Raw genomic sequence first — 225,316 nt, 5'->3', positions numbered from 1 at the left:
CCTGTTTGGTCATTCTTTTAGACATACAAAATACTCCCTTCATAATAGGTGAGAATTTTTATTATTTCTCTGTCTACTATAAAGGGAGCATATCATTCATAGACTGTCTTTTTTACAAATATTTAACGTTTATAGCTCAAATCTTCACCATTTGTTTCAATAACCTTTTTATACCAATCAAAGGAATCTTTCTTAGATCGCTTCATTGATCCGTTTCCTTCGTTGTCACGGTCCACATGAATCATACCATAACGCTTCTTCATTTCACCTGTTGTGAAAGAAACAATATCAATGATTCCCCATGGCGTATACCCCATTAATTCTACTCCATCGTAATTAACAGCCTCTTCTAACGCCGCGATATGGGAACGTAAATAACTGATACGTGCCTCATCATGGATAGAACCATCTTCTTCAATATGGTCAATAGCACCAAAGCCATTTTCGACAATAAACATTGGTAATTGATAACGGTCATAGAAGCGGTTCAAGGTGTATCGCAAACCAGTCGGGTCAATCGCCCAGCCCCAGTCACTGGATTTGATATATGGGTTTTCGACACCATGCGGCAAGCCGCCATTTGTCACATCAGAAGCATCACTGGCCACTTCACCACTTTTTACAGTAGTAGACATATAATAACTAAAGCCTAGATAATCTACGATACCTTTGCGCAGAATCTCATCATCGCCATCTTCCATTACAATGTTGTAACCTTTACGTTCAAATTCTTTTAACGCATAGCTTGGATAGTAGCCGCGTACTTGTACATCTGGGAAGAAGTAACGATCACGCATATACTCCTCTGACAGCATCACATCTTCTGGATTAGAAGAGTAAGGATAAATTGGCACATGGGAGACCATGTTTCCTATTTGAAGATCCGGTTTCATCTCTTTTCCTTTGATAACTGCTAAGGCACTAGCTACTAATTCATGGTGAGCGGTTTGATACATTACTTCTTTAGCGTCTTCCCCTTCTTCTACTAGTACACCAGAATTGGTCCACAAGAAGAGTGGATTACGAACATCCATCTTATTATTGATTTCATTAAATGTCATCCAGTATTTCACTTTATCTTTATAGCGATCAAAACAAACTTCAGCAAATTTAACAAAACAATCTACAACCTTACGGCTGCGAAAACCGCCATACTCGCGTGCCAAATGTAACGGCATTTCAAAGTGTGACAGCGTAATGACTGGTTCAATACCATGTTTCAACAACTCATCGAAGACATTGTCATAGAATTGAAGACCTTCCTCATTTGGTTCTGTTTCATCACCTTTAGGAAAAATACGGCTCCAGCCGATCGATGTTCTTAGGCATTTTAAACCCATTTCCGCAAATAACGCAATATCTTCTTTATAGCGGTGATAGAAATCAATTGCTTCATGGTTTGGATAAAACTCATCCGGTTCAATTGTATCTGTGATTCTTCTTGCCACACCATGCGCACCTGCCGTCAGCACATCTACCACACTAGGTCCTTTACCGCCGGCATTCCAGCCACCCTCAAATTGGTGGGCAGCTAAGGCACCGCCCCATAAGAAATCTTTCGGTAATTTACTCATATTTGACATCCTCCTTTGATTTAACACGGCACTACCCGTTTGTAAGTTTTCTTCACCTTACTTGACCATCGTAAATAGTTTCTCGCCTGCTTTGCTATCACTGATTTCTTCAAACGCTACTTCTTCAAATCCCGCCATATCCGTTACAATAATTGGTGTGACAGTTTGCAGTCCATGTTCTATAATCAGTTCTCGGTTAAATTCTAATAACACGTCACCTTGTTTCACTGCTTGACCGTCCGTTACCTTCACATCAAAAGGTTCACCTTTTAGGCCGACAGTATCTAAGCCAACATGGATTAATAATTCTAAACCAGTGTCTGTACGCAAACCAATTGCATGTTTCGTCTGAGCAATCATTACCACAGTACTGTCTGCTGGTGCATATAAGATATTTTCGGTTGGATCAATGGCAATCCCTTTCCCCATCGCCCCTGAACTAAATACTTCATCAGCCACATCTGCAAGCGGAACAACTTTACCGGTTAATGGTGACTTGATCTCTTCTTCATTTACAACAGCTGTTTCTGTTGCTTGTGCAGCTTCTTCCGTACCAGTTTCACCTTGTTCAGCTGCTAATTCCTTACTGCCTTGCTTTGCTGTATCTTCTCCATAACCAAAAATTTGAACAAGAATAATCGGTAAAACAATCGCAATCGCAGAACCAATCAATACACCCCAAATAGAGGAAGGATAGTCTGTCATATTAATGGCATTTACTGTTGTAATCGCACTAGGTAAACCAGCGTATGCGAAATAAAATGGGCTAAAGAAACTGGCCGTAATCGCACCGATCGCACCTGATATACATCCATAAATAAATGGTTTCTTAAACCGGAGCGTAACACCGTAGATAGCCGGTTCGGTAATACCAAAGATACCGGTGATCCCAGCTGATGCACTAACCTTACGTGTTTCACTGTTCTTCGCCTTAATAAGCACACCGAATACAGCACCTACTTGGGCAATAACGGCAATCGTTTGATAGGCTTGGAAGGAATCCATGCCATACTGTTCAAAGTTGGCAAGAACCATTGGTGTAACCCCCCAATGGACACCAAAGATAACTAGCACTTGCCAGAACCCGCCAATAATAGCTCCCGCTAATGCCGGGAAAACTTCGGCCAAATAATTATAGCCATTAGCAATTCCGTTTGCACCCCATGTTGTGATTGGTCCAATCAGTAATAATACTAGCGGCACCATAATGAGGATACTGAAAAACGGTACAAATAATGGACGAACTACCTCATGAATTTTCTTATTCAAAAATTTCTCTACATAAGATAAGATCCACACTAGGAATAATGGTGGCAGCACTGATGATGTGTAAGTTGTTTCTGATAAGGCAATACCTAAGAATGTGAAGGTTTCGCCATCAGCAATTCGTTCTGCTATTGCTGTCCAATCCGGTGTTACCAATGCTGCTGTAGCAGCAACGGCAATATAAGTGTTAACTTTAAAATGTTTAGACGCCGTAATCGCGATGAATATCGGCAAGAAGGTAAACGGTGCCCAAGACATAAAGTTTAATACTTCAAATGTTCCTGTTTGTTCAAAAGCTGGAAAAGCCAATTTAATCAAAATCAGTATACCTTGCAAAATACCGGCAGCAGCTAAGATATAAACAAACGGCGCAAAAACCGCAGACATCGTTGCAATCACACGATTTAAAATAGTTCCTTTATTGTCACTTTCTTGGTCAGAAGCATCTACATTTACATTACTGATAAAGGCTTCATACACTTCACCAACATGCTGGCCAATTACGACTTGGAATTGACCACTATTCTCTACTACTGTAATAACACCAGGAAGGCTGGAAACTTTCTCTTTTGCCTTTGGATCTGTATTTTTCAACACAAGACGCAAACGTGTGGCACATCTCGTGGCATTTTCAATATTATCTTCTCCGCCAACTGCCTCCAAAATGTCATCAGCTAGTTTGTTATAATCCCTCACTTTACTTGCCATTTGTTCGTTCTCCCTTCAGGATTTTATACCTACATTATAATTGTATAGGTATAATTAGTCAATGCCTATATAATATTATTGTATTCAATTAATTTTGTAACTAAACAAGGAAATATGGTATACTTTGAGTCAGATAAGAACAGAATGAGAGGTATGAGTCATGCTTAAGTATCAGCAAGTAGCCAATCAAATTGAACTTTATATTGAACAGCATCAGCTACAGCAAGGTACCAAACTGCCTGTATTAGAATCATTGATGGATGAATTTTCTGCCAGCAAAAGCACGATTATCAAGGCATTAGATCTGTTGGAGAAAAAAGGGCTTATCTTTCAAGTTCGGGGGAGCGGGATCTTTGTTAGAAGAAAAAGCCGGATGGGGTATATCAACTTACTATCCAATCAAGGTTTTAAAAAAGATCTTGAAGAGTTCGACATTACATCAGAGATGCTCCAGCTAGACGTCGTAAAACCAACACAAGAAGTGGCAGACAATTTGCAGATTGACTATGATCAAGGTGTCTATTATGTCAAACGGATTCGTTATATTAACGGTCAGACATTGTGTGTAGAAGAATCTTACTATGATAAATCTGTGGTCACTTATTTAAATAAACAAATTGTGACAGAATCTATCTTCCATTATGTAACGGAGGGGTTAGGGCTAAATATTGGTTTTTCAGAAATGTATATCAAGACGGGAAAATTAACGGAAGAAGAAGCCAATTATTTGCACTTGAAGCAAGGTGATCCCAAGCTCGTTATGGAGAGCATCTTTTTTCTGTCAAATGGCAAGCCGTTTGATTTTTCGAAGGTCACTTATAATTATGAGCAGTCACAATTCTTTTTATTGGGTAGCGGAATATAATCAAATCTTGCCCCATATACGAAAAAGACAGCTCCCATCCTCGTTAAGATGGAAACTGTCTTTCGTCATTTCACCCTTATAATAATGGATATTATTTCACTTTTTCCAAAGATGGAGCTCGTACTGAGAATTGCTTACTCTTTTTTCCATCTAAGTAAAGGGCTTCTTTTATAATGAACAATAGAAACACTTATTCGTTCTCGCTCCTTTTGTTTGCCAAATCACTCGATTATGTGTGTGTATTCTATTATCTATCTAAATAACATCATTATATAATGGGGCACCAGGTCCGATGGGAATGATCTTTAACCGGTCGGTTTCTTTTACAAAAATACTTTTATATTCTTGTTCGCCATCTGTTGACTTAAAAATTATCACTCGTTTACTTTGGTTGTCTTCCACAATCTCTTGTTCTAACCTATCCAGATCAATATGCTCAGCTAATGTTTCATATTCAGGAAAATCCTGAGAAACTTCACTTGACTGCTGATCTGATTCTTCGTCAGGAGACTCTTTTGCCACTTCATTAGAGTCCATTATCTCCTGATCTGTTGATGTCTCTTGCTCTGTTCCTGTAGATGCCACATGTTCTACTGAAACTTCCTTTGCTGCCTGTTCTGTTTGATCGCTTGCCCCACCCCCCGCCAAAATAGCAGCTAATGTGGTTACTGTGATAAAATATTTCATCTGAATTTCCCCTTTCTTCTATTTCTATTTGTTATATTACCCTGCTTCTCTAACATTCCGCTGAGAAGAAAATGAGAATTTGATGAGATTGTGGAAACCTAACAATACTTAAACAATCATCCCATCATTTATATCTCTATGCAAACATAACAAAACCACCCTCTATCTTTATAAAGACAAGGATGGAAATGAACAAAGTGCAATCACCGAGCCAGAGTTTCCTGACTCTATATTTATTTATTTCTTTTGATCTTGTTCTGTTCGGGACGCCTTGACAACTTTCCATGACTCATTTAAATACTTGACTAATCGATACGGCTTTGTCACTACTCTAGCAGGAAAATGAATCAGGAAATCCCCTTTTCCCTCTTTTAATTCGCGGCGAATTTGTCCAGGCTTTGATACAGCTTTATAATATGATTCTTTCAAGAATTCTTTCTTTACATCAAGACGCAATTTCACCACATGATGACACTGCTCGCATTCAATCTTACTAATCTTCTCGTTAAGATAACTAATTTGATGCAAAGTATGGTCCATGCATTGTGTACAGAACAATTCTGTTTCCATTTCAGAACGCTTCATACTAAATAAGCCTCCTCTATTATTGGCACCGTTGATATTTATTCCGGTGCATCCGTCCGTAATTCCTCCACTTTAAGGCTTTGAAATTCCCAAAAGTGCAGTAGAGGGATAGCAGACGCTAATACCCCGAGAAGTGTCAGCGAGGGATGAGAAAACCCAAGTTGATAGCAGTCTCGCTTTATTTTTTATCTATCTATATTATACAACAAAACACGTGATAATATAATAATGAAAGAAAAACTCTCTTCTACTAACCATAAGATTGGAAGCAACTATACGCAGCAGTAATGTTGTGACCATCCACCGGGACAAGAAACAAGGGACAAAACCATAAAACTGGCCCGCCCCCGACTCTTTTCTCACAAACGAACGCTTATCTGAACCGTTTGCTTTCCTTTTAACATCCGAACCTAACAGTCTTTCATCTCAGATTCATGGATAAATAATATTAATTATGAATCCCTTTACCCAGCCATGAGGCACCGGCCTCATAAATAGATTCTGAAACAGATGGATGGGCATGGATCATCGTAGCTAATTCATCCACAGTCCCTTCCAGATGAATAAAGGCAGCTGGCTCGCCAATCATTTCTGTTACATGTGGACCAACTAATGTGGCACCTAGTATTTCCCCATATTTCGGATCAGCTAATAATTTTACAAAACCGCTGCTCTCCGCAGAAGCAAGTGCTTTGCCATTACTGCTCAAGTTCACGGTTTCTGCTTTATACTGCATCCCCTTCTCCTTTAATTGTTGTTCAGACAACCCAACACTAGCTATTTCAGGATTGGTATAAACACAACGTGGTACTGTCCGGTAATCAATCTTCTGCTTCTCTCCAGCAATATGACCTGCTGCAATCAATCCCTCTGCACTAGACACATGCGCCAGCTGATAGCCTCCTATAACATCACCAATCGCATAGATAGATGGAACATTTGTCTGCATATAGTCGTTCACATCGATAAAGCCCTTATTCATGGAAAGATGGAGTTTCTCAACCGCAGCAGTATTTGGTTTTCTTCCAACCGATAATAACACTGCCTCAGCAGACAGTTTCTCAAGTTCCCCATTGGCTTGTTTGATCGTCGTCATTATCTTTTGACTATTATTTGTAAACTGAGTTACCTGTGCACTGGTATAAATCTTAACTCCTTTTGCCACCAGCTCTTTTGCTAAATGCTTAGATACTTCTGGATCTTCTGTAGTAATGATACGATCAAACATCTCAATAACTTTGACATCTACACCTAGACTGGCAAAAATACAAGCAAATTCTACTCCAATAATTCCTCCACCAACAATGACGATCGAATCAGGAATTTCTTGCAAATCAAAAATAGTATCACTCGTATAATACTCAATCGAATCTATACCTTCTATTGGCGGAACAACTGGTGTAGAGCCTGTCGCAATTATAATATGTTCTGCCTCGATTGTTTGTTCTTCCTGTTCAGAGCGTACTGTAATAATTGTTTCAGAAACTACCTCACCCACACCGTGCAGCACATCAATTTTTCCCTTTTTCATTAAGAACTCTATTCCGTTCCTTAATTGTTGCGTGACGCCATTCTTCCGTTCCATCATCTTCGCAAAGGAAAAAGTTAATTCCCCTGTTTCAATGCCCCATTCACGTGCCGCTTTGATATTCTCAATTACTTCTGCATGTCTTAGTAATGTCTTAGAAGGAATACACCCCCTATTCAGACAAGTACCGCCGAGAAAATCTGCCTCAATGATTGCTACTTTTTTGCCGGATTTGCTCGCTCGAATAGCAGATACATAACCACCAGGACCACTTCCAATAATCGCTATATCATATTTCTTCACTATAATCGACCCCTTAGACTAATAATTCAAATGGTTGTTCTAATACAGATTTCAAGTCGGTAATAAAGGCAGCTGCTGGCGCACCATTAATGATACGGTGATCAAACGATAGACTCAATCCCATCATAGGACGCAATTGTATGTCGCCATATACTCCTACAGGCTTCTCATTAATACGTCCTACCCCTAAAATGGCTGATTCCGGCTGATTAATAATTGGATTAAAGGTATCTACTGCATACATACCTAGATTACTGATCGTAAACGTCCCGCCAGACATAGAGGCTGGTTTTAACTGACCTTCACGCGCTTGCTTAGCAAGTGTCTTACTATCTGCTGTTAAAGCGGCTAAACCTTTCTGATCTGCCTGATGAATCACAGGTACGAGCAGACCATTATCAACAGCAACAGCTAAGCCAATATTGATTTGGTCATGGAAAACAATTTCATTACCCTCTAAAGAGGCATTAATGATCGGATGCTTTCCTAATGTATGTGCTACGGCCTTTACAATGATTTCGGTAAAGGAGACACGATATCCCGTTTGTTTTTCAATAATAGGTAAGAGCGATTGACGCATAGCGATCACTTCTGACATATCTATTTCTGTATGGATCGTAACATGTGGCACAGTTTGGGCACTCTCTTGCATACGTTGAGCTACTACTTTGGCGATTCCTTCCAGCTTGACTCGTTTTGTCTCTGTCGTTTCAAGTGTTTCTGTTTGTCCAGTCTCCAAATCTTTTCTATATATTTTCCCATGTGGTCCTGAACCTTCTATCGAAGTTAGTTCAAGCCCTTGATCATTCGCTATTTTCTTTGCAAGCGGTGTCGCTTTAGGTGTCTGTTGTTTGGCTTTTTCTACATCAGTGGCATGTATTCGTCCAGATGGACCAGAGCCAGTTATCACAGTTAAATCCATATCTGCCTCACTTGCCAATCTGCGAGCAGCTGGCGTAGCCCGTACTTTTTGCCCTGCCTCCACTGATTTGACTGGCATTTCGTCCTGCTCAACAATCTCCTCTTGCTGAGATTCGGAAGTGCCAGCAGTTGATGGATCTGCATCTGCGTCACCTGGCGGTGTATCTGGGACTTGCTCACCGGATTCGCCAATATATCCTATTACATGATTCACCGGCACTTCGGCATCTTCTTGATAATAGCGCTTTAATAAAATGCCTTCTTCATAAGCTTCCACTTCAATATTGATTTTGTCAGTCATAATTTCAAATAACGCCTCACCTACTTCAACCGCATCTCCTTCTTCTTTAAACCATTGAAGCAGGGTTCCAACTTCCATCGTACTGCTCAATTTCGGCATAAAAATTGCTTTAGCCAATTAACTCTCCTCCTTTCCTGTAAACCTCATTAGCCTATTTTTTTATTTAATGTCTCTTTGACTGCTTTGATAATATCCTCTGTTTGAGGTACGGCTGCTTTCTCTAGTTCTGGATTATACGGAATTGGAACTTCCTTTCCACCCAGACGTTTGATCGGTGCATCCAAATAATCGAATGCTTCACTCTCTGCTATAGAACTGGCAATCTCTCCGCCATAACCACCGCGCTTAACTGCCTCATGAACAACAATTAAACGGCTCGTCTTTTTCACAGACGAAATAATAGTCTCTAAATCTAACGGTACCAGTGTACGCGGATCAATTACTTCAACCTCAATTCCTTCTTCTGCTAATTTTCCGGCTGCTTCTAAGGCTTTATGCACCATAATGGCTGTTGCCACAATCGTTACATCTGTTCCCTCTCGTTTCACATCTGCTTTCCCTAATGGGATAGAATAAGGTTCTTCAGGAACCTCCCCTTTCGTTTTATACAGTAATTTATGTTCATAAAAAATAACGGGGTTATTATCTTCAATAGCTGCTTTAAGCAAGCCTTTAACATCATAGGCCGTGGCTGGCTGAACCACCTTCAGGCCGGGGACATGTGCTACCCATGCCTCTAAGCTTTGCGAATGCTGTGCAGCTGCCCCTGTTCCAGATCCTGATGGAGTGCGCAATACCATTGGCACTTGTGCCTTACCGCCATACATATAGCGTAATTTAGCTGCCTGATTGACAATTTGATCCATCGCAATCGTAATAAAATCAGAAAATTGCAATTCCAAAATAGGCCTCATTCCGGTTAATGCACTGCCGATGGCTGCTCCTGCAATACCTGATTCAGAAATAGGTGTATTACGTATCCGCTCTGGGCCAAATTCCTCAATCATTCCTCTTGTTACCCCAAAGGCACCACCATAAACTCCTATATCTTCACCTAAGATAAAGACATCATTATCTTCCTGCATCACTTGTGTCATTGCTTCTCTAACTGCTTCTAAATAAGTTATTTCGCGCATCTGTAATCCTCCCTATCGTCATCGATTCCATATCTACAACCCTCGCTTCAAACAGTAAGAAAAGCTTAGAACAAAATTGAATCGAGAGTCACCACCTATTTTTTCACTATTTATCAGCCAGCAGGGCCAAAACTTCCAGCTGATCAAAATCTGTCTTTATGCATAAATATCTTCCATTAATGTATCCAAACTTGGTTCAGGACTGTTCTTCGCATATTCCACTGAATCTTCGATCTCCCGCTTTGCTTCATCGCGCAGTTGACGGGCTTTCGCCTCCGTTAAAATCCCTTCTGCTATTAACTGTTCTTTTAATCTTGCGATAGGGTCTTTGTCACGCCATTCTTTCTCTTCTTCACGTGTTCGATATTTTTTGGCGTCACTCTTGGAATGACCTTTCCAGCGATAGGTTTTAGCTTCAATCAATGTAGGACCATTTCCACCACGCGCATGTTTAACGGCTTCATCCACCGTATTCATCACTTCCATGATATCGTTTCCATCAATTGATAAACCGGGAATACCATAAGAGGATGCTCTATCAGCTATATGTTCAATATTCACCATCTCTTTGACAGATCCTGACATACCATATTGATTATTCTCACAGATAAACACGACTGGCAAATTCCATACAGACGCCAAGTTAACCGCTTCATGAAAACTTCCTTCATTGGAGGCACCATCACCAAAGAAACAAAGTACCACATATCCTTTATTTTTCATGTTGGAAGTAAGAGCAGCCCCTACAGCTAGCGGGATACCTCCGCCAACAATTCCATTAGCTCCTAAGTTGCCTTTATCTACATCAGCAATATGCATGGAACCTCCCTTGCCTTTACAATAACCAGTTGTACGGCCAAAGAGCTCTGCCATCATTCCATTTACTTCTGCTCCCTTTGCAATACAATGTCCATGACCACGATGGGTGCTGGTAATCATATCTCGTTCTTCCAAGACTGCACATGCACCTGCAGCAGAGGCTTCTTGCCCAACCGCCAGGTGAGTAGTACCATGGATCATTCCTTTAGCAAAGAATTCATCTACTTTCTCTTCAAAAAAACGAATCGACCACATTTGTTTGTACAGCATGACTAATTTCTCTTCTGTTATCATCTCTGGGACCTTTAAATTCACTATTTTTCAGCCTCCTATTTACATTTGTTCTTATATGTTACCTTTGTAAGTAGTGTATAATCTTTTGGTTGCTACGTCAAGTTAATTCTTATGATCACTTGAAACTTCTTGAATAATTTTTGATCTATAGTACACTTAACCTTAGAAGATTTTTATCATAATCATTTGTAATAGGATAGTTTATTTGAAAGGATGGGAAAATTGCTGAGTTGGGAAGAAAGACGTTCATTAGTGAAGATAGCTAACCTTTATTATAGTGATGGCTGGACGCAGGAACAGATTGCTAAGAAGCTTGGCGTGTCAAGACCTGTCATCTCCAAATCATTGCAGAAAGCACGCGAACACAAGATTATTGAAATTTTCATTAAAGATGAAACAGTACATACCGTCAACTTAGAAAAAAAACTGGAAGATAGGTTTGGATTAGAAGACGTTGTTGTCGTACCTATCTCTGGACAGACACCAGATATAGTGAAACGATCTGTTGCACAAGCAGGTGCATACTACCTCTCAAAGAATATTAAACACGCTACCAAGATTGGGATTTCATGGGGGACGACTATGTCTGCCCTTGTTCAGGAATACCCATACGAAATGAAGGAGAATGTCACGATTTTCCCCTTAGAAGGAGGTATGGGCCGAAAACAAGTGGAAATCCACTCGAATCAATTAGCTTATGAACTAGCCAAAAAGGTAGGCGGAACGTGTTCTTACCTCTATGCGCCCGCAATGACGGAAACAACTGAATTACGTGAACGCTTAATGAAAATGAATGATATCAAAGAAGTCCTGCAAGAGGCTACTACAGTTGATATTGCCCTAGTCGGAATGTCTAATCCTTATGTCCAGTCAACATTAGAGGAGATCGGCTACTTAAACCAGAATGACTTGGAACAGCTTCGTCAATTAGGGATTGTCGGGGATATGGGATTTCGTTTCTTTGACCGTAACGGCAATCATGTGGATAGTTCTTTCCATAAAAAAGTAATTGGCATTTCACTGGAACAATTACGCAATATAAAAAAGGTAATTGGCGTAGTGTCTGGCTCACACAAGGCAGAAAGTGTCTTGGCAGCCCTGCAGGGTGATTATATTAATGTATTAGTGCTGGATGAACAGACAGCTACTGAATTGCTGCATGACAGCGACTGAATTTAGGAATAGATTGGATACTGGGGATAGTGGATCATAAAGTCTCTTCAGCAATTATAGGGATAAAGGTGAAAAGTACTTTGATGTTAATGCTGTCCTATTTCCCCGGATAGAATGCTTAAAGGAAGTAATCTGAAAATAAATCGGGGTTACCTGATCCTTATTTTTATGTTCATTCTTACTGCGTCAAAAAGGGACTGTTGCACAATGGAAATTATATGGTGCAACAGTCCCTCCTTTTAAGTGAATGACTTATTCTTTTCAAATAGTCAAGCCGTCAAAATAACCATTCCTGTTAACCCCTCTATGCCTACCCGACCTCTTCAAGTTCCAAAGTGGACTTTTCATCAAATGTTGAGAATAGTCTTAGCTGTTGAGGTTTTAAGAAGTTGTTCTTTTAAATCGGCTTCAGCAGCTAGAATCATAGTATGAACAGGTTGGAATAACCTTGGTATTAAAAGGCGGCTTATGTGGGCTTGAAAAGATAAGATGACCCTGGCATCTTATTGTAGATAGCTAAAAAAAGTTGTCTTATGTTCGTTCCCATCACTAGCAATAATCAAAAGAATTGCCCATCATACAAAAAAAGCTGTTACAATATGCAGCAACAGCTTTTTTTGATTAATGCTTCTGTACGAATACGATATTATTTACTTTCAAACTTAATTATCTTGCCTTCTTCCAAGATTGGCAGGGTGGCACCCTCTACTTCTAAATTACCTGGAAGATCTGTACCATCATCTTCAAATTTAATGGTACAATGTCCAAGGGCATGCAGTGTTTCATTCACTTTATTTCCTACTTTTTTAACAGTATATACTTGTTCACCCAAATACACTTTATCCCCGACATGTACCTCTCCATGCCAATTATTTTCTTGATGTACAGCAGCTATATCTTTTAACTCGGCAGGTACATTCTCGTGGAATATAATCAACATTCCTGCCTCCAACATTTCTTGACAGCTTGCCCCGATTTCAACTATTTTTGATTGATAAATTACAGACATGTGTGCCCACTCCCTTATTTGTTTCCATTATAGTGTGTGTTCAAAAAGGACGATAAAAAAGATCAAGAAGTTCAAGGCGGCGTAGTCTTTGAACAAACGATCTTGCACGCCGGAAAGGAGATCTTCTTTTCCAAGGAACGGAACGTATGCTTTTAATACGTGAGTAGCGGACTTGCACAGGAAGTGTTGACTTCTGCGTTACCCACACGATGTGGGTGATCTTAGTAGAAGTTCCTCTACTGCCAACTCCGACATTCGATGTGTCATTTTTATTGGGCTTTTTGAACAACCTCTTATATAAAGTATCCTTTTACGAATATAAGCCAAAACTACATATATAAGCAATTACTACAGCAATCGGTCCCGTAAATTGACGGGAAATAAGCACAGCAGGCACCCCTACCTCAATTGTCTCAGGTTTCGCTTCTCCCAAGGTCAGTCCTACTGGAACAAAGTCACATCCAGCTTGCGGATTGATGGCAAATAATGCGGGCAATGCTAAACTAGGCGGAATATTTCCCCGGCCAATCTCTACCCCAACTAAGACACCAACAACCTGAGAAATAACGGCTCCTGGTCCTAAAACTGGAGATAAGATAGGAATAGCACAAATGATAGATACAATCAGCAATCCGACAATATTGCCTGCTAATGGAGAAATGACATTCGCAATTAAATCACCAATTCCAGTATAAGTGATAATACCGATCAAACAACTGACAAACGCCATAAACGGCAGAATATTCTTAATAACTTGTTCCACAGTTTCCCGGCCAGCCTGATAAAAGATATTGACAACGCCACCCATGAAACGGCCGATCCGCTCTAGGATATTTGCCTTCTTCTTTGTCTTGCCTTGATTCATTTCTGCAACTTTTTGCCGTGCTTCTGTTTTCAGCTCTTGAGCTGATTTCCCTTCTGTCGCTGTTGCAGCAGTACTTGTTGGGGCTTCGCCTTCTGCAAATTCAATATTTTTTTCTTTTACCCCCGAAACAAAATTATGTTCCTTGATAAATTGCATAAGCGGACCAGATGGTGGTGTAGCAGTTAAATTAATCGTTAATACATTCATCTTCGGATAAACACCGCACCTTGCTGTTCCTCCGCAGTCAATAACAGCACAAACCATCTCGTCATTCTCTACCTTTGATGTAAAACCATCAATCGCTGTTGCACCAGTCATCTCAGCAATCTTCTCCGCTACAGGGTGAATTCCTCCACCTGTTACAGAAACAACATATTTCTTCTTATCTGTTGGATGAATCACTAATGGACCGCCCCAGCCATTTGGACCTTTTGATACTTTTACCGCTTTATATTCACTCATCCTGTTTCACCTCCTAATTGTTGTGCTTACGCATTCGCTTCACGACGTTTAATCATGCGCTTCGTTATATATTCTGTAACAAGCCCTCGAAGTAAAATAACAATGATACCCACTAAGAAAAATCGCATAGCCAAAGGGCCTAACGATAATCCTAACTCTGTAATACCGGCTGCCACTCCCATATAAACAAATAATTCTGCTGGATTGGCATGTGGGAATAATCCGGTAATCGGATGAACAAAGGATACCGCTGAATCATAGAATGCCGGCTTCTGTTCTTCAGGTAAGAATTTCCCAAATGTATAAGCCATTGGATTAGTCAAGAAAAACACAGCTAATACAGGGAAAATAGAATAACGTAACACACTAAATTTGGTAGTCTTTTGCGCTAACTTAAAAATTCGTTCCTCACCAACCATTCTAATAACAGCGTTTACAAAGGTAATCAACACGAGTAACGTTGGAACAATACCAGTAAACAACCCCATAAAGGTTTCTCCGCCTTCATTGAACATCCCAATAAAACCTTCTGCCAATTTTACTAAAAAGTCCATTAATTACGCCTCCTTATGCTCTAGTAAATTCTTTTCCATTTGTGCTTGAATATTCTCGATGGCTGCTTTTATCGAAAGCGAAACATCGTCGAACTGATTTGGTTCAATATCTTGGATATACCTGTCCTTTAATTCATGAAACTCTGTAAACTTAGCAAATACGGTGACCCCTTTCATCACTTTGCTGTCGATGATTTTCCCTGACTCATCCGCAACGATAATCACTACATTGCCAATTCCTAATTTTCGTTTCATAGAACCAGTCCCCAAGTATCCCGAGGATCTATCACTCATTTTCCTTACTGTTTTCTGATAATGCTTAACCTGTCCCCATGACAAATATAATTGCAGTATCCAAATCCCAACAAAAACAGCAATCAACACACCCCACATTTTACCGTCTCCCTTTCTCCATTATTTTGAACATTCCAGTAATGAACGCTGGACTGGCATGCTTCCTAGGCGACAGATGATTAAGATGATGATAAATCAATGATTTGAGCGGCTGTTTCTTCATCTGTAATGAGAACATCGACTAATTTCCCTTTTAAGGCTGCATGAATAGCGGTTACCTTCTCTGCTCCGCCAGCTACTCCGATTACGGAAGGTATTTGCTTTAATTTATCGAGATTTAATGAGATAACCCGTTTATTCCATTCATGATTAGCAGTATGTCCATGTTCATTGATAAAGTTATAGCAGATATCGCCAATCGCATCCCCGAAATCGCCTTCCTCTTGATCAAAATAGGTTTTTACCATCGTTGAATGCGCTGGGGAGCCACCAATACCTACGATGGCAATATCTGCCCGACTTCCCATATCAAAAATCTTGCGTATCTCCGATTGATTGATAATAATCTCTTTTGCTTCACTCGAATCCACCATTACCGGAGCATGTAGCAACCGATAGCCTGTACTTAAATTCATAGCAAACTGAGCGACAATATGATTAGAATGAATATCCATCCGTTCGTTGCCAGAGCCGCCGACAAGCGGGACAAAAAGCACCTCCGGAAACTTACGATTTGATTCTGTCAGCTTGACTACTTCATTAAGTGTAGTACCAGAAGACACTCCAATGATTTCCTTCCCCTTAATTAAACGCAGCAAATACTTGCTGGTTGCCGCACCCAGCTTCTGCTTTAATATGTCGCTATCCACCGAAGGAATAATAATTACTTCCCGTAACCCGTATTGCTTCTCCAGTGTATCCTCCATCTCCATAAAAGGATGGCTGTCCTGATCATTTATCGTAATTTCTACTATCCCAAGTTCTCTCGCCTTTGTGAGATATTTAGAAATTAACGATCTGCTTACACCAAATACCTTAGCAATTTCAGATTGAGTGGCCTCTTCTTCATAATAAAGTTTTGCTATTTTAGCTAATAAACGTCTATCTTCTAAACTTGCCATCATGATCATCCTATATTATAGTTTGTTATATTTATTCCTTACCTTGTGTCGGAAACAAATGATCTTGCAGTGAACGTAATTTCCAAACCGTGGTTGTTGGATCTAGTTCTATATCATCTTCTGTTAAAAATTGGCCTTCCTTAATGTGCCTTTTGGCTACGACATTCCCGCTAATCAAACCGATTGGGATATGACCATTTTGTTCCATCTCTTGATGTGTTTCCAATACTCCTCTCACACAATACCCTCCAATACCATCCAATCGCTCTCCTGCTGCGATATCTTTTTTGGCAACAGTAACTGTTTCGGAAATTGGCGCTCCTAGGGGATGAATCGATGTTTCATGGTTCATCACTGCATTAGCAATTGTTATAGGTGTTTCTAAACTTGCTAAGTGATACGGCCGATAGAGTGTATAATGATTCCCATGACTTTGGTCCACTTTCAATAAGTAGCGTAATTCTTCATCCACAGGCTCTAATTCACTCTTTACAATAACGAATACACCTGGCGCCAAACCATTCACATAGTCTACAACCCCTAATTGATTCAAGACACCCCCATTTTCTTTCAAGTTCAATTTATCTGCCACATTGTCCAAGTTGGCGTCTATTCCATGCATGCCTACTTTGTCTGGAATCAAACCAATAGCATTGCTTAAAAGATTCATTTCGGCCATTGTCTTTGTGCCATCTTGGAAGGCCGCCAGCATATGAGCACTCATCTTCTTCTGTTTTGCTTCTGCTGCACAGGTATCAGGGTTAGCTGTTGGGATTAGTGGATTGTTTTTCCCTTTACCTGCCACCACTACTTCTAATCCCATCGTTTTTGCAAAGTCATATAATTCTACAATAGCTGCTGGTTCATCTCCCGCCGAACCGGTATAAACTAAACCTGCTGAATCAAACAAAGAGTGCATAGCTGAACCGATTGTAATATCTACTTCCACATTAAGCAGCACGAGATGTTTTTTGGACCGCAAGGCTTCTAAGGAAATATTTGCCCCAACCTCAGGAACTCCTGTTGCGTCTACGATCACCTCTACCAAATCAGATTGAATAACTTCACGATAATCAGAAGACACTACCGTCTTCACAGCATTTTTTTCTACAGATTGATAAAAATCCCTTGCCCGTTCTGCATTATCTTTATTCACATCACAAATTCCTCCTACTACCATACCGGGAATACGTGAAATTTGAGCAATCAGACCATACCCCATTTGACCCGCACCGATAATTCCTACTTTGATTGGTGCATGTTCTTTTTCCCTTACTAATAATTGGCGATAAACAGACATATTAAAATCCTCCTAGATTGATATATTTTGATACTTTTTGCTTCAATCAGCGACTTGTAACATTTGTTACGGGTTTTATCATTTGTTAACGTTTGTCGATATTATATAAATTAAGCGTTTTCAAGTCAAGCTTTTTTTAAAATTTATTTCCTACATGAAATAAGCCAATTTAAAAAAACGATTGATCATGCAGCTTTGATTCTTTTCTCATGTTTGAAGATCATTTAAATATTTTTTTCTTTCCATCTCATCAGAAAAAACACCTCTCTTGCATTTGCGGAAAGGGGTTTCTACTGCTTTTTGATCGATGGTTTTTATTTTTATTGGCATCAATAGTTATTGTGATTTACTTCACATTTATTCGTGGCAAAGATGGGACTAAATGATATCCTTAAGGACAGACTCCAATCATTCTTATGTTAAAGCAGCGTTGGTGCGAACCATAAAAAAATCTCTCTGGCAGACAGTTTGCCAAACCAAAGAGAGTTTCTGTTAAATACGTGTTAAGAAATATGTGCAATCACTTGATCGATCACACCATCCGTTCCAACCCCTGTGATAAACGGCACACCATCAATCGTAGGAATATCTGTTTCAAGTTTGTTAACACCTACGAGTACGATGACATCTGGATTCACCTCTTCTACATTTGTTTCATAAATATTCTCGGCTACAATTTCTGCCGTTACACCCTTAGCAGCCAATCCTGATTGCAATATATCGACAACCTTATTCATTTTATTCTGCGAAGTACCTGTAGCTACTAATACCTTAGCCATGCTTATCTCTCCCTTTATCTTAAGTTAAATATGTTCTTCCGCCATCTATTAACATAACCTGTGCTTGCATATAACGCGAAGCCTCGCTCGCTAAAAAATTAATCGCATTTGTTGTATCCTCTAATGTACCTAGTTGTTTAATGGGAATTTTTTGCCGCAGTTCTTCTCTGGCTTCTTCTGTGGGGTACAGCACATCCAGCATTTCTGTTGCAATCACCCTGGGTGCCACAAGATTGATATGAATACCCTGATCACTAAATTGATCAGCAACAGCCCGCATCAAACCAAATGCGCCGCCCTTGGAAGTTGCATAATGGATACCTCCACCCGAACCGGTGATTGCAGAACCTGATCCAACAATTACAATATTTCCACCGCCATTTCTGATCATTTCTGGTATTACTGCTTTTAAACTATAAAATAAACCCGTCAGATTAACATCCAGAGTAAAACACCACTGCTTATATGTGATATCCTCCAGTCGCTGCTGTGAGGTCACCCCTGCTGAAACGATCAAGATATCAATTCGACCATACATGTCAATGGTCTTTGCCGCTACCTTCTCTGTATCTGTCCATGAGGTCACATTTTGCTGGATAAAGGTTGCTGAATACCCCTGAGCTTGCCATTGTTCCATTAATTGCTTGCCAACAGCTTCATTAATATCTGTGAAAACCACTTTATCTCCTTTTTTTAAGCGATCCTCTGCTGCCGCCTTTCCAATTCCAGCCGCACCGCCGACAATCAATACTACCGATGGTTCTGCCACCATACACCTTCCCTCCTGTCATGATAATGTTTCTCCATTGTCAAAGGTAATTACTTGTCCATTTAAGAAACTGGCTGGATTATAACACATTTGGTATATCATCTGACTCACTTGCTGTACCCCATTTGTTTCCTTCCAGCACCTAGGTGATACACTAATGACATTTGAGCGAATCTGCCGTTCGCTACATTCTCTTGACAAGCTTTTGCTAAATGACTCTAAAGCACTTTTATGACTGGCATAATTAACAGCACCCGATTCACCACTGACTGCCATGGTAGAGGATAAATGAATACACTGTCCTCGCTCAGAAAGATAGGGAACTAACGCCTTCACCAACAAAAAAGGAAAGTGCAAATTGATCAGCAAAGACTCTTGCCACTGAACTAACGACGTCTCTAACAGAGATTTATCTGTCACTTGTTCTAAGTTATTAACCATTGCTTCTAGTCTCACATCATGCTGGTCTAGCCAAGCAGCAATCGAAGCCGCCTCATCCTCCAGCAAATCAAATGTAAGCAATGATTCCTGCCGTTGACCTGACTTATATTGGCATAACTTTCCCTGCCCTTTTAACCGATCAGTAAACTCAAGCATATAAACACTTTGAAACGATTGGGTAAGGGCTTCCGCTATACAATGATTGGCATCAAATAATAATATGTTCATTAGATTACCTGCTTTCATCTGGAACAATCAATACTTTTAGTACCTCTTTGGTTGTATCATGTGCTAGTTCAATCGCTTCTCCTAATCTAGATAATGGGAAGCGATGTGTCACCATCTTCTCCATATCAATCACACCTTTTTTTAATAATTCTAAAGCAGTTGTATAGTTATAAGGTGTAGAAGAGTAAGCACCAACAATAGAAATCTCATCTTCAAAAAAGCGATAGGCAGGAATAGTTGTGTCCATTTTGGCAAATGGGGCAAAGACTAACACCGTACCTCCACGGGCCACACAATGCATTGCTTGCTCTAATAAATGGCTGACTCCTGCTGAAATAATCACAATGTCTGCTCCGTGACCATTTGTCAGTTCAGCTACCTTTTCCAATACATCTGTTTCATTTGCATGAATAGTGTGGCTGGCTCCTACTTCCTTTGCCTTCTCCAATCGATAAGGATTAACATCACTGACTATTACCTGATCTGCTAAAAAATGATTAGCCAGCTGCACTTGGAGACAGCCGATTTGTCCAGAGCCGAGGATTAATACCTGATCACCAGGTTTCATCGAGATAAGATCAAACCCATGTAAACAACAGGCCAATGGTTCAACCATCGCCCCTGCCTCGTCACTTATATCATCCGGTAATTTACCCATTGTATGTTTTACATGTAATGCCGGCACACGAATATACTCAGAGAAACCGCCTGGATCGACATTGGTTGCTTTGAACTGAGGACAAAGTGAATAATGTCCCCGCTTACAATACGTGCAGGTAAAACAAGGCACATGATGAGCCACAAATATCCGATCTCCCACATGAAATTCGGTAACACCAGCACCTACCTCAATAATTTCTCCTGCAATCTCATGACCTAATGTAATTGGCGGTTGGACGGTTTTGTCAATGGCCTTATGAATATCTGTGCCGCAGAGCCCACACACATTCATCTTAATTAAGACTTCTCCTTCTTCTATCACAAATTTTTCCATAGGTTCCATTTCAAAGTGCCCTCTATCATAATAGACGCTTTTTTTCATTTTCTCCTTCACCTCTTTACACTAGAGACTTTCCTTTCTACGAAACTTTTTTCCTTTAGATTTTCAAACAAACCTTCATATTCTTCTATATCACTGGAAACCCAATAACGGCCGCCAACTATTTTATTTGTTCCCAAGCGGATATACAGCTTTCCCACCTTATCATACACCCTTAGTTGAACAAATGATAAATCTTTCCAATAGAATGTATGTGTAACAAAAAAGGCATGTACGACGATTTTTTCATCATCTAATTTAATCCAGCTTGGTGTATGGATGCCTATGATACTAAAAAATAATAAAATCGCACTTCCATACACTAATAATTGAGCAAATGCTGGCTGCTCACCAGAAAGTAATAAATATATACCCCAGATGAACAGCCCAGCCATAACCAATACAGGCAGAAGAACTGTCATTATAAATGAAGTGGTATCATATTGATAATGCTTCATCATACACACCTGCTTTCTTTTTTTAAAATTCAGCCTGCCCATTTATGGAAATAGACAGGCTGGCTTGTTATTCTAATCCTAAAATATCCATTATCTTTTCAATGTCTTGATCAATACCAATTCCCGATAAAAAGGAAACCGTTTGAATAACCGGTGTATCTCCTGTTCCGCTGACTGGAGTGGTCGTTACAATCAGATCAAAATCAGCTGCCTTGGAAGGTGCCTCTGCTGCTTTACATTGATCCACATGCACTTTATGACCTTTGTTCCCTAAGACTTCCTCTATTTTCTTCGCTACTACTGTTGACGTTGCAATAGCTGTACCACATGCTACTAAAATTCTTTTCATATTCATTTCCACCTTTCTTTATTTTAATGTTTTTTTATCTATTCCTAATTCATCTGCATACTGCTTCTTAATATCATTGCGCACCCAATACCACAACAGGGCGTATATAATACCAAAGACAATAGCAGTAATAAATAATGGACTGCTTGGATCCAGTAGATTATACAAAATGAATACAAGGATGTGTGAACCAACATCAATACCTGAAATTAAGCTGGAGGAAGCTGGCATATCAAAACCAACCGTTTCTCCCATCCTTGTGGTTAATTCTGCAATATTAGTAGCAATAAATAATACAATCATAACTGTCACAATCGCATTAATTAACCCTCGGATAATATTCCCTCTAGAAGCAGCTACTGCCCAAACTACGGTAAATGGCAATACAGCTAGATCAGCAAACGGTAGCATTTCATTCCAAGGTAAGATAACCGCCAAGATTAGCGTGATCGGCACCATCAATAGAGCTACTGCCATATTAGCAGGGTTACCAATTACAACAGCTGCGTCTAATCCAATATATACTTCTTTCCCTGGAAAACGCTTCGTGACAAAGTCCCTTGTTCCTTCTGAAATAGGAATCAACCCTTCCATTAACAAGGACACCATTCTAGGTAATAGAATAAGTACGGCAGACATTTGAATACCAAGTGTTAAAATACCTTGCAAATTGTATTCCCCTAAGATCCCGATTAAAATCCCCAATACAAGCCCCATTACTAATGGTTCTCCAAACACACCAAACCGTTTACGAAGTGTCTCAGGGTCAGCATGCAATTTATTTAAACCAGGAATCTTATCCTGCACTTTATTTAATGCATAAGTAATCGGAGCAAAATTCACTGTCTCCGAGTGTGCCAATGACACTCCCTTCAAACCAAAATGGTGCTCTACGGCAGGTGCTGTCCAATCCGCCAGCTTCAAGGTAATCCCTGTTACAACAAGACCAATCGCAATCGATAAGAAGACATTATTTGTTGCAATATAAACTAAAGAAGTCGAAAAAATTAAGTGCCAGAAATTCCAGATATCTACGTTAATCGTCTTCGTCCAATTTAATGCCACAAGAATAAGATTAAAGATAATAATAACAGGAATCATCACTGGTGCTAAAGATGTACCAAATGAGATTGCTGCCCCTACAGGCCAGCCCACATCTAAAATTGATAAATTCAAGTTAAATCGCTCGACCATTGCCTCTGTTGCTGGACTTAACGATGTGGTCAGCAAATTGATGACGAGGTTAATACCAACAAAACCAATCCCTATTGTGATACCGGCTCGAAAAGATTTATTAAAACCTTGTTTCAGAAGCAGACCAAAGATAATCATAATAATAGGTAACATAACAGATGGGCCTAAATCTAAAATAAAATCAATTGCCGATTGAAACATTGCTCTCACCCTTTATCGTATTATTTTTCATGATAAGACTACACATTTTGTTCTTGACTAAATCTTTGAATAATGGTTAGTACTTCTTTTGCATTATCTGCTTGCTGAATACCTTGAAGTAATTGTTTATTCTGGATCAAACCTGTAATCACTTGTAAGACTCCTAATTGGCGATCAGGCTTTTGAATAGCCAGCATAAAAATGATACTTGCCTCTACTGTCTGATCATGCATACCCATATGAGTAAAGGTGACCGGCTGATCCAGAACAGCTACACCAATTGACTCCTTATTTACATGAATAGAATCTGTATGCGGAATAGCTACTCCTGCCTGCTCTGTCTGCAATCCTGTTGGATATATTTCTTCCCGTTCACTCAAAGCTCGTAAATAGGAATCTTTCACATACCCTAATCGATGCATACGATCAAACATTTGTTGAAACAGCTTTTCTTGCGATGAGACATCAAGAAAAAAGATAAGCTCTTCTTGAAAGAAAGCGTCGAAATTCATAACTTACATTCCTCCATCCTAATATAAAACGAGACTGCCATCAGTTAGGGTTATCTTTATTTCCCACCGTTGGATAGCGAGATTAATTAGGGTATCGGCGCCCGTTCTCACTCATTTGACATTCTTACCAATCGAAGCGCGACTTACGGGCGTTTCACCTGAATCAAATGGTTCCCTATTTTTTTCTCCCTGCTTAGTCAATTGTTGGATTAACTCCTGTAACTGCTGCTGAGAAGTGGCGGCAATTACTTGATTAATTTGCTGACTGTCTTGTGCTATATCTGTTAACTGCAATAAGGCGCGCAAATGCTGCTCACGGTCTAAGGCAGATAACAGAACAATAAGATAAGCCTTTTTATTTGCAGAGAATTTCACTCCTTGTTTTATGATCAAGAAACTCATACCTACTTTTAGAGCACCATGTGCAGGGTCGGTATGAGGAATAACCGTTTTCTCCCCAATAAATAAATATTCACTTGCAAAGTTATAGTCCTGAATAACCGCTTCCGCATATGCCGGTTGAATGATTTGATTGTCAATTAACGGCCGTGCTGCTGTCCAAATAGCCTCTTGCCAATCTTTGACTTGGTTTACAAATTGAACTTGATTCTCCCCCATCATTTGAGCCAAATCTAGTTTATCTGGATGCCATGAGCGTTTGGGTTTAGTGTCAGCCCCTTGCAGATAATCGGTTAATTCTTTTTTCAATTTCTCCCGATCATAAATAGCTGCATTTTTTTCAATAATGGCGATCATTGCTTCCACTTCTAAGCTCTGTGGTGTATAACCATACAAATCATTGATTACGATGTTCTGGAGTTTCTGCCATTCCGTGCTAGTCGGAAACTTGTTAATAATATACTGACGTTTGACTGTTTCCAACGGTACATTGGTAAAAACAATGTGATAATCCTGGCTATATTCATAGAATTCTCGAAGTGATACGGCACCAAGAAAGATGAAATCGGGAAATAAATGCTCTAATGTGTTCATCAACATTCGAGAAATGGATGTCCCATGCGGACAAACAACAATTGCCTTAATTTTCTCAGTGATGTTATCTCCTTGTTTTGATAACCATCCACCTAGCAAAATACTAAAGTAAATGATTTCGTTTTCCGGGATGGAATGGTCGAATAGTTTCGCAAAAGGAGTCAGTGTTTCTTTTACCAAATAATGCAACTCTTTAAAATCCTTACTAATCGACGTATCCACCTGGTTCAATTCACTTAAGCGATACTTAATGCGGTAATATGCCGGTGTTGCATGCAATAATAATTTGCTGATTAACTGTTCCTTATCCTGTAACACAACACAGGCTTTACGTTCAAAATTAATTAAGAATTGCTTAATCGTTTCTTTAATTTGAGGCAGCACATCCTCATCCACATACTTAGAAGAATGTAATGTAGTGGAGAGCAGATGAAGTGCGATATATAACCGTTCATCTGTTGAAATGCTTTTATAGTCTGTGAACAGCTCTTCAGTAGCTAGATATTCTTTTGTATCTGCAATTTCTTCATAGCGCAGATGAAAATGTTCAATCGAATGACCTAACCGCACACGTTGCAAAATGCACGCAATAATATAAGGCATAATGGCCATTCTATCATCAGTAAATTTTAACTGCAGCCTGTTTTCTACCTTCATCAAGCGCTCGGCAAAATCAGTAATATCCTCCTCCTTTATTTGACCATATTGGCGCATAAACTCATCCCCGTTTTTCCTATCCATACATTCTCGAACAATCGTTATCAACAGCTTGCGAATCGTATATTCATCACCCGTCACTATATAACCGTCTGCCCTGTTATACATATAGTTAACCTCAAACGACTGAGCATATTCTTTCACTCTCTTTAGATCCTTTAAAATAGTATTTTTACTGACCTTTAATGAAGAAGAGAAATGCACCAATGATAATTCTTCCTCAGAAGTCAGCGTCATTAAAAGGATAAGTAAAATTCTTTGCTCTTCAGTAAAGAAATCCCTTTCTGATTCTGCCAGTTTAGATTCATATTGCTGTTGAATAAATAATTTATCAGGGATGAGGAAAAGCCCTTGTTTATTCCTTTTAATTGTTGGAAACCCTTTCATTTTTAAATATTCATTAATTTTGCTTAGCGAATAAGTCAGCTGTCGTTTAGAAATTTGTAGTGTAGTTGTCAATTCCATGCTCGTAATAAAAGGATTACTCAACAATGTTTGCAAAATAAGACGACTTCTTGTATCTAGTTGCATAGAATATTCTCCTTTGCTTATTTATAATGTATCATAACTTTTGTTCCTTATTAACACATTTTCACCACAAGTTTTTGTATCATTATTGTACATGAATGTGCTCTAATAAAAAAGTTATAAAATGGCATTAAAAATAGGGTTTAACCTAATTTTCAACACTATATTAACAGAGAGAAACCACTATATTCCTTATGTATTATTACGGAACATTTGTAAAAATCAATAAATGGAATTATCTAACATACAAAAAGCTGTGGTAAAATGCAAAAATTGCATTTTACCACAGCTTCATCCTACTCTATCATTCTATTACTTTAACTGCTGAACGGCCGCCCGTTCAATTTCCAAGCCAGCTTTATAGCGTTCCATAAATTTCTCGAATCCTGCTACATCATCAGGATCTGGAGAGATCGTATGAACTTCTTGACGATCAAATACTTTATTTTGCAAATATGCTTCCAATGTTTCCTGTTCTTCTTTATGAATCATATAAGAACCTAACAAGGCGATCCCCCATGCCCCTCCTTCTCCAGCCGTTTCCATTACAGAGGTTGGCACATTACAAGCCGCTGCCAGAATATGCTGGGCCACCCCTTCTGTTTTGAAGATACCTCCATGCCCTAACATCTCATCTAATGCAACCTTCTCTTCTTTGAACAAAATATCCAAACCAATCTTCATGGCACCAAATGCTGTCATAAGATGGGTCCGCATAAAATTGGCTAAGTTAAAGCTGCTTTCTGAACTGCGGACAAATAATGGGCGTCCTTCTTCAAAGTGAGTGACATGTTCGCCAGAAAGGTAACCATAGGATAACAACCCACCGCCATCAGCGTCGGCATGAAGTGCTTGATGGAACAATGTCTGATATAAAGTATCACTATCCAGATCTTTCATCCCTGCTGCCTTCGCAAATTCACCAAATAAACCAACCCAGGCATTCAAGTCAGATGTACAATTATTAGAATGAGCCATGGCAACTAAACTCCCTGACGGTGTAGTCACTAAATCAATCTCTGGATGGACCTTTGACAACTCTTGTTCCAATACTACCATAGCAAAGGCAGATGTACCTGCTGAAACATTTCCCGTTCGCTGAGCAACACTATTGGTAGCTACCATACCAGTTCCTGCATCCCCTTCTGGCGGGCAGAATGGAATACCTGCCTGCAGCTCACCACTCACATCCAATAATTTAGCACCTTCTTCTGTTAATACTCCTGCCTCTTGTCCAGCTACCATCACTTCCGGAATAATCTCATTCAATTTCCAAGGCAGACGTTTAGGGGCAATTAACTCATTAAACTTATCAATAAACTGCTGATTAAAACTTTTGGTATGTAGATCAATTGGAAATACACCAGATGCCTCTCCTACACCCAACACCTTTTTACCGGTAAGCTTCCAATGTACATATCCTGCTAAGGTCGTCATAAAGTGAATATCTTCCACATGATTCTCCTGCTGTAAGATTGCTTGATATAAATGAGCAATGCTAAAACGCTGTGGAATATTGTAATTAAATTGTTCCGTTAATTCGGTCGCTGCTTGTTCGGTAATATTATTTCTCCATGTACGAAATGGCACAAGCAGCTGATCCTGCTGATCAAACACAAGATAACCATGCATCATGCCGCTAAAACCGATTGCTCCTATTTTTTTCAATGGAAGTCCGTATTTTTCTTTTACTTCTGCAGCCATGTTGCGATAACTATCCTGAACACCTTTCCACACCTCATCGATACTATAGGTCCATATATTGTTGACATAGCTGTTCTCCCACTCATGACTTCCCGTAGCAATGGATTGGTTATCAGCTCCAATTAAAACGGCTTTAATCCGGGTAGACCCCAGTTCGATCCCTAAGACTGTATTACCATCCTGAATCACTTGTTTGATTTGGTTGTCCATCATCCTATCCTCCATCAAAATATAATTAATTACGTTGCAAACTGTCTATTCTACGCCTTTTTCAATCAGTTGTGTTATCAAGTATATGTTGTAGTTGCAAATAAGGCGGCCTTCATCCACCTCTCCTATACGCACACACCTCCAACTGAAACCCTTTACAAAATTTATACGAACAAATATGAAGAAACAATCGAAATACATATAAAAATATGATTTCTAATCCATAGTCATCATAACATTTTAAGCTAATTAACGTCAAATCCAAAAATGTCCGTACATGTTAAGAGAGTTCAAATTTTTTTCACTTTTCTATGATTATAGTGTACCATATGAGGCTTTTCCAATTGTCTGTTTTCTAGTATTAACGTTATAATAGAATAGTTGATGATAAAACTAGGCAGAAAGGCAGGGAATCCGTATGACTGATCAATTATCACTCCCTCCTAAGACATGCACCATCGAAAGACTGGTGACCCTTCCAGCAGATGTGGAGAAAGTCTTAGCAGGAAAAAAGACAGCAACTCGACGAAATGGACGTTATGCAGACATTGGTGAAATTATGACCTTAGAAAATAAGCAATTTGTTATAGATAATGTATACCAGCAAAAACTTGGCGAACTGACAGATGATCACGCACGCACAGAAGGATTCGACAGCTTAGAAGACTATAAGGAAGCTATTCTATCTCTCCATCCAGGTATGCCATGGCTGCCAACGATGAGAGTCTGGGTGCATGAGTTTCGTGCTCTTTCTCCCCAACAGGAAACCTCCATTTAATTGGAGGTTTTCTTTGTTTCTTTCTACTACTTTTACATCCGAAGCAGCCATCCATTTTTATCATAAAACAAGAGGTCTAATTGTTTCCTTTATGATACAGTTTTAGTTTTAAATGAATCTTTCTATCTAACAATCTGTTTTTTCACAAAAATGGAACCCAAAAGGAATTGAAAACGTATATAATAGTATAGTAAGACTTCTTTCAGTGAGGATTTTCTATCCCCTGCTGGCGGGCAGAGACTCTTATCAAGTGTGCTAGTCTGATCTGATTCTACATATCGTTGTTCTTTATCTATAATAGAAGAACAAACTTCAGGGTTAATCACACTATGATAAAATAAAGTATAAGGAGGGATTTTATGACATTATTTGGTTATGCTATGCAAGATTTGTATTTGTGGGTACTGATCATTGCAGCCATTCTAACCGTTATCACTTTATTATTTGGGGACTTATTAGATGGTATTTTTGAAGCTATTCCTTTCTTACACCCTGTACTGGTTCTCTCCTTCTTCACTTTCTTTTCAGCAATTGGCTACTGCCTCGAATGGCTGACGAACTGGACAAGTGTATGGATTCTCTTGATTGCGGCAGTTGCCGGGGTAATTTTTGTCACCTTATTACACTTATTCATACTGGTGCCGATTCGTTCAGCTGAGGGGTCTTGGGGATATTCAGAAGAGTCATTAGTGGGGAGTACCGGAATAATCACTGTATCCGTTCCAATCAATGGTTATGGAGAAGTGATGATCCAATGGAAGAGCGGGGTTATTTCCAAGCCAGCTGTCAGTTATGATAATGAAGAGATCCCACAAGACGAACGTGTCTTGGTGATCGAGATTAAAGACGGGGTCTTGCATGTCAGTCCTTATCAACCGTGACACTAGTAAAGGAAGCATCCGCCAACTCTCTATCATATGATAACTAGTTGGCGTTGCAATAAATAAAATTTAAAGGAGGATACATAATGTCAGAACTTTGGATTGTCATTATTGTGGCTGCAGCGGTTCTCTTAGCCTTGTTGGGAGTATTTGTGACCAAATACCGTACAGCAGGCCCAGATGAAGCCCTTATTGTCACAGGAAGTTATTTAGGAGGAAAAAATGTTCATGTGGATGAGGCTGGAAACAAGATCAAAATCATCCGTGGGGGCGGTACCTTTGTTATGCCGGTTTTTCAACAGGCCGAACCGCTCAGTCTACTATCTAGTAAACTGGAAGTAACTACGCCAGAAGTATACACGGAACAGGGTGTTCCCGTGCAAGCTGATGGGACTGCTATTATTAAAATCGGCGGATCGATAAGCGAAATTGCCACAGCTGCTGAACAATTCCTTGGTAAATCCAAACAAGACCGTGAAATGGAGGCAAAAGAGGTACTGGAAGGACATCTTCGCTCCATCCTTGGCTCCATGACAGTCGAAGAAATTTATAAAAATCGCGACAAGTTTTCTCAAGAAGTACAGCGAGTTGCTTCTAATGATTTAGCGAAAATGGGACTAATTATTGTTTCTTTCACCATCAAAGATGTTCGCGATAGCAATGGATACTTAGAATCACTTGGTAAACCTAGAATTGCTCAAGTAAAGCGTGACGCCGATATTGCTACTGCAGAAGCAGAAAAGGAAACACGTATCAAACGTGCCGAAGCAGCAAAAGATGCCAAACGCGCCGAATTGGAGCGAGCAACTGAGATTGCCGAGGCTGAAAAAGAGAATCAATTAAAGACATCTGAGTACCGCCGTGAGCAAGACAGTGCAAAAGCTCGTGCTGACCAAGCCTATGATTTTGAAACGGCTCGATCTAAGCAAGAAGTAACTGAGCAAGAGATGCAAATCCAGATTATTGAGCGTCAAAAACAAATTGAACTAGAAGAAAAAGAAATATTACGTCGAGAAAAACAATACGACTCAGAAGTGAAAAAGAAGGCAGATGCCGACAGATATGCTGTTGAGCAAGCAGCGGTAGCGGATAAAGCCAGAGAAATGGCAACAGCAGATGCCAACCAATATCGCATCGAAACAGCTGCTCGTGCAGAGGCTGAAAAAATACGTGTAGATGGTTTAGCCAAAGCAGACGCAGAACGTGCACAAGGGGAATCAGAAGCAGAAGTTATCCGCCTGAAAGGTCTTGCCGAAGCAGAAGCAAAAGAAAAAGTTGCACTTGCCTTCGAAAAATACGGAGAAGCTGCCATGCTAGATATGATTATCAAGATGCTTCCTGCATATGCTAAAGAAGTGGCTAGTCCATTAGCTAATATTGACAAGATTACAGTTGTTGATACAGGAGGCAGCGGATCAAATGGCGGTGCCAATAAGGTTTCCAGCTATGCTACTAACTTAATATCAACTCTTCAAGAAAGCCTGAAAGAAACATCTGGCATTGATATCAAGGAGTTACTGCAAGGTGCCTCCAAAAACAATGCAAGTGATGAACCAAAACAAAGCTTCCCAGCAGATATCGACTTAGATACTGTTAAAGAAGCTATCCAAAAAAACGACTCAGCTGACTAAAAAAACTAAAAACAGGAAGCGCCTATTTAATAGGTCTTCCTGTTTTGTTTTATCCGCTAGCTGGTCTGATACCTAATAATGAATCACAGCTGCCTCTCATGGGCGTCGGCATCAACCTTTGTTTGTTCGATCGTACCAAATGGATGATGCGGCGGGGCGTAAATACTATATAATTTCAATGGCTGTTCCCCAATGTTGATCACATTATGCCACGCCCCTGCTGGAACAAAGATGGCATAATCCTCGCAAACGAACTGTTGGAAAGGTAAATGATCCTGACGATCGCCCATTAACACCAATCCTTGCCCCTGTTCTAAGCGCAAAAATTGATCTGTATCTGGATGAATCTCCAAACCGATATCATCACCTGCAGCAATACACATCAATGTTACTTGCAAATATTCTCCTGTCCAGATTGCCGTTCGATAGGTCTGATTTCGCTTTGCTGCTTCTGCAATATTGACAATATAGGGACGCTTCCCTTGATCAGCTGTGTATTGCCCAGCTTGCTTGTTAGAAGAAGAGAATCCTGATAAATTATACAATGCCATCCTCCTTTCTGTCTTTTATTCAGGTGCAGCTGTTTGTAAAATATCTGGATTGCTTTAGGTGTGGAAAAAAGCTGAATCGCTCTAACAAACGCTGTCTTCCCGATAAATTTCGTTCCAATCTTCGATAAAGAATCTCAAAACTCCCACTGATAGTCAGCCTTGTGTAAACCTGCTGTATATCTTATGCGTTCGCCTATGAAAATGTTATTCCCATCTGTTCACCGCAAGCTGCCATGATACACGTCATGCATATCAATTTAATTGAATTGGCAGATGAGCTGCAAGAATACAAGTGAATTTCTTCCAGTTTTTGAAGCACCTCAACCACTTACCAGCGTCCGTTTATATGTTGGAAAATCTATATGCCGCCATCGCTAGCCCTTTATTCGAACAACTTGGGATTCAACTAATAGAAACAGATGAGCTGACCACTATTAACGAATTTCTTGAAAATATGGCGGACGATTTTTTTTAGAAGAAGATAGGGAAGAGTGCCGAATGTGGCACTCTTCCCTGTTTGAACACGCACTTTCATTATTTCCCTGGATAAATCATAATTTTGATACTAGTATCTTTCTGTGTTCTGGCCATTTCGACCGCTTCTTTAATATCATTCAAGCTGTATTTATGAGTAATCACATCTTCCAGTTGAAGGTCGTTATTGCCAATCGCTTGAATCGCCGTTGGATAACTGTTTGCATAACGAAACATACCATAGATATCATATTCAGAATCGACTATATGTGTAATATCAATCGGCACTTCTGATACTGCCGGCAGCCCAACTAATACAATTCTTCCGCCTCGCTTAGTAATAGTCAGCACATCTTGCACGGCCCGACCATTACCAGAAGTCTCCACTGCAATATCGATACCGCTGCCTGTAGTCAGTTGATCTACTTCTTCACGAATATTGTCTTGTGTTGGATCGAATACTTTCGTTGCTCCTAACTTCATCGCCAATTCTCGGCGGAAAGGGACGACATCCGAACAATAGATCTCGGTTACTCCAAAGATTTTCGCTGCTTTAATTGCCAGCAAACCGATTGGTCCCAGACCTGTAATCAGCATTTTGTCATTAGGGTGCACCTTGCCACGCTGCATACCGTGAATGCCTACAGATAACGGTTCAATTAATGCCCCTTCCTCATAGCTCATTTGATCTGGTATCTTAAAGGCAAAATCACTGCGGATCGTTACATATTCAGCCCAAGCTCCATCTACTGGCGGAGTTGCCATAAACTGAACTTCCGGGCATAAATTATATCTGCCGGTTTTACAATATTCACATGTTCCGCATGTTACACCAGGCTCTACTGCTACACGATCTCCTGCTTCTAAATTTTTCACTTTGCTGCCTACTTCTACGATATCTCCAGCCAATTCATGACCCAGAATAATCGGTTTCTCTACAACATACCTGCCAATTTTCCCGTGTTCATAATAATGGACATCTGAACCACAAACTCCGATACAATGCACTTTAATTAACACTTCGTCTTCTTTTGGCTTTGGGACGGCTATTTCCTTTACTTCGATATCTAACGGTTTGTTTAGAATTGCAGCTTTCATCGTTGTCATGCTGATCCACCTCTTTTTATGTAATATTTTTAGCTGGCAAATGGAAGCCTTAGACCTTGCTATTCGAAACAGCAACTGTCTGACTCTAAATTTGCAAGCGGTTAACAATATTATAGCATATTACTTAGTTTATCTGATAAACAAACTTTATATCCCTTTTGTTAGCTCTGTACTATTTCTCCTATCTTACAGATGGTTTTCCAATTGCGAACCGTAGCTGGTACTTCCAGCTTATTCAATTGATTTGCCAGTTTCGCATTGCGGATACTGTTATTAAACAACAAGTAAATATCTCTGCCTTTTACTGCACCGCATTCTTGTTCATTCGTATAACGCAAGAATTGCTCGGTAACGGCTGGGTTAAGTTCCTTTGCCAGCATAGCCACATGAAGGCATTGTCCTTGTGCAGTTGCAGCAGCGTCAGCTATCTTCTGTTCTGAAAATGGAAGACCTTCCATTAATACTTGCCATTCTTCGGCGTTTCTTAATACAACACTAGTACGAATGTGAAAGTCTGACCAAATCTTATCTTCTATTTGTTTCTGTAAACTATCTTCCGGCTGTTCGGATTGAAATATCACATTCCCGCTCTGAATATATGTCTTCACATTAGTTAAGCCTGATAAGGTCAATGCATCTCTCAATTCGACCATCTTTATTTTGTTATGCCCGCCTACATTGATTCCGCGTAACAAAGCTATATAAGTTGTCATTATCCCTTTCCCTTCATTTTTCCAATCGAATATGAAATTAGCAGTTCTAGTATAACATACTATCAATCTATTTTTGAGAACGGATACATAATTAAGTAAATAAAAGGGGCAAAACAAGTAACACACAGATTTTTAGCACGCCTTTCGGCAATGGGGCAAAAAACAGCAGTTTGTATCATACAAACTGCTGCTTGAACCACTTATCTAGTTTTTGCTACCTGCTTTTTTCTCTTATAAAGAAATATACCTGCCCCAGCCAGCAAGATTATAAATCCAATCAAAAGATAGTTAAACAAGGCCGTTGCTGTATTAGGAAGATAATTTCCACTCTCTGCGTCCTGATTTACACCCGAGTTATTATTTGTTTTATTACCATCACCTGCACTGACATCAACATTCTCTTCCTTTACGTTATCTGGATCAGTATCTTCTTTTTCTCCGTCTCCGTTGCCTGGATCAGTATCTTCTTTTTCTCCGTCTCCGTTGCCTGGATCAGTATCTTCTTTTTCTCCGTCTCCATTGCCTGGATCAGTATCTTCTTTTTCTCCGTCTCCGTTGCCTGGATCAGTATCTTCTTTTTCTCCGTCTCCATTGCCTGGATCAGTATCTTCTTTTTCTCCGTCTCCATTGCCTGGATCAGTATCTTCTTTTTCACCATCGCCTGGAATTTCTTCTTCTGGATCCTCTTCGTTTTCCCCTGTTGCGACAAACACTCCATAAGTAGAAAATTGTTCTACCGTTATGATAATTTTTCCGTCATTTACTTCGCTGTCTACCTGCTCCCAGCTATTATTCTTTACATTAAAATAATAGATTGCTGGTGACTCCGCTTCTTCTTCGACAGGCATAGTTAAGCTAAAGCCTTCCTCACTGGTAAATGACTCACCATCTGGATAAGTAAAATGGAAGGTATACACTGGTCCTGCTGCCGCTAAATCAGTCAGCTGCTCCAGCCCTTCTACAGGCTCTGTCACCTGCAATGTTGTTCCAGCAGGTAAATCGGCTGGCAGCTGCAATTCTACACCTGTTTCCTGTCCATCTGCCAATATTTTAATCAGACTATTTGCGCTGACTGGTGCGGGATCATCTTCTAAGTGAAGTTCCACTACTGGCTCTGGATCAGGTGTCGGTGCCTCAGCGGATACCCCCAGCCCATAAGAGACTGTCTTCAATAAATTTTTATCCTGATCATCTCCTGCTAAGTCCCAAATCATCGCGCCTTTCAAGCCTTGTTCCTTAATAAAATTAACCTTATACCCTAAAGATTCTACATTATCATAAGAAATAAATTCCCCCTGCTTCTCATTATAGAGATAAGGTACCTTTGATGTATTATCAAAGAAATAATTGTAGCCATCTTGATTAATCAATGACTTAATCACATGATAATTAACCGTTCCGCCTTCAATACCTTGCTGTTCCCATCCCGGCGCACATTCTTGATAAGCACCGTTCTCCATCGCCATCTTACCATCTTGGTCAGGATTACACCCAGCCCATGAATGTCCATAAAAAGGTACACCTAGTAAAAGCTTGTCTCTTGGCACATCACCATAAACTTCTATTGTGCTGGCTACTCCAAATGTCCAGCCTCTTAATTCCGTCTCCAAGGGATCACCATATAACGGGGCGTTATGTCCGGTTAGTCCTGACCAAGTTCCATTAATGTCATATGCCATAATCGCCATATAATCAACAATCTCAGCGATTTTCCCCAGTTCATTGTTCTCTGCATATGCCCAAGTAGCCGCACCTGCAATCGTCAGCAAGTATTCTTTCTCATCCTCTTGTTCTGCTTGGTCAAATGCATCACGCACAGCCTGTAACAGCAAGGTATGATTTTGCTTATCACTAGGATCACGATGATTATTTGGCATACCTCCAGCCACTGGATATTCCCAATCTAAATCCAAACCATCTAAATGAAAAGTTCGAACAAAATCAACTGCTGATTCGGCAAAAACCTGTCGTGTCTCCTCACTGCTCGCTACTAATGATAGATTATTAGATAGTGTCCAACCGCCAACAGAAATTAATGTTTTCAAATCACTATTTTGACTTTTTAGTGCTTCCAACTTCGGCAGTTCCACCAAATCCACTTCTGGATCATAGAGAACGATTGTACCATTTTCTATCTCTTTATCTTCGTTTCCTTGTAAATCTTTACATGCCCATGTCTTCTTTTCTCCATCTGGGATTTCTTCGTTATCTGGATTCCCATGGATACCATCCCAGCATACATCAGCAAATGCATAATTAATATGTGTTAATTGATCCACACCAACATTTGATGGCGGATTCCATGAACTATAGTATCCTAAGACAACCTTGTTCTCATCCGATTGCGCCTGCACAACTTTTGATTCCATCATATCCGGAAAAAACAACGATACAACAAGCCATAAACTAAAACAACCAGCAACAAACCCCTTAATTGAAATCGCTTTCAAAAAATATCCTCCTTATTTTCTTTTTGACACCCTATGTATAGTAGACATTGGTATACACAGCAAGTTGTTTAGATGTCTATACATTATCTTATGACTTCCTACATAAATTGTCAATATTATTAGAGTATTGTAATATTTTCGTAATATAAAACCTTGTAATCTCCCTATTCATCATAAAAAACAGGTTATTTCCCACAACGAAGAGGTATATACCAGATTGATTAGAAAATTCCCTGTCCAGTGTATACCTTATCTCTTATTTATTGATTACTAGCTAGTAACTCAAATATCGCTTTTCTTTAACCGAAGATTATAATCTGTAATAGACTGCATTAATAATTTTGTATTAAAACTCGGCCAATACTGCTTAACAAACATTAATTCTGCTTTCGATGCCTGCCACAATAGAAAGTTACTGACTCGCAAATCACCGCCTGTGCGAATAATCAAGTCTGGGTCTGTTATATCTCTGGTGAATAAATACTCGCTAAAAGATTCTTCAGTAAAATAGTCATTGTCTTCACCTGAACTCTCGGCTATCAATCGTTTAGCCGCTTGAAGAATATCCTTTCTTCCTCCATAATTTAAAGCAATATTGACAGACATTCCCTGATTGTCAGCCGTCCTTGCCTCTACACTCTTTAGTGCAGCTGTAATCTCAGCAGGTAATCGTTCGATCTCCCCAAGGAATGTAATTCTAATATTATCTCGTTGATATGTCTCCACTATTTTATGATTGAAAACTTCTAAAGGCAGCTCTTTGGTCAAATAGTTTACCTCTTTTGCTGGTCTTCTCCAGTTTTCTGAGGAAAAAGCATACAATGTTAGATTATTCACACCTATTTCATGACAGTCTCTGATAATATTCCGAAGTGCCAGCATCCCAGCATAGTGACCAATTGATCTCGGAAACCGTCTTTTTTGTGCCCATCTTCCATTGCCGTCCATTATAATACCAATATGTGAAGGAATTGTGCCACACGCTTTCTCCCCTGTTACATGTTGAGATGAAAGGTAAAACGCACTATGTACCAGCATTTTATAAATGGAAAAAGTTAGTTTATAAAACATTTTTTTCTCCCTTTATGCTTTTTTTTGATTACTTGTAAACATCCACTCATCTTCTACATCGATACAGGCAATTCCATATAAAGCAGCAAATAGATATCCTGTTTCTTGTTGGAGTTCTCTCTATTTTTTGGTAATAAGTATATAGTATCATATTTTACATCTTAAATGTTTGTAATTATCTATTTATAGAGGTTGTTCAAACTGCCCGCTAAATCGGAGTAGGCAACGCAGACTTCAACACATCTAAAAAAAGCCTGCCATGACGGCAGACTTTTCTATTTTGATAACTAACTTTCCTTCTTACCTGTATAAATTAAAATCGCATCACGTAAGAAGACTGTTCCATCTTTAACATGTTTATCATAATAGGCAGTAAAACGTTCATCTGTCACATACATTTCTGCTAAACCCGCATGTGCCTCTTTGGAATACTCAGACCATGAATACATCAGCCATTCTTTATGTTTGGCAGCAGCTGCCTGAGCCAAGTCTGAACCGGGATCACCAGTGGCATAAGCCTGTTCCAATAACTCAAACAGCTCTTGTTCCAGTCGAAGCATGGCTTGATAATCTTGCTGTGACATACCTCGCCATTTAGCATTACTCGTTTCTACAGTTTCCTCTCCATATTTCTCACGAATTTCTTTACCATATTTTTGTTCATTATCTTCCAGCATTCTTTCTTTAAATGCCTCAAATTTCCCTTCTGTTGTCATTTCCATTTCTCCCTTCATATGTTGTATCGTTTTGTTTATTGCTATAATGATCTGATCTAGCCGATATCTTTTCTCCAGTAATTGATCACGCTGCTGCAGCATTACTTGATAACGGTCAAAGTCTGGGCTGTTGATAATCTCTTTGATCTTCTTTAGGGGAAAATCAAGTTCTCTAAAAAATAAAATCTGCTGTAATACCTCCAGATTCTTTTCCGAATAGAGTCGGTATCCTGCTTCTGTTGTAGTATCTGGAGACAACAACCCTATTTCATCATAGTGGTGTAAGGTTCTCACACTAACACCAGCCAGATCAGCTACCTCTTTGATTTTTCTTTTCATGGTACCACTGCCTTTCTCTTTCTAGAGTAAACTATCACGTAACGTGAAAGTCAATGATTTTTAGATAATAAAGTTAAAAATTTCAGTCAATCTATTCTACAAATGACCCATTATATGAATAACTTATTGCAGATACTATGGAATTTTGAGATGATTGTTATCAAGTTAACGGGCAGAGTCAATCTCTATTCAATTGGTAATTAATTAACGTAAAAATAGAAAGTTATTTTTTGTGCCGTGGGTGAAGCGAAGGGAAAGAGTAACGATGATTTATGACACAAAAAGAGAGGCTGTTCATTATGCAAACACAACTTGCAATTGGTCTGAATGGCTCGATAAACGATGAGAAGGGCAGCATTATTTCTGTTGATGCTAAAGAAAATCCTGTACAAAGACCATTTCCGATGAAGACACTTTACTACTATCATTATGAATAGTCTGTAAATTATAATGTAGGTACGGTATAATATAACTAAGATAACAAGCAGATCATAGTAGGTTTTTGAACAGATTCGCTATATCTAGTATTCAATTTTTGACACAGTTCCACATGGGTATAGTGTAAAATAAAAGTATAATAAAAGGAGGATGGTTATGATTTACATTGCTCTTCTTCAAGGAATAAATGTGGGTGGAAATAATAAAATTGACATGAAGTTACTTAAGCAAACATTTGAAAAAGTCGAGATGAATGATGTAGTGACATACATCAATACAGGGAATATAATTTTTTCCTATAAAGATACATCCAAAATCGAACTATCTCAAATTTTAGAAGAAGCGATACATAATGATTTCGGATTACAAATTAAAGTAGTGGTACGCAGTATAGATGATGTTAGAGGAATCATTCATGCTATTCCTGATACATGGAAAAATGACAAGGAAATGAAAAGTGATGTTATGTTTTTATGGGATGAAATTGATGATGAATCTGTCCTTAAGAATTTGGTGATCAAACCCAATATTGACACGGTAAAATATGTCTCTGGGGCAATCCTATGGTCCGTGGACAAGAAACATGTAACCAAAAGTGGCATGTCAAAGCTCATTGGATCAAAAGTATACAAACAAGTGACAGTAAGAAATGTAAACACCGCCCGCAAGATATATGAACTCATGCAAGCTCAAAATAGCTAAGCCGAGGTAAGCGCGGGTAGAAAATTAAAGAAACTCACCATTTCTCCTGTTCACTTTCCTAACGTAGAGCCCTCTTAGTTAGCTTAGTAAGCTGTACTATGCTTTGTTTTTCCTTACCCACTTTCGGGTATCAGGTAATTTTTCAGAGTGTCCCATCAAGAATAGAAAGGTAAATTACTCATAATCACATTTATATTTTCTTTTATGTTCTTTGCCTCTATTTCTTGTACCATCATTTTTTTCGATATCTTAGATTTTCTCACGTAGTAAATAAATAAACATACTTGAAAACAGATTCTACCGGCCCCCAGAAAAAACGTATACAAAAAGTCTAAACTTTGATTATACAATTTTCACCAGTTATAACTTAATGGTTGAAATATATCGCCATCAAGAATGACCGTATCATATTCTTTAATTTCTGCTAGCGCAATTTACCAACGCTCTACTTGACGTTCTAAATACCGTTTGTTTTTTTTGGGTCTTCTGGAATGACATACGTACTCGTTTTCTTTGCCATTGCCATAAATGTTGTCGTTTTTCCAACTGCACTCGCTCCTTCCAAACAAATGATTGACATACTACCCCTTCCCTATTAAGTAATAACGTAAATTGCCCCGTTCATGACATTCAAAACAAAGCAAGCAGGTCGCTAAATTAATTTAGAATCTGTAAGATGTTTGATCTTATATAGGTTTTTGATAGCTAATCAATTTTTTATGATGAAAAAACTAAGCCTCAAGGCGTATATGAGATCGGTCCGAAGAATTAGCAATTTTTACATCTAAAAGCTCTTATCATGCAAGTCATTTTCACATATAATAAAGAAAAAACTATAGGGGCTATTGAGATGAGAAAAAAATATATCTACTTATTATTCACAAACACTGGTACATTATTTACAAAGGCCATTAGATTATATACAAAGGCCAGCTATAACCATGCTTCCATAGCTCTAGACCTCAGTTTAAAGGAAATGTACAGTTTTGGCAGAAAATATCCTCGTAACCCTTTTTTAGGGGGATTTGTAAAAGAAGAAACGCAGGAGTCCTTTTTTCAGAGGGCAGACTGTTCGATCTATGCTTGTGAAATAAGCGCAGAACAAGAACAGAGATTAAAAGATTCTTTATCCCTGTTTATGAGCAGTCCGGAAAACTATCACTACAATTTTATAGGGTTATTCGGGGTTATGTTTAATAAGCCCATCCATCGGAAAAATGCCTACTTCTGCTCACAATTTATTGCCTATATCTTGGCAGAGGCAGCGATTGCATCTTTTCATAAACCATTTGAATTAATCACACCGCAAGATTTGCAGCAATTGCCTGAATTAACTCTTATCTATCAAGGCAAGCTGCAAGACGTTATGCCATCCCGCTTGCGTGCATCGATAATCAAAGAAGGGAATGTCAGTTTTCCATACTGATTCCTGGGGTCATACTGCATAGAGCGAAAGATGACCCCATCCTTCCCATCCCACTCTTTGTGATGAAAATTGCCTTCCTCATCACAAAACTCAAGCAATATCACGTCAAAACCAGCTTCTTCAAACATCGCAGTTAATGTTTTATAATTGTGGACTATTTGATGACTGGCAGCAGGATGATCTTTCGGCCCAGGACCGCCCACTTGAACCATTTCCTGATAAGCGGGATCTGGGAAAAAGCCATCTGGTACCGCACAACGGACATAACCGTCATCATGCAAAAATTGATAACATATCTTTGCCGCCTGCACCCCCTCTTGATAGGTTATATGTTCCCAGACATGCTCCGCTAAAATAGCTGTAAGCGTACCTTCCTTAAATTTTTCAAGCCATGTGCTTTTGTCAAGCAGGTTAATCTCGTCTTCATTAGTATGTGTCCAGCCTGGATTATTATTATAGCCACCTGCACCAACTACCACTCGGATAGGTTCTGATCGCACTCTTTCTCCCTCCTGGCGAATATAGTTTGGCTTTTTTTGCGTTCTGAGAAATGGTCTACAACTGTATCTCTTACCATGCATTCTGAGCCAAACTATTCATTTTTTAGTTAGACATTTGATCCATTATTATTTAGTTAATCCGAGAAATTACTTGCTATTGAATCTATCACACTTCCACCTTTCTATCCATTTTTTAATGAGAAATAAAACAAAATAAATTCCCTTCGTAAGCGTTTTGTTTATGAAAGATCGATTTATAAGACATGCCGAGGAAGTTTCTTGAATATGATGAAGTAACACAAACATATCCTGCTGAATTTTCAGCATGATAAACAGCTTAAAGACAATGAATTAGTCGTAACCATTACTTCAGACTGGATACGCCCTGCTGACAGCTTAGAATAATTGGCTGAAAAATCGGCGTAAATGTGGATGGCTTTAAAGAACATGCTGAAAAAGGATATGACCCAGACTTTCACCATGGAGAATTGTTTTTCGAAGGGATGGGAAGTGGCGGCAATTCTGCAGAATTAAACCATGGACCAAGCAAGCACCTTATTATACCATTCACTTTGAATTATTAGGTACTTCCAGCGGTCCAATAAGTGATCAAAACGATCAAGTTATCGGATTACACGGAAACAAAACCCAGATTTTAGCAGTGATGTTTGGAAGGGGGAAATTTTCCCTGATACAGGCGTAACGATTGGATCTGGTAGGACATTCTGGCAGAAATAGCTGCCGCCACATCAGATGATAAACACGTGTAAAGCGAGACTTCCATCAGTAGATTACGAAAAAATCCACTGATGGGCAACGAAATTTATCGGGGTGTCAATCCATTGCTGCCCTTTAAGTGAAGATCATCCAGATGATTGACACCATGATAAAAGAAATTCAAAAGAAGGAGTTTTTCGTTATGCCAGCAGGTACACATACAACAGAAATAAATGTTCCCATCCAAGACGTATGGAATTTCGTCAGTTCAATTAATAACTGGGCACCACTGGTTCCTGGCTATATCGACCACGAACTTATCAATGATAATGAATCAACTTGGGAATTCAAAGGTGACCTAGGTTTTATGAAGAAAAAGGTAAAGTTAAAAGTAGATATTACCATTTGGCAAGAACCAAATAAGGTAGAATTCAATTTAACGAATATGTCCGATAAATTTGGCGGAAGTGGTTATTTTGAAGCGATCGAGGTAGATGAAACAAGCACGAAAATGATGGGAAAGCTTGACATTACTGCAGATGGAGCGATGGGACCAATGATCAATTCTATCCTGAAAAATTTCGTTCCTCAAACAGCTCAAGAACTTATAGAAGCAGTTTCTGGAAAAATTGTTACAAACCACAACACAAAAACAAAGACAGGTATAAAAACAAAAGCGTAGAGCCGTTTAGCAATTTACGAATTGGACTAAAGCGCAGGAAATAAAGGAAGACACGGCGACTTTAGGAGTTGATGTTGACTTTCATCCAAAAACATTACGAACAAGATGTTCTAGTATCGGCGTTGTTCACAGGACGTGGCCGCCTTTAACCAATAAAAGGGCGACTAAGCCTATGCCTTCGTCAATCGGTAATTCCTCTTTACCGTACGCAGCTGAGGGAAACTACGCTAGTTGCAGGGCGACCGAAGCTAGAGCTACTATTGTACTTAGGTTATCTATGAAGACTAATTTTATAATTTCCATCCAAAAGGAAGACTTAGGCTGCGAAAGCACTTTGTCTTCCTTTTACTCACTCATTAGTTCCATCATAAACATTTGGTTTCTATGTACTTATTGCCCCTTAACGCCAACAATCGATATGCTTATTGGTTTTCCCCATTCTCATCGAATATGCTGCCACTGTGTTTGTATTCGGTCTAATCGTTTTCTCAACTGATTTCGATGATCTGGCAAAAGTTTCACACCTGCTCGCTTTGCAATTTCTTCTACAACTTGATCGATCGTTTGTTGATCGGTGATGATCTTCTCTTGACAGATTTCATGTTCAAAGGCATATATACATTGATCAATCTTCTGTTTTCCCCAGCTGTTACCAAACTCCAAGCGCTTATTCAAACGCTTGATCAGTGTGGATTTCTGAGCATGAATAATGAAATGCTTGATCTTGATTCCCTGTTCTGCTAATCTTTCAATTATTTCCTGATAATATTGCTGTTTAATCAGTGTCATCGGTACAATAATCGTTCCTTCATACTCGTTTGCAAGCGAATACAATAGTTGATAATTGATTTTCCGCCATTCTGGATAATCTTGAAAATCAGACTTTTTCATTTGTTCCGGTAGATTATCCCTTAAGAAAAAGCCTAGATTCTCTGGATCATAGACAAACGAATCTTGAAGTCGTCGTTGTAATTCATAGGCACAGGTGGTTTTTCCTGAACCAAAGGCGCCATTTAGCCAGATGATCATATATGCCGCTCCCTTACTAGACAGATATTTTCATCTAGTATAACAAAATAGGCTGAGACAAAGCAAAATGAGTTAACCTAAGCAACAATTAATCATTCACTACATCTTCATACAGTCATTGCTTGCCTTTTAAGCGGCCTCTCTGCACTGATCAAAGACAGCATATTCCTTTAAAAAGCTGAAATTACAAGTAGCCTAAGTATGCGGATAAACTTTTGCTCTTTTGCCACCAAAAAACTTGTTCCCTTGTATCTCTTTCAATAACCGTTCCCAGTCCAAGTAAGACTGTCCCAACAAACAGAAGACTCATTGAGAATACTAATAGGAGCCAATTACCATATTCAATAGAAGATGCAGCTCCCATTACATCTAATCCAGTCCCAACCACATACATAAATGCAACAAACAAGACAAATTTAAACGAAACAGGCATAATCCATAACTGACCTTTAGATAATAGACTTATACATTTTTTACTTCACGCCTAACTACACATTTCATTATAAACATCACTCCATCATCAAGAAAAAAATTCTAGTGGCAGTTACAAGATTTTTGTACTGTCTCCCTCTACTGCAGCTGAAATATTCCAACTCCTTATCTAAGTCCTAAACATAAGAAGTATATCTTCTATACATCTAGTAATTGAAGACGAATTGCTTTTTTAACTGCTTCTCCCCTTGTTTTCACTTCGAGCTTTTTGTATATCTGGGTCAGACGGTACTCGACCGTTCGATCGGCAAGAAACAGCTTAGCAGCAATTTCTTTTGTACCAAGTCCATCTGAAATATATTGAAGAATAGCCAAACCTCTTTCTGTCCATTTGTATCATCCTTTACAGCAGAAGTTTCTTTAAAAATGGGTAAGGGCACAATCATATACCCGGATAATACGGTATAGATTAAATCAAGTAATTCCGACTTGGCACAAATAACATTATCTAAAGAGAATTTAGATATTCATTTGGTGTTATGTCTCTTTGTTCTGTAGATGTATATTTATTAATCCTTATTTCGCCACAGCACCACACCAGTTACCACCATCCACAGAAATACGGCACCATAGAAGATACGCTGCAAAAGGCCTCCAGGCAGAGATGGCACCATTGGCTGCAGACAGATCAGCAGGAAGGCTGCAGAGGTGAGCACGGTACAACACCATGTCCATACTGCTAACTTTGGCATAGACGGACGAATCGAACGAGCAATCAAGATAAGGGCAGGAATCTGCACAAGCATACCTAGAAGTGCCGGCCATGTATGCAAGTCGAAATTCACATTCGCAGGAAAAATACCTGACAGACTGTAACTCACCCCCAAAACAATCAATAAACCTGTAGCTATCTTTGTTTGCTTCAACTGAGGCCAGCAGCTATGTAAACATACAGCACCTACAGCAATTGCAAGGCCTGTTAAGGTAAAGGTCCAATTCATCCATAGGTGATAAGGGGAACAAATTTCGTAACTTGCGAGGACATACGTATCTGTGCCACACGCTGTCACTCCCAGATCACTCATTGGTTGCCGCAGAACACTATAAAAAGCTGTACTAGCTCGCAGGACGATCCATTCGATAACAAAATAAGTACTTAACAATATCCAACATGCTGCACCAATCCTAATGGTAAACGTACTTGATTTCGGCAAAAAACTGCTGCCAATGATGGCTAATAAGGTAACTATCAGCATCATAATATACGGCGTATCCATTTGTACACTCCTTTATAAACTGTCTACTGAAAATCCTTTGTTTCTTCTTTTACCGGAACCTCTATATCTATCCATTTTACTTTCTTCAAATCTTGTTTGAATTCTTCTAAATAGGCGGACTCATTCTCTTCTAGTAAGACTCTGCCTGCCAAGGTAATGTACACTTCAAAATCACCTTGGCTAGGATAGGAAGACAATAATCCTTGAGCGAATAAAGCCCTTAGCTGCTGCTGCAAACTTTCATTCACCACTCTCATTGAGTTATCTTTCCATGTTTTGTGCTTTTGATAAAATACCATCTTTCCTTGCGATCCTTCAAAAACATCAAATAAATTCTCAATATAGAAACCCATCCGTCTCCTGTCTGTCATCTGCAATACCTTTAATGTAAAATAATACTCATATTTGAACATATACCAAGCTGCACGATCTAAATATTCTCTTATTTCTATTGCTAATTCTGAAAAATGACGGTTACTAGGCATAAGAAAGGTGCGATTGCTGTAAAATGAGTATTTAGCTTTATGGGTGCTTAAACGAAACTGCTGGAATTCAATCGTTCCTGCCTTTTGAATGGTTATATAATAGGTAAGTTTGTTGGTTGTCTTATAAAATCCTATTAATGTTTCATCATCGGTGAGTAACTGCTCAATACCTTTGCGTAGTGCCTCAGCATAATCCTTTGACTTAATGGAATATTTCCTACCTTCAAAAAGCATGGCTAATCCCTCCCTAGTTGTTAAACGAATAACGATCGGTAAATGTTTCATCTAATTATCATGATAACATGTAATTCCTAGTAGTGAAGGCCTTTATTCCTATCAAATTTGGCAAAACTGTTAATATAAGAATCCTTACTTTCCGCCCAGCTTCTTTTAATCTTGATGCGGAGATCTTACAGATGGTTGCACTAGGACTAATTCGTGATGTTGTGTCGCAATGTCCGCACTAATATATCATATGCGTCGAACCCCCCATCGAATAAAATTTCACTTTATCTAGAAAAGTTGTTGGTTGTTTCCAAATATGATATGGTTAACAAAAATAATCACAAGGAGTGGATAGAGTGATTAAAAACATAATTTGGCTTTGTACTGCCCTACTTTTTTTAACAGCTTGTGGTTCTAATCAGTTTAATGAAGAGGAATCTGCACACGAACCGGGGGGCGAAGACAACATCTCCATGGAAGCAGTTCAAACTAGCATAAACCAACTTGGATTGAAAGCAGTCTCTCAATTGGAAGAGAACGAAGACGGAAACCGCTTCGTTTCGCCGATTAGTATTTGGCTTGCTATGAATATGGCCTATCATGGCGCCAATGGTGAGACAAAAGCCGAAATAGAGCAGGCACTTATATTAGAACATATCGATGCCAATGCTCTCGGTTCTGCTAATAACTCCTTGCTTAAGGAAATCACAAAAACAGAAGATGATTTGGAGTTATCGCTTGCTAATTCTTTATGGTTGAATGAATCTTTTACCCTTCAACCCACCTATCAAGAACAAATGAAGGAACAGTACCTTGCACAGATAGAGCCATTAACAACTGCTGAGGCAATCAATAACTGGATCGCTGAACAAACAAATGACAGAATCGATCAAATGATAGACCAAGTAGATCCAAGTCTGGCCTTGCTGTTACTGAATGCTGTCTATTTCCAAGGGGCTTGGTCTTATCCCTTTAATGAAGAATGGACAGAAGAACAAGACTTTCATTTAAGCGATGGGGACACGGTTCAAGCACCATTTATGCTACTGCATGAGGATGTATCTTACCTAGAGAATGAAGAGGTACAGGCTGTGGCCCTGCCTTATGGGGAAGATGAATCGATCCAAATGCATATTTTTCTTCCAAATGAAAAGAGTAACTTTCATGACTTTCAAGCCGATTTCAACCTAGAAAAATGGCAGCAATGGACCAAGGCGATGCAAATAGAGACAGGCTCCATCTCTCTGCCTTCCTTTGAACTAGAATATGAGACAGAGCTTAATCAATGGTTCCAAGAGTTGGGAATCGAGCAAGCCTTTGATCCTGATCAAGCGGATTTTTCCAATATGTTGGAATTAACAGAACCAACCAATGCCTATATTAATGATATTCTTCATAAGACGTTTATTAGCGTCGATGAGGCAGGAACAGAAGCAGCAGGAACTACTTCTGTATCAATTGACGTCACTTCTGCCCCATTAGAAGATCCTTTTGAAATGGAGGTCAACAGACCTTTTCTCTTTACCATTACCGATATGGAGCAGGGTGTGATCTTATTTGTTGGAAGTATGGGAAACCCCGGTGAATAAGACAGCTTAACATCTGTTTAGTATTGCTTGACAACAAGCTCTTCTGCCTGAAAAATCCCTTAAGTACAGTTGAACTTGAGGGGTTTTTTTATGGTGCGTTCGCTAACCAATTGCCATCACACACTTTTATTGGCTGATTTGCTCTTTTTTCAGAACTTCTTCGATAAAAGTGCTTTTTGCGGCAGTATAGTGTTCTCTATCCTTAGCTGTTTGAGCCAGATTTCGTTTCAATTGTTCATATGCTGCAGCTGTTTGAGAATGATTGCGAAGATAATCGCGGAATGCCAAGTGTCTGCGCAACTCTCTGCTATCTTGTGTGCATACATATAGATGATGCGCCATCCAATTCGTCTGTTCCTTATTCCAGGGGACTTCTTTATTTTGCCGGCCAAAAGCCTCTCTTCCTTTTATTCCTAAGTCTCCTCGATCAACATAACCTAATTTTTCAAGCCCTTGTCTGACTTTCACAAAACTAGAATCAGTTGCTATCACTATATCTATATCTAAGATGGGCTTAGCGCTAAGTCCCCTAACTGATGTGCTCCCAACATGCTCAATCGCTAAGATAAATGGCCCTATTTCAGCCATCCATACTTTTTTGAGTGCCAAAAATTCCCGTTCCTAATCAAGGGTATACTCTGCTATCTCTATCTCAGACTTCAACTAACACCCTCCTTTCACAAGTTCTTAAAATATGCTCTACTTTTTGACATATCTGTACGACAGACGAGCTGTTTCTTCCTGTTAATGGACAGCGGGATAAAGAGAATAAAATATTAATTATGGCTGGAAAGGTCGAAATGTAAAATGAAATGTCATCGATTCTTCTCCACCTATCTTATGATAAAACTGAATAGCATGCTGATCTTCGGCGTCAGCCTGCACAAACAAATCAGTGATTTGATATCTTTTACAGTAATCTATCATTTCTTGGAATAGCCTAGTACCTATGCCTTGGCGCTGATAGGAAGCAGCAACAGCTAAATCATAAACATATACCGATGGACTGCTTTGGTTATACATTTCCAATTCATATGCTGTCAGTCCGCCAATCACTTGTTGGCAATCAAAGGCAACCAAACAGATAAAATGCGGATTGGCTAACAAATTGCTAACACCTTTTGTATTCACTTGATCAGAAGTTTCAAATGCCTGATTATATAATTCGACCAGTTCCGAAAGACTCTGTTCATCACCTGTTTGTAATCTTCTAAACTCAATTTTGTAGTTCATTCGTTTGCCTCCTTATTAGACAAATAACAGTGGGGATCATACTCTGCCTATCCTTCTTTATATGCTAAACTAGCACCCGGCTGACATTCTAAAGCCTTTTCAATCTTTTCTAAAACTTAAAAAACGAACTGACTTTACCTCTTTTTTTAAGTCGATTGATTGATCATTGTAATACCTACTTTGTTGAATAGTTCTAGTATTGCTAATGTATTCATCAAGTTTTTTTGCACGACAACATTTAATACTGAAACAGGATTAATGAACCACTCGGATTAACCCTGGATGCCATGATTTATTATAGCTAATATTAGTCGCCCCGTCACATAACATGTATACCGAGTCTATAAACCGATACCTTAGAAAATTCGATATCATTGCCTATAGATAACTTTATATACTTCCATAACTTCTCTTCGGCAAACTCATCAGCATAGATAACGAATTATTTTTATGATCAAACATTTTCATAATGTCTATTAATATACAGTTGTACTCTAATTGTCTATTGTTTTCAGATACAATTACCATTACAATACATTCAAGGTATTTTTTATCGCAGTGTAACTGGCTGTAAGACCTCCCATTTCAAGAAAAAAGGGAACATGTCATTGCTAAGTGGGAAATCCAACAACCAGTAACGGTCCGATTGGTACAACTAATGTTCAGCGGGGATGAGAAGGAAGCTGACTAAGTTCGCGACGTCGTGTCGCAACGTCTGGGATTGCGATTACTCATCCCATCGAAATGATTTGCACTAGCACATCCCATTGAACGAAGCTTCACTATATACAAGTGTGCATGATCGAAGAGAGGAGTTTACCCAATGGATATTCAATCACTTCGTCTTTTTTCAAAAGAGTTCCATCAAAACCCTTATGACTATTACAAGCAGATTCGGTCTCATCACCCCTTTGCCAAAGTAAATATGGTTGGCGAGGGACATTATTCATGGATGGCATTTACGTATGATGCAGCGACAGCGGTACTAAAAGACGAACGCTTTATTAAAGATATGCGAACGGTATTTCCTAATGAAGTAACAGATGACAATATGACCCCTATCTCACAAAGTATGTTATTCGTGGACCCGCCCGATCACCGACGTTTGCGAAAACTAGTCCAGCGTGGATTCACACCAAAAAATATTGAAAAGCTGCGGGGACGGGTTGAAGAAATAGCACGAGATCAAGCGGATCAAATGAAGGGGCAGGAAACGATTGACTTTATTTCAGCTTATGCCTTTCCTATTCCTATTCAAGTAATATGTGAACTGCTAGGTGTTCCTTCAGAGGATCGTCTTGATTTCCAACGCTGGTCCAATGCTTTAGTAGATGTGACAGAATATGAGCAGTTTGAAGCCTCAACAGCCGAATTTATGGCTTACCTGGAAAAATTGTTAGAGCAAAAACGGCAATTTCCTGAAGAAGATTTGTTGTCGGAATTAATGGTTGCTGAAGAAGATGGCGGAAGGTTAACTCTCAAAGAACTCTATGGAGTTGTTATGCTGCTGATTGTGGCAGGCCATGAAACAACTGTCAATCTGATTGCAAATGGCTTATTAGCTCTGCTCACCCATCCTGAACAACTGTCATTATTAAAAGAAGAACCAGCTCTTATTCCGCAAGCTGTCGAGGAACTGCTGCGATTTAACGGTCCAGTGGAATTTAGTACGGATCGCTGGGCACGTGAGTCTTTTACATTTATGGGCCAACAAGTAACTAAAGGCGATCATGTGATTGTATCACTGGCTTCTGCTGATCATGATCCAGACTTGTTCGAAAACGCAGATCAACTGGATATCACTAGGGAACAGAGCCCTCATCTGGCCTTTGGCAAAGGTATTCACTATTGCCTTGGTGCTCCTTTAGCCCGATTAGAAGGTGAAATTGCTATCCGTGTGTTGCTGGAACAGTATCCAAATATCTCATTAGCTGCACCATTATCTGAACTGGAATGGAGGCAAAGCTTTATTATTCGAGGCTTGAAACGTCTGCCTGTGAGGCTCCGATAAGTGTGACAAGATTTATCAGGGTGTTAGCGTCCGTTTATTCCTAAGACATATCTTGTTATCCTTAAAGAAAGGAATTTGACGGACGGTTTACACCACGATAAATCTGTTTATGCTCTACATCTTGTTTGGCATAATTGGTTAAAAATTCAGTTAATGAGATCCTTTTCTTTTTTTTAGATTGATTTTGCCGATACTAGATATTTGGCTTTTAAAACATTTTCCTCCTGGCAGCTTATTCTTGTTCATTTGCTTGATAAGCTATTAGTCTGTTTACTGCCACAACCAAGGCATACACAGAAGCCATCAGAATATCTTCATCAATTCCTGCTCCCCAATACATATGACCTTGAAGAGAAATACCAATTTGTGCACAAGAATCTGCAATAGAATCTGTACCTAAGGATTGCTGTTCATATACTTCCAATGCATAATCGATATCGAAGTGCTTCTTTAATGCATTGCTGATTGCGTCTAAGCTTCCATTGCCTTCTCCCTGAATCACAACATGTTGATTATCTTTCAGCAATGTCAAGGTTACTTCTTGCTTCTCACCTTTGTGAAATTCATAATCAATAAGTTGGAAGTATGGCTGGAAATCGACATACTGCTCTTTAAATACCTGATAGATTTCCTCTGCAGATAGCTCTTTATTGCTTTGGTCGGATACGTTTTTGGCAAAATAACTCATTGCTTCATTCATTTTATAAGGCAGCTTAATGCCATAGTTTGTTTCCAAAATATAGCCAATGCCGCCTTTACCAGACTGACTATTAATCCGTATCACATCGGTTTGATAATTTCTTCCCAAATCGGCTGGATCAACTGGAATATATGGCACATCCCATTTCTCGATCTTATTTTCTTTCCGATATTTCATTCCCTTCGAGATGGCATCCTGATGCGATCCGGAAAAAGCGGTAAAAACAAGGTCCCCTGAATAAGGCTGTCTTTCATGGACCTTAATTCTAGTTAGTTCTTCATACTTTGTACGAATTTGATCCAAATTACTGAAATTAAGCCCTGGATCATATCCTTGAGAATACATATTCATCGCCAAGGTAATCAAATCCACATTACCTGTACGCTCACCAATCCCAAATAAAGTACCCTCGACTCGATCTGCGCCAGCTAATACACCAAATTCAGCGTCACTTACCCCGCAGCCGCGGTCATTATGAGGGTGAATCGACAATGTAACAGCATCGCGATAGACTAAGTTTTTATGCATATATTCAATCTGGCTGGCAAAGACATGAGGCATAGCAATTTCAACTGTTGTCGGAATATTTATAATCGCTTTATGATCAGGCGTCGGTTTCCAAATATCCAACACACTATTACAAATGTCTAAAGCATAATCTACCTCTGTTCCTGGAAAACTTTCTGGACTGTATTGAAAATAGAAATTACCTTCTGTCTGTTCTGCTAATTCTTTGACTAACACAGCACCGTTTACCGCAATTTGTTTAATTTCTTCTTTGCTTTTCTTAAATACTTGACGGCGCTGTGCCTCTGATGTCGAGTTATAAAGGTGGACAATCGCCCTTGGCGCCCCTTCAATTGCCTCAAAAGTCCGACGGATAATATGCTCTCGAGCCTGCGTAATCACCATAATCGTCACATCATCAGGAATCATATTGTTATCAATCAATGTCCGTACTAACTTAAACTCAGTCTCCGAGGCAGCTGGAAAAGCTACTTCGATTTCTTTAAATCCTATATCTACTAACAACTGAAACATTTTTAATTTTTCATCTAAGTTCATCGGGATCGGCAAGGCCTGATTTCCATCTCGCAAATCGACACTACACCATGTAGGTGCTTTCTCCACTGTCTCTTTCTTCACCCAGTCATAAGAAAGCGTCGGCGGCAAATAGTATTGTTTTTCGTATTTTTGGTGACTAAACATGGTTAATTCCTCCCTAAAATATAATATAAAAAAGCCCTTCTTCTCCCAGCATTTGCTATGGAGACGAAAGACTTATTCTTACGCGGTACCACCCCGATTTCATGATAATACGTCATTATCATGCACTTAACAGATACAGGCTGGATGCCTTATATCCTTCCCATGTAACGGCGGGGGTTCCGTCCTCAGCTACTTTTCAAGCTAATGTAATTTCACCAAGACTGCTCCAAGGTGAGTTCCTTATTTCCCTGTTATTGCTTCTCATCAACCAGCAACTTTCTGAGAACAAGTCCACAAGTACTAATCCTTATCACTGCATTTTAAATTTGATATTTCTATTAGCTTAGCAGATTTTTGGTAAAATGCATAGGGTAAAGATGTCTTTTTTTTATTGAAATTTCATGAATTGTGAAATAGCGAAGAAATTTAATTGTAATTCACTATTGAAAGCCCTTCTCACGTACTCAGGAATGACTTTTTCCTTTCTTCTTTGGTTTTCTCCTTCTTCCGTCTGTTAAATTACTTTTAATCTCATCGATACACACTCTCTTTGCTTACACCTTATTCCTGCTAATTACCTGATGGTAAAAGGTAACACATGCTCCGCCGTCTTTGGCATTAGACAATTGGATCGTCCCATCTAGTTGTTCAACCAGCTGTTTGACAATATACAGCCCTAAGCCAGCGTGTCCCTCTTTACTGCTGCGTGCCTCGTCGCCACGATAGAACCGATCTAGTGCCTTATCCAAATCCTTCTTACTAAAACCACTGCCAGAATCACAAATTTGATAAAAGAGCTTTTCCTGCTGCAGCCTAGCAGAAATAACAATTTTTCCGTTAACAGGGGTATGCCTTATACTATTCGATACAATGTTATCCAAAATACGTTCCAATTTCTCTGCATCGATCATATACGTTGCATAAAGAGCTTCATCTATCTGTGTGTCGATCTTTATTGTCTTTTGTTTTGCCTGTAATTCATAATAATGCATTTTTTCCTCTAACCATGTTTGCAAATGAACAGACACAAGATTCACGGAAACATTAGCTTGTTCTAAATCTGTCATGTCTTGCATTTGCTGGACTAATGCCGTGCTTTTCTCACTGTTATCGTGAATAATATGCAAATACTTTTCCAGCTTAACATTTTCCTTAGTGCTGCTAGATCGGATCAAAGCTTCTGAATATCCTTTAATAATCGATAGCGGGGCCTTCAAATCATGTGCCAGCGCTTCGACCATCTCCACTCGTTCTTGCTCCATTTTCCACTGGGTAGCTAGCGATCGCCGCAACTCTTCCTTCATATCGGAAAATGCATCCCTTAGCTGGCCTAACTCATTCTTTGACTGGTAAGGAATATCAAAGTCAAGGTCTTTTGCTTTGATTTTCTGACAAGCCTCCATTAGTACTTTCAATGGGTTATGAATATTTTTCACAAACAATTTCGAAAACAATATGGTAAAACCTATTATATAAAGAAAGGGTGAAAACAAAACCACAATATTTACAATCCCTAGCCATTCACGACCTTCCGCAAAAGTCATCTGTAATGGATAGGCAAGGACTACAGCCCCTGCTATGGTTCCTGTTTCATCAATAATTGGAGTGGTATCCATATACAGATTTCCTTTTTTAAAAGTGGTATTCACGCTGTGCAATAATTCTTCTTTCCCTGTAAAATATTGCTGGTCATTTGTGCCATATAACCATGTACCCTCACCATCCAAGACTTGATATGTAATGGCTTCCCCGCTTATTTTCCTTTGCAGTTCACTCTCCGTTTCTGGAGCAAGCAAGGAGACACCTTCCTCTTGTATATAGGCCTCGATTTCGGGAATTTGCTGTTCATAATAATTTGCTGGATACACATGTTGAAAGCCGACCATTATATATAAAAGAAAGGTAAGGCCGTATGTAATAATCGTTGCAACAATACTAGCAACAATAATCCAAATAAATGTCAGCCGAAACTGTGTAATTAACGGGCGATTCTTCATCCTGTACATCCCCTTTGTTTCATCATCTGTTCCATTTATACCCGATCCCCCAAACAGTTGATATATATTCAACTGCTGGTGTCACCATGGCAAATTTGGCTCGAATTTTCTTGATATGTTCCACCACGGTGGAAGAATCGCCTTCAGAATCATAGCCCCATACTTTTTCATAGATATGTTCCCTGGAGAAGACCTGTCCAGCATGCAATGCCAATAATTCTACAATGTCATACTGGTACTTGGTGAGGGCAATCGTTTCGTCCGCGATCTTGACGCTTCGCCCTTTGATATCAATACTTAAGGTTCCAAAATACAATTTAGACTGTTTATTTTCATTAATCATATATTGGGAACGTTGTTCTCTTCGTAAGTTCGCTTCCACTTTTGCCAGCAGTTCACCAAGTCCAAATGGCTTGGTAACATAATCATCTCCACCCAATGTCAACCCTTGAATTTTATCTTTTTCTGACTGTCTGGCACTTAGAAAAAGAATCGGGCATAATACATCATCACGAATGACCCGGCAGACATCAAAGCCGTTCACTTCTGGCATCATAATATCCAATATAATTAAATCAGGCTGTTGTTTTGCTAATATTATCCCCTGCTGACCATCATATGCAGTAAGCACCTCATGCCCTTGAGCTGTCAATTCATCTTCCAATAGCGACACAAGTTCTTGTTCATCATCAATAATTAAGATTTTACTCACCCTTGTTTCCTCCAAACCATCTGCTGATATGCCGTGTCTTTGTCTCAATATCCCTATTGTATCAGTTCATCTTCGACTTCTCACCTTAAGCGGAATTTGCCTTCCCTTTACCGTTTTTCTTCCATCCCACCTGTTATATCAATTAGTTAACAGGATAAGCGAAAAATATAAAGAAACAATAACGATTTTGGATGTTTTATTAGACTGCAATAAATCTATTCTAAGCACTGGTACATCGTGACGAAATGAAGAAGGCCTCATTAGCATTAATCAGGAGTTGGCACTGTGAATTTTTGTATTCGCCCACCATAGCTAATTGGGAATTTTGAGAAAAACAGGAGTAAAAACGGCCAAAACGGGTACTGCTAACCATAACAAATATTTGAGGAGGAATTATATTAATGCCAATGGAAAACAACAATGGGAAAATTACTCCCCCTGCCCAAACCCAAGACAAACAGCCGGGTATCGAGTCTAAAATGAACCCGGAACCGATTACGATCCGTGATTCTTATCAAGGCAGTAACAAATTGCAAGGTCAAGTTGCTGTAATTACCGGCGGTGACAGTGGCATTGGTAGATCTGTCAGTCTGCATTATGCCAAAGAAGGTGCTGATATTGCTATTATCTATCTAGAGGAACATCAAGATGCCAAAGCAACTAAACAAATGATAGAACAAGCAGGACAAACATGCCTATTAATTAACGGAGATATTGGTAACGAATCCTTTTGTAAATCGGCAATAAAAAGCGTGTTGGACCAATTTGGAAAGATTGATATCCTTGTCAACAATGCAGCGGAACAACATCCGCAGCATACATTCACGGATATTACCAGCTCGCAATTAGAAAAAACTTTCCAAACCAATGTGTTCAGCATGTTTTATTTAACCAAAGCCGTTCTGCCCCATTTAAAACCAGGGAATACGATTATCAATACCACTTCGGTAACGGCTTATGAAGGCAACCCTACACTGATTGATTATTCAGCTACCAAAGGAGCAATTGTATCGTTTACCCGCGCCTTGTCCAATGAACTTGCAGGGAAAGGAATACGTGTCAATGCAGTTGCACCCGGCCCAATCTGGACACCACTTATTCCTGCAACATTTGACGCACAACAGGTTGATGAGTTTGGCGGAGATACACCAATGAAACGACCAGGACAACCAAGTGAACTTGGTCCAGCCTATGTTTATCTCGCCAGTCAGGATAGCAGCTATATGTCTGGCCAAACCTTGCATATTAATGGTGGAAAAGTAGTCAATGGCTAAGCTCTGTAACCCTGACATATACAAAATCACGGTATGTAAGTAACTAAAGCATACCGTGATTACTTTATGGGCAGTACAACTTTGTTAATGTTTCTCTATAATTATCCCTTCTTAATTTGTCCGCAAGTAAAAATGATTTTTGTTGCAAAGGAGCAGATTTGTCTATGATATAGCAATAACGCTAAGCTGCCTCGAACTTTTTGTACACACATATTGGTATTTCGAAATAAAAGAAAAACGCCAGCAATAAATCAGAACTACATATGAATAAAAAAATTACTTTTTCTGACTATCAAGGACAGCAAATCATTTGATTTACACTATCCTACTTTCATATTTATAAATAATCCATTCTGATCCCCAATTACCACAGCTATTAATTTGATATGCTTGTTGTGTATCCCAGTTAATCACTAATTCCATATCTGAACTTTCCACAGGATCAAAATAATCCAACAACTGATTATACTCGAACAACCTTTTATTGATATCCTCATCAGTTGTCATTTACATCATCACATGATCCTACTTCATAAGTATGGTCTGTTAATAAAGCACGGTGAATATGTCTGATAAAATATAGAAAATTTGTAAAAGTAGAGTGCATATTGCTAAGAGTAGGCTTTTCCTCTAAAGAGCGATTGATCGTTACACCAATTTCTATAACTTGCAGAACAAATTCGGCTGCTAAAGTAAAGGATACAGTCTACTCCGTTTTTTCTGTTATATTCTTTTCTCCTACGGGTTCTAGAAACGGTGTAAACCATGATTCTATATAGTGATTCTTTTCCTTTTGTTCGTTTAATGCTTGTTGATCATCAAAATTGTCCAATGTCAGTTCCTGACTTACCTCTTTTATGTCATTGATTTGTTGAGAATTCGATAACATATCTTCAAAGTAGATTAAGTCATCTGTATTTTTATCAAGCATAGCAATCTTCACTACTGTTTTACCTGTTAAATCATCATTAATCGGTAATAATAAAGCTTCTTCAGCCTCTTCTTCTAACTTAAAAGATATAATCATATAATTCTCTGTCTCGTTTAAATCAACCAGGTAACCGCCAGTGTATGTATTTTCTGAAGGGTATACTTTCCCACTAGTTACTAACTCAAACTCGTTTCCATCGTAACTCAAAGTTAAGTCAACATCTAAGCTATCATTCTTTGTCTCTAGTTTATTGATCTCTAGTTTCGCATCTAATTGATCCTTTGAGTCTAATGCAAATATTTTTTCTCCATAAACCACACCAGTAATTTTATTTTCATTTGCTGATTCTCCTGTTAGGGCAGAACATGCTCCAACTAAAGTAATAGATAACATGATCATTATTCTTATCATAAATATCTTCATAATATTCCCCTCCTTTCTTTTGTCCAAATTAATTATATGGTTATGGAGTATACTAAAGATTATTTATTCTTTCAATATAATAACAGAAACCTTGCATACATCGACAAAATTTTACAATGTTGCAATTTGCACCATACGCTTGTCTTAGATAAAAAGCACAACAGCAATACCGGTCTTTAATATTTTTTAGGAAATATCACAAAGGAGTGGAAGAAAATGATGAAGTTAGTAAAACCAAACTCTGCCTTTTTGGATCAAATTGCAGAGTATAAAAAAGCTTTTCAAAAAAGTGGAGAAGTGTTGCATGGCAGTTGTTTTCTAACTGAAGCACATTCTATTGAGCAATGGATAGAAGTTGTAGAGAAATTCTGGTCTGCTGAAACAGTTCCTAATGGCTATGCACCATGTGGCACATGGCTGCTCATTAGAGAAAGTGATAAGCAGATGGTAGGTATAACTAATTTGCGATTTGAGTTAAATTCAGCATTTTTGCAAAATTATGGCGGCCATATTGGTTACTCTATTAAACCAGCGGAACGAAGAAAAGGCTATGGCAGCAAATTGTTAGAGTTAACCTTAAAAGAGGCAAAGAAGCAGCATATCACAAGGGTGCTTATCACCTGTGACGATAACAATATTGCTTCTGCCAGAGTAATTGAGGCGAATAACGGAAAATTGGAAAACACATTATGGAATGAAAACGAAGAGATACTCTTTAGAAGATATTGGATAACCAATTAATTGGTTATCCTCTTATTTATCCGTCCATTATTTCCCGGGAAATTTGTCAAAATAGATCAGGCAGCTTTTTTCACTCCTAACTTAATAGTTCCATAGCCTTACTTTATTTTGTCTATCCATCGCAAGTTTATCTCCACATTTGAGCGGAAGGATTGACCCTCTTCTCACAAACGAAAGGGGCGTGCCAAACCTTGGCTGCCCCTTCGCTAATATATTACCTCTGAAAAATCATACATTATAAAATATGCCCTTTATTTTTGGAAGCTGTCTCCAGCCACATTCCAACAGCAACACCTAGTCCTACTCCGATGGCTAAACCTCGTTCAATATCATGTAATAAAAACAAGCCAAATACAAAGCCCAGACATATTCCAAGAGATACATGTATACTCAAATAAAAGCCGCTTCTTATCAGTTCATGCTGTTGGATCAGATGTGAGCGGATATGATTCATTTTTTGTTTGTGATCTTTTATATCTTCACTCGTAAGTTGATCTAATTGGCGGTTAAGCTGTAAGATATGCCGCTCAAACTCCACAAGGTACTGATCACACTCCACACATTCAGAGGAGAACCGTTCCAGCTTTTGAAGAATTTGATTACACTTGTCCAATTCCAGCTTTATGGCAACTTCTTCATCCACTATCTGACTGATTTCTTCCAGTATGGCATGAAGCTTATCAACTCGCTGGCTTTCCATAGATGAAACCTCCTGCACGTATTGGTATATCTCTACGTATATATGTCCTTATTCCCGATAACTAAATTGATCAAACGATAATCAGTTTTATAATTGCAGGAAGTTTATTTCAGTCTCTCTTTTTTCGTATATCCTTGGCAATTTCTCGCAATGCTTTTTTGGAGCCTCTCTCTAGATCATGCTGCATTTTGCGTGTTTGATGATCGACAAACAATGTCTCCAAATCATAACCTGCGGGATACAAATCCTTTGCTTGCATCTCTAAGGCAATTCGCTTTACATGTACCCTCATAAATTCTTGCTGACAAAAAACAACGACATGGTGCTCATAATCAATTCCTTGATAAACAATCCCTACCTCATTGTGTTCTAATAATTTTACACGATCTCCTTTTTCATACTGATCATAATACTTCGGTTTCTTGTTTGGCAGCTTTGGTTTCCTGATTTTATTTTCACTGACCATTGTTAACTCATAGTCTTTATTCGCTATATAATCTTCTGCCTTTTGCAGTGCCCGTTCATGAAGGTTCATTTTTTTCGCAATCCATAAGGCATTACTTTCTCCTGCCTTCCCTAACAGTAACTGGTACAATGGCTCTAGTGTGTCACTGTCAAATCGCATAGCCGCATTCATAAAATCAGGGTGCATTTCGGAAAAACGTTTGATCTCTCCGTAATGTGTTGTAGCTACAGTTAGACAGCCCATTTGATAAAACTCTTCTAAAATAGCTATCGCAAGAGCCGCTCCTTCATTTGGCTCTGTACCACTTCCGATTTCATCAAATAGTAATAACGTATGATTATTGGCGCTTCTCATAATGTCGGAAATATTTTGCATATGAGAGGAAAAGGTACTTAGCGCATTTTCGATACTTTGGTTATCACCGATATCCACAAAGACACGCTCAAACAAAGAAATCTCCGTTCCTTTTGCAGCGCTGATATGGAATCCAGACATAGCTGCCAATGTTAATAAACCAATGGTTTTAAGGACAACCGTCTTCCCGCCAGCATTTGGACCAGTAATGATCAAACTGCGAAAATCCTTGCCCACTTCAAAGTTCAACGGCACTACATGACCTGATAAAAGCGGATGTCTCGCTTCCACTAGCTGGATAAAGCCGTAATCATTTAACTTTGGCTCGATCCCGTCTATTTGTTTGCTGAATTTCCCTTTAGCAAAGACCATATCATACTGACTGATCAATTCCATATTTATTTTGATCTCAGCAATATTCTCTAAGAGAAGTCCTGATAATGCGGCCAGAATTTGATATTCCTCCATGGCCTCCTCTGCCTGACATGCCGCAAATTCCGCATTTAGTTTGGTGACGGATTGTGGCTCTATAAAAACAGTCGAACCCTTGGCAGAAACGTCTATAATCGCTCCTTCTACATGATGCTTATAAGCAGCTTTTATAGGTATGGTATAACGTCCATCCTTTCTACTGATAAAGGCTTCTTGTATATACTTCTTATTGGTATTGCTTTTTAAAAATTTATTTAATCGTTCTTCTATTTTCGCTTCTACCGCGTGCATATGCTGGCGAATTCGTTTTAATTCCCTGCTGGCAGATGAATCAATTCGATTTCCTTTAATCGCAAAATTGATTTCTTCCTCTACACTGCTGAATTCAGTCATCGAATGAGCATAAGAAGCTAAAACCGGTGCAAACTCCTGCTTATCCAGCATATATTTTTTGACTTGCCTGCAGCCTCTTAAAAAATCAGAAGCATGCAGAAGATCAGACGGCTCAAGTATGATCCCTTTTTCTAGCGCTTGTACAATCTGTTCAATATTTGTCACACCTAAAAACGGCACACGGCTGTTTGTATTTAAGATTGCCACTGCTTCTGTTGTTTCATGCAGACGATTTTTTACTGCATTGATAACAGAGCTGGGTGTTAATTTATCAATCAATTGCCTTCCTAATCCACTGACACAATAAGACTTTACGATCTCTTTTAATTCATTATATTGCAGCTTTTCATATGTTATCTGATTCATTTGATACGCTCCTCATTATGATAATCTCATGAATGAAGATACCTACCGGTTAGATTTCAATGTAAAGATGATAATAAAAAAGCCGCGGGAATACCGCAGCTCGTTGGCATTTGCCGAACATGTACAACAAAAGAAGACAGCAAAAAACGCTTCTTTTCCATGTCCATATAGAGTACTAGCAGGTATCTTCATAGGTTCTGAAATAAAATCCATGGGGAAATAAAGGAACGCTATTTGCGTATTCCTTCTTGATCCATGTATTTATTTCATGTTTAGTTATCTCCTATTTAGAACCTACTTCACTCACACAATGCACCCCTTATTTATTTTATCGTTATATTCATTGAAATCTAACTTATTGATACGATTATACTATGTGTTGATGGAAAAAGTAAAGCACAATGTGCTAGCTCTCTAATCTTACAGAATCAACTAAAACTGACTCCCTAGTGGTAATCGACATGTACCAAATGCGATCTTTTCTTTTTGACTAATTTTGTGTTTGATATAAGGTATTAATGGTTGGCGATAAAGTTCTTCTATCGCTAGCTTGGTATCTGATGATATCTCGATCTGATTCTTTAGCTGATAAAAATACTGAGAAATTTCATTAGGATACAAATTTCCTGCTATAGAAGATAAGGCATTATATCCCTTGGTAACAGCCAGTTCTAGCTCACTCTCTCCACCATAAAAGATCAATACCTCTCGTTGCACCTGATGGAGTACTTTTTCCACCTTATTCATCTCACCAGCTTCTTTCACACCGATAATTTGAGGGTTTTCTAAGAGCTTTAACATGGTATCGACACTTACATCAAATCCAGTTCTCCTTGGATTATTATATAGAATAATTGATTTATTACCAGCTGCTTGCATAACAGCATAGCAGTAATGCAATACATCTGTTTGACTTGGCATGATATATGGAGGAAAGCCCAATAAAATAGCCGACACACGGGCACTTCTGGCCACGGCCATTGCTAATTCCACTGTAAAAACTTGCCTAGTACTAGATACACCAAAAATAATTTCTAAATCATCTGGTAAATCATAGTTTTCGATATACTCCAATAATTCCAGCTTTTCCTCCAAGCTTAGACTATGTTGTTCACCGGTTGAACCACAAATCATCACCGAACGGACGCCTTGATGATATAAATAGATGATATGCTGAACAGTGGTTTCACTATTTAATTTTTCATCTGGATGAAAAGAAGTTGGCACTGCAATGTGAAAATCCTTCATTTTTCTGCACCTCTTTCTAGAGCTAGATTAGGATATATTTTAACCCGAAACTCATTTCAGCTAAAGCTTTAAGAAAAACCAAGAAGCATTTGGTTCTTTACCTTTTAGCCAAGATAGATGTTCGCTGCGAGAAGCGAAATGGTCAGCCGCAGCGGTTGACTTGCTCTCGATACATTCTACGGAAGATATTTCTGCAATATCTAATAATATCTATCATTGAATATATTTTCCGATCTTAAAATAAAAAATAATTCACGGGACCGCCTATAGTATCCCGTGAATTATTCTTTACAATCTATTCAGTTGATGCAGATGCCACTTGGCTCCTTGATGGTTCGGATCTAACTCTAATAGATGCTGCAGAAATGTTTCCGCTTCTTCTTTATGCTGCAGGCCAATCTTTCCTAATGCCATCATAAAGTAACAATGCAATTTATTTTTTCGATCCATATCCTCATCAAAGACGAGAAAGTCTGGCAAAGAAACCGCAAAATAATCAATTTTTAACAATTTAAATAATTGGGTTTCACCATAATCTATTAATTTATTAAACTTGCCCTTCGCAGCCTCTTTTTCTCCTAACATCTTGCAAGCCAACCCTTGATAAAAAATCATTTCTGGCGGCTGGTCATTATAATACATGGCTGTAGCAGGTTCACTAAGCCCCTGACTCGCCTTTTGCCAATAGATCTCAGCTGTTTCCTCCTGACCGTTTCGTGAATAAGCAACGCCCAGCCAATAATAGATATCATTTTCTTGTGCCCCTTGAAGTTTCCCTTCCCCTAAGTTTTCCGGAAATACAGTGGCAGCTTCTAAATGATCAATGGCTTTGTTATATTGCTGATGGTCCATTTCTGTTAATGCTATGCCAATGTGGGCAGAGACATATTGTTTGGTTATCTTCCCTTCCCCGCCTTCCCATGGATGGAATTGCCGACTATTTATTAAAGCCAGAGCTTTGGTATGCTCACCAAGCAAATTTTGGAGCGTAACATATTCGACAAAAAGGTCATCCCGTTCCTCCACTAACTTCTTATGTTTTTCTAACAACTGGAGGCGGTTATCTGGAGAGCGTCCTGTCTTCTTATATAATTGATCTAACTCATAAAACACCCGTGCATCAGTCATGTCCAGCTGAAAGGCCTGCTCTAATGCCTTGCTCGCTTTTTCCTGATTACCTAGTTTGTTATAATAATAAAAAGCCAAATTGCGAAAAGCAGTAGGAAAGTCGTCCTTTTGTGCAATCGACTCTTGCCAATGTTCAGCAGCTTCTTGATACCTTTTCTTATCATATAACAGATTGCCTACATAATAATGAGCCTTATCATTATCTGTGGTTGCTGCTATCGCATCATGCAGTACAAGATAATCATATAGATGATTTGGGAAAACATAATCAGGCAATTGTTGATTGGCTTTTTCATAGTAACTTTTTGCTTCTGTTACATTATTCTGTTGGTTGCTCACATATCCAAGATAGTAATCAATCATCGGATGGGTTGTTTCGGTGACAGATGTTAGTAATCGCTGAATATCTGCAAATCGGCCGGAAAGCAGTAAATCTTGTGCTAAATGAAGATAATTGCGCACATCCTTTCTCATGATGTCATGTAATACTTCCAAGGCTTGCTTCGCTTTCTCTTGTTCTCCAAGTTCTAAGTAAGTCAAATATAACTCCAGTCTCGCACCAAAATCCAAACGGTCCTTGTCTATCGTTGCTAATGTAAAAGACAAGGCATGTTCTTTTTCCCCTAAGGCCCTCAGGCAAGCAGATGTAAGATTGCGGACAAGCAAATGGTTTTGATGGTGTAGTAATGCCTCTTCACAATGAGACAGGGCACTTTCCACATCCTTTTGCTGGAATGCAATCATCGCCAAATGAGTGAAGGCTTTATCCTTCCACAGCCCACCCCAAGTTGCTTTATAAAAGATACGATAAGCCTCTGTTAGTTTACCTTGATACTGCAGGCATAATCCCAGATAAAAAAAGGCTTCCATATCATATGGGTTAGGATTGTGCCTGGTCAATGTGTGAACAGCTTTTCTTAAATGCTTTTCACTTTCCGCAAACTGGCCTCGTCGTAACAACAGCTGACCATAAGCGTTATTGATCCTATAGTCATTTGGATTACGCCGCAATCCTTCCAGATAATAATCTTCCGGCTCAAATGTAGCGTGTCGATACTGTTCTAAATGCTGCCCTGCCAAAAAAAGATCTTCATTATTAGCAAGTGCCGCTGCCGGCTCAATAGCCTTAGCTGCTTCAGCTATTTCTTCAATTGCCGGTGCTTCTGCTTGAAAATCTACCAAGAGTCTGTGGTCTTTGGTAAACACTTCTATTTGATAATCATGAATCTGTTCTGCTTTATCCACTTCCCAGCTGTTCAGCCAGCCTTTGTCAGGTGACAAAGAACAGGTTAACTCGTGCATAACCCTGCCTTGATATTTAATCTTCACGTTGATTTGGTCAAAACTGGATGTAGTATACACACCAGCGGTCAGGATACCATTATTTAATTCTAAATTCACTGCTGCATCGGCACTAGCATTCTTTATCGCACCGATATCTTTGTATGGCATAAAATATTGCGTAAACCGCTTCTCCTCATAAGGCTGGAGCCATGTGAAATCAGGCTGGTTATCCGTATACACACCTGTCATTAGTTCCACATAGGGACCATTTTGATCAGTCAGATTGCGATCCCAGGCCTTGCCAAAGTCACCACTTCCCCATGTCCACTGCTTTTTACCAGGTGAAATATGCCGATTAGCTACATGATATATCCCCGCTTGCTTACGAAAATCATAACTGCCAACGAAATTGTAGTCTGAATGATGTACCATATAAGAAGTTGGCACAGGGATATTTTTATATTTAGAAATATCTACACCTGCTGAATAATCCACCTTATAATATTCACCGGTCGCAACCGGGAATTTGGAGACATCCCTTTTACCATGGTCAAATACAAAACGAACATCCGGCGGAAAAATGGATTGTGTGTCATCATTGACAGGAATGGCTGGATTGGCCCACCATAAAAACGTTTGTGCTTGACTCGTGCGGTTATATAATTGTCCCGTGATTTCAATAACCGCTTTATCAGGATGCAACGTAAAACCAGCCATCCCTTTCGTGCCATACATACGGTCGATTTCACTCATCCAAACCGTCTGACTGCCATCTTTATTGTCTTCTATCGTATATTCGACTGGTCCAAAGGTATTTGGCCGATGGTGCTGCGGCCAGTTAAATTCAATTCCCCCTGAAACCCATGGTCCTGTGATACCGACTAAAGCAGGCTTGATCACCTCATTGTAATAGACAAAATCGTATTGATTTGTTTTATCCAGAGCACGATAGATACGCCCGCCCATTTCCGGCATTAATTCGACATACAAGTACTGATTCTCCATTATGACCAAGCGATAGCTTTTCTCGACTTTTTCATCATAAATTTTTTCAATAATAGGATGGGGATAGACCTTGCCAGAGCTCCCCTGATATACTCTTTTCTCCAGAAACATTGGATTTTTCTCTGGTTTACCTACCGGGTAGGTTGGAATCTTCACATCGCGTTCATATACCGTTACAGCTGCTGTTGTCAAATTAGCTCTCCTCCTTAACGATGTACAATAGCTTTCACTTTAAAAATACCTAATAATTCACTTATCGTTAATTGTGCTTTCGGCTCAAACTGATTACTATTTAGATAATTAATGATTTCCTGAAACAAATACTGAGTCTCTGGCCGTTTCAAATCAGCTGGCTCTTTAAAACGCAGACTCGTTACAAACAGCTTGCCGCGGCCTATTTTTGCCTCAAACATATACGACAGTCTTTTCATTCGATTAAAATTATCGATTACTTCTATAATTGGTTCTACTTGCGGCACACTGTCTAAATTCAATGCCCCGGTCTGATTCACGAGATGGAACCATTGCCAATCAGAAAAAGAATCATGCGGCATATTCTTTAGCACAGGGTGGTCATGAATTTTCATCCCCATTGTCGTTCCTTGTTGTTCGGGAAACCATAAGTAATTCCAAAAAGTAGGTAAATAACGTGTCAAAATCTCATCTTGTTGATTTTCTGACATCAGCCATACCTTACCACCATCTATTACATGCTGCAGGATATCTCGTGACAGCTGCTTGGCTATCACTAAATCTACCGCGGGATCCTTTTTGAAGCTAAGCTGAATAATGTCAAGTTGATCTTCAAATCTAGCGCCATATAAGATAGAACGCAGAGAATCAGTATGGGTCCAAATATTGTCCTTATTTGACGGCAGTGAAGTGCTTGGGTAAACCCAATAATCCCAACTGTTCTCTGCCAGCACCTGCCCGTCTTTCTTTAACACCAGTTGCAAGTGCACTTCCTCAGCAATGTCTGTCTGCAGCGGAATGCGGATAACCTGTACTGGCTGAAGCCCTTGACCATCAAGCGTAATCGACTCCATCATTCCTGTCGTAATAGTTTGCTCACCTTTTGTTAAGGCCCATTCCAGACTGGTATCTGTAATGACCTTACCAAAATAAGAGATATCGAGCTGTACAGTTAATGTCTGATGAGAATAAAAGGTTCTTCCGCTGCTTCTTGCCAGCAATACCATATCATTATTAAATTGTTTAAACTCATTTGGCGATATGATTCCTTTCTCATCCCAAAAAACATCCAGTATACCTACCGTGGCATGACCTTGCCCAGGAAAATCACGTATATCCAATAGCTGAATCCCAGACAGTCCTGGTGTTCTCCTCGCCTTCTCAAAGGTTTCCTTTAATGCCCTTACGAGATGAATACCAGTGGCTTCAATAAATTCATCCAGCCTGTCTTGTAACCCTTTTTTATCCAGCGATTGATTAATAGTTTCCAGCCAATGAGGTTCTAAGATTCCCTGATATTTCTTTTCTTCTTCCGGTCGGACATACATTGTAAATTGACCATGTTCGTGTGCGATCAGTGGCTTGGTTTCGAGCTTCGTCACTTCCCGATAATCAGTCGTTGTATCAGGCCCAGCAGCATCATTAATATGATACGGCGGATGCCAGTTCAGTGTTGGGATAAAAAAATCCCCTTCGCGATCATGACTTGGCAGTTCCCCAAAGCCAGTATTATCTGTATACAGTCTGGAAGCATCTAATTCCCTTGCATATTGAACCAATTGATTCAACTGAGGATGACCTTCTTTGCTGATTAATTCATTTCCCATCGACAACAGCACAAATGATGGATGATGGAAGAGTTTTTCTACTATTTGCTCTAGTTCCTTTTTATAAAAGTCATGTACATCTGCCGGTGCACTTACCTGCCGCTGTCGATAATGATCACTCCAATGCGGCAGTTCGGTCTGTACAAGCATGCCTAATTCATCTGCAGCTTGCCAAAACGGCTCTGGTGGCGTCCATCCATGTAGCCGGATATGATTAAAGCCATATTTCTGAACTGTTTGCATCTGCATACGATAATGTTCCTTATCCCAAACCGGATACCCCGTCTGTGGGAATATACAGCAATCAACATAGCCATTGAGGAATATCGGTGTACCATTGATACGAAACTGGTTCTCATCTGTGGTAAAAGATCGAATCCCAAATTGAATTTCTTTTGTTTGCATACAAGTATCCTGCTGGAACAGCTCTATTTTATAAACATAAAGATTGGTTTCTTGCGGTGACCAAAGTTTTACTTTTTGCTGAAACTCCATCTGTATAACAATGCTCTTTTCCTTTAATCGTGTTTTATCTGTACAGATGATATTTCCATGTTCATCTACCACACTATGTTTAATAAACATCGATGGATCAGGTTGATCCAAAAAGGTAACAGCCGCTTGACAGCCATTCTCATCAGCTTCGACTTTTACCTGTTTTATTCCCTTTTGCGGGACAGCCTCAATACGTACACCGCCAGTAATTCCACCCCAATTCGTTCCGGTATGATAGGAATGTATATGGCTTTCCTGCAGTTTCATCTGCATACGATTATCTACTTTGATCGAAATCCGATTGATTGTTCCTATTTGAACTTGATCGGTAATATCATATTCATGCGGGACACTTAAATAATTATTATCACTTACTTTCGTGCCATTCAGCCATAATTCAGAATACCAGCGTACACCTTGAATATACAGTTTCAAATGATGGTCTTGGTAGGCCTTCGGTATCTCAATCTCCTTGGAATACCAGGCAATCCCTTCATATTCGCGCTTCTTTTTCCAGGTGCCGATCGGAAAATGATCAGAAGCCTCACCAAAGCCTTGTTCTTCTAAAGAGCCAGGAATTTGCACCGTATCAGCAAAGTTATCAGGCTCCCCTGCATAGCTAGTTTGTTCAGAATGTAGTGTAATGGACCATTCCCCATTTAGATCAAGTAGATGATTAGACATAGATATTCCTCCTATATTTTAAGATTTTACAGAACCGCTTGTTAACCCTTCGATAAAATGTCTGCTTGCAAGAATAAAGGCGATAAATATTGGAACCACACTAATCGAAGTACCTAGCATAATTCCGGCAACATCTGTGCCAAACTGAGAGGTAAGGTTGGTTAAAGCTAAAGGTATAGTAAACTTCTCGGTACTATTTAAGACAATCAATGGCAGTTGAAAATTTTGCCATGAATTCAGAAAAGACAATATCGCTAGTGCACCTAATCCAGGCCGAATTAATGGAATAACCATCTGGATATAGATTCGAAAATCAGAGGCACCATCCATTTTACAAGCTTCATATAATTCATTAGGTACCGCCTGTTTAATATATTGATACATCCAAAATACACCGAAAGGATAAGCAGCAGCCGGAATAATTAACGGCCAATGTGTGTCAATCCAGCCAAGCCACCTCATTTGCATAAACCATGGAATAATGCCTGCTAATGGTGGAATCATAATGGCTGCAATCACCATAGCAAAGATCCATCTATTCCCTGGTGCATTGGTAAATCGAGCAAAACCATAAGCCGCAAAAGAACAAACAAACAGAATCAATGCTGAATTTGCAACCGCAATATACACACTATTCCATAGATTCATAAAAAAGGGTATCTGAGCGATTAAATTTTGGAAATTGTTCACAAGCTCTGTACCCGGCAAAAGCGGAGGCGGAAAGCTGTAGATTTCCGTTCTTGAATTTGTTGATAAAATAAGCATCCATATAAGTGGAAAAATAAAAATTAACATCAATATGGTGACAAATAAAAACGTTATATATTTACTTACGAATTTCTCCATAAGGATATCGCTCCCTATTATGTTCTATTTCTTAACAACCTGGCATTGACAAGAGTAATTCCAAGAATCATCAGAAATAATACGAATGATTGTGCAGCCGCCAGACCAAAATTAAAATATTCAAATGCAGTCTGATATAAGTACATGCCCATACTGACCCCGGAATTGTTTATGCCACCCGTACCTTGCGTCAACACATACGGTTCATCAAATATTTGGATTCCACCAACTGTCGCAGTAATAACACTCACTAATAAAATGGGAGTCATTAAAGGCAGTGTAACATTCATAATTTTCTGAAAGACGTTGGCACCGTCAATTTCTGCAGCATCGTATAGTTCTTTCGAAATAGTCTGCAATCCTGCAATATATAAGATAAAGTGGTAACCGGTCCATCTCCAGACAATAATCAGCACAATTAATGGCTTCACCCAAAATTGTGATCTCAACCACTCATAAGTGAATACCCCTTCCGTAAATAGACTGATTATAGAATTAACAATCCCTGCATTGGTAGAAAAAATCACGCTGATCATAATCGCAGTAAGAGCCGGCGCTACAAGTAATGGAAATAAAAACACCACTCGAAAAAAACCTTTTGCTCTATCAATATAATGATTGACTAGATAAGCTAAAATAAAAGCCAGACCTAGTGTGAAAAGCGTGGAAAAAAACCAAATATAAATTGTGTTATAAATCGATTTGATAAAGATTGGATCCTTAAATAGTTGTATATAGTTATCGATGCCATTAAATTCTGGTAAACCAACGCCGTTCCATTTTGTAAACCCTAGGAAAAAGGAAGCTACAATCGGAAACAGACTAAACATAAGAAAAATCATTAAGAATGGTGCCACACTAATATAGAACATCTTGTTTTGTTTCATTCTGTAAACAATAGAACCTTTAGCCACTTTCATAGATTCACCACCTGGTTCAGGTTAAATAGGCGAGAGCGGTGAGGAGGCCGCTCTCTTTCCTGCTTATCATCACGATGTTAACCTCCATTGAGGAATAGCTGCTTTACCACGACATGCAGCGTTCTGATATATGTCACTAATCAGCTGTGCACAATCTCACGGATTTTATTGTATTTTTGCTTCGATCTCTTGTTTGGCCTGCTCCAGTGCCTGTTCAATCTCCATATTGCCTAATGTAATATTGGCAAGCAGATTTTTTACACCTTCACCAGCTACTGGATCGTTTTCTGTCACATATGGTGCCGTCATATCCTCTGCAACCGTTTGAAAGATTTCATTGGTCACCTGATTTCCGAAGAAAGGATTCTCATTATTCATCCATTCTTTATCTAACATTTCTAAATAGGCCGGATATAGTTCATCTTGTTCATACATCGCTTGAAAGTTGTCTTCGTTTTGCGTCACAAATTTCACAAATTCCCATGCCGCCTCTTTGTTACTTCCATCTTTAGGAATATCAATAAAATCACCGCCTTGATTATAAGATGAATTACCTTGATATCCCGGAGCATAGGTTACTCCCCATTCTCCCTCTGCACCATCTGTATTATTTTTTAAATACTTACCAAACCAATTCCCAAATAAGAATGTCGCAATATTTCCTTGCTGGATTGCCGCATTCCACTCAGGTGAATATTGTTCATAAGGAGAAAAGGCACCGATATCACCTAGCTGATCTACGAGATCATATACATACATAAATTCTTCATTATCAATTTGCAGGTCACCTTGTTCGTTGAAATACGCTGTTCCTGCTTGCTGAGTTACCGCATTGGCTATTTCAGACGGAACACCTAACATCCATTGCTCTCCATTAATAGACAGGTCCTCAGCGACTGCTAAGTAATCTTCCCAAGTAGACAGCAGCTCATGAACTGCTTCTGGATCTGTCGGCAGGCCAGCCGCTTCAAAAATCGGTTTATTATAAAACATAGCGGCAGGTGCAGAGTTCTTTGGCAAAGCAAAGATATAACCATCTTCATTTGTTACATAGTCCCAAAAGTAATCTAAATACTTCGACGAAAATTCACCCGCATTATATGGTTCTTGACTTAAATCTTCGAATAATTCCAGGTTCTTAACATTTTCTACGTTATTGATCTCAACCATTGCCACATCAGGCACATTACCACCGATAAGTGATGAGGAAAGCTTATCAGCATATTGATCTTGTCCAAAGGCTTGGACTGTTACCTTGATATTCGGGTGCTCTTCTTCAAATAAAGGAATCGTGATATTCTCAAAGGTTTGGTCATTATTGGGCCAAGTCCAGACCGTTAAATTAACCTCACCATCATCATCTGATCGATTATCTGATCCACTACCGTTTGAATTACTATCACTTGAACAGGCACTTAAAACGACAGCCAACAATAATCCAACTGCAACCCACCATTTTTTCATTTAGTTCAACTCCTCTTTTTTGTAAGCGCTTCCTAAATTACGTCCCATTATATAAAGTAACTTTAATAAAGTCAACTTATTTTTAAAAAATAAAAAAGAGATTCCTCTTCCCTTTAATCCACATACCAATAGACTTGATTGTTTTGCATAGATTTAATAAACTAATATTTAATTAACTTACTTTAATTAACTACGTTGCACAACGAATAGGATGGTGTAGCTACTATGTACAATACAAAATTAAAATTAAGTAAAGATATGATGAAACAGTATAATCAGAAATTACTCCTTCGTTTCTTAATGAAAGAAGGACCTTTATCCAAATCCGATTTATCCAAGCGAAGCGGCCTTACTTTACCAGCTGTTGCAGATATTATTGAAGCTCTTGAACAATATAACTTAATAAAAAATATCGGAGAAACTAAATCTAATCGCGGAAGATTCCCAACATTATATGCTATTAAAGAAGATGCTCTAAAAATTATCGGTGTCGCCATCACTTCTAAAAACATTGCCATTGTTTTTTACAATATATTAGGAAAAGAGTTAGTTCATCATGTAGAAGAGCTCCCCCATAATACGGACCCAAACTATATCATTAATAAGATCACCTTACTAATTAATGGTATGTTACAAACACATGATATAGATAAATCCGAGATACTAGGTGTTGGGGTCGGTATGCATGGCATTGTTGACTATCAGCAGGGCATTGCCGTCTACCCTCCTCATTTGCATTGGAATAACGTACCAATAAAGGAAATGCTGGAGAATGCGCTGCATTTACCTGTTCTGGTTGACAATGACTGTAATGCATTGACCTTGGCTGAATCATGGTTCGGACAGGCTCAAGAAGAGAATTCTGTTATTGTCATAAATGTTGATTATGGCATTGGTGCTGGCATTATGATCGACAGAAAGATATTCCACGGCATTGACTTTGGAGCCGGTCAAATCGGGCATACCATTGTAGATGATAATGGGCCGTTATGTACTTGTGGAAATTATGGTTGTTTAGAAGCACTTGCTAGTGAAACTGCTATCCTAGAACAAGTTCAGAAAAGGATGAAGAAGGGGTTCTCTACACTGCTGCATGATGTAAAAGCATCTCCAGACTTAATTACTATTACTGATATATATCAGGCGATGTTAAGCGGTGATGTATTAGTGACAGGCATATTGGAAGAGGCTTCTCGATTTGTAGGCATAGCTGTCTCAACTCTAGTCAATATCATTAATCCAGAGAAAATTATTTTAACGGGCAGTCTTATTCAGCAAATACCAGAAACAAGTTATGCAACCTTGGTAAATTCATTCCATCAACATGCATTAAAAACGAATACCAATCAGCTAAAAATAGTAAAATCTGACTTAACTGATCATGCCATACCATTAGGAGCGGCCAGTCAATGGATTAATGAACTGCTGTTAGGAGAATTATCGTTGAAGAAAGACGAGAGAATGGTGTTTTGAACCTCTCATAAACTAAAGTCACAAGATTATTGGGAACAGAGCTTACTTGTTGGTGTATGTCTTGACCAACAGCGGTTACCGAATCTATCCCCGCAGTTCCTGCGGTTCTTTTGATACACTGCTTTCTTTAAGCAAGCGCAGACCTTCTGCCAAAATGTTTTGACTGGCGTTAATGTCACGATCATGACGGGGTATGACACAGTGGACAGGTCCACTCCCTGATATCCCGTGATTTCTTGCCGTCTTGGTGGCAGCATGCCGAACAACGTTGGCTGGATGGAAACCGTCTGTCTATTTTAATAAGACTTTTTCCATACCATTCTGCTTTGTATGTCAATTGTCTTACAAAGGCATACAAAGAGACATCCGAATAAGATTTAGCCAGTTTTTTATTTCAGCATGTCGGTTGTGTATGTCTTCGATACAGATCACATCGTGGTTTTGGATCAGGTCTGTACTCAACTCATGCAAAAATCAGCACGCTGATTGGCTACTTTTTCTTGTAATTTGGCCACTTTACGTTTCTGTTTTTGGTAATTTTTACAGCCCCATAGATAGCGTTTTGTTTCTGAAAGAATCGTGAAAAAGCATCCGCCAGATGTTGAAGGGAAGTTAGAAGGGCGATACTGTCCACTTCTTGTAGCCAATATGTAGTTTCATCTTTTTTCATTTTTGGAGGCATGGCAGAGCAGGCGTAGCAGAAGAGGCCTTTGCCCGTTTCCGCATATTCCTTATTCCATAGATGGAGGAAATGATTGTACACAAATCGGGAACAGCCCATTGTCTTCGTAATGAGCCTCGCTTGTTCTTAGTTGGGATACATACGAAACCTGTATGCTTTATGTCGTAACATGTCTTTTAACCTTCTTTGAACAGAATGTATGTTCCTATTTTTATTATACCAAACATAGGAGAAAAAGGAAGACTTTTCTCTCCATCCAGATGACAAAATGATAGTTGCTTCCCACTACCTCCAAAAATAAGCAGAACGAAAGCCGATTCATCTGCGCGACTAAAGTCATGAGTTTTCTCAGCTAAGCTATAAACTAAAGAAAAAGGGGTTAACAAAGAAACGAACTCGCCTTCTATTAAAGTTGCTAGTTGGCATTCACTCTCAAAAAAATAGAATCGAAGAGGCCATCCCTTCGATTCTTATTTTTCAGAGGTTTTTCATGCTTTAGCATGAGTTTAATTGCTACATCAAACATGATAAGCATTCATATCCCTTATGATTGTGCTTATTTTAGATTAAAATTAACCTTTTGGTACTAGATTATAGCTCTATCTCTACCTGCTTGTCTTCCGGACCACCTTCAAATGCAGTCTGTCCTTTTAGCTCTATTTGATAAGGTTTATTTAAGCCATTTATTTCTACTTTTAATGTTTGGTCTTGACGGCGTATTTTGATGGAGCCGAATTTCTCTCCATCTGTATTGACTAACTCTTGGATTACTTCATGATGATTATCTATTTCATAAAGCTTAAAGACAAGTTCATCAGAATAGTCATAAACAGGGTGTTCCTCATTCTTTCCAGTTGGTAAAATCGTATTTGGCTTGATAAAAATGGGCAGACTAAAGTAATCATATTTTTCTTTTATCCATTTGCCACCCTCTATAACCGTATTTGTTAAGTAGTGTGTCCATTTTCCTTCTGGTAAATAGAAAGAACCTATTCCTTCATCATTAAAGATCGGAGCTACTAAAATAGAATCGCCTAACATATATTGTCGATCCAGTGTTTCACATAACGGATCTTCTGGAAATTCCACATGCATTGAACGCATGACAGGAACCCCAGTTTCATTATTCTCAACTGCTTGGCCATAAATATAAGGCATAAGACTATTCTTTAATTTTGTAAAATGTCGTGCCACATCTACCGCTTCTTCATCAAAATGCCATGGTACTCGATACGATGAGCTTCCATGAAAACGGCTATGACTTGATAATAGGCCAAAGGCTGTCCAGCGTTTAAAGACATCAGGAGTCGCTGTATTTTCAAAACCACCTATATCATGACTCCAATAACCAAAGCCGGAAGTAGTTAATGATAACCCACCACGTAAACTTTCTGCCATCGCATCATAAGTCGAATCGCAATCTCCCCCCCAATGAACAGGGAATTGTTGTCCACCTGTTGTAGAAGAGCGGGCAAACACGACCGCTTCTTTTTCTCCTAACTCTTCTTTCAATAAGCCAAAAACAAGTTCATTAAATGCATAGGAATAATAATTATGCATTTTTTGAGGGTCAGATCCGTCATGATAAACAACATCCGTAGGAATTCTTTCGCCAAAATCTGTTTTGAATGAATCTACTCCCATATCCAGGAGTGTTTTTAATTTCTCTTTATACCACTCACAAGCAGCAGGATTCGTGAAGTCTACAATTCCCATACCTGCTTGCCATAAATCCCATTGCCAAACATCACCATTCGGTTTTTGAATGAGATAGCCTTTTTCCACACCTTCATCAAATAGTGGAGACTTTTGAGCAATATATGGATTAATCCAAACGCATATTTTTAAACCTTTTGCTTTTAAACGGTTTAACATGCCTTGTGGGTCTGGGAAATTTCGTTCATCCCACATAAAACTGGTCCATTCAAATTCCTTCATCCAGAAGCAATCAAAATGAAAAACAGTTAACGGAATCCCTCTTTCAGACATACCATCGACAAAATGGTTCACGGTTTCTTCATTATAATTTGTAGTAAAAGAGGTAGATAACCATAATCCAAAGCTCCAAGCAGGCGGTAAAGCTGGTTTACCCGTCAATTCTGTGTATCTGCTGATGACTTCTTTCGGTGTGGGACCATTAATAAGGTAATAATCCAAATATTCCCCCTCCACACTGAATTGAGAACGAGATACTACTTCTGAACCTAATTCATAACTTACTTCTTCTGGATGATTAACAAACACACCATACCCCTTACTGCTTAAATAAAAAGGAACATTTTTATACGATTGTTCGGAACTGGTGCCGCCATCTTTATTCCATACATCTACGGTCTGGCCATTTTTCACAAAAGGAGTAAAACGCTCACCTAATCCATAAAGATGTTCACCTACACCTAATTGAAGCTGCCCCCTCATATATGTTTTTTCTTCTGGACCTTTAATCCATGCAAGAGCTTTTGCATCACCAGTAGTCAATTTACCGTTTGTATTTTCAAAAGATAATGAAAAGTCTTTTTTAGATATCTTTAAATATAGTTGTCCACTTGTAAAGGAAAGGGTATCGTCCTCCTCTTTCCATTCGATTTTATTTGCTTGGTCGAGCACCTCAAAATTAGGATATTTTGCTTTTCTTCCAGTAAAATGCCATGTTTGTATCCTGATTACATCATTTAATGGTGCGGAAATTTTAATCGTTAATAACGGCCCATCCAGTGTATTGCCGCGATTGTTAATATACTTACAAGGTGCATAAAGTGTGATGACCCCATCTTTTTCAACGACTTCGTGAATAAATCTTGGAAAGTGAATGCTATATCCTTCTCTTACTAACCAATTTCCATCAGTAAATTTCATCTGTCTCTCTCCTCTAATTTATTTAACAGCTCCATCTGAAATACCATCAATAATATATTTTTGTAAAAACATGTACAGCACAATGATTGGTATCATAGCTATTACCAGAGCTGCTAGAGCTAAATGCCACTGTGTAGAATACTCTCCGAAAAAGTAAAATGTTCGAAGCGGTATCGTATACATACCTTCCTTATTAATAACAATGGATGGTAATAAATAATCGTTCCAAAACCATATCGCATTTAGTACGATGACTGTAACCGTTGTAGATTTCAACATCGGCAGGATAATATGCCAGTAAACTTGAAATCTATTACAACCATCTATAATGGCGGCTTCATCCAATGCTTTAGGTATACCTTTCATGGCTCCAACATAAAGAAAAACAGCTAAACTGGAACCCAGACCTAAATACATAATCGATAAACCCGTTCTGTTTAACATATCTACCGCTCCAAATATGGAAACTAACGGGATCATAATAGACTGAAATGGAATTAACATACATATAGCAAATAGAAAGTATATTACGGTACTAGTTTTGCTTGGTCTGCGTGAAAGAGCATACGCTGCCATGGAGGTAAACATTACAATGAGAAAAATACTCCCTCCCGTGATTATCACAGAATTTAAAAATGTTAATGCAAAATCTAGTTCTCCAAATGCAGTTGGATAGTTTTCTAAGGTTGGTTCACTTGGTAAAGATAGGGTACTTTCAAAAATTCCTGCTTTTGTTTTAATTGAATTAACAAATACTAGATAAAATGGGTATATCCATAATAAAGAGACAACTGCGCCGATAAACACCATCATGTATTTATGCATACGTTCTTGATTTCTCATAGTTCTGTCTCCTTTTTACGTGTAATATACAGTTGGATAACAGAAATAAGTGTAATAATGATTAGAAAAACAATCGCTTTAGATTGCGCATATCCCATATCTTGAATTTTGAAAGCTGTATCATAAATATTCATCGTAGTCATTTCTGTTGAACCAAATGGTCCCCCTGCCGTCAACGCCATGTTTTGATCATATACTTTAAAAGCGTTAGATAAAGTTAAAAATAAACTAACTGTAAACGCAGGAATAATAAGTGGAAATTTCACTCGCCAAAAGCTTTGCCATTTATTTGCACCATCTATTGTTGCTGCTTCTAGTAATTCTTTAGGCACATTATTTAAGAATGAAATATAAATAACCATAATATAACCACTCATTTGCCAGACAAATAAGATCACTAAGCCCCAAAAACCAGTTTGTGTATCTGACAACCAGCCTCTAAAGAAATCTAAGCCGGTAAAATCTGCAATCCCTGTAAAAGCCTTTAGAAAAATAAACTGCCAGATGAACCCTAATATAATTCCGCCAATAAGGTTTGGCATAAAATAAATGGTCCGAAACAGGGTGCTTACTTTCCCCAGTTTTTGTGTAACTAATATGGCAAATGCCAAACCGATAACATTTATCCCTATTACCGAAGCAATCGAAAAACCTGCTGTGAATCTTAAACTATAAAGAAATTGAGAATCTGATAATAAATTAATATAATTTTGAAATCCTACAAATTCAGATACTTGAAACCCATTATAGGCCGTAAACGAATAGTACACTCCTTGGAAAAAAGGGAGGATTAACACTATTAAAAGAGCTAGTAATGTGGGTAACAAAAATAACCAATATGTACGATTTTTAAAAGTCATGTTTTTCACTCCTCTATTCCTAGATGGGATGGAACAAGTCTAATCGCTTGTTCCATCAACCAGGAAAGCTTTAACGCATCTCCGTAAATGATTGGCTAATTGTTTCTTCAAACTCTTCCCAATTTTTTTGTCCATCTAAATATTTTTGAAATTCAGGAAATAAAGCTACGGAGAAAAATCCATCTGGATATTGATTATTAGCCCACATCCCTACTTGTTCATCTAACACCATCTCATATATTTCTGCCGATGTAGGATCTGTAATCATATCTGTATCATATCCTTCATGAGCAGGTATATATTGAAAGTCTTCCGTAATTAATTCCTTGCCAGTTTCAGAGGTGTACATCCAATCAAGAAATTTCTTTGCTTCTTCTACTTCTTCTTCATCTTTTTCTCCATTAATTCCCCAATACCAAGATGGTCCTGCTATTATCTTTCCTTCTTCATCTGATTCCACAAATAAAGGCAAGATACTTAACTTTTCTTCTGCAAAACTTTCATCCATACTGTTTAAAGAAGGTACAATCCAGTTACCTTGATGTACCATTGCAACTCGCTCGTTGGTAAACAATTCTTCTACTGACGTACTATAATCCAAAGATAAGATAGGCTGTATGTTATATTGATTGACTAAATCTGTATATTCTTTCATCCGATCTCCATACTCAAAATTCAATTCATCTGATTCATAACCAACTGCTTCATCATGATCGAATTCAGGACTGGTGAAGTGACTGGAAAATTGACTTACTACCCAGTCTTCCATTCCGCTGAACCCAAAGACTGCGTCTATTCCTAATTCTTCTTTTTGGGAATCGATGACTTCCACTGCCTCAACAAAGGTTTCATAACTATCAATTGAGTCAGGCTCTACGCCAGCTCTTTCAAAAATATCTTTGTTAATCATCCATCCGTACCCTTCGATATTTAATGGAATACCATAAGGCGTGTCATCAATTGATACACCATTTAACGTCCCGTCTATCGCTTGAATCGCACTTTCCATATCAGAAACGTCTAATAAATAATCTTGATATTTTTCTACATCAGATAATCCACCCAATAAGAAAATAGAAGGTTCTTCATTAGAAGAGAATTTTGCTTGTAAAGCGGAAGCAGCATCTTGTCCTCCGCCAACTGTAGTCACATTAATCTTTATATTTTCATTTTCGCTTTCGTAAATGTCTATTAAATTATCTAATTGTTCCGTCGTTTCCACTTTAATATTGAATATATCTAATACTACTTGGTCTCCATTATTGTCATCGCTTCCATTAGAACCACAAGCTGCTAGTAAACTTAACAAAATTAACAACACAAAAGGTATTTTAAATCTCATCTTTGTCCTCCTAAATGTATTTTTTTCTTGCATACCACTATTAACTTTCTTACACCTCCATAAAATCCCACTAATGATGTACGTACCTCAGTTTTACTTAAAAAAACAGATGAATAACACAATAAGTAAGTGTTTTCATCAAATTTTAGTATGTAAAAGATTATAAAACAACAAATGAGGTACGTCAATCATTTTTTATTATTTCTTATTTTTAAGATAATATTTTGCGTTTGATTTCATAACTATTTCAGGTTTAACAATATGTGAAGAAACAGGTGGAATATTTTCTTCTAGCAAATACGTATATATTTTCTTTATAGTAAATGTAGCCTGTGCTACCGGATCTTGACAGATAGAAGCTGTTATAAGATCCCTTTGAAAAGCTTGATATATTTCCTCGTTAATATCATGACCAATCAAAATTGGTCTCTTCTCCCATTTATCCACTATCTGAATAATTTTGTCCAGCAAACCACCTGCAATATAGATGGCATCAGCTTGCATGATGGTATAAATATATCGATCCAGCAGTTCTTCCAGTTGTTCTTCTTCAATATAGGCTGTTGTATCATACTTTATATCTACTATTCGAACTTTTTTGTCCATTTTATTAAAATAATCTTTAAATCCTTTTTCTTTATTAATCATTTGAAACGTGTTTTCTGTCTCTCTAATTAAAATTACATTAGATGCTTTTTTGGTGAATAAATGGATTAATTCCCCCGCTAAATAGCCAAAATCATAATAATCACTGCCTACATAGGCAATCCGCTCACTATGAGGTACATCTGTATTAATGGTAAACACCGCTATATTTTGCTTTATTGCCTGGTTAATAATTGGCTCTAAAAGCTTGGTATCATGAGCAGCTATAACGATGGCTTCATATTTTTTGGCAAGAACTAATTCTTTCATATATTCCACTTGATGATTAACGGGCACGGTATCCACACGATGTACATCTACCCTTAGTCCGAAATCTTCATATAACTTGGCTCCTTCTGTTATCTCGTGATTTAAGTCATTCCAAAAATAATCAGGAAATTTAGGAAGTATAAATGCAACATTTGTAATTTTTTGTGTAGCCAAAAATTTAGCTGCCTTATTTGATCTGTAGCCCAACTCTTGTGCTTTCGCTTTTACTTTCTCAACGGTTTTTGCACTAACCCCTTGTCTATTGTTCAACACTCGATCCACTGTCGCCATAGATAGACCTAATTCTTCTGCAATCCTTTTTGTTGTTACACGCATATTACCCCCACCTTTTCATTCAAAAGCATAGATATAAATCCTCCTCATTATTCATCTATTCACTATTTAATGTCAAGTACTCATTTATCATCCACTTCTTATATGGCTAGTACTCTTGAACCTGTTTTAGGTCATGAATTTGTACTTCATACAGGCAACTACGGTGATTCACCTTGTAAAGTAACTGAACTTGACCCACCGCACAAAATCGGCTTTGATTGGGGAAAAGATTGGCATCTTACTTTTCAATTAAAAAAATTATCGGCAGAAAAAACGGAGTTTACCTTAATTCACGCAGGATGGGATGCAGAAAAAGAAACAGAATTTGGCCAACCACATCGATTCGTTCGTGGTTTTATGGCAGACGGCTGGGACAAAATCGTACAAGAAAAGTTGCCGGCATATATTGAGGGATAAGTGTGACCACTCAAGCAAAACACGATGTCTTTCAAGCACTGGCAGATCCTACACGTCGAAGTATGTTGCAATTACTTGCTGAAAAGGAAATGTCGATTGCTGAAATAACAGATAACTATCCAATCAGCCGTACTGCGGTTAATAAGCATCTTCATATCCTTTCCACTTCTGGACTGGTGCATAGCCGGAAAATTGGCCGTGAAACTCGTTTTATACTTACTGCCGAACCATTAATGGAAATACAAGACTACCTGCTCTTTTTTGAGCATTATTGGGATGATAAGTTAGCTGCACTGAAAAAATTCACAGAAGAGGATTCATAGCATAAAAATCAAGATGATACATTACATCATCTTGATTTTTATTGATCTTATTTCAGCCTAATAGACATAAAACCCTTTTCCTGTCTGTGCTCCCATTATACTTTTTCGGTAAGCCAAGCCCACCCGTTTAGCTGAAACTGGCTCAAATCCTTGGAACATGGCACCATTCTTTTCTACGGAAGCTTCCAGTATACTTGGACTAACGTGGTTGATTCTTAAACCCCGAGGCAGCTCTAAAGCCGCCGTTTGGACAAAGGCTCGGATTCCCCCATTGGCCATTGCGGCGGAAGCCCCTTTTACAATTGGATCATCCATTAAAATGCCTGTCGTCAGCGTAAAACTGCCATTATCTGATAAGGTGTCCATCCCAAGCAGCACCAGATTGATTTGTCCTAACAGCTTACTTTGGACAGCGATTTGATTTTGTTCTGGGGTCATCTCTTGCAATAAACCGTAATGTTCTATACCTGCTGTATTGATGACCGCATCTACAGTTCCAGTCTGCTTATACATTTGCGTAATACTCTCTGTTGAAGTCATATCAACCAGGAGATCTGCTTGATCTATCCCGGCGGTAATAATTTCGGCGTCTTCTTTCAATTCTTCGTGGACAATCGATCCAATCGTGCCCGTGGCACCAATTAATAATAACCTCACATATGTCCCTCCATTATATTTTGTTTCAGGTTTCTAGCTCTTTTCCACCCTTTGAACAATCTCTTTAGGGAGTGATTCTAATAGACATAAAACCCTTTTCCTGTCTGTGCTCCCATTATACTTTTTCGGTAAGCCAAACCAATCCTCTCAGATGAAGCAGGCTCAAACCCTTGGAACAACGAACCATACTTTTCCGCTGAAACCTCCAGCATCGTTGGACTAACATGATTGATTCGTAAACCACGCGGCATTTCAATAGCAGCTGATTGGACAAAGGCGCGAACCCCGCCATTGGCCATGGCTGCTGAGGCCGCTTGTTTAATCGGATCATCCATCAGCACACCTGTGGTCAACGTAAAGCTTCCATTATCTGTAACGGCGTCCATTCCTAATATCACTAAGTTCACTTGTCCTAATAGCTTACTATTTACAGCCACTTGGTTTTGCTCGGGAGTCATCTTCTGCAAAGGAGCAAAATGTGCCGCTCCTGCCGTATTGACAACTGCATCCACTTTTCCCACGTCTTTATACATTTGTTTGATACTCTCTATGGATGTGATATCAACAGATATATCGGCATGGTGTCTCCCGGCAGTAATAATCTCTGCCTCTTTCTTCATTTCTTCTCGAACAATCGATCCAATCGTTCCATTAGCACCAATCAATAATAATTTCATCGTCTGCCCCCCATTATCATATACTCTTACTCCATCTTATCAGGAATGGTGTCTTTTTCTAAACCAAATGGCAAATAAAAGGATGATTACCGCCATCCAAAGTAATGGAACGATAAGATAGGGCATAAATGACTGCTGCAGATGGAGGTGTACAATACCATAATGCAAATGGTAGTTTGGAAAAATGGCCAGCCATTTTAATTCACTTTGATCACTATTCATCATCAATCCTTCGATAAAAAAGTACAGCAACATAAATGGCACCCCATACAAGCTGACTTCAATTGTATTCTTTGATTTCATCCCTAAGACCGTACTCATAAAGAGTAAGATAATCACCAATGGCAAAGCCATAAGAAAACTTCCGATTCCTTCAAGGAAAGACCTTGTATAAGTGAAGACCAAGATCAGCAAGATAATAGATGTTGCCATAAAAGTCAGCATCATTTTGGACAGAATGATCCCCCACGGTGAAATATTCGCCTGAAACAGCCGTTGCTTCGTTTTTTGCTCATATTCCTCCACTACCATATTTCCCTGCATCAATGTCGTCACTAGCGCAAGAACAAAGGCAATAAGAAAGGATAGCGGGACTTGTTGTCCTGGAATCATCGGAAAAATCATAATGAAAACAAACGCAATCAAGGTATTAAAAAGAATCTGACCATTCCAACGCAAATCACATAAATCTTTATAAAGCAAAGCTTTCCACTGCTGCCTCTGCATATGTTACTTCCTCTCTTTCCCACGCTATCATAACTGGATTAATTCTTTTAATTTGCTGTAATTGCCCTTAGATAAGGGAATGGTACTTTTGGAGACATTATCCAAACTCAGACTATAGCTGTTTTTACTCCAAATAATAATTTCACGCACCCGTTGTAAATTAACTAGATAAGAACGATGACAGCGAAAAAAACCAAATGCCTGCAGCCGTTCTTCTAATGTTTTAATCGTATTAGACGAGGCAAACTCCTCATTATTGACAAACAGAAAAGTCTGTCCATCACGTGCTTCAATATAATCAATTTCCAAAGGATGAAAAAGAATAATTTTGTCCTCTACTTTGGCACTTATTTTCTCAAATGGGACCTGTGCACTGGTCTCTTCTTCCTCTTGATCTGCTTCGGTATCTTCCCCATCCGCTTCCATTCTCTGGGTGCCTCGTTCCGAATAGCGATAGACGATATCCCCTAGCCGAATCGCTTCTTCCAATGTTGGTGTGAACAAAAGAACGGCTCCGCCACGGCCCGCAAGGTGGATCAACAAATTATGGAGAACGTGTTTGGACTGAAGATCCAGATTATGGGAAGGATCTTCGAAAATATATACTTCGGTAGGCTGAATAAGTGCCAACGAAAATAATAAACGGCGTCGTTCTGATATAGTCAGCTGTTTGACCTTTTTAGAAACACACAATTGCAGTTCACACAGATTCAAGATTACCTCTATATCAACTTCCTGTTGATATAATCGGTTCCAGAAGTTTAGTATTTGCCGAACCGTCAGCCGTTTGTATAAACCATCTACTTGTTGGAACATGTACACCGCCTGAAATCCAGCTTCCGGCAGAGTGATCATTCCTTTTTTTACTGTGTGCGGGTGATTCAATAGATCAAGCAGACGTTGTATATATTCACTCTCTGTTTGAACAGCAATAATCTCCCCCTTAGCCACAGACAGACTAAGTTCTGGGAGTATGATCGTGTTCTGTTCAATCTGAGATAATTGGTTAAAAGAGAAAACCATCCTCATTCTCCTCAGCTTCATTTTTTCTTTAATGATAACGCAAAAATAACTAATAAAACAATGATTGCCAACCGATTAACATAAAGTGAGACTTATCGGGGTAGCGTCCGTACTCTTCACTTTAACTTCTTTGATATCTCTCCAAACCTGGAAGTGGGGAGTTTACGGACAATTAGCTAATTTTCGAAATGGAAATGAATAATATCGCATTTTTTATTTCCCAAGTTTACTGATCAAAAAAGCAAGAATGATAATCAAAGCTATGCTTATAAACCCAGCTGGCATCATCCAATCAGGTGCTCGATAATTTGGCAGTATAGGTAAGGCTTGCGATAAACCATCATAAATGACTAGAGATGGGAAGATTGCCAGCAACAACATTACAACAGCCACCATAATTTGCAGCGATTTTTTCATATTAATGCCTCCCTTATTCGATTTGCTGACTCTAGCATAAGGGAGGATAGAAACAACCGCATTATATCTAGCGTGAATTGCGGGGAAGTTGTGGTGAATGGTACTTATAATGATGTGAGTGGTACTTTTTTTAGACTGAAATCGTGATAAAAGCTGTGGAACAGACAGCTAAGCAACGAATGGAGCAATCTAATGGGATGAATGAAACACGATGAAATGACGTTTCTTTCATGAAAGGAAGAAATATGAGGGACATAAAAAATGGGTTCGAGAAGTCTAACCTGATATTCTTCCAAAATATTAATTAAAAAAACTGGATTATACTATAATCTGTAAACGCTTGTTTTCTTATAATGTAAAATAAGATTTGCATCAGTAAGGGATTTTATGCCCTACTGATGCTTAAGAAAATACGACATCACCTCTAATTATTCCGTATTTCTTGCTGTTTGAATTGACTAAGAGCTATCCAGCCAAGCACATACACACTTGCAATAATCATGGTTCTAATCATACTGAGATTCACCCACATATCTGCACGTTCTTTTAGTTCTTTGGAAAAGGCAGCAACTGGTTCTGTAGTGGAAAATACGGCTAACTCAGGAATAAAATAAAGAAACGTAGGGATTCGTAACAAAAGATACAACCCGATAATAACAAACACCAAGTTTCTCACCCTGTAGTACTTCCAACATAAAATTAAAACAAGAATAGTCAGAACTTGAACGATCATATGAAGAGGTATCCAAAAGTGCTCAACTGGTAATGCATACGATCCTTGAAGAATAGCAAAAGAGGCTGGTGGATGGGCACTCCATTGTGAAGCAACGACAACTCCTTCATAAATCGCTCCACCTAGTTCCAAACCAATCATGGTAATTAAACAGATTAATGCCGCATAGATCAACTTATTTCTCATCATCAATTTCCTCCTTAATTCGCATTTTATTCCGCCCAAACCTATCAACGATAGATTAACTATCATTGATAGGTTAACCCAAAAATGTTATAATGTCAAGAAAGGATTGAAAATTTTTGTAACATCTAAGGGTAGACGTCCATTATTAAAGGTTCCTAGCTAGCCCGGCACCAAAACCCTTGTATGACTCGAAATGCATCTTAATGGGAGGAAATACTATGACTAAACAAAATAATGTCCATCATAAAATGTTAGATCAAATAAAAATTGTACAAGTCACTCTAGAGATACTTCATGCGGAAGGTTATAAAAGTATTACAATAAGAAAAGTAGCAGAAAAATTAGGAATTAAGAGTGCCTCTCTTTATTGGCATATCAAAAATAAAAATGAATTACTTGAATTAGTGGCGGATGAAATATGTAAAGATATCCAGCTTCCAGATAAAGAATTAGCTTGGGAGAAACAATTAATGCAGTTAGGGAATGCTTGGCGAGATAAACTCTTATCTATTCGAGATTCTGCCACTGTATTAGCTGAAACAGCCCCCACCACTCCTTACCGCATTCAGCTTATTCAAAATATTCTTGATATGTTTAAAGATATCGGGATGAGTCATGAAGATGCCTTTTCGGCTTTGTGGTTTTTTAACAATTATTTGATTTCATTCATTCTAGAGGAATACCGCTTTGCAGAAATAGCCAAAAAAACCTCCACAAACCCTGTAGGAGTGACAGAACCTCCCATTCATCTAACCATTCCAGACATGGATAAAGAGTTCCAATTTGGGATGGAGCTTATGCTTGCTGGTTTTAAAGAGAAGATTACTCCATAAGGAAAACACATAGATCACTTGGGGATCTCTTGATGTGGTTCAGTCTTGCGAAAAACTCTGTAAAAGGGGCATTTCGAGAAAATGATTCTTCTCCAAAAAAACAGCTATCATTCTTAACCTGATAACTGTTCTTATAATGAAGAGTTTCCAACAAATATCTTAATCGTTTAACGTGCGTGTCTGCCTCGATTGTCATCGCGGCCCTTTTTATATAATTGTACAATCATATAGATAATAAAGGCAATAACTGCATATACAGCAAAAAATACAATATAGCCCCATAATCCCATCACGGCATCTGCAAATTCCATATTCCCCCGCTGTGTATATGCTTGCTGGATTTCAATGGCAAATACTAAGACAACAATTACCGTAAATGTATACAAAAAGGAAAGAATAACGATGCTCCATCTCATTTTGGAGATAATCTTAAACATCACATACACGAAAAAGAACATAATAATCCCTAAAATACCAAAAACCCAAAAATGCAGTTGTTTATCGGTCATATTGACACCAAATACAGCGGCAATTACATCATGAATATCATTAATAATGTCGACAAGTAATAGAATGGCTTCCCTCACAAGATGTCCCTCCACATAATTAAGCAAATTGGCTTATTCTATATTATACGTTGTTCCGAGGAAATCACCAAGGAATTTCATTTACACAACTGAAATGAGACTTGGATCATTTTTTCGTTTTCACTGATTATTCATGAAACACAAGGAATATAATTGACACGGTGACTCCCTCCCGTAAGGTAAGACGGTCATTTCATCCGATCAGCAAACAAGCTTAAGTAACTGCACCGCCCTGATAGATACTGACTGTATTACGCTCTTCCTTTGCTTGATACAAGGCAAACAGGTAAAGAACAGTGGTTTTACCCGCTCCGCTTGCACCGAGGATAATGACAAACTCTCCTTTTTCTATCTGATAGTTTATATTTTTCAATACTAAAATTTCCGTATCCCCTGACGTATATCGCTTGTAAACATGGTCAAGTTTAATAATAGGATTCATGATCTGCCTCCATCATTTAATATTTCACAACGCGGACGTCCGAGATTATTCATAAGCGTTGAGCAGCCTCTCCCTTACAAGTTCTACTTCCTCTTCTCGGATCAAACCGCCACTAGGTAATGGATAATACCGAATCCTTCAACCAAAAATATATGTAAAAATGGTATAAATACGGTATAGTACGAATGGTAAAAACAGTGAAAGGGGCTAGCTATGATTAGAAAAACAGCAGTTATTTTTGTATTCTTCCTCCTCTTCAGTGCTTGCAATAAAGAGAAGACAAGCTCTAATGATCCTGACGAGAACCAGGATAAGTCAAACAGTGAAGAAGCAGTAAATGAGGAAAGATCTGAAGCTGGAGATTCGGAGGAAGAAATCTTCTTTGATTTGGTGAAACGCAGTATAGAGGCTCAAAACCAGCAGGACAAAGTAGCCTTGAACAAGCAGGAGCTGGATGAATAGGAATTAAATTTATGGGTGGATAAATTAAAGGCCATTCAATGATTCTATGATCTAGGAGCAGCTATTTTTTGAGGGAATTGACGTATAAAAAATGTATCACTTCATATAGTTTCGTTTTATACAAGCTTTCTTTATCAAAAGGGAAAAAGGAGGTTATTCTCTTCTTTTCCCCTTTATTTAACAGCTTGACTGATCACCTCTCATAGTTTAAGTCCGTATTATTCTGTTTGGCAATTTTTAAACCAATCAAGAAAGCCTCTATATTCATCGGTTAGTGCTGCCGGCAAATGATTAATGGAAAAGTACTCCATCGTTTCTAATTCGTTATAATCAATCTTCAGTTCTCCGCTCACATCTCGTGTGTAATACACGGCTGTTACCGAGTATAACTCATCCCCATTGGCAACTTTGAAATAGTGTTCCGCACCAGAAAATACATGAAGTAATGTTAAGTTTTCTACGATTAGTCCTGTTTCTTCAAACACTTCTCTTACAGCTACCTCTTCAAAACTTTCGCCTAAATCCATTAACCCCCCGGCAATCCCCAATAGCCATCATGTCTTTTTTGCAGTAACACTTCATTTTGCTCATTGATAATCATAACAACAGAACCAGGTAAAATAATCGGTTGATGCCCTACGTACTGTCTCAGATATTTATACTACTCCATTGCTTCTCCCTCCTTCCTAAGTCCTGTGTACAGAACTAGCTAAATACAAGGAAACCTATCCATTTTCTTCTTTTTTTGTAAAGTATACTAATCTTTTGTACAATAGACAAATTATTCATCTACTTAATAGTTGCACATCCTGAAACAAGCATATATAATAAATTAAGTTATTTTTTAATAATGAATCCCAAAGGGGAGTAGCATAATAGCAGCTGTCGTCATTACAGGAGAAATCCTCGGCACTGCTGGCAGCCAATTGATTGTGTTGCTTGCGAGACCTTTGTCCAAATTTGTGGGCAAAGGTCTCTTTTTATGAACTTTTGCCACACAAACTTCAAGGAGGAAATCAAATGTCAAAACTATCTAAACTTCTAAAGTCTAAAGTGGTAAGAGAAGGAGCAAAACAAGCACAGAAGCATGCCATACCCTTTATCAAAAAAGAATTAGCCAAAAGAAAAGGCAAATTAAAAAAATAATGGGACCGTCTAAATATTACGACTATGCAGCCAGTGTTTTATTTACCAAACGACACAGGCGCATAGAAGTATTAAAACATTCCCCCGATTTAAAGCTGTATGGCACAGGCAGAAGTGCGGCAGTATTTAAAATAAAAAATGAAAATAAAGTGATGAAAGTTTTTTATCCATTGTTTGAAACAACAGCCATTCAAGAAAAGCAAAACTATGATAAGTTGAATGGTAACCATTATTACCCTGCTGTCTATGATTCTGAGACAAACTACTTAGTAATGGATTTTATCGAAGGAAAAACATTCTTTGAATGCTTAGCAGAAGGTATTCCTATAAAACCTCATGATATAGAAGTTGTTGACAAAGGATTGCAATATGCAAAAAAAGCCGGATTAAATCCATCCGATATTCATTTGCACAATCTTATCATTACCAAAGAAGGCAATATCCGTATTATTGATGTGGCACGTTTTTCGCAAGAGAAAAACTGCACCCAGTGGGATGACCTGAAAAGGGCTTATTACCGATTTTACCAGCACCCCCTTTTCCCGAAAAAAATCCCCAAATGGATCATGTATACTATATCAAAGCTGTATCGTCTGTATAAGCATTTTACTACTAGAGAAAGATCGGGATAAAGCCTCATTTCTGGAGGCTTTATCCCTCTATGCTGTTTATTAAAAATTGTCAAAAAATACGTTAGTTGTCTGGATTGATTAGAAAACTCTTCAGCGTAAAGGAGGCAGATTATTATGAATCCTGCCATGCAAACGGAACAGGTGCATTTTTGGAAAAGTAAATCTCTAGACCGCAATGGCTTGTCTGCATGCTACCTATATTAACCATGCCTTCTCTAAACATGCACACATCGAATTTGCTATTGGTGTGATTGAAGATGGTGTGGAAGGATTTCACTATCGAGGACAAACACACTTTGCCCTGAAAAATAATTTAGTCATCCTCCATCCCAGAGAAGTGCACACTGGCTATGCAGCCAGCACTGGTGGTTACACGTGCCGCATGATTTATCCTGAAAAAAAATTAATCGAACAGATGCTGGGTATAGAAAACACAATAGATAAAGGTCATTTATTTTTTAAACAGGTGATTATTACCCATCCAAAGATCGTGCAGCTATTCTTAGATTTGCATTATACACTGGAATATTCAGCTTCCGACATAGAACAGAAAGAGAAATTCCTGTTCTTTTTTAATACATTGTTACAAGGTTTGCGTGAGTAATATACCAGCACCTGTGCAAATCCATGGAACAATTACCCTTTTATCCTTACGTTTGTATAAAAACATCATCAGAATTCACGCATCAACCAGACATATACCGAAAATTAATAATATGATCGATATGGTTAGTACTGTTTCTGCACTGGAGACTGTCATAAAATGTCCCTGTTGATATTCCAATTTGGGCGATCAACTTACCTACACTTGTTTTCATGTATCCGAATAATGCCCAGCTCCGTTCACATTCTATGCAGAGTTTTATTCACAAATTGGCTTTTTCAACCCACTCACCTACCTCTTCTGTTATATGCTCGTATATTTTATTTTCTAAAGTATAAGACTTCTCGTCATTAATACTTATAAGTGAATTGCAGAAACTCTACTTAATAATCCAGACATAGCTTCATTTGGCAACATTGAAAACAATTAGTACAGTAGGCTTTTATATAAAATCCTTATTGTTACAGATTGTCATCTTAATTGTTTAATAAATCCACGTACATTTTGTATACATTTGTTTACATATATGTTAAACTAAAAAATAGGAGGTGATCACAATAACTACTGATTATCGAAAACGAATGTTTCGTGGTGCTAAAATTGAGGACTGCATTGAAGATTTTATCCAAATGGAGGAATCCACAAGGGAGCAGATGCAAGATACAGACACAGAATCCCGCCTGATTGCTAAAGGAATGAATAATGCTTATCGCTATGTAGTAAATAGAATGGTTAGAGATTTTGAATATAAAAAGGAGGAGTTAAAACTGAGAACAAAATTTGAGGAGTTAGAGAAGGTTTTTCGAAGGTTAGCAGAAAATAATCTAGAGCAAAGTAAAAAGGATCTGCACGAGACCATTCAAGAAACTTATTACAAAGATGATATCCCTGAAGAAGCAATGGAAGACTTGAAAGGCATTGCTCCTGATTTTCAAAAAGGAATGTTTGAAGGAATGAGCTTTGCTTATGAACAAGCCGCAAATTATATTTCCATCATGCTCGACACTTCAGACAAATTAAATGAAAAACATATTAACTATGTATTGCAGCACATCCATAAAAACAGCTTAATCAAAGAAGATGTAGAGGAATCTGCAGTGACTTATCAAGAAGGGCTGACAAATGGAATCAAAGCCGGGTTTAATTTGGCTGATTTAGAGATAAAAGGAAGATTTCAGATCCAAATCTAAATATCATGGGCAAGCGGGGGGATTTTCTTAATGATAGAATTTTTTCAAACAAATCAAGCACCGTTGATCATCATCTATGGGTGCATACTCCTGTACATTAATATTTCATATTTGCGTGAGCATAAGCAGGTCAATGAAGGTCTGCAAGAGATATCCTCTCAAGAAGTATACATAAAGACAGAAAGTTTGACCGTAATTCTGCTCACCTTAGGTTTTGCCTTTTTTAGGAGCTGGCTCATCTATTTATTAGCTTACAATCTAACCGGTAACATAATCATCGCTTTTCTTTTAGGTATATTTATTATCATGGATGCTTATCATGCCATTTTTAACTATACTGTAGAAAAGCTGAAAAAAACAAAGATTGTCTGGTTTCGGAGCATAACTGATACTTTGTTTATTACGGTTTTTATGATTTATTACATGCTGTATTTAATTTAACTTTAAAAGATACTGTCAGACAGCAATAAAAAAGCCGTTATCTGACAGTAACTTTTTCATGGGGTTAAAATTATACAACCTTTCCAAACGATGGTTTGAAAAAGGCATCGCTTTTTAGAAACAAAAAGTTTTTCGTTGTGTCTCCTTACACCAGATCCATACCTATTGAAATTCCATTATTCTAATTCTCTACATTTTCCTGCTTAATATTAAATGTACATGCTTATAAAAATGGATCTCTAAAGCATTCGGAATTATATTTCTGCAGAAAGGAACAGCTCTGCCATTCTTTAACAAGTTCTTTTACTAATTTTGAATATATTTATTAAAGATATCACCAAAGTCTTTTCTTGTATTGTCATCGTAAGTGGTATTCAGCCAGTCAAAAGCGAATTTTGTAGCCTTTTCAAACAGGGCTGGGGATTTTGATTTTTTCTAGCAAAATATAAAGCGAGACTTATCGTGGGAATTAACGCACTTAGACTCCCCATGTTTGCAGGATTCACGATTGCCTCTGCGTGGACTTTTGTTATATCGTTACGAATTATTTTTAGCGGCATAAGTGGCACCTCCATTTTACCTAGATTAAATACTAAACTTAATCTTGATTTCTGCACTTGTCAAAGCTTGCGGATGACCAGTGCCTGTCCTTGCAAGAGAAAGAGATCAGCTTTTATCCTTTAGACTTGTGATTCTGTTTTTGGTGCGTATTCACACATATTTTTTGTTAGGGAAGCATAACTTTATAAGACAGGCTGTATCTACCAGTCAGTTTGAAATTATCTGCAAAAAAACCAAAGAAATGGAGTGTCATTAGCATGATGAATAAACCGGAAATAGGCACACTTTTGTTAAGAGTATTCTTAGGCGTAACTTTTTTCATTCATGGTTTAGACAAGTTTCAAGGAGGCCTTGCTACAACAGTGTCCACCTTTGAATCGATGGGAATTCCTGTTTTTCTGACCTATGTAGTAGCAATCATAGAATTAGTTGGAGGGATGTTGCTGTTGTTAGGTGTGGGGATAAAAATAGTATCGTTCTTATTTGCAGCTGTTATGATTGGATCTATTATTACGACAAAATTTGAAGCTGGATTCTTAGGAGGATTTGAGTTAGACTTAGCACTATTAGTGATCTCACTGTTTATGATCATTTCAAAGAAACACCTTTTTTCAATGGACGATCAGATTGTTGCTAAATTAAGTGGATTCATTCCGCTAAAGTAAGAATAATATTTTCAAGAAATTACACCTTCAATGGCAGACCGTCACGCTTCCTAGTATCCGACTAAAAAAGAAAAACCTCGAGTGTTATACTTCGAGGCGTTACATCAGCTATTATCACGAACCTGATGCGATATAAAGTTATTTTTTCTGTTAAAGTTCTCTACCCTATATGTCAAGCATTTACTCAAAGTCTTTGCTCAAAATATCAACACGTTCTTCAAAGGAGACTTCGCGATGAATTTCATGCAGCATCCATACATATCCATGACTATCAGAAAACATGGCATTTGATATGCCCATTTCCTCCATTCTTGTGACAGGCTGGATTTCCGTAGCATTAGCGGACATTGCTTTGTCATATGTTTCTTGAATGTTGGGAACTGCAATATTAAACCAAAAAGATTGCGTGTCTCCCTCTTTCGGTGCCAATAATTGATATTCAGGATTTTCATCCAACATATGAAAACGTGTGCCATAGATCGTAAATACTGCTTCATTATTTCCTACCTTAAAATCGGTTGCTTCTACTACTTCTACATCAAAAATAGATTTGTACTGCTCCAGTGCTGCTTTGCTGTCTTTTACAACAAAATCAAATTCTACTCCAGTAATCATTTGACATCCTCCTAACTTCTAACTATTTTTATCGCCTGCTCTGTTATCTTCTACAGTACGCATGTTTCTATTCTATCCTTCTTACTTCAACCTCGGTATGACATGTCATCAAGACAAAGTATAGCATCTTCTAACAGGTTCCGTCATCTGAAGGAATAGGCCCGCATTTTTTTATAATAACTACAATGTATTACTTATTGTAGTTATCAATAATTGAAATGGTTGTATTCGCCACTTTACTACCAAGAGAGGCGTACAATTTCTTATCACCAATCACATAAAACTCCTCTTTAGCCCTAGTTGCTGCAACGTTCATCATATTTGGTTCATCCACTGACCATTTCGCGGCCCCTTTACTTGTATGGTCAGCACCTAGTACAAAGTATACAATCTTCGCTTCTTTTCCTTGAAAAGTATGAACAGTTCCTACATTGGTTGCTTTCCCTTTTTCCATCTTTGTAAATCCAATATCTTTTAATAGATTTGCTAGCTGAAATGCCACATTTCTAAAAGGAGAAATAACATAAATGTCATCTTTCAATTTTGGATTTTTTTGCAAACGATCATTGATTAAATTTTTTAATAATGCCGCCTGTTCCTTTACAAATTTATCCTTTGCTTTTCCTTTTTCATCATACCACTTTGAGAGTCCGAAGGCTGCCTTTTCTTCCTTTCCTTGTACCATTAGGCCGTTATATGAAATTTGATTTGAGATTGTAAACATTGGATAATTTGAACGTCTATGTACCCAAAGCGGAATTCCAACCCATTCCTCTTCATTTTTCTGGTAGCCGTAGGCACTCGTTCGATCAATAATGGATTGTGTCGACGCATGAGCTGAAACGAATTTTTCATTAACATTATAATTTCTGCCAATTAAATTTAAAATGTTTGAATCTAACGTCAATACTGGTTTAATTTGTGATGGATCTCCTACAACCATGACATTCTTGCTTCTAAAAATGGCTCCTACACTTGCTTGTGGTAGAGCTTGACCAGCCTCATCAATGAACAAATTACTAATGGTATTTTCATGTAAGTTTTTAAACATTCTACCGAAACTTGCAAAAGTAGTACTCACTACAGGAATAGCAAAATTCAACCATTGCCAGGATTCTAACAACAATTGAGAACCATTTTTCTTTGAGCTATATTCGGGTTGTCGGCTCCAAATGTTTCTTGCAGCTTTTAAGTGTTTTTTATTTTCAAATAAAAATTGTTTTCTTACTTTTAATGCCGCTATAAAAAGCTCTGACTGCAAAGTACGAAACGCTTTATTAAACCAGGGATTAGATAATTGCAGCTCTTCATATGTTTGCGAAAAATCTAATATTTTAATATCATTTTCGACCTTTTGTTGCTCTAATAATTGTATTTTACGTTCTATATTTTGTAATTCCTTTTGTTGTGCTGATAACCATTGTTCAAAATCACGTTTCTCCTTTTCTACTTGCTTCTGATACACCTTTATTTTTTGTTCATTATTTTTTCGTTCATTATTTAAATCATGTTTATTATTTAAGCTATTCTTTTTTTGTGCAGCAATTTGATTCAACTGTTCATTTGCTTCATTTAGCTTTTCTATGTATTGAGCTGATTTAGAGCGATTAAACGTTTTTTGTAACCACCATAAGCTCGGCTTTTGTTCACGCAGTATTTCAAAATTCCGCTTTGCTTGCGCTTGTTCTTCATTCAACATCTCAATTTGGCTAGAAATATCCAATAAATCATGTTGAAGTTTATTATTCTTTTCATTCAAATTTTTTATTTCAAGTGCGTTTTTTGTCTCTAATGATGACACTGCTACTCGTTTTTCATGTTCTAGTTGTTTTATATTTAAATTTTTCTTTTGATATTGATTTATTAATTTTAAGAGCAATTTCATGTCCACACTATATTTTTGAATCCGATCTCTTTCCGCTCTCAATTGATTATATAGCTGCAAAAAATTCTTATATACATTTGGGTCTGCTTCATATTCGTTCTCAAGATCTTGCTCGATAAATTCAACTGTTAAAAGTAAATGGTTAACATTACTAGCTGCGCCACCTTCTAATGAAAATACACCCCAGTTTTCTTTTTCCAGCGGTTCGCGTTTCAATTGTCGGCCTTCTGCATAATCAACTTCTAATGTTGAGTTCGAGATTTCGGTAAAGTAGTCGGCTTGTTCTAATATCTCCTGAAATTCCACGCCAATTTCTTTTAGTTTTGGCAACTCCATCACGATGTTTTGGACTGCACCATTATTAGAACTTGCAACTACGATATTATTGTCAGAAATAGCTTGCGGTAAAACCCCCAGCTGAGCTTGTTCCCAATAAACTAAACTTCCTTTTATTTGCTTATCTGATTGTTGACAGATGGCTAGAGCTTGCTCCACAACTAACTGTGCAAAAATATCCTTCAACAACGTAGTCTTCCCTGTTCCTGGAGGTCCATTTACGCTACTTATCTGATTGTTTTTCTTAAATGCCAAATTAACAGCTGTTTGCTGCATAAACGAAAGTGCATGTTCAGCGTTGCTGGGAAAACGTCCTAATGAATAGTTTTCAGGTTGTAAAATTTCTTCGAAAATGTCTGGATTGAAATTTGTTGACTCTTGATGGCTATCCAAGTTAAATTGTTCTCCAGCATACCCGTTAAAATAACGTTTTAAATTTTCCGTTTCTACTTTCTTCGCTGTTTCTAAATCATCGATAAAAAAGGAATGTAAGTTCGCATCACTAAACTCTAAATTTTTAACAAACCTATATCGAAAATGCTCATAAGTAGCATTATCTTTTTGTATAAGCTCAGTGATTGTATCATTAAAGCCTTTATCTTCAAATTTCTTACTTAACTCTTCACGAAATTTGTTTTCGATTTGCAAAAAATCTTTTGGAAGTTTCCCTGTTTTTCGAACATACCCACTCATTGTCAGAAATAACTTCTCTTCTAAAAAATTCAGTTCATTATCAAAATACAAGCAAAATGCAAATTTATCTGAATTACTCGTTTCTTCATGAGTCGCTGGAATCTTATATTGCCTTCTTAAAATATCAATAATTTCTTGGAAGTTAAAAATATTAAAGTACATGACAATTCCAGACTTTTTGAAGTTTTTCTCTGAAGTTTTTTGTCGATGGCTATTTAAGAATTCCGTGAAAAATTCCAGCAAATTATTTGTTTCACTATGTATTCGATATAACGATTTGTCCTTTTTGTTGATAGAACCCTCGGATAATTGCTCTATTGTAATCCATGCATTTAAAATGTCATTCTTTTGGTTCATTGACCTCCCACCTTCACTTGAATATTATTCACTACTATTTTATACATTTGGAAATTTTCAGTCAATTTACAATCGCTACAACGAGAAAAAGCCTGCAAAAGAGAAAAAATCCACTCTTACAGGCTTTCATTTTCGGACATGGTAAATAAGCTCTAACGCTTGATATGAGAGGGTTACTGACAATTCATATTTCATCCAGAGGAATCAAGTTATATGCAGCTACCATATTTTCCTTTTTTATGTATGGTAAATGTGCTTGTATTATATTACTTGGGAAGACAGATCGTGTGATTTTTCCTCTCTCTATGAAGGAAATCAACCGTTTCACATCTTCGTTAGTATATGGAGGAACTTCTACAATAGGCGGCATTAAAAACTGAAAATCATTTATATCAATATATACAGGGTTAAGAAATTCGCTATTATAATCCAATTCAAGCAGGACAGCATCCGCTTCTATAAAATGATTCCACAAACTTTTAATTGCATTTTTATTGGAACTTATCAGTCCATAAAATTCATCCTGATTCGATATTTCAAATAAACTTTCATTATTCGATCCAACAAAACCAAAAATTACCCCTGGTAAATTTACATTATTTATATCGTTAAAGGATTCTAATATAAAGTAATAAAGTTCTTGTAAATTCGGTATTTTTTGCAGATAGTCACTTTTTGTGAAATCAGGTTGATACATCTCATCATGCAGAACTGCGTTTACAACTGCTTTCTTTTGAATCGTCCAATATTTCATATATTTTCTCCTCTCGTACTAGGTTGATTCCTTTGCATAAAGTGTTGCCATGCTATTTCCAATATGCACCACAAATAGATATTGTTTACGAAACACCTTCTAAGGATTTTTCGGTTTTTTATTAAAATTCATATGTACTTCTCTGATCTCATTATCTAATGGATGAATGTAAACTAGCAAGCTTATTGCTTCACATTTGGAAAGATTAACGATATGGTCAGCCCTGAGTCAATCTCTGATTTTGCTGCCAACTCAATCGCTAAATCATGAGCCATCTTTTTTACTAAAAAGAGCCCCATCCCTGTTGCTTCCCTTGTATAGGTCCCTTGTCCTCCTGTAAAGCCTTTGTCGAAAATAAACGGTAAATCTTCTGTAGAAACACCAGGTCCATTATCACTAATATTTAAAATAGTCTGCCCCTTCACATTGTCATCTATCGTTTCAAATGTCAAACTGGGATGAACCTGATTCTGTGCAGCATATTTTGTACTATTAGCAATGATTTGTTCTATTATAAAAGTTAGTCCTTTGCGATCTGATATAATTTCTGCTTCTTCTCCAATAAATTGAATTTGAAAATCAGATTCATCTAATAGCGATTGGTGATTCTCGATTATCTCTTTGCAACATGCTACTATGTTTAGAGGCTCAAACAAATAATCTTTATGAGCAGCTCCCAATCTTGCAAAAAACAGGATCCGCTCTACATCACCCAGCATTTGATCCCTGATATGAGATATACGTTGTTTAACAAGCGGCGACATTTCATCACTGCGGTTATCCAGTACCAAGGTCATTAAAGATAAAGGTTTTTTAATTTCGTGAACCCAGCCTTCTATATAATTTTCATAATCAGTCAGTTGGGTGACTTGAGCATGGAGTTCCAATTGGTGTAATCTTACAACTCTTCCCATTCTGTGAATATATGACCTATGTGTTTTTGGTGACACCTGACATAATCTTTCCTCATTCATTTCGTTTGGCTCTAACAAAAAATCTTCAAAGACTGCTTCGATTATTTTTTGTTTTCTTATAATCATACCTAGAGACAACATGATCACAGCCAGCGTAAAAACAACCATAAGTCCTACTAATACATGAAACGTTTCAGGATAGGCTAACCAAGCTAAAAAAATAAATAGCACATTCGTAGCTGTCAACATCAGAATCCATTGTTTATAAGCATGAAAACAATCATAGATTTGCTTTATCCATTTCACATCTTCACCTGCTCCCTAAGTCGATAACCTCGCCCTCTTACCGTCTCAATTTGATTTTCCAACTTTAATTGACGTAATGCCTTTCGTAAGCGAGTCAGATTTACTTGGAGTGCATTCTCATCAATATACTGGTCTGTTCCCCATAAAACTTGACTCAGTGCAGATTTGGAAACAACCTCAGGTCTGTATTGCAATAAAGTCAATAATATTTTCCCTTCATTAGCTGATAACAACAATGATTGAGAACCCTTATATAAAGTGAAGGTATTGGGATCTAATAAAAAATGGCCGCCATCTACCAATCCTGGCTGTTTTTCAAATCTCCTGAGCAAGTTCAGAATACGTGCTAACAGCCTGTCCCGATTACATGGTTTCGTAAGGTAGTCATCGGCACCTAAATCTAAACCGTGTAACTCATCCTGTAACTTATCTCTAGATGTTAGAACTAATATCGGGCCAACTCCATTTAATTTTAGAGCTTTGCATATATCAAATCCTGATTGTCCTGGTAAATTGATGTCTAACAGAACTAAGTCAGGTGCCGAAGCAGCTACTTGTGTCGCTGTGTCATGAAATGCCGCAATTGCTGCCACTTCATAACCTTCTTTTTGTAAAATATCCACTAACTCTTCTCTCATCCATACATCATCTTCAACAATAGTAATCTTCGCCACTTCGGTACCTCCTCCATCATGAAAATGAACTATCCTTTAATCTATATGTGGTTTCCAGTTCAATTTATCAATTTCGTGATCTGCTGCACGGGAAACAGCTACTCCATAAATCACGACTATCACCATGACAACAGCTGCAAAGCTAAAGGCAATCGGATAAAGTAAAACCTCGTTCTCAAAGTAAAGCATGGCAAATGAAATCATCCCTCTTATGCCAATAACTCCACTTATACATGCAAGAGACATAGGTAACAGGAAGATGCACAACACTTGTCTATGCATAGATTTTTTCATTTGCTGACGTTTTGCCCCTAGCAGAGAAAGCGTTACATAACGATCTCGTGTTTGTTTCATCTGTGTTAAAAATTGTAAAGCTAATATCGTACAAGCAATAATTAAAAATAAGAAGCCCATATAAAGTGTCGTATAGCTTCCAGCCACGACGTAGAAAAGTTGACGTCCAAAGTTCTGTAAATAACTTTCAAACTCTAAGCCTGAAGCCATTAATATATCTCGTGCCTCCATCATTGGGCTCATTAAACCTTGCTGATCTTGTAATTTTTTCGGGATACGAAAATTCCAATATGTTGCATACGTTCCCTCATTTACTAGCTGATCAAACATCGAATCAGGAACGATAAATGCTGAAAAAATTTCTATGGAACGATCTGCAACTAATCCTCTTATTGGAACCGATGAGCGTATAGACATCGCTTGATTAGCAATACTCAGCAAAGTCTCCCCTTCGTTTTCAGCCTTCTCAAGAATGGTATCTAGTACAGGCATATTGTCTAGCTCATCCATAGGCAGCAAATCCGGATTGAAGTAGAAAGCCATTTCGCTTTCCGCTAGATTCAGCGGCTTTTCTCCTATTGCTTCTAAAAGTCTATTATACGATGTTTCAGCAATAAGATAAGGGGATGTGATTCCAGTCTCCAGCGTTCCCAGCAAATTAAGAGCTTCAGAGTTTTCATCACTAATCGTGTAACCTTGTATTTTACCAGATAAAAAATCCTCTTGTTCGCTCTTTGGTGTGGCCTTAATAAGTTGGTCTCTTAATGTTGACCACTCTACCAGTGATACAGGTAAAACGTCTTCTCCAAGTTCATCCTCTGTTTTCATTCTCCCTATTTCCAAACGATTTAAGTCTTCTACATAAGCTGTCATTTTTCCGGAAGTAAGAAATTGTTCGACTTCTTCATCATTTCCGCTTACAGTAAAATCATATAACGAAGAAGTTCTAGTAAAGCTACTTTCAAACCCTATAATAGTAGAAGCTCCATTCGCAATCAAAATAATCGATAATGTGATTAAAATCGATGTAACAGCAACTGAAGTAGAACGATTCGCTATATTCTCTTGAAATTGCCTTAAGGTGAATCTGTGCAATCCTTTAGTAGATTTCTTCTCTGATAAATTGGTAAGTAAGCCAAGTAATTTTCCAAATCCTCTGATGAAAAATAGGGTTCCCAAACTCCCGCATATAAATGCAACAGCCATAAATAATCCGCCAAAATCTATAAAACGGTATAAAACAATCCAATATGCAGCCGCTAAAAAGATCGAGCCAATTAGAATATGCAGTAGATTCCCTTTTATATGTCCCATATCTTGTTTCTTATCCATTTCTTCATAAAGCATTTGATGCACTTCTTGGGTAAATAGTCTGCCGCCAAGTATAATTAATGCGATACATTGAATAGATAGGAATCCAATGATAGTGAGTATAATTGCACCTATTGACAAGCTGATGTGATGACCAATAATTCCCTGCCCTACTAATTTAGAAACGGTCAAACTAATCATTTCTGCTAAAAAGCCGCCGATTAGTATACCGCCAATCAGTGCTAAAATAGAAGTTATCAGCCCTTCTGCTAAAAGTTGAAGAATAAGACGCTCTTTACGCATGCCCAGTATAAGGTAGGTTCCAAATTCTTTGCTTCTCCGATTCAGCTGATATTGATTGGCAAATAAAATCAAGAAAAACAATAAGAATAAGGCAAACCCATATACAATTGGCATTTGATTGAGAAGCTTATCAATTGCGTCACTTTCAAACTCTCTTAAAAACAGAATAACATCTTGTCTCCCTAGTGAAAGAATAATATAAAATGAAGCCACCGCTGTCACAAGTGTTGCAAAATAGATCAAATTTTCTTTTCGGCTCCGTTTGGCATTACGATAAATCAGCCTAGAGAACATTTGCACTTCCTCCCCCAAGCTGAGCTAATAGCTGCAAAATTCTTTCATAAAACTTCTCACGTGCCTCCCCTTGTTTGCGGCGCAGTTCATGAAATATTATACCATCCTGAATAAAAAGAATTCTCGAGCAAAAGCTTGCTGCATTAGGATCATGGGTAACCATTAAGATCGTTCTCTTACTACTTTTATTAATACTTTCCAACTTATTCATTAGCTTTTTTGCAGAGCGAGTATCTAACGCCCCTGTCGGCTCATCTGCCAGCACGATATCTGGATCAGAAATCAAGCTACGAGCAGCAGCTACTCTTTGTTGTTGTCCGCCAGACATTTGGGAAGGGAATTTATCAAGAATATCTGTAATCTCTAAAAAATCTGCTAATTCATTTAATTGGGCATTTGCTTTTGCAAAATCCATCCCATGAATCGATAATGGTAATAGAATGTTTTCTTGACCTGTTAAGTTGTCCAGTAACCCGAAGTCCTGAAACAAATAGCCAATCCTACTTCCCCGATATTCAGCTAAATCCTTACTGTCAAAAGCGCTGATATTTTTGCCGTTTAACAGTACTCTTCCGGATGTCGGCTTGATTATGGTTGCAATACAGTTTAACAATGTCGTTTTGCCAGAACCACTTGCCCCCATAATACCTAAAAACTCTCCTGAGAGAGCATCAAAACTAATTCCCCTTAAAGCTTTTGTTAAATTATCCTTTTTACCATAGTTTTTTTGTAAGTCTTGAACTTCTAATAATTTCTCGTGTCTGACCATAAAATAGCACTCCTTCTCCCCATTTAATATTAATCAAATTCACTGAAATGATCTGAGAATTAATCATTGCATTATATAAATATCATAACAAGTTTAGCTGTCTAGAAACACTTACAATAGATGTAAGGTGATTTGTATGTTTTTGTTGTTAAAAAGTACATCTATGATCACGACATTCATTCAGCTAAATATTAAAAAGGAGGGATTGCATTCAAGTACTGCTGCAGACAGTGAGACCAGCTTCTTTCTTCCTATTATGAAGTTAAAAAGGCAATGAGGAACTGTATCTCCAGAAGGTAAGTTACAGCAACACAACAGCAGTTGAAAAGCCTATTATTATTGGAGGGTTTTTGAAGGTATAGAATGGGATTGCCTCCTTGAGCAGAAAACTTTTCATTTAGTTCATATTAGCGTATATTTAGGGTAACGAAATAAATTTGGGAGTTTCGTATCCCACCGTTTCATCATGACGGAAATTTTACGGCTGGAAATTATATAGTGAATGTTGGAACTTAAACGGACGGTTGCAGATATAGTAAGAAAAGGTATGGGGCATTAGCACTTATGCCTTTTTCATATGTACTCAGATACTTATACCATTCTGAATACATATAATCTGTAATTTATGGTAAAAAGCTAGAAAGAAGGTTGGAACGTTATTAATACGCATCCAGGAGTAAAACGGAACTTGGTGATTATGTGGCTGGCTAATTTCTTTATTAGCGGAAGCATGACAATGGTTGTGCCTTTTATTTCCTTGTATATTCAGTCAATGGGGAACTTTTCTGAATCCTATGTACAAACATGGTCAGGGATAACCTTTGCCGTTACTTTCATCAGTGCATTTATATTTGCACCCATTTGGGGAAGAATCGGCGATCGTTTTGGAAGAAAACGTCTAATGATTATGTCAGCGTTAGGAATTGGGATTTCGGTATTTTTAATGGGATTTGTCACAGCGGTATGGCAGTTATTTCTATTACGTTTTTTAATGGGGATTGTAACTGGATTTATTCCAATGTCCCAAGCGTTTATTTCAACACAAACACCTAAAGAAGTTGCAGGTAAAGTATTAGGCACCTTGCAGACCGGAACAATTACTGGTTCTCTGATGGGACCGTTACTGGGCGGGGCGCTGGCAGATGCATTTGGTTATTCCAGCACCTTTAAATGGGTAGCAGTAACTATCTTTATATCCGGATTACTTGTCATATTCGGTGTTAAAGAAATGCAGGTTAAATTTTCAAAAGAAGAAGATACAAAAAAATACTCCCGAAAAGCAGTCCTGCAGTATATTCTAAATAAACCAATCTTATTGATTGTCCTATTGATGTCTGCCCTTGTACAAATAGCGCACTTTAGTGTACAGCCAATCTTATCGTTATTTGTTGAACACATTCATGGGCCAGTCAATCTGGCATTTTTTGCCGGTATTGCTTTCTCAGCAACTGGTGTCGGAAATTTAATGATGACAAGGCGCTGGGGAATAATTGGAGATAAACATGGCTACACCAAAGTATTAATTGTCATGCTATTTGTTTCTGGCTTGGTCTATTTACCAGGCATGTTCATCACAAATATTTGGCAATTAGTCGTTTTACGATTCTTACTCGGTTTATTCCTTGGCGGGATTATTCCTATCCGAGTAGCTTATATTCGTAAAGAAGCCCCTTTATCTACACAGGGGGAAGTGCTTGGCTATGATACTAGTTTACGCTTTTTCGGTAATATTATTGGTCCCATGCTAGGCGGTACAATTGCCGCAACTTGGGGATTCTCCTCGGTCTTTTTAACAACTGGCCTGTTACTTATTCTTTGCGGCTTTATCATGCTGATTGCTTGGTATCGATATGAACATGAACCAAATGCCAAACGATACCATTCCCATACTTTTTCCTCCAGATAAAAATGGAGAGGCTGCCGTTCGCCCATATGCATTAGTTAATAATAAACGTGTATTGGATGATAATATATGTTGGCAGATTAAATAAAAGCTTGCCGTTGTTGGTCAACGGCAAGCTTTTATTTTTACTGGGGATAGACTGACACAACAGTTGGCTGAAAAGATGAAGCAAACAGTCAGCTTTTCATTCTGCCCAATACGAAAACAAAGGCCCCACTTTCCCAAACACTGGATCTGCCTCTGGCAAGGGTACTTTTTTAATATTAGCTAGTTTTTCAGGTCGTTCATCTGCCTTGCCGTAACAAAAATCATAGCTTTGTCCGTTTGGATAGGCACCAATAACAGCAAAATCTGCATTGCTTTCTATTAACTTGTGACCAAAACCCGCTGGCAGAATAATAGCATCCCCTTGCTCTACGTGCACTTGTTGTCCCTGTTCACCTCCAACTTGAAGTATGGCCGCCCCGTCAGCCACAATAAGTGCTTCATGTGAGTTACTGTGATAGTGATGATAAGGAGCAACACTCCCGCGCCATGCATCAAGCCATTTGTTTTTTGTCAGCACATCTTTAGGATTATCATCAAAAGTCATCACATTTTTATACAACAGCAACGAATATGTTGGATGATTTGGAATGGATCCATTATCTCCAAATTTCAAGGATTCTATTGTAATATCTTCCGGCTTTTTCATTACTTTTCCTCCTCTTAAAATAGATGTATGTATCCCATTCTACCTTGTTAACAAGACAAACATTTTCATATAGAATAATACACTATTGTAAAATAGACTTTGCTTAAAATGGGGAATATGAATGGATTGAACTAGAAAAAAACTCTAAATCATATATTTATTTTAGTTAGACGCAGACCTTCCCCCCTACTAAAACCTCAGATAAACTGTTGCAAGAGTTGTGGAATTCATCTATATATCACTGTAATTTTTCTTTTATTTTTTCTATAACTTCTTTGTAAAATGAAATTTGATGGGGAACAAATCTATTCTTGCCGACGTTCTCGACATACATGGCCTCTATTACCTTCTTTATCTATTTTAAATCCACTAACCTTAATTGTCTTCCTTTCACCTAACCATAATTCACTAAAATCTCTAAACTTTACTATAACTATACCTGAAACTTCATCTGATTGAACAATAAAGTCATCAAGCGTATGCTCGCTCTTGTATAGAAAAACATGTGCTAATTCTTTGTCCATAAAGTCTTCTTTTATCACACAATAATCAATTACCCCTAACTGCACTAAATCTTTAAATGGGATATCAATACCTACTTCTTCTTTTATCTCCCTAACACCATCTTGAACCATTTCATCAGCCATTAAATGACCTGCAACAGTAATATCTAAAAGGTTAGGGTAATCTTCCTTGAAATCGCTGCGGAGTTGTAAATAGATGTAATCTGTATCTCGCTGTTTCGTCACAAACCAACAATAAAAAGTCTCATGCCAATATCCAAACCTATGTACCTCGTTACGGGACGCAACTCCTATTTCATTTCTATCTTCATCAAATATTTTAAAATATTCATTTCCCATCTTTATTCTCCTTAAAATTCCTATAATTGTTTTGTCTCAGGTACTGTGATTAATAATACCGTTAAAATCTGTTGATTAAGGATAGTGTTTAAAGCAGGCTTATTTTCCAACACGTAACAATTCCATTGGAATTCTCTTTACAAAATGTTTTTCAATAAAAGTAAGGACTTCATCGTTTCCTGGCAAGGCAACTTGTTCCATCGCTTCATTAAAACTCAGCCATTTATATTCACTATGTTCATAGTTTAATATTACATGCTGTTCCACATCCACATATCCAACAAATACGGGGGCAATATAAATATAGTTCTCATTAGGTGAGTAAAACTGATCAAATTTATTAGAAGTGTATAATGAAACCTTTGTGATTCCAGTCTTTTCTTCAATTTCTCTTAGGGCAAATTCCCAAGCTTTTTCCCCTTCTTCAATACTCCCTCCAATATAACACCATACTTCACGTAAAACAGGGGTTGCTCGTTTTAATCCTAAGTCTCTTTATAGTTGTTAAGGAATGTCGTTCATTTGTTGGAAAATGTTGAATCCACATAAAACCATTATCAACAATACAAACTTGCTCATCTCCATATTGAACATGTAATGGTGCAGAAACCTTATTTACTTTTAGTAAGGTAACATAACCATTGAATCCTTCTGTATCAAAAAATGATTGTACGTACTCTCTATCAGTTACACGTTTCCATTCCGAACGGTCGCCATATCTTCGCTTTAACATCTTCATCCTCCCCTTAATTGTGCATAAAGGCCCTTTAAACTAAGCAAGCTTTCATGGTCCCCATCTTCAACGATTTGTCCATTCTCCATAACAATAATTCGATCTGCTTTTTGTGCTAATGATAAATTGTGTGTGATAAATAAAACGGTGCTCCCTCTATCCAACAACTGAAGAATGGACTGCGAAATTAGATTCTCCGACTCATTATCCAAGGCAGATGTAACTTCATCAAGAATAATAATAGGAGCATTGCGTATAAAGGCTCTTGCTAGAGCAATTCTTTGACGCTGCCCGCCTGACAGTGAAGATCCTTTTTCTCTAATTGCGGTATCATACTGTTGGTCTAATGTAGCAATAAAACCATTTGCATTGGCAAGATTACTTGCTTCTATAACATCATTCATTGTCGTGTTTTCCTTACTTCCCAGTTCAATATTTTCTACAATGGTTCCCGAGAATAAATAAGGAGTTTGAGGAACATATGCAATATTACTTCTCACTTTTTCTTGGTTTTCATTTAAAGATTGACCGAAAATCTCCATGTTTCCACTGTCTAATTCATATAGTCCACCACATAATTTAGCAAGTGTAGATTTGCCGGAACCACTTGGCCCAACAATCGCAACCGAGCTTCCTGAATCTATTGTCAAATTAAAATGATTAAATAATTCCTTGTCTTTTTGATAAGAAAACTTTCCGTTTGCAATCTGGATAGCAGGACTGGTAAAATTTGATACGCTTTGATCAGCTTCCACATCTATGTCATTTTCATCCTTGTTTTTAAATAAATTTCCTATCTTATCAACTCTATCCCCAGCTCCTAAAGCCATTTGCAATGAACTCCACATTTGAGCAATGCCAAGAAACGGCCCCATTAACCGCATTGTCAGAAACAAGAAAGCTAATACTTGTCCAGGAGTGATTTCATTTTGAATTGCCGCCACAGCTACAAAAAAAGTACAGGTGTATGCGATGGCATTAAAAGAAAATTCAATACTTTGTTCCCGAAAGGATGTTAATAATGCTCTTTTCATGAACAACTTGTTTTGTTTATCTCTTTCTACTGTATATTTGCGATGCATTATTTTCTCTATACATAGGGACTTAACCACTTTCACTCCTTGCATCATTTCTTGTAATATATTTCTGACATCTGCATCCTTTTTTTGAGCCTCGACAGTGACTGAGCGGATTTTCATATCGAAAAGCTTTCCAATCAAAAATGACGCTGGCCCGCCAATTAAGGCTAACAATGCCAAAAGTAAATCAATTCGAGCTAAGTATATAAACACAACAGCTGACATCAAGATATGGAACAATATATTAAATACAAGAAAATCTATAATTTCGCTGGCAGCAGGAGCATCTTTGTTGATCCTGTTGACTAAATCACCTGACGAATACCTATTTGCCTCTAGAAGAGGGATTTTGTTACACTCTTCAAAAAAATCAAGCGTGAAGTCTCTAGAAATATAAGAGATCGTATAGTTTCTTAAAATAAACTGGATAACCATCATCGCCAAACAGCCCAGGCCGACAGCTAAGCTTATTTGTACAAAAGTCAATAATCTCTCAAGCGAACCTTCATCAATAAGATTTATAAAAAACTGTTGAATCCATGTATTTCCTACACTAAATAAGATATCTATACTGATTAATAGAGTGGCCAATATAAATATGAATGAATAGGGTTTCGAATATTTCATCATATGTCTGGTAAGGGTAAATGCACTTAATTTGTTTTTCAAATTACTCCCTCCTTTTGGCCGTCATAGTACATCTTGTAAAACTTCCCCTTTTTTTGCATTAATTCTTGATGGCTGCCTGATTCTATAATCTGTCCATCCTCCATAAATGCACTATGATCTGCATGTTGAATCGTTGCTAATCGATGAGAAATAATCAGTATGGTCTTTCCCTTAAAAATCTCAAGTAATTGTTCGACAATCAACCTTTCATTTGTGTTATCTAAAGATGAGGTAGGTTCATCCAGAATAACAATGTCTGGATTGGATAAAAATGCTCGTGCAATAGTAATCCTTTGTTGTTCCCCTCCCGAAAGCTGCAAACCATCCTCACCAATCACACTGTCATATTGCTTCCGTGTATTGCTTATCGAATTATGTATTTGTGCTGATTTCGCTGCAGAGATTACCTCTTCCAAAGTGGCTCCTTCTTTTCCTATCGCTATATTTTCGAATATAGTTCCTGTAAACAAAACAGGCTCTTGCGGGATATAGGCAATACGGCTCCTCCAATCTGAAATATCCAAATCCTGAAGACAATCAACTCCATAGTATATGTTTCCTTTACTCGGTTCATACAATGCTAACAATAGATTAGCCAGTGTACTTTTACCGCTTCCGCTTGGACCAATAAGAGCGGTTGATTTTCCCTTTTGCAGCGTCATCGAGATCCCCTTTAATGAGGCTTGATTTTGATGATAGGAAAAATAAACATCTTCGATATGGATATCCTCGATCTGAGTTGTTCTATTTATCTCTTTCAGCTTTTGCTCTTTTGATAAATCCAGTAATTCAAATATACGGCGTCCATGTGATAATGAATGTTGAAACTGAGACCATATCCCAGCTAACCCTGAAAGAGGAAACGCCAATCTTTCGAACGAAATGGCAAAAGCCACAACATCACCCACATTTAGTTGATTGATCGAAACCAAATAACCACCATAACCAAATATATATAAAATGCCTAACAACCATATTAATGTGTGACTTCGAAACAGGGCAACCTCATACCTTTGAACTTTAAAGTGGTATTTTAGATACTGATTGTATTTACGCTCTAGTGCACGCTTCATTCTTTCCGTCAATGAATAACTCCTAACCACTTCTGCCCCTTGAATGACATCCTGAATAAATGATTCTTTTTCTCCTATTGCATGTTGCCTTGATTCATAGAGATTTCTCATGGGTTTAGAAACCAAATTAATGATCATGGGTAATATTACAGCTAGCAATAACGCCCCTACTGTTAGAGGTATATTAATAAAAGAAAAATAGGACAGTAGAAATATGATCTGCAGTACATTTCCAAGCACTTCCTGAGATTTAATATTTACACCAGCTTGTGCCTCTTGAACAGAATCAGTGATTCTATTAATAATATCCCCCGTATGATACTTATCCAAATTAGTCATTTTCGTATTCAATGTATTCTTTAATACGTTGGATTGCATATAAAGGGTAGAACGAAGCATCAGGCGTTCAGATAACACTTTCTTTAAAATGGCTACTGTTAGATTTACGATTAATATACCAACCGCCAAAAACACTGTATTTATCAGCAGGCTCATATTTTTATCTACTGCCGCATTGGCCAGTCTATTAAACATTTCTGCCGTAGCTACGCTTAATAAAGATAGAATAACTGTTAGAAGGCATAGGATAATGTACCAGATGACATAACGTTTGCCCATTCTAAGCAATCTTATGAAAACATTTGAAGTGGAAAGAATCTCCATTACACAACTCCCTCTCCCAAATTTTAAATATAGATTATGGTGTAAAGGTTTATATACTCCAGTTTCTATGTCTACTATTTTACCAAATATTAACGAAAAAAAGGCAAATTCTCGTATATTGGAGTTTTTCATACAAGCAAATATTCACAAGAAAAATTGGCGGATGAACAATAAACGACTTTTTTGATTATTTATGAAATCCATTACTTCACACTGATACACAATCCTTTTTTACACTATATCTTGAATCATGTCCGAAACTTGATTTATATAGTATAAAATTAAGTATACAATTGTTATATGGTTGAGGGCTTTCTCAGGTTGTAAGCATGTGTTATTTGTGTAATAATTTAGATAAATATCTTTCGTGGGTAATAGAAAAAAAGAAAGGAGCTTGTGGAAAGCAATGTTATATCACAGTATTTTATTTCACAATAATTCCCCAACCAGTATCAAACAAGGGCATAGCACTTCTGATTTTTTTCATGACATTCACATACATACCATTATTCAAGATATTGTAAAGAACAATGACGAATATGACCTGTTTCCGCTGTTTTATAACAAACTATCAACCATTGACGCCATTAAGTATCGTACGGCTATCATGGAGGAAATCGATTGTTTATTGTTAGAACCACTCGAAACTTTCTCACGAGACATGAGAAAAGTGCGGAAGTATGCAGATTACAGCAAATCCAGCAATGAGAAATATCAACAATATAAGTGGCTGTTAGATGCAGCCTATATTTATTGTTTTGCTGTTAAAGAATTACATAGTTCATTGTCTGCCATTCATTTGCAATCACTTGGACTGCGACGATTTTATAAATGGTTGACTTATTATATTAGTACGACTGACTTTACCATGCTGGACAAAGATACATTAGCACTGCGGAAGGAATTCGACCAAATACAATACAGTATGTTCATTGAAGAAGACAATATTTTAATCTATCCAGACGATAATGAAAATGATTATTGTCAGTCATTAAGCAGGGCTTTTAAACAAGAAGTTGAACTTGCAGGAGATTCTTCCCTTCAGCTTTTTGCCGGGGTACAACTTTCCGAAGCCGAAAAGGAATTGCAAACTATCTTGAGAAAACATTTTCCGAAGCCTTTTGGCAAACTAAAACCTTATTATTCCAAGTATGCTCACTTCATTAATGATTCTATCATGAACTTTGACCATGAGCTCCAGTTCTATATTGCTTGCTTACAATATTTCCGAACTTTAAAACATCAGGGCTTACGCTACTGCTATCCTGAAATCTCCAATCAAAAAGAGCTGCATATTATAGCAGGGTATGATCTCTCTTTGGCTACTTCAGAATTACATGTGGATAAGAAGGTTATTGGTAATGATTTCACCCTTAATCCAAATGAACGCCTCTGTGTACTAACTGGACCAAATCAAGGGGGGAAAACGACCTTTGCTAGATCTCTTGGACAAATTCTTTACTTAAGTTCAATTGGTTGTCCAGTACCAAGTAAACAAGCAAAAGTCTTTTTATTCGATAAGCTCTTTACCCATTTTCCTTCCAAAGAAGAAACGGGAACAAATGCAGGGAAATTAATAGATGAGTTAACTCGTCTTGAAAATATTCTTGATAACGCTACTTGTGACAGCGTCATTATTTTGAACGAACTCTTTTCCTCCACAACTACTCGTGATGCTTATGCTATGGGTAAGAAAACACTGCGAAAATTAATGAGAAAAAATACAATGTGTCTATATGTCACACACTTATTTGAATTAGCCGCTGTGCATGATGATATAGTAAGCTTAGTCGCAGCTACTAATACATGCGATCTCTCACAAAGAACCTTCAAAATCACAAGAAGGGCTGCTGATGGTCTACTTCATAATTCTACCATGGTTGAAAAATACGGATTAACACTCTCACAGATAAAGGAGCGAATCCAAACATGAAACCTTTTTTACTCTATGAGCATCATACGTTTCAACATCAAATTCAAACTCATGACCAAGTATTAATGCAGGATTTGCAGCTAGAACCACTCTTAAGAACAATGGCTCAACATGATCATTACATATATAAAACAACCATGAAAATCATTCTACATACCGAAACCAATGTAAATACCCTTCATTACAGACAGCAAATAATCAAGGATGGTCTTAAAAATCCCGATTTCTTTACAAATATATATTCCATTGCAAGCGAAATTGTAGCGGAATCAGAGATCTATCAGGCTACCATGAAACCCAACTATTATATGACAGTTCCCATTAGAGAGAAGTTCAAAACTGCGATAACTTTATTAGAAGTAATATTAACAAAGCTTAAAGATCTTCGTCGTTTAGGGAAACTTAACATACACCATTGTAAGTCAAAGGGTTTGACATCTTTATTTAACAAGCTTGATAAAAGATATCCTGACGAGCTTCTTTCAGAAACGAACGCACACCTTCAATTACTCCAACAAATGGGGGAGGAAGTCCATTTAAAAATTGGGGCAAGAATTGGAGATGGTCTTAAGGGGAGCGACTTTATAATAAGAGATTTGCTTGCTCAGCCGCCTCTATCTTTCAGGAAAAAGAAGTTAAAATCATCTGGAGTCAGTATGTTTCCCAATGGCTTAAATGAAATCAAAGAAACTGTTTTCCACAAAATTTTGGGAATCGTAAAGCGATTTGTGGATGAATGCCTAGACTTCTGTAAGTTACTTCGCTTTGAGACCGGATTTTATGTTGGTTGCTTACATTTACACCATGTGCTTACCAAACGCGGATTCGAAATATCCTTCCCTGTTCCAGAGAGCGACAGCGAGAGAACCCTTTTTTATAATGATTTATATGATCCCGTTCTGGCTATCCATACTGGCATACAACCTGTTGTTAATGATCTCCAAGCAGACAAGAGCGTTCAATTTGTTATTACTGGGGCAAATCAAGGAGGCAAGTCAACCTTATTACGAAGTATTGGCCTTGCGCAATTAATGATGCAATGCGGCTTGTTTGTACCAGCCACTTTTTACCGTGCCAACCTTTGCGACCGTATTTTTACACATTTCACTCGTGAAGAAGATATGCATATGATTAGTGGTAAGCTGGACGAGGAGCTTTTGCGGCTAGATCAGATCATGGATGATATTACTCCTCGTTCTGTCTTATTATTAAATGAACCTTTCTCCTCTACAACAGAAAGAGAGGGTTCTCTCATCGCCAGAGACATACTCTCCGCCTGTTATGAAGTAAAACTAAAGGTTTTCATTGTTACACATTTTTATGAATTAGCAAAGTGGGCATATATGAAAAAGGCAGAACATGCTGTTTTTTTATCGCCGGAACGTGCATATTCCGGAAAACGAACTTTTAAACTTACCTATGGTGAACCAGAGTCCACAAGTTATGGAGAAGATCTCTTCCATCATATCATTGAAAAAACACATGACTAAAATTTGAATTTTTCATAGAATCATTTTTACATTCTGAGTTATCACTTACAAATACCATCAATTTTTGACCTGTACCAAAGGACCAAAAGAGCTATATAGAAAAATACCCATCACTCATAAACTATGCTTAAGAAAAATAAACTGGCGTGTTGGATATTTTTTGATTTATCTTCCCTCATGGAATGTTTTTTCTTGGCAGCGTTCCTGTAGGGTAGGTTTCCATGGTTGGAGAACGAGGTGGTTTTGTTTCGCTGTTTCGATAAGATTCATAATGATCGCAGCGGACTTTGCTCCTTCATAGTTTACATTAAACAACCATTTTTTTGCCCATCACAAAAGCTTTGATTACTCGTTCTACCCGGTTATTATCGAGAACGAGTGTCTCCGTCTGTTAATACCATACGAAACATTCGCTTATGATGTATTTCCGAATCCAACGGATAACCCGAATTTGATGCCTTTTCTAGATCATATCGAGAAAAGTTTCTTTCTATTACCTACATATATGAAGCGGGTACAGGTTATGGCAGCGAATAAAATTATGAACATGTCCCCACCATCGAAAAACACTCATTGCCTATAACCAGTATCAAAAAGAGAAGAAAATGAAATACAAGGAAAATCCTTTTTAACTTAGACAACTGGGAATTTGACAAAGAGACACCTTTACCTGTTCAAATGATAAGAAGTAACTGTTACGATCACCAAAGATCTCCATAATCCTTTGGTATTTCCGTTTCCGTATCAAAAAATCTTGGAATTGTTTACGATATTGTTTCTGCCTCTTACGTTCGGATCCTTGTTTCTTTCGTTCCAGTTATTGTGTCGTTACTTTAATTTTATCAGATGTTATCCTTTTTCTGCATTATATAATATAAGATAACATAAAAAAATAGAAGGATGGTACTAACCAACAAATATTGGTTATCGCCATCCTTTTTCTAAATTTAGCCTCTCTCATGCAAGAGCAAACTAATTTATTTAATACCTTCAGTCCACTCATCCACTTTATCTTGGTTTGCTTCTATCCATTCAGCTGCTGCATCAGCTGGGTCAGTTCCTTCACTAATATTTAACATAACTTCTTCCATGTCATCTGTAGTCCAGTGGAAGTTATCTAATATTTGATATGCCTCCGGAGCATCTTCTTCCAGCCCTTCACGCACCATTGTTTCAATTGTTTCTGCTTCACCAAAAACACCTTCTGGATCATCAAGATATTTTAAATCATATACCTGAAACTTCCAATGTGGTGTCCAGCCAGTTATAATAATTTCATCTTCTTTATCATAAGCACTTCCTAATTCTGTTGTCATTGCGCCGCTAGAAGAAGTCTGAACAGTCCAGTTATCCAGATTGTCATACGTTTCAACAGCTTCTTCAGCTGCACTTACAACACCAGCACCCGGCTCAATACCTGTAATTGTTTGACCAGCTTCATCGGAAAGGTCTGCAATAGAATCAACATCCATATATTCTGGTACGACTAGACCAATTTTTGCACCTTCTAAGTTAACACCTAGCTGTTCTACTTGATCACCATATGCTTCGAATTGTTCAGCATGTGTTCCCGGCAACCATGCTGCTACCATGCCATCTGCTTCTCCATTTGCAACTGCTTCCCACATTACAGCATTATCCAGTGCAGTTAATTTCACATCATAACCTACATCTTCCAGTACTTTTCCAATAACATGTGTAGATGCCACTTCAGAATCCCATTCTACATAAGCCAGTTCAATTTCGCCATTTACTCCGCCATCTGCAGAATTATCATCTCCACTGTTATCATTGCTGTCGTCACTTCCACAACCTGCAACAACTAAACCTAATGCTAATGAGCCAATAAGCCCAGCACGTTTAAGATTCCATTTAAACATAAATAAAACTCCCCTTTTCTTTAATTTAGTATATATTGACACTCTTTATGGAAGAAGAAATCCCTCCTCCATAAAAAGATGGCCACACAGTTTTATTCTTTCCCTTTATTCATATTTTGTGTAATACGGTCTATAATAATCGCTAGAATTACAATACCAACTCCAGCAACGAATCCCGTACCAACAGAGGCACGTTGTAGTGCGGACAGTACCTGACTTCCTAGTCCTGGTGCACCAATCATTGACGCAATTACAACCATGGATAGAGCAAGCATCACTGTCTGGTTAATACCGGCCATAATGGTGGATTTCGCCATTGGCAATTCTAATTTAAACAGTTTCTGTGGCCCAGTCGCACCAAATGAATCCGACGCTTCAATTAAATCCTTGGAAACTTGACGAATGCCTAAGTTTGTAAAGCGGACAGTTGGAGGTGTCGCAAATATTAGTGATGCAAATACCCCCGGAACCATCCCAATTCCGAAGAATGCTACTGCCGGAATTAAGTATACGAATGCCGGCATTGTCTGCATAAAGTCCAAAATTGGTGTGAAAATGGAATTAGCAATCTTACTTTTTGCCATTAAAATACCTATGGGAACACCAATAATAACAGATAATAAACTTGCCAGAATAACCAATGTTATGGTAGACATTAACGCCTCCCATAATCCTTGGTTATAAACAAACCATAGACCAACAATTGAAAATACCGCTAATCCAAACTTCTTGCCCGAAACCAGGAACGCAATCACAGCAACAATCAAAATGAACAGGACTGGAGGGATGCTTGTTAAAACTTCTCCAGATATAAAATCCATAAAGTTGCCAAAATGTTCTTTGATTGGTTCAAAAAGAAATGCAAATTTATCTTGAATCCAGTCTGTGGCCTTTTCTGTCCATTCTGCTAACGGTATTTGATCCATAAAATCAAGCATCTAAGTTCACCTCTCCATCATTTGCAAGCGCGGCTAATACTGCTCCTCGGACAATAATTCCATTTAAACGTCCGCTTTCTTCCACAACTGCAATCGGAACAGGAGTGTCGTAAATCATAGAGAAGATTTCTTGCATTGGTGTCTCTGGTACCACCCTTAAAATATCTGTTTTTAAGATTTCTTTAATACTGGATATTTCTTTTTTACGTGCTTCGGAAGCATCATCTGCTGTGACATAGCCTTGCAGGCGACGCTTTTCATCAACAACAAGGATGCTTGAAATACCTTCTTTGCGCATTCTTTCCAATGCCGCACGAGGACCATGCTTTTCTATATTTATTGTTTCTGGACGTTTCATAATGTGGCTTGCTGTAAGGATTTTTGAGCGATCAACATCTTCCACAAATTTTTCGACATAGTCATTTGCTGGATTCATCAGAATTTCTTCCGGTGTACCAATTTGCACAATAACCCCATCTTTCATTAATGCAATGCGATCTCCTATACGAAGAGCTTCATCAAGGTCATGCGTAATAAAGATAATAGTCTTCTTCATGGAGGCTTGCAGGTCAATCAGCTCATCCTGCATTTCTTTGCGTATTAATGGATCAAGTGCTGAAAAAGCTTCATCCATTAATAACACTTTTGGATCATTTGCTAATGCACGGGCTAATCCTACACGTTGCTGCATCCCACCAGATAATTGACCTGGCTTCTGATGTATATAATCCCCTAATCCTACAAGTTTTAATGACTCTTCAGCTCGTTTCCGCCGTTCCTCTTTATCAATACCTTGTACCTCTAAACCAAATGCCGCATTTTCTAAAATAGTGCGATGCGGAAAAAGTGCAAATTGCTGAAATACCATTCCTAATTTTTCACGACGCACTTGTCGCAACGCTTTTTTATCTAATGTTGCCAATTCCTTTCCATCTATAAGAATAGAACCTTCACTTGGATCAATTAGACGATTGATTAAGCGAACCAAAGTAGATTTCCCACTACCTGAAAGCCCCATAATTACAAAAATTTCTCCCTCTTCTACAGAGAAACTAGCACGATTTACTCCAACAGTATTACCGGTCTTTTTGAGTATTTCTTCTTTAGATATGCCTTGATCAAGCATCTTGATCGATTGATTAATATTTTTACCAAATATTTTCGACAAATTTTTTGCTTCCACTACTGCCATGTTCTCACCTCTTACTCTATTTTGATTATAATTAATGTAGGAATTTTGATCCAAGGTTCTTTTGAACCATCTGCGTTAAAAACAAAAATAAATGAATCGGAACGGACTCATTTATTTTTGGTTATCCGGTCATATAGATTTAATAAACCATTCTGTTTAATGCCACTTCTATTATTGTAATAAAATAAAAGTTCAAACACAAACGGGTAAAACAGTCATTTCCCACGAGTTATGATCATTCCAAACTCTATATATAATTTATATGTCTGTATCGCTCTTTTTCTAGTTGATCCTTTAATATACTTACATAAACATAACATATGATTTCTGAAATAAAACTTGGGTGTTTTTCATCATATTCTACAAGAGAAACAAGCAGCTATTAAAATCTCCACTATCTTAGAACAGCTAAAAGCGTTTTTAAACTTCAATACTTTAATCACCGAGATGTTATTACGTTTTGTTGAAAAGATTGAAGTAACTGAAAGTAAAAATGTTAAGATTTACTACAAGTTTGCACAGGTTGAGGGGTTATAATCCCCTCAATTTTTTTTAAAACTAACTGTGAAACACACTCCACATGGCTTGAGTAGATGGCATTGATGTATTTGCGATTTTTAGCAAAATGGTCGTATGCGGAAACATATCGTCTGCTTTTTACGTTCGTGGGAACAGGTCAAGACACTGTCCTAATTCCCATTAAGTGTCAACTCTCCTTTAATTATTTCTGTACTAAACTTAGATGAAATTTCATATTTTATATATGGTGGACTCTCCCTAAACATAAGAACAGAAGGGAATGCCATTGTAGTATTATGCTTCAAATAGTTAACGTGAAATAAAACTACATCATTATTTTCATTTTCGAATGTCTTATAACAAAATAGATATTCAAACTCAGATAAAAGCTCATCTTTATAGTCATCATATTCTTGCGCTATACTTCTTTGGTTTAATAACAATGGATCTTTTAAATGACTTGATATGTTTAAAGGATAGCTAGGATAACCAGAATATTCATCCATTGATTCAGTTTCTTCAATAGAAAAAATAAAATCTATAAATTTAATATCAATTAATTCTTTTATAATGTTTATTCCTGGCATGGGTAGGTCTGAATAATTAATTAAATACTTTTTTGGAATTATAAGTTTTATGTCAATATCTTCATCAAATGTTGTTCCTATATTAGATATTGCTAATTTCAAAAAATTAATCTTATCAATTTCTTCAAAATAAACTACATATTCATTATAAGTTCGGATATCCCAGTATAATTTTTCAATCCGTTTGAATCTTTCCTTTTCCGCTTCCGTACCTTCATATGTAGGCCCTCCAGTTCCAAAAGGAGGAGCTAATTTTAATTGTAATGTTGATTTCTTTAAATTACCTAAATTCCAAAAATCCTCTTCAATAATAATTTGATTAACTTCTGCAAACTCTTTAATTACCTTTTTAATATCCTTATCTACTGTTACATCAAGATAAAAACTCTTTTTTGTTATGTTTTTAAAAATTTCTGCTTGCTGTAATTCAATTCCTGAAATTTCAACTTTCTTTAAATCTTCTTCAGTATCAATGTCACTACCTTCTACTATTTCATTAAATGGTAAACTGGTTCTTTTCAATTCAGCAATATCTTCAATTATTTTTTCTTTCTGTTCAACAATAAATTTACTTTCTAACAAATTGGTTCTATGTACAGTATAAAATGTTTCCGAAAAATCCTCTGTATTTCTTATGTTTAATTCTGGTTTTTCTTTATTATTAGTCGTTACATTTTCTCCCGAAATAATTGGAATAAAATGCATAGCTAAATGATTTGATAATTCTCTTTGCAATTCATGCTTGTCTTTTATTACCGCATAAAGTCCTTTTTCCTTGTATTTACTCTTAAAATCTAATACCTTCTGATATTGTTCCATATCAATATCAGAAGGATTAATTGGTAAGTCTAAAAAATACATGAATACTTGTTTTCCTGAATTTAACATTATTTCTATCTCTTCCTCTGTTCCAGAACCGTATTCATCAGTTGGTGTCCCAAAACGCGTCCAAAAGATTGCAATTGCTGCATCACAGTCATTAACAAATTGTTGGTTTAGTAATTCTTGTGGTTTATCACCTGACTGCGGATAGCTATTCTTTGACCAATGCTTTGTTACAAGAGTAATATTATTCAATTCACCAAACATCCTATTAAAATTATCGATACTGTGATTTACTACTTCTAAATAATCAGATACATCACCTGGACAAGATATTAATAGATCATATGCTGTAATCCCCGGTCTTGGCATAATAATTCTTCCCTCCATACTAATTATGTTAATTATCTATTTTTTATAATTTAATATTACCGCCTTATCAGTATTACTCAATAGATCATCAGGATATTTTTCTGAATCCCGAAACCAATTGGCCTTTTCCATCGCCCATCTATACTCCTCTGAATCTTCTTCCATTTCAGCAGTAACATACTCCTGAACTAATTTAGAATAGAAGTAATTCAAGGAATTGTTTATGAGTTGCTGTGTTTTTGTGTATTCATTGTCCCGTTTTTCCTGTAAGATTAATCTTTCTTCTTCCTCTTTCAAACGTTGTTTTTCTTGTATTATATACTCCTTTTCTCGCTCATCAATTATTTCTGGTAATGAAAAAATATAGACAAATACTTTTCTTAAAAGATCCTCAGTAGACATTCTTTTGGTTTGATTTATATTTTTTTCACTTCTTCCCCAGTTACGCCAATACAGCTTATAACCAACTTCCACATTTATTGTTCCTTTAGTTTCATATTCAAACGTATGATATGTAGAATATCTTTCATCTTCTGGTGATAAGTTAATTTTTCTACATGGCAATTTAAAGTTCAAAGTAATAGTATATTTATCTTTCAATATTATTTCCGTTTCATCATATTTGGGAACAATCTTAGCGCCCGCTTTCTCAAGGGCTTTGAATAAACTATCTATAAAAGGTAAAACTTCCAAGAATATTTCTCCAGATGCCGATTTAATTCTCAATTTATCCTCTCGATAGGTTTGAGTTTTTTTACGATAACCAACTATCGCCTTATGTGGTTTTGAAGATAGTGTTTTATTTATTTTTAAATTATTATAAATATCTATTAACCTATCTTCATCTTGTTTAAAGTGAGAAAAATAACTTTTTTCCTGTCCTGATAATTTATCATGATTTGTTATTAACAGGGGTGATTCTTCTTTTTCATTTTGTTTTGTGGACTTAACAATCTTTTTTGGAGCTAATTTAACTTGTTCCTTTTTCGTTTTTTCAATTGTAATCACTAGATTATCTTCTGCATTTGGCAATTCAGGTTGAAACGGTTTTTCATTTCCCATATACAGTTTACTCCAATAGGACTGAGTAGGTAATGGTATGTCATGATCAACACATTCTTTCTTCAATTTATGATAAGGTATATCTAGTTTCTTAGCTGCCTTTGTCATTCCAACAGACCAAATTTCATCATATAAATCCTTCCTAGAAATTGATAACAAAAATATCACCCCATCTAATATCGTTTACTTATATTCTATACTATTAAAATTCCCGGTCAATTTAACACTAATATAAGCCCATGCCTTTTCCGACATGAGCTCGTTAAGTATTCATATTATATTTCTTTTGCAATCTCAATCCCTGACTTAAACTCTATTTTTAATTGTCTGTCATGAATCTTTATTTTCTCAATCAATCGTCTTACAAGTAGATCATCATACATTTCAAGTTGCTTCGGTTGTTCTTTTAAAAACTTTGTCATTTCTTCTATCCGCTGTCTCATTCCTTCACGTTCAGCATTTTTCAACAAGACATCTTGTTTCAATTCCCGCAGTCTATAAATCTCTTCTGCCACTTCATCATAATCTGCTTTTGAGTTAGCAAGTCTGAGCAATTCCATTTGTAGTTCTTCTAGCTTTTCGTCAATGCCAGCTGTAGGTTTATCTGCATTTTCATTTAAAACTGTTTCAATGTTTTCTACCAATATACTTAAATAACTATCTTTACTGCCCAGCACTTCATTTATTGCTTGTACAATTGCATTTTGCAAATCATCTTCTCTGATGGTTTCTGCATTACATAAATGTGTTTTTCTCTCCAATCTGCTAACGCATCTCCAAACAATTGATTTGTAACCTCTGTTGTTCCAATGCACCCTTCGAAAAACATCTTCACATTCCGCACAAAACACAATGCTAGATAATGCGTACTTACTGCTATACACTCGTTTCTTTCCAGTTTTTCCGTTTCTAATATTTACCCTTCGCATCATTTCTTCCTGCACTTGTAAATAAATCTCTCTTGGAATAATTGGTTCATGATTGTTTTCTACATAGTATTGTGGGACGATTCCATTGTTCGCAACCCGCTTTTTTGTCAGAAAGTCTACGGTATATGTTTTTTGAAGTAGTGCATCTCCTATATATTTTTCGTTCTGCAAAATCTTCTTAATGGACTCCGGTCGCCACTTTTTCCTTTTCGCTGCTGTTAATATTCCATCTGATTCAAGTCCTCGAGCAATTTGGATCAAGCTTTCCCCTTCTAAATATTTTCGGTATATACGTTTTATGATTTTTGCTTCTTCAGGTACAATGACTAGCTGCTTATTTTCATCTTTTGTATAGCCTAAAAATCGGTTATGATTCACCTGCACTTCACCTTGTTGGTAACGATACTGTATGCCTAGTTTTACATTTTGGCTTAGGGATTGACTTTCCTGCTGTGCAAGGGATGCCATGATAGTTAACATAATTTCACCTTTGGCATCCATTGTGTTAATGTTTTCTTTTTCAAAAAATACAGGTATTTCTTTATCCTTTAGCTGCCGAATATACTTCAAGCAGTCTAATGTGTTTCTCGCAAATCGGCTGATAGATTTTGTAATAATCATATCGATTTTTCCGTTCATACAGTCTTCAATCATTTGGTTAAACTGTTCTCTCTTTTTGGTGTTTGTTCCTGTTATCCCATCATCGGCATAAATACCTGCAAGTTTCCACTCTGGATTGCTTTGAATATAAGATGTGTAATGTTCAATTTGAACCTCGTAACTTGATGCTTGTTCATCACTATCAGTTGAAACTCGGCAATAGGCTGCCACTCTCAGTTTCTTTTGTTCCACTTCATCTTGATTATTTCTAACTCTTGCTCTTGCAGGAATGACTGTCACGTTTCTTGCTACAGCCATTGATTAAGTCACCTCACTTTGTATTAAACTGTATACATATTCTGATTGTTTTATTGGATTGTCATATTCCCTTTCTATTTCATTAATCAAAAATTCATAACTAGGTTGAAATCGTTCCTCTTTCTTTTTCCTATTTAATCTACCTAATTTTTTAGCACGTTTGTATCTTTCTTGTTGAGCCTGTTCAAAAACTTCTTTTGAAATTAGAGCTGGAAATACTTCGTTCCCAAGATACCGCTCATCCGTAAGAAGTCTTGTTATTCCACTATGAGTGCGATGAATGTTTGCTTTCTTTCCTGCATTTGGCATTGACAGTCCTGATATATAAGCTTTAAATAATGTCTTTAATTGCTCCGCTTCTTGTTCATTTACAAAAACTTTTCCACTTACAATTTGGTATCCAAACGGTGTGTGTGCCATTATCTATCAATCCTTTCTTTTAGCGTAATGCCACATTTTAATTGGAAGCCGATTGAGGTTGGCGAGTAAGCAATAATTTTTTCTACATAGTTTTCAAATATCTCATCTTCATAAAATTGGATACTTGTTTTCTTATTAAGAAATTTTAGTAGTTTTTTCAATTCTTCAATTTGTGTTGCCCCACCATTGATTAATTGATGCAATTTTGTTTTTTCATCTTTTAATTCCATTGCTTTTCTATAAAGTTCTATTTTATGCTCGTTAAAAATAACGGGTTCTAAAAAGCCTTTTGACATTAAATGAATTAATGTTTGTAATTGTTCTTTGTTATCTTCTATCTGAACTTCGATATTTTGAACTTGTTCATAGCTATTTTCGAACTTTAAACTTTCTAACTTTTTCAGTAAAGGAATCAGCACGTAATTCCTTCCGAAAATTAACTTATTTATCATTGTGACGAATGCTTGATGGATTCTCTCCTCTTTAATAAAAAGCATGGAACACAGATCTTTATTTTTTATGTGTGTTGAGCAGCACCATGCAATATATTTTATATGTGTTGATGTATGAATCCTCCTTCTGAATGAATCGCCGCATTCTGCGCATTTAATTTTCCCCGAAAATGGGTAGCGGTTCTGATACTTTCTACTGCCACTTTTCACATTCTTCTGAGTTGCTTGGTATTCAAGCATTTCATTTGCCGCTTCAAATTCAGCATGAGTAATAATCGCTTCGTGATGGTTTTCAATTAGATACTGATCTAATTCGCCCTTATTAACTTTTCGGTTAAAGTTCTCATCAGTGTACGTTTTTTGTAGCAAGGCATCCCCAGTATACTTTTCGTTTTTAATAATTCCTCGAATGGTAGTTCCAGTCCAGTTTCCGTTCCTTTTCGTTGGAACTTTTTCTTCGTTTAGTTGTTTAGCAATTTTTTCTGTTCCCTTACCATTCAGTACACTTTTAAAGATTCTTTTTATTATTTTTGCCTGTTCTTCATTCACTTTTATTTGTCCGTCTACATAATCGTAACCGTATGGTGGATAAGCCAGCTTATACGTACCACGTTTAAATCTTTGTCTAATTGCCCACTTATTATTTTCTGAATTCGATATTGACTCGCTTTCCGCAAGGGTGCTAAGAATTGAAAGCATCAATTCACTGTCCATCGATTCAGTATTTATGTTTTCTTTTTCAAAATAAATATGAATTCCCAAGTTGACTAACTTTCTAACTAGTTCCAAGCAATCAATTGTATTTCTTACAAACCGACTGATTGACTTTGTCATGATGAAATCAATTTTTCCCTTTTCACAATCGGAAATCATTCTTAATAGTTCTGGACGTCTATCTTTTTTTGTTCCAGTTATTCCTTCATCACAATAAATATCGACAAGTTTCCATTCAGATTTCCTTTCAATTAAAGTTTTGTAATGTTTCTTCTGTGCTTCCAAACTAATTAGTTGTTCCTCATTAACGGTAGAAACTCTAACGTAAGCAGCAACTCTTAATCTAGCTTTTATTTTCTGATTAGTGGCAGCATCAATCGTTGTTATCTTTCTCATCAACTCACCCCCCTTCTTGTACGTGACATATTAGCTCTGAAACCCTTTCATATCAAGGGTTATCGCACATTAAAGGACCTAATAAAGGTTTGAATTTTAGTCGATTTAATTTGTTAATTTTATTGAATTCTTCCTTTGTGATGAGGTTGTTTTCGAGAATTTTTATGAGCAATTCTTCTGAATAATAGTAATCAAATTCATTTTGTAATTGCTCATGCGTTATTTCATGCTTCATTTTCATTGCAGACATGTTTGCTTTAAGTTGTTTCACTCGCATATAGATTCCTCCTAAAAGTCTTCTACCTATATGCGATAAAAAGAGGGTATTCGAACCCCTTTACGATAATTTGAAGCTTTTTCTCTCTATATTTTGATAAAGTTACCTTATTCAATTATCATTAATGTTAGATAATAAAGCGCATTCAACAATGCAAATCAATTAAGAATCTATTAATCAAAGTTGATGCTAATTTGAGGGGGATAAATATGGGGATATTTGACTTTCTGTTTAAGAACAAATCTGATAAGAGTGAAAAGGAAAAACATCAAACGAACATAACTACAGAAATAAAAGAAGAATATAAAGGACCTGTCTCTATTGCTGAAACAAGCTATTCTGTGACTAAGAGAGAGAAGTATGGAATATTTGAATACATTGATTTCAAAATTGCAGGAACCTCTTTTTACCAAAAAGCTATTAAAAAAGCTATACAACAAGAAAAAGATAGTATTTTCTTTGATGAAAAATTTGAGGGTATGACAAACAAAGAAATATTAGAAGACACTTATGATGAACCAATTTTTGAGTATGCTGGTGCATTATTTTCCAATTGCTCGCTACAATTAGAACCTGACAACGAATATGATTCAAAGGCAATAGCGGTCTATATAGATTCATATATGGTCGGTCATGTTCCTAAGAAAGGCTTCTTGGAGGGTAAAGAATACATTTATAATTTATTAAATGGTGCATTGAAAGATAACCAAGAACTGAATTTTAGTATAAGTCTAAGAGGTGGAAAATATAAAATAAATCGTGATGGAAAAATTGATACCGGGGAATCTGATTATAAATTAGATGGACAAGTAACTATAAAAACTGAACATAATTAATATAGTGCCCAAAGTAAATCACACTCTTTGGGCAAATTTATTTAACCTTTTTTTATAAAAGCATCACTAAAACCTGCCTTTTTAGCATTTGCAAGTTGCTTCTCTGCATTAGCCTTTACGCTATATGCACCAATCTGTACTCGATATAGTTTCTTTCCGGATATCGGTTTTGAAGGTGTTATACCTTTCGCAAGTTCCTTTTTTACATCTGCTCGGAATATATCCATACTCTTTCCATGTTTTGAAAACCAATGACTTGGATCGACATGATTACTTGCGATTTTCTTTTGATATCCTTCGTAGTGGCCAATTATATCTTTCTCGGTTAATTTGTATTGCTTACAAAGATACGCACACAATTCAACCGCTTCTTTATAAACTTGATTAAAATAAGTTTTATCCCTCAAACCATCCTCACAAATCTCAAAACCAATATGTGTATTATTCGCCTCTCCACCAGCATGCCAGCCACGATGATTCCATGGTAAAGTTTGATATGTTGCAACTGAACCATTTTTTAACTTCCCAATAAAGGCATGTACGCAAACTTGTCTACCATCTGGACGTGGCTGATTCCAGTGGTTATTGTATTGATTTTTTCCAAGCAAACCATCATCTGGCCCAACATACCTTTTTAAATTCGGATTGTTTGCTCCCGTACTATGAACCATAATTCCCTTTGGTACAATTTTCTTTCCTGACTTGTAGCAATCGTTATTTTTTAAAATTAGTTTCCTTAAATTCATTTTTCATTTCCTCCTTTGTCACGTAGTTGGGCAAGAACATTTTTTAGTTTTTGTGGGATAGGAAGCCCAATTCTTGCAGCATTTTCTAAGATGCTGATACCTTCATTTGATAAATAAAAAAAGATGACTGCTGTGCGAATCACACTGCTATCACCTATAAGTCGACTATCTATAATGTTGGCAATTGCTACCAAAATAAAGATTAAAATCTTTTTAAAAATTCCCTTAGTTCCAATTTCACTAGATAGTTCTCGTTGTATAATTCCAACCATTATTCCTGTAATATAATCTAGTATAACAAATACAATTAATGTATATAGAAATCCATCAATACCACCTAGTAACCAACCTATCCACCCACCGATTAACGTAATCAGAGTTTGAATATATACAAAAGCATCTCTAATTAACAATATTTTCTCACCTCTTTCTCACTAGATACTTTTTAATTTGGCCTTTAATAAAGTCATTATTAATTACTGCTACCAGTAACAATGTCCGTTTTTATAATCAAATACTTATTTTCATACCTAATATTATCAATAGCGATTATGTTGTATTGTTTTCCTCTAAAAAGTATCTTGTACGTTGTGTCTATGCCTGGGATGTATCGAACAATAAAACTTACCGTATTTTCTGCTTGAACTGCTGCGGCGGCATAAAACTCTCTCCCACTAAGATTGGAAACTGCCGCCCATACCGTTGCAATATCTCTCCATTCATCTATTGGAAATCCCTCTGGATCAATATCATGAATATGTTTTTGGAGAGTAACTCGATTTCTCAGCCTTCCAATTTCCATTGCATTACCAACTTTCTTTTCGGTAATTATTTAGGATTAATTTCATAATCTCTATTGTTTCCTTGAACCCACCAGTATCATTTCTAGTGTAGTTGTAAGTCCCTTCTCTTTTCTCATACATATTCGCAACACAATATAGCATTGCTTGTTTCACGGTTAAAGGGATTTCTTCAAAATCTGTAAACGGATATCTTAATATTTGTTCACAGAGTTCCTTCGCTGTACCAATTAAAGCAGTGATGAGGGTATCTTCCTCATCACCGTCAACACGTAGATATAATTTAACTTCTTCAAGTGTCAGCATACACCAGCACCACCCATACATTTACTTGCTGAATAATTCAATTTATGCTGTTTTCTGTTGGAGCACCTTAATTGCCTCAGGAAGAATCAATTTTCCATCAACTCGATGTGTACCTTTAAATCCAACTTGTCCTGTCGCAGCATAGAGTTCATTTAATCGTTGGAAGGAGCGTGCTTGTCTATCCGCAATCCAATAATATCCAAAATCTCCAAATGCAATTGTTTTAGCATCAGCCTTTGCAGTCGGAACATACGGTGAAGTCTTAACTGGTCGATTCAAAATAGTATCTGGTTCTCCAGCCTTAATAGATGGTTGCCATAAATACTGTCCATTACCATCTTTGAGCTTTCGTATCTTTTTAACTGTGTCATCATTCATGACAAATACAGCATTCCTACGATAAGGTGATCTTAATGAGTAAACTAAATCTATGATTTCATCAGCTGTGATAGCTGTAGCTGAAGCTGCAGTCACTCCTAACTCTGCACCACCAGTTGCATTAAAAATACCAGTCGGTTTTCCAGTGCCATCTCCAACGAAGAAAGCTTCTTCTTCTTTAGCACCGATCCGTCTGGCAAACTCTTTTGCGATATAAGATTCAAGATTAAACGCACTATCATTTAACAGTTCTTCGGATACTTTAATCATCGTTGCTACTTTATAAGCCCCAATTAACACTTGCCCGAAGCTATCATCCGAATCAGGAATCAAGGCTTCTTCATCGACCCAAGATGCAGTTCCTTTGGAAGCAACCACTGGTATTTTTCTATCTCCTGAAGATGTATTAATCACTTTAGCTAAAGTCCGAAATATATTTTCTTCCTCTAGCGATTGTATTAAAGTCCGCTCAAACTCATCTGGAGCTAAATATCCACCTTCAGTATCTACACCCACTTGCAATGCGTTTTTCAGGTTATAATTGTCTTTGTTTCGCATCGCATTCCAGAACGCTTCTCTATATTCATCCGTTGCTCTACCAGCTTTCGGATGGCCCATCTCAGTTGGATTTAATATAATCGGCTGATTTGTTGGCTTTGATAATTCTAAATCGATAGCCTTTTGTCGCTCTAACCTATCTATTTCTTTGCCAAGATTGACCACTTCCTCTTCCATTCTTTCATAAGTAGCTGTATCTTCAGCTGACAAAAAGTCACTATCTTTCTTCTTAGAATTGAGGAATGACTTTGTATCCTCCCATACCTTTGCTCGTTTTTCTCGTAGTTTTAAAATTTGACTCATTCAAATCTCCTCCTTATATTTTTAAGAGCTCAAGTCTCTTTTCCAGTATATTAATATCTGCATTTGCTTCATTTTTTGGTAGCTTATGCAGGAATGAATTCATAACAGCAACTTTATTGTAAATAATCCCTTCTTCTGGTGAGGATTGTTCATTTTCATTTTGGAACATAATTTCATCTGCAAATCCAAGTTCAACTGCCTTTTTGGAATTAAACCAACTCTCTCCATCCATTAGATGTGAAAGTTTTGTTCTTGAAAGACCCGTCTTTAATTCATAGGCATTAATAATGCTCTCTTTTACTTCACTTAGCATACTGATTGCCTTTTTCATCTCAGATGTATCTCCAAATGCAATCGTCATTGGATTGTGAATCATCATCATGGAAACTGGAGACATTAGGATATTTTCACCTGCCATCGCTATGACAGAGGCGGCACTTGCAGCAATTCCATCAATTTTAACAGTGACATGTCCTTTATAATCCATCAACATGTTGTAAATTTGACTAGCTGCGAAGACATCACCTCCTGGAGAATTTATCCAAATGTCAATATCTCCACTGTCTTTATTTAACTCATTTTTAAATTGCTTTGGTGTCACATCATCGTCATACCAAGAGTCCTCAGCTATAACACCATCCAAGTATAGTATTCGACCTTCTTCATTGGATACCCAATTCCAAAACTTTTTCAATGTCTATCCCTCCTCATATTTTTCTGTCCAAATGCCTGCTTTTGACATGTCTACAAAGTTACCGTTCACTAAATATTTATCTCCTCCCATCGCTGATGAAATCATATTCATCTCTTCTAACTCGCGTATATCATTTGCTGACATGACCCCATTTTGTCGCATAATTTGATAGAACTGTGCTCTTGAACCTGCATCCCCTCGTAATCTGCCATTCAAGTTAAATTTAATAGAATAATTCCTTTTATCTTTATCACTTAATAAAGCTCTCTTCATAGACTGTTCAATTCTTGTTACCCAAGGCATAATTGTATTATCTATAAAGCTAATTGATTGATGTTCAATATTGCTAAATGTTGCTTTATCTAAATTCGCCACGAGATGTGGTGGAACACGAAAAATTCTACAAATCTCTTCGGTCTGAAATTTCCTGGTTTCCAAGAATTGAGCCTGTTCAGGTGGTATACCTATACTTTGAAATTTCATCCCTTCCTCTAGTACCGCAATTCGATGAGCATTGTCACTTCCTTGATAGACAGCATTCCAGCTTTCTCGAATTTTTGTTGGATCCTTCACTACCCCAGGATGTTCCAAAACTCCACCCGGATTTGCACCGTTCGCGAAAAATTTAGCACCATACTCCTCTGTTGCCAGTGCCATTCCGATTGCATTTTTTGCCATAGCAATTGGTGAATACCCTATTAACCCATCAAAACCAAGACCTGGAATGTGTAGAACTTCATCTCTTCTAAGAATGGTAGAACCTTCATCTTTACGATACTCGTAGTAAAGTTCTCCTGATGTAGTCCTATCCACGGTCATTCTATCGGGAAGTAAAGGATATAGAGAGAGCACCTCTCCTCTCCCATCTCGAATAATCTGAGCATAGGCATTTCCCCATAATAAAAGATGACTCATCAGTGTTTCTCTAAACACGAACGAAGTCATCTCATTATTTGGCTCATCATGTAGCATATAGAACAAATTATGTTCTATTGCTTTTTCTTTTCCATTATCAGTATGTCTGTATAAATGTAGTGGGAGGCTAGCTACGGTTTCTGCTAGAATTCGTACACATGCATAAACTGCGGTAGTTTGCATAGCAGTTCTTTCGTTAACTGATTTCCCACTGGTGGTTCCGCCGAAGAAAAAGCTATAAGTATTTCCTAGAAGACTATTTTTTGGACTAGCTCTCGTTTTAAATAGTTTCTGTATAAATGGAAGTTTAATGTTAACCACCTCCCTAAAGAATTTTCATATAATCTTATTATAGGTAGAATCATAGAATAATTATCCCTCGTTCATCGTAAACACTTTCTCTATTCTCATTCCTTATCGCCCTGTCCAATGCCATTATCAAAGCAACTGCCCCATCAATTCGTTCTGTACTTTTGGCTTTATCTGGCTTTATGTTCCCAGCAGGATCTGTTCTCACAAAAATATTATCCATCATCCAACGTAAAACAGGATTTCCACCATGAACAATCCGATTTTCTAATGTAATCTTCATTAATTCTTTCGATGCTGGAGACATGTCCTTGTATCCTTGTCCAAATGGTACAACAACAAAACCCATCCCGTCTAAATTCTGAACCATTTGAACTGCACCCCATCTATCAAATGCAATTTCCTTAATGTTGTATTTCTTCCCTAATTCTTCAATAAAAGCTTCGATAAAACCATAATGAACGACATTACCTTCAGTAGTTTTAATAAATCCCTGTTGTTTCCAAATATCATATGGCACATGGTCTCTTCGCACCCTTACTTTTAGGTTTTCATCTGGAATCCAAAAATAGGGAAGGACAATGTACTTCTCATCATCTGTTCTTGGCGGAAATACTAAAACAAATGCTGTTATATCTGTTGTACTTGAAAGGTCAAGACCAGCAAAACATTCTCGACCTCGCAGGCTATCAAAGTCAATGGCATCATCACAGGCATCCCACTTATCCATTTGCATCCAACGGGTAGATTGTTTTACCCATTGATTTAACCTCAATTGTCGGAAGATATTTTCCTCTGCTGGATTTTCTTTAGCACTGATAAATGCATTTCTAACTTTTTCTATGTCAATGGTATGGTCAAGCGATGGGTTAGCTTTATACCAGTTCTTTTCATCTGTCCAATCATCTTCATCATCAATTCCATAAATCACTGGATAGAATGTTGGATCAATTTTTCTACCTTCAATAATATCCTGTGCTTTTTGATGTATCTCATAACAAATTGAATTTCGGTCTGTCCCTGCCGTTGTAATTAAGAAGTACAACGGTTGACGTCTTGCATCTCCTGAACCTTTCGTCATAACATCAAATAATTCTCGATTTGGTTGGGCATGTAATTCATCAAAGACCACTGAATGAACATTAAGTCCATGTTTGGTATAGGCTTCAGCAGATAATACTTGATAAAAACTATTTGTAGGTTTATAAACTAAACGTTTCATAGACATGACTGGTTTAAATCTTTTTCTAAGTGCTGGAGATTGATCCACCATTTCAACTGCAACATCAAATACAATGGATGCCTGCTGCCTATCTGAAGCACAGCCATACACTTCTGCTCCCCACTCATTATCAGCACATGTCATTAATAGGGCGATAGCTGCAGCAAGTTCACTCTTTCCATTCTTCTTTGGAATTTCAACATAAGCTGTATTATATTGACGATATCCATTTTCTTTTACAGTTCCAAAAATATCTCGAATGATTTTATCTTGCCATGGTAATAAATCGAAAGGGACACCACGCCACTGTCCTTTTGTGTGCTTTAAAAGACTTATGAAATCTACAGCATGCTGTGCTTTCTTTTCGTCATACACTTTTACCACCACCTTGCAAGAGCATTAACTCCATTGGATCGTTTGAATCATTCGTTTGTTCAACCACTATCCTACTTCTTGATGAAGGGGTTAATCCAAACTGTTCACAGAAACGAGTCATGATTTTTAAATAACTTTGAGCGATAGATACTTGAGGCACTTGTTGCCAGTAACCCGATGGTGTTTTAACAATCAATCCATGTTTGGAAATAAACTCCTCAGCCTCTCTCCACCTCGCATAAGCTTGACAATATCCAGCAAATGCTGCCATATCAACTTCTGTTAGAATCCCTAAATGCTCCATCTTTTTGACCATTCTGCGCCATTCTTTCTTCGCTTCTGGTTCAAGCCATGATGGACATCTAGGTGCCATTTTTTCAGGTTTAGGTTCATTTTGATTCAGCTTTCGTTTGCCAGGATTGCCCTCTAGCGCCTTTATTGCAGTCGGCTTGGGTTTACGTCCACGTTGAGCCACAAGCGCCACCTCCCTTCAATTTTGGCATAATAAAAGGGCCTATCCAAAGACAGACCCAGTTTAAAGATATTTATTGATACTTCAACAATTCACATTAATTTCGCTTATTTGTATATCCATATTAACCTAGAGAAAATCAATTTATTTATTACCATTGATACCTGGAAAATTGTAGTTTCCTTTCTTGATTTCTTCATGGTCGGCTTTAACTGCATCACGATAGTCAATGCGTTTAGATTCCTTGTCTTTACATGTTAGACAAATGCAATCAGTATTGTACATGGACATAATTCTACCGTCTTTTAAATTTCCACCACAGCGGTCACAGTTTGCTTGTGTAAAAAACTTATCCATTTGAGCCTCTCACATTCCGATGAGCTCCACTTCCTTCGAGGTTTTTCAAGAGGACCTTCCTTGTTGTTTTATAATGTGGTCCATTCATACCAAGCCGTATCATCCATGTTCTGAAGGCATACTTTGGATTGTCATTCTGAGATTTTTTGAAGGATGCTCTTTTTTGCCTTTTAGCATTTTGATTAATGAAAGTAACAAGGGCTTGAAAAGCATCTATCTTCTCTGAATTTAAATTTTTACCCGCTAATTTGATGGTGAAGATTTCATTCTCAAAGTCAAAAGTTAATCCTGGCATCTTTCCATCACCTAGTTCTTCAAATACCATTTTAAAATCCTGAATAGTTTCCGTTTCCTTTTTGCTAAAATCCTTTGGTATGGTTTCATCCATCAATGGCTCTGTTGTTTCGAATGCCATCATAATTAGGTGCTGTTTACTATAAAGCATATTTACAATATTTTTCAGAGTGTTTCCAGTGTGTCCCTCAAGTGGAAGTGTAATCTCCATGCCTTCAAGTTCAAAATTTACTGATTGATTATCGTTCTTCACTGCATCCTCATGTATTGGTGTATTTACAATTTCTTCAAAACCCCTCTCTTCTCCTGCTGAATTTGTAATCGTTCCTTCCCTATCAATCGTGTAAGTTTCCTCAGCTGTCACTATCTCATAAGCAAAGCTTGGGACACCTAAATAAGTTGGTTTTACATCAAAAAATTCGCCTAGTTTTTTGACCATTTCTTTCCGTTCCATTTTCACTACCTCCTGTGTTTTGGTGTAGTACATATATCACTCTAAACACAAGATATAGCAAGCTATTAAAACGTATTTTCAAACTATCCTGCATTAGAACTTCTATGCAATGTTTGGACGATTCCTTTTAGTACAAAATGAACACATGGCAATGCGACCCCATTTCCCCACATTTTATATTCAGCAGTGTCAGAGTGTGGTTGATTTAACCACTTGATAATTTGCTTTCTTGTTTTTGGTCGTTTACTTTTACCGATTACTTTTCTATGTGTTTCCCACACTTCTGTCCAGAATAAGATTTCGTCTTCTGTAGGCTCATCTGTTCCAAGGTTACTGCACCACTCATCAGGAAATCCTTGAAGTCTAGCACATTCAGTTGGTGTTAATCTACGTACTATTCTGTTAGGTTCATTAATAAGTGGAGGATCTTTGTAATCTGTTGCAACTAACGTATTTGCAACTTCTTCTTTCGCATGTGTAAAATGAGAGTTTTTACTTGCCGAAAAAATTGGGGTTTTATTCTTTTTATCCCCTTCATTTTGAACAGCAACCACAGCAATTCCACCTTGATTACTATCAGGCACATTTCCAGATGTATCAATCGTTCTTGAAATAGAACTTTCATAAACATTTGCTCTAACATTTGTAGTACCCTCAGATGTAAAGCGAACATCAAATGTTTTAGATTTCTCTAAAATAAAAGGTTGATTGTTACCTCCAGTTCCATAAACTGATAGAACCGTTTGAGCAACCTCTATTGGTCCTTTAACCCGCGCATCTCTGCCATGATTTTCAAAAACAAGCGGTGGATGATTAGACTGTGCACGAAGTGTTGCTGTTTTTCCATTTGTGACATCCATTCGACTGCCGCCTTGGTCATTTAAGCAGAGTTCGCTTGCCGCTCCAAAGCTATCTTCAACACTTGTGGTAATTCTTTTCCTCGTTTCTCCGCTCTTCGTAATATTCCCTGACAAGCTCTCTGACTCAAATAATATTTTGGATGCACTCTGTCCATTAAAATCTGCGACAAGGAAGATGCGTTTTCTTCGCTGGGGAACTCCCCAATATTGCGCGTCAAGGACTCGCCAAGCGAGTGAAAAGTTTTCTCCCACAATTTCACCTGCGTGTTCCCACTTGTCAGGTTTAGCGATAGCAATGCTTTCTTCTTTAATCTTACAGAATTCTTCAAGGACACTTCTGAAATCTTGTCCTTTGTTTGAAGAGAAGGCTCCACAGACATTTTCCCATACTGCGTATTTTGGATATTTACCATTCGTTTGACACCTCATTTCCGTTATAATTCGAATGGCTTGATAGAATAATGACGACTGTTCTCCATCAAGTCCTGCCCGCTTACCTGCAATAGATAAATCTGTACAAGGTGAGCCAAAAGTTATCACATCAACGGGAGGAATTTTATCTCCTCGGAGCAAACTGATATCTCCTAAATGTTTCATTTGTGGAATTCGCTTTGTCGTTACTCTTATCGGAAATGGCTCTATTTCTGAAGCCCATACAGGATTTATTCCACAAAGTAATCCAGCCAATGGAAATCCTCCACTTCCATCAAATAGTGAGCCTAAAGTTAATTTACTCATCAGCATTCACCTTCAGGTCACGATAATTATATTTTTTATTTTCTCTTAATAGATACACTTCCTCATCTGTACCGACATGTTCAATAAATCTTTTAACTATTACATCTGTATATTTTTCGTCTAATTCAATCGTGTAACAAATACGGTTTGTTTGTTCACATGCTATCAATGTAGAACCACTACCACCAAATGGATCCAGTACAATGCAATTGCTCATGCTACTGTTTTTAATTGGGTAGGCACAAAGCGCAACTGGTTTCATCGTTGGATGAAGTGTATTTTTAGATGGCCTGTCAAAATTCCAAATGGTACTCTGCTTTCGGTCTGTATACCAGTTATGCTTTCCATCTTTTAACCAACCAAATAATATCGGTTCATGTTTCCATTGATAAGGACTTCTACCAAGGACTAAGCTTTGCTTTGCCCAGATACAAACTCCCGAGAGATAGAATCCAGCATCTATAAATGCTTTTCTAAAGTTATAACCTTCAGTATCAGCATGAAACACATAGATAGACGCATCTTTTTCCATGTTAGCAGCCATATTTTTATACGCTTTTAAAAGGAAATTGTAAAACTCTTCATCCTTCAAATTGTCATTTTTTATATCTCCAACTTGTGAGGAATAATTTACGTTGTATGGTGGGTCTGTCACCACGAGGTTTGCTAATTGTCCATTCATTAGTTCACTATAGATAGTTGGAACTGTGCTATCCCCACAGATGAGTCGATGTCGCCCTAATAACCACATATCACCTTTTTGTGAAACAGTCGGTTTTTTAAGTTCCTCATCTACGTTAAAATCATCTTCTTTTATTTCCTTATCATGAATTTCGTTAAAAAGCTGTTCAATTTCAGGGGGGTCAAAACCTGTAAATGAAACATCATATTCTACAGAATGCAAATCTTGAATAAGATCTGCAAGTAGTTCTTTATTCCATTCACCGCTAATTTTATTTAATGCTATATTCAGTGCTTTTTCTTTTGTCTTATCAATATCAACAATGACGCAGTCTATTTCTTTATAACCTAATGTCTTTAATACAATCAGTCGTTGGTGACCACCAATAACTGTCTTATCACTATTTACAATGATAGGATCTACATAACCAAATTCTTGTATGCTGTTTTTAATTTTTTCAAATTCACTATCCCCAGGCTTCAATTTTTTTCTAGGATTGTAGCTTGCAGGAACTAATTCATCAATTGCTAGTTTTTCAAACTTCATCTTCTTCACTCCAAAATCTAGATTTGATATAACAGTCATGACTACAGTACTTTCGTCTTTTATTTCCATAGCAGCTAAATTCCTTTTCACATTGTTGGCACGTATAATGATAAAATGCTGATTTATTCCTATTCCGCGCTCTAGGATTTTCTCTCCACCATTTCCTCCGACAATGTTCTGAACAAAACTTACGAACTCTACCACGCGCTTTTTGGTTTATCGGTCGTCCACATGAAGTGCAGAGTAAATGGTTTTTCATTTGTTCCTTGACGTTTAATGCAACAACACTTGAATCCCCAACCAGACCATTTCTTTTACAAAAACCTCGGACACTGTCCCGGCTCTTACCTAGCACTGTGGCGATTGCTCTATAGCCGACTCCTTTAAGTCTCAAATCAAAAATTATCTGCCTTTCTATCTCATTCACCCTCTGCACTCCTTTCTGCGTAATCTTTTTAATAAAATCGATAAAAATACACCTTAATCAGCTGTTCAGCATGCTTAATAAGGTGCATTTTAGGTATTACTATTAAATTAAGAATGTATTGAAAAACCTTAGTATCATTAATGGTATACAGCTTTTAGATTTATCTTCCATTGAACTTTTACGCAAAAAACAAACTGCCAAAAACACTTATGGACAGTGGGGTAATCTCTATAAATGACTCTCTCTATGATACCCCCCTTGCACAATTTCGCGAAAATTCACGCGAAGGGGGCCGACGGTCGTGGTGGCTTTGATTGTAGAGATTCATCTCCCCCCTGGGTATGCTTATTAAAAGGTGTAAACCGGATAACGGTCTTCCCTTCCGGTTTTACGATCATGGCATTTCTTACACAATGGTTGCCAATTGCTTTTATCCCAGAACAACTCCATGTTTCCTCGGTGCGGTTTAATATGGTCAACAACAGTTGCCTGAATCAATCTACCGCTTCGTTCACACTGTTTACAAAGAGGATGTGTTTTTAGGAATTGCTTACTTACCTTCCTCCAACGATAACCGTATCCACGTTTTGTAGCACTTGGCCTATCATTAGAATGGAGTTCTGCATGGGACTCACAATACTTTCTGTTCGTTAGCATGGGACAACCATTATGCATACATGGCTTTTTTGGTTTCTTTGGCATTATACTCAACTCCATCACTAAAAAAGCCCCGTAGGTTTACCTACGAAGGCTATCAATAATTTTTCCATACTATCATTCTATTATAGGTAAAGTAAAAAAGCGTCCACGATATTACTCACTTGCCATAGAGTAATAGTGTTAAACGTTCCAAAGTTCGATTTTTCTTGTTGTAAGCTGACGAACGTTCTATATTAAAACGGTCGCAAATATTATACACTGCGCTTGTTTGCGATTGTTCTTCCACCATATAAAACTCATGTAAAACAAATTGTTCATCTTCAGTTAACTCATCCCAAGCAGGCTGAAACCAGTCCATGTACTCTAAGGCTTGTCGTAATCTTTCTTTTAACACATCAATTTTATCAATAGTATGGGTAATTCGATTTTCATTTGCTTGCGGATTACGTACAGTTGGCATCCCATCATTTACAGGAGAACTAGGTGATATCATCCCGTCATAAATCATGGAGATATCATCATCAGTACGTTCAATGATATGCTTCATACTGTTGTAGTCTTTTAAAACTTTTATCGTAGCGGCTCTTTTATCAAGATATTGCCAAACAATATTCATACGAGTATTCCCCCCTTTAATGTTGCTTTCACTGCATCGATTAAAGCCGATTGTGTATTGTTCTTTTTATTTAAAGCCTCCATCACACGTTCATCCATCGTATCTTTTGCGATTAAATGATGAATAACAACCGTATCCGTTTGACCTTGTCGATAAAGTCTAGCGTTTGTTTGTTGGTACAGTTCTAAACTCCACGTAATTCCGAACCAAACAAGTGTTGATCCACCTGCTTGTAAATTCAAACCATGCCCTGCGGATGCTGGATGGATTGCTGCAATTTGAATTTTCCCTTCGTTCCACCTCTTAATTGACTCACTACTAGTTAGAATTTCCACTTTAAAACGACTTTGTATTCTTTGTAGATCGTGCTTAAACCAGTAAGCAATTAAAACAGGTTTACCATTTGCTGCTTCAATAATATCTTCTAACTTTTCTAGTTTTCTATCATGTATTTGAATGACGGAACCTTTGTCGTCATATACCGCTCCATTTGCCATTTGAAGAAGTTTTCCAGATAATGCAGCTGCGTTTGAAGCGGTTATATCTTCTCCTTTAATCGTTGCAATTAAATCTCGCTTCATAACATCCAGTGTTTCTTTTTCTTTATGATTTAACGTAACCGGCACCTCATTCATCATCAGATTGGGAAGTTTTAAATAATCAGTCCCTTTCATACTAATCGTGATATCAGCAATTTTGTCATATATCGCTTTTTCAGCTCCTGGCTTAGGCTTATAGGAAAAAATCATATGTTGATTTCTTTTATCTGGATCAAAATAGGATTCTCTAAATCTACCAATAAACTTGCCTAGCCGCTCACCCATATCTAATATTCGATATTCTGCCCATAAATCCATTAGTCCATTTGATGAAGGTGTCCCAGTTAAACCTACCATTCGTTTCACCTTTGGTCTTACTTTCATCAGACTTTTAAAACGTTTTGTTTGATGGGATTTGAATGATGATAGTTCATCGATTACAACCATATCAAAGTTAAAATCAAAACCGCTTCTCGCAATTAACCACTCCACATTTTCTCTGTTAATGATATATACATGTGCGTCCGAATATAATGCTTCAAGTCGTTCTTTTTCTGTTCCAACTGCCACTGCATAGGTTAGTCCGTTCAAATGGCTCCATTTTTCAATTTCCTCAGGCCATGTATCTCTTGCTACTCGAAGTGGTGCAATAACAAGAACCCTACTAACCTCGAATCGCTCTAACATTAATTCATAAATTGCACTTAGTGTAATAGCACTTTTTCCAAGGCCCATTTCAAGGAAGATTGCAGCTATCGGATTGTTTACGATAAAATTTGTTGCGTAAACTTGGTAGTCATGAGGTTTGAATTGCATGAAGCATCCCTCCAATGTGCTCAGGATTGTCCAAACAGAATACTAAAAAACCTAGTTTCTCTAACTCGTTTTTTCGCTTTTCTTGCAAAGGTCTCAGATTCTTTCCAGGTGATTTCACCTCAATAAAAGCTATCTTTCCGTTTGGTAACAACACAAGTCGGTCTGGCAAACCATCAAATCCTGGTGCTGCAAGTTTAATCGCAAGACCACTCATATTTTTAACTTGTTTCACTAACTTTTGTTCAATTTGCTTTTCTCGCATTTAATCACTCCAGTTCCGAAAAACAAAAATTTCCTTTACGCGCGTATATAGGCGTTTACACGTGATTTCCCCTATATATTCATACATTTTCTATATATTATATTTTTATTGGAACATTGGAACAGAAGTTTGATAGAACCCTACTAGACAATGGGCTCCCGCCTGTTCCTATGGGATGTTCCAAACAGTCCTTTTCGGAACAAAGGAACACATTTTTGCTTGTTTGTTTCACTATTTGTTCCGAGCGTTCCAAACTTTTTTTAGTCTTTCGGAACATAAACCCACTGCGGTCCATAGATAGAAATCCGCTCTTTTCTTACGAGTCCTGTCCATCCACCAATGCTCGCCATAATCGTTGCGATTTCGTTACCGTCCATCCTTCTTAAATTAGAACGATCCTTTCCAAAGCACTCGCACCAAATTTCCATGTTGGAAACATATTCACGTTTCCATACACCTTTTTTCTTACTATCACCAAACTCTGTGCCATTGATATATGCTCTACGTTCATATAAATCCATTTCATCCCAATCTTCTGGCAATAACATATCAAGATATTCACGTACCAAACCTTCCCGCTCATCTGATTCCATTGCCTCTCTTTGTTCTTCTTTAGCTAATTGTTCAAGGTTTGCTTCTAAATAAAGTTTTTCCCCTTGTTTCACGTATTCCAAAGTTTCAGCCCATATTTGAAGAACTTCCTCTTCCGAAACTTCCCATGACTTTTTAATACCATCACCTGGTGTTTTCACAGGCCAAAATCGTCTGTTTCCCGTTGTATCTCTTAAATATCCCTTTTCAGCATTAGTCGTTCCGAAAAATACACATTGCCTTAAATGTGGTGTAACTCTTCTTCCAAAACTCGCTCGATATATGTCGTTTTGTCTGGATAAGAAACTACGAAGTGTTTCTACTTCTGCCTTTTTTAATCCTGCAAGTTCTCCAATTTCAATGATCCAGTAGCCTTGTAATTTTTCGGCTGCCGTTTTATCTTTTGTATCTGATAAACTTAAGCTATCTGAAAACCATTCACCGCCAAGTCTTGCAATGAGTGTACTTTTTCCGACACCTTGCGGGCCATTTAAAACAAGCATAGAATCAAACTTAATTCCAGGTGTTAGAACTCTTGAAATTGCAGCACACAATGTTTTTCTTGTAACAGCACGAACATACGGATTGTCATCAGCACCTAAATAATCAATTAAAAGCGTATCTACTCTTGGCACCTTATCCCATTCTGGCAGGTCATCTATAAAATCACGTATTGGATGATAAGACCTGTCATCAGCTACTTTGGCAATCGCCACATCATAATTTCTAGCTGAAAAAGATCCATAGTGTGCATCGATATAACTTATCAGCTGCGCATCATCTGCATCTCGCCAGTATTTAGATGGATGCGACCAAGGAACGGTACTTACAATTTCCAAATTGTCCGATAGCTCGTTAAACACAATACCTTGAAGATTTGGATCATGTTCTAATATTAAAATTAAATTTTTAAGTGTATTTTTAACTGCACCCGTTTTATCTAGTTCAAGCTGCCCTTCCCAATCATCTTCACTAAATTCAGCTTCTGCTTGTGATTTTCGTTCTTCAGCAAATTGTGCTTTTACTAGTTCATCCTTTAGTGCAAATTCTGTCATTGCTTTAAAAGATGGTAGTTTTGTAGTTGCTGTTGTATATGAAGCTTTGTCATCTAAATCCTGAAACAAATGAAGCCTTACTAAATCAAAAGCATTTAATAAATAACCCGATGCCGGGTCTGTTGCATGATGGCTATAAGCGAACTTTCCATTGTAAATCACAACACCTGCGGATGAATCAGCTGGGATATAATCGTATCTTCCTTCCATTAAACTAGGTTCATACACATGATTTAAAAATGTATCGATTGCCTCTTCAATTGAATAAGCCCTGCAAAACGCACCGATGATACCATCTTTTTCTAAAGGATCAGCCTGCTTTTTAATGTTACGTTGCACAACCTCTGATTGTCGTGATGATACCGGCCATGTAGTTGTATCTCGCCAATCAACATATTTAGATAAGTACACATCTGGATCTAAAAAATCTCCATCCTTTTTATTAAAGAAAAACTCACCATTAGATGGTGTAGATGGCCAGTACATTAACCTTGAAGGTTCGTAAGTTGTATCATCGAAATAATCGATTCCGATTTCCTTTGCGACCATTCTTGCGATTGCTGGATATTCATCTTCTGACACATCCCGTTTTAACGGGATAATTAATCGAAGCCGTGGTTTATTCGGAGTGTGTTTATGTGTTGAATATACGCAGCATTTAAAAGCATATAAAAGTTCAATTTGATCCCAAATGCCAGGTATTGCATAGTCCATATCAAGAGTAAGAAGTGAACGTGACAATACATGTCCGTTCCTTCTTTTGCCTTGTTTTAATTCTCCACCAACAAACCCACCCACATCTTTAATAGAGTCTTGTTTTGCACGATTCATCTTTTTATATTCTTCTACCGTTTCAGTCGTACGAATCGTTTGTTTTACTAAATCTACGAATGCTTCCCACGTTATATCTTTGTTTTTCCACTTACGATCCATTCGACTATTTCCGACAGCAATTTTCATATCGAATACCTCCAATGTTTAACTGTTCAGTTCAATCTTTGGTAAGATGCCATTTGATTTAAGTAAATCGTAAATAAACAAACGACCTTTTTGCGTCCAGTACGTATGCACTTTTGAACGGTCATATCCATTACTGTCTTTAAACGTATGAGTCTTTGTCGTTGTATAACCAAACTCCGCATGGTTTTGATAAAGCAACCAAATCTTCCCTTGTTTATACTGAACACCTTGTTCGTGTAAATATTTGTTTAACCAGCGAGCTGATTTTCCATAATCTTTTGCAATAACGGAAATTGCAACCGCATCTTTACAATTAAGAACAATGTCGTAATAACTCGCTTTCGGTTTCATCTCGACAATTTGTTGTTCTTGAATACTGATTGTTTCTGTAAGCTGGGTATTTTTTAAACGTTCAGCTTTTAATTCTTGTAATGCTTTAATTAAAATATCAGGATTCGTAAGAACTTCATCGACAGCATATAAACCATGTTTTCGAATCGATGGAAGGACATCGTGAGTAACCCATCTTCTAAACTTTTTAGCATTTGGTTTGTTTGAACGAATTATCAAAGTGTATAAACCACTTTCATTGATACAAATCATTTCTTGTGGACCTCCAAGGGTGTCCACTGTTATCGGCTCCCTTTCATCTATATCCAATCTTTCAGCAGCATCACGATACTTTGATATACCTAAAACTCCACACACATCTTTGGCAACCCACCACGGATTACCGTCCTTTAAAATTGTTCTAACTGAGATACCTTCGAAATCAAATACTTTTAAATTGTTCATGTAAATGAGCCTCCAACAAATAGTTGTAGAGTAAATAAAATTACTCTCACCTATATGCGAAGAAAAAGGAGGATTCGAACCCCCCTTTGTCAATCTTTTTTATAAAAGTCTGTTTCAAATCCATCTGCGCGTAAATTTAGATGTTTTGCCCATGGAGGAGATTCACTCATTAAATCGCTAATATAATCAACGGTTACATCTTTTGGTGCTTCAATTACAATTTCATCATGTACGTGCATAACAATTCGAAAGCCTTCTTCATGAACATACTTTAATGCATAGCACAATAAATCTCTTGAAATTGCCTGCACGATATTCTCAACAAACTTCGGACCATAGCTAAATATCCGCTCCCACTTTTTTGTTGCACCAATTCCTTCATAAGATACAGACTCATTTCCAAAGCTATTTATTCCAAGACGTGGTTTAACATACGTAAGCCATCTACCGGAAGGCAAACCAATGAGTAACATGCCACTTCGGTATTCAAATTTAATTCCATGAGTAGTTCTGGATTTTCTTTCTCTTACAACTTCCTTCGTAGCTCGATCGACATCCCACCAAAACTTCACGATTTTAGAATTGGATTGTCTCCACACATCAACAAGAGGCTTTAATTCTTCTTCTTCCAGTCCCATACTAAGTGCACCCATTGATTTTAAAGCACCAACAGAACCTCCATAACCAAGGGCTAATTCTGCGATCTTTCCTTTTTGCCTAAGTGGACTATCTTTTGAGATTTCATCAATTGGAACTTTAAACATTTGTGCAGCAGATGCTTCATAAATTTTTCCGTGCGATGCAAACACTTCATTTCGCCATGTTTCACCAGCAATCCAAGCAATCACACGAGCCTCGATTGCACTAAAGTCAACGATTATGAATTTATTGTTCCGAATAGGAACAAATGCGGTCCTTATCAGCTGAGAAAGTACACTCGGAATCAAATCGTATAATAGTTTCAAAGCTTCAAAGTTTCCTTGTCGCAATAATTCTCGTGCTTCTTCTAAGTCGGGAAGATGATTTTGTGGTAGGTTTTGTACTTGAATTAATCTTCCAGCAAATCTTCCTGTTCGGTTTGCCCCGTAAAATTGAATTAAACCTCTTGCCCGTCCATCCTTACAAACGACATTTTCCATTGCTGTATATTTTTTTACACTTGATTTAGCGAGTTGTCTTCTTAGTTGTAAAACTTCTTTAATTTCACCATCAGTTTCTTCGATTAAATGCATAACTGCTGCTTTATTTAAACTATCTGTTTCAATACCTTGTTCTTTTAACCATTCACGCATTTGCATGACGGAATTCGGATTGTCCAGTTGGGTTATTTCTTTCATGCGGCTTATTAGTTCACTTCGAATAAGTTCATCGCATTTAATTGCCTGAGCAACAAACTCTAAATCTAGCTTTATTCCCCTATCATTAATAAGCTGATCTAAACGATAATTTTCCCACTCATCCTCTGGCATTGGAAACTTAGATAATCTTTCTTGAATTGCTAGTTCCGTTTCCACATCACGTTTGTTATATTCTTTAAAGTTCTCCCACCGCTCAGGTGCATGTTCTTTTGAATTTCGAGTACGACCTCCATTTGATTTTGTTGGACGACAAGGAATGGAGAAAAACCGAATTAAATCCTTCCCTTCAGATAACTTTTTTTTATCTGCACCAGTTATCATTGCTGTTCCTTCTAATGAAAGTGGCAATCCTAAATAAGCAGACCAAATCATTGTGCATCGCCAATCATCTGGAGATAAATGTTGCTTAAAATGTTTACTTAAACAGACTCGTTCAAACTGAGCATTGAATGCCCATTTCGTAATTTCTTTATTAAATATCGCTTGTTCTATTTCATTCGGAATCACTTCACCATTCGCTAAATCAACAATATGAACAGGACCTCGGTCCACACTATAAGCAAATAACATGACCTCGAAATCTTCTGCTTCTACATAGCGATAGACCCCGCTTTTAGCGAGGTCCACACTACTATACGTTTCAATATCGATATTTAACGTTCTCATGATAAGAAATCATCATCCACATCAGAGGCAAAATCGACAGAGGCATCTGTACGTCCACCAAGCGGTTCTCCATCTCGAATCTTTTGAATGTTTCCAAGGCCACATGCAATCCCGCGATTTCCATTTGAATTAAATGCGTAAAAATTAATACTTACACGTGCATAAACTCCTGAGTAAACTTCCGAGCGCTCTAAAATTGGATTGATGTCCTTGTCAACAATTTGTGGTGGGGTGATACTATTTGCATTTACAAAGTAGCTGTTTGAATATGCCTCGTCATCTGAGCGATCAATATCACCATCACGAAGTGGTAATTTTAATGCAGCTTTGTTGGGAATCTTCCCACCAAACTTTCCTCTACCTTCTTCAATCGCAGCATCTACCGCTTTCTCAATTGCCTGTAATGTTTTTGTATCATCTTTTGGAATGATAATACTGACACTGTATTTTTCTTTTCCACCATTAATTGACTTTGGCTCCCATACATTTGCATAAGATAATCTCACTACTCCTGTAATTACTTTCGTTGGATTTTTTACTTGTTTTGTCATAATTAATTTTCCCCCATAAATTCATTTTTAATTGATATATTTTTTATTTCAGGTCGTTTATCTGATAATGGAACTAATGTCGGTTTGCCCTTTGGCTTCATAACAAATTGACCTAAAATTTCATTAAACTTAGATTTGCCCATTAACTTTTCCATGTTCGTTATGGTTAAAATGCTCTTTTTATAAATGTCTTCATAGCCAGCTTTAATTGCAGCTTCTTCGACATCTTTTTCATTTGTGTACTTACGTATAGACCTGCCTTCCACCACTTTAAATCCTGGCCATTCTTTTCCATGATTGACTGCAGCACTTGTGGCATAACTAGTAATATCATTTGCCCACTTCGTTAAATCGGCGATGCTTGTTAATATGTCGGCAATTTCTTCGTCCGTTAAAAGTGGTGGTTTTTTGAATTCATATTTAGCAACTTTTAAATTTGCTTCAGCTCTTGCCCTACATTTAACAGATGCCCTGCAAAACCTGCACCAATCACCAGCCACGTATTCACCTTTACCTGCAAAAGCTAACTCTGCTTTAGGTTGTAAAACATTATTCGCCCAATCTAGTAGTTCTTCTTTTGCTATTGTAAAAACACTTAAGTTTTCTCGTCGTGGCTGATAGATGGTCATGCAAACTTGTTCAATATCATAAATGCCATCAAACAAGTTCAAAGCACCCAGTGCATACAACATCATTTGCGGGTTAGTTTCCGCTTCTACTAAAACACCTTGTCCATATTTAAAGTCGATTACATGAACAACATCATTTCCAACAATTACGCAATCCCCTGTTCCAAAACCTTCTGGCACATAATTTGAAAAATCTAATCGTTGTTCAATCAAAATAAGCGGGTCCTTTGTTTTCTGTTTCACTTCTTCAATTACTTCTAGAATGTATTGAACGTAACCATCTGTATGAAATTCCATCTCATCAGAATGATAGACTGACGATGGCTTTTCGCACTCCCTGTTTAAAGCGTTTCTTAATTTATACTCACTTAACTCATGAGCAGCAGTTCCTTCAGATGCCGCTTCTCCTGAAGTATCATCAAACTCTAATTCCAGTCGAGCGGATGGAGTACATTTCAACCAGCGATGTGCGCCTGAAGCGGATAAAATGGCATGTTTCATTATTTCAATTCCTCCGCATCTTCCATAAGTGCAACATAATGTTTTGGATCAATTTCACTTAGCTTTATTGCATGATATTTTTTCAGTAGCTTTTTTATTTCAGCTGTAAAGCCTGCTTGGCTCTTTTGTGCAAGTAAGGTTCTCACTTCTTCAAGTGTTACTTCCTTTCTTGATTCATCTTTCTTAACTACGTCTTCTTCTTTTGTTCGTAGAGACTCTTCATTACTTGCTAACACTTCAGCAATTTCTTGCACTGTTTCAGCTAGATTGTTTAAATCAGTTACTAGATCAAGAAGTAATTTTGTTCTACTCATATCAAGCCTCACCACCTTTCTTGGATTCTTTAATTTCTACAGTTTCCACTGAGTCCCCAGGTGTGATAACGAGCAAATTTACCTTTTTGCCGAGTAGTAAATCTAGCATTCTACTTCGTACTGTTTTTCTCTTACCTTCAACTACTCGTGTTTTTTCGCCATGTTGATCTGTTACATTGATAATCACCTTGTGATTTAGACACATTGAAAAACACTCCTTTCTGAGAGTGATTTAATAGCCTCTCACCTATAAGCGATTTTTTCGCCGTATTCGAACCCGTTTTTTACGATTAATTTCAAAAAGGCTCAATTATGATCCTTCTCAAATTAATTTTTTCAATCTTCTGTATATTTTAGTTAGACGATTTCGAATGGCCGCTTCCGTTACACCTTCTTCAGCAGCAATATCAATATTCGTTCTGTTTTCAAAAAACTTTTTTTGAATCGTACTTAATTGTTTCTCAGTTAAATGTCGCATGGCATCTGACAACTCATTAATTAATTCCTGTTTTTCTTGGTAGTTTTCCATTTCTACAATTTTATTAATTGGATTAGCGTCCCAATCAGCTAATACTTTATTATGTTCGGCTTGTGAATCTCCTACAAAGTCATCGATATAATGATTTGTTTTTTCGATATATCTATTCCAAGCTCTAGTTTCTTCATCATCCATTTCATGTATAATTTTAATGTCAACTTCTGTTACACCATTTTCACCAGGAGTAATTGTTATTGGCGGTTGATTTGCTCCCAAATAAATATAAACCCCTCTTTTGTTTTGATTCGTAATGTACTTCTTTTCAAGTCTTTTCACTGCTTTCTCTTTTGTCATTGTTTGGCATCCTTTCCGCCTATTTGCGGAAGACAAAGGATACAAACAAAAACTAACTTGTCCTGAAGTACACTGCCCTTTACCTAAAAAAGTGCGCAATAAGGGTAGGGTACTAATATTGAGTCACAACAATCCATATGGACTGTGATTTTCAATATGTATCCTTTGCCCTTATTGCAAATCAGGCATTTGATATTTTTTTATAGAAATCTGATTCAAAATATAAAACTAGATTTCTATTGACTTTATTGTCTCTCTTTTACTAGAGTAATTAAAATAGTAAAAATCACTCAATACTTTAATTAAAAGTAATGAGTGATATAATGAGATTGAACACATTATAATAATTAATAATTAATTTTATTAATTTTATTAGTTATTATTGAAAGGTTAGTGAAATAAAATGACAAAAGACACTTTCATGAGTGCATTTACATTTGAAAGTTTTAAATGCGAAGTGAGTTTTAATGAAATTGTAGATTCATATACTGGTGAAAAGACTAGAGAACTAGTTTTGCGGAACAACAATAATGAAAATTTCCGGGCTGCATATCTTTATGGAGAAGGGTTAAAAGAAATTAGTAGAAGTAAAAGTGGTGAAAAAAATAATATATTAGGAGAGTTTTTAGGTATCAAAAAAAATGACTTAAATTCTATGATGTCATTCTTCAAAAAGTACGGTTTTTTGTTCTGTTTAAAAGATTATGAGCACTTTATAACATTCCATATAAATGATGTCGTCTACATAAAAGATAATCTTGAAGCACTAATAAACATATTTAATGCTCAAGATACAAACAATATCAATTATAAAACTCTCTTAGATTCTGTCCTCTTTCTTTTGTTAAATGAAAAAAGGGATATAAAAATTGAGGATAATATCTGTTACAGTCCATCGAATAACGATTTATTACATTACATCATTAATGCAAATAAGATAAGGTTCGATACTAATAACAACATTGTACAAATTCCTAGAGGTGATGGTGGTACAATACCAGCTTATAGAGTTACGGACCATATTTTAAATGAGGGGATAAATGATGTAATTATAGATGAATACAAAGATTTGATGGATAATAACGATGATTCATTGTATTTTTTAAGACAAATTGTTAAATCTTACGTTACAAAAAACACAAGCATTTTAAACATAGATGAATGTTTAATTATTGATTTTTTGTATCACTTTTCAAGAAGGATCTCTATTATTAGCTTGGATAACATCTCATTAGATATGCCTTTCCAAGAAGAAGTGTATGAAGTATTAATTGAAGAGAAAAACAGTGATTTAAAACAAGCTCTGTTAAAAATCTCAAAATATCTTATTGAAAAAGAACTTAATCATTTTTTATCCGAAATTAAACCTAAATATGATGCAAACACCATGCGTCCCAACTGGAATCTACCTTCTTTACTTTCAGCAATGTATTTATCTCTTTTTTACTTAGATTCCAATCAAGCTATGCACAGAATTTGCCAAAATATTAATTGTAATCAGTTATTCTTGGTATCCAAAACAAATCAAGTTAAAAAGTACTGTTGTGTTTACTGCACTAATGCTGTTTCACAACGAAGATATAGGCAAAAAAAATAGAGTGGGAAACTTTTGTCAGTTCCCACTCTTTTACATCTTTTTATTTCGTATTAAACTTTCCTTAATTGCATCTGTTAATTTTATAATTTCTTGTCTATTTGGCTTAGTAGAGTTCGCCATTAATCTCTTTACGTCTACTAATATTCCCTGCACCCGTTCGTAATCTTTGTCCGCCCGTTTCCAATCTGCCACTGCCTCACCAATAGAAAAATAATTATCATCAGCACCAAATTCATTCTTTTCTAAATTAAACGGTAGTAAAAATGCATTAAGTACCTGCTTACCACCCTGTCTATCTTTAATAAACTTTAAGTTTTCCGCAATATATTCACCGTATGTTATTTGTTTATTTATCGATGTCGATCGCGGTAAATCACTAGTTTTCCTTGACACACCATATTTATAATATTTTGCATCTAAAACCGATATACTATCGTCAGTAATCATAATTGTGTCTGGTTCAAGTGCAGCATTTTCTCTCTTACCAACACGTAACTTCCAATTTGTTTTAGGGAAATAGTAATTTTTATTTGGTACACCATAAACTTCATCAATTAATTTTTCCCATATATACTCAAAATTGTTGGTTCCAAAATAGAATTCTTCTGGATCATCTACGCTATTTCTAAACTCTATAATTGCTAGCATACTTTGAAATAACTGCTTCAAGGAATCATCATTTGTTCTTTCTAATTTTTGTCGTAAAATAGTTTGATACATTTTTAGGTTAGGATTCTTCACGTTCGCAGGCTGAGGTAGCTTTTGTTTATAAATCCAACCTAATTTCATAAAGCTTTCATAAACACAAAATTTGTTTATTTCAGTAATAATATGTTTATCAGTATCACTATTTTTTCTCACCATTAAATTAGGATAGACAAATCCTGATTTTTGGACAATTGGAGAAATTTTTTTAATTGTTTGTTTCATACTTACTGGACCCGACATACCTTGAACGTAAACTTCTTCATTTTCCATATAATAGTCATAATCCAAAAAGTACTGCATAACCCTAAAATAAGCTTGGACTGGAAACCTAACAGTTTTTAAAACCTGATTTGGGGTTATTTGTGATACTCTAGATTGCTTATCATTATAAGCTGCTAAAACTCCAATTAAATCTATTATTTCATCTCTTATTTTTTCTTCTTTATTCGATATTTCATACCCAATAGGAAAATTCACACTTATTTCATGTTTATCTCCCTTAATTTCAGATTTAATCCCAACAAATGTATCGCCTTCTTTGTTAGTAGCATTCCTACAATACTCTTTTAAAGATTTGGACATTATTACATCAGTGAAATTCTTACTCATCCACACTTTCCTCTATCGCTCTTTCAAGGAATAGGTTTTCTCTAATATCCTGGTTAAAGATGTTAAATCTATTTTCATGAGTAAAATTGTTAAAATCGTCCAAAACTTTTTCCAAACTTTTATAACTACTATCAAACAAGTCCTCTCTGTTAAATTTAAAAGCATCATCCCAAAGATACTTAATAACCTTATCACCAAATCTTGAGTTTAAATCCCCTATAATTCTGTTGATTTTCTCAAAATCATTGGAATCAACGTTATATTTCGCAACTATATCATCTATATCTGCATCAACCGTGTAATATTTCAGAACATTCTCTGTTACAAAATAAGCACCTAAACGCTTGTCTTCTGACGATAATGTAGCAGCACTACTAGTTATAATTTGGCTATTAATAACAGTGTTGAATCTTTCCCAAGTCACATTTGTATCGAGAATTTCTTTTGTTGCATGCTCTGCTTTTGATACATCATTCTCAATCATTTTCATATTCCATCTTCTTTGAAATGCCGTATCTAAAGTAAATACATTTTGGTCGGCCGTGTTCATCGTTGCCAAGATATGTAAGTTAGAAGGTATATAAATCGGTCTTTCCTTTTCATCAAATACTTCATTAGCTATATTGTAATTTGTTATTTCATATGAACTTTTACCTTCGTCATCTCTATCAAGTAATTGGAATATTTCACCAAATATAGCTGGGGCATTTCCTCGATTTATTTCTTCAATTACCAAATAATAATGATTACCTGGATCATCAATTGCTTTTTTTAATACCCTTGTAAAAGGACCCGGAGTAAAATCATAGGTAATTTCCTTTTCATCACCATCACCCTTTACAGTGGGTAATATTTGGCCCACAAAATCTGTATTCATATAATCTGGATGAAATACTACTCGTTCCATCAAATTAAAATCATTACAATATTTCGTTTTTATTTCATGACTTTTTCCCGAGCCTGGGACACCATATAATAAAATGTTATTTCCACCTGTTAATCGCTCAACTACATTTCTCTCACTATCCGTTTCTTCATCTAGCGATTCTTCAGTTAGTTCAAGGGAAATTAGTATCTCACCGATTCTTTTTATCTTATTATTTGAGTTGCTCTTCAGAGCAAATCCTACAATATGTTCCAAGCCATGGAAGTTAAGATAAAATGAGATGTTTCTCTCATCAATACCTAATGCTTTCTTCATATCTTTTAAAACAACATTTTTATTTCTCAAAATATACTTTTCAATTATTTTTTCATCGATTGTATCAAATAAGAGTGCTTTTAAAGCGGTGCTTTCATTTTGATAATATGAAGAATCACCTTTAGTAGATCCGATTGGTAACACTGGTAAGTACTTGATTATACCTGTAATAATTTTACCCTTGCTAACAGTAAACTCTCTCTCGTAAGAATTCAAAATCCAATCAGCTAACTCATCATTACTCACTACTAAAGATTTATCTGGTCTTCTTATTAATATCCCCGCTTGCGTTAACATTTTGGACCAAATATCAAAGCCTATTTGTCTTTCATTAACTTCTACATTCTCTCTTTTTCTATTTTCTAAGATTTCTTCTATAAAATCATCATTTATATCACTTAGTTTTTCACAATTTACAAGAAGAGAAAAGTCATGTGCTGAAATATATCCATAATCTATATCAATATTTTTCATCTTTTTTAAAAACTTTAAAAGTAATTGCGTTGGGAAATACTCCGTATCATCCGATATATATTTATAATTTAATACATACCAAAATGAAAATTCTTGTATTGTTATTTTATCTTCGATGAAAGCATTACCCATTTCTGTAATGGACTCATCGTCATTCATACATCCGTATGCTTTAAAGTATGTAAATAATGCTCTTCTGATTCTACCTTTTGCGCTTTCATATTTACTATATACCCCAGCTTCAACTAATTGCCTTTCAACACTGTCAATCTCTGAAGCAGAAGATTCAGAGGTGATATTGTTAGATACAATAATTTTTAAAGCTGTTCTAGTAATTTCACTCATATATTTATGTGTATCCATAGACCATTTCATAAACATTTCCTCCTTTAATCCATACTAAAAATTTCCTTATATAAAGCGATAAAGACATCTACTACAACAGAATTTCCAGCTTGCCTATACATTTGAGTATCAGATACTACCTGTTTAAAATCATCAGTGAATCCCATCAATCTTAAAGCTTCCCGTGGAGTTAGTCTTCTTATTTTATCATTAGTAGTCACATAATTATCTACTCCAGCCCTATGCATTTTGTGCATGGAACTCATTAAAGGACGGGCAATGGATAAGTCTATTTCTGGTTTCATATTAAAACCATTTGTTCCTGGTGACATGATACCAGGTAGAATTCTTTCTGATAAGAAATATTTTTCGTCTACTTGACCTTCTACTTTGTCAATGTGGATTTCCTCGCCTTTAGCCGTAAAATAACCTTCCGCACAGTTATCGATTAAAAAGTCCTGCATAGTATATTGCAATTCCTTTTCATTAGGAAAAGTAAAATTGCTTTCATGATTTTTGAAACCTACAATAAAAATACGCCTTCTTTTTTGGGGTATTCCATAATCAACAGCATCTAAAACTTTATAATGCACTTTATAATTTAAGCTATCAAAAACACGTTGAACAACTTCCCAAGTTCTACCCTTATCATGCCTAACTAGACCTTGTACATTTTCATATATAAAAACTTTTGGTTGGATTTCCTTAATAAGCCTAGCGAATTCATAAAAAAGAGTACCTCTAGCTTCTTCTAATCCTTTTTGATATCCGAATAAAGTAAAGCTTTGACAAGGACTCCCGCCAACAAAAAGATCGACTTCGTCTCTATATTGATTTCCATCTAAAAATCTCGCATCATGATGAAAATGATTTTCGTCGATATCATAATTTGCAAGATATGATTTTTTAACAAAATTAGTCCTTTTTGGGTGAATCTTACTATCAATGTACTCTTTTTTCTTATCGAAACTATCAATTTTGGATAAGTTTTTCTTTATTTCATCTTCACTTTCAATTAAATCTACTTCTCCATTATCACAAGCAAACACTAAGTTATAATCTATATTCAGCCTTTTCAATGCAAACTCTGCAGAACCAATACCACTAAAAACCGTGGCAATATTAATAGGTTGGCTAATTTTATTATTGCTTCTAATCACCATTATCAAAAATCCCCGTCTCTAATATTGTATACATAATTTCCATTAGTACATTAACTGCTATTGAATTTCCTGATTGACGATACAAAAATTTATCATTTATATTTTCTGGTATTACGAACTCGTCTGAAAAACCCATTAAACGAAAGCATTCCCTAGGTGTTAACCCTCTAGCAACACTTAGCTCACCATTGTAAATACCTTTGTAAATACGCTCATCTCTCAATACTCTTTCTGGAATATCTGTTTCTATTCGCATATCTCCATACCAATTAAATTGTTGATTTGCAACTTGACATCTCGCAACACTACCATTTACAGCTACATGTCTTTTATGTTTAGGATTAATTACACGTAAAAATCCCTTTTCAGGTAGATAATATTTATTATCTACACTTCTTTCTAAGTACTCTTCCATATTTATATTTAACGGTATTTCATCAGGTTTAGTTAATTTCTGAAAATGTTTTTTATATTTCTCATGATAACCAATTACAAAAATTCTTCTTCTATTTTGTGGAAGACCATAATGTTTAGCATTTAGAATCCAATAAGTCCATTCATAATTACTTTCGTCAAATATTTTAGAGATTACCTTCCATGTATTACCTTCATCATGATTTAACATTCCAGGTACATTTTCATATATAAATACCTTTGGTTGTATTTCATAAACTAAACGAGCAAAATCATAGAACAAAGTACCTCTTGCATCATCCAGCCCACCTCTTTTACCCGCATGTGAGAAACTTTGACAAGGGCTTCCTCCAACAAATAAATCTACTTTACCTGTAAAATTATAGCCATTCAAAAAGCGAACATCCTGATAAAATCGATCATTTTCAACTTTATAATTAGCTTTGTATGTTTGCTCTACATAATTCACTCCGCATTCTTCCATATATAACTTTTCAATATAATTTTTTATTTCTTCATCATTCATATCTTTAATTTCAGTTAATATTTCTTCCTCACTAGTCTTTAGATTTCTCTCACCATTATCACATGCAAATTCTATAGAATGTTTTATATTTAATCTCTCAAGTGCATGCTCAATAGCACCTATACCACTAAACACAGTTCCCAATCTAATCATGTTTTAACTCCTAACAAACTTTTTTATTGTAGTTAATCAATATATGTATCTATTAAAATTTTAAGGAGTTATTTCTTATCAATTTCTACTATATCTCCTATATTACAATCTAGCTTTTTACAGATTCTCTCTAATATCTCTAATGATACATATTCATTTTTATTCATTTTAGAAAATGTGCTAGCTGCAATTCCACATTCTTTTCTTACTTGTGCCTTAGTCATATCTTTATCAATTATTAATTTCCAAAGCCTTTTATAGGATACCCCCATCTTTGCACCTCCGCTTTTATAGAAAATTATATAATCATTGAGTAATATAGCACAAAAACTATCAGATTTCAAAAGTTTTTTCGGGAACTCATTCATTTTTTCGAATATGTACTATTCACCAAATAATAAATAGGCTTTTTCATTAGAATTTACAAACTATTATTTTCTTCACTAATACTTGTAAACTATAATACTCTAATCAAATAAAATATCAGTCTTGTCAACTCCCCTAAGCAAAAGTCGTTCAATCAACTCAACCCTATTTCCAGGCCATTTTCACACCTTTTTCTCGCTGAATAAAAATAAGATTTCCCAGGATTAGTAACTTCCTAAATCACTGGAAAACCTTATTATATCAACGATTTAACTACACTTATTCATCTATCCTTGACATCAATGCTACGCACTCAACATGTGTGGTCTGCGGAAACATATCCACTGGCTGTACTTCCTTCGTCTGATAACCGCCATCTTCTAGAATACGCAAATCACGGGCTAAGGTAGATGGATTACAGGAAACATAGACAATTCGCTCTGGTTTCATGTCCAACATGGCTTTCAATAATGCTTCATCACAGCCTTTTCTAGGTGGATCGACGACAATCACATCAGGTTTTAAACCTTGGGCCTGCCACCATGGCATTACTTTTTCTGCTTGCCCAACGAAGAATTCGGCATTATCGATATGGTTGAGTCTGGCATTGGCCTTGGCGTCGGCAATGGCCTCTGGGACGATCTCCACACCATACACTTTCTTCGCTTGCTGTGCTAAAAATAAAGAGATGGTTCCAATCCCGCAATAAGCGTCAATAACGGTTTCATTGCCTGTTAAATTGGCATATTCCAAGGCCTTATCATAGAGTTTCTTCGTCTGAACGGGATTGACTTGAAAAAAGGATTTGGCAGAGATGGCGAACCGAATACCGCCAATTTCGTCATAAATATACTCTTCTCCCCATAATACGTTAGTTTTCTTGCCTAAAATAACATTTGTGCGTTCAGAATTGACATTATGAACAATTGATTTTACATCTGGGTAGTTCTCAGCAATTTCTTTTACCAACTTATCTAATCCATGTACTTTATTTGGTTTTGTAACTAGTACGACCATCATTTGCTTAGTTACTTGACCTGAGCGAACCATAATGTGCCTTAATACACCACGATGCTGCTTTTCGTCATATGCTGGTATACCAAGTCGATTGGCAATCTCACGGATAGCATCGATCATATGATCGTTTCTTTCATCCGTGATGATACAGCGCTCCATATCATCGATAATGTCATGACTTTTCTTACGATAAAAACCAGTGATTAATTCACCATGTTTCATCCCAACTGGAATTTGGACTTTGTTTCGATATCGCCATGGTTCCTCCATTCCAATCGTTGGATGAATTGGAATTCCTTCGATATGTCCAAACTTTTTTAAGGCGTTTTCGACTTGTGTTCGTTTTCTATCAAGCTGCATTTCATAATCCATGTGCTGCAACTGACAGCCACCACATTTGTAATAAACATTACAAGGCGGATCCACGCGGTGTTTGCTTGGTTGTATCACATCGACTAGTCGTCCAAATCCGAAATTTTTCTTCACTTTGATAACTTTTACGACTGCCTTTTCACCCGGCAAACCATAGGGAACAAATAGCGGGTAACCGTTAATCTTGCCAACACCGTCACCTTCATGGGTAATATCTTCAAAGGTCACTTCTACGGTTTGGTTCTTTTGTACAGGCGGGGTTGTTTTTGTCATAATATCTACTTCCTTCTTCTTCAATCATAAGCCGACAACATTTCTTATCAGATACTGTCCAAATTTTATCATAGTTATCTCTAAATAGGAAATACTGTGTCTAATCGCATCATTTCCTGGGAAATAACGACTGGCACTTTTTAATGAATTGTCGCTGGTAAGTCTCTATATGCTCCCAAATTGCTTCTCATCGCTGAGGCAGCAGTTATCGGGAAAAAATAACTTATCGCTGTATTTTATGTGGTAATCCATCAACATTCTGCTTCTATAGAGAAAAAAGTACATCCTGTCGGAATGTACTTTAACCTTCTAGTTCTGCAATCTTTGCTTGTTTTTCAATAAATTCAGAAGATACAAAAAATTCGATATGCTGATAGAGGTTTTCAAATTCTCCTGGCAATAGACCGCCATATTCACCATCCAAATTCAACTGCATTCTTTCTTCTGTTTTCACCTTGATTCGATTGGCTTTGGTGTAAAAGAGATGATCATCTTCTAAGTGGGCTCCTTTTGTTGCGAGACTGGCAATACGCACAAATTCAGCAAGATTTGTTTTGCGAAGAATAACTAAATCGAAATAGCCATCATTCATTTTTGCAGCTGGGGCGATTTTTTCGAAGCCTCCTACAGAGTTACTGTTCGATACGAGGAATAACATAATTTCGTCTTCAAATATATTACCATCATATTCGATTGTTACTTTTATTGGCTTTAGAAACGGAAGCATTTCAATTCCTTTTAAATAATAAGCTAATTGTCCTAACATGGTTTTTAGTTTACTTGGAACTTCATAAGTTAGTTCAGTCAGCTTTCCACCGCCGGCGATATTCATAAAATAATGATCATTCACCTTGCCAATATCCAGCTTCATGGTCCGGTTCTCAATAATGGTGTCCACGGCCTTATGTATATCTCGAGGGATGCACAAGGCGCGCGCGAAATCATTTGTCGTTCCTACTGGAATAATTCCTAGCTTCGGACGATTCGGTTGTTCGGCCATTCCTTGTACTACTTCATTAATGGTTCCATCTCCACCTGCAGCAATAATCAAATCAAATTGCTGTTCTACAGCCTTTTTTGCAGCGTTAGCTCCATCTCCTTCACCTGTTGTAGCATGTGCAGAGGTTTCATAGCCTGCTTCCTCTAACTTGCGAAGGACTTCCGGTAATTCTTTTTTAAAGATTTCGCGTCCTGAGGTCGGGTTGTAGATTATGCGTGCACGCTTCATCTCGTTCTCTCCTTCAACATAAGATCCTACTTCTATCATAATCCATTTTAGGTTAATTGCAACTTTTAGCCTCTTCAACAGCTGTTATTCTGCCCTAATAAAGCCTTCTTAACCGGTGAAAAAGGACTGCACAGATGATTCCACATCACTCTGCACACTCCTTCTTGATTCACCGTTAACGTTTGTCGATTTCTTCTAAGATTATTTTATTTACCATTGGCGGATTGGCTTGACCTTTTGTTGCCTTCATAGTCTGACCCACTAGGAATCCTAGTGCTTTATCCTTACCATTCTTATAGTCAATAATCGATTGTTCATTATCATCAAGAATCTTGCTGATAATTTCTCGCAGCTGGCCTTCATCAGAAATTTGCACAAGACCTTTTTCTTTGACGATCTTATCTGGATCACCGCCGTTTTTAACGAGTTCTGCGAATACTTTCTTGGCCATTTTCGACGAGATTGTACCGTCAGCAATCAGCTGAATCATCTTGGCTAATGCTTCAGGTGTCATCTTCAAGTCTTGAACCTCAATTTGTTCCTTGTTTAAGAAGGCAGATACTTCACCCATTAACCAGTTAGATGCTTGCTTCACATCTGCCCCTGCCGCTACTGCTGCTTCAAAGAAATCAGACATTTCTTTTGTGCTTGTTAATACAGCGGCATCATATACTGGCAGATCAAGCTCCTCTACATAACGCTTGCGGCGCGCATCCGGCAATTCTGGAATCTCCGCACGAATCCGTTCTTTCCAGGCATCATCGATATATAAAGGCACCAGGTCAGGCTCTGGGAAATAACGATAATCATCTGAACCTTCTTTAACACGCATCAGAATCGTTTCTTTTGTTTGCTCATCATAGCGACGCGTTTCCTGAAGGATTTCTCCACCAGCTAATAGTACTTCACGCTGGCGTTTCTCCTCGAATTCGAGCCCCTTCTGTACAAAAGAGAAAGAGTTTAGGTTCTTTAATTCTGTTTTCGTACCAAATTCGGCTTGGCCTACCGGGCGAATCGAAATATTGGCATCACAGCGTAAAGATCCTTCTTCCATCTTACAGTCAGACACACCTGTATATTGAATAATATTTTTCAATTTTTCTAAGTAAGCATAAGCTTCTTCTGGTGTACGAATATCCGGCTCGGAAACAATTTCTACTAATGGTGTTCCTTGACGGTTGTAATCCACTAATGAATAACCATCATCACCGTGTGTTAGTTTACCTGCATCTTCTTCTAAGTGAAGACGTGTAATACCGATTCTTTTCTTTTCACCGTTTACTTCGATTTCAATCCAGCCATGTTCACCGATCGGCTGATCAAATTGTGAGATTTGATAAGCTTTCGGGTTATCTGGATAAAAGTAGTTTTTGCGGTCAAATTTCGTATCCGTAGCAATTTCACAATTTAGTGCCATTGCTGCCTTCATAGCGTAGTTCACAGCTTCTTCATTTAAAACGGGCAATACACCAGGATAACCTAAGTCAATTGGATTGACATTACTGTTAGGTTCGGAACCAAATGCATTAGGTGCAGGACTAAAGATTTTGGAAGCTGTTTTCAGTTCTACGTGAACCTCTAAACCAATTACTGTTTCAAAGTTTGTCATTATTGGCCACCTCCCAAATTTGGACGCTTCGTATGGAAGTCTGTTGCTTGTTCAAATGCATAAGCCGTACGATAAATCATTGCTTCATCAAAGTGTTTTCCGATAATCTGCAAACCAATCGGCAGACCGGCACTAGAGAATCCACAAGGAATAGAGATGCCTGGTAAACCAGCTAAGTTTACTGGTGTTGTTAATACATCATCTGTATACATGGTTAATGGATCATCAATCTTCTCTCCGACTTTATAAGCAGGTGTAGGAGTAGTTGGTCCTATCACCACATCATAATCTGCAAAGATCTTCTCAAAGTCTTCCTTAATTAAAGTACGCACTTTTTGTGCTTTTTTGTAATAAGCATCATAGTAACCAGAGCTTAAGGCAAAAGTTCCTAACATAATACGACGTTTTACTTCATAACCGAATCCTTCTGCACGGGACTCCTTAAACATATCGATCATATCGACACGTTTCTCAGTACGTTTACCGTAACGAATCCCATCAAAACGAGCCAAGTTAGCACTTGCCTCGGAAGAAGCCAGTAAATAGTAAGCAGCTACAGCATACTTAGAATGCGGCAATGATACCTCTTCCCATGTTGCTCCAAGTTCCTCGTATTTTTTCAATGCTGCTAGTACAGCCTCTTTTACTTCTGGATCTACACCTTCAGATAGGTATTCTTTTGGTACAGCAATGCGTAATCCTTTTACATCTTGTTGTAAGGCTTCGCTGTAATTAGGAATCTCTACATTTGCAGACGTAGAATCCATTTGATCATGTCCTACAATTGCTTGTAATAAGTGAGCATTATCCTCTACCGTTCTTGTAATTGGTCCAATCTGGTCTAAAGAGGAAGCAAATGCTACCAAACCAAAACGAGACACAAGGCCATATGTAGGCTTTAGGCCAACTACACCACAAAATGCAGCCGGTTGACGGATTGAACCACCTGTATCAGATCCTAGCGAGAAAAATACTTCCCCAGCCGCTACTGCAGCTGCTGAACCACCACTGGATCCACCCGGAACATAATCGGTATTCCAAGGGTTGCGAGTGTCTGCATAACTGGAATTCTCAGTAGAAGAACCCATGGCGAACTCATCCATATTTAATTTCCCAATCGTTACCGTTTGCTCGTTTTCCAACTTTTGGATAACAGTTGCGTCATACAGCGGATCGGTTAGATTATCAAGGATTTGACTAGCGCAAGTAGTACGCAATCCTTTGGTTACAATATTATCTTTTATCCCTATCGGCATACCGTATAAAATAGAAGCCTCAGCTCCGAGCTTTTCGTCTAATTCCTTTGCTTGTTGTTTAGCTGCTTCTTCATTTAGTGTAATGAATGCTTTAACTTCTCCGTCCACTTCCTTAATGCGGTCATAAGAAGCCTCTACAAGATCACTAACGGTAATTTCTTTGTTATGTAGCTTTTCTTGCAGTTCTTTTAAAGTAAAATCAAAAAGTGACACATAAAACCCTCCTTATTCTAAAATCGATGGCACACGGAATTGACCGTTTGCCTGATCCGGCGCATTCTTCATTGCTTCGTCTTTAGTAATCCATTCTCTTGGTTCATCTTTACGCATCACATTCTTCAAATCTAGTACGTGGGTCGTTGGTTTGACATCTGTCGTATCCAGTTCATTAAGAAGCTCCGCATAGTTAATAATATCGCCTAATTGCTGTGTAAACATTTCTACCTCTTCCTCTGTTACAGCTAGACGCGCTAAATTTGCCACGTGTTTTACTTGTTCTTTTGAGATTTCAGCCACGTGATTCACCTCCATATATATTTGTTTGCTATACACTTTTTGAACATCCTCTTAGAGAAACCCTCAGCTTGTCTTCTATGAAGGACGAGCCTTGGCTTTCTTGTACTATCTAACCAGATACAGTTAAAACCAATCGGCGGCTTCTGTCGATTCGATAGTAAGTAATAAAGTAAGGCCTCATCAGCAGGGCTTTTCTCCCTGCTGATGGTAGCGAAACTTATCAGGGAGTGAACGCCCATGATAAATACGTAACGTCTATTTTACCATTAAACTTGTGATACTAAAACATTTTTGTCAGATTAATTAGCGGTAGATATGCACAAAGCCTTCTTCTTGACCAGCCTCTCTGACAATTAAGGCTTCTTGCCGCTCGCCCGACTTAATATTAATTTCTAACGGGTAATCATTTGGAAAGCCGGATAGCACTAGGCCATATACATATTGTGTGAAACCTATCAGTTCCGCTTTGCCATAAAACGAGACGGGAATTTCTACCGTTAATCGACGTAATTCTCCATCTTGGAAAAAGCCCTTGCCTATCACACTGACATAATTCGGAAAATAAGAAGCGATGTCTGATTCAAAATCCACTAATGTAGCCCATACATCAGGATAGGTTTGTTGTCCATATTCAGAAGGGAATAATACATTCTCTTCATTCACATCTTCCCAATTATCAACCGATGCGCTATCCGCAGGTACATTGGCCACAGATACAAAATGCCCTGGAACTAATGAACTATGAGCAGCCTCTCGATACAATGCCAGTCGAACCGGAACATTAGGGACATCTTCCATCTCACGCAGCCGCTGCACAATTTCATTGGCAATTTGGTTCGCCTCTTGCCTCATCTTTGATTCTGGAATATCTTCATAATAATACGGTCCGCCAATTTCGGTCTGAAAGCGATAGACAGATTTCATCGCAATTGCAATCGAGATACCGGCCAGCTCCACGGAGTCATCGTCTGACTTTCGTAAATAATTTTGTTCTAGGATATGGGAGAGATACCTTGGGTTCTCCTCTTCTGCTTTTTGTGCTGACATGTTTTCATCTATTTCCGGATTTAGGCCTTCCGGGCTTTCGTCTGGATCATATCGGCCGAGCCAGCTGTAGAGGATATCATCCGTTAGATATTGCCCTTCTTGAAAAAAATAATCGCTTGGTTCAAAGACTTCCATCGAATGCCGGCGCAGTCCTTCTTCTAATTCGTCAATATCGACACGATTTGCAATTTGATTTGTGATCACGCCCCGTGCTTGACTTAAATTAGAATCAATTAGCACACGATAGTTCTCATCAGAAACATTATACCTCGGAATGATCGCCGCATCCTCTAAGGACTCATCGATATTCTCGTCAATTATCGCCTCTTCTGGCTGTTCACCAAAATCCGGCGAACAGCCAGCTGCTAGAAGTACAAATGCCATCAGAATTGCTATACGTTTTTTCATGATGTTGTATCCCCCTCTAAAGCAGTCTGAAGCTGTTCTTCCTCCCATACTTCTATCTCCAGTTCTCTGGCTTTGGTTAATTTGGAACCAGCTTCTTCCCCAGCAATGACTAAATCGGTCTTCTTACTGACACTGCCGGTTACCTTGCCGCCTAAAGCCTCAATCTGCTGTTTGGCTTCTTGCCGTGTATATATGGTTAATTTGCCAGTTAATACAACCGTTTTATCCGCAAAGATACTATCTGAGGAGATGTCCGCTAAGTTTGGGCCATTATATTCCATATTTAAGCCTAGCTCTTTTAATTCGGCGAGCAGCTTTTGCACCTTTTCGTCTTCAAAATATTGCACAATCGAATCAGCCATTTTATCACCGATCTCATCAACAGCTATCAAGTCCTCCAAACTGGCCGCCTGAAGCTTCTCCATGGTCCTGAAATGGGCCGCTAGGGTCTTGGCTGCCTTGGAACCCACATAGCGTATACCCAGCCCAAACAACAGTCTTTCCAAAGAATTCTCTTTCGATTTCTCAATTGCTGCCAGTAAATTATCGACTGATTTTTCACCCATTCTTTCTAATTGTAACAGTTTCTCACGTTCTAACCGGTATAAATCAGCAATGGTATGGACATATGATTCACGGTAAAGCTGTTCAATAACCTTTTCTCCTAACCCATCAATATTCATCGCCAGCCTGGAAACGAAATGGATAAGCCCTTCTTGTAATTGAGCCGGGCAATTAGGATTGATACAACGTAACGCTACTTCTCCTTCTATGCGAACAAGTTCATCCTGACAAGAAGGACATTCTTTGGGCATCGAAAAGGCTTCAAGTCCTTCTGGACGCTGGTCAATCACCACTTGTATAACCTCTGGAATAATATCGCCCGCTTTTTTAATTGTGACGGTATCACCAATGCGGATATCCTTTTCTTTAATCAGGTCCTCATTGTGAAGAGACGCGCGCTGTACTATTGTTCCGGCTACCTTTACTGGTTCAAGGATCGCCGTTGGGGTAACCACACCAGTACGTCCCACACTAAGTTCCACATCAATTAACTTGGTAACAGCCTCTTCCGCAGGAAATTTATAGGCAGTTGCCCACCGCGGACTCTTCGCCGTAAAACCGAGTTGTTCCTGCGCCTCTAGGTTATCTACTTTGATTACAATCCCATCGATATCATAGGATAATGCTGCCCGTTTCTCCACCCATTCATGCACAAAATCAAGCACCTCATCGATACCTTGGCATTTACGCCATTCCGGGTTGGTTTTAAAACCAAGTTCTTGTAAATAAGTTAGTCGTTCACTATGACTTTCTAATGTACCAGATTCCCATTCTCCAACAGCATATAAGAAAATATCTAATTGCCGCTGGGCTGCGATTTGTGGATTGAGTTGGCGCAAAGAGCCTGCCGCCGCATTACGCGGATTAGCAAACAGTGCCTCCCCGTTCTGCTCACGCGCCTCATTCAGGCGGGCAAAGGCCTGCTGCGGCATATAGGCCTCTCCACGCACTTCCATCGCCGAATGATCCTTAATCCGCAATGGGATACTCTTAATCGTCTTTAAGTTACTGGTGATATCTTCTCCTGTTTCCCCATCTCCTCGGGTAGCGCCTTGGACAAAGAGTCCATCTTGGTAGCGCAGAGAAATGGCTAGTCCATCTATTTTTAATTCACAAACATAAGTAACGGTTTCTTCGCCTAATCCTTCCCGAACACGGCGGTCAAAATCCTTTACATCCCCCTCATTAAAGGCGTTGGATAAACTCAACATCGGTACTCGGTGAGTGACTTTCTCAAACGCCTCTAATGGCGGTCCGCCGACTCGCTGGGATGGAGAATCAGGCGTAATCAGTTCAGGAAATGCTGTTTCCAGCTCCTTTAATTGTTTCATTTTTTGATCATATTCTGTGTCAGATACGGTTGGATTATCTAACACATGATATTGATAATTATATGTGTTTAATTGTTCTCGCAATACTTGCAGCTGTTCACGTGCCTCTTGTTCATTCATTGAGAAAAAGCACCTCCTTTTTTTACACTTTCGTAATCGGGGCAAACTTGGCCAAGAGTCGCTTTATTCCTATTGGTGCTGGAAAAGCGATATCTAATTCCATGGCATCGTCTGTTCCACCCACTCTTACGATCGTACCTTGTCCCCATTTTTTGTGATTTGCCTTATCGCCAACTTGCCAGCCCTGTTGATCCCCGCCTGTTGTTTGATTCACATTGCGGATTGCTTGACGTTTTGGCCTTGGCTGTTCAAATGGTAAGTCTTGATCCTGGAGCTGGATACGACTCTGCTTTGGCGCAAATGATTCTCTCACCACTTGTTCTTTGCCTTCTATCAATTCATCTGGTATCTCGTCAATAAAACGGCTAATTGGGTTCATATTGGTGCGTCCATACAAAGTACGCATAAAGGCATTAGAAACATGGAGAATCTCCTCTGCACGCGTAATACCTACATAAGCCAGACGACGCTCTTCCTGCATTTGCACCTCATCCATCAAAGAACGACTGTGCGGAAAGATACTTTCTTCCATTCCAATTAAGAATACCACAGGGAACTCCAGTCCTTTGGCAGCATGCAAGGTCATCATTGTTACACTATCTTCTGCGGTTGGATCGTCATTCATTTGGTCAATATCGGAAACTAACGCTAAATCGGTTAAGAAATTAACCAATGTTTTTTCTTCTGCCGTTTCTTCAAAATGCTTCGTAACTGTCTTGAACTCTTCAATATTCTCTAAACGAGTTTGTGCCTCAATGCTTCGCTCATTAAGTAACATTTCTTCATAACCTGTACTGCCAATAACTTCCTCCACCATATCGGTTGCAGTCAAGAACTCTTGCTGCTGTTCCCAATTCTTAATCATCTGGCCAAATTCCATCAAGCCCTTAGCTGCCTTGGCGCTTAGCCCGACAAAATCGACTTCCTGTACAGCCGTATAAAGGGAAATATCATTTAGTTGTGCATAAGCGATTAATTTATCCATGGTGGTCTTTCCAATTCCTCGTTTCGGTACATTGACCACACGAGCAAAACTGATATCATCATCAGGGTTCACAATCAAACGTAAATAGGCTAACAAATCCTTAATTTCCCTGCGGTCGTAGAATTTTGTACCACCTACCATTTGATAAGGGATGGCAGCCTTCATAAAAGTCTCTTCAATCGCACGCGATTGAGCATTAGTGCGGTACAGCACCGCAACATCTTGGTACTTATATTTATCCTTTATTAGGTTTTCAATCCGTTCCGCGACAAACAAACCTTCTTCTTGCTCGTTAGAAGCTCGAAAGTATTGAATTTTGCTTCCTTCATCATTATCTGTCCAAAGCTTTTTTGGCTTGCGTTCGGAATTATGCTTGATTACCTCATTAGCTGCTTGCAAAATCGACTTGGTGGAACGATAATTTTGCTCTAACAAGACGACATATGCACTTGGATAATCTTTCTCAAAGGAGAGAATATTACTAATATCAGCACCGCGCCAAGCATAAATCGATTGATCGGAATCCCCAACCACACATAAATTCTGAAACCGGCTGGCCAATTGTTTAACCAAAAAATATTGAGCATGGTTGGTATCTTGATATTCATCCACATGAATATATTGGAAACGGCGCTGATAATATTCCAATACTTCCGGTACACGCTGGAAAAGATGTATCGTCTGCATAATTAAATCATCAAAATCGAGTGATTGATTTTTGCGAAGTCGCTTCTGATATTCGGTATATACCTCAGATACTTGTCTCTTATAGAAATCATCCACTGATTCTGCGAATTTCTCCGGTGTAACCAATTCATTCTTTGCACTGGAAATGGATCCTAACATCGCTCGAGGATCAAATTTCTTCGCATCTATATTTTTATCTTTTAATATATTTTTTATAACTGTCAGTTGATCAGCACTGTCTAAGATTGTAAAGTTGCTGCTGTAACCGATACGATCAATATCCCTGCGCAAGATACGGACACACATCGAATGGAAAGTTGATATCCACATATAATCCGCTTCAGGACCAACTAAATCAATGACCCGTTCCTTCATTTCACGTGCTGCTTTGTTCGTAAAAGTAATCGCTAGTACTGTTCTTGGCGATACTTCTTTCTCATCTAGCAGGTAGGCAATTCGATGGGTAAGCACTCGTGTCTTTCCACTGCCTGCCCCCGCCATAATTAAGAGCGGACCTTCTGTATGCTTGACAGCCTCTTGTTGTTTATCATTCAGTCCCTTTAACAAGTCGCGCATTGTCCGACTCATTCTAACACCGTCCTTCATTTTTACTTAATTGCTTTTACCGTCGCCAGGGCTTCTTTCGGATTATCGTAAAGAGCATTACCCACGACAATAATATCTGCATAGCGACTCATCGCTTGAGCCTGCTCTTTGGTCTCAATACCTCCGCCATAAATCAGTTTGGTATCCTTCAGCTGCTTACTGATTTTCTCTACTAAATGAATGTTGCCGTATGCGCCGCTATATTCTAAATAGAAGAAAGGCAGATGAAATAAGTGCTCTGCCATTCTTGCATAACCGATTACTTCTTCGGTTGACGGCAGATTACATACGGCATGCTGATAAACTTTGGACGAAGGATTCATAATACAATAGCCTTCTGCAAACATTTCTTTCCAATCTATAATATCACCATACTCGACGACTGCTTGATGCTGAACATCCATCATCCAGTGCTTCTCTTGACTATTCAGCACCATAGGAACGAAATAATAGTCATATCCTGGTGTCACCGACTCAATATTAGAGATTTCCAATATTACAGGAACGGTATAGCGTCGGATCGAGCTGAGCAGCTGTAACACACCATCCAAGGTGACATCATCTGTCCCGCCCACCATAATAGCGTCTGTTCCTGATTCACATATTTTATCAATCATATCCTCAGACAAGTCCTTTGCCGGATCCAGCTTGAAGATATGCTTCCAGTTATCCATGTTATACACGTTATAAAATCCTCCAGTATTCGCGTTTCTCTACCCATTATTTCATTATACCAAAAATCACAGCTAATTTTGAATGATATCTAAGTTAATTTTGTGGAAATATGAAATGATGGAGAATGTTACAGTTGATTCGGGCTCTATATTCCAAATCAACTAGCTATTAGCGATAGATTTAAGCCATTTGGCATTGTATTCAAGCCACTTAGTTGTGCTATTAAGCCACTTGACCTTACTTTTAAGTCACTCGAAAGCATATTCAGGTCACTCAGAGCCTCCTTTAAGTCAATCTCTCTTTATCAGAAAAAAATACGGCTGCACATCTACTGCAAACCGCATTTTCCTATTAATCTTTTGTCCATTTCATATCGGATTCTCTAATTTCGCGTATAACCCGGCAAGGATTACCCGCTGCTACTACATTGGCTGGGATATCTTTTGTCACGACACTGCCTGCACCAACAATCGAATTATCTCCAATTGTCACCCCTTGTGTTACTTGAACATCGCCCCCAAGCCATACTCTATCCCCAATCGTAATTGGCTTGGCATAAACACCGCCATTTATTCGTTCGATTGGATCCTCAGCATGATTAGCCGCATACAATCCTGCTCGCGGTCCAATATATACATCATTACCAATCGAGACTTGATTACAGTCTAATATGATCATATCGTGATTAATGTATACATTACTGCCAATGCTAATATTAAAGCCAAACTCACAACGGAAATTGGATTCGACCAAAACATTGTCTCCCAAATGATCAAATAATTTCTTTAGAATCGTGTAATCATATTCATTGTCATCGTTTACTTTTTTGTTATAACGACGACACGCAGCAATCGCGTCTTTTCTGAGCCGATCGACATCTGGATGGGCATCATCGTACATTTCCCCTGTGTTGACCATTTGTTTTACTTCTTCGATGTTCATCTACAGCCACTCCCAACAACTATGTAATGGTTACAAGTATATAAAGTTCTCTATATACTTGTAAAAGGATATGTTTGTTCACACTTTATTGACAATTGAGAATGATTTCTCCATATGGTTAGTATACTCCTTGACAAATATCTAATTTTTATTAATAATGACTCTAGAGTAATAATTATTTTATTTACTTAAGGTAAGTAAAATAATACTAAAATATAGAAGATCTATAAGGAGGACAATCTACATGTCATTAGTAGGTAAGGAAGTACTACCATTTAGCGCAAGTGCATTTCGTCAAGGAGAATTCGTGGACGTAACAGAGGAAAATTTCAAAGGAAAATGGAGCATCCTTTGCTTCTATCCAGCAGATTTTACTTTTGTTTGCCCAACAGAATTAGAAGATTTACAAAACCAATATGCTGAGTTACAAAAACTTGGAGTAGAAGTTTATTCTGCATCAACAGATACTCACTTCACTCATAAAGCTTGGCATGAAAGCTCTGACGCTATCGGTAAAATTGAATATACAATGATCGGCGACCCATCTCAACAGCTTTCTCGCAACTTCGATGTATTAAGAGAAGAAGCTGGTCTAGCAGACCGTGGGACTTTCATCATCGACCCTGATGGTGTGATCCAAGCAGTTGAAATTAATGCAGAAGGTATCGGCCGTGATGCTAGTACATTAATTAACAAAATCAAAGCAGCTCAATATGTCCGTAACAATCCAGATGAAGTTTGCCCTGCAAAATGGCAAGAAGGCGGCGAAACATTGAGACCAAGCCTTGATTTAGTAGGTAAAATATAAGAAAAGCGTAGCTAGGCTGCTGCTTAGATACTTTCCTACCAACTAAGAAAAGAGGGTCAAAATGCTTGAGCAAGAAATTAAATCACAACTAAATGAATATTTAAAATTACTAGAAAACGACCTTGTACTTAAAGTACAGATCGGTTCTGATAAAGTATCCCAAGAAGTGGACGAGCTAGTAAACGAAATTGCAAGCATGTCTGATCGCATCACCATTGAACCAGGTGATTTTCCTAGAACACCTAGCTTTAGTATTAATCAAAAAGGCAGCGAAGACTCTGGTGTGGTCTTCGCTGGTGTTCCGCTTGGACATGAGTTCACTTCCCTTGTATTAGCTTTATTGCAAGTAAGTGGCCGTCCGCCAAAGACAGATGAGAAAGTTATTGAACAAATCAAGCAATTAGAAGGTCCATTACACTTTGAAACGTATGTCAGCTTATCTTGTCAAAACTGCCCTGACGTAGTCCAGGCACTAAATCTGATGAGTGTGGTAAATCCTGCTATCACTCACACGATGGTTGAAGGCTCTGCCTTTAAAGAAGAAGTAGAGAGCAAAGATGTCATGGCAGTGCCAGCTGTATTCCTAAATGGCGAATCATTTATCAATGGACGTCAAACACTAGAAAGCATCCTAGAGACATTAGGAAGTACAGTTGATATCTCTGAACTTAACGACAAAGAAGCATTTGATGTACTTGTTGTCGGTGGCGGTCCTGCTGGTGCAAGTGCGGCTATTTACGCGGCACGTAAAGGGATTCGTACGGGTATCGTGGCAGAACGCTTCGGCGGTCAAGTGCAAGATACAATGGGTATTGAGAACTTTATTACGACTAAATATACAGAAGGTCCGAAATTAGTAGCTAACTTAGAAGAGCATGTACGTGATTATGATGTAGACATCATGAACTCAATGCGTGCCAAATCATTAGCGAAGAAAGACCTTTTTGAGCTAGAATTAGAGAATGGTGCAACTCTAAAAAGTAAGACAGTTATCGTCTCCACAGGAGCTCGCTGGAGAAATATCGGTGTTCCTGGCGAAGCAGAATTCAAAAATAAAGGTGTAGCATACTGCCCACACTGTGATGGGCCAATCTTTGAAGGTAAAGATGTGGCAGTTGTCGGCGGTGGTAACTCTGGAATTGAAGCAGCAATTGATTTAGCCGGAATTGTCAAGCATGTTACTGTACTTGAATTCCTGCCAGAGCTCAAAGCAGATAAGGTATTACAAGAACGCTTATTCAGCTTACCTAATGTAACAGTTATCACCAATGCACGTACTTCCGAAATCTATGGTTCTGATAAAGTAGAAGGTATTCGCTACGTCGACCGTGAAACAGAAGAAGAGCATACAGTTGAACTTGCGGGTGTATTCATCCAAATCGGGCTTGTACCAAATACGGAATGGCTGGAAGGTACAGTAGACCGCAGCAAGTTCGGTGAAATCCTTGTCGATAAGCGCGGTGCTACGAGTGTGCCTGGTATCTTTGCAGCAGGAGATTGTACAGACAGCGCGTATAAACAAATTATTATTTCCATGGGATCTGGTGCCACTGCCTCATTAGGTGCATTTGATCACTTGATTCGTAATTAGGAACGAAAAGCGCAGAGAGCCCTTTTAAAAACGTAGAGAATGGAGCGTCACAACAGAGATAAAGGAAACACGACGACGGAAGGAGTCGATGTTGACTTATCTTAGGGCGTGACGTGACATCTCTAAAGTTTGGCGCTTGAAGCTGGACATGACTATTCTTGAATAAGAATGAACGCATGAAAGATTATATCCTTTCTGATTTTAGATCAAAAAACGCTTGGCGAGAAAATCCCAAGCGTTTTTTTAATGGTCTAGTAAATTATTATACAGGCTAACTATTATCTAAGCGTGGCTATTTTTGGTATAACGCATATAGTAATGATAGATGAACCATAATAATGAAACGAATAACATGACAAAAGCGGAAAGATAGTAGACGGCAGAAAGCCCTGACCAATCCATGATAAAAAAGGCAACTAACGGACCAATCGCTGCTCCACAGTCTACCACAACGGTATGAAAGGTCATCATCTTCACAGGATTAGTTTGCACAGACGCCTCCGCTGCTAGTGTATCTATAATCGTAATAAACCCTGTTGAAATCAGTTGAAAACACAAGACCACGATTAATAAAATAAACATGGATTCCACACGTCCTATGATAAGAAAAGCCAGACTTCCTAATATCAAGGGCAGGAAAATCACATATTGTTTATATTTGCTTTTATCAACAGCAGCCCCAATCACCGGAGCAAAAAAAGGGTCCCAAGCCCAGCGTACTGCCTGAATAAGACCTGCTAATGTGGCTGCCCCAATTACCGCACCAAATATAGTCCATTCTGTTTGATAAGATTGTTCAATCAAAGGACTGATTGTCGAATTAAAAACTCCCATCGTGATATAACCCATTGTTCCACCAGTAAGGATAATCAACACAATATACGGGTGCCGCATCGTCATCTTGTCTTGTACATGAGATGGCTGGCTTTGATTGGATGGTTCTTCCTCCTTATTGCTGTTACTTTTGGGTATCATAATAAAAACTAATGGAAAAATCAAAAAAGAAGCCAATGCAAAGGTTGTCGTTACAATTGGTATCGATAACTGATCAACTAAGAACCCTCCAGCAAGCATGCCTGCCAACCCGCCTAAGCCCCATAAGCCATTATACATTCCCATCAAACGGCCTCTATTGTTTTCATTAGAAAAGGTAACTACTGTCAACATTCCTCCCAATTTTATAAAAGACCAGGCGATGCCCCAGAGGACTCTCGCAAGTAATAACAGCACAAAACCACTTACCAATCCGTAAGACAATGTACTTATACAAGCACATGCTACGGAAATCAATACACCTGTCCGAATCGAAAACTTGCGGTAAAATAAACCAACTACAGGTGTGATGGGAAGGCGTATCAATCGATTAACAGATAACAATACACCAATCTGCCAAATGGCAGTCAAGCCAAAATCCTCCCAATAAATAGGGAGGACAATAAAAAGCATGGCATCTCCTAAAAGGGTAATTGCTGTGATAAGTGCTATCCCAATAACTCTGTTTTTATTATTCATCTGCTCCACACACTACATATATGTTTGGATTAGCCGCCTCCACATTCACCCCTCCAGTTTATTTTCCGAAGCTATTTTTCGATTGGTTATTTCAACTTTTGCTTTTTCTAACTAAGACCAAAACTATATTTGATTGATACATAAAAAATAAATGTGTCCAAGTCACTTTTCCTACCCAGATAGTGTTACTTATCCGCTGGAAAAACAAGGCCTATTTCTTTTCGTGCTTGATCCAGCACACGCATAGTTGCTAAAGAATCCGACCATGTATTAACTTTATTTTCCATTTCGTTATTTTCGATTGATTCTACAAAAGATTTGGCTTCATAATACATACTGTTAGCTACTTGCTTGGCATCTAGGGATTCTTCTGTTCCATCACGATATACGATCTTGACATCTAACATATCAGAGAATTTGCCGATAATAATCGATCCTTTTTCTCCTTGGATTTCAGAAGGCAATGCCGAGTCGGTCACTTTTGAGTACATCGAAATGCCATGGAATGCCTCATAATCGGCCATGACGGTACCTTGACCATCTACTCCTGATTCTAACATAAACGCCGTCGTTTGAATGGCATTAGGTGCTCCAAACAAGGAAATCATTGGATAAATACAGTAGACGCCAATATCCATTAAAGCTCCATTTGACAATTCCGGTTTGAATGCATTAAGTACAATTCCCTCCTTATATTTGTCATAGCGAGAGGAATACTGACAGAAATTCGCTACATAACGGCGAATAGGTCCTATTTTAGCTAGATTTTCTTTTACTAATTGAAAATTTGGCAAATGGGTGGTTTTCATTGCTTCCATTAACGTTACTTGCTGCTCCTTGGCAACCTTGACCATTGCCTCGGATTCTTGCAAATTAGAGGCAAAAGGTTTTTCCACAATCACATGTTTGCCACCTTTCATACAAGTTATGGCTTGCTCACTATGTAAGGCTGTGGGCGAGGCAATATATACGGCATCAATCTCCGCACTATGAGCAAATTCCTCTAAATCTGTATATGTCCGGTCAATCTGATATTTTGCTGCAAATTCATCAGCCTTTTCCTGGGTGCGTGAATAAACGGCATGCAGCTGAAAATTGCCGATCTCACTCGTTCCATCAATAAAGCGGTCTGTAATCCAATTTGTTCCTATTACTCCAAAGCGAATCATTGTCTGTGTCCCCCTGTATATTATTTTTCATGAAAAAAAGAGGCCTCGCCGCAGGCACTCATTCTTTCTTTAAGCGATCTAGTACAATTCGATAGCCGTCATTCCCATAAGTCAAGCAACGCTTCACTCGTGAGATAGTTGTCGAAGAGGCATTCGAGGCATCGGCAATGGCGGTATATGTGCTGCCTTCGTCCAGCATCTTGGCCACTAACAACCGCTGAGCTAATGATTGCACCTCATTCATTGTAGCAATATCATCAAAAAAACGATAGCATTCCTCACGGTTCTCCAGCGACAAAATGGCATCAAATAATTGATCTAATTGTTCGCCACGCAACTTATCAATTTGCATGGTATGCATCTCCCCTTTTTTATCATGGTACTCATTGTCCTTAAAAGCTTGGAAATAGCAGACACTGTCCCCTGATAAGTTTTGCTAACGATTATGGAAGTCTTCCTTCTTAATAGCTTGTTCCATCATCAGGCAGCTTAAGGTGTCCATTTTACCTGATCAATTCCTTTATCTGTTGGAATAATATTAATCCATGTTTGTCCAGGAATAAATGGAACTGGCTCACCATCCTTCGTTGGAACAATTTTACCATCATTTTGCTCCCATTGCACGTGTTGTACTTTACCTCGCTGTAGCAATAAAGCATCGCCGCCAGATTCTAAGTCTATCTCACGCCTTCCTTCTTTATCCATTACTTGATGCTCTGCTTCCACAAAAAAGACGTTATCTAGTGTAACTGGCTGTTGATCTTCATATTCTACAGTCTGTTCGCCATCACTATAGCGATAGTATTGTTCCAGCTCCGTATCATATTGATAACGAATTTGATTGGTTGAATCATAGGCATAGGAAATCTCGCTTCCATCCTCACCGTTAATACTTCCGCCTCCATATAAGAATGGTAATGACGTATAGTTTGCTTCTAGAGGAAAGCCCTGATCCTCAGCATATTGATAAATACCATCAAACCATACATACGAATTATGTGGTGCCTCACGATCTGTAGAACGCTCAAATAAGACATGGTCATTATCATAGTACATACCATTCAAGCTTTCTGTTGCTTCCGCTTGAATCATATCCTCGATAAAATTAGCTGCACCATGGTAAATATAAATGGCATCATATTTCTGGGCTAAGTCTACATAATAAGGACGCGCACTTCGTACAGGGCCGACCTGCTCCGGTATATCACTCTGATACAGCGCCATAAACCGAGTAATATTACCTTCTGATAGAATTTCAAATATGATATCTGCCTGTGATAAACCTGTTTGTGGTCTTGCGTCTGAATGGTTATTGACCATTACAGCAATCACACGATCGGTTACTTCTGCTTCTGCTTCAACACCTGTCAGTGGATAGGCATATTCCGGCTGATCAATGGTGGGTACTTCTTTTGCAGGCCCGTTGTCTGATTCTGCCGCCGGGTCATTTATCTCTTGATTATCGTTTGGATCTGAGCAAGCTGCCAAGCCAAACATAAGACAGAACAGCAATAAGATACTTTGTTTCATAAATAGCAGCCCCTTTTTTACACTATTAAGTGTGTATTTAAAAGTGTTCGTCTTTTCAAGGAACCAGTGCAGAAATTTTGTATTCCTTCTATTAAATAATGTAAAACGAATATCGACATGTCTTCATACATGTCGATATCCTTATCCATTCTGCCCGTATTCTCTTCGTTTTAAAAGCTAGCGCATAATAGCAGGAAAAATAACTTCTCGCTTCTTCACATCCACAATACCTTTTGGTGTGATACGAACAAACGGTAAATGCATAGATGATAAGAATAATAAACCATATGGCGGGTCTTGATACTGATAGCCATGTTCAATCAGAATCCTTCTTAACTTCTTATCTCCCTCTATTAATGTGCTCATTTCCCCTTGATACATCATTCCTGCGATTTGCAGCGGAAGTTCAAAAATGATTTTTCCGCGATGTACTAATACAATCCCGCCGCCAATTTCTTTCATTCTGGCAAAGGCAAGCATAAGATCGGATTTACTCTTTCCAATTAAGACAATATCCCCTGTCAAGGAATACGAGCTGGCCAAGCCGCCCAATGTTTCTGTAAAACCTTTAATCATCGTGTTGACACGCCATTCACCTTCACGATCCATTAACATTAAGAAGGTTTCATCGGTTCTGTCACTGATTTCTTCTGTATTGGCGTCAATGGAAATTGGGTATGGTTTCATGATTACATCATTAGTCATTTTCAAACCTAACGGCATTGAAAATTGCAAATCACTTTCTTGCAGGTTCCAATCTAATTTCAATTTGGTAAGACCATACTTTTCCCAATTAATGACCTTATGCTGGTTCACTAACTCACCATCTCGTTTCAGCCATTTACCTTTAGCAATCACAGATTCCGGTGTAGCATTGTCAGGTGTGGTCAAAATATTAATATGTGCTGTACGGCCAGGTGCAATACCACCCAATCGCTCTTCCAGATGGAATTGTTCTGCCGCATTATAAGTGCCCATCATATAGGCCTCAATGATTGGAACCCCGCTATCAATAGCAATTTGGATACATTGATTAATTAACCCATTTTCATAAAAAGATGGTGTGGAACCATCAGTGGTCAAGGTTAAGAAATCATAAGAATCTAACCCCATCTCTTGCAGTTCTGTCAGTATCCTCTTCAAATCTGGACGAATTGATGAATTTCGCAATCCGACTCGGTAACCCATCATAATTCGGCGATAAGCCTCTTCTCCTGATAAGGCCTCATGATCAGAACTCACACCTAATAATTTTAATTTTACTAAAGTTTTCTCGGAGGCGCCTGGGAAGTGACCTTCCACAGGCTTACGCAATCGTTTAGCTTCTTGCATCCAATAGAGAATGCGATCATCATCTTTCATCACTTGCGGCCATGCGGTTAATTCGCCGCCTTGAACAACAGCTTCATGCTGTAACCATTCATGGATATCTACATCATTAAAAATCTCTTGTTCTTCATTGATTTCTGACTGTGAATCAAATCGAGCCCACCAGTACATCGAGACGGGTAGTTTCATAAAGTCCTCTATTAATGAGAACGCTTTCTCTCTGCCGATTAAGTATAGCCAAGGTAAGTTGTCATTCATCAGGGTAGTGGTTCCCGTCTGTCCGGCATGCATGGCTAGTTCATACGGATTATACAATTGGAATGGGTGGGCATGTGGTTCAATATAACCCGGAACAATATATTTCCCACTGCAATCTACTACTTCCACACCTGCTAGTGATTTCGGCAAGTTTGCTCCTACGTATACAATTCGGTCTTGGTAAATCCAAATATGAGCCTCTACCCATTTTCTTAAAAATACATTCAAGTAATATGCGTTTTGTAAGATTAAGGTTGGCTTTTCTTTTTCATCTATTACTGCGACTTGGCGGCGAATTTCTTTGTTTCGCCATCTATATAAATGATCCTTCATTGATAAACTCCTTCATTCATGTGATTATACCTTATTTTATCACTTCTTGATAACGTTTGCATTGTGTGCAATTGACAAAAATATGAATCTTTTTTGGGCAATCTGCTATGCTATTTTTATTTTGTGCAATTGAATGAGTGAAATTGGCTGCTGGAATTGCGTGTTCAAAAAGGGCGGTAAAGAGGGCCGGCATCGGTTAAGTTCGCACATCATGAAGCAACACCGATACTAGTACAGCCTGTACGTCTAAAGTTCAGGGCGGCGTTATCTTTGTGTAACGGACTTGCACAAGAAGTGTTGACTTCTGCGCTGTTCACACGATGTGCGCGTTTTTTTCAAAAGTTCTCCAGTTGCCCACTCCGGTTTTTGCTGTGTTATTCTAAAAGCAAAAAACATCAAAACAGAAGAATTATTTTATTATATGATAATAATCAGAACAGGAGGTGAGCCACACCTTGCACACCCACTCTATTAGGCAAACGATTGATTGGATCGAACAAAATTTGCAAACGGAGATAGATATCGAGGATGTAAGGAAGATCAGTCATTTTTCGAAATACCATTTCCATCGTTTGTTTCAGCGGGAAGTTGGTATGTCTGTCAGCCAATATATTCGAATGAGACGAATTGTTCATGCGGCTATCGATTTACTCAATACCTCAAAACGGATTATCGATATTGCTTTTAGCTATCAATTTGAATCACAGGAAGTATTTACGCGAGCATTTAAGAAGATATATCATCTTCCCCAGGACAATATCGTACATTAATGAAAGAACTGAATCAACAAAAGGAGGAATTACAAATGGAAGAAGCAATTAAAGGATGGTTTCTTAGTGGTACTCATCCTCACCTGTATCAAGCAAGTTTGGATGATCAAGAGGTACATCAAGGAAGGCGATCTGCCTGCCTATCTTCCAACAAGGTAGAACAACAAGAGCAATTCGCTACCCTCATGCAGCAGATTCGTGCTGATCACTTTTTAGGAAAACGGATCAAACTCTCTGGATTTGTCAAAACCGAAGGAGTGTCTCCATCTGCTGGCTTATGGATGCGTGTCGACAGTACGCAAGAGAATACCTTGCAATTTGATAATATGCAAGATCGACCTATCATAGGGGATAACCATTGGAATTATTACCATATTGTCTTGGACATCCCCGATAATAGTGCCGCCATTTCCTTTGGACTGCTGTTAATTGGCGGTGGAAAAGTTTGGATCGATGGTTTGAAATTTGAAGAGGTAGATAAGAATACACCTACCACTAATCCAGATAAAGGCTACCATCTGTTAGAAAAACCGACCAACTTAGATTTTGAGGCTGAATAAAAGATTGCAGTGCGTGTTTAAAAGTTCAGTAAAAAGGATCGTCATCGATTAAGTTCGCAACATCGTGTTGCAACACCGATACTAGTACATCCTGTACGTCGGCAGGCTAAAGTCATGACGTCCTGTCATAACGCCTGCACTAGTACGTCCTATACGTCGAAGTTCAAGACGGTGCTGCTTAGAGTAACAGACTTGCACAGGATGTGTTGACTTCTGCGTTGTCCACACGATGTGGACGATCTTAGTAGAAGTTCCTCTACCGCCAACTCCGACATTCACCGTATCATTTTTTTATCGAGCTTTGTGAATGACCTCTTGTAACACCCTTTTGGACAATGATATCCAAAAGGGTGTTTTATCCTGCTGCTTTAATAAGGCGGCCATCGTAAGTGTTTCGCTGCATTAAATCGTTTTTCCACTTCTGGCCAATTGACAATGTTCCACCAATTATCGATATACTTTTTCCGTTCATTTTTGTATCGGAGATAATAGGCATGTTCCCAGACGTCCAGTACAAGTAATGGCACCACATCCCATTGGCTTAGGTTTTGATGTTTTTCTGCTTGAAGGATTTCCAAACGCCTGGCACGCGGAGACCAAACCAGAATGGCCCAGCCGCCTCCTTCTACAGCATTGGCCGCCTCTGAAAAATGCTTCTTAAATTGAGCAAAGCTGCCGAAGGATTGATTGATCTCACGCAGCAGATCGCCAGACGGCTGACCGCCTCCTTGTGGACTCATAATGTTCCAGAAAATCGTGTGCAGATAATGCCCGGCTCCATTAAAGGCAGCCTCTCTTTCCCAATGCTTGATTAGCTCAAAATTATTGGTCGCGCGCGCCTTCTGCATTTCCTTTTCCGCCTTATTTAACCCTTCAACATAGCTTCGATGATGCTTATCATGATGAAGCCGCATCGTTTCTTGATCGATATAAGGCTCTAAGGCATTATATCGATACGGCAGAGGAGGCAATGTATGACCGCCAATTGGCACTACTTCAAGTTGGTTCGTCATTCGTTGATCTTCTCCCTGGTGCAGTGCTGCCAAATAGTCGTTTAGCTGTAGATATAATTCATTAGCTCTCTGGTACGCCTCCCATTCCTGCAAAAATGTCTGATCTGAAAGCTCTTCTTGCAGCTGCGTTATATTTGCTTCCCATTCTTGTAACGCATGTTCCTCTACCTTTTCTCGAAATAAGGGGATAGATTCTTGATAAACGGTAAACACCTCTTCACACCATGACTGTAAAGCAGAAAAATATTGTGACAATCAAAGCCCTCCCAAAATTTAGTCACTAACACTATATGCGACTACAGGGAAATATATCATGGTTGAAAAGATGATGCTTGCCTTTTTCAGTTAATAAGTCAGCAAAATCGCATTACCTGATGGATCTTGGGTAAACCATTCTTTACTAGAATGCTGAACAGCCACATTCATGGCATGTAACTGCTCAATAACATGGTGAACACTTGCTTCTGTTGGATAACTAATAGTGTAAGCGCGCAAACCTACACTTGCTTCTGCTGGTACCGGGGCGCCGACACCGTTCCATGTATTCAGACCAATATGGTGATGATAGTGACCCGTAGAAATAAATAAAGCTTGGTTGCCTAATTGACTCACTGTTTCAAAGCCAAGCCCTTTTTCATAAAATAGTTTGGCTTTCTCTAAATCGGCAACATGAAGGTGGATATGCCCCATCACCGTTTCTGCCGGTAATCCTTGCCAAGCCTGTGGTTGACCTGCAGTTAACAGATCTTCAAAATTTAACGGGTCGACAGTCATAACCACTTCTGACCCATGCCATGTCCATGACGCTGGGTCACGATCTCGGTACACTTCAATACCATTTCCATCTGGATCATTAAAATACAGAGCCTCACTTACTAAATGATCAGCCGAAGCCAACGGCAATCCCTTCTCTACACTATGGTAAACAAAATTGGCGAGATCTCTTCTGGTCGGTAATAGAATGGCAAAATGATAAAGACCAGTCGTACGATTTTGTTTCGGCATCATGTGATCCGGCTGTTCCAGTGACAAGATCGTCGCGTGGCCATCAGCCGTTAAAGCAGCTGTATTATTTGTTTGCTCATGTACGGTAAAACCTATAATATCACGGTAAAAAGCGATCGAGCGTTGTAAATCCTGTACTTTTATCGAAACATGACTAACATGTGTAATTGTTTTATGATGAAATGACATAATGATTGTCTCCTTTTCGGTTACTTTATGTAAGTGATGATACTTTTGTAAGTCAAGGAAGTCAAGGAATCTGTTTTCATAACAAAACCTCGGTGTTGTGCTAACCACCGAGGTTTGGGTTTATTTTTTAGAAAAGCCGATATCTTTACGATAGAAAAAATCATCAGATTGATCAAATTTTGTTAAATACTGATAAATCTGTTGTTGAGCTTGCTCTGGTGAATCTTGAATCGATCCTACTAATAAGACACGTCCTCCAGTAGAATAAAAGCTGCCATCTTCTGCTTGTCCAGTTCCTGCATGAATCACATAGACATCATCATCTGTTGTTAAGTCAGGGAGCGCAATATCTTTTTGATAAGCGGCTGGATAGCCTTTAGAGGCAACCACTGTTCCAATCGCATATCCGTCTTTCCATTGTAGCTCTGGATCGCGGCCAGAGGTAACATCCTCGATCACTTGGATAAGATCATTTTCAAGCAGCGGTAAGACCACTTGTGTCTCTGGATCACCAAATCGCGCATTAAATTCGATTACTTTTGGCCCAGATTCTGTTTCGATCAAGCCGCCATATAATACGCCAGTATAGGTTCTTCCCTCTTGTTTCATTCCTTTGGCTACCGGCTTTAGAATATGTTCCACAGTAAATTCGATATCTTTCGTGTCAAGATCTGGTACCGGGGAAAAGGCGCCCATCCCGCCAGTATTCGGCCCTTCATCATGATCAAAGGCTCGCTTATGATCACGTGCTGGTACCATCGGATATACATTCTCTCCATCGACAAAAGCAAATAGGGAGAATTCTTTTCCCTCTAGATATTCTTCAATCACCACACGGCTGCCGGCAGCGCCGAATTTATTGTCAACTAGCATATCTTCTACAGCTTCGATTGCCTGCTGTTCTGTCATTGCAACAACGACACCTTTTCCTGCAGCCAATCCATCTGCCTTGATAACGATCGGAGCACCTTGCGCTTGAATATATTTTTTGGCTTGTTCAGCATCCGTAAAGGTTTCATATTGAGCTGTAGGAATGTTATACTGCTTCATAAATGCCTTGGCATAATCTTTGCTTCCTTCAATTAAGGCTGCATCCTTGGTTGGGCCGAATACCTTTAGGTTTTTTGCCCGAAAGGCATCTACTATTCCCTTGGTGAGGGGAATCTCCGGACCGACAATAGTCCAATCGATTTGTTGTTTTTCAGCGAAAGCAGCCAGTTCATCAATGGCATCATCCTTGATAGCGACACACGTTGCATCTAGAGCAATACCACCATTTCCTGGTGCAGCAAAAATTTCGGTCACACGGTCACTTTCTTTTAACTTTTTCACGATGATGTGTTCACGACCGCCACCACCGATAACTAATACTTTCATAGAGGGCCTCCTTTTAGTTGTAGCAGCAATAAGGTTTGTATATGATCATATGAGCTTTATTTTGTGTTTCTTCTTAGTTTTGTCTGTCATTTTTGTGATGACGGACAACTTTTTCGGGATTCTTCTTTTTCTGTCCATGAGATCCATTCTAGTGGACTGAAAAACTGCGTTTCTCCTTCTTCTGTCCATAAGATCTGATTTTGTTGACTGTGGAGCATTAGCTGTTCTTCTTCCTCTGCCTATTCTAGCCATTCTTACAGATTTGCGGGATCTCGCTCTTTTTCTTAATGTTTGAAGTGGCGCATGCCTGTTAGTACCATGGCTATACCGTGTTTGTTGCATTCGTCGATCGAGTCTTGATCACGTTTGGAACCGCCTGGTTGGATAATCGCTTTAATGCCAGCTTTGGCTGCATTTTCTACTGTATCAGGCATTGGGAAAAAGGCGTCAGAGGCAAGCACCGCTCCATCTGCCTTCTCGCCAGCTTGTTCAAAGGCGATCGCTGCTGCTCCTACTCGGTTCATTTGACCGGCGCCTACACCTAGGGTTTGGTCAGCCTTTGCTACAACGATAGCATTGGATTTGACGTGTTTTACTACTTTCCAAGCAAACAATAGCTCTTTTAGTTCTGCTTCACTTGGTGCACGATCTGTAACAACTTTTAAGTCATCGGCTGTTACGGTGCCGTTATCACGGCCCTGTACAAGCAGTCCGCCAAGTACACTAACGACTTTCTGTGTATCGGCTTCGTTTATTTCCATCGGTGTTTCTAGCAATCTAATATTCTTCTTCACGGTCAGGATTTCTAATGCCTTATCAGAAAAGCTAGGTGCAATCACAATTTCTAAGAAAATATCTTTTAACTGATTGGCTGTTGCTTCATCTACCTCACGATTCAAAGCAACAATACCGCCAAAGATAGAGACCGGGTCTGCTTGATATGCTTTTTCAAAAGCAGCAGCAATTGTTTCACCGATTCCTACCCCACAAGGATTCATATGTTTAACGGCAACCGCTGCTGGCTGTTCATCAAATTCAAGCACAATTTCCAGTGCAGCGTTGGCATCTTGGATATTATTATAAGATAATTCTTTGCCATGTAATTGTTTGGCATTCGCAATAGAAGCTCCTTTTACATGACCTTCTTTATAAAAGGCTGCTTGTTGGTGAGGATTTTCCCCGTAGCGTAAGGATTGTACTTTTTCAAAGGTTTGGGTAAAGGTTTCTGGATCTTGTTCATCGGTGATTTCGACAAAATAGTTTGCGATCATTGCATCATAGTTGGCTGTATGACGGAATACTTTAGCTGCTAATTGTTTGCGAAATGCTATAGAGCTGTCATTACCAAGCTGTTCAAGGACAGCTTCATAATCGTCTGGATCGACAACTACGGTGACATCACGAAAGTTCTTCGCGGCTGATCGCAGCATTGTCGGTCCGCCAATATCAATATTTTCAATCGCATCTTCTTCGGTAACCTCTGGTTTGGCGATCGTTTCTTTAAATGGATAAAGGTTCACCACCACGACATCAATCGGTGCGATATTACGTTCTTCTAATTGCTGGATATGTGATTCCTCGTCACGGCGTGCCAACAACCCCGCATGGATAAATGGATGCAACGTTTTGACACGTCCATCAAGAATTTCATCAAAATGAGTGATCTCTGATACTGCCTTAGCAGGCAAACCAGCCTCTTTTAAGGTCTTTAATGTTCCACCTGTTGAGATCAATTCATATCCTAATCGATCTAACCCTTCTGCTAAAGGCACTAAATTACTTTTATCTGACACACTTAATAATGCTCGTTTCTTCAAGGTTATTCTCCTCCTGTGATCAGTTTCTGTATCGTTGCTGGATAAAGCTGATGTTCGACACGCTGAATCGCTGCTTGTAAATCAGCTTTTGACATATCCTTATGGATCTTCACTACATCTTGTGCAATGATTTTTCCTGTGTCCATACCTGCATCCACATAATGAATCGTTACCCCCGATACCTTTACACCTGCTTCAAACGCTTGGCCAATCGCATCAAGCCCAGGAAAAGATGGTAAAAGGGATGGGTGAATGTTGATCATGCGGCCTTCAAAGGCGTTGAGTAAAGTTGCTCCAACGAGACGCATATACCCTGCCAAGATGATCCACTCTGCCTCTCGTTGTTTCAATTGTTCCACAATCTCTGTCTCAAATGCCTGTTTATTCGGATACTGCTTTGGCTCAAAAACAAATGTTTCCGTTCCATTTGCCTTGGCTTTCTCGATTACTTTTGCTTCCGGTTGATCACAGACAAGCAGCGCCACTTCTGCCTCTAACTCTCCTTGTTGGATCGCATGGATAATCGCGTCATAGTTACTTCCTGTACCGGAAGCAAACACGGCTAATTTAGTCATTCGAGAATGTCACCCCGGTTTCCGTGGTCACTTCGCCAATAATATAAGCCTTTTCTCCAATATCTTCGAGTAATTGTAAGGCCATATCTGCTTCATGTGCTTCCACAATAACCGCCATGCCGATCCCCATATTAAAGACTCCGTACATATCTTCATCTTTCAGTGAGGCCTGTTGCTGCAAATAATCAAATATCGCCGGTCGCTGCCATGACTGTTCATTAATAGCAACACCCAAATGATCTGGCAGTGCACGTGGTAAATTCTCATAGAATCCGCCGCCAGTAATATGACTGATACCTTTAATTGTCAGATCCTGTTTTAACTGCTGAATAGCTTTCGTATAGATTTTAGTTGGTTCCAATAAAGCCGCGCCTAAAGTAGTGCCAAGTTCAGGTACTTCCTGCTGATAATCTAAACCGCTATTTTCAATAATTTTTCTAACTAAGGAAAAACCGTTCGAATGAACACCAGATGAAGCAAGTCCAATGATCTTATTGCCTGCTTCGATTGATTCGCCTGTAATAATTTGTTTTTTATCCGCAATACCAACAACAAAACCGGCGAGATCATATTCCTCATCACTATACATACCTGGCATTTCTGCTGTTTCCCCGCCAATCAAAGCGGCATTGCTTTGGACACAGCCATCGGTAATCCCTTTGACAATCTGCTCAATTTTCTCTGGCTGGTTTTTCCCACAGGCAATATAATCTAAGAAAAAGATCGGATCAGCTCCTTGTGCAACAATATCATTGACACACATGGCAACTAAATCAATGCCTACCGTGTCATGCTTATCTATGGCAAAAGCCAGCTTCAATTTCGTACCGACACCATCTGTACCAGAAACAAGTACAGGTTCTTGATAAGAGAACTTACTGATATCGAAAAGGCCTGCAAAAGCACCAACCCCGCCGATTACCTCCGAACGATTGGTTTTGGCAATGTGCTTCTTCATTAGCTCTACTGCTTGATAACCTGCGTGGACATCTACACCCGCATCTTTATAAATATCACTCATTATGGCTGGACTCCTTTTTTAGTGAATTTCGGATGGTTAAAAACGGATAGCCTAAGCTGTACATCTGCATACAGCAAAGGCTCTGCTTTCCATTAATCTTTATATGCTGGAATCACGGTATCCGGGTAAATTTCGGTGGGATAATTACCTGTAAAACAGGCCTTACATACGCCATGCTGTAATGGGTCACGATCCTCCACAATAGAGGCTTCTAATCCTTCTGTTGATAAAAAGGTAAGTGAATCCGCGCCAATCAACTTGCGCATCTCTTCCACGGAATGGTTAGCCGCAATTAATTCTCCTTTTGTCGATGTATCAATTCCATAATAACAAGGGTTCTGAATCGGTGGTGAGGCAATCCGGACATGCACTTCCGTTGCTCCTGCCTCTTTCAGCAAACGGACAATTCGGCGGCTTGTTGTACCGCGTACAATCGAATCGTCTACCATTACCACTCGTTTGCCTTCGACAATCCCCCGAACTGCAGATAGCTTCAGTTTAACTCCTTGCTCGCGTAACTCTTGGGAAGGCTGAATAAACGTACGGCCTACATAGCGATTTTTAATTAGACCTAATTCATAAGGAATACCAGATTCCTCTGAAAAACCAATCGCCGCCGAGATACTTGAATCAGGAACCCCTGTAACTACATCTGCCTCGATCGGTGCCTCTTGAGCTAGTTGTTTCCCCATTGTCTTGCGGCTGGCATGAACATTAAGCTGGTTCAAATCACTGTCCGGCCGGGAAAAATAAACATACTCCATTGAACAAAGGGTGCGCTCCATTTGGGAAGTGAATGATTTGCTACGCAAACCATTTTCATCTATCGTAATTAATTCACCTGGGCGAACTTCGCGCTCATACGTTGCACCGATTAAATCAAACGCACACGTTTCTGAGGCAAAGACATAGGCATCACCCAGACGTCCCATTGATAATGGCCGCAATCCGCGCGAGTCAAGCCCGATAAACATCTGTTTTTCAGTTAAAATCGCGAAGGCATAAGCACCTTTGATCATACCTAAGGCATAGGTAATCGCCTCTTCCATCGGTACATTACCATTACGCTTTACTAGGTGAGCAATCACCTCGGTATCAGAGGTGGTTTGCAAGATACTACCTTGTGCTTCCAACTGGCTTTTCAATTGGTGCGCATTGACCAAGTTTCCGTTATGTGCTAGTGCCATGCTGGTGGTTTGGGAACGGAATACTAATGGCTGTACATTCTCATAACCGCCGCCACCTTGTGTGGCATAACGGACATGCCCAATAGCAGCATGGCCGTTTAATTGTGAAAACTTATCCTCTGAAAAAACTTCATTCACTAAACCCGTTCCTTTATGCAGGTGTAATCTATCACCATCTGTTGTGACAACCCCGGCACCTTCTTGCCCGCGGTGCTGGAGTGCATGCAGCCCATAATAGGTCATTTCGGCGGCCTTTTCATGTCCCCAAATGGCGAATACCCCACATTCCTCATTTAAGCCTTTGATTTCAGCAAGCACGGTATAGCCCCTTTCCACAGTTGTTGTAATGATGGTACATCTTCTGTGATTGCTTCTGCTTCTCCATGACGAATAACTAATTGATTGCTGTCAGTTACCTTACCGATATATTGCAAAGCGTCTACCTGCGATTCGAATGCTGCACGGTTTTTCTCTGCTACCGTTACGACAAAACGTGACTGCGACTCACTAAATAAAGCAGCAGTGAGATTACCAGACAACTGAATATCGGCACCAAGTTCATCTTTACCAAACAGACTTTCTGCTAAAGCTACCCCAAGTCCGCCTTCTGATAGATCATGAGCCGAAACCACTAATCCTGCTTGGATAGCTGTCAATAATTGCTGCTGACGTGTTTTCTCCACATCCAAGTCAATCGCTGGCGCTTTACCAAAATATTTACCTTCTAATACATTCTGCAGTTCACTTCCGCCAAACTCAGGCTTCGTATCCCCAATCAGATAGACCAAGTCACCTGCCTGTTGGAAATGAGATGGCGTAATATCAGTCAATGACTCGTGTAAACCGACCATTCCGACAATAGGTGTTGGGAAAATTGCTTGACCATTTGATTCATTATAAAGTGATACATTTCCGCTAATAACTGGTGTATCCAGCTTCAAACTTGCTTCACTCATACCTTCCACGCTTTTTTCCATCTGCCAGAAATTTTCTGGCTTATCTGGATTACCGAAGTTTAATCCATCAGTTAAAGCAAGCGGCTTGGCACCTGAAGCAACAATATTACGAGCCGCTTCGGCAACAGCAATTTTGCCGCCTGTTTCTGGATCTAAATAAATATAACGAGAGTTACAATCCGTCGTCATAGCAATTGCCTTATCATAGCCTTGAATACGAACGACAGCGGCATCAGAACCCGGTGAGAAAACGGTATTTGCCTGCACCATCGAATCATACTGATCATGGACATATTCTTTGCTGGCAATCGTTGGCTGCTGTAATAACTGTTTTAATGTCTCTGCATGATTGCTTACTTCTGGCTGGTAATCTGCCATTGCCTGAAATTCTTCAAAATAAGCCGGTACTTTTGATTCTTTATAGAAAATTGGTGCGTCTTCCGCCAGGTTATCGACTGGAATATCAGCAACTACTTCCCCTTTATGCAGCAGGCGGAACATCTTATCGTTTGTTACATGCCCAACTGCTACGGCATCTAAATTATATTTTTCAAAAATATCAATAATTTCTTGTTCTTCACCTTTTTTCACACATAGAAGCATACGCTCTTGTGATTCTGACAACATCATTTCGTAGGCCGTCATATTCTCTTCACGCTGAGGAATCAAGTCTAGATTCATTTCCATCCCCATGCCTGCCTTACTTGCCATTTCACTAGCGGAAGAAGTCAGTCCAGCCGCTCCCATATCTTGAATACCAACTAAGGCGTCTGATTGGATGACCTCCAGACATGCCTCAATCAATAACTTCTCCATAAATGGGTCGCCAACTTGTACATTGGATCGTTTGCTCTCGGAATCTTCGGTTAAATCTTCGGAAGCGAACGTAGCACCATGAATACCATCACGGCCTGTCTTGGAACCTACGTACATAATTGTATTGCCTTCCCCTGCTGCAATCCCTTTTTGGATATCCTTCGTATCAATTAAGCCGACACACATGGCATTAACTAATGGATTGCCTTGGTAAGAATCGTCAAATTGCACCTCGCCGCCAACGGTTGGTACACCGACACAGTTACCATATCCAGCAATCCCGTGCACCACTTCGTCAAAAAGGTATTTCACACGGCCATTGGTTAGGTTGCCAAAACGTAACGAGTTTAAAGACGCAATCGGACGAGCACCCATCGAAAAGACATCACGGATAATACCGCCCACACCGGTTGCTGCACCTTGATATGGCTCTACTGCAGACGGGTGATTATGGCTTTCAATCTTAAATACAACACCTTGTCCATCGCCAATATCGACGACACCAGCACCCTCACCAGGGCCTTGAACAACTTGCGGACCTTCTGTCGGGAACTTCTTCAACAATGGCTTGGATGTTTTGTAACTGCAATGTTCCGACCACATGACAGAGAAGATACCAATCTCGGTAAAATTCGGGTGACGCCCCATAATATCCTTAATCATGTCATACTCTTTATCTGTCAGTCCCATTTCTTGATAGACTTTATCTTGTTCAATTTGCTCTGGACTAATTTCAGACGCCTGCAACATAACGTTCCCTCCAGTTAACTAACATTGATTGAAATAGCTTAAGACCATCCGCACTGTTTAAAATGGCTTCGGCAGCACGTTCCGGGTGCGGCATCATGCCTAATACATTGCCCTGCTCATTAATAATTCCGGCAATATCTGCCACAGAACCGTTTGGATTGTTTTTATAGGTAAATACGATTTGATTGTTCGCCTTTAATTGGGCTAATGTCTCATCATCACAATAATAATTGCCTTCATTATGTGCAATTGGAACCGAAATCACTTCATTAGGCTGATATTCCGATGTAAATTGTGTTTGATTATTAACTACTTCTAACTCTTCAAAGTGACACATGAATTTTAAATTTTTATTACGTAACAAGGCACCTGGCAGCAAGCCTGCCTCTAACAGAATCTGAAATCCATTACAGACACCTAGTATCGGTACACCTGCTTCGGCCTTTTCCCTTAATTGGCTGACCACACTAGAGGTGGAGGCAATCGCACCACAGCGTAAGTAATCCCCATAGGAGAAACCGCCAGGGATCAAGATAGCATCATAGCCATCAAGATTCGCCTCTTTATACCATAATAAATCTGCTTCTTCTCCCAAGACTTCTTTAGCTGCATATTGCATATCGCGGTCACAGTTGGAGCCTGGAAAAACAACGACTGCAAACTTCACTGGGCAACCTCCTCTTCTACTGTATAGGAATAATTCTCGATCACAGGATTAGCTAATAATTTATTACACATATCTTCAATTTCCTGCTCAATATTGGCATGATCCTCTACGGTCAACTCTAGGTATTTACCAACACGAACTTCTTGTACATTGTCATATCCTAATGTTTGGAGTGAATTCTGTACCGCCTTCCCTTGTGGGTCTAGAACGCCTTCTTTTAATGTGATGTGTACCTTTACTAGTTTCATTGTTTCTCCTCCAGTCGAGATAATATATTGTCATATACAGTAACTAAATCCCCTAAATCTTCACGAAAGACGTCCTTATCCATCTTCTCGCCAGTAGCAATATCCCATAGACGGCAAGTATCCGGGCTTACTTCATCCGATAGGACTATTTCATCTTGCGCATTACGGCCAAACTCCAATTTAAAATCGACAAGCTGTAAATTAATTTCTTTAAAAAAGGCTTGTAACTGCTCATTCACTCGACGCGCCATCGTCTTGATCTGTTCCAAGTCAGCTGGTGTTGCATCGGTTAATAATAAGGCATGCTCATCATTAATCAACGGGTCACCGAGCTCATCCTTTTTATAAAAAAGTTCTACTAAAGGCGGATTAAAGATCGTCTTCTCCTCAATCCCCGTACGGCGAACAATACTGCCGGCTGCGACATTACGAACAACTACTTCTAATGGAATGATTGTTGTTCTCTCTACCAGCTGTTCGGTTTCATTTAATGCCTCTTTAAAGTGACTGGACACGCCGTGTTGATGCAAGTATTCAAATACTTTCGCCGAAATAAGGTTATTGTATCGACCCTTCCCCTGAAATTCCGCCTTTTTCTCTCCATTAAAGGCGGTCGCATCGTTTTTGTAGGATAACACCAATAGTTCCGGATTATCGGCTATCGTGTATACCTTTTTGGCTTTTCCTTCATATAACAGCTTGTCTTTCATGCGTGACACTCCTTATGCTAAACCAATTTTTTTAAAGATTTGATCTACATTTTTCAAGTGGTACGTATAATCGAAACAATCATCTAATTGTTCTTTTGTTAATGTGTTAGTAATCCGGTCTTCCTGTTCAATTAATTCACGGAAAGGTGTTGCGGTTTCCCATGCCTTCATCGCATTCGGCTGAACCATATCGTAAGCTTCTTCACGGCTCATTCCCTGATCAATTAAGGAAAGCAATACACGTTGTGAGAAAATGACTCCATAAGTACGGTCAATATTACGTTTCATATTATCCGGGAACACAGTTAAGTTCTTCACGATATTGCTAAAGCGATTCAGCATATAATTCAAGGCGATCGTTGCATCGGGCAAAATAACACGTTCTGCAGAAGAATGGGAGATATCACGCTCATGCCAAAGGGCAACATTCTCATAAGCTGTTACCATATAACCACGGATCACGCGCGCCATTCCCGTCATATTCTCCGAACCAATTGGATTACGCTTATGCGGCATTGCCGATGAGCCTTTCTGACCTTTGGCAAAAAATTCTTCCACTTCACGAGTTTCGGTCTTCTGTAAACCACGTACTTCTGTCGCAAACTTCTCAATCGAAGTAGCGATTAATGCAATCGTCGATAAGTATTGGGCATGGCGGTCACGCTGCAATGTCTGAGTAGAAACCGGTGCTGGCTGTAAGCCAAGCTGACCGCAGACATATTCCTCTACAAATGGATCGATATTAGCATAGGTTCCTACTGCACCTGACAGCTTACCTGTTTCAATCACCTGAGTGGCAGCATCGAAACGCTCCAAGTTACGTTTCATCTCTTCATACCATAACGCCAGTTTCAAACCAAAGGTTGTTGGTTCAGCATGAACACCATGTGTACGCCCCATCATAACGGTATGTTTATGTTCAATGGCTTTCTCTTTTAAAATATCAATAAAGTGGACAATATCCCGGCGAATAATTTGATTCGCTTGTTTTAATAGGTAAGAGAGTGCCGTATCTACTACATCTGTTGATGTCAGCCCGTAGTGCACCCATTTTTTCTCATCGCCTAATGATTCAGAAACGGCACGGGTAAAGGCCACCACATCATGACGAGTATCTTGTTCAATTTCCAGAATGCGGTCAATCTTAAAGGAGGCATTGGCACGAATCTTCTCTACATCTTCTTTCGGAATAATACCTAGTTCACTCCAAGCTTCACATGCCAAAATTTCAACCTCTAACCATGCTTGGTAGCGATTCTCATCTGTCCAGATATTCCCCATTTCTTCTCTTGTATAACGTTCGATCATTGTTATGTCCTCCTAGTTATCTATAATTTTCTTTTCTACTAATTCATTATATAAGATGACCGGATCATCTCCAATAAAAGTTATATGTCCCATTTTACGAAGCGGCTTGGCCGCTTCCTTGCCATACATATGGATATGAGCACTTGGATTATCATCTAACTGGGCAAAAAATGGCTCGATATCTTTTCCAAGCAAGTTAACCATGACAGCAGCTGGATGGGCATGAATTGGGATCAACGGCAGTCCGCAAATAGCCCGGATATGCTGCTCAAATTGTGATACATCGCATGCCTCAATCGTATAATGCCCTGAATTATGCGGGCGTGGTGCCAGTTCATTGATTAGAATTTCCTCGCCACAGACGAACATTTCAATCGCAAAGGTACCTACAACACCAATTGTTTCTGCAATAGCCTTCGCTGCTTGATGTGCTTTCTCCTGAACTGATTTAGAAACACGAGCCGGCACGATAGTTGCGTGTAAAATATGATCACGGTGAATATTCTCACCAACTGGGAAATAGGTAATCTCTCCAGCAACATTTCTAGTAAACACAATCGAGATTTCTTTATCAAAAGGCACCCATTTTTCGACAATTAGGCGATCAGCGTGATTCAGCATACTCACTGCTTCGTCTACATCTTCTAGACTCGTTAATTTAACTTGACCTTTGCCATCATAGCCGCCACGACAAGTCTTTGCAACAGCTGGATAACCAATTTCAGCCGCTGCTTCTGTCAGTTGCTCCTTTGTTCGGACAATAGCAAAGTCAGCAACTGGCTGACCGCTTTCAACCATAGCCTGTTTCTCTAATTCGCGGTCTTGCGTGATCCGAAGAGACTGAGCTCCTTGCGGCAGAATACCTGCAGCTTCTAATATTTCAGCTGCCTGTAAGTAAACATTTTCAAATTCATAGGTAACGACATCGCTCTGTTTGGCTAGTTCCTTAACAGCTGTTAAGTCATCATAGGCAGCCACGATTTGCTGGTCAGCCACCTGTGCTGTCGGACAATCTGGCGTAGGGTCTAAGACAATCACGCGATACCCCATATGCTTTGCCGCAGTCGTCATCATTCTTCCTAATTGTCCACCGCCAATAATACCGATGGTAGAGCCGAATAATAGTTTATTTGTCTGCAAGTTGGACCCTCATTTCTGCTACTTTGTCTTTGAGTTGTTGGTGGTGATTGGCTAACCGGTCAGCGACCGTTACATCACTGGTACCGATAATTTGAGCTGCGAGGATACCTGCATTAGTTGCCCCAGCCTTTCCAATTGCCACTGTTGCAACTGGTACACCTCCCGGCATTTGCACAATCGAATAGAGTGAATCGACGCCACTTAAGGTGCTGGTTTGGACTGGTACCCCAATCACAGGTAATGTAGTTTTGGATGCGACCATCCCAGGCAGATGTGCAGCGCCCCCTGCACCGGCAATAATGACCTTGAGGCCTTTATCACGAGCAGTCTCTGCGTAGACAAACATGTCTTCAGGTGTTCTGTGTGCGGAGATAACTTCTTTCTCATAAGCAATGCCTAGTTCTTCTAATGCGGCACAGGTGTGCTGCATCGTTTCCCAATCTGAGATACTTCCCATAATCACGCCAACTTGTGTCATGCTTTTCCCTCATTTCTTGCGATTTTTATTTTATCCCGATTCAATCGGTCGTAAGATCTAGCACTGATGGCAGTCTCACTTTATCTATGTATTGCTGGTCCTATCCTTTAAATATAAGAAAATCAATAAGGACACCTTTGAAACACTTACTGCGCTGGAACCCACTTAACGTGCAAAAAACCTATCCATACTCTCTAATCAGGAGAGAAGATGAATAGGTCTTGATTCCATAACTATCCTGATGCTTGCTTATAGAGTTTGTTCAAAAAGTCAACTAAAAATGACATATATTTGAGCACACACGTATACACAATCATCAACCATCTTCCCTCATAGTCCATCATTTACGGTAATGGGTAGAAACCTTGAGCCATATTCTCAAATTATATGAGGTGTTATTCTCTTTACTACAAAAGGAGGTTCAAACAGTCCACTAAAAATGACACAGCGAATGTCAGAGTTGGCGGTAGAGGAGCTTCTACTAAGATCACCCACATCGTGTGGACAACGCAGAAGTCAACACATCCTGTGCAAGTCTGTTACTCTAAGCTGCGCCGCCTTGAACTTCGACGTATAGGACGTACTAGTGCAGGCGTTATGACAGGACGTCATGGCTTTAGCCTGCCGACGTACAGGATGTACTAGTATCGATGTTGCAACACGATGTTGCGAATTTAACCGATGAAGGTCCTTTTTACCGAACTTTTTGAACACTTACTACAATCATATGATATCAAGAGCTGTAGAAACCTGTCAATTAAAATCGAACATTAAATAAAAAATTTATTTTTAATGTTCGTCTTTTGCTAATTTCGCCTCAAAGATGATTTCACGGCCATGCGGAATCATTTCTCCATTCTCTTCGATAAATATAGGCCGCTCTGTCCTCCTAACCGGCTGATAGCCCTCTTGCTGCATTCTAGCTAAACAAGCCTCAATGCTCTCCTGATTCTTCACCTGAAATTTCTTCTTGGTTTGCTTCTTGTTCTTTGACACTTTTACGAATCCGTCCTCTCTTTATTTGTTTCACCCAGAAACCACCGTAGATTTGTTTCGGTTCATAGGCGATAATAAATGCCTTTGGATCAATTGTTTTGATTGTTTCGTATAAATGTAATTCATATTTACGCGGCGATAAGATTTGCATTGATAATCGGTCTCCATCCATTCCATAGGCATACCAGCTTGTCACACCGTATCCTTTCTCCCGGAGCTGTCTTGTAAAAGAAATATCCGGATTCGAGGAAATAACATTTACCGTAATATAACCCAGTGCCAGCTTTTCCTCAATCATTGATCCGACTACAACCCCAATTCCGTAACCTACCCCATACGCAATAAGATTCTGAATTTGTCCTAAGTTATCTAACACAATTCCCAGTCCAAGCGTATACAGAACAATCTCGAACATGCCGATCGTTCCAGCAATATAACGCCTCCCCTTTAACGTCAGAATAACCCGAAGTGTGGAGCACGATACATATACAATATTTATAATTAAAATGATAATGATCATCACTAGTGCATTTTCTAACATACGCCCACCCCTTTTGCACGCTTTTATATGTCTGCCATATCTTAATTATATGGCGAGATCATTTTACCACAGTTGAATTAGAAAAAGGAGGGGAATTTTTTGGATCCGTTTAAACATATGCACGAATGGAAAGAGAATATGGATTCTTTCTTTGGCGGACAGTTTTGGAACGAATTCGAACATATGGTGAAACCGCCTATTCCAGCCATTAATATGTATGAAACTGATCATGAAGTCTTTTTATATGTCAGCCTGCCAGGCATCAAAGACAAGCAACATGTGAAGATAATGGTAGAAGGGAATAGCTTAAAATTAACCGGAAGTTTATTCCCGATTCAACAAACTGGTCGTTTAGTAAAACAGGAAATTCTTCAGGGCGAATTCTCACGAAGTATAGAGTTGCCGTTTCCAATTAGGAAGGATAAAATTACTGCCTCTCTTCATCAGGGATTGCTGACCATGCATTTACACCGCCTTGTCCCCAACCAAAACGACCGGCAATCCATCGATATTATGGAAGCTGACGAATGATAAAGCGAAACTGCCATCAATGGGGATTTTTTTATCGCTCGAATGATGGGTAGGTCCCCATTCCTTACCTAAAATATTCCCCTTTCCACCGCTTGTTTAGAGGCGGGAAACTGCGGACGATTGCACAGGGATAAAGAATCTAGCATTGAAATATAACAGAAATATGTTAAGATTAGCATACTCTCCTTCATTGCAACCTTTGACAATAGATAGAGAAAAGAAGGTGAATAAGATGAGAAGCTATGTAGCATATATAATCACCATCCTTGGTGCAAGCCTATGGGGATTGACTGGGTTATTTGTCGATGGGCTGTATAATAATCGTTTTACTGCTTGGGAAATTGTCGCCTTGCGCTTGACCTTTTCTTCCAGTATTTTATTTGTTGGTATAATACTGACCAAGCCAAGGCTATTACGAATAAAAAAGAGACATATCCCGCACTTTATTGGTATAGGTATTATGGGAATTGTCTTTTTTAATTGGTGTTATTTCACGGTGATGAAACAAAGCTCATTATCTATCGCTGTCGTGCTATTGTATACCATGCCCATCTTTGTTACTGTGCTTTCGCGTTTTTTCTTCGGGGAGCAAATTACACTGCGAAAGCTGGTATCGTTACTAATGACTGTCACGGGCTGCTCACTTGCCATTCAGCTATTTCCAATTGGCAGTATATCTATTCCTATTAGCAGTATTGTCTTGGGGTTTCTTTCCGCTTTATTCTGCGGATTATACAGTATTATTGGGAAGGAAATCAGCAAACATTATCATTATATTACCATTACTTTCTATGCATTGTTGATGGGAAGTTTATTTATTCTTCCACTAAGTGGTTTATGGCAAAAGACAGAGGCATTCCAATCGGTGAGCGTTTGGTTAAATATCAGCGGTATTGTAGTCCTGTCTACATTGGGCGCCTACATTTTATATACGTATGGCTTGGTGCGCATTGAATCTAGTAAGGCAGCTATTCTTGGTGTGATGGAACCAATCATTGCCGTCTTAATTGGGGTGGTCATCTTTCAAAACCAGCTTACCTTCTTCCAAGTTACAGGCATCCTGCTCGTGCTTGCAGCAGCTTTTGTAACTGTCCTTCAACCGCGCAGGCTCGTCTATAAGCTATAGGATTCCTTTTCTATCCATATAAAGAAGCCTTTGCATTAAAGCAAAGGCTTTTCTTTTTCTAATGTAAAATAAATAAATAGAGAATAAAGATAACAAATAATCCCCACATAATTGGGTTTATTTCTTTAAACTTTCCTTTGGCAACCATTGTAATTGGATAAAAGACAAAACCAATTGCGATACCTGTTGCAATGCTGTAAGTCAGCGGCATCGTTACAATCGTTAGAAATGCTGGGACAGCTAAGTCGAAGTCATCCCAAGGGATATCCTTCAAGGTAGTAGCCATTAATACCCCTACTATGATCAGAGCGGGTGCTGTTACCGAACTTGTCACCACTCCTAATAAAGGCGAGAAGAACAAGGCTAATAAGAATAGTGCAGCCGTGATAATAGAAGCAAAACCAGTTCTCCCTCCCGCACCTACCCCTGTAGCAGATTCTACATAAGAAGTAGTTGTTGATGTTCCCAATGTAGCCCCTACTACTGTTGCCGTTGAGTCAGAGAATAAGGCACGCCCTACCCTTGGCAGTTTGCCATCCTTCATTAATCCAGCCTTAGAAGCTACCGCAACCAAGGTACCAGCTGTATCAAAAAAGTCAACAAACAAGAAGGTTAAAATCACAACTAACATCTGCAGGGTGAAGATATCGCCAAAATGAGTAAAAGCCGCTCCAAATGTTGGTGCCAAACTTGGTACAGCAGATACAATTCGCTCGGGTACATCAATTTGGCCGACTATCATCCCAACAACAGCCGTTAGAATCATACCATAGAAGACCCCGCCTTTCACACCTAATACTAGCAAAATAACCGTGACAACAATCCCAAATATAGCAAGCGCAGTGATTGGGTTCGTCAGATCACCTAAAGCTACTAATGTATCTGGATTGGGAACAATGATTTCAGCATTTTGAAATCCAAGAAAGGCAATAAATAAACCAATACCAGCACCAACTGCCATCTTCAATACGTTTGGAATCGCATTGATAACTTTCTCACGCAAACCAGTTAGTGTTAAGATAATAAAGATAAACCCAGAGACTAACACGCCAGCTAAAGCCGTTTCCCATGGAATACCGTAACCTAGTACAACGGTATAAGCAAAGAAAGCATTTAACCCCATACCAGGTGCTAACGCAATCGGATACCTTGCAAAAACGCCCATCACAAGTGTACCGATAGCCGCAGCTAAAGCAGTTGCCACAAATACAGCGTCGGCATCCATTCCTGTCGCCCCATCTGCAGAAAGCATAGCCGGATTAACAAACAAGATATATGCCATTGCTAAGAATGTTGTCACACCTGCAACTGTTTCCCGCCGATAAGTCGTACCAAATCGATCAAATTCAAAGTATTTTTTCACGATGTTAACTCCTTTTTTCATCAGTCGTTAAGAGACACATTTATGCATTCAGATAAGAAAAGATAGTTGATTACAACATTACATGTATACCAACCTTTTCTTCATCTCACCTTCATTCACAGGACCACTTTAGATTAAGTATCTGGTCAGTCTTCTTGAAAGCACAAAAAACACACTTGCTGCCTATACCAAGAGTGTTCCATGCCATGCTGTGAAAAAGAGCATTTGTCTCTCCTCTTCACACAGGTCGTAGTTAAAGCATTGACGGTGCTCTAGTAGAAACTCTTGGGCCTTATCCCCAACATTATACGACAGATATCAATTTTTTATAAATTCATTTCATATATTACTAGTCTAAATGATAGAAGTCAACATAATAGACGAACAATAATATGAAACGGTAATATTATTGTTCGTCAGTTATGTCTGATTTTCTTGGAACATTGAGTTAGTCAGGATTCACTCAGCCTCGTGATAAATTTTAATTCCTTCTAACGTATCTTCTACTACTATTTGCTTATCCCGGAACATCGGCTGGTTCAATACACCAATATAATAGAAATCTCCAACACAGCCGGCAGTATGAACCATAAATAACAAATACAAGACAAAATCATTTACAGGAAACAAGGAAGCCATTGCTAATAAACAAGTAATAATAATAAATGGCATCAGAATAATCACCATGAATGGTAGTTTTGCATATGTCACACCTGGGCTTGCCGCATAGAACATACCACTCTTCATCCCATACTTTACTTTTGATTCAGGTGCAAACATCTTGAAGAACATCCCATGGATTAATTCATGAAAACAAAGCAGGACAAACAGGACAATAATAAATAAAAGCAAGTTAGGAAGTGTAACGTTGAGCGTAACATCTGGTAAAACCAACAAACCAATGATAAAGAAAAAGATAAAAATAATAATAGACCAGATATTCAGCCAGATCACGATTTTCCTTTGTGTTAGGATATTAATCTCTTTTAATAGTTCGATTTCCATCTCCCCCTTTTTTCTATCTTATCATAAATGTGCAGAGAAAAATCAATCCATGTCCCTATGGAACAAGGCTTTTATTAGAAAGAGATAATCCCTTTGGTGGTGCCACTTCTGGTTGGACTACTCCTAGTTTTTCTGACTGATATTTTGGATTATATAAAATCTGGCCTGCACTATACATCTTTTCTTAAATATGCTTCAGCACTTTATGTGAAATCACTATACGATAAAGTGAAAAATATGGTATATCTATAAGTAGTACATAAAAAATAGGAGGTTACCCAGATGAATCCCACACTTGATCAGACAAGAAATTGGCTTCACCGACAGGCGCGCGCCTTAGATATTGCCCTATTTGCACACCTATTTGAACAGGAAGACCAGCTTAGCGTTGTGGAAGAACTGGCTTATTATCAAAATCCAGATGGAGGATTTGGCCATGGATTAGAACCAGATTTCTGGAACCCAGCCTCATCCCCCATAGCTACCTGGAAGGCAACGGACTATTTACGAAGGATTAACTTTTATCAAACGGATCACCCTGTCGTTGCTCGACTTATTCAATATGTAAAAGAAACACAAGAAAAAGACGGACGCTGGCCTGCGGTAATCTCATCGAATAACGACACACCACACGCCTTCTGGTGGCATTATCAAAACGAAGAAACTGCCTATTGGGGTTATAACCCTACCGCTGCCTTAGCAGGTTTTCTTTACCGGACAGGGGACAAAACGCAAACTGCAGTGATCTCATCGCTTTGGCAAGATTTGCTTCAGCGGTCGGAGGCAGATATGCATGAACTGCCATTATTTCTTAATCTTTATCATGACTTAGCGGAAAGTGGCTGGGACAAGCTGGAATTGAAAGCAGGCTATGATAAATTAATCGAATTATTACATGCAGCCTTTCAAAATGGAGATTGGAACAACTATGTGCTAAGGCCTTCCACCGTATTCGCTGGGGAAAATCAAGTATTCCAAGCCCCATTTCAAGCTATGATAGAAAAGGAACAAACCTATTTAAGAGAGACAAGATTAGCTGATGGCACTTGGCCAATCCCCTGGAACTGGAACCAATATCCAGAAGCATTTCATGTTAGTGTTCAATGGTGGAAAGGTTATCAAATGATTCTTCATGAATTGTTTTTGCAGACTGATAGATCAAAAAGCTGAACAAGAGGATTGCCTTTTTTTGTCCATCAGATCGTTGATGACGGACAATTCTGGGGAGACTGCTCTTTTTTTGTCCGTCAGATTGCTGATGACGGACAGTTTACAGCACTTAACCATTTTTTGTTCGTCAAATTGTTCTGACCTTCTCTCTTATGATGTATTCCGGAACTGTTTATAAGTTGAATTTTCTAAAACAATTTGGTTTACAAGTCCTTTCTCTTTATGCTTTAATATTGTTTGCGGCAATTAGAAAAGTTGTATAATGATTGATAAACCAACTAGCCTAGCAAATTTGCACGGGGCTAGATTTATTTTGTTTAAAAAGACAGGAAAGGAGCAGTCCATGACAACGAAACAGAGATCAAGAAATCTTGTCCTGCTTGTTTTTATGCTTGGGACATTCGCCGTTGGGATGACAGAATATGTGGTAACAGGGTTACTTACACAATTTGCTAATGATTTGGGAGTCGCCGTATCAACAACTGGGTTACTTTTAAGTGTATACGCAATCAGCGTAGCCATCTGTGGTCCTATTCTAAGAATTGTTACCCTGAAATATTCTCCTAGACCATTATTGGTCGGATTAATGGCCTTATTTGTTATCAGCAATATTATTGCAGCAACAGCACCTACATTTGAGATTCTGTTAGTATCCAGATTATTTTCTGCCATGATGCATGCCCCATATTTCGGTTTATGTATGGCTATAGCAGTCAATATTTCCGCACCTCATAAACGTACCAGTGCAATTGCAGCCGTACAAGGAGGGCTTACCATTGCAATTATGCTTGGTGTACCATTTGGCTCCTTTCTTGGGGGAATGTTGGACTGGCGGTTGGTATTCTGGTTTATGGCAGCTATTGGTTTGCTCACCTTAATTGGACTGGCGATCGTTACACCGACAGAAAAACTAGCAAAAGCACCACAATTGAAACAAGAATTAAAGATGTTCAAAAACAAAAACGTGTTTATGATGATTATCGTAATTATCTTTGGATTCTCTGGCGTCTTTACCGCCTATACCTTTAAGGAACCAATGCTGCGGGAATTTGCAGAGTTTGGCGTAGCTGGTGTTACGGGGGCGTTATTCTGTTTTGGATTAGGTGCTGTAGCAGGAAATTTTGTTTCCGGTAAAATTAGTGAACACCGCTTAACCGAAAGTTTAATGGTAGCGCTAGGTTTCTTAGCAATCGTATTAATTCTCTTTACCTTTGCCATCCAAATTACACTATTAGCTTTTCTATTCAGCTTTTTATTTGGTGTCGGAACATTTGGAACATCACCACTTCTTAATGCCAAGATTATTCTAGCAGCTAAAGAGGCTCCCCTCTTGTCTGGTACAATTGCTGCTTCAGTATTTAACTTATCGAATTTCATCGGTGCTGCCCTTGGCAGTCTTTTATTAGAAAAAGGATTTTCTTTTGTAGCCATCACGATGATAGCTGGCGTTATTATTGCCTTTGGCTTAGCACTAACTGTACTTACTCACTATATTGAAGATAAATCAGTCTATCAGATGGTAGAACAAGAAACACATTAAGGCAAACATCTATTAGATTCCGAGCTTTTCCTGATCAGAAGAGCATGATCGGAATCTTTTTTGTTCCCCTTATCCTATTCTACTCTCCTTCAATGCTCTTAACAGTTTTTTCATTGCGCGATGAGACACAAAGCAAATTTCGTTATTTTTCATTAAGATTTCTCCAGTTATTACATTTATCTCTGCAATATTATGTACATTGACAACGTAAGCACGATGACAGCGACATAAACACTTGTGTAGTGGTTCAATTTTCTTTAACTTGCCATAAAACTCTACTTGACGGTTAGCCGCATGAAGAATAATCCGGTGTTTATTAGGGGATGTCTCGAAAAACATAATATTTTGGTATTCTTCAATGATCACTTTCCCCTTATTACGAACAGAAAATACGGGTTGTGTTCTTTTCGTTTGTAACCGTTGGTGGGCTAACTCCAAGCATTCTTTCACCTTTTTTTTCACATGCTGAAAATCCCCTTTCGTAATATAGTCCATTGCTTCCACTTTATACGTAAAGGTTAATGCCATCAATTCAGGATGGGTAGTAATAAAAACCAGGGCACCTTGCTGATCATATTCACGAATCTTTGCCGCCAATTCAATTCCTTCTGTTTCTGTCTGTAAGTAAACGTCTAGGAAATAGATACCCTTTACTTGATTCTCTTGTAAATATTCTATAATATCCTTTGGATTGTCCGTTGAAACAGCTATTGCCATATCCAATGAGGCACTCTCAATATAAGTCTGAATAAAATTAGTTAAGCGCTCTCTTTGCTGTTTTTCATCTTCGCAAATAAATACTTCCAGCACGATCATCACGCTCTTTCTAGTATTGCTATACCAATTTCTTGGACAAAGGAGCCATCCTCTGATATGTAAGTATCTAATGTGACACCTTCACATTCTGATAAAATTTCTCTGAGGTTAGCTAATCCAAGACCTCTATTCTCCCCTTTCGTCGAAAATCCTTTTTTATAAATTTGATGGATAGGAGGAACTTCCCGGCAGCTATTCTTCACGATGATGATATGAAGGTTCTCTTTCTCGACAAAAGCAATTTCCAAGCGCGGGTAGTCACACAAGACTGCCTCTTCAATGGCATTATCTAAAATAATACCTAAACTGCGGCATAACTTCATTGTATCAACATGCAGCTCTTCGATCGGTTCTGCAATATCCACAACGGTTGAAATATTTAAATCCTGAGCCTTTATGATTTTATTAGAGACAATCCCTTTTACCTCTTGCACTTTCACCTTAGACAATGCTCCTAATTGATAGTTATTGGACTCAAACTTTTGGCCAATGGGAATAATCTTCTCGGAGAAATATTTCTTTAGCTTTTCTAAGTCATTAAGACTTAAATAAGCTGACATCGTAGAGAGAATATTAATATAATCATGACGAAACTTCCTGATTTCATCATATTGTAATTCCAGTGCTTCTGTATATTCACGCAGCTGTTCATTTTGAATACGTTCATTTTCCATCCGAAAGTTATTAGCAGCTGATCGAATTAAAATAATAAACGTAGTGAATAATAAAATTGTATAAAAAATAAACAAAATACCATTCGCACGCACATTCTCATAACTAAATCCCTGCTGTTGACCGATGAAAATATTTATATAAAATATCACAATCGTAAATATTAAAAAGGCGATAATCATTTTGCCATAGACACCTTCGAGGAAATTATAGATTTGGAACTTTTTAAAAATATATCGTAGAAATAAACTTGCTGCAATAATTAAAATAAATTGAATACCTAATGTTAATAGTAATTTCAAATCTGAATTAATGTTTAATGGGGCTTGAACTTCTACTTGATGTAGTAGAATTTGTGCGCCATAATCACTTAATACGAATAAAATAGTTGTCAAACATGGAATAATGATACTGGGAATAATTTTTTTCGTTTTCAGAGATAGGCACAAAATAAAAAAGATTAAAACAGAAAAAACACCTATAATTCCCAATGTGAAATATAGTAAGCATCCTAAAATTTGAGAAAATATAAACATTAGCATAAACAACTTAGCTCCGAAGTTCCTCTCTGACATTATATAAATCCCTAATAAAATTGCTAATAATTGAAAAAACAACACAAAAAAAGTAAGCATAAACATCACCACCTTGTTTTATGCTTACAGTATATCACATATATCTATGAATAATTACTTATCCAATCTATCCTTCATCAATAATTCTTTCGGTACTTCTGGTTCATAAGAAAAACCAATACATTGAGCTTCTGTTGACTGATTACCGACCTTAATCGCTACATCTCCAACTACTTTTGCAACACCTTGCTTCATGTTACTAACTAGCTTGCTCTTCATACTGTTCATAATTATCATAGCTCCTTTTTAAAAGTTTATATGAAACTGGCAGTATGCTGATCACTTGAATAGCAACACCAGTAAACACCAAAGTACTGATCATTGGCATTGGCACAATGACTGCAATAAGCATTAATACCATACAGGTAATCACAGATTGATTACGTAGCTTTTTTCGTCTGTTTTTTCCCAACAATGGGTGCTTCTCAGTATCTGCTGGCGCAAATAGATAGACGAAGAAGATACAAACCAGGAATAAAGGTAGCAATATATAATTATTTATGACAATATCCTTCATCATATAAGGGATTACAACGAATAAGACAATACTTAACAGGGTACAAATAGTACTTGATTTGGCATGCAAACCAAACGATGACCTTCTAAGTAGGAAATATGACCCATGCAAGATTAATGTTTCAAAAAAGATATTTAAAAGAATAGCTAACCCATATACTATTATTCCTTTTGTAATATTTGTCAAAATGACACCTACACCCAGCTTCATTTTGAGATAATCTATCTCTTCCAAACGATTACGCTCTTTCACCCACAGGGCAATCTTGTTAGCAATAACTTCTGTTATGGATACTCTTTTTTCGACTTTAGATAACAAAATGATCACCCCTTCTGTTCCATTGCCATCACTTTATCACAATTTTCTTCTAAATAGTTACAACTATTCCTAAATGAGACGTTTTTATGGTTAAACGTACCTGATATGTGGAATATATCACTTTTTCTGTTTAAAAATGTTTATTTTAATAATAGAAAAAAGAAATTTGTCTTATCCTGATGACCATTTCTTTATTTAGAAAAAAAGGGTAGTATAGTGATAAGAACTAGTGAAGGAGGATGGATATGCGGCATATTCTCATAACTGGCGGAACAGGGCTAGTCGGCAGAGAACTGGCAGCACTTTATGCAGATAACGGGGAACAAGTTACTATTCTTACGCGTACCAACCGATCTTCTGACCATAAACATATTACCTATCTAAATTGGCAGGAAGATGATTGGGAATCAGCTATGCCTAATAAGATTGATATTGTTATTAATCTAGCTGGTGCAAGTCTTAGTGAACGATGGACCAAAGAACATAAAGAAGCTATGTTACAAAGTCGAATCGAAACAACCGAACGTTTATATGCATATTTCCAAACACGAGACTATCAACCTGATATCCTGTTTAATGCAAGTGCTATTGGTTTATTACCCACCTTCCAAGTCTGCGGAATACGATGAAACAAACACTTATCCGGCACCTCATGATTTCCTATCAACCATTGTACACCAATGGGAAAAGATGGCAAGCAAATTCAAGCAATTTGGTACAAGGGTAGTCATTGGTCGTTTTGGGGTTATTTTTTCAGAAAGGGGCGGTGCACTGGAGAAAATGGTATTACCTTATAAACTTTATGCCGGCGGAAATCTAGGAGATGGAAAGCAATGGTTTTCTTGGATTCACTTGGACGATGTCACTCAGGCTGTTTTGACTTTAATAGAAAATGAACAGGCGCAAGGTGTATATAATATTTGCAGTCCTAAGCCAATCAAGCAAAAAAATCTGGGTAGATTAATTGGCCGAATCCTAAACCGTCCTCATTGGGTATCAGCACCTGCTCCGCTATTACGAACGGTTCTTGGCGAGCAAGCAACCATTATCTTAGATCTACAGAAAGTACTGCCTCAACGTTTAATAGAGGAACAGAACTTTACCTTTCGCTATCCGGCTGCCTTATTAGCATTAGAAGACATTTTGTCTAAAAAATAAAATTAGTTGTTTTCCAATAGCATCAAAAAAAACGGCTGTTGCACCATTAGGTACCTGATTGGGCAACAGCCACTTTCTCTTACTGGATTTCATATTTTCAATTGTCAAAGGAACAACGAACGGCCATGAGAGGCTATCACTTTTTGATACCAATAAAAACTATCCTTTTTAAGCCGCTCTAATGTTTTGATATCTGTATCATTACGATCAATATAGACAAATCCATACCGCTTCCTAAAACCACTGGAGGTACTTAGTAAGTCGATAAATGACCATGGTATATACCCCCATACTTCTACCCCGTCTTTGATTGCTGCATGCATCTGCAGGAGATGATCACGGAGAAAATCTATTCTCTCTTGATCATGAATTTGCTTATTTTCTGTTAACTCATCAAGCGTACCAATCCCATTCTCTGTTATCATAATGGGTACCTGATAACGATCATAAATTTCATTTAACAGATATCGAAAACCAATCGGATCAATATCCCAGTCCCATCTTGTTTTTGCTGTATATGGATTGACGACTCCCTCAAATATGCCGGGTACATTATCATATTGTGTATCATCATTATCGCCATCATAGTTCATCTTTAACTCTTTCTTTTCCACTCCAGGCGGCACATATTTGACGACTTGTGATTGATAATAATTAATTCCGATGAAATCCGAAGTTGCGGTTTGAATACACTCCATATCGTCTGCTTCAATCGTAGGCTCAATCCCTTTTTCTACTAAATAATTCCATACAAATGGCTTGTACGTCCCTTTCATATAAAGGTCCATAAATAAATAGGTTCTTAAATCATCTGCATGCTTAGCAGCCAGAATATCCTCAGGTTTGGAGGTAGCTGGGTAATTTGGAATAACTCCCAGAGCCGGTCCAATCTTTGCCTCTGGAAGCATGGCACGACACAAATGGATGGCTTTGGCATGAGCTAGTGTCATAATATGGTTCATCTCATATTTCTGCTTTTCTAATGGAATAGAAGGATCAAATTCCATTAGATACGGCAATTGAAACATATTACTTTGTTCGTTAATGGTCAGCCAGTATTTCACATCTTGAAAGTGCGTAAACAATATTTCGCAATATGCCTCAAAGTCGTTTATCACTTTCCGAGACGACCAACCTCCATATTCTTCCTGCAAACATTGCGGTAAATCAAAATGATAAATAGTGACAATCGGCTCTATCTGATTTTCCCTCAATTTATTAATAATGCCGCGGTAAAAATCAATTCCTTGTTGGTTTACCTTCCCGCGTCCATCAGGCAATATCCTCGGCCAGGAAATAGAGAAGCGGTATGCCTTCAAACCTAGCTCCTTCATTAATTCAATATCTTTTTCCCAATGTTGATAATGACCAGAGGCAACGCTGGGATCTGCGTAGTTTTTATTCATGTTTTTTTCCACTACCGATAATGTTTTCCCATGACTAAGATGTTCCCCTTCAATTTGATAGGCAGAAGTAGCCGCCCCCCATAGGAAAGATTTTGGAAACAACAGATTCGTTTGGTTAGGCACCTACATCACTTCCCATTGTCTTCTAATTTTTTTATTCTTTGATCCAATGAACGAGAGAGTCTTACTAAATTTCTCGCTAGGTTCCACTCACTCATAACAGTCATCAAATGATCTTGCGCATGAGTAAATAAAGTGGAGAAAACAATCTCCTCTCCCCTCGCCTCTTGTTGAATTGTTTCTGTTTGAACAGAATGTGCCTGAGACATATGTTTCTTCGCTTGTGCCAGTTTCTCCTCTGCTGCTTCAAAATCAAAAGTCTCTGCAGCCTTCAGAGCAGATTGAATATCGGCACGTGCATTTCCTGCCCCTAATATAATTTGCATCGATACTTCTTGTAATGCTTCCATATTATCTTGACTCAAATGAATCCCCCCTAAAACTGATTGAAAAACTCGACTTATCTTTACGTCTTGTCAGTGAAAGCCTTGTTTTTTTGATAAAGTAAGACTTCCTCAGCAATTTTCATCACTCGCCGAGGCAGTTTACCTTAAAAGTGAATATGACAGGCTTCTAAGCTTCCGCCTGCTGCTCTTCCTGTACTTTCTGGTTATCATATACCTTAACAAATGGATACCATATAATTAATGACACTGCCAGGTTGATAACTAACAATAGCAAGCCACTAATATCTGTATTCACCAGATAAGTGGAAATACCAATAGGTACATACCATAGTTGCATCACCTCTGCAGGTAAAGTAATCACTCCTAATGAAAGAACAAAATAGGTGATCGCTGGAATAATAATACCATTTAACCACATCGGAATCATTAAGATGGGATTAAAAGCAACAGGAGCCCCAAACACTACTGGTTCATTTATATTGAAAATAGATGGCACGATCGTGACTCGGCTAATAGCTTTCAAGTGGTTGGACTTTGCAATAATTAACATAATGATAACCAAAGGCAAGGTTGTTCCCATACCACCAATCCAGATCCAGCCCATCATCGTTTCAAAAGTATGAATACTTGCAGGCTCTAAGCCTTGTGCTACTTGTGCAGCGTTTTGTTCAATTCCAGCCATCCAAATTGGAAAGACAATCGGATATAAAGCCCATGGACTGATACCAAATGAGTATAAAAACACACTAATCAGAGTAATCAGCACAAAACCGGCAAAGCTTTGACCAATACGATTTAACGGTTCAAAAATACTTAGAATCGATGCATAAAGATCCACTGTACCTACGACTGTAACAAGCCAGCCTGCTAACAATAAAATAGTGATCGGTACTATCGTATCAAACCAAACAATAATAAAATCCGGTAATGAACTTGATTCTTTAAAAAATGACATTTTACTAAATATATAGAACACAAAACCAACTAGTAATCCAACAATGATAGCAACAAACATACCGTTTGCTCCAAATCTTTCAAACGAAAAGATAATTTGACCTTCTTCATTAAAAGTTGGAGACAGCAGCAATAGAAACATTGCTGCACCAGTTAATCCGGCAACTAACTTACGGTCATTTTTCTTTAGCTTCTCCATAATAAAGTATGGAGTTAAGAAAGAAATAAACAGACTCATTAACCCAAATGAAAAATCACTAATTGGCTGTAAGTTAGGCATATTCGGTATAAAATCATTCAAGATCATAATCAAGGTGATAAGAGACCCAACAAGGATTAAAGGTAATACCCCCATGATTGCTTCCTGAACGGCAGATACCCATGCATTTCTAGTAATTTTGTTCATTTTGGGCGCAAAAGACCGATTCATATATTCAATTAATTTATTCATGTTTATCCAGCCTCCGTAAGATTATTTCAGCCCTAGCTCCTTCACAATGATATCAAGCCCTTTGTCCCCATTCAGTGTTCCGTAAGTCATTTGATCGATTAGTTGATAAGGGATATCTGTACCTGACAATTGCTCTGCAATATCTTCCTGTATATAGCTCAAATGCGGCGCTATCAGCACCATACTGATTTTATCCAGATAATCCGTTAATTCAGATTCACCACGAGCTAACACTTCTACTTCCAGTCCTCTTTTCTTAGCTGCCTTACGGATATTTTGAGCTAAAAACCCACTAGAAGCACCACCGCTGCAAATTAACAAGATTGTTTTTTTCATCTGTCTTCCTCCTCATGTAAAATGTAGTTATATTATCTCTAATTACAGAAATACTAACCAATAAACAAGTTGCCTACCTACTGGCAACTTATTTATTTTCATTCTGAACAGGACACGTTTATAATGAAAGAAATCTAACACAAGGAGGAGATATGGATGAAAGAAAAAAATATTCAAGCCCTCATTCATCTGCTGCAGGAACAGCAAGAATGGATGAAATCACAGCAAATTTTAGACTATTTACAAATCTCTTCCCGCACACTCAGAAACTATATAAAATATATCAATGAGCATTATCAAGATTCATTTTTTATTGAATCATCCAGTGCTGGGTATCGTTTAAAAGTCATCAACACAAATGGAACTGCTCCAGCAAAAGAGAAAGATTCATCTAATCGAATGTATTATATCCTGCAGCAACTGATTCTGGCAGAGGATGGCGTGAACATCTTTGATTTGAGTGATCATTTATTCGTAAGCGTTCCAACGATTGAAAAAGATCTCATCGAATGCAGAAAGTTTATCAAATTGTATGACCTCACGATACAACGTTCCAAAGATCTCTTATTTCTACAAGGTAAGGAAATAAACAAACGGAAAATAATGAGTGCAATTTACTATCGGGAGTATAATACAACCTTTTACAATATCATTGATTTAGAAAATATCTTTGGTTATGAATTACATGAATTTAAAAATCAATTACTCCACATTATCCATAGCCATGGCTATGATATAAACGAATACACATTAGGCAATATTATTTACCATATTATCATTTCTATCGAAAGGATACAGGACCATCAATATATCCATTCACACACCTATCCTTTTAAAGAAGAGTTCATTTCTATAGACGCTCTGGATGAAATTAAGCAATTAATAGAATCTTATTTTCAAGTCAATATAGATGAGAATGAATTATATTATTTACAAGCACTGATTAGCAGCAAAACGACATATATCAAGAAAGCAAATTATGTACAAACAGACTATCTCGATTTAATTAATGATATTATTCGAAACGTAAATGAGAGTTATTTAATCCATTTAGATGATGAAGAATTTAAAACAAAATTCGCCTTACACGTCCAAAATATGGTGATTAGGGCAGCTAACGATTTTTCATTCAAGAATCCGTTAACACAATCGATCAAAACGTCATCACCACTTATTTATGACTTGTCTGTTTATATCAGCAACCTTATTTCAGAAAAATTAAATATCCGTGTTCAAGAGGATGAAATAGCCTATATTGCCTTACACGTGGGTAGCTGTTTAGAGTTAAAGCAAAAGACTAGTGATCAATTAGAGGCAGTACTCATTTGCCCAGCCTATAATCATCTACCTTTTCAAATCAAAGAAAAGATTGAGCAATACTTTACCAGCCAACTAGTCATAATACGGGTAATTACAAGATTAGATAAAGAATTAGCTGAGTTGGAGGCGGACTTAATTATGACAACCATTGACCTTCCTGTTCATGCTAATAGTGAACCGGTTGTCATCAGTTCCTTTATTACAATGGATGATATTTTCAAGATTCAGCAGCAAATGAACAAAATAAAACATATCAAACAGCAGCAATGGATGAAGCAAAGCCTGCTTTCCCTATTTGACAAGAGGATGTTTATGGTAACCGATCGTACATTTACAGATGAATTTGATGTCATTCATTTTATTACCAAACAAATGGAAGCATTGAATTTGGTTCAAGTAGACTTTGTCGAAAATGTCATTAAAAGAGAAAAATTATCATCTACCGCCTTTAATAATATTGTAGCCGTTCCTCACTCGATCAAGATGGATGCCTTACAGACGTCAATAGCCGTATTGATCACAGATAAACCGATCAAATGGGGAGAGGCTACTAATATTAGAATTGTCTCTTTAATTGCTATGAACAAAAATGAACGGAATATCTATCGTGATATATATGATGAATATATTAAAATCCTTGCCAGTCCAGCGAATGTTAGTAAACTTGCCAGTTCTACAACATATGAAACGTTTATTGATCAATTGATAACCTTTATTGAACAGCAAGCAGAATCATGAAATAAGCCATGTCTACTTAAACCGTGACATGGCTTATTTTTCTGACAATGGATAAATCAATGGACATTCTACAGACAGTTGCACAGGGATGAATACAATGGAAACCATAAATGATATACTAAAGTAAATATTTTATGATGAAAGTAGGAGAAAATATGTCTTATACCAAAATCAACGAACAGCTCTGGGACAGATGGAGCCAAGAGGGGGATCAATGGACACGGCCAATCTCATCAGAGGAATTCCAGCAAGCCCAACAAGGAAATTGGCATGTTTTATTGACACCCACTATTCCTGTACCAAAAGAATGGTTTGGCTCCTTACATGGTAAACGGGTACTTGGCCTAGCATCCGGCGGCGGCCAGCAAGGTCCAATTTTCTGTGCCTTAGGTGCCGATGTCACGATAATGGATCAGTCTGCCGCACAATTAGCCACCGAAAAAGCCGTTGCAGAGCGAGAAGGTTATGATATTGAGTTAGTCAAAGCCGATATGACTCAGCGTTTTCCCTTTGACAATGACTCCTTCGATCTTATTTTCCACCCTGTTTCTAATACCTATGTGGAAGAACTTGCATCTATTTGGGAAGAGTGCTATCGTGTGTTACGGCAGGGAGGTCGATTGTTAACAGGCTTTACCAATCCGGAAATCTATATGTTTAATGAGGTCGAGAAACTGGAAGATATCCGCTTAGTTCATCCACTTCCATATAACCCATTAAAAGACTTTACAGACGCAGAACGGGAAGCCATTATTAAAGAAGAAGGCTTGCAATTCAGTCATACGATGGAGACGCAAATCCGAGGACAGCTGCAGGCAGGTTTCTTGTTAAAGGATTTCTATGAAGACTATGCCAATGCAGATGAATATATTCTGTCCCACTATTTTCCACAATTCTATGCCAGTCTTGCCGTCAAACTATAACAACAGTGAAAGGTGATACAAATGAAACTACGAACACTCGAAGAAAAAGATTTACCATTTGTCCATGAATTAAATAACGAACACTCGATTATGACCTATTGGTTTAGAGAACCTTATGAATCACTTACTAAACTTAAACATTTATATAACAAGCACTTTTTAGATGCCTCCGAAAGAAGGTTTGTGGTAGAGGATGGGGAACAGCTTGTAGGAATTGTCGAGTTAGTAGGTATCGACCATATCCACCGAAATTGCGAAATCCAAATTATTATCAAACCTGAATTCGGCGGCAAAGGCTATGCCAAATACGCCTTTAAAGAAACAATCGATTACGCCTTTAACACACTTAATATGTATAAAGTATTTCTGTATGTGGACACAACGAATGAAAAGGCCGTTCATATTTATACGAAACAAGGATTTGTAATGGAAGGTACACTGAAAGAGCATTTTTATACCAATGGCGCTTATAAAGATGCCTATATTATGTCGATCTTTAAAAAGGATTGGCTGGGAGATAAAGAATAATCAGGCTTCCATTGCGACTTCCTTGTTCCCGAAGTTTGCAGACAGGCGCTTGTTTCACATAAACGACTGACAATGAATTTTTTAATAGGGAGATGACTTTTATGGATATGGAAGAATTCATCAAATTCTGTAAGGAAGGCAATCCCATCTCGGGGGAGGATAAAGAACTACATGGACTGTTGGTTCAATGCAGTTACGAAGCTCAGAGGATCACGATGCAACTAAATACCTCCTATCATTCCCACAAAGAAATAGTAGAGATTTTTAGCGAATTAACAGGCAACGAAGTAGATTCATCTTTTACTTGCTTTCCGCCATTCTATACCGATTTCGGCAAAAATATCACATTTGGAAAAAACGTCTTCCTAAATACAGGCTGTTCGTTTCAAGATCGAGGCGGCATTGAGATCGGAGACGGTGCACTAATCGGTATGAATGTCACCATTGCTACACTTAATCATGGATTATCTTTAGATACAAGAAACACTACCTACTCCTCTCCTGTCAAGATTGGCAGCCAAGTCTGGATTGGTTCCAATGCTACGATTCTACCTGGTGTTACGATTGGTGATAACTCTGTCATTGCGGCTGGAGCGGTTGTAACAAAAGACGTGCCAGCCAATACCGTGGTAGCAGGTGTACCGGCTAAACCACCAGTGAAGGAAATAAGCTGAAACGATAGAAGACATTGTTTCAGCTTTTTTATAAGCGTTTATTCACCCAGACAACTGCCGATGACATCGGTATATGGGGCTAGTGAAAAAGACTTTCGTGTGGTGACGGTTCATGACGCTATGGCACAAACACGCGAGCAAAAAATGGATAATATTGGTTTTGATATTGTATAAAACCGCTGATGCATGAGCAGTTCTCCTGCATTAAGCAAGACTTCACTACTGTAAGCCCCATTTATTCCATCACTGTCTTTACACCAAATCCAATCAACAGTACACCCGTTAATTTTTGAAGCATTTTTTGGAAGACAGGCTGTTGCAGCCATTTCTTCGCATGATCTAAGCAATAGACTAAGATCAAAAACCAGCCCACTGCGATAAGAGTAAGGATAAGCCCTAAAGTAATCAGCTGCTGATTGATATTTCCGCTCATATCAATAAATGGAGGCATAAAGGTAATATATACTAATACGGTTTTAGGATTTAGTATATTACTGATCGTCCCTTGCAGATAGGATTCTTTATAATGGATTGTCTGATCAGCAGCTGTTTTGTCTTCTTTCACAGCATTTAAGGCCAGAGTTCCTTGTGTAAAAAAAGCTCTTATGCCTAAATAAACCAGATAAGCTGCCCCTAAATATTTAATAATAGTAAAAAGCAGAACTGACTGGGCAATAACAACCGATAAACCCAGTACAGCAACTCCTGTCCAAAAAGTTAGACCTGTCGCCATCCCCAATATTGTATATCTTCCGGCCTTTGCACCATAGCTGATTGTATTTTTCATAATCAATACGGTATCTGCCCCAGGCAGCATGGACATCATTAAGGCCATCAAGATAAAAGCAAATAAATTATCCATCTCAAACCCTCTTTCCGTGAGTTAGTCTACCTTAACAAAGGAAGATCCCCTGTTAAATGATTAATCTTTTTCTTTTCCCCATAGATAGCCAGTCCTAGATATTGATAGTCTTCTTTTGATGTCTGCTGCAGTTTTGTTATGTATTCTTGATAGGTTTTACAGTTTTGTGCCACATCTGAAAAATCAACCATGATCAAATCAGCAAAAGCTTCATGAAGTCCTTTTTCTCTTAATTGCCGGAGCAGCTCTGTATTTCCCTTTAAGATCGGAACTGGTGTCTTTACAATCCCTATATGCTCCACGCCAGAGCGATCGGTAACACTGCTTCCTGCCAATTTAGGAATATACTTTCCTAATGTGATTCCTAAGATAGCCGATGTATTAGCAATCAGTCCTAATGGAAGCTGATCATCAATCACCATCACACATTTCGCTTCGTTAGACACGTTAGATATCTCCTTTACTTTGATAAATTTTCATATATTGTTTCGGGGTCACCCCGATCATCCTTTTGAAAAACTTTGTTAAATGGCTTTGATCACTAAAACCTGCCAAGAAACTGACTTCAACCGGTTTTGTCCCTTGCTCTAACATTTTTTTGGCATGGTGAATGCGAATAGTTTCCAAGTAATTATAAGGAGAGATTCCTTTTTGTTGAGTAAACGACCTTAACAGATGATACTTGCTCCAGCCTGTCAGGTTACTCAGTTCCTCTAAGGTGATGGTTTGGGTATAATGTTCTTCTAAATAGGCACAAACAACCTTAATTGGATAAGACGGTTCTGAAGCAGGCGGCAAAATGGGCAAGTTGGAATTTGTTTGAATCAACTCTTCCAGCAAATATAAAAACAGCTCCTCTTTCTTCATTTCTTTCTCTTCTTGGGAGATTGTCATATGCAATTCCCTTAGACTAGGTGCCAATTTACTGGCTGCTAATACATTTTGTTGAAAGTGAGGCAGGATTTCGTTTCCTTGGATTTCATACATGAACTTTTTCATCACATCTGCTGTTATGTTTAGACAGCGATAATCTAACGTTTTGCCATCTATCTGTTCACAGCTGTGTATATCATATGGATTAAATATCAATACATCCCCTGGATTGATAATATATTCTTCTCCTTGGCAAACTAAATAACGCTGGCCTTCTTCGATAAAACCTATCACGTAATATTCATGAAAATGGGCAGGGAATTTCTGCATAATCCCTTTAAAACGATAGGCCTCCATATTTAAGTCTGGATCCAAATAAACTGTTCGCACTTCTTGTACCATCCCATTCCCCTCCTTATCGCTATAACTGTATCATGGTTACTAACTATTTTCTTGTATGATGTTGCGATTTCAGCCATGTTAATTTGTTGATACCATTCTTTTTTTCATAAAGCAAGCTGATAAACAAACAGCCTCCTTAGCTATGTTTCATCTATTGCTACCGATATCCGTTCCGGGAAATCGCTTTCTTTATCCGCAACCACAAGCTGCGAAACACCGTAATCCAATCTTAAAAAAAGCTGCTGTGGTTGTTATTAACCACATGCAGCCCTGTAAAGTTTACATCTATCTAGTATAGAGTATTTTACTTTTTATCACGTCTAAACAAACCCTTCATGATGGAACGAAAAATAAAATCATCAGGTGTTACTTTTAGTTTGGCAATAGGCGGTAATGGCTGTTCAGCAATCCACTCTGCTTTTGATCCACCTTGAATAAAAGCAGCCCTTGGCAGTATATAAATAGTCCCCTCACTCCATAACTCTCCTGACCAGTCTCGGTTAAGGGAAAAATAATAATATCTTTTTTTCTCTGTCAGCACACAAAGGTTTTTTAAGGTTCCTTTGTATGCTGTTCGGTTAATCACCGCAAAGAATAAAGACCACAGACCATCTGATGAGGCAAAGATTGCTGTTACCGGCGTACCATTGGCTAATGTCTGTTCCCTCGGTTCAAACATTCCTATATTAGGTTGTTTAGAGCCATGTACCAGACAATTTTTATTCTCGATAATATAGTATAAAAAGAAGTGCAGGGGATAAGCACCCTGATAACTTTCTGATTCACCTGTTTGCAACTGGTGATAGGCTTTTTCAAAGTCATCATACATATCATTTGTAAAAGCAGGATATGTCATTGTAGAAAAAGCCAGCCGATCTAAGAAGAATTGCTGTAATTTCTCCTTCAGCATGAGTCCCCTCCTTTTAATGGAAATATACTGTAGCAGGTTTGTTTCCTACTAATCTTTAACAACCACTCCCATTAAAGAGGCCAGCTGAACTGCTTGAGCAGAGGATACTTTACAGCCATTTAAATCAGCGATAGACACAGTAAGCCGATCAAACTTAGATGTGCTAAGGTCAACGTCTTTTAAAGCTGTTTGCTCAAAGTTTGCTTCATTGAGATCACATTGTTCAAATCCGATCTTTTTGAATGTGCAATCATAGAAATCTGCATGGTGCAAAACAGATTCTTGAAATAACACTTTTTCCAGCTTTGAATCGCCGAATGCCACCATATTTAAGATAGATTGCTCAAATTTCACATTCCCAAGTGAAGATTCCGTAAAATCACTTCCAAGTAATTTACAGTTAATAAATTCGACCCGATGGATCGAGGCGCCACGCAAATTAACATTCGATAAATCACAATTCTCAAAACGGACATCTGTCAGCTGAATATTGCAGAAATCAGTATGATTGAATTGGCAATTCTTCAAGACAGTATTGTATATTCGTGCTCGATCTACTGCTTCATTGGTAAATTCAGAATCTTCCACCAAACACATCTCTAATTCAGGATCTTCTTCATAGAAAATATCACTAAAATGCTTCGATGTTAATTCCGGTGATATCTTTGGGCTTGTCAGTTTCATCGTATCTCCTCTTTCCATTATTAATTACGGTCCTATCTACGCTGATGAACATCTTATTTCATAAAGTGAAACTAGCTGCAATCCTATGTTTCACAGACACTCTTCATTTCGGTGTAACTCATTTGCCAGTCTCCTATTATAACAAACTGATATTCCACTTACCTTCTTGTCTTTGATAGTAAAACTCCGAAATGCTAGCATCGATAAACACCTTATACATCTCTAGAAAATCACTTGCCAGCGTATAATCTGTGAGCGTTTGTTTTTCAATCCAGAACACCTCTCCCTCCTCTGAACTTTTCAATTCTCCAGAGAATTTCTTTGTCTTATACAGTAAGACCACATATCGTTCATTTTCATTCGTTTGAAATTGTTTGGTACCGCATAAGATGGGATGGCTTATCCGTAATCCTGTTTCTTCTTCTACCTCACGTACGACTGAATCGTGAAAAGATTCTCCTTTCTCTATATGTCCCCCCGGAAAAGCAATCCCGGCCAATTAGCATTCACTCTGTCTTTAACCAAAGTTTGTCCCTTCTCATTCTCGATCATACACATATTGGTAAAAACAGCTAATTCCGAACGTCCCACGCTGTCTACACTTCATTCTTTACGATTTGCATTATATCCATTATAGCAAAACGCTGGAGAGAGACACCACTATTTTCACAACTGTCGCTATCCCCTCTCTCATCTTCCGTAAGGGCTGCTTATTGTTCATTATCACCATTTACATTTCTTTGAATGCTTACAAGAACCGTTGCACCGTGGTAAAGCTAACTCATCATTACTTTCAGTATCTCTGTCAGCGATTTTTTCTCTAAGTTCTTATGATAATCTGTTATATTTTTTTGATATTGTTTTTGCCAGACCTCATCGGAAAAATATCGGATAATTTGGTCCTCTATTGATCCATGATCTGTGTTTATGGGGATAACAACTCCTAATTCCTGCAGCTGTTCTAAATTAATTTTTTCCTGTCCGGGCAGAGCATGATAAATAAACACTGCTTTATTCTTTTTTAAACATTCACTAATCGTTACACCGCCCGGCTTTGTGAGTACTGCGTCTACTTTATCATATAATTGATTCATCTCTTGTTTGCTAGTCAGATATGGAATTGGTGTCACATGGGGGTCGCTCCTGCTTACTAACTGCTGATACAATTTTTCATTCTTCCCGCATAATACATAATAATGAAGATTTTTATGGGAACTTCGATTGGACAGTATTTGATATATTTCCCCTACTCCTAAACTTCCGCCGCTGACCAAAACAGTGATATTCCTCTTGTCCTCTGGCAGAGAAGCTGTTTGCACAAATGCCTCGTGTACAGGAATGCCAGTAACAAAAATATGCCCCTCTTTTACACCATGACTCATTAAGAATGCCTTCACTTGTACAGTTGGTACGATATGATAGTCTATCCCGTCAATCCCCCATACCCGATTGACAAAATAATCGGTATAGACATTTACCGTAACTGCAGCTAGTTTTCTATTTCTTTTTAGTCTGCTTGCAAGATGAGATGGTAAGGAATGTGTACAGAAGAGGATGGCAGGCTCTGTTTCCCTTATCAGCCGTTTAAAAAAGTAAGTAAATATTGCCTCATATAGAAGCTGTCTGTTTCTTTTTGAGACTTGCTTGTAGGCAAGCTGATCATACAGCCAATTATAGGACTGTGGAATCTGTTTAATCCAAAACAAATAAGTAGAAGAAACGAGGCATTCTATTCTGCCATAACTATAAGATAAAATATCGACTTTTTGACAAGGAATGGTGTGATTCATCTTCTGAAATGCCTCCATTAAAGCATCAGCCACATGATGGTGTCCTGTAGGGATTTGCATAAAAGGTAAAAATAATGCTTTTTGGTTATCTTTCATTTCTAAAAACCTCCGCTTCTCGATGCTACTTATATCCTGCAATTACCAATGAAATAACCTGCACGGCAATGTTATACTCCTAATTGGAGAGGAGCGATACCATGACCTATATTTTGATCGTATTACTATTCATCACCGGCAGCATCTTAATCTATAAAGCTTATACCAATACAAAAGATATAAAGATAAATAAAGTGAAAATAGAGGCGGAAAACACCTTAAATGACACAACACTTTCTATTCTTCATCTAACTGACTTACATTTAGAAAATATTTCTATAACTCCTCTTGAACTGGAGAAAAAACTGGCGGATGAAACACCTGATATGATTGCATTAACGGGCGATTTCCTAGATCGTAAAAAGACCATTCCAAAACTTATCCCCTATTTAAAAGTATTGCAGGGGATGCAGCCTAAACATGGCATATATGCCGTGTTTGGAAACCATGATTACGTTCTAAAGGAGCAGGATTTTCGCAAACTAAAAGATCTGCTCATTCAATTCGGCTGTCATGTTCTCCAAAATGAAAGTGAAACCATCACAATCAATGGCCAGTCCATTCATATTATCGGTATTGATGACTACAGTACCAATCGGAGTGACCTAGCAGCCGCCTTTAATAATATTGATCATGGAACCAAACTTGTGTTAACACATGACCCTACCGTTGTGCTTGAAATGGAACATTACACGTTTGACTATTTATTGGCAGGGCATTTTCACGGCGGTCAAATATGCTACCCGAAAGCCTATCATTTAGTTAGCATGGGACAACTGGCACGAAGAAATATGATAAAAGGACTGCATACGCACAATAATGCCCCATTCTATATTAGTGAAGGACTTGGACAAACAGGAATCAATATCCGGATCGGCAGCAGGCCTGAGATCACCTTTCATAACATGCTGATCAAATAGAAGAACGATATTTATTTATCAATATATCTTTAGACATAAATAAATAGACAGGATCTTTTCGCTTTGTATTTGCAATAAAATGTATCAATAAAAACGATAACTTTTTGTAGGTGCGATAATAGGTGTTTTCAATGGGAAATGCTTCAAACCCCAGCCTGTTCGCACCTTTATTTAATGAGGTAATCCCAACAACCCCTTTTATTTGACTGCTTTTGGGGTGAACTTTCACATAATAAGCCAATCGCGGCAGTGCTTGTTTCACTTTTTGGTAAGTATAGAGAGCCCTTTTCGTTTCATTATTGATCATTTGTAAATCATTTAACATCCGCACATTATGCAAATGTATTTTTAGCAGCAGATCATGTTTTCGAATAATCGTACCATCTTGAAGCTTAACTTCACGGCCTTGATACGTTGTCATCCTCACTCGAAATAAAGTTCTATTATCATCTGCTTGATTTTCTACTACATAATGCAAACGAGAACATGCATAGTAAATCGGATCCACCACATTCCACACTCGTAATAAATAGTTTCTCATCAGCTGCTCCTTCTTCCATCACAAGATAACATCGCCTACTGTCATCAATTTTTCCTGATTAAATCATCATTTAGTTTGTTAATTATTGAAAAAAATATCAAAGGTATTTTTTAGTAAAAGGAGATTCTTATAAGATGTATAAAAAGGAGGCATTTCGACATACTATACGAGGAAATGAACGAAAAGGAGGAATACGAATGACAAAGCCAAAACCAGATGACCGTTCTGATAATGCTGAAAAAATTCAGAACACTATCGGTCACACTCTGCAGAATATGAATGAAGCTGAAGATTTTGTGAAAGCCCATGCGGACGAAATGAGTTCCGAAGATAAACAAGCTATCGAAGCGAAGAATAAAAGACGGCAGGAAAGTATCGAAGGACTGCGGGCAGAAATAAAAGACGAAGCAGGTCAAGAATAACACCAACCCTCACAAGACAGTCATCTGTCATCGTGAGGGTTTATTGTCATATGTGAAGTCCTCTGGATCATTTATCACATAACTAGTTATTATTCCGCTGGCTTTCCATCCAGCACAAGATTTAATGCTATCTGATGTTCAAGCCAAGCCTTCATCCCACAAAGCACCATGGTAAATCCCCCCATGGAATCAATAGCATGACGAACCATGTCATCTCCCTCACCCGTAAATCCCGAATTGATAATGGTGACAACCGTTCCGCTTCCCTGCTTTGACGTAAATAGCCATCGGTCTTGGGTTCCATCTGACCATTCTATCAAAATTTCTTCATTCTTCTTTAAAGTTTTGACATATAACGTATCAGAGATGTCAAACATCTCCCATGCCCAGGTAATATGCTTTCCCTCTTCTAATTTACCACTGCTTTTGGTAAACCAAAATTTTGTCGTTATTTCCGGGTCAACTAAAGCTTCAAATACTTCGGAAATAGGCCTATGGATAAGCATCTGCGCTTGTACAACCGGCACCTGATGTAATGTAATCATATTCGTTCTCCTTTCATCCTTAGTATGATGGATATGACAAGGCTTCTCTTTATCATATTTCACTTCTCCAGTCCTTACATTACCCAAACTTCACCAATTTTAAACTTTCTGATTATTTTTATTTACATTATATAGTAATTAATTCATATGGAACTTTTTTCTTATCCAGCAAAATTGCTATTAGGAGCTGGACATAGCTATTCTTGAATAAGAATGTAAGCATGAAAAATCATATACATTCTGGTGTATGAAATAATTAATTCGTACACAAAAAGTCCCATTGACTATGCTACGATTGAAATACTTAACCAAGTTTAATCAATCATCCACCAA

211 protein-coding genes, 5 pseudogenes, 2 riboswitches and 1 other annotated feature are annotated in these 225,316 nt (G+C 38.1%); of the genes and pseudogenes, 46 read left to right on the top strand and 170 right to left on the bottom strand.

The genetic code is table 11. The features are described 5' to 3' along the window. Positions 1–122 precede the first annotated feature (122 nt). Together bglA and JOD18_RS06315 are read right to left on the bottom strand one after the other, a co-directional pair. Positions 123–1,574, bottom strand: coding sequence for a 6-phospho-beta-glucosidase BglA (bglA, locus tag JOD18_RS06320; RefSeq protein ID WP_204668087.1), 1,452 nt, complete (start codon positions 1,572–1,574; stop codon positions 123–125). A gap of 57 nt (positions 1,575–1,631) precedes the next feature. Continuing rightward, a complete protein-coding gene (locus tag JOD18_RS06315) occupies positions 1,632–3,548 on the bottom strand; it encodes a beta-glucoside-specific PTS transporter subunit IIABC (RefSeq protein WP_204668086.1) in 1,917 nt (638 codons plus the stop codon). Between the two features lie 160 nt (positions 3,549–3,708). Here JOD18_RS06315 and JOD18_RS06310 point away from each other — a divergent pair, with 160 nt between their 5' ends. Next, the gene (locus JOD18_RS06310) at positions 3,709–4,413 is read left to right on the top strand and encodes a GntR family transcriptional regulator (RefSeq protein WP_204668085.1); all 705 of its coding nucleotides are present in this window, start codon (positions 3,709–3,711) and stop codon (positions 4,411–4,413) included. A gap of 255 nt (positions 4,414–4,668) precedes the next feature. Here the strand turns inward: JOD18_RS06310 and JOD18_RS06305 are convergent, their stop codons facing one another. The 6 genes from JOD18_RS06305 to JOD18_RS06280 form a co-directional block, all read right to left on the bottom strand. Next, positions 4,669–5,100, bottom strand: coding sequence for a hypothetical protein (locus tag JOD18_RS06305; protein WP_204668084.1), 432 nt, complete (start codon positions 5,098–5,100; stop codon positions 4,669–4,671). 237 nt (positions 5,101–5,337) lie between these two features. Further along, positions 5,338–5,685 carry a bh protein gene (locus tag JOD18_RS06300; protein WP_204668083.1) on the bottom strand — a complete coding sequence of 116 codons (348 nt, stop codon included), beginning with the start codon at positions 5,683–5,685 and terminating at the stop codon, positions 5,338–5,340. A 448-nt stretch (positions 5,686–6,133) separates the two neighbouring features. Next, on the bottom strand, positions 6,134–7,516 hold the full coding sequence (lpdA, locus tag JOD18_RS06295) for a dihydrolipoyl dehydrogenase (RefSeq protein ID WP_420827783.1): 1,383 nt from the start codon (positions 7,514–7,516) through the stop codon (positions 6,134–6,136). A gap of 13 nt (positions 7,517–7,529) precedes the next feature. Beyond that, complete coding sequence (locus tag JOD18_RS06290; protein WP_204668082.1) at positions 7,530–8,855, bottom strand: dihydrolipoamide acetyltransferase family protein; 1,326 nt, start codon at positions 8,853–8,855, stop codon at positions 7,530–7,532. A gap of 29 nt (positions 8,856–8,884) precedes the next feature. Beyond that, a complete protein-coding gene (locus JOD18_RS06285; RefSeq protein WP_204668081.1) occupies positions 8,885–9,874 on the bottom strand; it encodes an alpha-ketoacid dehydrogenase subunit beta in 990 nt (329 codons plus the stop codon). Between the two features lie 156 nt (positions 9,875–10,030). Next, on the bottom strand, positions 10,031–10,987 hold the full coding sequence (locus tag JOD18_RS06280) for a thiamine pyrophosphate-dependent dehydrogenase E1 component subunit alpha (protein WP_204668104.1): 957 nt from the start codon (positions 10,985–10,987) through the stop codon (positions 10,031–10,033). A 222-nt stretch (positions 10,988–11,209) separates the two neighbouring features. On the opposite strand from JOD18_RS06280, the gene JOD18_RS06275 reads away from it, so the two are divergent. Next, on the top strand, positions 11,210–12,160 hold the full coding sequence (locus tag JOD18_RS06275) for a sugar-binding transcriptional regulator (RefSeq protein ID WP_204668080.1): 951 nt from the start codon (positions 11,210–11,212) through the stop codon (positions 12,158–12,160). A gap of 646 nt (positions 12,161–12,806) precedes the next feature. Here JOD18_RS06275 and JOD18_RS06270 read toward each other — a convergent pair. The 16 genes from JOD18_RS06270 to JOD18_RS06195 form a co-directional block, all read right to left on the bottom strand. Beyond that, positions 12,807–13,169, bottom strand: a complete 363-nt coding sequence (locus JOD18_RS06270) for a PTS glucitol/sorbitol transporter subunit IIA (protein ID WP_204668079.1) — start codon at positions 13,167–13,169, stop codon at positions 12,807–12,809. 310 nt (positions 13,170–13,479) lie between these two features. After that, positions 13,480–14,496 (bottom strand): PTS glucitol/sorbitol transporter subunit IIB, encoded by a 1,017-nt coding sequence (gene srlE, locus JOD18_RS06265; protein ID WP_204668078.1) that lies wholly within the window; start codon positions 14,494–14,496, stop codon positions 13,480–13,482. Between the two features lie 26 nt (positions 14,497–14,522). Continuing rightward, on the bottom strand, positions 14,523–15,050 hold the full coding sequence (srlA, locus tag JOD18_RS06260) for a PTS glucitol/sorbitol transporter subunit IIC (RefSeq protein ID WP_204668077.1): 528 nt from the start codon (positions 15,048–15,050) through the stop codon (positions 14,523–14,525). Positions 15,051–15,053: 3 nt separating this feature from the next. Then, positions 15,054–15,443, bottom strand: coding sequence for a transcriptional regulator GutM (locus JOD18_RS06255; RefSeq protein WP_204668076.1), 390 nt, complete (start codon positions 15,441–15,443; stop codon positions 15,054–15,056). Between the two features lie 80 nt (positions 15,444–15,523). Beyond that, a complete protein-coding gene (locus JOD18_RS06250) occupies positions 15,524–16,465 on the bottom strand; it encodes a sugar-binding transcriptional regulator (RefSeq protein ID WP_204668075.1) in 942 nt (313 codons plus the stop codon). 31 nt (positions 16,466–16,496) lie between these two features. Continuing rightward, positions 16,497–17,765 carry an NAD(P)H-dependent oxidoreductase gene (locus JOD18_RS06245; RefSeq protein ID WP_204668074.1) on the bottom strand — a complete coding sequence of 423 codons (1,269 nt, stop codon included), beginning with the start codon at positions 17,763–17,765 and terminating at the stop codon, positions 16,497–16,499. A gap of 503 nt (positions 17,766–18,268) precedes the next feature. Further along, positions 18,269–18,544, bottom strand: a complete 276-nt coding sequence (locus tag JOD18_RS06240; RefSeq protein WP_204668073.1) for a PTS sugar transporter subunit IIB — start codon at positions 18,542–18,544, stop codon at positions 18,269–18,271. A 19-nt stretch (positions 18,545–18,563) separates the two neighbouring features. Then, a complete protein-coding gene (locus tag JOD18_RS06235) occupies positions 18,564–19,316 on the bottom strand; it encodes an SDR family NAD(P)-dependent oxidoreductase (protein ID WP_204668072.1) in 753 nt (250 codons plus the stop codon). 15 nt (positions 19,317–19,331) lie between these two features. Continuing rightward, positions 19,332–19,982 (bottom strand): SDR family oxidoreductase, encoded by a 651-nt coding sequence (locus tag JOD18_RS06230; protein ID WP_204668071.1) that lies wholly within the window; start codon positions 19,980–19,982, stop codon positions 19,332–19,334. Between the two features lie 4 nt (positions 19,983–19,986). Next, positions 19,987–21,024, bottom strand: a complete 1,038-nt coding sequence (locus JOD18_RS06225) for an alcohol dehydrogenase catalytic domain-containing protein (protein ID WP_204668070.1) — start codon at positions 21,022–21,024, stop codon at positions 19,987–19,989. A gap of 8 nt (positions 21,025–21,032) precedes the next feature. After that, positions 21,033–21,482 carry a hypothetical protein gene (locus JOD18_RS06220; protein ID WP_204668069.1) on the bottom strand — a complete coding sequence of 150 codons (450 nt, stop codon included), beginning with the start codon at positions 21,480–21,482 and terminating at the stop codon, positions 21,033–21,035. A gap of 64 nt (positions 21,483–21,546) precedes the next feature. After that, positions 21,547–21,828: a PTS sugar transporter subunit IIB gene (locus tag JOD18_RS06215; RefSeq protein WP_239587951.1), complete on the bottom strand. Its 282-nt coding sequence runs from the start codon at positions 21,826–21,828 to the stop codon at positions 21,547–21,549. Positions 21,829–21,846: 18 nt separating this feature from the next. Further along, positions 21,847–23,223, bottom strand: a complete 1,377-nt coding sequence (locus JOD18_RS06210) for a PTS galactitol transporter subunit IIC (RefSeq protein WP_204668067.1) — start codon at positions 23,221–23,223, stop codon at positions 21,847–21,849. 38 nt (positions 23,224–23,261) lie between these two features. Continuing rightward, positions 23,262–23,735, bottom strand: coding sequence for a PTS sugar transporter subunit IIA (locus JOD18_RS06205; RefSeq protein WP_204668066.1), 474 nt, complete (start codon positions 23,733–23,735; stop codon positions 23,262–23,264). 111 nt (positions 23,736–23,846) lie between these two features. Then, positions 23,847–25,976, bottom strand: coding sequence for a BglG family transcription antiterminator (locus tag JOD18_RS06200; protein ID WP_204668065.1), 2,130 nt, complete (start codon positions 25,974–25,976; stop codon positions 23,847–23,849). 309 nt (positions 25,977–26,285) lie between these two features. Beyond that, positions 26,286–27,887 (bottom strand): xylulokinase, encoded by a 1,602-nt coding sequence (locus JOD18_RS06195; protein ID WP_204668103.1) that lies wholly within the window; start codon positions 27,885–27,887, stop codon positions 26,286–26,288. Positions 27,888–28,305: 418 nt separating this feature from the next. Between JOD18_RS06195 and JOD18_RS06190 the strand changes: the two genes are divergently transcribed. The 3 genes from JOD18_RS06190 (at position 28,306) to JOD18_RS06180 (ending at position 31,177) form a co-directional block, all read left to right on the top strand. Continuing rightward, positions 28,306–28,665 (top strand): ASCH domain-containing protein, encoded by a 360-nt coding sequence (locus JOD18_RS06190; RefSeq protein WP_204668064.1) that lies wholly within the window; start codon positions 28,306–28,308, stop codon positions 28,663–28,665. A gap of 359 nt (positions 28,666–29,024) precedes the next feature. Further along, the gene (locus JOD18_RS06185; RefSeq protein WP_204668063.1) at positions 29,025–29,546 is read left to right on the top strand and encodes an NfeD family protein; all 522 of its coding nucleotides are present in this window, start codon (positions 29,025–29,027) and stop codon (positions 29,544–29,546) included. Positions 29,547–29,632: 86 nt separating this feature from the next. Then, a complete protein-coding gene (locus JOD18_RS06180; protein ID WP_204668062.1) occupies positions 29,633–31,177 on the top strand; it encodes a flotillin family protein in 1,545 nt (514 codons plus the stop codon). An 83-nt stretch (positions 31,178–31,260) separates the two neighbouring features. Here the strand turns inward: JOD18_RS06180 and JOD18_RS06175 are convergent, their stop codons facing one another. Further along, positions 31,261–31,728 (bottom strand): cupin domain-containing protein, encoded by a 468-nt coding sequence (locus JOD18_RS06175; protein WP_204668061.1) that lies wholly within the window; start codon positions 31,726–31,728, stop codon positions 31,261–31,263. A gap of 292 nt (positions 31,729–32,020) precedes the next feature. On the opposite strand from JOD18_RS06175, the gene JOD18_RS24955 reads away from it, so the two are divergent. Continuing rightward, the gene (locus JOD18_RS24955; protein ID WP_420827782.1) at positions 32,021–32,203 is read left to right on the top strand and encodes a DUF6930 domain-containing protein; all 183 of its coding nucleotides are present in this window, start codon (positions 32,021–32,023) and stop codon (positions 32,201–32,203) included. 59 nt (positions 32,204–32,262) lie between these two features. Here the strand turns inward: JOD18_RS24955 and JOD18_RS06170 are convergent, their stop codons facing one another. From JOD18_RS06170 to JOD18_RS06150, 5 genes are all read right to left on the bottom strand, one after another. Further along, positions 32,263–33,309, bottom strand: a complete 1,047-nt coding sequence (locus tag JOD18_RS06170; RefSeq protein WP_204668060.1) for an NAD(P)-dependent alcohol dehydrogenase — start codon at positions 33,307–33,309, stop codon at positions 32,263–32,265. A 161-nt stretch (positions 33,310–33,470) separates the two neighbouring features. Then, complete coding sequence (locus tag JOD18_RS06165) at positions 33,471–34,022, bottom strand: DUF1697 domain-containing protein (RefSeq protein ID WP_204668059.1); 552 nt, start codon at positions 34,020–34,022, stop codon at positions 33,471–33,473. A gap of 200 nt (positions 34,023–34,222) precedes the next feature. Next, positions 34,223–36,472: a glycoside hydrolase family 18 protein gene (locus JOD18_RS06160; RefSeq protein WP_239587950.1), complete on the bottom strand. Its 2,250-nt coding sequence runs from the start codon at positions 36,470–36,472 to the stop codon at positions 34,223–34,225. A gap of 282 nt (positions 36,473–36,754) precedes the next feature. Next, positions 36,755–37,543, bottom strand: coding sequence for a polyprenyl diphosphate synthase (gene uppS, locus JOD18_RS06155; RefSeq protein ID WP_204668058.1), 789 nt, complete (start codon positions 37,541–37,543; stop codon positions 36,755–36,757). Between the two features lie 287 nt (positions 37,544–37,830). Continuing rightward, a complete protein-coding gene (locus JOD18_RS06150; RefSeq protein ID WP_204668057.1) occupies positions 37,831–38,598 on the bottom strand; it encodes a MerR family transcriptional regulator in 768 nt (255 codons plus the stop codon). A gap of 299 nt (positions 38,599–38,897) precedes the next feature. On the opposite strand from JOD18_RS06150, the gene JOD18_RS06145 reads away from it, so the two are divergent. Together JOD18_RS06145 and JOD18_RS06140 are read left to right on the top strand one after the other, a co-directional pair. Further along, complete coding sequence (locus tag JOD18_RS06145; protein ID WP_204668056.1) at positions 38,898–39,035, top strand: hypothetical protein; 138 nt, start codon at positions 38,898–38,900, stop codon at positions 39,033–39,035. A 157-nt stretch (positions 39,036–39,192) separates the two neighbouring features. Continuing rightward, positions 39,193–39,738, top strand: coding sequence for a DUF1697 domain-containing protein (locus tag JOD18_RS06140; RefSeq protein WP_204668055.1), 546 nt, complete (start codon positions 39,193–39,195; stop codon positions 39,736–39,738). Between the two features lie 457 nt (positions 39,739–40,195). Here JOD18_RS06140 and JOD18_RS24585 read toward each other — a convergent pair whose 3' ends face one another. Continuing rightward, positions 40,196–40,318 carry a hypothetical protein gene (locus tag JOD18_RS24585; RefSeq protein WP_275582966.1) on the bottom strand — a complete coding sequence of 41 codons (123 nt, stop codon included), beginning with the start codon at positions 40,316–40,318 and terminating at the stop codon, positions 40,196–40,198. A gap of 270 nt (positions 40,319–40,588) precedes the next feature. Between JOD18_RS24585 and JOD18_RS06135 the strand changes: the two genes are divergently transcribed. Next, positions 40,589–41,164 (top strand): hypothetical protein, encoded by a 576-nt coding sequence (locus tag JOD18_RS06135; protein WP_204668054.1) that lies wholly within the window; start codon positions 40,589–40,591, stop codon positions 41,162–41,164. Here the strand turns inward: JOD18_RS06135 and JOD18_RS06130 are convergent. Beyond that, on the bottom strand, positions 41,083–41,664 hold the full coding sequence (locus tag JOD18_RS06130; protein WP_204668053.1) for a class I SAM-dependent methyltransferase: 582 nt from the start codon (positions 41,662–41,664) through the stop codon (positions 41,083–41,085). The two genes, JOD18_RS06135 and JOD18_RS06130, sit on opposite strands and share 82 nt — an antisense overlap. Before the next feature lie 919 nt (positions 41,665–42,583). Between JOD18_RS06130 and JOD18_RS06125 the strand changes: the two genes are divergently transcribed. After that, the gene (locus JOD18_RS06125) at positions 42,584–43,063 is read left to right on the top strand and encodes an SRPBCC family protein (RefSeq protein ID WP_204668052.1); all 480 of its coding nucleotides are present in this window, start codon (positions 42,584–42,586) and stop codon (positions 43,061–43,063) included. 441 nt (positions 43,064–43,504) lie between these two features. Here JOD18_RS06125 and JOD18_RS06120 read toward each other — a convergent pair whose 3' ends face one another. The 5 genes from JOD18_RS06120 to JOD18_RS06100 all read right to left on the bottom strand — a co-directional run bounded on the left by JOD18_RS06120 (position 43,505) and on the right by JOD18_RS06100 (position 46,520). After that, entirely contained in the window at positions 43,505–44,092 is a 588-nt protein-coding gene (locus JOD18_RS06120) for a P-loop nucleotide/nucleoside kinase family protein (protein WP_204668051.1), read from the bottom strand. Positions 44,093–44,276: 184 nt separating this feature from the next. Continuing rightward, entirely contained in the window at positions 44,277–44,558 is a 282-nt protein-coding gene (locus tag JOD18_RS06115) for a DUF443 family protein (protein ID WP_338029498.1), read from the bottom strand. Between the two features lie 164 nt (positions 44,559–44,722). Beyond that, the gene (locus JOD18_RS06110; RefSeq protein ID WP_204668049.1) at positions 44,723–44,899 is read right to left on the bottom strand and encodes a response regulator transcription factor; all 177 of its coding nucleotides are present in this window, start codon (positions 44,897–44,899) and stop codon (positions 44,723–44,725) included. 194 nt (positions 44,900–45,093) lie between these two features. Then, the gene (locus tag JOD18_RS06105) at positions 45,094–45,801 is read right to left on the bottom strand and encodes a DUF998 domain-containing protein (RefSeq protein WP_204668048.1); all 708 of its coding nucleotides are present in this window, start codon (positions 45,799–45,801) and stop codon (positions 45,094–45,096) included. Between the two features lie 23 nt (positions 45,802–45,824). Next, positions 45,825–46,520: a hypothetical protein gene (locus JOD18_RS06100; protein WP_204668047.1), complete on the bottom strand. Its 696-nt coding sequence runs from the start codon at positions 46,518–46,520 to the stop codon at positions 45,825–45,827. A 347-nt stretch (positions 46,521–46,867) separates the two neighbouring features. On the opposite strand from JOD18_RS06100, the gene JOD18_RS06095 reads away from it, so the two are divergent. Continuing rightward, positions 46,868–48,100, top strand: coding sequence for a serpin family protein (locus JOD18_RS06095; RefSeq protein ID WP_204668046.1), 1,233 nt, complete (start codon positions 46,868–46,870; stop codon positions 48,098–48,100). Between the two features lie 126 nt (positions 48,101–48,226). Here the strand turns inward: JOD18_RS06095 and JOD18_RS06090 are convergent, their stop codons facing one another. Both JOD18_RS06090 and JOD18_RS06085 read right to left on the bottom strand, forming a co-directional pair. Continuing rightward, positions 48,227–48,709 carry a GrpB family protein gene (locus tag JOD18_RS06090; protein ID WP_239587949.1) on the bottom strand — a complete coding sequence of 161 codons (483 nt, stop codon included), beginning with the start codon at positions 48,707–48,709 and terminating at the stop codon, positions 48,227–48,229. A 171-nt stretch (positions 48,710–48,880) separates the two neighbouring features. Continuing rightward, positions 48,881–49,333, bottom strand: a complete 453-nt coding sequence (locus tag JOD18_RS06085) for a GNAT family N-acetyltransferase (RefSeq protein WP_204668045.1) — start codon at positions 49,331–49,333, stop codon at positions 48,881–48,883. Positions 49,334–50,156: 823 nt separating this feature from the next. Between JOD18_RS06085 and JOD18_RS06080 the strand changes: the two genes are divergently transcribed. Then, complete coding sequence (locus JOD18_RS06080; RefSeq protein ID WP_204668044.1) at positions 50,157–51,344, top strand: cytochrome P450 family protein; 1,188 nt, start codon at positions 50,157–50,159, stop codon at positions 51,342–51,344. Between the two features lie 232 nt (positions 51,345–51,576). On the opposite strand, the gene JOD18_RS06075 is transcribed toward JOD18_RS06080, so the two are convergent. The 3 genes from JOD18_RS06075 to JOD18_RS06065 all read right to left on the bottom strand — a co-directional run bounded on the left by JOD18_RS06075 (position 51,577) and on the right by JOD18_RS06065 (position 55,962). Further along, positions 51,577–53,253: a 2-isopropylmalate synthase gene (locus JOD18_RS06075; RefSeq protein WP_204668043.1), complete on the bottom strand. Its 1,677-nt coding sequence runs from the start codon at positions 53,251–53,253 to the stop codon at positions 51,577–51,579. Between the two features lie 56 nt (positions 53,254–53,309). Continuing rightward, positions 53,310–53,576 (bottom strand) — a binding site (T-box leader). Between the two features lie 231 nt (positions 53,577–53,807). After that, positions 53,808–55,322 (bottom strand): sensor histidine kinase, encoded by a 1,515-nt coding sequence (locus JOD18_RS06070; RefSeq protein WP_239587948.1) that lies wholly within the window; start codon positions 55,320–55,322, stop codon positions 53,808–53,810. Beyond that, positions 55,273–55,962, bottom strand: coding sequence for a response regulator (locus tag JOD18_RS06065; protein ID WP_204668042.1), 690 nt, complete (start codon positions 55,960–55,962; stop codon positions 55,273–55,275). The genes JOD18_RS06070 and JOD18_RS06065 overlap by 50 nt, the downstream gene beginning before the upstream one ends. 401 nt (positions 55,963–56,363) lie before the next feature. Here JOD18_RS06065 and JOD18_RS06060 point away from each other — a divergent pair, with 401 nt between their 5' ends. Next, positions 56,364–57,236: an SDR family oxidoreductase gene (locus tag JOD18_RS06060; RefSeq protein WP_204668041.1), complete on the top strand. Its 873-nt coding sequence runs from the start codon at positions 56,364–56,366 to the stop codon at positions 57,234–57,236. A 315-nt stretch (positions 57,237–57,551) separates the two neighbouring features. On the opposite strand, the gene JOD18_RS06055 is transcribed toward JOD18_RS06060, so the two are convergent. Both JOD18_RS06055 and JOD18_RS06050 read right to left on the bottom strand, forming a co-directional pair. Next, positions 57,552–57,743 (bottom strand): hypothetical protein, encoded by a 192-nt coding sequence (locus JOD18_RS06055; protein ID WP_204668040.1) that lies wholly within the window; start codon positions 57,741–57,743, stop codon positions 57,552–57,554. 199 nt (positions 57,744–57,942) lie between these two features. Beyond that, positions 57,943–58,590: a hypothetical protein gene (locus tag JOD18_RS06050; protein WP_204668039.1), complete on the bottom strand. Its 648-nt coding sequence runs from the start codon at positions 58,588–58,590 to the stop codon at positions 57,943–57,945. Between the two features lie 216 nt (positions 58,591–58,806). Here JOD18_RS06050 and JOD18_RS06045 point away from each other — a divergent pair, with 216 nt between their 5' ends. Beyond that, positions 58,807–59,331, top strand: a complete 525-nt coding sequence (locus JOD18_RS06045; protein WP_204668038.1) for a GNAT family N-acetyltransferase — start codon at positions 58,807–58,809, stop codon at positions 59,329–59,331. 235 nt (positions 59,332–59,566) lie between these two features. Here JOD18_RS06045 and JOD18_RS06040 read toward each other — a convergent pair whose 3' ends face one another. The 8 genes from JOD18_RS06040 to JOD18_RS06005 form a co-directional block, all read right to left on the bottom strand. After that, on the bottom strand, positions 59,567–60,031 hold the full coding sequence (locus tag JOD18_RS06040) for a hypothetical protein (protein ID WP_204668037.1): 465 nt from the start codon (positions 60,029–60,031) through the stop codon (positions 59,567–59,569). Positions 60,032–60,140: 109 nt separating this feature from the next. Further along, positions 60,141–62,042, bottom strand: coding sequence for an endonuclease MutS2 (locus tag JOD18_RS06035; RefSeq protein ID WP_204668036.1), 1,902 nt, complete (start codon positions 62,040–62,042; stop codon positions 60,141–60,143). Between the two features lie 432 nt (positions 62,043–62,474). After that, the gene (locus JOD18_RS06030; RefSeq protein WP_204668035.1) at positions 62,475–63,290 is read right to left on the bottom strand and encodes a dihydrodipicolinate synthase family protein; all 816 of its coding nucleotides are present in this window, start codon (positions 63,288–63,290) and stop codon (positions 62,475–62,477) included. 288 nt (positions 63,291–63,578) lie between these two features. Continuing rightward, positions 63,579–66,899 (bottom strand): DUF5107 domain-containing protein, encoded by a 3,321-nt coding sequence (locus JOD18_RS06025; RefSeq protein WP_239587947.1) that lies wholly within the window; start codon positions 66,897–66,899, stop codon positions 63,579–63,581. A gap of 14 nt (positions 66,900–66,913) precedes the next feature. Then, complete coding sequence (locus JOD18_RS06020) at positions 66,914–69,685, bottom strand: glycoside hydrolase family 2 protein (protein WP_204668034.1); 2,772 nt, start codon at positions 69,683–69,685, stop codon at positions 66,914–66,916. An 18-nt stretch (positions 69,686–69,703) separates the two neighbouring features. Then, positions 69,704–70,531, bottom strand: a complete 828-nt coding sequence (locus JOD18_RS06015) for a carbohydrate ABC transporter permease (RefSeq protein ID WP_204668033.1) — start codon at positions 70,529–70,531, stop codon at positions 69,704–69,706. Positions 70,532–70,548: 17 nt separating this feature from the next. Further along, positions 70,549–71,451 carry a carbohydrate ABC transporter permease gene (locus JOD18_RS06010; RefSeq protein WP_204668032.1) on the bottom strand — a complete coding sequence of 301 codons (903 nt, stop codon included), beginning with the start codon at positions 71,449–71,451 and terminating at the stop codon, positions 70,549–70,551. A gap of 165 nt (positions 71,452–71,616) precedes the next feature. Then, positions 71,617–72,915, bottom strand: coding sequence for an ABC transporter substrate-binding protein (locus JOD18_RS06005; protein WP_204668031.1), 1,299 nt, complete (start codon positions 72,913–72,915; stop codon positions 71,617–71,619). A gap of 225 nt (positions 72,916–73,140) precedes the next feature. On the opposite strand from JOD18_RS06005, the gene JOD18_RS06000 reads away from it, so the two are divergent. After that, positions 73,141–74,388: an ROK family transcriptional regulator gene (locus tag JOD18_RS06000; RefSeq protein ID WP_204668030.1), complete on the top strand. Its 1,248-nt coding sequence runs from the start codon at positions 73,141–73,143 to the stop codon at positions 74,386–74,388. A gap of 84 nt (positions 74,389–74,472) precedes the next feature. On the opposite strand, the pseudogene JOD18_RS05995 reads toward JOD18_RS06000, so the two are convergent. The 6 genes and pseudogenes from JOD18_RS05995 to JOD18_RS05970 form a co-directional block, all read right to left on the bottom strand. After that, a pseudogene (locus JOD18_RS05995) lies at positions 74,473–75,181 on the bottom strand (RNA-guided endonuclease TnpB family protein). A 480-nt stretch (positions 75,182–75,661) separates the two neighbouring features. Next, positions 75,662–77,926 (bottom strand): alpha-xylosidase, encoded by a 2,265-nt coding sequence (gene yicI, locus JOD18_RS05990; protein ID WP_204668029.1) that lies wholly within the window; start codon positions 77,924–77,926, stop codon positions 75,662–75,664. An 18-nt stretch (positions 77,927–77,944) separates the two neighbouring features. Further along, positions 77,945–78,769: a carbohydrate ABC transporter permease gene (locus JOD18_RS05985; RefSeq protein ID WP_204668028.1), complete on the bottom strand. Its 825-nt coding sequence runs from the start codon at positions 78,767–78,769 to the stop codon at positions 77,945–77,947. Further along, positions 78,766–79,629: a carbohydrate ABC transporter permease gene (locus JOD18_RS05980; RefSeq protein WP_204668027.1), complete on the bottom strand. Its 864-nt coding sequence runs from the start codon at positions 79,627–79,629 to the stop codon at positions 78,766–78,768. Before JOD18_RS05980 ends, JOD18_RS05985 begins: the two co-directional genes overlap by 4 nt. A gap of 70 nt (positions 79,630–79,699) precedes the next feature. Next, a complete protein-coding gene (locus tag JOD18_RS05975; protein WP_204668026.1) occupies positions 79,700–80,971 on the bottom strand; it encodes an ABC transporter substrate-binding protein in 1,272 nt (423 codons plus the stop codon). Between the two features lie 198 nt (positions 80,972–81,169). Beyond that, positions 81,170–82,222: a LacI family DNA-binding transcriptional regulator gene (locus tag JOD18_RS05970; RefSeq protein ID WP_204668025.1), complete on the bottom strand. Its 1,053-nt coding sequence runs from the start codon at positions 82,220–82,222 to the stop codon at positions 81,170–81,172. 102 nt (positions 82,223–82,324) lie between these two features. On the opposite strand from JOD18_RS05970, the gene JOD18_RS05965 reads away from it, so the two are divergent. Together JOD18_RS05965 and JOD18_RS05960 are read left to right on the top strand one after the other, a co-directional pair. Then, positions 82,325–82,639, top strand: a complete 315-nt coding sequence (locus JOD18_RS05965) for an SRPBCC family protein (RefSeq protein WP_239587946.1) — start codon at positions 82,325–82,327, stop codon at positions 82,637–82,639. Between the two features lie 2 nt (positions 82,640–82,641). Then, positions 82,642–82,962: a metalloregulator ArsR/SmtB family transcription factor gene (locus JOD18_RS05960; protein WP_204668023.1), complete on the top strand. Its 321-nt coding sequence runs from the start codon at positions 82,642–82,644 to the stop codon at positions 82,960–82,962. A 57-nt stretch (positions 82,963–83,019) separates the two neighbouring features. Here JOD18_RS05960 and JOD18_RS05955 read toward each other — a convergent pair whose 3' ends face one another. From JOD18_RS05955 to JOD18_RS05930, 6 genes are all read right to left on the bottom strand, one after another. Further along, entirely contained in the window at positions 83,020–83,619 is a 600-nt protein-coding gene (locus JOD18_RS05955; RefSeq protein ID WP_204668022.1) for a short chain dehydrogenase, read from the bottom strand. A 77-nt stretch (positions 83,620–83,696) separates the two neighbouring features. Next, complete coding sequence (locus JOD18_RS05950; protein WP_204668021.1) at positions 83,697–84,296, bottom strand: short chain dehydrogenase; 600 nt, start codon at positions 84,294–84,296, stop codon at positions 83,697–83,699. A gap of 39 nt (positions 84,297–84,335) precedes the next feature. After that, positions 84,336–85,022: an ABC transporter permease gene (locus JOD18_RS05945; RefSeq protein ID WP_204668020.1), complete on the bottom strand. Its 687-nt coding sequence runs from the start codon at positions 85,020–85,022 to the stop codon at positions 84,336–84,338. 27 nt (positions 85,023–85,049) lie between these two features. Further along, entirely contained in the window at positions 85,050–86,045 is a 996-nt protein-coding gene (locus JOD18_RS05940) for a LytTR family transcriptional regulator DNA-binding domain-containing protein (protein WP_204668019.1), read from the bottom strand. A 213-nt stretch (positions 86,046–86,258) separates the two neighbouring features. After that, positions 86,259–86,462, bottom strand: a complete 204-nt coding sequence (locus tag JOD18_RS05935) for a hypothetical protein (protein WP_204668018.1) — start codon at positions 86,460–86,462, stop codon at positions 86,259–86,261. 424 nt (positions 86,463–86,886) lie between these two features. Then, a complete protein-coding gene (locus JOD18_RS05930) occupies positions 86,887–87,384 on the bottom strand; it encodes a hypothetical protein (RefSeq protein ID WP_204668017.1) in 498 nt (165 codons plus the stop codon). A gap of 215 nt (positions 87,385–87,599) precedes the next feature. On the opposite strand from JOD18_RS05930, the gene JOD18_RS05925 reads away from it, so the two are divergent. Continuing rightward, entirely contained in the window at positions 87,600–88,214 is a 615-nt protein-coding gene (locus tag JOD18_RS05925; protein ID WP_204668016.1) for a TetR/AcrR family transcriptional regulator C-terminal domain-containing protein, read from the top strand. Between the two features lie 167 nt (positions 88,215–88,381). On the opposite strand, the gene JOD18_RS05920 is transcribed toward JOD18_RS05925, so the two are convergent. Then, positions 88,382–88,801: a hypothetical protein gene (locus tag JOD18_RS05920; RefSeq protein ID WP_204668015.1), complete on the bottom strand. Its 420-nt coding sequence runs from the start codon at positions 88,799–88,801 to the stop codon at positions 88,382–88,384. Between the two features lie 214 nt (positions 88,802–89,015). Beyond that, the gene (locus JOD18_RS24580; protein ID WP_204668014.1) at positions 89,016–89,243 is read right to left on the bottom strand and encodes an ATP-binding cassette domain-containing protein; all 228 of its coding nucleotides are present in this window, start codon (positions 89,241–89,243) and stop codon (positions 89,016–89,018) included. A 213-nt stretch (positions 89,244–89,456) separates the two neighbouring features. On the opposite strand from JOD18_RS24580, the gene JOD18_RS05910 reads away from it, so the two are divergent. Continuing rightward, the gene (locus JOD18_RS05910; protein WP_204668013.1) at positions 89,457–89,705 is read left to right on the top strand and encodes a hypothetical protein; all 249 of its coding nucleotides are present in this window, start codon (positions 89,457–89,459) and stop codon (positions 89,703–89,705) included. Between the two features lie 218 nt (positions 89,706–89,923). Here the strand turns inward: JOD18_RS05910 and JOD18_RS05905 are convergent, their stop codons facing one another. Next, positions 89,924–90,232: an NUDIX domain-containing protein gene (locus tag JOD18_RS05905; RefSeq protein WP_338029495.1), complete on the bottom strand. Its 309-nt coding sequence runs from the start codon at positions 90,230–90,232 to the stop codon at positions 89,924–89,926. A gap of 493 nt (positions 90,233–90,725) precedes the next feature. Between JOD18_RS05905 and JOD18_RS24575 the strand changes: the two genes are divergently transcribed. The 5 genes from JOD18_RS24575 (at position 90,726) to JOD18_RS05885 (ending at position 93,718) form a co-directional block, all read left to right on the top strand. Then, on the top strand, positions 90,726–90,851 hold the full coding sequence (locus JOD18_RS24575; protein WP_275582965.1) for a hypothetical protein: 126 nt from the start codon (positions 90,726–90,728) through the stop codon (positions 90,849–90,851). Positions 90,852–91,003: 152 nt separating this feature from the next. Beyond that, complete coding sequence (locus JOD18_RS05900; RefSeq protein ID WP_239587945.1) at positions 91,004–91,483, top strand: RIO1 family regulatory kinase/ATPase domain-containing protein; 480 nt, start codon at positions 91,004–91,006, stop codon at positions 91,481–91,483. A 175-nt stretch (positions 91,484–91,658) separates the two neighbouring features. Next, a complete protein-coding gene (locus tag JOD18_RS05895; RefSeq protein WP_204668011.1) occupies positions 91,659–92,087 on the top strand; it encodes an AraC family ligand binding domain-containing protein in 429 nt (142 codons plus the stop codon). 629 nt (positions 92,088–92,716) lie between these two features. Continuing rightward, a complete protein-coding gene (locus JOD18_RS05890; protein WP_204668010.1) occupies positions 92,717–93,277 on the top strand; it encodes a hypothetical protein in 561 nt (186 codons plus the stop codon). 30 nt (positions 93,278–93,307) lie between these two features. Then, positions 93,308–93,718, top strand: a complete 411-nt coding sequence (locus tag JOD18_RS05885; RefSeq protein WP_204668009.1) for a hypothetical protein — start codon at positions 93,308–93,310, stop codon at positions 93,716–93,718. 306 nt (positions 93,719–94,024) lie between these two features. On the opposite strand, the gene JOD18_RS05880 is transcribed toward JOD18_RS05885, so the two are convergent. Continuing rightward, positions 94,025–94,132 carry a YvbH-like oligomerization domain-containing protein gene (locus tag JOD18_RS05880; protein ID WP_275582969.1) on the bottom strand — a complete coding sequence of 36 codons (108 nt, stop codon included), beginning with the start codon at positions 94,130–94,132 and terminating at the stop codon, positions 94,025–94,027. Between the two features lie 404 nt (positions 94,133–94,536). Here JOD18_RS05880 and JOD18_RS05875 point away from each other — a divergent pair, with 404 nt between their 5' ends. Next, positions 94,537–94,944 carry a DoxX family protein gene (locus JOD18_RS05875; protein WP_338029494.1) on the top strand — a complete coding sequence of 136 codons (408 nt, stop codon included), beginning with the start codon at positions 94,537–94,539 and terminating at the stop codon, positions 94,942–94,944. 180 nt (positions 94,945–95,124) lie between these two features. On the opposite strand, the gene JOD18_RS05870 is transcribed toward JOD18_RS05875, so the two are convergent. The 7 genes from JOD18_RS05870 to JOD18_RS05840 form a co-directional block, all read right to left on the bottom strand. After that, positions 95,125–95,559: a VOC family protein gene (locus JOD18_RS05870; protein WP_204668008.1), complete on the bottom strand. Its 435-nt coding sequence runs from the start codon at positions 95,557–95,559 to the stop codon at positions 95,125–95,127. Positions 95,560–95,749: 190 nt separating this feature from the next. Next, a complete protein-coding gene (locus JOD18_RS05865) occupies positions 95,750–98,830 on the bottom strand; it encodes a DEAD/DEAH box helicase (protein ID WP_204668007.1) in 3,081 nt (1,026 codons plus the stop codon). Positions 98,831–99,014: 184 nt separating this feature from the next. After that, positions 99,015–99,584: a hypothetical protein gene (locus tag JOD18_RS05860; RefSeq protein ID WP_204668006.1), complete on the bottom strand. Its 570-nt coding sequence runs from the start codon at positions 99,582–99,584 to the stop codon at positions 99,015–99,017. A gap of 182 nt (positions 99,585–99,766) precedes the next feature. Continuing rightward, positions 99,767–100,804: an ATP-binding protein gene (locus JOD18_RS05855; protein ID WP_204668005.1), complete on the bottom strand. Its 1,038-nt coding sequence runs from the start codon at positions 100,802–100,804 to the stop codon at positions 99,767–99,769. Next, on the bottom strand, positions 100,801–101,478 hold the full coding sequence (locus JOD18_RS24765) for a response regulator (RefSeq protein WP_204668004.1): 678 nt from the start codon (positions 101,476–101,478) through the stop codon (positions 100,801–100,803). Before JOD18_RS24765 ends, JOD18_RS05855 begins: the two co-directional genes overlap by 4 nt. A 36-nt stretch (positions 101,479–101,514) precedes the next feature. Beyond that, positions 101,515–103,680: an ABC transporter permease gene (locus JOD18_RS05845; RefSeq protein WP_204668003.1), complete on the bottom strand. Its 2,166-nt coding sequence runs from the start codon at positions 103,678–103,680 to the stop codon at positions 101,515–101,517. Next, positions 103,670–104,449, bottom strand: a complete 780-nt coding sequence (locus JOD18_RS05840) for an ABC transporter ATP-binding protein (RefSeq protein WP_204668002.1) — start codon at positions 104,447–104,449, stop codon at positions 103,670–103,672. The genes JOD18_RS05845 and JOD18_RS05840 overlap by 11 nt, the downstream gene beginning before the upstream one ends. Positions 104,450–105,146: 697 nt before the next feature. On the opposite strand from JOD18_RS05840, the gene JOD18_RS05835 reads away from it, so the two are divergent. Next, the gene (locus JOD18_RS05835; protein ID WP_204668097.1) at positions 105,147–106,355 is read left to right on the top strand and encodes an MFS transporter; all 1,209 of its coding nucleotides are present in this window, start codon (positions 105,147–105,149) and stop codon (positions 106,353–106,355) included. Between the two features lie 181 nt (positions 106,356–106,536). Here the strand turns inward: JOD18_RS05835 and JOD18_RS05830 are convergent, their stop codons facing one another. The 6 genes from JOD18_RS05830 to JOD18_RS05805 form a co-directional block, all read right to left on the bottom strand. Then, on the bottom strand, positions 106,537–107,046 hold the full coding sequence (locus tag JOD18_RS05830; RefSeq protein ID WP_204668001.1) for a cupin domain-containing protein: 510 nt from the start codon (positions 107,044–107,046) through the stop codon (positions 106,537–106,539). Between the two features lie 305 nt (positions 107,047–107,351). Then, positions 107,352–107,909, bottom strand: a complete 558-nt coding sequence (locus JOD18_RS05825; RefSeq protein WP_338029493.1) for an NUDIX hydrolase — start codon at positions 107,907–107,909, stop codon at positions 107,352–107,354. A 99-nt stretch (positions 107,910–108,008) separates the two neighbouring features. Beyond that, a complete protein-coding gene (locus JOD18_RS05820; RefSeq protein ID WP_338029497.1) occupies positions 108,009–108,338 on the bottom strand; it encodes an NUDIX domain-containing protein in 330 nt (109 codons plus the stop codon). Between the two features lie 25 nt (positions 108,339–108,363). Then, a complete protein-coding gene (locus JOD18_RS05815; RefSeq protein ID WP_204668000.1) occupies positions 108,364–108,642 on the bottom strand; it encodes a hypothetical protein in 279 nt (92 codons plus the stop codon). Positions 108,643–108,644: 2 nt separating this feature from the next. After that, a complete protein-coding gene (locus JOD18_RS05810) occupies positions 108,645–110,390 on the bottom strand; it encodes an ABC transporter ATP-binding protein (RefSeq protein WP_204667999.1) in 1,746 nt (581 codons plus the stop codon). After that, the gene (locus JOD18_RS05805) at positions 110,387–112,081 is read right to left on the bottom strand and encodes an ABC transporter ATP-binding protein (RefSeq protein ID WP_204667998.1); all 1,695 of its coding nucleotides are present in this window, start codon (positions 112,079–112,081) and stop codon (positions 110,387–110,389) included. Before JOD18_RS05805 ends, JOD18_RS05810 begins: the two co-directional genes overlap by 4 nt. 451 nt (positions 112,082–112,532) lie before the next feature. Here JOD18_RS05805 and JOD18_RS05800 point away from each other — a divergent pair, with 451 nt between their 5' ends. From JOD18_RS05800 to JOD18_RS24175, 3 genes and pseudogenes are all read left to right on the top strand, one after another. Then, positions 112,533–114,059, top strand: coding sequence for a MutS-related protein (locus JOD18_RS05800; protein ID WP_204667997.1), 1,527 nt, complete (start codon positions 112,533–112,535; stop codon positions 114,057–114,059). Further along, positions 114,056–115,549 (top strand): MutS-related protein, encoded by a 1,494-nt coding sequence (locus JOD18_RS05795; RefSeq protein ID WP_204667996.1) that lies wholly within the window; start codon positions 114,056–114,058, stop codon positions 115,547–115,549. Before JOD18_RS05800 ends, JOD18_RS05795 begins: the two co-directional genes overlap by 4 nt. Before the next feature lie 412 nt (positions 115,550–115,961). Further along, positions 115,962–116,212 (top strand): annotated as a pseudogene (locus tag JOD18_RS24175) (IS5/IS1182 family transposase); the annotation flags it as partial. A 314-nt stretch (positions 116,213–116,526) separates the two neighbouring features. Here JOD18_RS24175 and JOD18_RS05790 read toward each other — a convergent pair. The 3 genes from JOD18_RS05790 to JOD18_RS05780 all read right to left on the bottom strand — a co-directional run bounded on the left by JOD18_RS05790 (position 116,527) and on the right by JOD18_RS05780 (position 119,559). After that, a complete protein-coding gene (locus tag JOD18_RS05790; RefSeq protein ID WP_204667995.1) occupies positions 116,527–117,429 on the bottom strand; it encodes a glycine betaine ABC transporter substrate-binding protein in 903 nt (300 codons plus the stop codon). 92 nt (positions 117,430–117,521) lie between these two features. Then, the gene (locus JOD18_RS05785; protein WP_204667994.1) at positions 117,522–118,367 is read right to left on the bottom strand and encodes an ABC transporter permease; all 846 of its coding nucleotides are present in this window, start codon (positions 118,365–118,367) and stop codon (positions 117,522–117,524) included. Next, the gene (locus tag JOD18_RS05780) at positions 118,360–119,559 is read right to left on the bottom strand and encodes a quaternary amine ABC transporter ATP-binding protein (RefSeq protein ID WP_204667993.1); all 1,200 of its coding nucleotides are present in this window, start codon (positions 119,557–119,559) and stop codon (positions 118,360–118,362) included. Before JOD18_RS05780 ends, JOD18_RS05785 begins: the two co-directional genes overlap by 8 nt. 339 nt (positions 119,560–119,898) lie before the next feature. Between JOD18_RS05780 and JOD18_RS25115 the strand changes: the two genes are divergently transcribed. Next, positions 119,899–120,096, top strand: a complete 198-nt coding sequence (locus tag JOD18_RS25115; RefSeq protein WP_239587944.1) for a DUF4368 domain-containing protein — start codon at positions 119,899–119,901, stop codon at positions 120,094–120,096. 152 nt (positions 120,097–120,248) lie between these two features. Here JOD18_RS25115 and JOD18_RS05770 read toward each other — a convergent pair whose 3' ends face one another. From JOD18_RS05770 to JOD18_RS05745, 6 genes are all read right to left on the bottom strand, one after another. Beyond that, positions 120,249–121,859 (bottom strand): hypothetical protein, encoded by a 1,611-nt coding sequence (locus JOD18_RS05770; RefSeq protein ID WP_204667992.1) that lies wholly within the window; start codon positions 121,857–121,859, stop codon positions 120,249–120,251. A gap of 36 nt (positions 121,860–121,895) precedes the next feature. Then, positions 121,896–123,080, bottom strand: coding sequence for a hypothetical protein (locus JOD18_RS05765; protein WP_239587943.1), 1,185 nt, complete (start codon positions 123,078–123,080; stop codon positions 121,896–121,898). 116 nt (positions 123,081–123,196) lie between these two features. Beyond that, entirely contained in the window at positions 123,197–124,768 is a 1,572-nt protein-coding gene (locus tag JOD18_RS05760; RefSeq protein ID WP_204667991.1) for a recombinase family protein, read from the bottom strand. A gap of 3 nt (positions 124,769–124,771) precedes the next feature. Continuing rightward, complete coding sequence (locus JOD18_RS05755) at positions 124,772–125,188, bottom strand: recombinase (RefSeq protein WP_204667990.1); 417 nt, start codon at positions 125,186–125,188, stop codon at positions 124,772–124,774. Beyond that, the gene (locus JOD18_RS05750) at positions 125,188–126,750 is read right to left on the bottom strand and encodes a recombinase family protein (protein ID WP_204667989.1); all 1,563 of its coding nucleotides are present in this window, start codon (positions 126,748–126,750) and stop codon (positions 125,188–125,190) included. Before JOD18_RS05750 ends, JOD18_RS05755 begins: the two co-directional genes overlap by 1 nt. Positions 126,751–126,802: 52 nt before the next feature. Beyond that, positions 126,803–127,027, bottom strand: a complete 225-nt coding sequence (locus tag JOD18_RS05745) for an SHOCT domain-containing protein (RefSeq protein ID WP_204667988.1) — start codon at positions 127,025–127,027, stop codon at positions 126,803–126,805. A 209-nt stretch (positions 127,028–127,236) separates the two neighbouring features. On the opposite strand from JOD18_RS05745, the gene JOD18_RS05740 reads away from it, so the two are divergent. Next, on the top strand, positions 127,237–127,863 hold the full coding sequence (locus JOD18_RS05740; RefSeq protein ID WP_204667987.1) for an HIRAN domain-containing protein: 627 nt from the start codon (positions 127,237–127,239) through the stop codon (positions 127,861–127,863). A 41-nt stretch (positions 127,864–127,904) separates the two neighbouring features. Here the strand turns inward: JOD18_RS05740 and JOD18_RS05735 are convergent, their stop codons facing one another. From JOD18_RS05735 to JOD18_RS05615, 25 genes are all read right to left on the bottom strand, one after another. Next, positions 127,905–128,609 carry an N-acetylmuramoyl-L-alanine amidase gene (locus JOD18_RS05735; protein WP_204667986.1) on the bottom strand — a complete coding sequence of 235 codons (705 nt, stop codon included), beginning with the start codon at positions 128,607–128,609 and terminating at the stop codon, positions 127,905–127,907. Then, complete coding sequence (locus JOD18_RS05730) at positions 128,606–129,022, bottom strand: phage holin family protein (RefSeq protein WP_239587942.1); 417 nt, start codon at positions 129,020–129,022, stop codon at positions 128,606–128,608. Before JOD18_RS05730 ends, JOD18_RS05735 begins: the two co-directional genes overlap by 4 nt. Before the next feature lie 59 nt (positions 129,023–129,081). Next, the gene (locus JOD18_RS05725; protein ID WP_204667985.1) at positions 129,082–129,411 is read right to left on the bottom strand and encodes a phage head closure protein; all 330 of its coding nucleotides are present in this window, start codon (positions 129,409–129,411) and stop codon (positions 129,082–129,084) included. 4 nt (positions 129,412–129,415) lie between these two features. Further along, positions 129,416–129,715 carry a head-tail connector protein gene (locus JOD18_RS05720; RefSeq protein WP_204667984.1) on the bottom strand — a complete coding sequence of 100 codons (300 nt, stop codon included), beginning with the start codon at positions 129,713–129,715 and terminating at the stop codon, positions 129,416–129,418. A 42-nt stretch (positions 129,716–129,757) separates the two neighbouring features. After that, entirely contained in the window at positions 129,758–130,954 is a 1,197-nt protein-coding gene (locus JOD18_RS05715) for a phage major capsid protein (protein ID WP_204667983.1), read from the bottom strand. Between the two features lie 13 nt (positions 130,955–130,967). Further along, complete coding sequence (locus tag JOD18_RS05710; protein ID WP_204667982.1) at positions 130,968–131,648, bottom strand: head maturation protease, ClpP-related; 681 nt, start codon at positions 131,646–131,648, stop codon at positions 130,968–130,970. A gap of 3 nt (positions 131,649–131,651) precedes the next feature. Beyond that, entirely contained in the window at positions 131,652–132,875 is a 1,224-nt protein-coding gene (locus tag JOD18_RS05705) for a phage portal protein (protein WP_204668093.1), read from the bottom strand. A 49-nt stretch (positions 132,876–132,924) separates the two neighbouring features. Continuing rightward, positions 132,925–134,469: a terminase large subunit gene (locus JOD18_RS05700; protein WP_204667981.1), complete on the bottom strand. Its 1,545-nt coding sequence runs from the start codon at positions 134,467–134,469 to the stop codon at positions 132,925–132,927. Next, complete coding sequence (locus JOD18_RS24170; protein WP_204667980.1) at positions 134,462–134,944, bottom strand: phage terminase small subunit P27 family; 483 nt, start codon at positions 134,942–134,944, stop codon at positions 134,462–134,464. The genes JOD18_RS05700 and JOD18_RS24170 overlap by 8 nt, the downstream gene beginning before the upstream one ends. A gap of 141 nt (positions 134,945–135,085) precedes the next feature. Then, positions 135,086–135,298 carry a hypothetical protein gene (locus JOD18_RS05690; RefSeq protein ID WP_204667979.1) on the bottom strand — a complete coding sequence of 71 codons (213 nt, stop codon included), beginning with the start codon at positions 135,296–135,298 and terminating at the stop codon, positions 135,086–135,088. Next, on the bottom strand, positions 135,291–136,046 hold the full coding sequence (locus JOD18_RS05685; RefSeq protein ID WP_204667978.1) for a hypothetical protein: 756 nt from the start codon (positions 136,044–136,046) through the stop codon (positions 135,291–135,293). The genes JOD18_RS05690 and JOD18_RS05685 overlap by 8 nt, the downstream gene beginning before the upstream one ends. An 83-nt stretch (positions 136,047–136,129) precedes the next feature. Further along, the gene (locus tag JOD18_RS05680; RefSeq protein ID WP_204667977.1) at positions 136,130–137,644 is read right to left on the bottom strand and encodes a DNA cytosine methyltransferase; all 1,515 of its coding nucleotides are present in this window, start codon (positions 137,642–137,644) and stop codon (positions 136,130–136,132) included. After that, entirely contained in the window at positions 137,637–138,872 is a 1,236-nt protein-coding gene (locus JOD18_RS05675) for a site-specific DNA-methyltransferase (RefSeq protein ID WP_204668092.1), read from the bottom strand. Before JOD18_RS05675 ends, JOD18_RS05680 begins: the two co-directional genes overlap by 8 nt. Positions 138,873–139,647: 775 nt before the next feature. Beyond that, positions 139,648–139,956, bottom strand: a complete 309-nt coding sequence (locus JOD18_RS05670) for an HNH endonuclease (protein ID WP_338029496.1) — start codon at positions 139,954–139,956, stop codon at positions 139,648–139,650. Between the two features lie 160 nt (positions 139,957–140,116). After that, a complete protein-coding gene (locus JOD18_RS05665) occupies positions 140,117–140,575 on the bottom strand; it encodes a hypothetical protein (protein ID WP_204667975.1) in 459 nt (152 codons plus the stop codon). Then, entirely contained in the window at positions 140,572–141,930 is a 1,359-nt protein-coding gene (locus tag JOD18_RS05660; protein ID WP_204667974.1) for a DEAD/DEAH box helicase, read from the bottom strand. Before JOD18_RS05660 ends, JOD18_RS05665 begins: the two co-directional genes overlap by 4 nt. Continuing rightward, on the bottom strand, positions 141,911–142,192 hold the full coding sequence (locus tag JOD18_RS05655; protein ID WP_204667973.1) for a VRR-NUC domain-containing protein: 282 nt from the start codon (positions 142,190–142,192) through the stop codon (positions 141,911–141,913). The genes JOD18_RS05660 and JOD18_RS05655 overlap by 20 nt, the downstream gene beginning before the upstream one ends. Positions 142,193–142,452: 260 nt before the next feature. Next, positions 142,453–144,798 carry a virulence-associated E family protein gene (locus JOD18_RS05650; protein ID WP_204667972.1) on the bottom strand — a complete coding sequence of 782 codons (2,346 nt, stop codon included), beginning with the start codon at positions 144,796–144,798 and terminating at the stop codon, positions 142,453–142,455. Between the two features lie 18 nt (positions 144,799–144,816). Beyond that, a complete protein-coding gene (locus JOD18_RS05645) occupies positions 144,817–145,593 on the bottom strand; it encodes a phage antirepressor (RefSeq protein ID WP_204667971.1) in 777 nt (258 codons plus the stop codon). Between the two features lie 89 nt (positions 145,594–145,682). Continuing rightward, positions 145,683–147,617: a DNA polymerase gene (locus JOD18_RS05640; RefSeq protein ID WP_204667970.1), complete on the bottom strand. Its 1,935-nt coding sequence runs from the start codon at positions 147,615–147,617 to the stop codon at positions 145,683–145,685. Then, positions 147,614–148,168: a DUF2815 family protein gene (locus JOD18_RS05635; RefSeq protein WP_204667969.1), complete on the bottom strand. Its 555-nt coding sequence runs from the start codon at positions 148,166–148,168 to the stop codon at positions 147,614–147,616. The genes JOD18_RS05640 and JOD18_RS05635 overlap by 4 nt, the downstream gene beginning before the upstream one ends. A 2-nt stretch (positions 148,169–148,170) precedes the next feature. Beyond that, positions 148,171–149,298: a DUF2800 domain-containing protein gene (locus JOD18_RS05630; RefSeq protein WP_239587941.1), complete on the bottom strand. Its 1,128-nt coding sequence runs from the start codon at positions 149,296–149,298 to the stop codon at positions 148,171–148,173. Continuing rightward, the gene (locus JOD18_RS05625; protein WP_204667968.1) at positions 149,298–149,612 is read right to left on the bottom strand and encodes an rRNA biogenesis protein rrp5; all 315 of its coding nucleotides are present in this window, start codon (positions 149,610–149,612) and stop codon (positions 149,298–149,300) included. Before JOD18_RS05625 ends, JOD18_RS05630 begins: the two co-directional genes overlap by 1 nt. A 1-nt stretch (position 149,613) precedes the next feature. Beyond that, on the bottom strand, positions 149,614–149,817 hold the full coding sequence (locus tag JOD18_RS05620; RefSeq protein ID WP_204667967.1) for a hypothetical protein: 204 nt from the start codon (positions 149,815–149,817) through the stop codon (positions 149,614–149,616). A 117-nt stretch (positions 149,818–149,934) separates the two neighbouring features. Continuing rightward, positions 149,935–150,444: a sigma-70 family RNA polymerase sigma factor gene (locus JOD18_RS05615; RefSeq protein ID WP_204667966.1), complete on the bottom strand. Its 510-nt coding sequence runs from the start codon at positions 150,442–150,444 to the stop codon at positions 149,935–149,937. 421 nt (positions 150,445–150,865) lie between these two features. Between JOD18_RS05615 and JOD18_RS05610 the strand changes: the two genes are divergently transcribed. Further along, positions 150,866–152,041, top strand: coding sequence for a hypothetical protein (locus tag JOD18_RS05610; RefSeq protein ID WP_204667965.1), 1,176 nt, complete (start codon positions 150,866–150,868; stop codon positions 152,039–152,041). Positions 152,042–152,071: 30 nt separating this feature from the next. Here JOD18_RS05610 and JOD18_RS05605 read toward each other — a convergent pair whose 3' ends face one another. From JOD18_RS05605 to JOD18_RS05535, 15 genes are all read right to left on the bottom strand, one after another. Continuing rightward, positions 152,072–153,358 (bottom strand): LlaJI family restriction endonuclease, encoded by a 1,287-nt coding sequence (locus tag JOD18_RS05605; RefSeq protein ID WP_204667964.1) that lies wholly within the window; start codon positions 153,356–153,358, stop codon positions 152,072–152,074. Next, positions 153,351–155,408 (bottom strand): McrB family protein, encoded by a 2,058-nt coding sequence (locus JOD18_RS05600; protein ID WP_204667963.1) that lies wholly within the window; start codon positions 155,406–155,408, stop codon positions 153,351–153,353. Before JOD18_RS05600 ends, JOD18_RS05605 begins: the two co-directional genes overlap by 8 nt. Before the next feature lie 14 nt (positions 155,409–155,422). Beyond that, the gene (locus JOD18_RS05595; RefSeq protein ID WP_204667962.1) at positions 155,423–156,541 is read right to left on the bottom strand and encodes a DNA cytosine methyltransferase; all 1,119 of its coding nucleotides are present in this window, start codon (positions 156,539–156,541) and stop codon (positions 155,423–155,425) included. Next, complete coding sequence (locus JOD18_RS05590) at positions 156,531–157,634, bottom strand: DNA cytosine methyltransferase (RefSeq protein WP_204667961.1); 1,104 nt, start codon at positions 157,632–157,634, stop codon at positions 156,531–156,533. Before JOD18_RS05590 ends, JOD18_RS05595 begins: the two co-directional genes overlap by 11 nt. A 68-nt stretch (positions 157,635–157,702) precedes the next feature. Next, positions 157,703–157,906, bottom strand: a complete 204-nt coding sequence (locus JOD18_RS05585) for a helix-turn-helix domain-containing protein (protein WP_204667960.1) — start codon at positions 157,904–157,906, stop codon at positions 157,703–157,705. Between the two features lie 373 nt (positions 157,907–158,279). Then, the gene (gene rlmD, locus JOD18_RS05580) at positions 158,280–159,662 is read right to left on the bottom strand and encodes a 23S rRNA (uracil(1939)-C(5))-methyltransferase RlmD (RefSeq protein ID WP_204667959.1); all 1,383 of its coding nucleotides are present in this window, start codon (positions 159,660–159,662) and stop codon (positions 158,280–158,282) included. 301 nt (positions 159,663–159,963) lie between these two features. Then, positions 159,964–160,890: a diacylglycerol kinase gene (locus JOD18_RS05575; protein WP_204667958.1), complete on the bottom strand. Its 927-nt coding sequence runs from the start codon at positions 160,888–160,890 to the stop codon at positions 159,964–159,966. Between the two features lie 175 nt (positions 160,891–161,065). Next, positions 161,066–162,499 carry an Asp-tRNA(Asn)/Glu-tRNA(Gln) amidotransferase subunit GatB gene (gene gatB / locus JOD18_RS05570; RefSeq protein WP_204667957.1) on the bottom strand — a complete coding sequence of 478 codons (1,434 nt, stop codon included), beginning with the start codon at positions 162,497–162,499 and terminating at the stop codon, positions 161,066–161,068. Continuing rightward, on the bottom strand, positions 162,499–163,968 hold the full coding sequence (gene gatA, locus JOD18_RS05565) for an Asp-tRNA(Asn)/Glu-tRNA(Gln) amidotransferase subunit GatA (protein WP_204667956.1): 1,470 nt from the start codon (positions 163,966–163,968) through the stop codon (positions 162,499–162,501). The genes gatB and gatA overlap by 1 nt, the downstream gene beginning before the upstream one ends. Before the next feature lie 12 nt (positions 163,969–163,980). Continuing rightward, a complete protein-coding gene (gene gatC / locus JOD18_RS05560) occupies positions 163,981–164,271 on the bottom strand; it encodes an Asp-tRNA(Asn)/Glu-tRNA(Gln) amidotransferase subunit GatC (RefSeq protein WP_204667955.1) in 291 nt (96 codons plus the stop codon). A 303-nt stretch (positions 164,272–164,574) separates the two neighbouring features. Continuing rightward, a complete protein-coding gene (locus JOD18_RS05555; protein ID WP_204667954.1) occupies positions 164,575–165,726 on the bottom strand; it encodes a CamS family sex pheromone protein in 1,152 nt (383 codons plus the stop codon). Continuing rightward, positions 165,723–167,741: an NAD-dependent DNA ligase LigA gene (gene ligA / locus JOD18_RS05550; protein ID WP_204667953.1), complete on the bottom strand. Its 2,019-nt coding sequence runs from the start codon at positions 167,739–167,741 to the stop codon at positions 165,723–165,725. Before ligA ends, JOD18_RS05555 begins: the two co-directional genes overlap by 4 nt. A gap of 22 nt (positions 167,742–167,763) precedes the next feature. Then, a complete protein-coding gene (pcrA, locus tag JOD18_RS05545) occupies positions 167,764–170,001 on the bottom strand; it encodes a DNA helicase PcrA (RefSeq protein WP_204667952.1) in 2,238 nt (745 codons plus the stop codon). 20 nt (positions 170,002–170,021) lie between these two features. Further along, positions 170,022–170,702, bottom strand: coding sequence for a heptaprenylglyceryl phosphate synthase (gene pcrB, locus JOD18_RS05540; protein WP_204667951.1), 681 nt, complete (start codon positions 170,700–170,702; stop codon positions 170,022–170,024). A gap of 343 nt (positions 170,703–171,045) precedes the next feature. After that, positions 171,046–171,636, bottom strand: a complete 591-nt coding sequence (locus JOD18_RS05535; RefSeq protein WP_239587940.1) for a sugar O-acetyltransferase — start codon at positions 171,634–171,636, stop codon at positions 171,046–171,048. A gap of 244 nt (positions 171,637–171,880) precedes the next feature. Here JOD18_RS05535 and ahpC point away from each other — a divergent pair, with 244 nt between their 5' ends. After that, complete coding sequence (ahpC, locus tag JOD18_RS05530; RefSeq protein ID WP_204667950.1) at positions 171,881–172,444, top strand: alkyl hydroperoxide reductase subunit C; 564 nt, start codon at positions 171,881–171,883, stop codon at positions 172,442–172,444. Between the two features lie 61 nt (positions 172,445–172,505). After that, on the top strand, positions 172,506–174,035 hold the full coding sequence (gene ahpF, locus JOD18_RS05525) for an alkyl hydroperoxide reductase subunit F (RefSeq protein ID WP_204667949.1): 1,530 nt from the start codon (positions 172,506–172,508) through the stop codon (positions 174,033–174,035). Between the two features lie 282 nt (positions 174,036–174,317). Here ahpF and JOD18_RS05520 read toward each other — a convergent pair whose 3' ends face one another. The 5 genes from JOD18_RS05520 to JOD18_RS05500 all read right to left on the bottom strand — a co-directional run bounded on the left by JOD18_RS05520 (position 174,318) and on the right by JOD18_RS05500 (position 180,166). Continuing rightward, a complete protein-coding gene (locus tag JOD18_RS05520) occupies positions 174,318–175,547 on the bottom strand; it encodes an MFS transporter (protein WP_204667948.1) in 1,230 nt (409 codons plus the stop codon). A gap of 185 nt (positions 175,548–175,732) precedes the next feature. After that, complete coding sequence (locus JOD18_RS05515) at positions 175,733–176,716, bottom strand: Gfo/Idh/MocA family protein (protein WP_204667947.1); 984 nt, start codon at positions 176,714–176,716, stop codon at positions 175,733–175,735. Positions 176,717–176,774: 58 nt separating this feature from the next. Next, positions 176,775–177,068 (bottom strand): YerC/YecD family TrpR-related protein, encoded by a 294-nt coding sequence (locus JOD18_RS05510; RefSeq protein ID WP_204667946.1) that lies wholly within the window; start codon positions 177,066–177,068, stop codon positions 176,775–176,777. 137 nt (positions 177,069–177,205) lie between these two features. Beyond that, complete coding sequence (locus JOD18_RS05505) at positions 177,206–178,246, bottom strand: DUF3048 domain-containing protein (protein ID WP_204667945.1); 1,041 nt, start codon at positions 178,244–178,246, stop codon at positions 177,206–177,208. A gap of 177 nt (positions 178,247–178,423) precedes the next feature. Continuing rightward, entirely contained in the window at positions 178,424–180,166 is a 1,743-nt protein-coding gene (locus JOD18_RS05500; RefSeq protein ID WP_204667944.1) for an adenine deaminase C-terminal domain-containing protein, read from the bottom strand. Between the two features lie 455 nt (positions 180,167–180,621). On the opposite strand from JOD18_RS05500, the pseudogene JOD18_RS05495 reads away from it, so the two are divergent. Continuing rightward, positions 180,622–181,496 (top strand): annotated as a pseudogene (locus tag JOD18_RS05495) (helix-turn-helix transcriptional regulator). Between the two features lie 368 nt (positions 181,497–181,864). Here JOD18_RS05495 and JOD18_RS05490 read toward each other — a convergent pair. The 16 genes and pseudogenes from JOD18_RS05490 to JOD18_RS05415 all read right to left on the bottom strand — a co-directional run. Further along, positions 181,865–182,491: pseudogene (locus tag JOD18_RS05490) on the bottom strand (superoxide dismutase); the annotation flags it as partial. Between the two features lie 363 nt (positions 182,492–182,854). Then, a complete protein-coding gene (locus JOD18_RS05485; RefSeq protein WP_204667943.1) occupies positions 182,855–183,703 on the bottom strand; it encodes a VOC family protein in 849 nt (282 codons plus the stop codon). A 120-nt stretch (positions 183,704–183,823) separates the two neighbouring features. Further along, positions 183,824–185,080: a phosphoribosylamine--glycine ligase gene (gene purD / locus JOD18_RS05480; RefSeq protein ID WP_204667942.1), complete on the bottom strand. Its 1,257-nt coding sequence runs from the start codon at positions 185,078–185,080 to the stop codon at positions 183,824–183,826. Positions 185,081–185,364: 284 nt separating this feature from the next. Next, a complete protein-coding gene (gene purH / locus JOD18_RS05475; protein ID WP_204667941.1) occupies positions 185,365–186,897 on the bottom strand; it encodes a bifunctional phosphoribosylaminoimidazolecarboxamide formyltransferase/IMP cyclohydrolase in 1,533 nt (510 codons plus the stop codon). A 2-nt stretch (positions 186,898–186,899) separates the two neighbouring features. Continuing rightward, positions 186,900–187,472, bottom strand: coding sequence for a phosphoribosylglycinamide formyltransferase (gene purN / locus JOD18_RS05470; RefSeq protein ID WP_204667940.1), 573 nt, complete (start codon positions 187,470–187,472; stop codon positions 186,900–186,902). Beyond that, complete coding sequence (purM, locus tag JOD18_RS05465) at positions 187,465–188,493, bottom strand: phosphoribosylformylglycinamidine cyclo-ligase (protein ID WP_204667939.1); 1,029 nt, start codon at positions 188,491–188,493, stop codon at positions 187,465–187,467. The genes purN and purM overlap by 8 nt, the downstream gene beginning before the upstream one ends. A 92-nt stretch (positions 188,494–188,585) precedes the next feature. Further along, on the bottom strand, positions 188,586–189,998 hold the full coding sequence (gene purF, locus JOD18_RS05460) for an amidophosphoribosyltransferase (protein WP_204667938.1): 1,413 nt from the start codon (positions 189,996–189,998) through the stop codon (positions 188,586–188,588). Continuing rightward, a complete protein-coding gene (gene purL / locus JOD18_RS05455; RefSeq protein ID WP_204667937.1) occupies positions 189,974–192,202 on the bottom strand; it encodes a phosphoribosylformylglycinamidine synthase subunit PurL in 2,229 nt (742 codons plus the stop codon). The genes purF and purL overlap by 25 nt, the downstream gene beginning before the upstream one ends. After that, complete coding sequence (purQ, locus tag JOD18_RS05450) at positions 192,186–192,869, bottom strand: phosphoribosylformylglycinamidine synthase subunit PurQ (protein ID WP_204667936.1); 684 nt, start codon at positions 192,867–192,869, stop codon at positions 192,186–192,188. The genes purL and purQ overlap by 17 nt, the downstream gene beginning before the upstream one ends. Continuing rightward, positions 192,866–193,117, bottom strand: coding sequence for a phosphoribosylformylglycinamidine synthase subunit PurS (gene purS / locus JOD18_RS05445; RefSeq protein WP_204667935.1), 252 nt, complete (start codon positions 193,115–193,117; stop codon positions 192,866–192,868). The genes purQ and purS overlap by 4 nt, the downstream gene beginning before the upstream one ends. Beyond that, entirely contained in the window at positions 193,114–193,827 is a 714-nt protein-coding gene (purC, locus tag JOD18_RS05440) for a phosphoribosylaminoimidazolesuccinocarboxamide synthase (RefSeq protein WP_204667934.1), read from the bottom strand. The genes purS and purC overlap by 4 nt, the downstream gene beginning before the upstream one ends. Positions 193,828–193,839: 12 nt before the next feature. Next, entirely contained in the window at positions 193,840–195,135 is a 1,296-nt protein-coding gene (gene purB / locus JOD18_RS05435; RefSeq protein WP_204667933.1) for an adenylosuccinate lyase, read from the bottom strand. A 12-nt stretch (positions 195,136–195,147) separates the two neighbouring features. Beyond that, positions 195,148–196,275, bottom strand: a complete 1,128-nt coding sequence (gene purK / locus JOD18_RS05430; RefSeq protein ID WP_204667932.1) for a 5-(carboxyamino)imidazole ribonucleotide synthase — start codon at positions 196,273–196,275, stop codon at positions 195,148–195,150. After that, the gene (gene purE, locus JOD18_RS05425) at positions 196,262–196,753 is read right to left on the bottom strand and encodes a 5-(carboxyamino)imidazole ribonucleotide mutase (RefSeq protein ID WP_204667931.1); all 492 of its coding nucleotides are present in this window, start codon (positions 196,751–196,753) and stop codon (positions 196,262–196,264) included. The genes purK and purE overlap by 14 nt, the downstream gene beginning before the upstream one ends. Before the next feature lie 313 nt (positions 196,754–197,066). Then, positions 197,067–197,164: riboswitch (purine riboswitch) on the bottom strand. A 378-nt stretch (positions 197,165–197,542) separates the two neighbouring features. Continuing rightward, positions 197,543–197,749, bottom strand: a complete 207-nt coding sequence (locus JOD18_RS05420) for an NETI motif-containing protein (protein ID WP_204667930.1) — start codon at positions 197,747–197,749, stop codon at positions 197,543–197,545. Next, on the bottom strand, positions 197,688–198,290 hold the full coding sequence (locus JOD18_RS05415; RefSeq protein ID WP_204667929.1) for a DUF2179 domain-containing protein: 603 nt from the start codon (positions 198,288–198,290) through the stop codon (positions 197,688–197,690). The genes JOD18_RS05420 and JOD18_RS05415 overlap by 62 nt, the downstream gene beginning before the upstream one ends. Before the next feature lie 99 nt (positions 198,291–198,389). Here JOD18_RS05415 and JOD18_RS05410 point away from each other — a divergent pair, with 99 nt between their 5' ends. Beyond that, on the top strand, positions 198,390–198,821 hold the full coding sequence (locus JOD18_RS05410; protein WP_204667928.1) for an Hsp20/alpha crystallin family protein: 432 nt from the start codon (positions 198,390–198,392) through the stop codon (positions 198,819–198,821). A 232-nt stretch (positions 198,822–199,053) separates the two neighbouring features. Beyond that, on the top strand, positions 199,054–199,947 hold the full coding sequence (locus tag JOD18_RS05405; protein WP_204667927.1) for a DMT family transporter: 894 nt from the start codon (positions 199,054–199,056) through the stop codon (positions 199,945–199,947). 58 nt (positions 199,948–200,005) lie between these two features. On the opposite strand, the gene JOD18_RS05400 is transcribed toward JOD18_RS05405, so the two are convergent. After that, the gene (locus tag JOD18_RS05400; protein WP_204667926.1) at positions 200,006–201,310 is read right to left on the bottom strand and encodes a solute carrier family 23 protein; all 1,305 of its coding nucleotides are present in this window, start codon (positions 201,308–201,310) and stop codon (positions 200,006–200,008) included. Between the two features lie 230 nt (positions 201,311–201,540). Continuing rightward, positions 201,541–201,642: riboswitch (purine riboswitch) on the bottom strand. A gap of 127 nt (positions 201,643–201,769) precedes the next feature. Then, complete coding sequence (locus tag JOD18_RS05395; protein WP_204667925.1) at positions 201,770–202,315, bottom strand: DUF3267 domain-containing protein; 546 nt, start codon at positions 202,313–202,315, stop codon at positions 201,770–201,772. Positions 202,316–202,597: 282 nt separating this feature from the next. Here JOD18_RS05395 and JOD18_RS05390 point away from each other — a divergent pair, with 282 nt between their 5' ends. Beyond that, complete coding sequence (locus tag JOD18_RS05390) at positions 202,598–203,485, top strand: hypothetical protein (protein ID WP_204667924.1); 888 nt, start codon at positions 202,598–202,600, stop codon at positions 203,483–203,485. Between the two features lie 343 nt (positions 203,486–203,828). Then, entirely contained in the window at positions 203,829–205,025 is a 1,197-nt protein-coding gene (locus JOD18_RS05385; RefSeq protein ID WP_204667923.1) for an MFS transporter, read from the top strand. A 69-nt stretch (positions 205,026–205,094) separates the two neighbouring features. Here the strand turns inward: JOD18_RS05385 and JOD18_RS05380 are convergent, their stop codons facing one another. Genes JOD18_RS05380 through JOD18_RS05365 form a run of 4 tightly spaced genes read right to left on the bottom strand, consistent with a single transcriptional unit; the run spans position 205,095 to position 207,983 of the window. Then, positions 205,095–205,835 carry a LytTR family transcriptional regulator DNA-binding domain-containing protein gene (locus JOD18_RS05380; protein WP_204667922.1) on the bottom strand — a complete coding sequence of 247 codons (741 nt, stop codon included), beginning with the start codon at positions 205,833–205,835 and terminating at the stop codon, positions 205,095–205,097. 5 nt (positions 205,836–205,840) lie between these two features. Continuing rightward, entirely contained in the window at positions 205,841–207,148 is a 1,308-nt protein-coding gene (locus JOD18_RS05375) for a sensor histidine kinase (protein WP_204667921.1), read from the bottom strand. A 54-nt stretch (positions 207,149–207,202) separates the two neighbouring features. Further along, positions 207,203–207,376: a cyclic lactone autoinducer peptide gene (locus tag JOD18_RS05370; RefSeq protein WP_204667920.1), complete on the bottom strand. Its 174-nt coding sequence runs from the start codon at positions 207,374–207,376 to the stop codon at positions 207,203–207,205. Next, positions 207,348–207,983 carry an accessory gene regulator B family protein gene (locus JOD18_RS05365; RefSeq protein ID WP_204667919.1) on the bottom strand — a complete coding sequence of 212 codons (636 nt, stop codon included), beginning with the start codon at positions 207,981–207,983 and terminating at the stop codon, positions 207,348–207,350. The genes JOD18_RS05370 and JOD18_RS05365 overlap by 29 nt, the downstream gene beginning before the upstream one ends. Positions 207,984–208,228: 245 nt before the next feature. Here JOD18_RS05365 and JOD18_RS24555 point away from each other — a divergent pair. Further along, positions 208,229–209,141 (top strand): annotated as a pseudogene (locus tag JOD18_RS24555) (TIGR01777 family oxidoreductase). A 104-nt stretch (positions 209,142–209,245) separates the two neighbouring features. Here the strand turns inward: JOD18_RS24555 and JOD18_RS05355 are convergent. From JOD18_RS05355 to JOD18_RS05340, 4 genes are all read right to left on the bottom strand, one after another. Continuing rightward, entirely contained in the window at positions 209,246–210,670 is a 1,425-nt protein-coding gene (locus JOD18_RS05355) for a family 1 glycosylhydrolase (RefSeq protein WP_204667918.1), read from the bottom strand. A 5-nt stretch (positions 210,671–210,675) separates the two neighbouring features. Further along, on the bottom strand, positions 210,676–211,032 hold the full coding sequence (locus JOD18_RS05350) for a PTS lactose/cellobiose transporter subunit IIA (RefSeq protein ID WP_239587938.1): 357 nt from the start codon (positions 211,030–211,032) through the stop codon (positions 210,676–210,678). 148 nt (positions 211,033–211,180) lie between these two features. Beyond that, positions 211,181–212,419, bottom strand: coding sequence for a PTS sugar transporter subunit IIC (locus JOD18_RS05345; RefSeq protein WP_204667917.1), 1,239 nt, complete (start codon positions 212,417–212,419; stop codon positions 211,181–211,183). 21 nt (positions 212,420–212,440) lie between these two features. After that, positions 212,441–212,755, bottom strand: a complete 315-nt coding sequence (locus JOD18_RS05340) for a PTS sugar transporter subunit IIB (protein WP_204667916.1) — start codon at positions 212,753–212,755, stop codon at positions 212,441–212,443. A 156-nt stretch (positions 212,756–212,911) separates the two neighbouring features. Between JOD18_RS05340 and JOD18_RS05335 the strand changes: the two genes are divergently transcribed. The 4 genes from JOD18_RS05335 to JOD18_RS05320 all read left to right on the top strand — a co-directional run bounded on the left by JOD18_RS05335 (position 212,912) and on the right by JOD18_RS05320 (position 216,938). Next, complete coding sequence (locus tag JOD18_RS05335) at positions 212,912–214,813, top strand: BglG family transcription antiterminator (protein WP_204667915.1); 1,902 nt, start codon at positions 212,912–212,914, stop codon at positions 214,811–214,813. A 155-nt stretch (positions 214,814–214,968) separates the two neighbouring features. Continuing rightward, a complete protein-coding gene (locus tag JOD18_RS05330; protein WP_204667914.1) occupies positions 214,969–215,736 on the top strand; it encodes a class I SAM-dependent methyltransferase in 768 nt (255 codons plus the stop codon). Positions 215,737–215,757: 21 nt separating this feature from the next. After that, on the top strand, positions 215,758–216,264 hold the full coding sequence (locus JOD18_RS05325; RefSeq protein ID WP_204667913.1) for a GNAT family N-acetyltransferase: 507 nt from the start codon (positions 215,758–215,760) through the stop codon (positions 216,262–216,264). A gap of 101 nt (positions 216,265–216,365) precedes the next feature. Next, positions 216,366–216,938, top strand: a complete 573-nt coding sequence (locus JOD18_RS05320; RefSeq protein WP_204667912.1) for a sugar O-acetyltransferase — start codon at positions 216,366–216,368, stop codon at positions 216,936–216,938. A gap of 235 nt (positions 216,939–217,173) precedes the next feature. On the opposite strand, the gene JOD18_RS05315 is transcribed toward JOD18_RS05320, so the two are convergent. From JOD18_RS05315 to JOD18_RS05285, 7 genes are all read right to left on the bottom strand, one after another. After that, entirely contained in the window at positions 217,174–217,800 is a 627-nt protein-coding gene (locus JOD18_RS05315; protein ID WP_204667911.1) for a LysE family transporter, read from the bottom strand. 26 nt (positions 217,801–217,826) lie between these two features. Then, on the bottom strand, positions 217,827–218,246 hold the full coding sequence (locus JOD18_RS05310) for a DUF2000 family protein (RefSeq protein ID WP_204667910.1): 420 nt from the start codon (positions 218,244–218,246) through the stop codon (positions 217,827–217,829). 1 nt (position 218,247) lies between these two features. Then, positions 218,248–219,075 carry an AraC family ligand binding domain-containing protein gene (locus JOD18_RS05305; RefSeq protein WP_204667909.1) on the bottom strand — a complete coding sequence of 276 codons (828 nt, stop codon included), beginning with the start codon at positions 219,073–219,075 and terminating at the stop codon, positions 218,248–218,250. 304 nt (positions 219,076–219,379) lie between these two features. Further along, positions 219,380–219,985 carry a hypothetical protein gene (locus JOD18_RS05300; RefSeq protein WP_204667908.1) on the bottom strand — a complete coding sequence of 202 codons (606 nt, stop codon included), beginning with the start codon at positions 219,983–219,985 and terminating at the stop codon, positions 219,380–219,382. A 48-nt stretch (positions 219,986–220,033) separates the two neighbouring features. Then, positions 220,034–220,669, bottom strand: coding sequence for a pentapeptide repeat-containing protein (locus JOD18_RS05295; RefSeq protein WP_204667907.1), 636 nt, complete (start codon positions 220,667–220,669; stop codon positions 220,034–220,036). 136 nt (positions 220,670–220,805) lie between these two features. Next, positions 220,806–221,168 (bottom strand): 8-oxo-dGTP diphosphatase, encoded by a 363-nt coding sequence (locus tag JOD18_RS05290; protein WP_239587937.1) that lies wholly within the window; start codon positions 221,166–221,168, stop codon positions 220,806–220,808. A 277-nt stretch (positions 221,169–221,445) separates the two neighbouring features. Then, positions 221,446–222,555, bottom strand: coding sequence for an MGDG synthase family glycosyltransferase (locus JOD18_RS05285; protein ID WP_204667906.1), 1,110 nt, complete (start codon positions 222,553–222,555; stop codon positions 221,446–221,448). Positions 222,556–222,656: 101 nt separating this feature from the next. Between JOD18_RS05285 and JOD18_RS05280 the strand changes: the two genes are divergently transcribed. Next, positions 222,657–223,475: a metallophosphoesterase gene (locus JOD18_RS05280; protein ID WP_204667905.1), complete on the top strand. Its 819-nt coding sequence runs from the start codon at positions 222,657–222,659 to the stop codon at positions 223,473–223,475. Here JOD18_RS05280 and JOD18_RS05275 read toward each other — a convergent pair. Next, positions 223,468–224,016 carry a YkoP family protein gene (locus JOD18_RS05275; RefSeq protein WP_204667904.1) on the bottom strand — a complete coding sequence of 183 codons (549 nt, stop codon included), beginning with the start codon at positions 224,014–224,016 and terminating at the stop codon, positions 223,468–223,470. The two genes, JOD18_RS05280 and JOD18_RS05275, sit on opposite strands and share 8 nt — an antisense overlap. A 197-nt stretch (positions 224,017–224,213) precedes the next feature. On the opposite strand from JOD18_RS05275, the gene tlp reads away from it, so the two are divergent. Continuing rightward, the gene (tlp, locus tag JOD18_RS05270; protein ID WP_204667903.1) at positions 224,214–224,438 is read left to right on the top strand and encodes a small acid-soluble spore protein Tlp; all 225 of its coding nucleotides are present in this window, start codon (positions 224,214–224,216) and stop codon (positions 224,436–224,438) included. 89 nt (positions 224,439–224,527) lie between these two features. Here tlp and JOD18_RS05265 read toward each other — a convergent pair whose 3' ends face one another. Next, entirely contained in the window at positions 224,528–224,983 is a 456-nt protein-coding gene (locus JOD18_RS05265; RefSeq protein ID WP_204667902.1) for an SRPBCC family protein, read from the bottom strand. Positions 224,984–225,316 lie beyond the last annotated feature (333 nt).

Origin of the sequence: Gracilibacillus alcaliphilus (assembly GCF_016909015.1) — a bacterium.
Classification (GTDB): Bacteria; Bacillota; Bacilli; order Bacillales; family Amphibacillaceae; genus Gracilibacillus; species Gracilibacillus alcaliphilus.
The sequence above is the reverse complement of the archived record's forward strand: the minus strand, read 5'-3'. Positions and strand labels throughout refer to the sequence as shown.

Excerpts from the sequence above, each read along its gene's own strand:
- bglA (WP_204668087.1), bottom strand. The coding sequence starts at position 1,574 with ATGAGTAAATTACCGAAAGATTTCTTATGGGGCGGTGCCTTAGCTGCC.
- JOD18_RS06315 (WP_204668086.1), bottom strand. The coding sequence starts at position 3,548 with ATGGCAAGTAAAGTGAGGGATTATAACAAACTAGCTGATGACATTTTG.
- JOD18_RS06310 (WP_204668085.1), top strand. The coding sequence starts at position 3,709 with ATGCTTAAGTATCAGCAAGTAGCCAATCAAATTGAACTTTATATTGAA.
- JOD18_RS06305 (WP_204668084.1), bottom strand. The coding sequence starts at position 5,100 with ATGAAATATTTTATCACAGTAACCACATTAGCTGCTATTTTGGCGGGG.
- JOD18_RS06300 (WP_204668083.1), bottom strand. The coding sequence starts at position 5,685 with ATGAAGCGTTCTGAAATGGAAACAGAATTGTTCTGTACACAATGCATG.
- JOD18_RS06285 (WP_204668081.1), bottom strand. The coding sequence starts at position 9,874 with ATGCGCGAAATAACTTATTTAGAAGCAGTTAGAGAAGCAATGACACAA.
- JOD18_RS06280 (WP_204668104.1), bottom strand. The coding sequence starts at position 10,987 with ATGATAACAGAAGAGAAATTAGTCATGCTGTACAAACAAATGTGGTCG.
- JOD18_RS06270 (WP_204668079.1), bottom strand. The coding sequence starts at position 13,169 with ATGTCTGTAATTTATCAATCAAAAATAGTTGAAATCGGGGCAAGCTGT.
- srlE (WP_204668078.1), bottom strand. The coding sequence starts at position 14,496 with ATGAGTGAATATAAAGCGGTAAAAGTATCAAAAGGTCCAAATGGCTGG.
- srlA (WP_204668077.1), bottom strand. The coding sequence starts at position 15,050 with ATGGACTTTTTAGTAAAATTGGCAGAAGGTTTTATTGGGATGTTCAAT.
- JOD18_RS06255 (WP_204668076.1), bottom strand. The coding sequence starts at position 15,443 with ATGTGGGGTGTGTTGATTGCTGTTTTTGTTGGGATTTGGATACTGCAA.
- JOD18_RS06250 (WP_204668075.1), bottom strand. The coding sequence starts at position 16,465 with ATGGCAAGTTTAGAAGATAGACGTTTATTAGCTAAAATAGCAAAACTT.
- JOD18_RS06245 (WP_204668074.1), bottom strand. The coding sequence starts at position 17,765 with ATGTCTGTTTATCGCCAATTATTAGTAAGGGAAAAAGAACATGCACCA.
- JOD18_RS06240 (WP_204668073.1), bottom strand. The coding sequence starts at position 18,544 with ATGGCTAAGGTATTAGTAGCTACAGGTACTTCGCAGAATAAAATGAAT.
- JOD18_RS06235 (WP_204668072.1), bottom strand. The coding sequence starts at position 19,316 with ATGGTGGCAGAACCATCGGTAGTATTGATTGTCGGCGGTGCGGCTGGA.
- JOD18_RS06230 (WP_204668071.1), bottom strand. The coding sequence starts at position 19,982 with ATGAACATATTATTATTTGATGCCAATCATTGTATAGCGGAAGCCCTT.
- JOD18_RS06225 (WP_204668070.1), bottom strand. The coding sequence starts at position 21,024 with ATGAAAAAAAGCGTCTATTATGATAGAGGGCACTTTGAAATGGAACCT.
- JOD18_RS06220 (WP_204668069.1), bottom strand. The coding sequence starts at position 21,482 with ATGATGAAGCATTATCAATATGATACCACTTCATTTATAATGACAGTT.
- JOD18_RS06215 (WP_239587951.1), bottom strand. The coding sequence starts at position 21,828 with ATGAAAAGAATTTTAGTAGCATGTGGTACAGCTATTGCAACGTCAACA.
- JOD18_RS06210 (WP_204668067.1), bottom strand. The coding sequence starts at position 23,223 with ATGTTTCAATCGGCAATTGATTTTATTTTAGATTTAGGCCCATCTGTT.
- JOD18_RS06205 (WP_204668066.1), bottom strand. The coding sequence starts at position 23,735 with ATGAATTTCGACGCTTTCTTTCAAGAAGAGCTTATCTTTTTTCTTGAT.
- JOD18_RS06200 (WP_204668065.1), bottom strand. The coding sequence starts at position 25,976 with ATGCAACTAGATACAAGAAGTCGTCTTATTTTGCAAACATTGTTGAGT.
- JOD18_RS06195 (WP_204668103.1), bottom strand. The coding sequence starts at position 27,887 with ATGGACAACCAAATCAAACAAGTGATTCAGGATGGTAATACAGTCTTA.
- JOD18_RS06190 (WP_204668064.1), top strand. The coding sequence starts at position 28,306 with ATGACTGATCAATTATCACTCCCTCCTAAGACATGCACCATCGAAAGA.
- JOD18_RS06185 (WP_204668063.1), top strand. The coding sequence starts at position 29,025 with ATGACATTATTTGGTTATGCTATGCAAGATTTGTATTTGTGGGTACTG.
- JOD18_RS06180 (WP_204668062.1), top strand. The coding sequence starts at position 29,633 with ATGTCAGAACTTTGGATTGTCATTATTGTGGCTGCAGCGGTTCTCTTA.
- JOD18_RS06175 (WP_204668061.1), bottom strand. The coding sequence starts at position 31,728 with ATGGCATTGTATAATTTATCAGGATTCTCTTCTTCTAACAAGCAAGCT.
- JOD18_RS06170 (WP_204668060.1), bottom strand. The coding sequence starts at position 33,309 with ATGACAACGATGAAAGCTGCAATTCTAAACAAACCGTTAGATATCGAA.
- JOD18_RS06165 (WP_204668059.1), bottom strand. The coding sequence starts at position 34,022 with ATGACAACTTATATAGCTTTGTTACGCGGAATCAATGTAGGCGGGCAT.
- uppS (WP_204668058.1), bottom strand. The coding sequence starts at position 37,543 with ATGTTTTATAAACTAACTTTTTCCATTTATAAAATGCTGGTACATAGT.
- JOD18_RS06150 (WP_204668057.1), bottom strand. The coding sequence starts at position 38,598 with ATGAAAAGAAAAATCAAAGAGGTAGCTGATCTGGCTGGTGTTAGTGTG.
- JOD18_RS06145 (WP_204668056.1), top strand. The coding sequence starts at position 38,898 with ATGCAAACACAACTTGCAATTGGTCTGAATGGCTCGATAAACGATGAG.
- JOD18_RS06140 (WP_204668055.1), top strand. The coding sequence starts at position 39,193 with ATGATTTACATTGCTCTTCTTCAAGGAATAAATGTGGGTGGAAATAAT.
- JOD18_RS24585 (WP_275582966.1), bottom strand. The coding sequence starts at position 40,318 with ATGTCAATCATTTGTTTGGAAGGAGCGAGTGCAGTTGGAAAAACGACA.
- JOD18_RS06135 (WP_204668054.1), top strand. The coding sequence starts at position 40,589 with ATGAGAAAAAAATATATCTACTTATTATTCACAAACACTGGTACATTA.
- JOD18_RS06125 (WP_204668052.1), top strand. The coding sequence starts at position 42,584 with ATGCCAGCAGGTACACATACAACAGAAATAAATGTTCCCATCCAAGAC.
- JOD18_RS06120 (WP_204668051.1), bottom strand. The coding sequence starts at position 44,092 with ATGATCATCTGGCTAAATGGCGCCTTTGGTTCAGGAAAAACCACCTGT.
- JOD18_RS06105 (WP_204668048.1), bottom strand. The coding sequence starts at position 45,801 with ATGGATACGCCGTATATTATGATGCTGATAGTTACCTTATTAGCCATC.
- JOD18_RS06100 (WP_204668047.1), bottom strand. The coding sequence starts at position 46,520 with ATGCTTTTTGAAGGTAGGAAATATTCCATTAAGTCAAAGGATTATGCT.
- JOD18_RS06085 (WP_204668045.1), bottom strand. The coding sequence starts at position 49,333 with ATGAACTACAAAATTGAGTTTAGAAGATTACAAACAGGTGATGAACAG.
- JOD18_RS06080 (WP_204668044.1), top strand. The coding sequence starts at position 50,157 with ATGGATATTCAATCACTTCGTCTTTTTTCAAAAGAGTTCCATCAAAAC.
- JOD18_RS06075 (WP_204668043.1), bottom strand. The coding sequence starts at position 53,253 with ATGTTTAGTCACCAAAAATACGAAAAACAATACTATTTGCCGCCGACG.
- JOD18_RS06060 (WP_204668041.1), top strand. The coding sequence starts at position 56,364 with ATGCCAATGGAAAACAACAATGGGAAAATTACTCCCCCTGCCCAAACC.
- JOD18_RS06055 (WP_204668040.1), bottom strand. The coding sequence starts at position 57,743 with ATGACAACTGATGAGGATATCAATAAAAGGTTGTTCGAGTATAATCAG.
- JOD18_RS06050 (WP_204668039.1), bottom strand. The coding sequence starts at position 58,590 with ATGAAGATATTTATGATAAGAATAATGATCATGTTATCTATTACTTTA.
- JOD18_RS06045 (WP_204668038.1), top strand. The coding sequence starts at position 58,807 with ATGATGAAGTTAGTAAAACCAAACTCTGCCTTTTTGGATCAAATTGCA.
- JOD18_RS06040 (WP_204668037.1), bottom strand. The coding sequence starts at position 60,031 with ATGGAAAGCCAGCGAGTTGATAAGCTTCATGCCATACTGGAAGAAATC.
- JOD18_RS06035 (WP_204668036.1), bottom strand. The coding sequence starts at position 62,042 with ATGAATCAGATAACATATGAAAAGCTGCAATATAATGAATTAAAAGAG.
- JOD18_RS06030 (WP_204668035.1), bottom strand. The coding sequence starts at position 63,290 with ATGAAGGATTTTCACATTGCAGTGCCAACTTCTTTTCATCCAGATGAA.
- JOD18_RS06020 (WP_204668034.1), bottom strand. The coding sequence starts at position 69,685 with ATGTCTAATCATCTACTTGATCTAAATGGGGAATGGTCCATTACACTA.
- JOD18_RS06015 (WP_204668033.1), bottom strand. The coding sequence starts at position 70,531 with ATGGAGAAATTCGTAAGTAAATATATAACGTTTTTATTTGTCACCATA.
- JOD18_RS06010 (WP_204668032.1), bottom strand. The coding sequence starts at position 71,451 with ATGAAAGTGGCTAAAGGTTCTATTGTTTACAGAATGAAACAAAACAAG.
- JOD18_RS06005 (WP_204668031.1), bottom strand. The coding sequence starts at position 72,915 with ATGAAAAAATGGTGGGTTGCAGTTGGATTATTGTTGGCTGTCGTTTTA.
- JOD18_RS06000 (WP_204668030.1), top strand. The coding sequence starts at position 73,141 with ATGTACAATACAAAATTAAAATTAAGTAAAGATATGATGAAACAGTAT.
- yicI (WP_204668029.1), bottom strand. The coding sequence starts at position 77,926 with ATGAAATTTACTGATGGAAATTGGTTAGTAAGAGAAGGATATAGCATT.
- JOD18_RS05985 (WP_204668028.1), bottom strand. The coding sequence starts at position 78,769 with ATGAGAAATCAAGAACGTATGCATAAATACATGATGGTGTTTATCGGC.
- JOD18_RS05980 (WP_204668027.1), bottom strand. The coding sequence starts at position 79,629 with ATGACTTTTAAAAATCGTACATATTGGTTATTTTTGTTACCCACATTA.
- JOD18_RS05975 (WP_204668026.1), bottom strand. The coding sequence starts at position 80,971 with ATGAGATTTAAAATACCTTTTGTGTTGTTAATTTTGTTAAGTTTACTA.
- JOD18_RS05970 (WP_204668025.1), bottom strand. The coding sequence starts at position 82,222 with ATGCGTGTAACAACAAAAAGGATTGCAGAAGAATTAGGTCTATCTATG.
- JOD18_RS05965 (WP_239587946.1), top strand. The coding sequence starts at position 82,325 with ATGGCTAGTACTCTTGAACCTGTTTTAGGTCATGAATTTGTACTTCAT.
- JOD18_RS05950 (WP_204668021.1), bottom strand. The coding sequence starts at position 84,296 with ATGAAATTATTATTGATTGGTGCTAATGGAACGATTGGATCGATTGTT.
- JOD18_RS05945 (WP_204668020.1), bottom strand. The coding sequence starts at position 85,022 with ATGCAGAGGCAGCAGTGGAAAGCTTTGCTTTATAAAGATTTATGTGAT.
- JOD18_RS05940 (WP_204668019.1), bottom strand. The coding sequence starts at position 86,045 with ATGGTTTTCTCTTTTAACCAATTATCTCAGATTGAACAGAACACGATC.
- JOD18_RS05935 (WP_204668018.1), bottom strand. The coding sequence starts at position 86,462 with ATGAAAAAATCGCTGCAAATTATGGTGGCTGTTGTAATGTTGTTGCTG.
- JOD18_RS05930 (WP_204668017.1), bottom strand. The coding sequence starts at position 87,384 with ATGATGAGAAATAAGTTGATCTATGCGGCATTAATCTGTTTAATTACC.
- JOD18_RS05925 (WP_204668016.1), top strand. The coding sequence starts at position 87,600 with ATGACTAAACAAAATAATGTCCATCATAAAATGTTAGATCAAATAAAA.
- JOD18_RS24580 (WP_204668014.1), bottom strand. The coding sequence starts at position 89,243 with ATGAATCCTATTATTAAACTTGACCATGTTTACAAGCGATATACGTCA.
- JOD18_RS05910 (WP_204668013.1), top strand. The coding sequence starts at position 89,457 with ATGATTAGAAAAACAGCAGTTATTTTTGTATTCTTCCTCCTCTTCAGT.
- JOD18_RS05905 (WP_338029495.1), bottom strand. The coding sequence starts at position 90,232 with ATGGATTTAGGCGAAAGTTTTGAAGAGGTAGCTGTAAGAGAAGTGTTT.
- JOD18_RS24575 (WP_275582965.1), top strand. The coding sequence starts at position 90,726 with ATGTCAAAACTATCTAAACTTCTAAAGTCTAAAGTGGTAAGAGAAGGA.
- JOD18_RS05900 (WP_239587945.1), top strand. The coding sequence starts at position 91,004 with ATGAAAGTTTTTTATCCATTGTTTGAAACAACAGCCATTCAAGAAAAG.
- JOD18_RS05895 (WP_204668011.1), top strand. The coding sequence starts at position 91,659 with ATGGCTTGTCTGCATGCTACCTATATTAACCATGCCTTCTCTAAACAT.
- JOD18_RS05890 (WP_204668010.1), top strand. The coding sequence starts at position 92,717 with ATGGAGGAATCCACAAGGGAGCAGATGCAAGATACAGACACAGAATCC.
- JOD18_RS05885 (WP_204668009.1), top strand. The coding sequence starts at position 93,308 with ATGATAGAATTTTTTCAAACAAATCAAGCACCGTTGATCATCATCTAT.
- JOD18_RS05875 (WP_338029494.1), top strand. The coding sequence starts at position 94,537 with ATGATGAATAAACCGGAAATAGGCACACTTTTGTTAAGAGTATTCTTA.
- JOD18_RS05870 (WP_204668008.1), bottom strand. The coding sequence starts at position 95,559 with ATGATTACTGGAGTAGAATTTGATTTTGTTGTAAAAGACAGCAAAGCA.
- JOD18_RS05865 (WP_204668007.1), bottom strand. The coding sequence starts at position 98,830 with ATGAACCAAAAGAATGACATTTTAAATGCATGGATTACAATAGAGCAA.
- JOD18_RS05860 (WP_204668006.1), bottom strand. The coding sequence starts at position 99,584 with ATGAAATATTGGACGATTCAAAAGAAAGCAGTTGTAAACGCAGTTCTG.
- JOD18_RS05845 (WP_204668003.1), bottom strand. The coding sequence starts at position 103,680 with ATGTTCTCTAGGCTGATTTATCGTAATGCCAAACGGAGCCGAAAAGAA.
- JOD18_RS05840 (WP_204668002.1), bottom strand. The coding sequence starts at position 104,449 with ATGGTCAGACACGAGAAATTATTAGAAGTTCAAGACTTACAAAAAAAC.
- JOD18_RS05835 (WP_204668097.1), top strand. The coding sequence starts at position 105,147 with ATGTGGCTGGCTAATTTCTTTATTAGCGGAAGCATGACAATGGTTGTG.
- JOD18_RS05830 (WP_204668001.1), bottom strand. The coding sequence starts at position 107,046 with ATGAAAAAGCCGGAAGATATTACAATAGAATCCTTGAAATTTGGAGAT.
- JOD18_RS05825 (WP_338029493.1), bottom strand. The coding sequence starts at position 107,909 with ATGGGAAATGAATATTTTAAAATATTTGATGAAGATAGAAATGAAATA.
- JOD18_RS05815 (WP_204668000.1), bottom strand. The coding sequence starts at position 108,642 with ATGTTAAAGCGAAGATATGGCGACCGTTCGGAATGGAAACGTGTAACT.
- JOD18_RS05805 (WP_204667998.1), bottom strand. The coding sequence starts at position 112,081 with ATGGGCAAACGTTATGTCATCTGGTACATTATCCTATGCCTTCTAACA.
- JOD18_RS05800 (WP_204667997.1), top strand. The coding sequence starts at position 112,533 with ATGTTATATCACAGTATTTTATTTCACAATAATTCCCCAACCAGTATC.
- JOD18_RS05795 (WP_204667996.1), top strand. The coding sequence starts at position 114,056 with ATGAAACCTTTTTTACTCTATGAGCATCATACGTTTCAACATCAAATT.
- JOD18_RS05790 (WP_204667995.1), bottom strand. The coding sequence starts at position 117,429 with ATGTTTAAATGGAATCTTAAACGTGCTGGGCTTATTGGCTCATTAGCA.
- JOD18_RS05785 (WP_204667994.1), bottom strand. The coding sequence starts at position 118,367 with ATGCTTGATTTTATGGATCAAATACCGTTAGCAGAATGGACAGAAAAG.
- JOD18_RS05780 (WP_204667993.1), bottom strand. The coding sequence starts at position 119,559 with ATGGCAGTAGTGGAAGCAAAAAATTTGTCGAAAATATTTGGTAAAAAT.
- JOD18_RS05770 (WP_204667992.1), bottom strand. The coding sequence starts at position 121,859 with ATGCCAAGACCGGGGATTACAGCATATGATCTATTAATATCTTGTCCA.
- JOD18_RS05760 (WP_204667991.1), bottom strand. The coding sequence starts at position 124,768 with ATGGCTGTAGCAAGAAACGTGACAGTCATTCCTGCAAGAGCAAGAGTT.
- JOD18_RS05755 (WP_204667990.1), bottom strand. The coding sequence starts at position 125,188 with ATGGCACACACACCGTTTGGATACCAAATTGTAAGTGGAAAAGTTTTT.
- JOD18_RS05750 (WP_204667989.1), bottom strand. The coding sequence starts at position 126,750 with ATGAGAAAGATAACAACGATTGATGCTGCCACTAATCAGAAAATAAAA.
- JOD18_RS05745 (WP_204667988.1), bottom strand. The coding sequence starts at position 127,027 with ATGCGAGTGAAACAACTTAAAGCAAACATGTCTGCAATGAAAATGAAG.
- JOD18_RS05740 (WP_204667987.1), top strand. The coding sequence starts at position 127,237 with ATGGGGATATTTGACTTTCTGTTTAAGAACAAATCTGATAAGAGTGAA.
- JOD18_RS05735 (WP_204667986.1), bottom strand. The coding sequence starts at position 128,609 with ATGAATTTAAGGAAACTAATTTTAAAAAATAACGATTGCTACAAGTCA.
- JOD18_RS05725 (WP_204667985.1), bottom strand. The coding sequence starts at position 129,411 with ATGGAAATTGGAAGGCTGAGAAATCGAGTTACTCTCCAAAAACATATT.
- JOD18_RS05720 (WP_204667984.1), bottom strand. The coding sequence starts at position 129,715 with ATGCTGACACTTGAAGAAGTTAAATTATATCTACGTGTTGACGGTGAT.
- JOD18_RS05715 (WP_204667983.1), bottom strand. The coding sequence starts at position 130,954 with ATGAGTCAAATTTTAAAACTACGAGAAAAACGAGCAAAGGTATGGGAG.
- JOD18_RS05690 (WP_204667979.1), bottom strand. The coding sequence starts at position 135,298 with ATGGATAAGTTTTTTACACAAGCAAACTGTGACCGCTGTGGTGGAAAT.
- JOD18_RS05685 (WP_204667978.1), bottom strand. The coding sequence starts at position 136,046 with ATGGAACGGAAAGAAATGGTCAAAAAACTAGGCGAATTTTTTGATGTA.
- JOD18_RS05680 (WP_204667977.1), bottom strand. The coding sequence starts at position 137,644 with ATGAGTAAATTAACTTTAGGCTCACTATTTGATGGAAGTGGAGGATTT.
- JOD18_RS05675 (WP_204668092.1), bottom strand. The coding sequence starts at position 138,872 with ATGAAGTTTGAAAAACTAGCAATTGATGAATTAGTTCCTGCAAGCTAC.
- JOD18_RS05670 (WP_338029496.1), bottom strand. The coding sequence starts at position 139,956 with ATGCTAACGAACAGAAAGTATTGTGAGTCCCATGCAGAACTCCATTCT.
- JOD18_RS05665 (WP_204667975.1), bottom strand. The coding sequence starts at position 140,575 with ATGAATATTGTTTGGCAATATCTTGATAAAAGAGCCGCTACGATAAAA.
- JOD18_RS05660 (WP_204667974.1), bottom strand. The coding sequence starts at position 141,930 with ATGCAATTCAAACCTCATGACTACCAAGTTTACGCAACAAATTTTATC.
- JOD18_RS05655 (WP_204667973.1), bottom strand. The coding sequence starts at position 142,192 with ATGCGAGAAAAGCAAATTGAACAAAAGTTAGTGAAACAAGTTAAAAAT.
- JOD18_RS05650 (WP_204667972.1), bottom strand. The coding sequence starts at position 144,798 with ATGAAAATTGCTGTCGGAAATAGTCGAATGGATCGTAAGTGGAAAAAC.
- JOD18_RS05645 (WP_204667971.1), bottom strand. The coding sequence starts at position 145,593 with ATGAACAATTTAAAAGTATTTGATTTCGAAGGTATCTCAGTTAGAACA.
- JOD18_RS05640 (WP_204667970.1), bottom strand. The coding sequence starts at position 147,617 with ATGAGAACGTTAAATATCGATATTGAAACGTATAGTAGTGTGGACCTC.
- JOD18_RS05635 (WP_204667969.1), bottom strand. The coding sequence starts at position 148,168 with ATGACAAAACAAGTAAAAAATCCAACGAAAGTAATTACAGGAGTAGTG.
- JOD18_RS05630 (WP_239587941.1), bottom strand. The coding sequence starts at position 149,298 with ATGAAACATGCCATTTTATCCGCTTCAGGCGCACATCGCTGGTTGAAA.
- JOD18_RS05625 (WP_204667968.1), bottom strand. The coding sequence starts at position 149,612 with ATGAGTAGAACAAAATTACTTCTTGATCTAGTAACTGATTTAAACAAT.
- JOD18_RS05620 (WP_204667967.1), bottom strand. The coding sequence starts at position 149,817 with ATGTGTCTAAATCACAAGGTGATTATCAATGTAACAGATCAACATGGC.
- JOD18_RS05615 (WP_204667966.1), bottom strand. The coding sequence starts at position 150,444 with ATGACAAAAGAGAAAGCAGTGAAAAGACTTGAAAAGAAGTACATTACG.
- JOD18_RS05610 (WP_204667965.1), top strand. The coding sequence starts at position 150,866 with ATGAGTGCATTTACATTTGAAAGTTTTAAATGCGAAGTGAGTTTTAAT.
- JOD18_RS05605 (WP_204667964.1), bottom strand. The coding sequence starts at position 153,358 with ATGAGTAAGAATTTCACTGATGTAATAATGTCCAAATCTTTAAAAGAG.
- JOD18_RS05600 (WP_204667963.1), bottom strand. The coding sequence starts at position 155,408 with ATGAAATGGTCTATGGATACACATAAATATATGAGTGAAATTACTAGA.
- JOD18_RS05595 (WP_204667962.1), bottom strand. The coding sequence starts at position 156,541 with ATGGTGATTAGAAGCAATAATAAAATTAGCCAACCTATTAATATTGCC.
- JOD18_RS05590 (WP_204667961.1), bottom strand. The coding sequence starts at position 157,634 with ATGATTAGATTGGGAACTGTGTTTAGTGGTATAGGTGCTATTGAGCAT.
- JOD18_RS05585 (WP_204667960.1), bottom strand. The coding sequence starts at position 157,906 with ATGGGGGTATCCTATAAAAGGCTTTGGAAATTAATAATTGATAAAGAT.
- rlmD (WP_204667959.1), bottom strand. The coding sequence starts at position 159,662 with ATGACAAAAACAACCCCGCCTGTACAAAAGAACCAAACCGTAGAAGTG.
- JOD18_RS05575 (WP_204667958.1), bottom strand. The coding sequence starts at position 160,890 with ATGAAGCGTGCACGCATAATCTACAACCCGACCTCAGGACGCGAAATC.
- gatB (WP_204667957.1), bottom strand. The coding sequence starts at position 162,499 with ATGACAAACTTTGAAACAGTAATTGGTTTAGAGGTTCACGTAGAACTG.
- JOD18_RS05555 (WP_204667954.1), bottom strand. The coding sequence starts at position 165,726 with ATGAAAAAACGTATAGCAATTCTGATGGCATTTGTACTTCTAGCAGCT.
- ligA (WP_204667953.1), bottom strand. The coding sequence starts at position 167,741 with ATGAATGAACAAGAGGCACGTGAACAGCTGCAAGTATTGCGAGAACAA.
- pcrA (WP_204667952.1), bottom strand. The coding sequence starts at position 170,001 with ATGAGTCGGACAATGCGCGACTTGTTAAAGGGACTGAATGATAAACAA.
- JOD18_RS05535 (WP_239587940.1), bottom strand. The coding sequence starts at position 171,636 with ATGAACATCGAAGAAGTAAAACAAATGGTCAACACAGGGGAAATGTAC.
- ahpC (WP_204667950.1), top strand. The coding sequence starts at position 171,881 with ATGTCATTAGTAGGTAAGGAAGTACTACCATTTAGCGCAAGTGCATTT.
- ahpF (WP_204667949.1), top strand. The coding sequence starts at position 172,506 with ATGCTTGAGCAAGAAATTAAATCACAACTAAATGAATATTTAAAATTA.
- JOD18_RS05520 (WP_204667948.1), bottom strand. The coding sequence starts at position 175,547 with ATGAATAATAAAAACAGAGTTATTGGGATAGCACTTATCACAGCAATT.
- JOD18_RS05515 (WP_204667947.1), bottom strand. The coding sequence starts at position 176,716 with ATGATTCGCTTTGGAGTAATAGGAACAAATTGGATTACAGACCGCTTT.
- JOD18_RS05510 (WP_204667946.1), bottom strand. The coding sequence starts at position 177,068 with ATGCAAATTGATAAGTTGCGTGGCGAACAATTAGATCAATTATTTGAT.
- JOD18_RS05505 (WP_204667945.1), bottom strand. The coding sequence starts at position 178,246 with ATGAAACAAAGTATCTTATTGCTGTTCTGTCTTATGTTTGGCTTGGCA.
- JOD18_RS05500 (WP_204667944.1), bottom strand. The coding sequence starts at position 180,166 with ATGAAGGATCATTTATATAGATGGCGAAACAAAGAAATTCGCCGCCAA.
- JOD18_RS05485 (WP_204667943.1), bottom strand. The coding sequence starts at position 183,703 with ATGTCATTTCATCATAAAACAATTACACATGTTAGTCATGTTTCGATA.
- purD (WP_204667942.1), bottom strand. The coding sequence starts at position 185,080 with ATGAAAGTATTAGTTATCGGTGGTGGCGGTCGTGAACACATCATCGTG.
- purN (WP_204667940.1), bottom strand. The coding sequence starts at position 187,472 with ATGACTAAATTAGCCGTGTTTGCTTCCGGTACAGGAAGTAACTATGAC.
- purM (WP_204667939.1), bottom strand. The coding sequence starts at position 188,493 with ATGAGTGATATTTATAAAGATGCGGGTGTAGATGTCCACGCAGGTTAT.
- purL (WP_204667937.1), bottom strand. The coding sequence starts at position 192,202 with ATGTTGCAGGCGTCTGAAATTAGTCCAGAGCAAATTGAACAAGATAAA.
- purS (WP_204667935.1), bottom strand. The coding sequence starts at position 193,117 with ATGAAACTAGTAAAGGTACACATCACATTAAAAGAAGGCGTTCTAGAC.
- purC (WP_204667934.1), bottom strand. The coding sequence starts at position 193,827 with ATGAAAGACAAGCTGTTATATGAAGGAAAAGCCAAAAAGGTATACACG.
- purB (WP_204667933.1), bottom strand. The coding sequence starts at position 195,135 with ATGATCGAACGTTATACAAGAGAAGAAATGGGGAATATCTGGACAGAT.
- purE (WP_204667931.1), bottom strand. The coding sequence starts at position 196,753 with ATGACACAAGTTGGCGTGATTATGGGAAGTATCTCAGATTGGGAAACG.
- JOD18_RS05415 (WP_204667929.1), bottom strand. The coding sequence starts at position 198,290 with ATGTTAGAAAATGCACTAGTGATGATCATTATCATTTTAATTATAAAT.
- JOD18_RS05405 (WP_204667927.1), top strand. The coding sequence starts at position 199,054 with ATGAGAAGCTATGTAGCATATATAATCACCATCCTTGGTGCAAGCCTA.
- JOD18_RS05395 (WP_204667925.1), bottom strand. The coding sequence starts at position 202,315 with ATGGAAATCGAACTATTAAAAGAGATTAATATCCTAACACAAAGGAAA.
- JOD18_RS05390 (WP_204667924.1), top strand. The coding sequence starts at position 202,598 with ATGAATCCCACACTTGATCAGACAAGAAATTGGCTTCACCGACAGGCG.
- JOD18_RS05385 (WP_204667923.1), top strand. The coding sequence starts at position 203,829 with ATGACAACGAAACAGAGATCAAGAAATCTTGTCCTGCTTGTTTTTATG.
- JOD18_RS05375 (WP_204667921.1), bottom strand. The coding sequence starts at position 207,148 with ATGCTTACTTTTTTTGTGTTGTTTTTTCAATTATTAGCAATTTTATTA.
- JOD18_RS05370 (WP_204667920.1), bottom strand. The coding sequence starts at position 207,376 with ATGAACAGTATGAAGAGCAAGCTAGTTAGTAACATGAAGCAAGGTGTT.
- JOD18_RS05345 (WP_204667917.1), bottom strand. The coding sequence starts at position 212,419 with ATGAATAAATTAATTGAATATATGAATCGGTCTTTTGCGCCCAAAATG.
- JOD18_RS05340 (WP_204667916.1), bottom strand. The coding sequence starts at position 212,755 with ATGAAAAAAACAATCTTGTTAATTTGCAGCGGTGGTGCTTCTAGTGGG.
- JOD18_RS05335 (WP_204667915.1), top strand. The coding sequence starts at position 212,912 with ATGAAAGAAAAAAATATTCAAGCCCTCATTCATCTGCTGCAGGAACAG.
- JOD18_RS05330 (WP_204667914.1), top strand. The coding sequence starts at position 214,969 with ATGTCTTATACCAAAATCAACGAACAGCTCTGGGACAGATGGAGCCAA.
- JOD18_RS05325 (WP_204667913.1), top strand. The coding sequence starts at position 215,758 with ATGAAACTACGAACACTCGAAGAAAAAGATTTACCATTTGTCCATGAA.
- JOD18_RS05320 (WP_204667912.1), top strand. The coding sequence starts at position 216,366 with ATGGATATGGAAGAATTCATCAAATTCTGTAAGGAAGGCAATCCCATC.
- JOD18_RS05315 (WP_204667911.1), bottom strand. The coding sequence starts at position 217,800 with ATGGATAATTTATTTGCTTTTATCTTGATGGCCTTAATGATGTCCATG.
- JOD18_RS05305 (WP_204667909.1), bottom strand. The coding sequence starts at position 219,075 with ATGGTACAAGAAGTGCGAACAGTTTATTTGGATCCAGACTTAAATATG.
- JOD18_RS05300 (WP_204667908.1), bottom strand. The coding sequence starts at position 219,985 with ATGCTGAAGGAGAAATTACAGCAATTCTTCTTAGATCGGCTGGCTTTT.
- JOD18_RS05295 (WP_204667907.1), bottom strand. The coding sequence starts at position 220,669 with ATGAAACTGACAAGCCCAAAGATATCACCGGAATTAACATCGAAGCAT.
- JOD18_RS05285 (WP_204667906.1), bottom strand. The coding sequence starts at position 222,555 with ATGAAAGATAACCAAAAAGCATTATTTTTACCTTTTATGCAAATCCCT.
- JOD18_RS05280 (WP_204667905.1), top strand. The coding sequence starts at position 222,657 with ATGACCTATATTTTGATCGTATTACTATTCATCACCGGCAGCATCTTA.
- JOD18_RS05275 (WP_204667904.1), bottom strand. The coding sequence starts at position 224,016 with ATGAGAAACTATTTATTACGAGTGTGGAATGTGGTGGATCCGATTTAC.
- tlp (WP_204667903.1), top strand. The coding sequence starts at position 224,214 with ATGACAAAGCCAAAACCAGATGACCGTTCTGATAATGCTGAAAAAATT.
- JOD18_RS05265 (WP_204667902.1), bottom strand. The coding sequence starts at position 224,983 with ATGATTACATTACATCAGGTGCCGGTTGTACAAGCGCAGATGCTTATC.